General features: G+C 54.0%; 156 protein-coding genes, 1 pseudogene and 2 riboswitches (1 of these 159 cut by a window edge). Of the genes and pseudogenes, 126 read left to right on the top strand and 31 right to left on the bottom strand.

Annotated elements, in window-relative coordinates:
• Together cyoE and LBW89_RS12715 are read left to right on the top strand one after the other, a co-directional pair.
• Positions 1–415 carry the 3' end of a heme o synthase gene (cyoE, locus tag LBW89_RS12720; RefSeq protein ID WP_213506735.1) on the top strand. Its footprint begins 533 nt before the window's first position, so the window shows 415 of its 948 coding nt (coding positions 534–948); its start codon lies beyond the left edge, outside the window; its stop codon occupies positions 413–415.
• Positions 416–428: 13 nt separating this feature from the next.
• Positions 429–1,028 (top strand): SCO family protein, encoded by a 600-nt coding sequence (locus LBW89_RS12715; RefSeq protein ID WP_148451064.1) that lies wholly within the window; start codon positions 429–431, stop codon positions 1,026–1,028.
• A gap of 18 nt (positions 1,029–1,046) precedes the next feature.
• Here LBW89_RS12715 and LBW89_RS12710 read toward each other — a convergent pair whose 3' ends face one another.
• Both LBW89_RS12710 and LBW89_RS12705 read right to left on the bottom strand, forming a co-directional pair.
• A complete protein-coding gene (locus LBW89_RS12710; protein WP_213506907.1) occupies positions 1,047–1,394 on the bottom strand; it encodes a toprim domain-containing protein in 348 nt (115 codons plus the stop codon).
• Between the two features lie 394 nt (positions 1,395–1,788).
• Positions 1,789–2,961, bottom strand: a complete 1,173-nt coding sequence (locus tag LBW89_RS12705; RefSeq protein ID WP_148451063.1) for an MFS transporter — start codon at positions 2,959–2,961, stop codon at positions 1,789–1,791.
• Positions 2,962–3,184: 223 nt separating this feature from the next.
• Between LBW89_RS12705 and LBW89_RS12700 the strand changes: the two genes are divergently transcribed.
• The 24 genes from LBW89_RS12700 to LBW89_RS12585 all read left to right on the top strand — a co-directional run bounded on the left by LBW89_RS12700 (position 3,185) and on the right by LBW89_RS12585 (position 60,663).
• Positions 3,185–3,625, top strand: a complete 441-nt coding sequence (locus LBW89_RS12700; RefSeq protein WP_148451239.1) for a hypothetical protein — start codon at positions 3,185–3,187, stop codon at positions 3,623–3,625.
• A 28-nt stretch (positions 3,626–3,653) separates the two neighbouring features.
• Positions 3,654–4,811: a transglutaminase domain-containing protein gene (locus tag LBW89_RS12695; RefSeq protein ID WP_225039264.1), complete on the top strand. Its 1,158-nt coding sequence runs from the start codon at positions 3,654–3,656 to the stop codon at positions 4,809–4,811.
• A gap of 101 nt (positions 4,812–4,912) precedes the next feature.
• Positions 4,913–6,952 carry a peptidoglycan D,D-transpeptidase FtsI family protein gene (locus LBW89_RS12690; RefSeq protein ID WP_225039263.1) on the top strand — a complete coding sequence of 680 codons (2,040 nt, stop codon included), beginning with the start codon at positions 4,913–4,915 and terminating at the stop codon, positions 6,950–6,952.
• Between the two features lie 198 nt (positions 6,953–7,150).
• The gene (locus tag LBW89_RS12685) at positions 7,151–8,125 is read left to right on the top strand and encodes a metal ABC transporter solute-binding protein, Zn/Mn family (protein WP_318249369.1); all 975 of its coding nucleotides are present in this window, start codon (positions 7,151–7,153) and stop codon (positions 8,123–8,125) included.
• A 39-nt stretch (positions 8,126–8,164) separates the two neighbouring features.
• On the top strand, positions 8,165–8,923 hold the full coding sequence (locus tag LBW89_RS12680; protein WP_225039262.1) for a metal ABC transporter ATP-binding protein: 759 nt from the start codon (positions 8,165–8,167) through the stop codon (positions 8,921–8,923).
• A gap of 5 nt (positions 8,924–8,928) precedes the next feature.
• A complete protein-coding gene (locus tag LBW89_RS12675; protein ID WP_225039261.1) occupies positions 8,929–9,897 on the top strand; it encodes a metal ABC transporter permease in 969 nt (322 codons plus the stop codon).
• Positions 9,897–10,778: a metal ABC transporter permease gene (locus LBW89_RS12670; RefSeq protein WP_148451051.1), complete on the top strand. Its 882-nt coding sequence runs from the start codon at positions 9,897–9,899 to the stop codon at positions 10,776–10,778. Before LBW89_RS12675 ends, LBW89_RS12670 begins: the two co-directional genes overlap by 1 nt.
• Positions 10,779–11,240: 462 nt before the next feature.
• A complete protein-coding gene (locus LBW89_RS12665; RefSeq protein ID WP_148451050.1) occupies positions 11,241–12,293 on the top strand; it encodes a DUF5050 domain-containing protein in 1,053 nt (350 codons plus the stop codon).
• Positions 12,294–12,364: 71 nt separating this feature from the next.
• Positions 12,365–13,189 (top strand): thioesterase II family protein, encoded by an 825-nt coding sequence (locus LBW89_RS12660; RefSeq protein WP_225039260.1) that lies wholly within the window; start codon positions 12,365–12,367, stop codon positions 13,187–13,189.
• Positions 13,183–13,890: a 4'-phosphopantetheinyl transferase family protein gene (locus LBW89_RS12655; RefSeq protein ID WP_225039259.1), complete on the top strand. Its 708-nt coding sequence runs from the start codon at positions 13,183–13,185 to the stop codon at positions 13,888–13,890. Before LBW89_RS12660 ends, LBW89_RS12655 begins: the two co-directional genes overlap by 7 nt.
• A gap of 101 nt (positions 13,891–13,991) precedes the next feature.
• Positions 13,992–14,309, top strand: a complete 318-nt coding sequence (locus tag LBW89_RS12650; RefSeq protein WP_213506752.1) for a PadR family transcriptional regulator — start codon at positions 13,992–13,994, stop codon at positions 14,307–14,309.
• Positions 14,306–14,848, top strand: coding sequence for an HAAS signaling domain-containing protein (locus LBW89_RS12645; RefSeq protein ID WP_225039258.1), 543 nt, complete (start codon positions 14,306–14,308; stop codon positions 14,846–14,848). The genes LBW89_RS12650 and LBW89_RS12645 overlap by 4 nt, the downstream gene beginning before the upstream one ends.
• Positions 14,849–14,854: 6 nt before the next feature.
• Complete coding sequence (locus LBW89_RS12640; RefSeq protein WP_225039257.1) at positions 14,855–15,631, top strand: DUF4097 family beta strand repeat-containing protein; 777 nt, start codon at positions 14,855–14,857, stop codon at positions 15,629–15,631.
• Positions 15,632–15,662: 31 nt separating this feature from the next.
• Complete coding sequence (locus tag LBW89_RS12635) at positions 15,663–16,439, top strand: ABC transporter ATP-binding protein (RefSeq protein WP_225039256.1); 777 nt, start codon at positions 15,663–15,665, stop codon at positions 16,437–16,439.
• Between the two features lie 3 nt (positions 16,440–16,442).
• Complete coding sequence (locus LBW89_RS12630) at positions 16,443–18,854, top strand: ABC transporter permease (RefSeq protein ID WP_225039255.1); 2,412 nt, start codon at positions 16,443–16,445, stop codon at positions 18,852–18,854.
• Positions 18,855–19,203: 349 nt separating this feature from the next.
• Positions 19,204–20,451, top strand: a complete 1,248-nt coding sequence (gene fabD, locus LBW89_RS12625) for an ACP S-malonyltransferase (protein WP_225039254.1) — start codon at positions 19,204–19,206, stop codon at positions 20,449–20,451.
• Positions 20,452–20,478: 27 nt separating this feature from the next.
• Positions 20,479–36,336, top strand: a complete 15,858-nt coding sequence (locus tag LBW89_RS12620; RefSeq protein ID WP_225039253.1) for a non-ribosomal peptide synthetase — start codon at positions 20,479–20,481, stop codon at positions 36,334–36,336.
• 76 nt (positions 36,337–36,412) lie between these two features.
• Complete coding sequence (locus LBW89_RS12615) at positions 36,413–44,188, top strand: non-ribosomal peptide synthetase (RefSeq protein WP_148451034.1); 7,776 nt, start codon at positions 36,413–36,415, stop codon at positions 44,186–44,188.
• A gap of 23 nt (positions 44,189–44,211) precedes the next feature.
• Complete coding sequence (locus LBW89_RS12610; RefSeq protein WP_170287051.1) at positions 44,212–55,287, top strand: non-ribosomal peptide synthetase; 11,076 nt, start codon at positions 44,212–44,214, stop codon at positions 55,285–55,287.
• A gap of 14 nt (positions 55,288–55,301) precedes the next feature.
• Complete coding sequence (locus LBW89_RS12605) at positions 55,302–56,582, top strand: MFS transporter (RefSeq protein WP_148451031.1); 1,281 nt, start codon at positions 55,302–55,304, stop codon at positions 56,580–56,582.
• A 38-nt stretch (positions 56,583–56,620) separates the two neighbouring features.
• Positions 56,621–57,880, top strand: a complete 1,260-nt coding sequence (gene ectB / locus LBW89_RS12600; protein ID WP_148451029.1) for a diaminobutyrate--2-oxoglutarate transaminase — start codon at positions 56,621–56,623, stop codon at positions 57,878–57,880.
• 588 nt (positions 57,881–58,468) lie between these two features.
• Positions 58,469–59,569 (top strand): hypothetical protein, encoded by a 1,101-nt coding sequence (locus LBW89_RS12595; protein WP_148451028.1) that lies wholly within the window; start codon positions 58,469–58,471, stop codon positions 59,567–59,569.
• Positions 59,570–59,608: 39 nt separating this feature from the next.
• Positions 59,609–59,797, top strand: a complete 189-nt coding sequence (locus LBW89_RS12590; protein ID WP_148451027.1) for a hypothetical protein — start codon at positions 59,609–59,611, stop codon at positions 59,795–59,797.
• A gap of 41 nt (positions 59,798–59,838) precedes the next feature.
• Positions 59,839–60,663 carry a tetratricopeptide repeat protein gene (locus tag LBW89_RS12585; RefSeq protein ID WP_148451026.1) on the top strand — a complete coding sequence of 275 codons (825 nt, stop codon included), beginning with the start codon at positions 59,839–59,841 and terminating at the stop codon, positions 60,661–60,663.
• 55 nt (positions 60,664–60,718) lie between these two features.
• Here the strand turns inward: LBW89_RS12585 and LBW89_RS12580 are convergent, their stop codons facing one another.
• Both LBW89_RS12580 and LBW89_RS12575 read right to left on the bottom strand, forming a co-directional pair.
• Complete coding sequence (locus LBW89_RS12580) at positions 60,719–61,360, bottom strand: DUF1266 domain-containing protein (protein ID WP_148451025.1); 642 nt, start codon at positions 61,358–61,360, stop codon at positions 60,719–60,721.
• Between the two features lie 28 nt (positions 61,361–61,388).
• Positions 61,389–63,365, bottom strand: coding sequence for a J domain-containing protein (locus tag LBW89_RS12575; RefSeq protein WP_148451024.1), 1,977 nt, complete (start codon positions 63,363–63,365; stop codon positions 61,389–61,391).
• 903 nt (positions 63,366–64,268) lie between these two features.
• Between LBW89_RS12575 and LBW89_RS12570 the strand changes: the two genes are divergently transcribed.
• Entirely contained in the window at positions 64,269–66,248 is a 1,980-nt protein-coding gene (locus LBW89_RS12570) for a J domain-containing protein (RefSeq protein WP_225039252.1), read from the top strand.
• Position 66,249: 1 nt separating this feature from the next.
• Positions 66,250–66,900: a DUF1266 domain-containing protein gene (locus tag LBW89_RS12565; RefSeq protein ID WP_170287050.1), complete on the top strand. Its 651-nt coding sequence runs from the start codon at positions 66,250–66,252 to the stop codon at positions 66,898–66,900.
• Between the two features lie 46 nt (positions 66,901–66,946).
• On the opposite strand, the gene LBW89_RS12560 is transcribed toward LBW89_RS12565, so the two are convergent.
• Both LBW89_RS12560 and LBW89_RS12555 read right to left on the bottom strand, forming a co-directional pair.
• The gene (locus LBW89_RS12560; RefSeq protein WP_225039251.1) at positions 66,947–67,885 is read right to left on the bottom strand and encodes an ROK family protein; all 939 of its coding nucleotides are present in this window, start codon (positions 67,883–67,885) and stop codon (positions 66,947–66,949) included.
• On the bottom strand, positions 67,882–68,586 hold the full coding sequence (locus tag LBW89_RS12555; RefSeq protein ID WP_225039250.1) for an N-acetylmannosamine-6-phosphate 2-epimerase: 705 nt from the start codon (positions 68,584–68,586) through the stop codon (positions 67,882–67,884). The genes LBW89_RS12560 and LBW89_RS12555 overlap by 4 nt, the downstream gene beginning before the upstream one ends.
• A gap of 222 nt (positions 68,587–68,808) precedes the next feature.
• Between LBW89_RS12555 and LBW89_RS12550 the strand changes: the two genes are divergently transcribed.
• The 6 genes from LBW89_RS12550 (at position 68,809) to LBW89_RS12525 (ending at position 75,847) form a co-directional block, all read left to right on the top strand.
• The gene (locus tag LBW89_RS12550) at positions 68,809–70,158 is read left to right on the top strand and encodes an FAD-dependent oxidoreductase (protein WP_225039249.1); all 1,350 of its coding nucleotides are present in this window, start codon (positions 68,809–68,811) and stop codon (positions 70,156–70,158) included.
• Positions 70,159–70,260: 102 nt separating this feature from the next.
• Positions 70,261–71,556, top strand: a complete 1,296-nt coding sequence (locus LBW89_RS12545; RefSeq protein WP_148451016.1) for a citrate transporter — start codon at positions 70,261–70,263, stop codon at positions 71,554–71,556.
• Positions 71,557–71,601: 45 nt separating this feature from the next.
• On the top strand, positions 71,602–73,746 hold the full coding sequence (locus tag LBW89_RS12540) for a hydantoinase/oxoprolinase family protein (RefSeq protein WP_225039248.1): 2,145 nt from the start codon (positions 71,602–71,604) through the stop codon (positions 73,744–73,746).
• A gap of 29 nt (positions 73,747–73,775) precedes the next feature.
• Positions 73,776–74,483, top strand: a complete 708-nt coding sequence (locus LBW89_RS12535; protein WP_213506785.1) for a hypothetical protein — start codon at positions 73,776–73,778, stop codon at positions 74,481–74,483.
• A 71-nt stretch (positions 74,484–74,554) separates the two neighbouring features.
• Complete coding sequence (locus tag LBW89_RS12530; protein ID WP_148451013.1) at positions 74,555–75,412, top strand: MurR/RpiR family transcriptional regulator; 858 nt, start codon at positions 74,555–74,557, stop codon at positions 75,410–75,412.
• A 42-nt stretch (positions 75,413–75,454) separates the two neighbouring features.
• Positions 75,455–75,847, top strand: a complete 393-nt coding sequence (locus LBW89_RS12525) for a hypothetical protein (protein WP_225039247.1) — start codon at positions 75,455–75,457, stop codon at positions 75,845–75,847.
• 251 nt (positions 75,848–76,098) lie between these two features.
• Here the strand turns inward: LBW89_RS12525 and LBW89_RS12520 are convergent, their stop codons facing one another.
• A complete protein-coding gene (locus LBW89_RS12520) occupies positions 76,099–78,000 on the bottom strand; it encodes a serine hydrolase domain-containing protein (RefSeq protein WP_225039246.1) in 1,902 nt (633 codons plus the stop codon).
• A gap of 198 nt (positions 78,001–78,198) precedes the next feature.
• Here LBW89_RS12520 and LBW89_RS12515 point away from each other — a divergent pair, with 198 nt between their 5' ends.
• Both LBW89_RS12515 and LBW89_RS12510 read left to right on the top strand, forming a co-directional pair.
• Positions 78,199–78,924: a response regulator transcription factor gene (locus tag LBW89_RS12515; protein WP_148451011.1), complete on the top strand. Its 726-nt coding sequence runs from the start codon at positions 78,199–78,201 to the stop codon at positions 78,922–78,924.
• A complete protein-coding gene (locus LBW89_RS12510; RefSeq protein ID WP_225039245.1) occupies positions 78,921–79,970 on the top strand; it encodes a sensor histidine kinase in 1,050 nt (349 codons plus the stop codon). The genes LBW89_RS12515 and LBW89_RS12510 overlap by 4 nt, the downstream gene beginning before the upstream one ends.
• 271 nt (positions 79,971–80,241) lie before the next feature.
• Here LBW89_RS12510 and LBW89_RS12505 read toward each other — a convergent pair whose 3' ends face one another.
• The gene (locus LBW89_RS12505; protein ID WP_225039244.1) at positions 80,242–82,248 is read right to left on the bottom strand and encodes a serine hydrolase; all 2,007 of its coding nucleotides are present in this window, start codon (positions 82,246–82,248) and stop codon (positions 80,242–80,244) included.
• A 191-nt stretch (positions 82,249–82,439) separates the two neighbouring features.
• Here LBW89_RS12505 and LBW89_RS12500 point away from each other — a divergent pair, with 191 nt between their 5' ends.
• Both LBW89_RS12500 and LBW89_RS12495 read left to right on the top strand, forming a co-directional pair.
• Entirely contained in the window at positions 82,440–83,930 is a 1,491-nt protein-coding gene (locus tag LBW89_RS12500; protein WP_225039243.1) for a serine hydrolase domain-containing protein, read from the top strand.
• 62 nt (positions 83,931–83,992) lie between these two features.
• Positions 83,993–85,351: a hypothetical protein gene (locus tag LBW89_RS12495; RefSeq protein WP_225039242.1), complete on the top strand. Its 1,359-nt coding sequence runs from the start codon at positions 83,993–83,995 to the stop codon at positions 85,349–85,351.
• 15 nt (positions 85,352–85,366) lie between these two features.
• Here the strand turns inward: LBW89_RS12495 and LBW89_RS12490 are convergent, their stop codons facing one another.
• The 4 genes from LBW89_RS12490 to LBW89_RS12475 all read right to left on the bottom strand — a co-directional run bounded on the left by LBW89_RS12490 (position 85,367) and on the right by LBW89_RS12475 (position 90,582).
• Complete coding sequence (locus LBW89_RS12490; RefSeq protein ID WP_225039241.1) at positions 85,367–86,047, bottom strand: DUF1266 domain-containing protein; 681 nt, start codon at positions 86,045–86,047, stop codon at positions 85,367–85,369.
• A gap of 20 nt (positions 86,048–86,067) precedes the next feature.
• Positions 86,068–87,429: a J domain-containing protein gene (locus LBW89_RS12485; protein WP_225039240.1), complete on the bottom strand. Its 1,362-nt coding sequence runs from the start codon at positions 87,427–87,429 to the stop codon at positions 86,068–86,070.
• Between the two features lie 562 nt (positions 87,430–87,991).
• Entirely contained in the window at positions 87,992–89,659 is a 1,668-nt protein-coding gene (locus tag LBW89_RS12480; protein WP_225039239.1) for a M14 family metallocarboxypeptidase, read from the bottom strand.
• Between the two features lie 173 nt (positions 89,660–89,832).
• Positions 89,833–90,582 (bottom strand): GTP pyrophosphokinase family protein, encoded by a 750-nt coding sequence (locus tag LBW89_RS12475; RefSeq protein WP_213506804.1) that lies wholly within the window; start codon positions 90,580–90,582, stop codon positions 89,833–89,835.
• Positions 90,583–90,780: 198 nt separating this feature from the next.
• On the opposite strand from LBW89_RS12475, the gene LBW89_RS12470 reads away from it, so the two are divergent.
• The 5 genes from LBW89_RS12470 (at position 90,781) to LBW89_RS12450 (ending at position 98,847) form a co-directional block, all read left to right on the top strand.
• Complete coding sequence (locus tag LBW89_RS12470) at positions 90,781–91,092, top strand: DUF1806 family protein (RefSeq protein ID WP_412067002.1); 312 nt, start codon at positions 90,781–90,783, stop codon at positions 91,090–91,092.
• Positions 91,089–91,805: a PIG-L family deacetylase gene (locus LBW89_RS12465; protein WP_225039238.1), complete on the top strand. Its 717-nt coding sequence runs from the start codon at positions 91,089–91,091 to the stop codon at positions 91,803–91,805. The genes LBW89_RS12470 and LBW89_RS12465 overlap by 4 nt, the downstream gene beginning before the upstream one ends.
• A gap of 163 nt (positions 91,806–91,968) precedes the next feature.
• Positions 91,969–96,837, top strand: a complete 4,869-nt coding sequence (locus LBW89_RS12460) for a S8 family serine peptidase (RefSeq protein ID WP_225039237.1) — start codon at positions 91,969–91,971, stop codon at positions 96,835–96,837.
• Between the two features lie 278 nt (positions 96,838–97,115).
• On the top strand, positions 97,116–97,715 hold the full coding sequence (locus LBW89_RS12455; protein ID WP_213506810.1) for an RNA polymerase sigma factor: 600 nt from the start codon (positions 97,116–97,118) through the stop codon (positions 97,713–97,715).
• Positions 97,678–98,847: a DUF4179 domain-containing protein gene (locus LBW89_RS12450; protein WP_225039236.1), complete on the top strand. Its 1,170-nt coding sequence runs from the start codon at positions 97,678–97,680 to the stop codon at positions 98,845–98,847. Before LBW89_RS12455 ends, LBW89_RS12450 begins: the two co-directional genes overlap by 38 nt.
• Positions 98,848–98,957: 110 nt before the next feature.
• Here LBW89_RS12450 and LBW89_RS12445 read toward each other — a convergent pair whose 3' ends face one another.
• Positions 98,958–100,004, bottom strand: a complete 1,047-nt coding sequence (locus LBW89_RS12445; RefSeq protein WP_225039235.1) for a LacI family DNA-binding transcriptional regulator — start codon at positions 100,002–100,004, stop codon at positions 98,958–98,960.
• Positions 100,005–100,514: 510 nt separating this feature from the next.
• On the opposite strand from LBW89_RS12445, the gene LBW89_RS12440 reads away from it, so the two are divergent.
• The 18 genes and pseudogenes from LBW89_RS12440 to htpG all read left to right on the top strand — a co-directional run bounded on the left by LBW89_RS12440 (position 100,515) and on the right by htpG (position 124,230).
• Complete coding sequence (locus LBW89_RS12440) at positions 100,515–101,408, top strand: ABC transporter permease (protein WP_373317715.1); 894 nt, start codon at positions 100,515–100,517, stop codon at positions 101,406–101,408.
• A 17-nt stretch (positions 101,409–101,425) separates the two neighbouring features.
• Complete coding sequence (locus LBW89_RS12435; RefSeq protein ID WP_225039234.1) at positions 101,426–102,307, top strand: carbohydrate ABC transporter permease; 882 nt, start codon at positions 101,426–101,428, stop codon at positions 102,305–102,307.
• Between the two features lie 282 nt (positions 102,308–102,589).
• Positions 102,590–104,200, top strand: a complete 1,611-nt coding sequence (locus LBW89_RS12430) for an ABC transporter substrate-binding protein (protein WP_225039233.1) — start codon at positions 102,590–102,592, stop codon at positions 104,198–104,200.
• 48 nt (positions 104,201–104,248) lie between these two features.
• A complete protein-coding gene (locus tag LBW89_RS12425) occupies positions 104,249–105,724 on the top strand; it encodes a glycoside hydrolase family 32 protein (RefSeq protein WP_225039232.1) in 1,476 nt (491 codons plus the stop codon).
• A 27-nt stretch (positions 105,725–105,751) separates the two neighbouring features.
• Entirely contained in the window at positions 105,752–106,633 is an 882-nt protein-coding gene (locus LBW89_RS12420) for an ROK family protein (RefSeq protein ID WP_225039231.1), read from the top strand.
• Positions 106,634–106,733: 100 nt separating this feature from the next.
• Positions 106,734–110,567, top strand: a complete 3,834-nt coding sequence (locus LBW89_RS12415; RefSeq protein WP_225039230.1) for a GH32 C-terminal domain-containing protein — start codon at positions 106,734–106,736, stop codon at positions 110,565–110,567.
• A gap of 169 nt (positions 110,568–110,736) precedes the next feature.
• On the top strand, positions 110,737–112,035 hold the full coding sequence (locus LBW89_RS12410) for a sensor histidine kinase (RefSeq protein ID WP_148450996.1): 1,299 nt from the start codon (positions 110,737–110,739) through the stop codon (positions 112,033–112,035).
• A gap of 47 nt (positions 112,036–112,082) precedes the next feature.
• Positions 112,083–112,430, top strand: a complete 348-nt coding sequence (locus LBW89_RS12405; protein WP_225039229.1) for a hypothetical protein — start codon at positions 112,083–112,085, stop codon at positions 112,428–112,430.
• Positions 112,431–112,715: 285 nt separating this feature from the next.
• Positions 112,716–113,012: pseudogene (locus LBW89_RS12400) on the top strand (VOC family protein); the annotation flags it as partial.
• Between the two features lie 723 nt (positions 113,013–113,735).
• Positions 113,736–113,839: riboswitch (TPP riboswitch) on the top strand.
• Between the two features lie 170 nt (positions 113,840–114,009).
• Positions 114,010–114,696: a thiaminase II gene (tenA, locus tag LBW89_RS12395; protein ID WP_225039228.1), complete on the top strand. Its 687-nt coding sequence runs from the start codon at positions 114,010–114,012 to the stop codon at positions 114,694–114,696.
• 72 nt (positions 114,697–114,768) lie between these two features.
• Entirely contained in the window at positions 114,769–115,611 is an 843-nt protein-coding gene (gene thiM, locus LBW89_RS12390; protein ID WP_148451233.1) for a hydroxyethylthiazole kinase, read from the top strand.
• Positions 115,608–116,504 (top strand): bifunctional hydroxymethylpyrimidine kinase/phosphomethylpyrimidine kinase, encoded by an 897-nt coding sequence (thiD, locus tag LBW89_RS12385; protein ID WP_225039227.1) that lies wholly within the window; start codon positions 115,608–115,610, stop codon positions 116,502–116,504. Before thiM ends, thiD begins: the two co-directional genes overlap by 4 nt.
• Entirely contained in the window at positions 116,501–117,190 is a 690-nt protein-coding gene (gene thiE, locus LBW89_RS12380) for a thiamine phosphate synthase (RefSeq protein WP_213506828.1), read from the top strand. The genes thiD and thiE overlap by 4 nt, the downstream gene beginning before the upstream one ends.
• Positions 117,191–117,447: 257 nt before the next feature.
• Positions 117,448–117,771 carry a WXG100 family type VII secretion target gene (locus LBW89_RS12375; RefSeq protein ID WP_148450991.1) on the top strand — a complete coding sequence of 108 codons (324 nt, stop codon included), beginning with the start codon at positions 117,448–117,450 and terminating at the stop codon, positions 117,769–117,771.
• A 35-nt stretch (positions 117,772–117,806) separates the two neighbouring features.
• Positions 117,807–118,979, top strand: a complete 1,173-nt coding sequence (locus tag LBW89_RS12370) for a hypothetical protein (RefSeq protein ID WP_148450990.1) — start codon at positions 117,807–117,809, stop codon at positions 118,977–118,979.
• A gap of 132 nt (positions 118,980–119,111) precedes the next feature.
• On the top strand, positions 119,112–119,792 hold the full coding sequence (locus LBW89_RS12365; RefSeq protein WP_148450989.1) for a hypothetical protein: 681 nt from the start codon (positions 119,112–119,114) through the stop codon (positions 119,790–119,792).
• Positions 119,785–122,232: an Mbeg1-like protein gene (locus LBW89_RS12360; protein ID WP_148450988.1), complete on the top strand. Its 2,448-nt coding sequence runs from the start codon at positions 119,785–119,787 to the stop codon at positions 122,230–122,232. The genes LBW89_RS12365 and LBW89_RS12360 overlap by 8 nt, the downstream gene beginning before the upstream one ends.
• Positions 122,233–122,349: 117 nt before the next feature.
• Positions 122,350–124,230 (top strand): molecular chaperone HtpG, encoded by a 1,881-nt coding sequence (gene htpG / locus LBW89_RS12355; RefSeq protein WP_148450987.1) that lies wholly within the window; start codon positions 122,350–122,352, stop codon positions 124,228–124,230.
• Between the two features lie 155 nt (positions 124,231–124,385).
• On the opposite strand, the gene LBW89_RS12350 is transcribed toward htpG, so the two are convergent.
• Positions 124,386–125,420 carry a DUF4179 domain-containing protein gene (locus LBW89_RS12350; protein WP_148450986.1) on the bottom strand — a complete coding sequence of 345 codons (1,035 nt, stop codon included), beginning with the start codon at positions 125,418–125,420 and terminating at the stop codon, positions 124,386–124,388.
• On the bottom strand, positions 125,413–125,916 hold the full coding sequence (locus LBW89_RS12345) for an RNA polymerase sigma factor (protein WP_148450985.1): 504 nt from the start codon (positions 125,914–125,916) through the stop codon (positions 125,413–125,415). The genes LBW89_RS12350 and LBW89_RS12345 overlap by 8 nt, the downstream gene beginning before the upstream one ends.
• A gap of 971 nt (positions 125,917–126,887) precedes the next feature.
• Between LBW89_RS12345 and LBW89_RS12340 the strand changes: the two genes are divergently transcribed.
• From LBW89_RS12340 to LBW89_RS12310, 7 genes are all read left to right on the top strand, one after another.
• Positions 126,888–127,391, top strand: coding sequence for a CYTH domain-containing protein (locus LBW89_RS12340; RefSeq protein WP_148450984.1), 504 nt, complete (start codon positions 126,888–126,890; stop codon positions 127,389–127,391).
• Between the two features lie 79 nt (positions 127,392–127,470).
• A complete protein-coding gene (locus tag LBW89_RS12335; protein ID WP_148450983.1) occupies positions 127,471–128,208 on the top strand; it encodes a cyclase family protein in 738 nt (245 codons plus the stop codon).
• 260 nt (positions 128,209–128,468) lie between these two features.
• Positions 128,469–129,500 carry an ABC transporter substrate-binding protein gene (locus tag LBW89_RS12330; protein ID WP_148450982.1) on the top strand — a complete coding sequence of 344 codons (1,032 nt, stop codon included), beginning with the start codon at positions 128,469–128,471 and terminating at the stop codon, positions 129,498–129,500.
• A gap of 27 nt (positions 129,501–129,527) precedes the next feature.
• Positions 129,528–130,538 carry a FecCD family ABC transporter permease gene (locus LBW89_RS12325; RefSeq protein WP_148450981.1) on the top strand — a complete coding sequence of 337 codons (1,011 nt, stop codon included), beginning with the start codon at positions 129,528–129,530 and terminating at the stop codon, positions 130,536–130,538.
• The gene (locus LBW89_RS12320) at positions 130,535–131,524 is read left to right on the top strand and encodes a FecCD family ABC transporter permease (RefSeq protein ID WP_148450980.1); all 990 of its coding nucleotides are present in this window, start codon (positions 130,535–130,537) and stop codon (positions 131,522–131,524) included. Before LBW89_RS12325 ends, LBW89_RS12320 begins: the two co-directional genes overlap by 4 nt.
• 12 nt (positions 131,525–131,536) lie before the next feature.
• Positions 131,537–132,166 carry a nitroreductase gene (locus LBW89_RS12315; protein ID WP_225039226.1) on the top strand — a complete coding sequence of 210 codons (630 nt, stop codon included), beginning with the start codon at positions 131,537–131,539 and terminating at the stop codon, positions 132,164–132,166.
• Between the two features lie 264 nt (positions 132,167–132,430).
• Positions 132,431–133,303 carry a helix-turn-helix transcriptional regulator gene (locus LBW89_RS12310; protein WP_148450979.1) on the top strand — a complete coding sequence of 291 codons (873 nt, stop codon included), beginning with the start codon at positions 132,431–132,433 and terminating at the stop codon, positions 133,301–133,303.
• 55 nt (positions 133,304–133,358) lie between these two features.
• Here the strand turns inward: LBW89_RS12310 and LBW89_RS12305 are convergent, their stop codons facing one another.
• Positions 133,359–134,108: an SGNH/GDSL hydrolase family protein gene (locus LBW89_RS12305; RefSeq protein ID WP_148450978.1), complete on the bottom strand. Its 750-nt coding sequence runs from the start codon at positions 134,106–134,108 to the stop codon at positions 133,359–133,361.
• 104 nt (positions 134,109–134,212) lie between these two features.
• Entirely contained in the window at positions 134,213–135,760 is a 1,548-nt protein-coding gene (locus tag LBW89_RS12300) for an Ig-like domain-containing protein (RefSeq protein WP_148450977.1), read from the bottom strand.
• Between the two features lie 189 nt (positions 135,761–135,949).
• Between LBW89_RS12300 and LBW89_RS12295 the strand changes: the two genes are divergently transcribed.
• Positions 135,950–136,939, top strand: a complete 990-nt coding sequence (locus LBW89_RS12295; protein WP_211373264.1) for a Gfo/Idh/MocA family protein — start codon at positions 135,950–135,952, stop codon at positions 136,937–136,939.
• A gap of 138 nt (positions 136,940–137,077) precedes the next feature.
• Here LBW89_RS12295 and LBW89_RS12290 read toward each other — a convergent pair whose 3' ends face one another.
• Positions 137,078–138,235, bottom strand: coding sequence for a phosphodiester glycosidase family protein (locus LBW89_RS12290; RefSeq protein ID WP_148450975.1), 1,158 nt, complete (start codon positions 138,233–138,235; stop codon positions 137,078–137,080).
• 152 nt (positions 138,236–138,387) lie between these two features.
• Complete coding sequence (gene glgP / locus LBW89_RS12285) at positions 138,388–140,010, bottom strand: alpha-glucan family phosphorylase (RefSeq protein WP_148450974.1); 1,623 nt, start codon at positions 140,008–140,010, stop codon at positions 138,388–138,390.
• A gap of 156 nt (positions 140,011–140,166) precedes the next feature.
• Between glgP and LBW89_RS12280 the strand changes: the two genes are divergently transcribed.
• The 5 genes from LBW89_RS12280 to LBW89_RS12260 all read left to right on the top strand — a co-directional run bounded on the left by LBW89_RS12280 (position 140,167) and on the right by LBW89_RS12260 (position 146,006).
• Complete coding sequence (locus LBW89_RS12280) at positions 140,167–141,135, top strand: SIS domain-containing protein (protein ID WP_148450973.1); 969 nt, start codon at positions 140,167–140,169, stop codon at positions 141,133–141,135.
• 22 nt (positions 141,136–141,157) lie between these two features.
• Positions 141,158–141,973, top strand: coding sequence for a fructoselysine 6-kinase (locus tag LBW89_RS12275; RefSeq protein ID WP_148450972.1), 816 nt, complete (start codon positions 141,158–141,160; stop codon positions 141,971–141,973).
• Between the two features lie 96 nt (positions 141,974–142,069).
• Positions 142,070–142,783: a GntR family transcriptional regulator gene (locus LBW89_RS12270; protein ID WP_148450971.1), complete on the top strand. Its 714-nt coding sequence runs from the start codon at positions 142,070–142,072 to the stop codon at positions 142,781–142,783.
• 138 nt (positions 142,784–142,921) lie between these two features.
• Positions 142,922–144,505, top strand: a complete 1,584-nt coding sequence (locus LBW89_RS12265) for an amidohydrolase (RefSeq protein WP_148450970.1) — start codon at positions 142,922–142,924, stop codon at positions 144,503–144,505.
• 70 nt (positions 144,506–144,575) lie between these two features.
• Positions 144,576–146,006, top strand: a complete 1,431-nt coding sequence (locus LBW89_RS12260) for a YfcC family protein (RefSeq protein WP_148450969.1) — start codon at positions 144,576–144,578, stop codon at positions 146,004–146,006.
• Between the two features lie 27 nt (positions 146,007–146,033).
• On the opposite strand, the gene LBW89_RS12255 is transcribed toward LBW89_RS12260, so the two are convergent.
• Positions 146,034–146,600 carry a DUF1273 domain-containing protein gene (locus LBW89_RS12255; RefSeq protein WP_148450968.1) on the bottom strand — a complete coding sequence of 189 codons (567 nt, stop codon included), beginning with the start codon at positions 146,598–146,600 and terminating at the stop codon, positions 146,034–146,036.
• A gap of 206 nt (positions 146,601–146,806) precedes the next feature.
• On the opposite strand from LBW89_RS12255, the gene LBW89_RS12250 reads away from it, so the two are divergent.
• Positions 146,807–147,682 carry a DUF6612 family protein gene (locus LBW89_RS12250; protein ID WP_148450967.1) on the top strand — a complete coding sequence of 292 codons (876 nt, stop codon included), beginning with the start codon at positions 146,807–146,809 and terminating at the stop codon, positions 147,680–147,682.
• Between the two features lie 691 nt (positions 147,683–148,373).
• On the opposite strand, the gene LBW89_RS12245 is transcribed toward LBW89_RS12250, so the two are convergent.
• The gene (locus LBW89_RS12245) at positions 148,374–148,874 is read right to left on the bottom strand and encodes a hypothetical protein (RefSeq protein WP_148450966.1); all 501 of its coding nucleotides are present in this window, start codon (positions 148,872–148,874) and stop codon (positions 148,374–148,376) included.
• Positions 148,875–149,031: 157 nt separating this feature from the next.
• On the opposite strand from LBW89_RS12245, the gene LBW89_RS12240 reads away from it, so the two are divergent.
• Entirely contained in the window at positions 149,032–150,027 is a 996-nt protein-coding gene (locus LBW89_RS12240; RefSeq protein WP_148450965.1) for a Gfo/Idh/MocA family protein, read from the top strand.
• 90 nt (positions 150,028–150,117) lie between these two features.
• The gene (locus LBW89_RS12235) at positions 150,118–151,110 is read left to right on the top strand and encodes a Gfo/Idh/MocA family protein (RefSeq protein WP_148450964.1); all 993 of its coding nucleotides are present in this window, start codon (positions 150,118–150,120) and stop codon (positions 151,108–151,110) included.
• A gap of 33 nt (positions 151,111–151,143) precedes the next feature.
• Here the strand turns inward: LBW89_RS12235 and LBW89_RS27715 are convergent, their stop codons facing one another.
• Together LBW89_RS27715 and LBW89_RS12225 are read right to left on the bottom strand one after the other, a co-directional pair.
• Positions 151,144–151,977, bottom strand: coding sequence for a methyl-accepting chemotaxis protein (locus LBW89_RS27715; RefSeq protein ID WP_318249365.1), 834 nt, complete (start codon positions 151,975–151,977; stop codon positions 151,144–151,146).
• A gap of 287 nt (positions 151,978–152,264) precedes the next feature.
• Entirely contained in the window at positions 152,265–152,477 is a 213-nt protein-coding gene (locus tag LBW89_RS12225; protein ID WP_148450962.1) for a hypothetical protein, read from the bottom strand.
• 182 nt (positions 152,478–152,659) lie between these two features.
• Between LBW89_RS12225 and LBW89_RS12220 the strand changes: the two genes are divergently transcribed.
• Both LBW89_RS12220 and LBW89_RS12215 read left to right on the top strand, forming a co-directional pair.
• On the top strand, positions 152,660–153,001 hold the full coding sequence (locus LBW89_RS12220) for a sigma-70 family RNA polymerase sigma factor (protein ID WP_148450961.1): 342 nt from the start codon (positions 152,660–152,662) through the stop codon (positions 152,999–153,001).
• A gap of 2 nt (positions 153,002–153,003) precedes the next feature.
• On the top strand, positions 153,004–153,180 hold the full coding sequence (locus LBW89_RS12215) for a hypothetical protein (protein WP_225039225.1): 177 nt from the start codon (positions 153,004–153,006) through the stop codon (positions 153,178–153,180).
• Between the two features lie 382 nt (positions 153,181–153,562).
• Here the strand turns inward: LBW89_RS12215 and LBW89_RS12210 are convergent, their stop codons facing one another.
• Entirely contained in the window at positions 153,563–155,593 is a 2,031-nt protein-coding gene (locus LBW89_RS12210) for an Ig-like domain-containing protein (protein WP_148450959.1), read from the bottom strand.
• A gap of 299 nt (positions 155,594–155,892) precedes the next feature.
• Between LBW89_RS12210 and LBW89_RS12205 the strand changes: the two genes are divergently transcribed.
• The 25 genes from LBW89_RS12205 (at position 155,893) to LBW89_RS12085 (ending at position 184,737) form a co-directional block, all read left to right on the top strand.
• On the top strand, positions 155,893–156,945 hold the full coding sequence (locus LBW89_RS12205; RefSeq protein WP_170287045.1) for a stalk domain-containing protein: 1,053 nt from the start codon (positions 155,893–155,895) through the stop codon (positions 156,943–156,945).
• A gap of 603 nt (positions 156,946–157,548) precedes the next feature.
• The gene (locus LBW89_RS12200) at positions 157,549–158,925 is read left to right on the top strand and encodes a helicase HerA domain-containing protein (RefSeq protein WP_148450957.1); all 1,377 of its coding nucleotides are present in this window, start codon (positions 157,549–157,551) and stop codon (positions 158,923–158,925) included.
• A gap of 5 nt (positions 158,926–158,930) precedes the next feature.
• Positions 158,931–159,809, top strand: coding sequence for a flagellar biosynthesis protein FlgA (locus LBW89_RS12195; protein WP_148450956.1), 879 nt, complete (start codon positions 158,931–158,933; stop codon positions 159,807–159,809).
• Positions 159,788–160,615: a CpsD/CapB family tyrosine-protein kinase gene (locus LBW89_RS12190; protein ID WP_148450955.1), complete on the top strand. Its 828-nt coding sequence runs from the start codon at positions 159,788–159,790 to the stop codon at positions 160,613–160,615. Before LBW89_RS12195 ends, LBW89_RS12190 begins: the two co-directional genes overlap by 22 nt.
• Before the next feature lie 17 nt (positions 160,616–160,632).
• Positions 160,633–162,102, top strand: coding sequence for a CpaF family protein (locus tag LBW89_RS12185; protein ID WP_148450954.1), 1,470 nt, complete (start codon positions 160,633–160,635; stop codon positions 162,100–162,102).
• A complete protein-coding gene (locus LBW89_RS12180; RefSeq protein WP_148450953.1) occupies positions 162,080–163,063 on the top strand; it encodes a hypothetical protein in 984 nt (327 codons plus the stop codon). The genes LBW89_RS12185 and LBW89_RS12180 overlap by 23 nt, the downstream gene beginning before the upstream one ends.
• The gene (locus LBW89_RS12175; protein ID WP_148450952.1) at positions 163,060–163,941 is read left to right on the top strand and encodes a hypothetical protein; all 882 of its coding nucleotides are present in this window, start codon (positions 163,060–163,062) and stop codon (positions 163,939–163,941) included. The genes LBW89_RS12180 and LBW89_RS12175 overlap by 4 nt, the downstream gene beginning before the upstream one ends.
• A gap of 29 nt (positions 163,942–163,970) precedes the next feature.
• Positions 163,971–164,192 carry a hypothetical protein gene (locus LBW89_RS12170; RefSeq protein ID WP_148450951.1) on the top strand — a complete coding sequence of 74 codons (222 nt, stop codon included), beginning with the start codon at positions 163,971–163,973 and terminating at the stop codon, positions 164,190–164,192.
• A 32-nt stretch (positions 164,193–164,224) separates the two neighbouring features.
• Positions 164,225–164,743 (top strand): hypothetical protein, encoded by a 519-nt coding sequence (locus LBW89_RS12165; RefSeq protein WP_148450950.1) that lies wholly within the window; start codon positions 164,225–164,227, stop codon positions 164,741–164,743.
• A complete protein-coding gene (locus tag LBW89_RS12160) occupies positions 164,740–165,246 on the top strand; it encodes a hypothetical protein (protein ID WP_148450949.1) in 507 nt (168 codons plus the stop codon). Before LBW89_RS12165 ends, LBW89_RS12160 begins: the two co-directional genes overlap by 4 nt.
• A 292-nt stretch (positions 165,247–165,538) precedes the next feature.
• Positions 165,539–165,769: an EsaB/YukD family protein gene (locus tag LBW89_RS12155; RefSeq protein ID WP_148450948.1), complete on the top strand. Its 231-nt coding sequence runs from the start codon at positions 165,539–165,541 to the stop codon at positions 165,767–165,769.
• 14 nt (positions 165,770–165,783) lie between these two features.
• Positions 165,784–166,602 (top strand): DUF5050 domain-containing protein, encoded by an 819-nt coding sequence (locus LBW89_RS12150; RefSeq protein WP_170287044.1) that lies wholly within the window; start codon positions 165,784–165,786, stop codon positions 166,600–166,602.
• 7 nt (positions 166,603–166,609) lie between these two features.
• Entirely contained in the window at positions 166,610–170,485 is a 3,876-nt protein-coding gene (gene essC, locus LBW89_RS12145) for a type VII secretion protein EssC (RefSeq protein WP_148450946.1), read from the top strand.
• Between the two features lie 29 nt (positions 170,486–170,514).
• Positions 170,515–170,826 carry a WXG100 family type VII secretion target gene (locus tag LBW89_RS12140; protein WP_148450945.1) on the top strand — a complete coding sequence of 104 codons (312 nt, stop codon included), beginning with the start codon at positions 170,515–170,517 and terminating at the stop codon, positions 170,824–170,826.
• 78 nt (positions 170,827–170,904) lie between these two features.
• On the top strand, positions 170,905–171,201 hold the full coding sequence (locus LBW89_RS12135) for a WXG100 family type VII secretion target (protein ID WP_148450944.1): 297 nt from the start codon (positions 170,905–170,907) through the stop codon (positions 171,199–171,201).
• Positions 171,202–171,328: 127 nt separating this feature from the next.
• On the top strand, positions 171,329–172,207 hold the full coding sequence (locus tag LBW89_RS12130) for a copper amine oxidase N-terminal domain-containing protein (RefSeq protein WP_148450943.1): 879 nt from the start codon (positions 171,329–171,331) through the stop codon (positions 172,205–172,207).
• 8 nt (positions 172,208–172,215) lie between these two features.
• Positions 172,216–174,990 (top strand): hypothetical protein, encoded by a 2,775-nt coding sequence (locus LBW89_RS12125; protein ID WP_148450942.1) that lies wholly within the window; start codon positions 172,216–172,218, stop codon positions 174,988–174,990.
• A gap of 217 nt (positions 174,991–175,207) precedes the next feature.
• Positions 175,208–176,086, top strand: coding sequence for a copper amine oxidase N-terminal domain-containing protein (locus LBW89_RS12120; RefSeq protein ID WP_148450941.1), 879 nt, complete (start codon positions 175,208–175,210; stop codon positions 176,084–176,086).
• 74 nt (positions 176,087–176,160) lie between these two features.
• Positions 176,161–177,501, top strand: a complete 1,341-nt coding sequence (locus LBW89_RS12115; RefSeq protein WP_148450940.1) for a hypothetical protein — start codon at positions 176,161–176,163, stop codon at positions 177,499–177,501.
• Between the two features lie 151 nt (positions 177,502–177,652).
• Positions 177,653–179,992, top strand: coding sequence for an NlpC/P60 family protein (locus LBW89_RS12110; RefSeq protein WP_148450939.1), 2,340 nt, complete (start codon positions 177,653–177,655; stop codon positions 179,990–179,992).
• Complete coding sequence (locus LBW89_RS12105; protein WP_148450938.1) at positions 179,989–181,563, top strand: hypothetical protein; 1,575 nt, start codon at positions 179,989–179,991, stop codon at positions 181,561–181,563. Before LBW89_RS12110 ends, LBW89_RS12105 begins: the two co-directional genes overlap by 4 nt.
• Before the next feature lie 52 nt (positions 181,564–181,615).
• The gene (locus tag LBW89_RS12100; protein ID WP_148450937.1) at positions 181,616–181,831 is read left to right on the top strand and encodes a hypothetical protein; all 216 of its coding nucleotides are present in this window, start codon (positions 181,616–181,618) and stop codon (positions 181,829–181,831) included.
• A gap of 155 nt (positions 181,832–181,986) precedes the next feature.
• A complete protein-coding gene (locus tag LBW89_RS12095; protein ID WP_148450936.1) occupies positions 181,987–183,042 on the top strand; it encodes a hypothetical protein in 1,056 nt (351 codons plus the stop codon).
• A 21-nt stretch (positions 183,043–183,063) separates the two neighbouring features.
• Positions 183,064–183,750 carry an IseA DL-endopeptidase inhibitor family protein gene (locus LBW89_RS12090; RefSeq protein ID WP_225039224.1) on the top strand — a complete coding sequence of 229 codons (687 nt, stop codon included), beginning with the start codon at positions 183,064–183,066 and terminating at the stop codon, positions 183,748–183,750.
• A gap of 216 nt (positions 183,751–183,966) precedes the next feature.
• Positions 183,967–184,737, top strand: coding sequence for a protein-glutamine gamma-glutamyltransferase (locus tag LBW89_RS12085; protein WP_148450934.1), 771 nt, complete (start codon positions 183,967–183,969; stop codon positions 184,735–184,737).
• On the opposite strand, the gene LBW89_RS12080 is transcribed toward LBW89_RS12085, so the two are convergent.
• The gene (locus LBW89_RS12080; RefSeq protein WP_148450933.1) at positions 184,734–186,209 is read right to left on the bottom strand and encodes a PLP-dependent aminotransferase family protein; all 1,476 of its coding nucleotides are present in this window, start codon (positions 186,207–186,209) and stop codon (positions 184,734–184,736) included. The genes LBW89_RS12085 and LBW89_RS12080 overlap by 4 nt on opposite strands.
• Before the next feature lie 131 nt (positions 186,210–186,340).
• On the opposite strand from LBW89_RS12080, the gene LBW89_RS12075 reads away from it, so the two are divergent.
• The 7 genes from LBW89_RS12075 (at position 186,341) to pgmB (ending at position 199,701) form a co-directional block, all read left to right on the top strand.
• The gene (locus LBW89_RS12075; protein WP_148450932.1) at positions 186,341–187,273 is read left to right on the top strand and encodes a DMT family transporter; all 933 of its coding nucleotides are present in this window, start codon (positions 186,341–186,343) and stop codon (positions 187,271–187,273) included.
• Between the two features lie 101 nt (positions 187,274–187,374).
• The gene (locus LBW89_RS12070) at positions 187,375–189,810 is read left to right on the top strand and encodes a PQQ-binding-like beta-propeller repeat protein (RefSeq protein WP_225039223.1); all 2,436 of its coding nucleotides are present in this window, start codon (positions 187,375–187,377) and stop codon (positions 189,808–189,810) included.
• A 1,804-nt stretch (positions 189,811–191,614) separates the two neighbouring features.
• Positions 191,615–192,619 (top strand): LacI family DNA-binding transcriptional regulator, encoded by a 1,005-nt coding sequence (locus LBW89_RS12065; RefSeq protein ID WP_148450930.1) that lies wholly within the window; start codon positions 191,615–191,617, stop codon positions 192,617–192,619.
• Positions 192,620–193,003: 384 nt separating this feature from the next.
• Positions 193,004–194,428: an ABC transporter substrate-binding protein gene (locus LBW89_RS12060; RefSeq protein WP_225039222.1), complete on the top strand. Its 1,425-nt coding sequence runs from the start codon at positions 193,004–193,006 to the stop codon at positions 194,426–194,428.
• 9 nt (positions 194,429–194,437) lie between these two features.
• Positions 194,438–195,520, top strand: coding sequence for a carbohydrate ABC transporter permease (locus LBW89_RS12055; RefSeq protein ID WP_148450929.1), 1,083 nt, complete (start codon positions 194,438–194,440; stop codon positions 195,518–195,520).
• Positions 195,520–196,614 carry a carbohydrate ABC transporter permease gene (locus LBW89_RS12050; RefSeq protein ID WP_148450928.1) on the top strand — a complete coding sequence of 365 codons (1,095 nt, stop codon included), beginning with the start codon at positions 195,520–195,522 and terminating at the stop codon, positions 196,612–196,614. The genes LBW89_RS12055 and LBW89_RS12050 overlap by 1 nt, the downstream gene beginning before the upstream one ends.
• Before the next feature lie 66 nt (positions 196,615–196,680).
• Entirely contained in the window at positions 196,681–199,701 is a 3,021-nt protein-coding gene (gene pgmB, locus LBW89_RS12045; RefSeq protein WP_225039221.1) for a beta-phosphoglucomutase, read from the top strand.
• Between the two features lie 137 nt (positions 199,702–199,838).
• Here the strand turns inward: pgmB and LBW89_RS12040 are convergent, their stop codons facing one another.
• Genes LBW89_RS12040 through LBW89_RS12030 form a run of 3 tightly spaced genes read right to left on the bottom strand, consistent with a single transcriptional unit; the run spans position 199,839 to position 202,045 of the window.
• Positions 199,839–201,257, bottom strand: coding sequence for an erythromycin esterase family protein (locus LBW89_RS12040; RefSeq protein ID WP_225039220.1), 1,419 nt, complete (start codon positions 201,255–201,257; stop codon positions 199,839–199,841).
• Positions 201,258–201,315: 58 nt separating this feature from the next.
• Complete coding sequence (locus LBW89_RS12035; RefSeq protein WP_148450925.1) at positions 201,316–201,516, bottom strand: helix-turn-helix transcriptional regulator; 201 nt, start codon at positions 201,514–201,516, stop codon at positions 201,316–201,318.
• 19 nt (positions 201,517–201,535) lie between these two features.
• Positions 201,536–202,045 (bottom strand): DUF6773 family protein, encoded by a 510-nt coding sequence (locus tag LBW89_RS12030; protein WP_148450924.1) that lies wholly within the window; start codon positions 202,043–202,045, stop codon positions 201,536–201,538.
• Between the two features lie 366 nt (positions 202,046–202,411).
• Between LBW89_RS12030 and LBW89_RS12025 the strand changes: the two genes are divergently transcribed.
• A complete protein-coding gene (locus LBW89_RS12025; RefSeq protein WP_225039219.1) occupies positions 202,412–203,173 on the top strand; it encodes an SDR family NAD(P)-dependent oxidoreductase in 762 nt (253 codons plus the stop codon).
• Between the two features lie 429 nt (positions 203,174–203,602).
• Here LBW89_RS12025 and LBW89_RS12020 read toward each other — a convergent pair whose 3' ends face one another.
• Positions 203,603–203,785, bottom strand: coding sequence for a hypothetical protein (locus LBW89_RS12020; protein WP_225039218.1), 183 nt, complete (start codon positions 203,783–203,785; stop codon positions 203,603–203,605).
• Between the two features lie 216 nt (positions 203,786–204,001).
• Between LBW89_RS12020 and LBW89_RS12015 the strand changes: the two genes are divergently transcribed.
• The 5 genes from LBW89_RS12015 to LBW89_RS11995 all read left to right on the top strand — a co-directional run bounded on the left by LBW89_RS12015 (position 204,002) and on the right by LBW89_RS11995 (position 209,458).
• A complete protein-coding gene (locus LBW89_RS12015; RefSeq protein ID WP_225039217.1) occupies positions 204,002–204,763 on the top strand; it encodes a methionine ABC transporter ATP-binding protein in 762 nt (253 codons plus the stop codon).
• A complete protein-coding gene (locus LBW89_RS12010) occupies positions 204,756–205,436 on the top strand; it encodes a methionine ABC transporter permease (RefSeq protein ID WP_213505572.1) in 681 nt (226 codons plus the stop codon). The genes LBW89_RS12015 and LBW89_RS12010 overlap by 8 nt, the downstream gene beginning before the upstream one ends.
• A gap of 352 nt (positions 205,437–205,788) precedes the next feature.
• Positions 205,789–206,655 (top strand): MetQ/NlpA family ABC transporter substrate-binding protein, encoded by an 867-nt coding sequence (locus LBW89_RS12005; protein ID WP_225039216.1) that lies wholly within the window; start codon positions 205,789–205,791, stop codon positions 206,653–206,655.
• A gap of 179 nt (positions 206,656–206,834) precedes the next feature.
• Positions 206,835–206,985, top strand: a riboswitch (FMN riboswitch).
• A gap of 136 nt (positions 206,986–207,121) precedes the next feature.
• Positions 207,122–208,087, top strand: coding sequence for a DMT family transporter (locus LBW89_RS12000; protein ID WP_225039215.1), 966 nt, complete (start codon positions 207,122–207,124; stop codon positions 208,085–208,087).
• 147 nt (positions 208,088–208,234) lie between these two features.
• Positions 208,235–209,458 (top strand): GGDEF domain-containing protein, encoded by a 1,224-nt coding sequence (locus LBW89_RS11995; RefSeq protein ID WP_225039214.1) that lies wholly within the window; start codon positions 208,235–208,237, stop codon positions 209,456–209,458.
• A 44-nt stretch (positions 209,459–209,502) separates the two neighbouring features.
• Here the strand turns inward: LBW89_RS11995 and LBW89_RS11990 are convergent, their stop codons facing one another.
• Entirely contained in the window at positions 209,503–211,626 is a 2,124-nt protein-coding gene (locus LBW89_RS11990) for a glycoside hydrolase family 52 protein (protein ID WP_225039213.1), read from the bottom strand.
• Between the two features lie 145 nt (positions 211,627–211,771).
• Between LBW89_RS11990 and LBW89_RS11985 the strand changes: the two genes are divergently transcribed.
• From LBW89_RS11985 to LBW89_RS11975, 3 genes are all read left to right on the top strand, one after another.
• A complete protein-coding gene (locus LBW89_RS11985) occupies positions 211,772–212,653 on the top strand; it encodes an AraC family transcriptional regulator (RefSeq protein ID WP_225039212.1) in 882 nt (293 codons plus the stop codon).
• 106 nt (positions 212,654–212,759) lie between these two features.
• Complete coding sequence (locus tag LBW89_RS11980) at positions 212,760–213,686, top strand: SGNH/GDSL hydrolase family protein (RefSeq protein WP_225039211.1); 927 nt, start codon at positions 212,760–212,762, stop codon at positions 213,684–213,686.
• A 2,237-nt stretch (positions 213,687–215,923) separates the two neighbouring features.
• Positions 215,924–221,209, top strand: a complete 5,286-nt coding sequence (locus LBW89_RS11975) for a choice-of-anchor I family protein (RefSeq protein WP_225039210.1) — start codon at positions 215,924–215,926, stop codon at positions 221,207–221,209.
• A gap of 125 nt (positions 221,210–221,334) precedes the next feature.
• Here the strand turns inward: LBW89_RS11975 and LBW89_RS11970 are convergent, their stop codons facing one another.
• Complete coding sequence (locus LBW89_RS11970) at positions 221,335–222,957, bottom strand: glycoside hydrolase family 9 protein (protein WP_225039209.1); 1,623 nt, start codon at positions 222,955–222,957, stop codon at positions 221,335–221,337.
• A gap of 447 nt (positions 222,958–223,404) precedes the next feature.
• On the opposite strand from LBW89_RS11970, the gene LBW89_RS11965 reads away from it, so the two are divergent.
• The 6 genes from LBW89_RS11965 to LBW89_RS11940 all read left to right on the top strand — a co-directional run bounded on the left by LBW89_RS11965 (position 223,405) and on the right by LBW89_RS11940 (position 230,215).
• Positions 223,405–224,169 carry a TIGR02206 family membrane protein gene (locus LBW89_RS11965; protein WP_225039208.1) on the top strand — a complete coding sequence of 255 codons (765 nt, stop codon included), beginning with the start codon at positions 223,405–223,407 and terminating at the stop codon, positions 224,167–224,169.
• Positions 224,170–226,019: 1,850 nt separating this feature from the next.
• Positions 226,020–226,523 (top strand): mismatch-specific DNA-glycosylase, encoded by a 504-nt coding sequence (locus LBW89_RS11960; RefSeq protein WP_148450911.1) that lies wholly within the window; start codon positions 226,020–226,022, stop codon positions 226,521–226,523.
• Positions 226,524–226,665: 142 nt separating this feature from the next.
• The gene (locus tag LBW89_RS11955; protein ID WP_148450910.1) at positions 226,666–227,445 is read left to right on the top strand and encodes an amino acid ABC transporter substrate-binding protein; all 780 of its coding nucleotides are present in this window, start codon (positions 226,666–226,668) and stop codon (positions 227,443–227,445) included.
• Positions 227,446–227,529: 84 nt separating this feature from the next.
• Positions 227,530–228,189: an amino acid ABC transporter permease gene (locus LBW89_RS11950; protein WP_225039207.1), complete on the top strand. Its 660-nt coding sequence runs from the start codon at positions 227,530–227,532 to the stop codon at positions 228,187–228,189.
• 17 nt (positions 228,190–228,206) lie between these two features.
• Complete coding sequence (locus tag LBW89_RS11945) at positions 228,207–228,956, top strand: amino acid ABC transporter ATP-binding protein (protein WP_318249370.1); 750 nt, start codon at positions 228,207–228,209, stop codon at positions 228,954–228,956.
• A 65-nt stretch (positions 228,957–229,021) separates the two neighbouring features.
• Positions 229,022–230,215: an SGNH/GDSL hydrolase family protein gene (locus tag LBW89_RS11940; RefSeq protein WP_225039206.1), complete on the top strand. Its 1,194-nt coding sequence runs from the start codon at positions 229,022–229,024 to the stop codon at positions 230,213–230,215.
• Positions 230,216–230,686 lie beyond the last annotated feature (471 nt).

Below are 230,686 nucleotides of genomic sequence, written 5' to 3'. Positions count from 1 at the left end.
GGCCGCTTCGGGAAATATAGATTTAGGCGCGTTTCTGATCTTCGCCCTGCTCTTTTTGTGGCAGCCTCCTCATTTCTGGGCACTGGGCATTCGCCGGGTTGAGGAATATCGGGCTGCGGGCTTCCCGCTGCTCCCCGTTGTGAAAGGCATCCCGAGAACCAAGCTGCAAATGATTCCTTATCTGGTTTTGCTGATCCCGATCCCGATCTTGATGTATGTATTCGACTATACCGGGATATGGTTTTTGGTGATCGGCACGGCATTGTCGGCGGCCTGGCTGCTGATGGCGCTGAAGGGGATTTCCTCCAAAGAGGAGGAAGCCAATGAGATCTGGGCCAAGAAAGTGTTTCTGTTCTCGGTAAACTACCTGACCATCGCTTTGATTGTGATGATTCTGGATACTGTACGGCTATAATGGAGGATCGATCATGACCCTTTTGAAGAAATATAAATGGACCTGGATTCTACTGGCGATCTGCGTCGTTTTGGCGGGGTATCTTCTTTGGGATTCGTTTGCCAAACCGAAGCTGCCGGTGATCCGGCCGGTGGAACATTTCAGCATGGAAAATGTCGACGGGAAGACCGTAACACTGGAGGATACCAATGGCAAGGTGAGGCTGTTTTACTTTTTCTTCGCCAATTGCCCCGATGTATGCCCTATAACCACTTTCCGGCTCAGTCAGGTGCAGGATGAGTTGAAGGAGAAAGGGCTGTTCGGCAAGGACGCCTCCATCGTTTCCATCACCTTCGACCCTGAGAGAGATTCGCTTGAGAATATCAAGGCTTTCGGGGACAAATTCAAAGCGGATTACTCCGGCTGGTATTTCTTGCGAGGGGATCAGCAGAAAACGATCGATCTCGCCATGAACTCATTTAAAATTTTAATCAACAAGGACCAGGACGGAAATTTCGTCCATATGGACCTGATCGGATTGGTCGACCGGGACGGCAATCTGCGTGAAATCTACCGCCCCGAGGCGACGGCGGCCGAAATCGCCCAAGGTGTGGCGGATCTGGCCAAAGAATAAAAGTAACGGGTTGTCGGTTTAGTAAAGGCTGGCCGGGGGATATAGGATGTATTCCTCCAGGCCGGCCTTTTCCAATTGGGCGATGACATACTCGTCAGGGGTTCCTTCTACCCCGGCATAACCCCGGCGGGTATATATCTGTTCCGCGTCCGGGAAAGCATCCCGCAAAACGCCGCGAATTTTTTTGCCGGAAGCGTCGTTATCCATGAACAGATAAACTTCGTCATCCTTTACCTTTTTCCGCAGCGCCTCCAGTTTAAGGGAGTTGAGCGTTCCGAAGGTGCAATAGATCCGGACGTCTTCGCTCAAAAGCCGACGCAGCTTGCTCCGGTCGTTTTTTCCTTCAACGATAATACAGATGGACAACATCATCACTCCAACATGTTCACATAGCAATCAAGATGAAATTTCTCCGTATATGTAGTGTATACCCCGAAGGAGGCTTCATGCAAAACGAGATTGCGACATATTTCCCGGGAAAAGGTAAAGGTCCGCCTTTTGCGGACCTTGGTTGAAGCGGTTTAGCAGTAAAAAAAGGGAGAGCGCAAGATGATCACCAGCAAAATATACAGCACGAGAATGGTTCCGGTCGAGGTCCATATCCCTCCAACAGCCGGTCCCTTTCCGCAAGCATCGATTTGACCCATAGGTTCACCCCGCTTTCGAAGTCGTTGAGTAGTTTCTACACGATATCCTATGTGGGGGGATACCCTATGCCCTGTACTGCTGCCTATAGCCGAAAAAAAGTCCATGCTGCCGCTTACAGGTGGTGCGTGCCGATATTTGCGGGAGATGCGGGCGTTTCCGTAGGTCTCCGCTGCGGGGCAAACAACAGGGCGATCATCAGCAGCAAAAAAGCAAGGAAATAAGGCGAATAGACGCCATGGATCATCCCGGCCGAGATGGGGCCGATAAAGGAGCCGATCGACATCGCGATCGATTGCAGGGAGAAGACGGTCCCGAGCCGTTTTCCGCCGCTTAGGTCGATAAAGACGGAAGCGATGGCCGGGAAGGTTACCCCTTTAGCCATCCCAAGCGCAAAGAGCGAGACGGACAGCGGGATGAATTCCAGCGCCGCCAGCGCGAAAAAGGAAAGGGCGATGCCCAAAATACCCGCGATCGCCCGGAGGTAAGGGGAGTAGCGGTTCAGGAAGAGCATCGACAGCGTCGCAAGCGCCCCTAGGCTGATGAGGGAGAAATACAGGCCGGTATGCAAAATGCCGGATGTCCCTCCCGCCTGCAAGGGGAGCTCAAAAAACAGGATTCCTTGCGAACAGGCTACCGCCAGCGGAAGAATATAATATCTGAGCGGGATGACATTGAGTTTGACGGGAACACCGGCTGGGGAAACCCGGCCCGGCCCGGAGCCGCCGGAAAGGGCGTTCTTGGGCTCGTGAATCGTAAAAATGGCGATGATGCCGGTCGCGATCAAAAGCCAGCCCAGCGATTGAAACGTAAGCGTGTAGCCTGTATTGGCGACAAGAAACGCTCCGGCCGCGGGCGAAACGACAGAGGCGAGCGTATGCATTACCCCGTGGCCGGCCATCAGCTTTCCTTGCTGTACGGCGTTTTTGCCGAGGGAAGCGAGCATCGCCAGGCACGCCGGGGACAAGAAGGCGAGGACGAAGCCGCTGATGGAGCGAAGCACCAGCAACTGCCACGGCTGCGTGACATGCGCCTGCAGCAGCAGGATGGCCCCCGCCCCCAAAAGGCTGAAAACCATGTAGCCTTTGCTTCCGTGCCGGTCCACGCCTTGCCCCGCCAGCAGATTTCCGGGCAGATGCGTCAAGGCGTAGATGCCCATCATCCAGCCGATGAAGGCGGGGGCGGCTCCGATCGAGAGCGCAAAAGGCGTCAGGATCGGGTACTGGGCGTGAAGGTCAAAGAAAGCGAGGAACATAAAAAAATAAAGCCAAAACGCTGCCATCTTCATTGCCTTGCCTCCCCTGGGAAAGTCTTTATGCTCTACTTGTACGTTTTAAGGGACGAACTTATTACCCCGGAATGGTTTTATGTCCTTTATTTCACCGTCTTTTCCCGGAAAAAGGGGTTAAGCTGACACTGCCCCGGGCCATCATGTATAATGGGGAAAGTGTATGTATGTTGAACAAGTTGTGACGAAAACGGATGGTAGGAGTGTATAAGTAATGTTCGATTTGAATCTAGAGGTATGGACGGAGTTTTTAAAGCAGAATTGGCTGGTGATCGTCGTTGCGCTGGTCGTGCTGTTCCTGATTCTGAATTTCGTGAAGACGCTTGTCAAATGGGCGCTTGTGCTAGTCATCGCGGCGTTTGTCATTATTTATAGCGGAATTTCGCTGAAGGATATCGGGGACGCCATCACCACGGTAAAAGACCAGGCGGTGGACATCAGCCGCAGTGAAGCCATGAATATGATGAAGAAGGAAGCGGCCGAGGCGAAGATGAAGCGCAATCCGGACGGCACATTCACCATCACTACCCCTAACCTGGAAGTCAGCGGTAAAGAGGGGGAAGATAAAGTCAAAGTGATGTTCCATGGCGTCTCCTTGGGCGAATGGAAAGTGAGCGATACGCTGCAAGCGTTTATTCAGCAAGCGAAACAAAACACCCCTTAACTAAAGGCATCGAGAATGGAGGGTGACGATGACGGAGAGTTGGCTGCAGAGCTTGTTCGATTTGAATCTGGTTTCCGCCTTGTTGTTGGTCATCCTGCTGTTTTCCATTGTGCAGGGTTTGCTGCGGGGGGCTTCGCGCAGCGCGGGCAGACTGGTGTCGCTGGTCAGCGGCGGCGTCCTGTCGGTGCTCGGCTTGCTGGCCTCGATCCCCCTTACGGTTTGGCTGTCGCCGATCGTACAAAAATGGCTGGCCGGCATCGCGCTTCCCGAACGGGAACTCTCCCGGTGGGAGCAGGTTTATTATACGCTTCTGTCGGCGGTGCGGGATTTCCCGCTCATGCGGTTCGCCGTGCTGTTTATGATCAGCTACTGGCTGATTCGCACGGTGCTCGGGCTTGCTTCGGCGTTTGCGCTGGGAGGCAGGAACAGTTCGTTCTTGGGGCGGCTGATCTTCGGCGGAGAGCGCCCGGCTTCCCTGCTTAGCCGTGTCGCGGGGGCGGGGATCGGTGCGGTCATCGGCCTGGCGCGGTGTTTGATGGTGATCGCCGTCTTGTTTATTGCCGTAACGCTGTTCCCGGATAGCGGGTTTAGCCGGTACGTCCAGGCTTCCCCGGTTTATCAGCATGGAGCGCGGACGGTTATTGAGCCGCTGTCGGGCAACTTGATCAAAGAGAAACTGCCCGTATTCACCCGCAGCGTCGAAGAGGAACTGAACGGCATTCTTCAGCAGAGGTACGAGGTCATCGACGCCAATATTCCGCAGGATATCGAACTGGCGGCGGCGGAAATCACAAAGAAGGCCGGAAGCGATGAAGAGAAGGCCCGACTTCTGTATGATTGGGTCGGTTCCCGCGTGACCTATGATTATGACAAGGTCCGTGATTATGAGGACAATGGCCATTGGCGGGAACAGACGCCGCAGATGACCTTCGACACCAAGCGGGGGGTATGCATCGACTATTCCCGCTTGTACGCGGTGATGGCCCGTTCCCAAGGGCTGGATGTCAAAGTGGTAACCGGCCTCGGTTACGACGGCCGCGGCGGCTACGGCCCGCACGCCTGGAACGAAGTGTATCTGAAAGAGCAGAAGAAATGGGTTCCGCTCGACGCGACTTGGGCGAGCAGCGGGGATTGGTTCAATCCGCCCGCTTTTGAGGAGACGCATATTCCCGACAAATTGGTTTAAAACCTGGGAAACGCTGTAACTTCACCATACCCTTTTTCGTTATGTTAATATAAGAGTTACGGAGTTTTTAGAATCAAAAGGGGTAAAGAGGGGAAACGGAAATGAAAAGTGTGTACTCTGACGATCCGCGCGAACAAGAAGCTGCGATGCAGCGTCATTTTAATATCCGCTTGAATTTGTTTTTCTTCAGCGCGTTTGCGATTTTTACCGTCATTATCGTTCGCCTGGCGATCCTGCAGTTTGTCGAAGGGCCTACGTTATCCAAGCAGGAAACGGCCATGCGGATTAAAGACGTGCCTATGCCGCCTACCCGGGGAACGATCTATGCGGCCGGCGGCGAGAAGTTGGCGTATTCCACGCCGGTGCAATCGTTGTATATTACCTTGCAAAAAAATTACAGCTTAAGCAGCGGTCAGAAGAACCGCCCCGAAGCGATGGCTCTGGTCGACAAGCTGAAAGAGGTCTTCGACAAATACGGCGATCCCAAAGCCGAGAAGATGACCAAGGAAGACATCATTAAAGCGATGGACCTGGAGTACAAGAAGAACGGAGGCTTCAGTCCCCGCCGGATCAAAATGGGGCTGACCCCTCAGGAAGTGGCTTATTTCCTCGAGCGGAAGAACCAGTTTCCGGGGATTGAAATCGTCGAGGAGAGCATTCGTCATTACGATAAAGATACGGTGGCGGTTCAGGCGATTGGGTATTTAAAAAAATTCAGTTCTACGGAAGATGTTAAGTTTTATGATCCCATCCGGGAAGCTCAAGGTAAGGATCCGGCACTTGAATATACGCCGGAGGAGTTTGTCGGGTACGATGGACTGGAAATGTACTACCAGGCGGAGCTTCGCGGCAAAAACGGCTATAAGAGCGTGCCGATCGACCCGCGCAACATGGCGAACGGGATTCCGGAAGTGACCCCGCCGGTCAAAGGATATGATCTGCATACCTCCATCAACAAGAAGGTCCAAATGGTCGCCGAGCAGGCGATTATGGACCAGATCAATTGGGTCCACCGCAATGCCGTTTCGGGCCGGACGCATCCGTATGCCAAAACCGGTTATGCGGTCGCCATGGAAGTGGATACCGGCAATGTGGTGGCCATGGCCAGCATGCCGGATTACGATACGAATCTGTGGCAGTCGGGAAGCATGCCGACGGAAGTATGGAACAAGATTATGACGAACTATCAGAACGGTACGATTACCCCGTTCAGTTCGGGGCGTTCGGGGCATGATTTCGACTCCGCCGTTCTCCTTGGTTCCACGATCAAGCCGCTGTCGGTTTTAATCGGGTTGAATGAAAATCTGTTTACAACCCGTTCGACTTACCCGGACCGGGGGATCGCTTATTTCGGCAGAAACGACTCTTCGAGCGTACGCAACTCGGGCAGTCATGCTTACGGTGAACTGGATCCGTCCAAGGCCATCTACAAGTCCTCCAATACCTTTATGGTCAAAATGGTCGGCGAGAAGCTGTACAAGAAGTATGGTGACGATGGGATTGATGTATGGGACAAATATATGAAGAAGTTTGGACTGGGCGTTTCTACGGGCATTGATCTGCCGAAGGAATATCTGGGGAAACTGAGTTATACCGATAAAAAAGAAACCGCTCTTGCCCGGCTCGTGTACGCCTCCTTCGGGCAGCAAGGCGGGTATACGGCGATGCAGTTGGCGCAATATACGACAACCTTGGCCACCCGCGGCAAGCGGATGCAGCCGCATCTGGTCACCAAGATTACGGATGCTCAAGGAAATGTGGTTAAGAAATTCGAGCCGACCGTACTCAACGAAGTGAAGTTCAAGGACGAATACTGGGATGAAGTGCTAAAGGGAATGAGAACCGACGTAACCGCGTTTTCCGGTTTCCCGTATGATTTCGCCCGGAAAACGGGAACTTCCGAACAATGGGGGGCCGGGGCTACTCGGGATAACGGCGTATTTATCGCCTTTGCGCCGCGGGAGAAACCGAAGCTCGCGGTGGCCGTCATTATCCCGGAAGGCGGCTTCGGGGCGCAGAGCGCGGCTCCCGTGGCCCGCAAAATCTTCGATGCGTACGATCAGGAGTATGGGCTGGACGGCGTACCTAAGAAATCTTTGAACCAGCAAAACGGACAGAACAACGGGAATAAACAGGATTAAGGCGCTATTCCCAAATCAAAATATACGGCATCCGCAAAGCAAGAGGAAAATTCCTCTTGCTTTTTTGTATGTTTATCCCTTAAAATTTGCATTAGGGAAACATTTTTATATAAAACTAAAAATTAAGATACAGGGAAACAAGTATTTACTTGTACAACAAATGGGCGTTAACGCCGAAATTGTGGGAGGAGAGAACAAATGAACGAAATTAAAGTGAAGAAAAGCCCGTTTCAGCGGGCAAAAATGACGCTGGGCGTATTGGCCCTGATCGTGTTGGCGGCCTGCTCCAAGGTGGAAGGAGGCGCGGATCAGGCGAAGAGGCCGGCCGATGACGACAAAATTCAAGTCGTGGCGACGATCGGTATGATTACGGACGTCGTGCAGGTAATCGGCGGCGATGAAGTGGAGGTTCACGGGCTCATGGGACCCGGTGTGGATCCGCATTTATACAAGGCATCCCAGGGAGATATCCAGAAGCTCGACGATGCGGAAATGATTTTTTACGGGGGGCTGCATCTGGAAGGAAAGATGACGGAGATTCTGGAAAAGCTGGAGAAACATAAACCGACCGTCGCCGTTTCCAAAAATATCGACCCTTCCCGGCTAAGAGCCGGGGACAAGGAGCAAGGGACGCAGTACGACCCGCATATTTGGTTTAATGTGAAATATTGGATTGCCGCAACCGAAACGATTCGCGACACGCTGGCGGAATACGACCCGGCCCATGCCGATACCTATAAGCGGAACGCCGAAGCCTATATCGCGGAACTGACGAAACTGGACGACGAGGTGCGGACGCGGATCGCCGAAATTCCGGAGGCCGGACGCGTGCTGGTTACCGCCCACGATGCCTTTGGTTACTTCGGGGACGCCTACGGCATCCAGGTCATGGGCCTCCAGGGCATCAGTACGGCCGCGGAATACGGATCAAAGGATGTCAGCGAGCTGCGCGACTTCCTGGTGGAGAACCGAATCAAAGCGGTCTTCGTGGAGAACAGCATTCCCACCAAATCGATGGAGGCGGTCATCGCCGGTGCCAAGGAATTGGGGCATGAGGTCAAGATCGGCGGAGAACTGTATTCCGACTCGCTGGGTGAACCCGAATCCGAAGCGGATACTTACATCAAGATGGTCCGCCATAATGTGAACACCATTGTAGAAGCGTTGAAATAGACTGTTAGGGTGTTAGCCCAGAGTAAAGGAGAGCAAGCGATGATGACTTATCCTCTTGAAGTTGATCAACTTACCGTCGCCTATCAGAAAAAACCGGTGCTTCGCTCCGTTTCGTTTCAAATTCCGTCGGGGAAATTGATCGGTGTACTGGGGCCGAACGGAGCGGGAAAATCGACGCTGCTGAAAGCCGTCCTCGGCTTGATTCCCAAGGTGGAGGGCGAAGTGAAGATTTTCGGTCAGCCTTACCGCGAGCAGCGCAAGAGTGTTGGCTATGTGCCGCAGCGCGAGTCCGTGGACTGGGACTTTCCGACGAACGCGCTGGATGTGGTGATGATGGGCCGCTACGGGCATTTGGGCTGGTTTCGCCGTCCCGGCGCGAAAGAGCGGGAGTTGGCCATGGAGTGCCTGACCAAAGTCGGCATGGCGGATTATGCCGGCCGGCAGATCAGCCAGCTGTCCGGCGGCCAGCAGCAGCGGGTCTTTCTGGCGCGGGCGCTGGCCCAGAACGCCAAATTGTATTTTATGGATGAGCCGTTTGCCGGCGTGGACGCGACGACGGAGAAGGCGATCATTCAACTGCTGCACGAACTTAAGGAGCAGGGGAAGACGGTGCTGGTCGTGCACCATGATCTGTCCACCGTTCAGGAATATTTTGACCATGTGATGCTCCTAAACGGAGAACTGGTGGCGTCGGGGCCGACCTCCGACATATTTACACCGGAATATTTGCAGAAAACCTACGGCGGAAGAATCGCCATGCTGCAGGATTTTGCCGCCGTACCGGCAGGGAAGGTGTAAAACCTATGCTAGCTACTTTGATCAATTGGCTGTCCGACCCGAATATGCAGTGGATCCTGATGGGGTCCTTGCTGCTGGGGCTCGGAAGCGGGGTAATCGGCTCTTTTACCTTTCTCCGCAAACAAAGCTTGCTCGGCGATGCGCTGGCGCACGCCGCGCTTCCCGGCATCTGCATCGCGTTTATGCTCAGCGGCGTGAAGTCGATCGGGCTCTTTATGATCGGAGCCGTTGTGGCGGGCGTGGTTGCCACCTTCGGTATCCATGCCATCACCCGCTATTCCCGGATCAAGCAGGATGCCGCGCTGGGCATCGTGTTGTCCGTGTTTTTCGGGATCGGCGTGGTCATGATGACGAAAATCCAGCACAGCGGCAACGGCAATCAGAGCGGGCTGGATAAGTATATGTTCGGCCAGGCGGCTTCCATGATGCTGTCCGACGTTTATTTGGTCGGCATCGTGTCCCTGATTCTGGTCGCCGTATGCACTCTGCTGTTTAAGGAATTTAAGCTGGTGAGTTTTGATCCCGGGTTTGCCCGGGGCATGGGATTGCGGGTCGGCTTGCTGGAACAGCTGCTGCTTCTTATGACCGTGATCGCCGTCGTGGTCGGCATCCAGGCCGTAGGAGTGGTACTGGTCGCGGCGCTTCTGATCACCCCTGCGGTGGCGGCCCGCTATTGGACGGACGCCTTAAGCGTCATGGTTATCCTGGCCGGCTTGTTCGGGGCGCTCTCGGGGGTGACGGGCACCCTGATCAGCGGCACGCTGTCGAACCTGCCGACCGGGCCGGTCACCGTGCTCGCCGCGACCTCCTTGTTCGTGGTATCGGCGGTATTCGCGCCGAATCGCGGGCTGGTCGCCAAGCTCGTCCGCCGGCTCCGGCAGCGGAATGACCTTCGGCGAAGCTTCGAATCCGCGGTCGTCGACATGCCGGGGATTTCGCAAAGAACGCAAGCGGCGGAAAGGAGTGCGGACTGATGGCGGATTTTTGGATCATATTAACCGGCACCTTGGTTGCCGCAACCTGCGGGGTGCTGGGATGCTTCCTGGTTCTCCGCAAGATGGCGATGGTGGGCGACGCGATCAGCCACTCCGTCCTGCCCGGCATCGCGATCGCTTTCCTGGTCAGCAGTTCCAGGGATTCGCTTCTGATGCTGGTCGGAGCCGCCGTTTTGGGCTTGATCACGGTGTTTCTGATTCAACTGCTGCAGCAGGGCGGCCTTCAATCCGATGCCTCCATCGGCATCGTGTTTACCGCGTTGTTCGCCATCGGCGTCATTCTGATCAGCCGAAACGCGGCGCATATCGATCTCGATCTGGATTGCGTCCTGTTCGGTGAAATCGCCTATGTACAGTGGGATACGCTCATCTGGAACGGCTATGATCTCGGTCCGGTCGCCGTGTGGATGCTCGGCGGAACGCTCGTGCTTGTGCTGGCGGTCATCGGTCTCTTTTACAAGCAGTTCAAGCTGTGCGCCTTCGATCCGGCGCTGGCCGCGGCGGTAGGGATCCCGGTGGCCCTGTTCCATTACTTGCTGATGGGGATGGTGTCGTTGTCGACGGTGGCTTCGTTTGAGAGCGTCGGGGCTATTCTGGTCGTAGGCATGCTGATCGTTCCGGCCTCGACGGCTTACCTGCTGACCGACCGGCTCAGCGTCATGCTGCTGTACAGCGTGCTGATCGGTGCCGTCAGCTCCGCGGGCGGCTACTACGCCGCCAAATGGCTGGACGCCTCCATCGCGGGTGCGATGATCACGGTGGCGGGCATCCTGTTCGTGCTGGCGTTCGTCTTTTCGCCGCTGCACGGGTTGATGGCCCGTTACCAAAAGCGCCGCAAGCTGAAGACGGCGTCGGCCTGACCGACATAAGCTTCGGCCTGAGAGGCCTAAGCGCCGACCTGCCAAGGTACCGCGCGGAAAATAGGACATATTATTATGCAGCTCAGGGTCCCCTAATGTCTAAGGGACCCTTTGTTCGTTACGGCTCCGTCAGATTTGTTTAGGCCCGGCTTTTTACGGAATTTTTCAAATTCCTGCAAATCTGCAGGCTTTTTTTGCATGTTGGGCTATTTTTTTGAAATTCCTGCATAATTGCAGGCTTTTACATTGAAAAGGGCCCATTTGGCGAAAACCACCGAAAATTCCTGCACATTTGCATCCATTTGATGAGATGTTCCCGGATTGGCGGAAATTCCTGCAGATTTGCATCTTTTTACAGGCACACTTCGTACCTGGGGAGGAAAATAATCCCTTTAATCGAATAGTTGTAAGAGGCAGGCGCTGTCGATTTAGCTGCTAATTCATTTATTTAGGGAGAAGTGAATGATATTGCGTAAACGTCAAATTATGGTTTTACTTACGGCGGTGTTGATTTGTATACCGTTAATGGGGGCAAGCCGAAGCAATCTTAATCTGGAGCAAGCCTCCGAATTGACCCTTAGAATTCAAAACATTCCTCGTCAAAAAACAACGGAACCTTTGACGATCTTTTGGGCAAAAGCTGGTGACGGCTTGTACAAAACGGTCGTAAACGGAGATAAGACGAAGACTTATTCAATCCTTAAGGGGAATTTCAGCAATGTCCTCTATCAAGACTATGAGACGGTTTATTTTCTTAAGCAGGGAGAGGGCCAAACCGGTGGTATTTACAAGTTTACCATGTCCTCCAAAAAATTAACGCGCTTGACCAACTTGGGAGAGATCGATCAATTTTTCCTCAAGAACCAAAGTATTTATTATACAACCAACAGCATGACCATCGACCGGGGCGTGTATCGAATGTCGCCCGACGGGAGGTCGAAGAAAAGGGTAAGCCCGACCGTATTGGATCCGCAGGATAAAAAGTATCATTATTACATCGGCTACGGAATTCAAACCCTTGGCGATCTCTATTTTCCACTGATGAGACAGCCGTTGCCGTCCACGGGCGAGATGTATATTGAGGAGAACGTTGACGATGGAACGGCCTTCGATCGGATTTTCAAGAAGACCAAGGAGGAACAGCTATCTTCTTACTCCTTCTTTATGACGGATTACATAGGTGACGCGGATTCGGATTCGTTCTTTTTTGTAGAACGTGATAGGGATAAGCACACGACTTACCTTCATCTTTTCCAAAAGGGGGATGAAATTGTGCGTAAAATTATCGGTTGGGATCTCGAGCCCCTGGATGTTTTGGATGGATGGGCATATTTCACCGTAAGTGATGAAGATAGGGAAACCGGGGGAGTATTCGCCATCCGAATGGATGGTTCAGGGCTGCGCCAGGTCGGCGGCAACGAATTTTTCTATTCCGACTATCTGGGCAGTATTAAGCGGCATCTCGTTTTCCAGAACCGGAACGACGACTCCTTTGCGACATTAAAGGGAATATGAAACTCTATTAAAATAAGATTTTGGCTTCCAGAAAAGCAGATACATGTGAGAGATGGGAGGGCAAATATTAGATGATCCAAGAGGTCCAGCGATGGTTTATGTTCAAAAGAAAACGAAGTAAGTCCGAAATCCGGTTAAGGTTATTTCTGTTCCCTCCGGCGGGAGGCGATGTTGCTACCTATTTGCGTTGGGAAGAGGACATGCCCGAATTTGTGGAGACTTGTTTCGTGCGGCTTCCCGGCAGGGGCGCCAGATTCGCGGAACCTTCCATCGACCGGATGGACAGGTTGATCCATTCACTGTCGGAGGAGATAAAGGAGTATACGGATATCCCCTATGTATTGTTCGGGCACAGTATGGGAGGACTGGTCGTTTACGAACTGGCGCGGAGGATGCAGCATTTGGGATGGCGACTGCCGGAAGGCTTGGTTATTTCTTGTGTCAGAGCTCCCCATCATATGAACCGATTTACGGAAAGCTTGACGGATAACAATGATGACAAACTATATATGAAAAGCGATGCGGAGTTTCTCGATAACATCGTCCAATTGGGGGGGATACCGGGGGTGCTCCGTCAAAATCGGGACTTCTTGGAGATGATTTTGCCCACATTTCGAAGAGATATGAAGTTGTGTGAAACCTACCAGCCGGAAAACGCCGCACCGCTGCCGATTTCTATAGAAGTTTACGGGGCCAGCAGGGACCACCTGGCTAAGGGGGATGAGCTGGAGGGCTGGAAGCGGTACACTTCCAAAACATTTGCGCTGACGATGTTTCAAGGCAACCATTTTTATTTTGCGGATCAGCCCGGACCCGTCCTGGCGCATCTGCGGAATAAACTGATCGAGTTGGATGAACGGTCCGGCGCGGAAAGGACGAGCAAGGGAAGATGGTAGAGATCTATTACATCGATATTGAAGAAGAAATCTCAGGCCTAGACCATGATGCCTTGCTGGGAATCTGCTCCCGGGAAAAACGCATGGAGGCGAGCCGATTCCGCTTTGAGCCGGATCGAAAACGAGCCGTTTACGGAGAAGCCTTGGCCCGTTATATGATCGCCGGGAAAACCGGACTGCCGATGAACGAATTGATCTTCGACAAAAATCGATACGGAAAGCCCTATATTCGGGGGCAGCAGCGAATTTTTTTCAACCTCTCCCATTCGGGAAGATATGTGATCTGCGGTTTGGATCAGGAGGAAATCGGGATCGATCTCGAAGAGGTCAAGAGCATGGACTTGGGGATCGCCCGTAAATTTTTTCACGCCAATGAATATATATATCTTCTTTCCAGGGAGCCGGAGCAGCGGATGGATGCGTTATTTGAGCTATGGACCCTGAAGGAAAGCTATATCAAATATTTGGGGGTCGGCTTGCAAAAACCTTTGGACGCTTTCTACTTCAACTTGGAGGCTCCTTCGGTCGAACTGCATTCGAATGATCGAATCCCCGCATTCATACAGAGCTGTACGATCAAGGGGGGCTACAAGCTGGCGGTTTGCGCCGACAGCCCAGGCCCGATCCGGGTGCGGCAAATGGCGGTCAAGGACATCGTGTCGGACATCGGAAGAAGAGGGATGCTGCACATGCAGAAATAAATTAATAACAGGTACCTTGCATTAAACAGTACCGCATGTTAATATTTGGTTATCCAGCTACTGCACAATGCACAGTACTAAACAAAGCGTGGTGGAAGATATTGAATATTCAATTCAAGAAGGGTGTGTTGGAGCTTTGCGTCCTGGTGTTAACGGCCAAGAAGGATCGCTACGGATATGAGTTGGTGGATCAGATTTCGCAAAAATTTGAAATCGCCGAAGGTACAATTTATCCGTTGTTAAGGCGGCTGGCTGCGGAAGGACTATTTTCAACGTATCTGTTTGAGTCGGATGAGGGCCCTCCCCGGAAATACTATAAGATCACGGATGAGGGAAGAAAAGTCATGGATGAATTGATTGAGGAATGGAGTAAGTTTGCCAAAGGGGTTCAGGAGATGATTGAGGAGGGTTCAGAGTGAAGAAAGAAACCTACTTGAACGAACTGACCCAATATCTTAAGTCGTTGCCTCCCGATGAACGGGCTGAAGCTATGGCTGACTACCGAGAGCATTTCGAGATGGCCGAATTAAACGGACGGTCCGAGGAAGAAATCATCTCTAGGTTGGGGGAACCCCAATTGGTCGCGCGAGCCGTGCTTGCCCAATTTCAAATTCGATTGGCGGGAAACTCTCCGTCCCTGGCTAGCGTGACCAAGGCGGTTCTGGCCACCGTGAGTCTGGGGTTGTTCAATCTGGTTATCGTCCTGATCCCTTTTGCCGCCTCGTTGGCTGTCCTTGCCGGTCTATTCGGCATCGCCCTCTTTTTGATGATTTCACCGCTTTTGCTGATCATGCAGCATCCGATCCTCACAGTTATCATCAGCGACTTTTTCCTGATGCTGGGGCTGGTCGGTACGGGTCTGCTGCTTCTGGTCGGGACCATCCAATTAACCCGGTTGTACTATCATCTTGTGATCCGGTATCTGAAATACAACCTGAAAATGATGAGAAGGGAGTGACCCGAGTTGACCCGGAGATTACGAAATATAACCAGACTCGCCCTGCTGCTGATCGCTGTCTCGGTGATGGGAAACGCGGTCATGTATCTGCTGGGCAATTCTCCATTTAACTTGGGCGATCTCTCCGTCGAGCGGACTGTCGGTGCGGAGTTGGCGGACCAAATCCGCATCGAAACGGAAACGGAAAAGATGGAGGTGCTTCCGATCAAAGGAGATGAAATTCGGGCAGTTTTGAGAGGGAAGACGACGAAGAAATGGCTGGAGGACTATCGGATAGACATCGTGGAAGACCATGGGAGCATTCGGATTAAGGTAATTCAGGACAGTAGATTCCGCTTTTTCGACTTCTATACGGATCTTAAGCTGACCGTGGGGATCCCGGAGAAAAAATTAAGCCGGCTGCAGGTCGTTTCGGATACGGGAGATATTTCGATTGACTCCGTTTTAGCGGACATCTATTCGGCGGCGAGTGATACGGGCTCGATCCGCTTGAATATCCAGGAGGGAGAAATTCAGGCAAGGACGGACACCGGCACCATAGCGGCCTCACTCCACCACATTGCCCACGACATCCATGCCGAAACGGATAGCGGTGACATTACGATACAAACGGCCCTGATCCCGCAAGCGCTGCGAACGAAATTATCCGCGGGTTCGGGAAAGACCGACGTTTCATTGCCGAATTATCGGGACGGTGGGATCGGAGAAGGGGGACCTTGGATGGAACTGGTCTCCGATACCGGCAATCTAACCGTGAAACAGAGCAACGAGCTTCAAAAATGAAAGACGATTCCACTTTTAGGAGGGCGCCTTGATGATAACCCCAAATGCCAGCAAAGTCGTTTTGATCAAGACGGAGGATTTGTGCAAAACTTACTCGACCGGAACCGAACAATTTCACGCGGCAAAAAAGATCGATCTGGAGGTCTATAAAGGCGATTTTACGGTAATTATGGGAAGCTCGGGGTCGGGCAAATCCACGTTGTTGTACCTCCTCAGCGGATTGGATACGGTGAGTTCCGGAAAAGTGTTCTTCAAAGGACAGCGGATTGATGCTTATTCGGAGAAAGAAATCACGGATTTCCGCTCCAATAAAATCGGCTACGTGTATCAATCGATCAACCTGATTCCGGATTTCACCCTGTTGGAAAATGTGGCCTTCCCGGGCTATGTGGCCGGGCGAAGCAAGAACGATGTGAATAAACAAGCCCTGAAGCTGCTGAAAGCGATGGGCATCGGGGAGCAGGCCGACCGCTTGCCTTCCCAGGTATCCGGCGGTCAGCAGCAAAGGGCGGCGATCGCCAGAGCCCTGATCAACTCGCCCGAGGTGATCTTTGCCGATGAGCCCACCGGGGCGCTTAGTCAGGAGCAGGGAACGATCATTCTAGACCTGTTGACCGACATGAACCGGACCGGTCAATCCATCGTGATGGTGACGCACGATATCAAGGCGGCCTGCAGGGCGGACCGGCTGATTCTGGTCAAGGACGGGATGATCGACGGGATTTTGGAGCTCGGCAAGTATACGCCGGAACAAATGAAAGCAAGAGAAAGCCAAATCTTCATGTTCATGTCAGGGAAGGGGAGATAAGGCATGTATGCGGTTTGGAAGCTATGCTGGACGAATCTGAAGAACAAAAAAGTTCAAAACAGCTTCATTGCGATTATCATCATGCTTGCGGCCCTGCTTCTATCGACGGCTGTCCTGGTTCTTAACAACACGAATCGGATGTATGAGAATATGCACGCCGAGACCCGCGGCGCCCATCAAATATTACGGCTGGAGAACGGGATTTACGACCCCAATCGGGTTCAGCAGTGGTGGGCGGGGCAGGAGGGGGTTACCGTCTCCGAAGTCATGCGGTATCGCTATTTGTCCAGCATGTCGCATGCCGGGGAAGAGATTCCCAACGTCGATTTGTACATGATGGATACGCCGAACGGCCCTTTTCCCGTTGACCGCCTGTTGTTTGCGGAAGGAGAAGAAACAAGCTCGCCCGAGGCCGGAACGGCCTGGATCCCCACATCTCTCGCCTATTCCAACAATATTCGTGTCGGAGACGCGATCGAATTCAAAACCGACGAAGAAAGCTTCCGGCTTCACGTTGCCGCCGTGGTCGTGGACATTTCCTATTGTTCCCCCTTCGCGACCAGCGGCCGGATCTGGCTGAACCATCAGGACTACAATACAAATCTGTCGGCTCTGCCCGGAGACGATAAATACATGACGGGCTTGCGGTTTGACGATTACAGTCAAAACAGGGCCTACTGGGAGAGGTTCGAGAAGTTTCTGGGAACCCCTTACCTGGAATCGGTGAAAGATTTCGAGAGTCTGTCGTCCTATTACATGATAGCGAATCAGGTCATTAGTTTCGTGATGATCTTTCTGGCCGTCGTCATGATCGCGGTCGCGCTTTACACGCTGGGATTCACGATTTCCGACGCGATTCTATCCAGCTATCGTACGATCGGGATCATCAAGTCCGTGGGCCTATCCTCCCGGAAGGTTATTTTGGCCTATGTCACGCAGTATACGTTTTTGGCGTTCGTAGCGGTCATCCCCGGGATTGTGGCCAGTTATGCATTCTCCGCCAAAATCGTTGCCGGCTCCATGGCTTATCTCAGCACAGGCTCCACCGATGATAACGCCGCCTATTCCATGCTCGCCATTTGGCTCGGAGCAGCCGTAGTCGCGGTGATTTTCCTCTCAGCGCTGCTGTTCTCTTACAAGGCCCGGACGGTGGAGCCGGCCCAAGCCGTCCGTTACGGCATGTCGGAGAAGGAGTATTCCCGGAGATCAGGCGGCAGCGGCAGTTGGAAAAGAAAACTGCTTCAGCTGGGCACCCTCCCTACATCGTTAATCATCGGTCTTCGGGGCGTCACGAAGAATGTTCGCGGCTCGCTGCTGATTGTTCTGATATCCGCTTTATCTACTTCCGTCCTGGTGTTCGGGTTTCTGTTCGTGAACAGCATCACGTCCATTCATGGAACCATTGCGAAATGGGGATATGATTCGGCCGACTTGTCGGTAAGAATCGATAATCCCGCCAAATTGACCTTCGAGCGGCTGCAGGAAGAGGTGTTGTCGGATCCCCGTGTGAAAAACTATTCCCGCTACGGGGACGCGAACGCGGTATTGCCGCTGGATCAAGGGTCCTCCGCGAAAGGGCAGGCGGATACGATGGGGGTGCTGCTGACAGTGGCCGACGGAAATTACGATGATATCGGCTATGAAAATGTGGAGGGGCGAAACCCGGCCGGCGTCCGGGAAATTTCCATCGGCGTGAACGTGGCACGGACTTTAGGCATCCAGACAGGAGATTCGCTGGATATTTACATTGAAGGCGAGAAACATACGCTGGAAGTGGCCGGGATCTATCAGGCGATCGCCAATATGGCCTTTACGGGGCGGATTACCGCCGATGTCATCCGAAGTGTCAATCCCGATTACGGCAGCACGATGAACACCACGTTTATCAATCTCAAGGAAGGCGTGTCGGTCGACCAGTTCGTAAGCGAGCTGCATCAGCGGTACGGAAACGTGCTTTGGACGGCGAGCCAGGCCACGCTGGTCGACGAAGTGTTTTCCCAAGCCTTCACGATCATTGTCCTTCCGATGTCAGTGATGGCGCTGCTGTTCATCGTAATTACGTTTGTGATTATCTATAGCATCTGCCGGATTCATATGAAAAAAGAGAGCCGAACTTACGGTATCTACAAATCCATCGGCATGACCTCCCGGCAGATTCGTCTGTCGGAAACGACGGGAATCCTGTTCCTGTCGGCGATCGGCGCTTTGGTCGGAATTCCGTTAGGGCTGCTGGGCCTTCCTCCTCTGTTGAACCTCGTCCTGGCGGACTACGGTATCGTTGAAGTCCCGCTGATCATGAACGGAGGCGGCATCGCCTTGATGATTCCGCTAAGTATTGCGGCGGCTTGTCTCGGGTCCTGGACCGCATCCAAATCGGTTCAAACCACGTCTCCAAGGTTGTTGACGGTGGATTAATCAGCAGGCTTCCGGCTCGTTCCGGAAGCCTTTTTGCGGTTTCGCAAAATGTAAAGGAAGTGGAGTTTTACTAAAATATTACATGAAATATACAATAATTGGATTGACATGTAAAAAGTATATAGTATATTTGACTTTAGATGTTAATTACTTAATTATCATTCACTTCTATTTAATTACCTCTATGTAAAACATATCCTTTCATTTCATAGGCTGCGTCAGAAGCTTCACTTCAAGACTTACACTTCAGAGTTCTTTCACATTATCCACTACTCAACATCAATCGCTAAAACTCCTACATCCTGATTCACTTCTATCCAACTAAATATTTTCGAATTGAGGTCTGCGTATGACAAATACCGCCTTTTTGTTCCCGGGGCAAGGGTCGCAATATGTCGGCATGGGAAAAAGGTTGCACGATCAGTTTACCGCGGCAAAGCTGTTGTTCGAAGAAGCTAACGACACGTTAGGTTATGATCTTGTCAAATTGTGCTTTGAGGGCAGTCATCAAGAACTGATGCAGACCATGAATACGCAGCCGGCGATTTTGGCCGTAAGCGTCATTGCCTTCGAAATCGGCCGACAAGAACTGGGCTGGGAGCCCCGTTTTATGGCGGGACACAGTCTTGGCGAATATTCGGCCCTTGTGTGCAGCGGAGTTATGTCTTACCGGGACGGATTAAGCATTGTAAGAAAACGGGGGATGCTGATGCAAGCGGCGGTCTCCTCCAGCCTCGGTGCGATGGCCGCCGTGACGCATGTAACCGCGGATCAACTGGACGAATGGTGCCGCAGGACAACGACGGAAACCTCGCAGGTGGTCATTGCCTGCTATAACTCCTTGCGGCAGCATGTCATTGCCGGCCACCAGGAGGCTGTCCGGGCCGTAGCGGATCGGGTGCTGGAAGCGGCGCCACATGCGAGCGTGAAATATTTGAACGTGAGCGCTCCTTTCCACAGCCCGCTGATGCAGTCCGCGGCGGACAAGCTGGCGCTGGAATTGCGGAATGTGGAAACCGGGCCCGGGCGATGGCCGATTATCTCGAATGTCACGGCCCGGCCTTATGGGCGGGAAGAGCTGGTTGAGCTGCTCTATCGCCAAATGACTCATCCGGTTCGCTGGCGGGAGACGATGGAGTACTTGCACCGGAACGGCATGGACCGGGCGGTGGAAGTCGGGCCTCGCCAGGTGTTGACTCAGCTCATGAAGGAGACTTATCCGGCCGTACAAACCTTCCATGTGGAGCATCCGCAAGAAATGAACACGCTGCGTCCGTTATTCGCTGCGGACGAGACTCGGCGCGACTCCGCGATCGCTGCGGCACAGGCGGCTTTAACGGCCGCCCTCATCGCCCGAAACCGGAATGAGGATGCTGAGGCCTACACAACCGGCGTTGTCGAGCCCATTCGGCAAACCCGGGAACTGATCGAACAAATGCGTCGTCGGGACGGGAATTTGGACGTCATTCAAATCCTGGACCGGATAAGGGAATTGCTGCAGCAGATCTTGAACACCAAACAACTGCCGCCGGACAAGCAGAACGACATTGTCGGCAAACTTCAAGCCATCGGACAGCCGGCCGTCGTATTGCATTGATAAACTTATTTTTTGGGGGGGAAATGGGTGTACACCAAGCAATTTGCAAGTCTGACCGACGTCATGAAAGAGAGAGGAACATCCGAAAATCGAGGCATTACGTTCATTGATGGTGAGGATCAGGAGGTTCGCCTTTCCTATAAGGAGCTGTATGAAGAGTCCTGCCGATTCCTGGGATACCTGCAGCAGCAGGGGGTTAGCCCCGGGCGGGAAATCGTGTTTCAAATCGAGGACAACCGCCGGTTCGTTACGGCTTTCTGGGCGTGCATCCTTGGCGGCATGATCCCGGTCCCCGTCAGCACGGGCAACAATGATGAGCACAAAAGCAAGGTGTTTCGCATCTGGGAGGTGCTGAACGACCCTTATCTGCTGTCCGATTCCAGAATTCTGCTGGATTTGGAGACCTTTACGGAGAAGAGCGGACAAGTTCATTTATTCGATAAGATCCGCGGAAACGTAACTCTTATTGACGACGAGACGGTATTTGCCGGATCATACGACCCCAAACTCCATACCGCCCATCCCGACGAAATCGCCTTTATTCAATTTTCCTCAGGATCGACAGGCGATCCCAAAGGGGTTATGTTGACGCACCAAAACTTGATTCACAACGTTTGCGGGATACTCAACAGTTCCAAAATCACGGCGGAAGACTCCTATTTGCAATGGATGCCTCTGACGCACGATATGGGACTGATTTGCAACCACATCTCTCCGTTAACCGCCAATTTGGATCAATGGATCATTCCGACGTCCCTTTTTATAAGACAACCTCTCTTGTGGATCAAAAAAGCGAGCGAGCACCGGGTAAGCATCATCTCCTCGCCGAATTTCGGTTATAAGTATTTTCTTCAGTTCTTTAAACCGGAAAAGGCAGATTCCTGGGATTTATCCCGGATTCGCATTATTTATAACGGAGCGGAGCCGATTTCCACCGATCTGTGCCACGCCTTTTTGGAAACGCTGGCTCCTTACGGTTTGAAGCGGACGGCGATGTGTACCGTATACGGACTGGCTGAGGCCTCAGTAGGTGTTGCCCTTCCCCCCGTGGAGGATGAATATGTGACCGTCTATGTGGACCGCCGGCACCTGAACCTGGGGAACCGGGTCGTTGAGGTGGACCGGGAATCGGCCCATGCGCTCTCATTTGTCGAGGTCGGCTATGCGATAGACTATTGTCAGTTCCGGATTTGCGACGAGGAAGATGTTGAACTGACGGAGGGGACGATAGGCCACATCCAGATCAGCGGACCCAACGTAACCCGGGGCTATTACAACAATCCGGAAGCGACAGGAAAATTGTTGACGGCGGACGGCTGGGTACGAACCGGCGATTTGGGATTCCGCCGCAACGGTCAGCTGGTCATTACCGGGCGGACGAAGGATATTATCTTCGTTAATGGACAGAACGTGTATCCTCATGATGTGGAGCGGATCGCCGAGGAAGTGGACGGCGTGGAACTCGGCCGGGTGGCGGCCTGCGGGGTCTACAACAAGGATCTCAAGAAGGAAGAGATCGTGCTGTTTGTCGTTTCCAAAAGAAAACTGGATAAATTTTATCCCATCGCACGTGAACTTAAGCGGCTATTGAACGAACGCGGCGGCTGGGAAATCGCCGATATCGTGCCGATCAAGCGAATGCCGAAGACGACCAGCGGAAAGGTGCAGCGCTATAAGCTTGCCCAGCTGTATAGGGACGGCGAGTTTATCGAGGTATCCCGGGAAATGGAAGAGTTGGCACGGGTCCGCAAGGCGGACCAAACGGAGCGAACGGAGGAATTGCGGGAATTCCGCGGTCCGGAGCTTACGCAAACGCAAATCGAGCGGGATATTCAACAAATATGCCGTGAGGTGCTCGGAAAAGACGAGATCGGCATTCGTGACAGTTATTTTGAAATGGGAGCCGGCTCCCTGCATCTGGCACAAATGGCCGACCGGATCGAACAGAAATTCGCGATCAAGCTGGCGGTCGCCGATTTGTTCGCCTACCCTTCGATCGCCGCTCTGGCCAAATACCTGAAGACGGAAGAAACGTTGCTCCGAACTTCGGAAGCAAAGGGAGCCGGAACATCCAGGCGCGATGACAGGGATATCGCCATTATCGGCATGTCCGTCTATTTGCCGGGCTCGGCGACACTCCGGGAGTATTGGGGGAATTTGGCGGAAGGACGCCATCAAATCGGCGAACTTCAGGCGAACCGGCGGGAGGACGCCAAGGACTATTTGTCGGTCATCGGGCTGGAGCGCCAGGAATCCGACTTTAGACCCGGCGGCTATTTGAAGGAAATCGATAAATTCGATTATGCGTTCTTCAAAATTTCCCCCAACGAAGCCAAACTGATGGACCCGAATCAGCGGTTGTTTACGCAGCAAGCCTGGCAAACCCTGGAGGATGCGGGGTATGCGGGAGACAAACTGCGCGGCAGGAAAGTGGGAGTCTACGCCGGCTTTTCAAAGGTAGGATACGATTACGAACGTCTGATTTCCAAAAATGAGCCGGAACGGATTTCCAATTATATCGTGGGGAATCTGCCGTCCGTTTTGGCCAGCCGTATCGCCTATTTCCTCGATTTAAAAGGCCCGGCGGTTACCGTGGACACGGCCTGTTCCTCGTCTTTGGTCGCTGTTCACATGGCCTGCCAGGCCATTCGCCAGGGCGAATGCGAAATGGCGCTGGCCGGCGGGGTCCGAACATCGCTGCTGCCCCTGTCTTTAGGATTGGATATGGAATCCGGAGACGGCTGTACCCGAACTTTTGACGCGGATTCCGACGGGACAGGGGTGAGCGAGGGGGTCGCTTCGGTATTATTGAAGCCGCTGAGTCGGGCCGTGGAGGACAAAGACCATATCTATGCGGTGATCAAGGGCAGCGCAGTAAATCAGGACGGGACGACGGTAGGGATTACCGCGCCAAACCCGGTTTCGCAAACGGAAGTGATCCGGGCTGCATGGCGGGATGCGGAATTGGACCCCAAGGACCTGGCGTTTATTGAAGCTCATGGAACGGGGACGAAACTGGGCGATCCCGTGGAGTTTTCCGCGCTGGAAAAAGCTTTTGCCGGGTATACGGACAAGAAACAGTTCGTCGCATTAGGTTCCGTAAAAGCAAACATCGGCCATACGTTCGAAGCGGCCGGAATCGCCAGTTTGATTAAATCGGCGCTCATGCTGAAGCATCGGCAAAATCCGCCGCTGATTCATTTCAAAGAGCCGAACAAAAACATCCGCCTGGAACAGTCGCCTTTCTATATTAATACGGAGCTCGCTCCGTTTGATGAGTCCGAACTGCCGCTCAAATGCGGAGTCAGCTCGTTTGGCTTCAGCGGAACGAACTGTCATGTGGTGATGGAGGAATATGTCGATCCGGCGTCGGAAACGCCTGTTCAAGAGAAAGGGCAAGACTTGGTGTTTGCTTTATCGGCCAAAACGGAAGGCTCCCTTCGGGAACTGCTGCAACGGTACGTGAACCATTTGGATCTGTACCCGCATCAGACCTTGGCCGATATTTGCTACACGGCAGGGACGGGGCGAGCCCATCTGGAGCATCGAATCGCTCTTGTGTGCCAAACGCGGGAACAACTGTCCCGCAAGCTGTCCGACCTTTTGGCCGATGCAGGACAAGAGGGCGTCTACCGGGGCGTTTACAGGGTCGTTTCGGATTGGGGACGGGAACGGAAGCCCGGTGAAATTACGGAAACGGAATTGGCCCGAATCAGTGATGAAGCGGCGGCCATCGTATCCAAGAGCGACTCGGGAGATACGGAAGCCCGGGGACTTCGGCTTGAACGCTTGTGCGAGCTGTATGTTCAAGGAGCGCGTATCGACTGGGACCAGCTCTATGCCGAGCTTTCCCCCCAGAGGGTCCCTTTGCCGTTATATCCTTTCGAACGCAAACGCTGCTGGATCGATATTGATCCCGCGAAGCTCCGGACAACGGAGAAGTACTCGAATACGAATCAGGGTGAGTGGACGATGACGATGACGGAAACGACCAGCTTGACGGACGATGTGGAACATGCAGTGAAGCGAATGATAAGCGCCGCCTCGGGTTTGGACTTGACGGAGATTGACGACCACGCGCATTTCCTGGAAATGGGACTGGACTCCATCATGCTAGTGCGGATTCGCAAGGAGATTGAGGAAGTGTACCATTTGGATATTGCGATCGAACGGTTTTTCGATTCCATTACCAATGTACAAAGTTTGACCGCGTATATTATCCAAAATGGAGATCCGCAGCCGGAGGTTCGGACGGAGCCTCCTCAACATCGGGATGAACCGGTACGGGAGGAGCAATCCGTGCTTCGGGAAGCGGAGGATCAGCAGCTTCAAGCCGCGGCGGCGGTTTCCGTGGAAGCCGGGGAGTGGGCGGTTCCCGCTGCGGAGAGCACGGAATTGGAGCGCATTCTGGCGCGGCAGATCGAGCTGATGAGCCTTCAACAGCGGAGTGTGGCCGATATCCTTGGACAGCAGTTGGAGCTCCTGAGCGGAAGCGCGGGAAAGAAAAGCATGTCCCAAAGGGGCGCGCAGCAGCTTCGTGTGGTCCCGGGGGTGAAGCCGGGAAAAGTCGATGACGCCGAAAAGATAGCGGCGATCAGACCGGAGGACACGGCTCTTCCGGTAGCCAAAGCGGGCGTTGCGGCCAAAGCGGAAATCGCGGCTAAAGCGGAGAAAGATTCGCAGGAGCCGAAGCCGTTCATCCCTTATCAACCGATGATCATTGGAGAGGCCGGGGAGTTTACCAAGATGCAGCGGCAGTATCTCGACCGCTTCCTCTCGGAGTATGCAAGGAGAACGCAGGGGTCCAAAGCTTATACGCAGCGAACGCGTTATGTGCACGCCAACAACCGCAATGTTTCGGGTTTCCGCTCCTACTGGAAAGAGGCGATATATCCGATCATTGCCGAGCGTTCCTCCGGGTCGCGGATGTGGGATGTGGACGGAAATGAATACATTGATCTAACTATGGGATTCGGTGTGAATCTGCTGGGCCATAACCCGGATTTCCTCGTGGCGGAAATGAAAGCGGGCTCGTCCCCTACGCTGCCGCCGTTGGGTCCGATGTCGGACCTGGCCGGGGAAGTGGCGGAGCGGATCAGCCGGATCACGGGAGTCGATCGCGTAGCTTTCTACAATTCCGGCACGGAAGCCGTCATGGTGTCGCTGCGTACGGCCAGAGCGGCAACGGGACGTTCGAAGGTCGTCATCTTCTCCGGGTCCTACCATGGTACATTCGACGGAGTTTTGGGCGTGGCCGATCCGGAATCGGACGAAGCTTCGGCGCTGCCGATGGCACCGGGTATCCAGGAGAATTTTGTCCGAGACGTGATGATGTTGAACTACAATAAGCCCGAAACCCTGGACGTGATCCGCAAGCATGCCCATGAATTGGCCGCCGTGCTCGTAGAGCCCGTGCAGAGCCGTCGGCCGGATTTGCAGCCGGGCCGGTTTTTGCAACAGCTCAGAGAGATTACTTCCCAGTCGGGAACGGCGCTGATCTTCGACGAAGTCATCACCGGTTTCCGTATTGGACTGGGCGGCGCCCAGGCCTGGTTCGGCGTTCAGGCCGATCTGGTGGTGTACGGCAAGGTGGTGGGTGGAGGAATGCCGATCGGGATCGTGGCCGGGAAAGAACATTTTATGGATCCGATCGATGGCGGGACCTGGAATTTCGGCGACGATTCCTATCCGCGGAAGGCCGCCCAAAAAACGTTCGTCGGCGGAACGTTCTGCACCCATCCGCTGACGATGCGCGTAGCCTTAAGAACGATCGATTTTTTGGAATCGCAAGGCTCCGCGTTGTACGAGGAATTGAACAGCAAGACGGAGAGGTTCGTCCGCGAGCTGAACGCCTTCTTTAAAGCAGGCAACGTACCGATTTATATGGTGAATTTCGGTTCGTTGTTCCGGTTTGTATCTTTTGGCGACATTGAACTGTTCTTTTATCATTTGATTCATAAAGGGCTGTATGTGTGGGAAGGACGGAACTGTTTCCTGTCCACCGAGCACACTCAGGAAGACATCGACGAAATCATCCGCATTGTAAAAGAGAGCGTCGGCGATCTGCAGCGGGGCGGCTTTCTACCGGGAATTCCATTGCCGCCGGACGATGACGGCGGAGGGAGGAGCGTCCGGTTATCCAATGAACAGAAGCAGCTGTGGATGTCCTCCGTTTCCGGGGGACCCGCCTCCGCTTCCCTGAACGAATCCGTTTTGCTCCATATGAAGGGGGCGCTGAACCTGGTAGCCTTGCAGCAAGCGGTAGATCTGCTGGTTCAGCGCCACGAAGCTTTACGAACCGTCATCGATGCAAGCGGGGAATGCCAAGTCATTCTGCCCCAAGCGCATGTTCCGGTTCAGGTTCAAGAATTGCGCGGCCGTTCCGGCGCCGAGGGCAAGGACGAGCTGGATCGTTGGATGGCCGAGGATGCTTCTCGAGCATTCGATCTTCATGCCGGGAAGCCTTTGTTTAGAATTACCGTACTTCAACTGGCCGAACAGGAATCGATCCTGGCACTTACGTTTCATCACATTGCCGTTGACGGTTGGTCCATTGCGGTGTTTGCCGGCGAATTGGAAGAAGCCTACTCGGCTATCTGCCAGAAACGCGGGCCTAAGCTCCCTCAGCCTGTCCAGTTCCGTGAGTATTTACAGTGGCAGGAAAGGAAGCTGAAGCAGCCGGAAGCCGATGAGGCCGCGGCGTTCTGGACCGCGCAATTCGAGCGGCCCGTTCCCGTCGTGCAACTGCCGTCGCCGAGCGGACATCTCGTCAAGAAGACGTTTAAAGCCGGCAGACAAACTGTAACACTTGATCGCGATATCACGAAAGAGTTGAGAGCGCTAAGCATCCGCAGCAAAAACAGCTTATTCATCACGATGCTCGCGGCTTACGGTTTGTTTTTGCATCGGCTTGCCGGACAAGGACAAATTGTCGTCGGCATCCCGACCGCGGGGCAATCCCATATGGGGGAAACCCATCTGGTAGGAAATTGCGTGAATATGCTTCCGGTGTATACGGAAATCAACGGCAGCGAGACCGTCGCCGATTACATGGATGCCGTAAAGCTGGCTATGCAGCGATTGGACCGGCATCAAAGCTATTCTCTGGCAAGCCTGGTCGAACGCATGCCAGGGGCGCATATGCCCGCCATCAACATCTTATTCAATATGGACCGTCCGGTACGCCGCCTGAACTTCAGCGGATTGGACACCGAAATGATCCCTTATCCGGTACAGCATCTGCATTATGACCTGTTTCTCAACGTGACGGAGATTAACCAGGAATTAAGATTGGATATCGATTACAGCACCGATTTGTTCGAACCCCGGGTGATGGAGCTCTGGGCGGAAGGATACCGCCAATTGCTGCTGGCCATGGCGCAGGATTCATCCCGGAAGGTGTCTGAGCTGTCGTTGATGTCGGAGGAGCAGTCCCGGTTTGTCTTGCAGCTAAGTCACCGGCATGGAGCACATATTCTTGACTCCTTCCGGCATCCGCTTCCCGTAGGCGCTGTGGGCGAGCTGCACATAACGGATCCGGAGGCGGGGGCCATGGTACCTTCGGGGAAGCTGGGGATGTTCACGCCTTCCGGAGCTTTGAAAATTTGCGGCGAGACCCAACGCATAGCAGAGATCCGCGGATACCGCGTCAATCTGTCGCAGTTGGAAGAGAAGCTGCGGGAGCTACCCGGTCTGGAAGAGGCTCGGGTGCTGGTTCGGGTGGTTGACGGGCGACATATGCCGGAACTTATGGCTTACATTGCTCCCTCCCCGGGAAGGGACGCCTCACAACTAAGAGCCGAGATGACAGAGCGTCTGCCCGAATATGCGATCCCTACCCATGTGGTTATGCTGGAGTCGTTCCCGCTGCTGGAAGATGGGGCCGTTGACGTAGGCAGGCTGCCGGAACCGGCTGCATTTTCGCGGAATGCCGAGCCGCTAAACGGAACGGAAGCGGGAATTGCCCGGATTTGGAGCGAGCTCCTTGGCGTTGAGAAGATCGGTGCGCAAGATCATTTCTTCGCCCTGGGCGGGAATTCCCTGAAAGCCACCGTGATGCTGTCGCGAATTTATCAGGAGTTCGGCAGGCAAATTCCGATCGGACCATGGTTCCAGCAACCGACGATTCGGCAGCTGGCGCGTATGCTGGACAGCGGCCCGGAAGACTCGTACGAACCGATTCCGCTGCAGGAGAGGCGGGATACTTATGAAATTTCAGCCGCCCAGAAGCGCATTTATATTTTGGAGCAGCTTGATGAAAATCCATGGGTCCATCATATTCCGGGCCGGATTACACTCCAGGGCAAGCTGGACCGCGAGCGGATTTTGAAGGCGCTGGAGCAAATTGCCGCCAGACATCAGGTGTTCAGAACGACCTTTGAAATTCAGAACGGGGACATCGTCCAACGGGTCGGCGAACCGGCTGCCCTGAAGATCCCGTACACGGAGCTGTCTCCAACGGAAACCTTGGAAGACCGGTTCCGGCATTTTATGAAGCCGTTCGACCTGACCCGAGCCCCGCTTTTCCGGGCGGAGCTGGTTAAGGTGTCCGAAACGGAGCATGTTTTGTTTGTGGATACGCATCATTTGATCTCGGACGGTTATTCCATGGCCGTATTTATGCGGGAACTGGTGGAACTGTACCAAGGGCATGTTCTGCCGGAGTTGAAGGTGCAATATACCGATTTCTCCATTTGGCAGCACCGCGTGACGGACGAACAAAAAATAATGAAGCAGGAAGCGTACTGGCTTCATCAATTGGAAGGGGAGCCGCCGGTTTTAAACTTGCCGACGGACTATCCGCGCCCGGGTCAGTTGAGCATGGAAGGCGAGCGCTTGCGCCTGGTCCTGGACGCGGGCCTGACAGAGCGGCTCCGCCGTCTTGCGGCGGAAACCGGAACGACGCTGTTTATGGTCTTGCTGTCCGCTTATAAGGTGCTGTTGCACAAATATACCGGGCAGGATGACCTCATTGTCGGTACTCCGGTTTCCGGGCGCAATCATCCCGACATCGAGCCGTTGATTGGCGTGTTCATCAATACCGTCGCCATTCGCAGTTACCCGGTCAAAGACAAAACGTTCCACGCCTTTTTGGAAGAGGTCCGGCGCAGTTGCCTCGGTGCGTTCGACCATCAGGATTACCCGTTCGAATGGCTGGTCGACAAGCTTAACATCCGGAGAGATACCAGCCGGAATCCGCTGTTCGATACGATGTTCATTTTGCAGAACATGGAGATGGAGGAAATGTCCGCGGCGGGCGTGACTTTTAAACCGGAAGAGATCAATCCGGGAGTGTCGCCCTATGATCTCACGCTGAGCGCCGAGGACTGGGACGAGAAGTCCGTCGCGTTGCACCTGGATTACAGCACCGCGCTGTTCAAGCGGGAAAAAGCGGAGCGGATGCTGTCCCATTATGCGAATATTTTAAGCGCCGTGGCGAACTACGCGGATGTGCGTTTATCTCAAATCGACCTTTTGTCCGCAGAGGAGCGCCGGCAGCTGCTTGTTGATTTTAATGCAACCGAGATGACCTACGACCTGGAGTTGACGGTCGACCTGCTGTTTAAACAGCAGGCGGAACGCACCCCGGATGAGGTTGCGATTGTCTGGAACAGCGAGCCGTATACCTATCGTCAGTTGGACGAGAAATCGGACCGGCTTGCCTCTTCGCTTCGGAACAAAGGGGTCGTGCCGGGAACAATCGCGGGTGTCATGGTTACGCGTTCGGTCCATATGATCGTTGCCTTGTTAGCGGTGTTGAAAGCGGGAGCCGCGTACTTGCCGATTGATCCTGATTATCCGGCGGACCGGATTGAATATATGCTGACCGACAGCGAAGCGGAAGTGTTGCTGACCGAGCCGGGATTGACCAACCCGGTGGCTGACCGCGTAACCACACTGTTCGTGCAGGATGAAAGTTTGTATCGGGAAACGGAACACAATAGCGGCGGACTGGAGCAGATGCATACGGCCGAGCATCATGCCTATGTCATTTATACCTCCGGGTCCACGGGCAATCCCAAGGGTGTCATGATCACGCACCGGGCGGTTCATAACTTTATCGAGGGGATGGCCCAAAAAATCAGCTTTGTCCCCGGGAAGAGCATGCTGGGCCTAACGACGATTTCCTTTGATATCTTTGTGCTGGAAACCTGGGTTCCTTTGGCCAAAGGACTTACCGTCGTCATTGCGAACGAGGCGAACCAGCTCGATCCCGCTGCACTCCACCGTCTGATTGCGGATCATCGCGTGGAAATGCTGCAGATGACCCCGTCCCGGTTAAAGATGCTGCTGGCCGCCGATCCGCATATGGCATTTCTACAAAATTCGACAGACCTCATGCTCGGCGGAGAACCGCTTCCGGTTCATTTGCTGCACCGGCTGCAGGAACTCCCTCATTTAAAAATTTTTAATATGTACGGTCCGACGGAAACCACGGTTTGGTCCTGCGTCAGCGAGGTGACAGCCAAGAAGCTGGTGGATATCGGCGGGCCGATTGCGAACACGCAAATTTATCTTGTTGATGAAAGCGACCAGATGGTTCCGATCGGCGTTCCCGGCGAACTATGCATCGGCGGAGACGGTTTGGCGGCGGGCTACTGGCGCCGGGAGGATTTGACGGAACAGAAATTCGTCGATAATCCGCACGCCGAAGGACGCAAGATGTACCGTACGGGAGACCTGGCGAAATGGAGGGAAGACGGGAGCCTGGAATACATCGGAAGAACGGATTTCCAGGTGAAAGTTCGCGGGTACCGGATCGAGCTGGAAGAAATCGAAAGGACGATGATCCGGCAGCTCCCGGTGAAGGAGTCCGTGGTGGCCGCCAAAGAGGATGAACTGGGCAATGCCTATTTATGCGCCTATTATGTGCCTCTGGCCGGGGCGGAGCTCGGATCGATTCGGGAAAGTCTGTTGAAGACGCTGCCCGAGTACATGGTGCCGTCCTATTTTATCCCGCTCGAGCGCATGCCTTTGACCCCGAACGGAAAAATCGACAAGAAGGCTTTGCCTGAACCGGAAGCGGAAGCGGGCCAGCATTCGCACGAGACCTATGTGCCGCCGGGAAATGCGATCGAAGAGCAGTTGGTTCGCATATGGCAGGAGGAACTGGGGGTAGCGCGAATCGGCATTTACGATAACTTCTTTGAACGCGGCGGCCATTCCCTGAAAGCGACAGTGATGATTGCCCGAATCAATCGGGAAATGGGCGCGGACATCCCGGTGAGAAGCTTTTTCAAATATGCCACCGTTCAGGGATTAGCCCGGCTGATTCAGCAAGCGGAGCGCAGCGACTTTGCCGAAATTCCCGTCGCGGCGGCGCAAAGCTACTATTCCTTGTCCCCGGCGCAAAAGCGCTTGTTCATGCTGGATCAGATGAACGGGGGCGGTACCTCTTACAACATGACCGCGGCTTTTGAAATCGCGGGAAAACTGGACCTTGAGAGAATGGAAGCGAGCTTCCGGGCTCTGATGCAAAGGCATGAAGCGTTTCGCACCTCCTTTCAAATGATCGACGGGGAGCCGGTGCAGATGATCCACACCGACTCGCCGTTTAAGGTCGAACATGCGGGATGGGTGAACGAGGCCGACTTGCACCGGATGGCCAAGCGTTTTGCGGCCCCATTCGATTTAAGCCGGGCCCCGTTGTTCCGGGCCACTCTGGCGCAACAAGGTGTGGACCATTATATTTTGCTGATCGATATGCACCATATTATTTCGGACGGCACCTCCATCGAAGTGTTCATTGAGGAATTCAATACGCTTTACAGCGGAGGGGAACTGCCGGAACTTCGCATTCAATATAAAGATTATGCCGTGTGGCATAATGAACAGTTGGCCAAGGGGGCATACGAGGAGCATAAGCAGTACTGGCTGGAGCAATTTGCCGGTGAACTGCCCGTGCTCAACCTGCCGGCCGATTTCCCGCGGCCCCAGGTTCAAAGCCAGAACGGAGCCGCGCTGGAGGCCGCGGCCGGCGGTGAGCTAACGGCCCAATTAAAGCGGTTGGCCCATGAGACGGGGACGACGCTGTATATGATTTTGCTGGCCGGCTACAGCGTCCTTTTGTCCAGGTACGCTGGGCAGGAGGACATTATCGTGGGCTCCGCGGTCGCCGGGAGAGAGCATGCCGATCTGCGCAAGGTGATGGGGGTATTCGTCAATACGCTGGCGATGCGAACCCGGCCGGAAGGTCGGAAGAGCTTCCGCACCTATCTGGAGGAAGTCAGAGAGGTCTGCTTGAACGCTTACGACCATCAGCAGTATCCGTTTGAGAGCTTGGTAGAAGCGTTGGCGGTTCCGAGAGATCTCAGCCGCAGCCCGTTGTTTGACGTGATGTTAACGATGCAAAATGCCGGAGAAGACGACTTTCAAGTGGAGGGCTTATCCGTCAAGCCGTATCCTCTGAGCCTGAATTCGACCAAATTCGATATCTCCCTGCTGGCCCGGGTAACGGAGGACGATATTTTTCTGGAATTTGTCTATTGCACGGCTTTATTTACCGCCGATACGATGCAGCGGTTTGCCCGGCTTTTGGTTCATGTGCTGCGGACGTTTGCGGATTGCCCGGATCTGGCATTGGCCCGCTTGTCCCTGCTATCCGGTGAGGAGAGGGCGGAACAACAAATGCCTGCCCTCCTTAGTCAGGAAGGCGAGGGTGGAGCCTCAGGCACCCAGCCTGAATACGCCACGGTCGTCGAATGGTTTGAAGCGCAGGCACAGCTTACGCCGAATGAAATTGCTTTGGTTTATGGGGAGGAGAGATGGAGTTTCTCCGAACTCAACGCGAAAGCGAACCGGCTGGCGAAAATGATGCTGGAAAGCGGTTTTTCGGAGGGAAGCGGCATAGCCGGAATCATGATGGAGAACCGGCCCGAGACGATGGCGGCATTGCTGGGTGTATTCAAAGCGGGGGGAGCCTACATGCCGATTGATCCCGAATTTCCGCAAGAGCGGATCAGGTTTATGCTGGCCGACAGCGGTTCGCAATTCCTGCTGACGTATGCCGACAGTTTAGCGGGATTGGAGAACGTAGAGCAGCTCTTCCTTTTGGATCAGCTTAAAACGACCGAAGGTCTGGAGTCTAACTTGAACATGCCTGTCCGTGAGGACGATCTGGCTTATGTTATCTACACCTCGGGCACAACCGGAACGCCGAAAGGGGTCATGATCGAACACCGGAATTTAACGAATTATGTACATTGGTTTGTCACGAGCCGGGGAATCGGCCGGGAGGACCGAACGATGCTGCTTTCTTCGGCCGGCTTCGATCTCTGCTATACCGCATTGTACCCCGCGCTCGTCAGCGGATGCGAACTGCACCTGCTTGACCGTCAGGATATTGTGGATCCGCAGTCTGTGCTGGATTATATATCGCTGCACCGAATCACCTATATCAAGGCGACGCCATCATTATTTCATCTGCTGGTGAACCATGAACGCTTCGACACGGTGGGAACCCTGGATTCGCTGAAGCTCATCGTACTGGGAGGGGAGAAGATCAAGATTCCCGATGTAGAGCGGTATTTCGCGCGATACCCGCATACGCGGTTCCTGAATCATTACGGCCCTACGGAAGCGACGATCGGGTGTGTTGCGCATTCGGTTGATTTGGACGGATTTCCGGCATTTTCACGGCAGCCGGTCATCGGCAGGCCGATCTTCCATGCGGAAGCTTATATTTTGGACGCTTACGGCAATTTGCTTCCGGACGGGGTGCCGGGAGAGCTTGCGGTCGCCGGCCGCGGGGTTGGGCGCGGTTATTTGAACAAGCCGGAGCTTACCGGGGAAAAGTTCGTCCCCCATCCGTTCAACCCCGAGCAGCGGCTTTACAAAACGGGAGATCGGGCTAAACGGCTGCCGGGCGGGGATATCGAGTTTATCGGGAGAATCGACCACCAATTGAAAATCCGCGGCTACCGGGTCGAACTGGCCGAAATCGAAGCTCAGCTTGCGGGTCATCCGGGGATCCGGGAAGTGGCGATTACTGTCAAGGAAGGCGGGGACGGCACCAAGTTTTTGTGTGCCTATGCGGTTACGCCTGAACCTCTGACAGCGGCGGAGATACGAAACTATTTGGCCTCCAGGCTGCCCGCCTACATGGTGCCTTCCGCTTACGTCTTTCTCGATCACATGCCGCTGAACGAGAACGGAAAGGTGAACCTTAAGGTCCTTCCCGAGCCCGTGATTGAATTGGAGCCATCCGATCCGGAATCGGCCCCGGTGAATGAAGCCGAGGAAATCCTGGTCCGGGTATGGGAAGAAATCCTGGGTGTTAAGGGAATCGGGACGAGCCATCACTTTTTTGAAAGCGGCGGAGACTCCATCAAGGCCTTGCAGGTATCTTCAAGATTAATGTCGCATGGGCTGAAAATGGAAATGAGAGATCTGTTCAAGTATCCGACCATCCGGGAATTAGGCAGATACGTACAGCCTCTGGCCCGCAAAACCGCTCAGGAACCGGTGACCGGGGAAGTCGGGCTTACTCCGATTCAAAGCCGGCTGTTTGAACAGCGATGGGAGCATATCCACCATTACAATCATTCCGTGATGCTCTTTCGGCGGGAAGGATTTGATCCGCTCATCGTCTCGCAGGCCTTCGATCGCTTGGTGGAGCATCATGATGCGTTGCGGATGAAATACCGGCAGGAGGAACATGGGGTCGTGCAAGTCAACGAAGGACTTGAGGGTCAAGGGTTTTATAACTTGCAAGTGATCGATGTAACGGGATCTGCCGATGAACGGGCCGAAATCGAGCGGCAATCGGCCGAGCTGCAGACGAAGCTGCATGTCGAAAGAGGCCCGCTTAGCCAACTGGCCGTTTACCACACGGCAGCCGGAGATTATTTATTGATCATTATTCACCATCTGGTGGTTGACGGGGTGTCCTGGCGGTTCATCCTGGAAGATTTCTCAACGGTCTATAAACAATTGCTTGAGCGGATTCCGGTTCGGCTTCCGGACAAAACCGATTCCTTCAAGGACTGGTCGGAGCGGCTCGCGGCGTATGCCGTGAGCGCCGGATTGCTGAAAGAAGCCGGATATTGGAACGCCGTTGAGCGGACGCCCGTGATTGAATTGCCCGTCGACCGCGCCATCTCGTTGAATCTGGCCGGGGATCATGCCAAAATGCAATGGACGTTGGACCCCGATTTAACGCGCAGCCTGTTAACGGATGCCCACCATGCCTACAGCACGGAGATCAACGATCTCCTGCTGGCCGCTCTGAGCCGGACGCTGCAGGAATGGGCGAGGGCCGGTTCCGTCCTGATCCAATTGGAGGGCCATGGCAGGGAAGACATCGTGAAGGGGCTGAATGTATCGAGAACGGCAGGTTGGTTTACCTCGATCTTCCCGTTCGTGCTCGGTTCGGCGGACACGGTGGATTTGGCCGGGCTGATCAAAAGAACCAAGGATGATTTGCGGAGGGTCCCGGGCAAAGGACTGGGCTATGAGATCATGAAGTATTTAACGGTCAAAAAGTCGAACGCGGAGCTTCCCTTGGAATTCCGGTTGAAACCGGAGGTCATCTTCAATTACCTGGGGCAGTTTGACCACGATGTCGCCCGGACGGATCTGTTCGAATTGTCCGGATTATCGACAGGACCCGAGGTCGGTGCGCGGATCGAAAAGGCCTATAAGCTGGAATTCAACGCCATGGTATCGGGCAAACAGTTCACGATGACCATGAATTACAACAGGCATCAATACCACACGGAAACGGTGGAATGGCTGGCCCGCCGGTACAGGGATCATCTGACCGAAATCATCCGTCATTGCTGTCGTAAAGAAGCCAAGGAAGTGACACCAACGGACTATCAGTACAAAAAACTTACGCAAAAACAATTGGATTCGATTTCCCAAAAGCTGAAAAAGAAGCTGTAATCTTTGCCTGATTGCGGAAGCTGCCGGATTTTGATCGAGAAGATCCGGCAGCGAAATAAATGGGGAGTGTGTGAATTTGAGCGAACATGAAATCGATAAGATCTACCCGCTTTCGCCGACGCAAGAAGGGATTTTATTCCACTCCTTGCTGGAACCGGACTCCGAAGCGTACTTTGAGCAGGTTTCGTTCACGCTCAAAGGGGAACTATGTCCCGAAACGCTGAAACGCAGTTTCGCGAAACTGGTCGACCGCTATGATGCGCTGCGAACGGTATTTATATTTACGGAAGTGGAACAGCCCTTGCAAATCGTGCTGAACCAGCGTGATCCGCAAATCGACTACATGGACGTAACCGGATATCCCCAAGACGAACGGTCCCGAAGGGTGGAAGCTTATCAAGACCAAGACCGGGAGCGGAAATTCGATTTGGAAACCGGACCGCTGCTGCGGATGGCTGTTTTTAAAATGGACGAAGAAGTCCATAAGGTCGTCTGGAGATTTCACCACATTATTATGGATGGTTGGTGTATGGGGATCCTGGCTCAAGATTTATTCCGGATTTATGAGGCGCTGGCGGGCGGTCTTCCGCTTCAACTGGACCCCGCTTATCCGTACAGCGACTATATCATGTGGCTGAGTGAGCAGGACCAGGAAGAGGCGCTGCGGTATTGGGGCGGCTATCTGGGAGATTATGAACTGCAGGCTCGGGTTCCCTCCGTTGGAGGCGAGGCGAAAGATGGGTTCGATCATCGAAGATATCAGTTTAAATGGGATGAGAAAACGACCCGGCGTCTCCAGAGGCTGGCTGTAAACAACCAAGTGACTTTAAGTACGGTATTTCACGCCATTTGGGGTATCTTACTGCACCATTACAACCATTCCGAAGATGTGGTATTCGGCTCGGTCGTCTCGGGAAGGCCGCCTGAACTACCGGGAATCGAGAGCATGGTAGGCTTGTTCATCAACACGCTTCCTTTGCGGGTCAAGAGCGGCGCGGGCACTTCGTTTCGGGAACTGCTTCGTCAAGTGCATGATTCGATTCTGGAGGCGAACCGCTACAGCTATGTTTCCCTGGCGGATATTCAAGCGAAAACCGCGCTTAAGCATCATCTGATTAACCATATTCTCGTTTTTGAAAATTATCCGCTGGAAACGACGAACGGCGACGGAGAGAAAGCTCTTTCCGTGACCGATAGCGAAATGTTGGAGCATACCAACTATGATCTGGATATTACGGTGTTTCCCGAACGGGAACTCGAAGTACTGTTTACTTATAACGGGCTCGTCTATGAGGAAAGCTTGCTGCGGAGCCTGGAAGGCCATTTGAGGCGGATCGTGGAGACCGTCCTGGAGAATGAGCGGATTTTGGTTCAAGACATCGATATCATTACGGACCAGGAAAAAGAGACGATCCTTGCCGACTTTAACCGCACGGACAAAGCGTTCAGGCTGGACAAGCCCGCCCACCGGTTATTCGAAGAAAACGTTCGCCGTCATCCCGATAAAATCGCGCTGCTCTATAGAGAGGAGGCGATTACGTACGCCCGGTTGAACCGGAATGCGAATCGCCTGGCGCGCATTTTTAGGGAGCGCGGCCTGGGTCACGGCGATTTTGCGGCCGTTATGCTGGAGCGCTCGCCGTTGATGGTTGAAAGCATTTTGGCGATATGGAAACTCGGAGCCGCGTACATCCCGGTAGACGTTTCTTACCCCGAGGAGCGAAAGGCCAGGATTGTCGCCGACTCGGAGGCCAAAATCATCGTGACGCTTTCCGACTATGCGGATGAAGGCTTATGTCACCGGTATCCGGGCCGGCTTGTCGAGATGGACCTTCTGGTTCGCCCGGCGGATCAGGAAGCGGAGAGCGATCTTGACCTGCCGGTGGCCATGACCGACCTGGCCTATACGCTTTTTACTTCGGGCTCCACCGGGAGACCGAAAGGCGTCATGATCGAGCATTTGGGCATGCTCAATCATATTTGGGCGGAGGCGGACGATCTCGGCTTAAACGATCAACTAATCTTTGCCCAGACGGCAAATCACTGCTTCGACATTTCGGTATGGCAGTTGTTCGGCGCTTTGATACTGGGGGGAACAACGGCGATTTATCCGGACGAGCTGATCCTGGAACCCGGTTCATTTATTCATCATGTGATCCGGGATCGGGTAACTTTGCTCGAAGTGGTCCCCTCTTATTTGGGGATTTTGCTGGACATCGTGGAGGAGCGGGTAATCCGCTTCGAACATTTGCGGCATCTGATGATTACCGGTGAGGCGGCGACGCCGGCCCTGGTTGCCCGCTGGTTTGAGCTTTGCCCGGATGTCAGAATGGTCAACGCCTACGGACCCGCGGAAGCATCCGACGACATCTGCCAATACGTGATGGATCGGACGCCGGAGAATCGCGGGTACATTCCGGTCGGAAAGCCGCTGCCCAATATCCGCATCTATATCGTGAATAGCCGGATGCGGCTGTGCCCTGTCGGGATCGTGGGAGAAATCTGCGTGGCCGGCATCGCGGTCGGAAGGGGCTATCTGAACGATTCGGAACGGACGGGTCAAGTCTTTATGGAGGATCCGTTCGGTCCGGAATCTGGCGTGCGGTTGTACAAAACCGGAGATTTGGGCCGATGGCTCCCGGACGGAAATCTCGAGTTTGTCGGCCGGAAAGACCATCAGGTTAAAGTCAGAGGCTTTCGTATCGAACTGGGCGAAATCGAACACCGGTTGAGCGAGCACGAACAGATCCGGGAAGCCGCCGTTCTTGTGAAGGAATCCGGTGAAGGCGAAAAATACTTGTGCGCCTACTATACTGCGAACCACGCCCTTCCGGTGTCCGGACTGAAGGATTATTTACATGGTTGTTTACCGGAATACATGGTGCCCGCCGTCTTTGTCCAATTGGAAGAGATGCCGCACAATGCCAACGGAAAAATCAACCGCAGCCAGCTGCCCGATCCGGTTGATCTCCGGTCCGACGAAGGTTTTGTACCGGCCCGCAACGGGACGGAAGAGACCTTGGTTTCCATTTGGTCGGAGGTTTTGGACGCCGGACGTGTCGGTACGCACGATAATTTCTTTGAATTGGGCGGCCATTCCCTGAAAGCAACGGTGATCGTGTCGAGAATACACGGAGAGCTTGGCGTGGACGTGAAAGTGAAGGACGTGTTCCGCTTCCCGACCGTGGCGCTTCTGGCTGAACGGATTGGGGAGTTAAACGACGGGAGGAGCCCAACCTCGTCCATTTTTCCGGTTCCGGCCAGTATCCATTACCCGGTCAGCCCGGCGCAAAGAAGAATGTATGTGTTGAACACCCTGGAGGAGTCGGGCTCAACCGCCTACAATATGCCGTTCGCCTATCGCGTTGCGGGGGAAGTAAACACGGCGCATTTGCAGCGGATTGTCGATCAAATGGTGGAGCGGCACGAGGTTTTCCGCACCTCATTTCACGTCGTGGACGGTGAACTTGTGCAAAAGGTTCATCCCCGGGCGCACTGCCGGGTGGAAACCGTGGAGATGCTTGGCGCGGCAAGAGAGGAGGTTCAGCGGCAAATCTCCTCCTTCATCCTTCCCTTTGACTTGGAGGAAGCTCCGTTGCTGCGAATTCGTCTGCTGCAAACCGGACAAGAAGAGAATGTGCTGTTCATCGACATGCATCATATTATTTCCGACGGCCTGTCTGGGGACCTGATGCTGCGTGAACTGGAACAGTTGTATCGGGGTGACCGGCTGCCGCCGCTGGAAATTCAGTACAAGGATTATGCGGCCTGGTTGAACGGACGGCTGTCGGGCGAAGAGATGAAGGCGCATGAGGCGTATTGGCTGGAGCACTTCAGCGGGGAACTTCCCGTGCTGAACTTGCCCTTGGATTACAGAAGGCCAGCTATGCAAAGCTTTAACGGCGAAACCCTGCCGTTTTCGCTGCAATCCGAACTTTCCGGTGCGCTTCGGGAGCTGTCCCGAGACACGGGCTCCACTTTGTTTGCCGTCATGCTGTCCGCTTATTATGTACTCTTGTCGAAATATACCGAGCAGGAGGATATCGTAGTCGGATCGCCGGTCGCCGGACGCCAACACCGGGATGTCCAGGACATGTTGGGGATGTTTATCAATACGGTGGCGCTGCGCGGTTTTCCGGAACGGCAGAAGACGTTCCGCCAGATTGTGCAGGAGGTCCGGGACCATACCTTGTCGGCGATCGATCATCAGGATTTGCCGTTCGAACGGCTGGTCGAGCTGCTCAATGTCGACCGGGACACGAGCCGCAACCCGCTCTTTGATACGATGTTCAATTTGACGGACCGGGAGAAGCCGCAAGTTCAGCTCGGCGAATTGCTCCTTACCCCATACGAATTGAAGCATGAAATCTCCAAGTTCGATCTCATGCTGGATGTGTATGCGGATGAAGCGGAGATTCATTTTGATCTGCAATATAATACCGATCTTTTTAAAAAACCAACCGCTGCGCAAATCGGCCGGCACTACGTAGAGCTTCTGCAAAACCTGGTTGTTCACCCGGATCGCCCTTTGGCCGCAGCCGAATGGCTCTCAGAGAATGAGCGGGAGAAGTTGATCGAACTGGGCCGGGGGAAAGCCGCGGATTACGATTTCAGCTTGACGTTGCCCCGCCGGTTTGAGCGGTTTGTCTTGGAGCAGCCGGAAGAAACGGCAGTGAAATGCGGCGGGAACGTCTGGACTTATGCGGAACTGAATGCCCAAGCGAATCGGATCGGCCGCTATTTGCAAAGACGTTTAGGGGAAATGCCGGCTGATACGGTTGCCGCGGTCATGCTGGAGCGTTCCCCCGATTTTATCCAGAGCGTGCTCGGAATTTGGAAGGCGGGCGGGGCTTATGTGCCGATAGACATCGAGTACGGGGTAAAGCGGAAAGCTCGTATCCTGGAGGATTCCGGGGCACAAATACTCATTACTCATTCGGAATTTCTGCAGGATGGTTTGGAAGCCCTGTACGAAGGGGACATCTTGTGCCTGGACCAAGTGATGGATGAACTGATGCGCGAAATTCCGGAAAATCTGGAACATACCCATGATCCGGACAGCCTGGCCTATATCCTGTTCACCTCCGGATCCACCGGAAAGCCGAAAGGCGTAATGATCGAGCACAAGGGTCTGTTGAACCACGTCCTTGCGGAAGCCGATGAGCTGGGTTTGGACCGCCGCCTGGTCTTCGCCCAAAACGCGAATATCTGTTTTGATATTTCGGTTTGGCAGTGCTTCGGAGCTTTGGCTTTGGGCGGAACGACCGCTATTTACCCGCAGGAATCCGTATTGGAGGTCGAGCGGTTTATAGAGGGGATTATCGCAGACCGGGTCGCGCTTCTGGAAGTAGTCCCTTCCTATCTGGCGGTCATGCTGGACGTGCTGGAGCAGACCGGTGCGAAATTGCAAGCCCTCCGTTACTTGATGATTACGGGCGAAGCGATCAAGCCGGATCTGGCCCGAAGATGGCTTGCCTTATATCCCGGGATTCCCGTCGTGAATGCCTACGGGCCCGCGGAGGCGGCCGATGATATCAGCCAGCACGTGATTCGCGAACTTCCCGAGGGAGTGGACAACGTCCCTATCGGCAAACCGCTGGCGAATTTGAATCTGTATGTGGTCGACGAGCAGATGAACCTATGTCCGGCAGGCGTGTACGGGGAAATCTGCGTATCCGGAGCCGGGGTCGGCCGCGGTTATATTCACGATCCGGAAAGAACGGGCCAGTCGTTCATGGAAGATCCCTTTAGAAGGGGGACAGGGGAGTCGCTGCGACTGTATAAAACCGGTGATTTGGGACGCTGGCTTCCCGACGGGAATCTGGAGTTTGCCGGACGTAAAGATTTTCAGGTGAAAATCAGGGGCTTCCGCATTGAGCTGGAGGAAATCGAAGTTTGCATTCAGCAATCCCCTTTTATCCGGCAAACGGTCGTCTTGGCCAGGGAAGATGAAACCGGGAGCAAATATTTGTGCGCTTATTTGGTGCCAGACCCTTCCATGCTCGGCCATGAGGAAGATTGCATTCATAAGCTGAAGGAAGAATTGGCGGCCGCGCTGCCCGGCTATATGATCCCCGCTTATTTCATCACCCTGGAGCGGATGCCGCTGCTGGCCAGCGGCAAGGTTGACCGGGCCGCCCTGCCGGCTCCCGAGCGGGACAACGCTTCGGCGGACGATTACGCCGCACCGCGCGATGAAGTGGAGCGCATGCTGGCTTCGGTTTGGGAGGAGGTTCTAGGCGTCCGTCAGGTCGGCATCGACCACAATTTCTTCGAGCTTGGGGGAGACTCAATCCGCGCGATTCAAATATCCTCCAAGCTGAGCAGTCAAGGTTATACGCTGAAAATGAAGGACCTGTTTCAGAATCCGGTAATCCGGAAGCTGTCCAAGTATGTGGAAGCCGATCATCGTGAGATCGATCAAGGGCCTGTCGAGGGATTTGTTGAATTGACTCCGATTCAACGATGGTTCTTCGCATCCGGGTTCACGCCGGCGAATCATTGGAACCAGGCCGTCGTTCTCTTTAAGGAGGATGGGTTCGATCCAGAGATTCTTGCGGAAGCCTTCCGCGGGCTGGTCCGCCATCATGATGCATTAAGAATGGTCTATCGGCCGGATGGCGGAGGATGGAAGCAATACAACGAAGAGGCGGCCGGAGAGGATCCGCGTTCCTGGTTCGATCTGTTCGTAGCGGCCGTGCCGGAAGGGGAAGAGGGCCGGCTGGAAATCTCCCGTCAATTGGACCGGCTTCATGGCAGTATAGATCTGGAGCGGGGGCCGCTGGTCAAAGTGGGCTTGTTCAAGACCGGCTTGGGCGACCATTTGGCCGTCATCGTTCACCATTTGGTGATCGACGGCATTTCCTGGCGTATTTTGTTCGAGGATTTGACGCTGGCCTATCATCAAGCTCTCTGCGGCGAGCCGGTCGCGCTTCCGGCCAAAACGGACTCATACCAAACCTGGGCGAAACGGCTGAAAGAGTATGCGAACAGTGAGGCGATGCTACAAGAACGGCAATACTGGAAGCGGATCGAATCCGCGAACATAAAAGCGCTGCCGAAATCGTCACCCTACACGGGACAGGCGGCCAGGGTCGCGGATAACATGATCTACTCCTTCCGGTTATCCCAATCCGAGACGGAGGAACTACTCGGCAAAGTTCACAAGGTCTATAACACCGAAATCAACGACCTTCTGCTTGCCGCCCTAGGGCGGGCCGTATCGTTATGGACCGGGGAGGAGGACGTCCTTATCTGCCTGGAGGGCCACGGCAGGGAAGAAATTTTGAAAAATGTAAATATCAGCAGGACGGTCGGGTGGTTTACTTCCGTTTATCCCGTCGTCTTGAACGTTCCAAGCTCGGCGGATGTATCCTACCATATTAAATCGGTCAAGGAGGAGATCCGGCGGATCCCGAACAAAGGCGTCGGGCACGGAATCCTGAAATACCTGGCCGGGAGTCAAGACCTTGGCGATCTGCAGTTCAGGCTGGAGCCCGAGATCAAATTCAATTACCTGGGGCAATTCGACAACGACGTCAACACGGACCTGTTCCGGGCGTCCGACCTGTCTTACGGACAAACGGTCAGCCCGGAGGCCGAACGGGAAATCGCCCTGAACATTACGGGGCTTGTGGAAGACGGCCGCCTGATTCTGTCGATCGAGTATAACCTGACGGAATATGCGGAAGCGGACATTCGCGTCTTCGGAGAATTGTTCAAGACCCAGTTGACGGAAATCATCAAGCATTGCATGGAGAAAGAATCACGCGAACTGACGCCTTCGGACGTCGGCGGAAGCGATTTGTCCATCGAAGAGCTGGAAGCGATTATGGATTTTTATAAACAATAAACTGAATTCAGGGAGAGATGGTCATGAGCGAAAAGCTGTCGATCTCGGGGGTATTCAACCTAACGCCGATGCAAGAGGGAATGTTGTTCCATTCCTATTTAAATCCGGAATCTTCGGCCTATTTTGAACAGTTTTCCTGTACCGTCTCGGGACAACTGGATGTTGGATTGCTGGAAAGAAGTTTTAACGCGCTTATCGAGAAATACGATGTGTTAAGGCTGAATTTTCTGCATGAAAATATGAAAAACCCGAAACAGATTGTATTTAAAAAACGGGTCATGTCCGTCTTTTACGAAAACTTATCCCATTTGGGCGAAGCGGAGCGGGAGCAGTATATCCAGCGTTTCATTGAGGCGGATCAGAAGAAGGGCTTTGATTTGGCCAAGGATTTGCTGCTCCGCGCAGCCGTACTGCAAACGGAGGATCGGCGATATAAGCTGATTTGGAGCTATCACCATATCATGATGGACGGCTGGTGCTTGAAGACAATCGTGCAGGAGCTGTTCGAGGTATACAAGGCACTGAGCCGGGGCCAATCCTTGTCCTTGGAGGAGGCCCCTCCCTTCTCCAGATACATTCAGTGGCTGGACCGGCAAAACCGGGAGGAAGCCCGCTCCTACTGGGCCGAATATTTGCGAAACTATGATTCCGCGATCGAACTGCCGTCTTTTGGCATAAAAGGCCGGCATGATCGGGATCGCGGCGCCGTCCAGGTCGACCGCAGCTATAAAATCAGCGAGGAGACGGCGCAAAAACTGGAGCGGTTGGCCATAACCCATCAAGTCACACTAAATACCGTACTCCAGTCGGCCTGGGCTCTGCTACTGGGACGTTATAACGGAACCGAGGATGTGGTCTTCGGTTCCGTCACCTCCGGTCGGCCGGCCGAAGTGGAGGGAGTGGAGGACATGGTCGGGCTGTTTATCAATACAGTTCCGATCCGGATTTCCTTCCAGGGCCATCAGCCGTTCTCTTCACTAATTCAACAAGTGCAACAATCCTCCCTGGATACGCAAAACTACGATTTTTACCCGCTTGCGGAAATTCAATCCCTTACATCCAAGAAGCACAATCTGATTCAACATATTTATGCGTTTCAAAACTATCCGGTCAGCGCGGACCCGGAGGACGACATGGACAGCCCCTTCACGATGACCGACCTGGAGGACTTCGAGCAGACGCATTATGATTTCAACTTGATTCTGATGCCGAACGACGGGCTTGAGGTCAAGTTCAAGTACAATGCTTCCCGTTATGAGGAAGCCGCGATGGACCGTTTGTTCCGGCATTTCGAGCAGGTACTGACACAGATCAGCCGCAAGGCGGACGTGGCGATCCGGGACATATCGATCCTCACGGACGAGGAGCAAAGGCAAATCCTGCATCAATTCAACAACACGGCGGGCGAATATCCGCGTGATCAAACCGTGGTGCAATTGTTCGAGCGTCAGGCCGAACGAATCCACGGACAGACGGCTGTCGTCAGCTCCAATATCAGACTTACGTACGGGGAGTTAAACGCGCGAGCCGACCGGCTTGCATCCCGGTTGAGAAGCAGAGGGGTCGGTCCCGACCGAATCGTAGGCATCATCGGCGATCGGTCCGTGGAAACGGTCGTGGGCATGCTGGGTATTTTGAAAGCAGGCGGCGCTTATCTGCCCCTCGATCCGGAATACCCGGATGACCGCATCGCCTACATGCTGAGCGACAGTCAGGCGAAGTGGATCGTCTCGCCGAAGTGTTACGCCGACAAGCGGGTGGATGGAGTGGAGATGATTCTTCTCGAGCAAACGGAAGAGGAATTTTCCTTGGACCTTCGTCAGCCGGATCAAGGACCAGCTTCTAGTGAGGCAGGGGAGCCGACGCCCGGAAACTTGGCTTATGTCATGTACACGTCCGGTTCAACGGGGCGGCCTAAGGGGGTTATGATCCAACATCAGAATGTGGTGCGGCTTGTCCGGAACACGGACTACGTCCCCTTTCAACCGGGGGATCGCATTCTGCAAACGGGCGCCCCCGTATTCGACGCCTGCACGTTTGAAATATGGGGCGCGCTGCTGAACGGTCTGGAGCTCTATATAATCGATAAGTCCGCGATCCTGGATCCGCAGCGGCTGGGGGAGGCGCTTCGCGAATACGAAATCACGACGATGTGGCTGACCTCCCCTTTGTTTAATCAACTGGCCCAACTGCAGCCGGACCTGTTCAGCCCGCTTCGCCATCTGATTGTCGGGGGAGACGCTCTTTCACCCAAGCATATCAAACGGGTCGCCGAGCGCTGCTCGGAGACGACGATTATCAACGGCTACGGGCCGACGGAGAACACGGCGTTCTCCTGCTGCCATACGATCCGTTCGCTGGAGGATGCCCGCATCCCGATCGGCGGCCCGATCGCCCACTCCACGGCATATATCGTCGACCTCTACGGACAGTTATGCCCCGTCGGAGTTCCGGGAGAACTATGGGTTGGCGGCGATGGAGTCGCACGGGGATATATCAACAATGCGGCTTTGACTTCGGAGAAGTTTATCGCCAGCCCTTTTGCGGAAGGAGAGCGTGTCTACCGTACGGGAGATACCGCCGGTTGGCTTCCGGACGGAACGATTGATTTCATCGGCCGGATGGACCATCAGGTGAAGATCCGGGGATTCCGCATTGAAACCGGCGAAATCGAAAGCCGGATCCAGATGCATCAAGACGTAAGGGAAGCCGTGGTTGCGGTCCGGGATAAAGGGGAAGGCAACAAATCGTTGTGCGCTTACCTGGTCGGCGAGCGTCTGGATGCGGACGGCATGAAGCGATACTTGTCCAACCAGCTTCCCGAGTATATGATTCCTGCCCACTGGGTGTTTCTGGATTCGCTGCCGTTGACGCCGAACGGCAAAGTCAACCGGCAGGCGCTGCCCGAGCCGGTGGAACACGCCGCATATTCCGCGGAATCCTTTATTGCGCCTCGGACTGAGACCGAGCGGAAATTGGCGGAGATTTGGAGTTCGGTGTTGGACCTGCCCGCCGTCGGCGCAAGCGATCATTTCTTTGAACTCGGCGGTCATTCTTTGTCGGCGTTAAAACTGGTTACGGAAGTGAAGAAACAGTTCCAAATCCAACTGCCGCTGGCGGAGGTCTTCGAGGCACCCGTGCTCGCCGACATGGCTGTAAGGCTCGGCGGAACCCGGCAAGCGGATTATGCCGCGATCGAGCCCGCCCCAAAGGCTGAGTTTTATCCGGTGTCTTCCGCGCAGAAGCGGCTGTTTATTTTGAACGGGAAGGCGGGGATGGACACCGCTTATAATATGCCTTTTGTCATGCGGCTCGAAGGGAAACTCGATGTCGAACGGCTGGAACGGGCGTTTCAAATGTTGATTGCCCGCCATGAAGCGCTGCGCACATCATTTGCCTTCCATCAGGGCGAACCGATCCAACGGGTGCAGGAGAGCGTGCCCTTTGCCATGACCCGTTTGCGAATACAAGCGGGTCAGGAACCGGAGGACCTGGTCGATTCCTTCGTTGCGCCGTTCGATCTCGGGGAGGCACCGTTGCTTCGGGTCGGGCTCGTCCAACCCCAGGAAGAGCAGCATGTGCTGATTATAGATATCCACCATATCGCGGCCGACGGAGCCTCCATCGGCGTTATCGTGAAGGAGCTCGGTGAGCTGTACAACGCTCTGGGCAAGGATGACGGATCGGCCGAGCAGGTTGTCCGCGAGGTTCCGCGGATTCAATATAAAGATTTTGCCGTCTGGCAAAATGGGCTGTTTGCTTCCGGCGCGCTGCAGGAGCAGGAGCGGTACTGGCTCGAACAATTTGCCGGAGAGCTTCCCGTGCTACAATTGCCGACAGACTACCCGCGTCCGCAAATTCAGAATTTCGAGGGTGCGTATGTTTTCGCGGAAATTGACGAAGCGCTGGCGTCCCGGTTGAAACAGCTGGCGAGTGAAACGGGGACTACATTGTACATGGTTCTGCTCGCCGCTTACAGCATCCTGCTGTCGAAATACGCTTCCCAGGAAGATGTCGTTATCGGTTCACCGGCAGCCGGCAGGCCGAACGCGGATGTGCTTCATACGGTCGGCATGTTTGTCAATACGCTGGCTTTGCGCGTCAAACCGCAAGCGGGGAAGCCGTTTGACCGCTTTCTGGGCGAAGTGAAGCAAACGGCGCTCCAGGCTTTTGAACATCAAGAATACCAGTATGAGGATCTGATCGAGAAGCTCGGGCTAAAACGCGATTTAAGCCGCAATCCTTTGTTCGATACGGTGTTTACGCTGCAGAATCTCGACATCGAAGAGGTGGCCTTAGACGGGCTTGCCGCCCGCTCTTCTTCCTGGGACGGCCGTATGTCCAAGTTCGATTTGACGGTGACGGTCGTGGACAAGGGACAAGGAATGATTGTGGATGCGGAATACGCGGCCAGGCTGTTCCAGGCCTCGACGATCACGCGGCTGCTGAAGCACTATGTCGAGGTTTTGCGTGCGATTGCGGCGAACCGGACGATCCCGTTATCGGAGCTCGAATTGCTGTCCCCTGAGGAAAGGCGCCTGGTTTTGGAGCAGTCTAATGGTCTCAAAAAGAAAATTGCGGTTCACCGCACTGTGCCTATGTGTTTTGCCGAACAGGCAGAGCGGACCCCGGATCGGACGGCTGTCGTATTCAAAGATCAGCGTTTGACTTACCGGGAATTGGACCGGCAGGCCAGTCGTCTTGCATCCCTCCTTCAGGCCAACGGCGTCAGGCCGGGGCAAATTACGGCCATCCTCGTGGAGCATTCCGCCGAGATGATCGTGGCGGTGCTTGCGGTGCTGAAAACGGGCGGGGCTTATCTCCCGATCGACCACGAGTATCCGGCCGAACGCATCGCGTATATGTTGGAGGACAGTGGAGCGGGGCTGCTGCTCACCAAAAAACGGCTGCTGCAGTCCAAAGACTGGAACATAAATATCCCCAAGGTCGATCTGGAGGAAGCCCTGGCGCTTCGGGAGTCTTCTCCCTTACAAGAGCCGCCGCTGGCGCCGATTTCCGGTTCCGCTTCCGATTTGGCTTATATCATCTATACCTCGGGGTCGACGGGGAAACCGAAAGGCGTGATGATCGAGCACCGCTCCCTGATGAATATGACGGAGTGGTACCGGACTTATTACAAGCTGACGGCGGAGGATAAATGCACCAAATACGCCGGATTCGGGTTTGACGCCTCCGTGTGGGAAGTGTTCCCGACGCTGCTGTCCGGCGGAGAACTGCATGTTATTCCGGAAGAGATTCGGTACGACGTGCCGCGCCTCGCGGATTATTACGAGAGAACCGGCATCACCGTCAGCTTCCTGCCCACGGCTGTCTGCGAACAGTTCACCCAGCTTGGGAACAGCTCGCTGCGCGTCTTGATCACCGGAGGGGACAAGTTGAAGTCTTACCGTCCCGGATCTTACGAGCTCGTGAACAACTACGGGCCTACGGAGAATACGATTGTCACCACGGCCTTTAAGGTGGATGGCCATTACGACAATATTCCGATCGGCAAACCGATCGACAATGTCCGGGTTTATATCCTGGACGCCTACAACAAGCTGCTTCCGGTGGGGATTCCCGGCGAGCTGTGCATCGCCGGAGACAGCCTGGCGCGGGGGTATTTGAACCGGCCGGAACTCACGGCGGAGAAGTTTACGGCGGACCCCTTCTATCCGGGCGAACGCATGTACAGAACCGGAGACTTGGCGAGATGGCTGCCGGAGGGCAACCTGGAATACTTGGGCCGCCTGGATGAACAAGTCAAAATCCGCGGCTATCGCATTGAACTGGGTGAAATCGAAAAGGTGCTCCTGAAGCAGGAAGGGATCGGGGAAGCGATTGTCACGGTCGTAATGAATCCGAAGCAGGAAAAGGAACTATGCGCCTACTTCACGGCGTCGCGGGAATGGACCGTTCGCGAGCTTCGTGAAGGCTTGGCTCGGGAGCTGCCGGAGTATATGATTCCGGTCCACTACGTCGCTCTGGACAGCATCCCGTTAACATCCAACGGCAAGATCGATCGCCGCGCGCTGCCCCAGCCTGATTTTTCCGCCACGCCAGGGGATCACCATGTACCGCCGCGCAGCGAAACCGAACGGAAACTGGCCGGGCTGTGGTCGGATGTATTGGGGGTCGCCGGCATCGGGGCATTCAGCCATTTCTTCGAGTTGGGCGGGCACTCGCTGAAGGCGGCAACGCTTGCGGCGCATATCCAGGAAAGCCTACGCGTCGATTTTCCGTTGAGCGGGGTGTTTCATCACCCGACGCTGGAGCGAATGGCGGCGGCCGTGGACGCGATGGAGCCGATGGGCTACAGCTCGATTGCACGCGTTCCGGAACAGGCGTATTATCCGGTTTCGTCCGCGCAGAAACGCTTGCTGATCCTGAATGAGCTGGAGGGGACCGGAACGGCTTACAATATGCCATTTGCCTTGCAGTTGTCGGGGAGTCTGGACCCCTCGCGGCTGCGGCAGGCGTTTATCGACTTAATTCGCCGGCATGAGGCTTTCAGGACGTCGTTCCACATCCGCGAAGGGGAATTGGTACAGAAGGTGCATTCAAAGGTTCCCTTCGCCATTCAGAATCTGGAAATCCCGGACGATCCCCAGCTTATTCGGGAAGCTCTGCGGCATTTCGTGCAGCCGTTTGATTTACAGGCAGCCCCGCTGATCCGCGTTGGGTTGGCGAAGCTCCGTGACGACAAGCATATGCTGATGATCGACATCCATCATATCGTTTCCGACGGGGCATCGATCCGCCTTCTGGTCGAAGAATTAGGCCGGTTGTACCATGGTGAAACGGCGGATGCGGAGCGGGAGCGAATTGAATACAAAGATTACGCGGTATGGCAAAACGATAGGTATCGGACGGAAGCTTACGCGAAGCAAGAGCGGTATTGGCTGGAGCGGTTCGCCGGCGAACTGCCCGTTCTGAATCTGCCTACGGATGAACCGCGGCCGCAAATCCAGAGCTTCGAAGGGGACGCCTTCTCCCTGGAAGTCGACAGCGAATTAAGCGCCCGAATTGTGGATGCCGCCGCCCGGACGGGAACCACGTTGTACATGTTCCTCCTGGCGGCCTATCACATTCTGCTCTCGAAATACGCGAATCAGGAGGATGTTATCGTAGGCACCCCAGCAGCGGGCCGAACGCATAAAGAGTTGGAAAACGTCATAGGCATGTTCGTCAATACGCTCGCGATACGCTCGCAACCCGAGGGGAACAAGTCGTTTCTCGCCTATTTGGAAGAGGTCAAAAAGCTCTCTCTCGAGGCGTTTGAGCATCAACAGGTTCAATACGAGGATCTGCTCGAAAAGCTGAACCTTCAACGGGATATTAGCCGCAACCCGCTGTTCGACACCATGTTTGCGGTGGATAACATCGGTGTGGGGGAAATCCGGCTTGAAGGACTGGTTATTGAGCCTTACCCGTTTGACAACGGCACGTCCAAATTCGACTTGATGGTTACGGCGGCCGAGGAGGGGGCCCGAATCCGTCTGGATGTGGAGTACGCCCGCAGGTTGTTCAGGAAAGACACGGTGGAGCGGATGATGGCCCATTACCTCCAAATCCTGCGTACCGTTACGGCGAACTTGGAGGTCAGGCTGTCGGAGATCGGCATGCTGCTCGAGGAAGAACGCCGCCGGATTGTGGTTGATTTTAACAATACCAAGACGGCGCACCCCCGGCAAACGATCCACGAGCTGTTCGAGGAGCAGGCCAGCCGTCATTCGAAACGAATCGCTCTCGTTTGCGATGGGACCGAGCTGACATACGGCGAGCTCAACGCCAAGGCCAACCAGCTTGCGCGAACGCTTCGCGCCAAAGGGGTCGGCCCGGACCGCGTCGTGGCGATCATGGGCGACCGCACCCTGGAGATGATCATCGGGATGCTGGCGATTCTGAAGGCGGGAGGCGCTTATCTTCCGATCGATCCTGAGCATCCGAAAGAGCGGGTGGACTATTTCTTCCGGAACAGCGGAGCCCGCTGGCTCCTCGCCCGAAGCTGTTATGCGGACCGCGCTGTTCAAGAAGCGGAAGTCATCATCCTGGATCATCGCCAGTTGGATGACTGCAGCGCTCCGAATCTTTCGCACGAGACCGGCATCAACCACCTTGCTTACGTAATGTATACATCGGGTTCCACCGGAATGCCGAAAGGGGTCATGGTCGAGCATCTCGGCGTGGCCCGGTTGGTCAAAAATACGAATTATGTACGGTTCACGAAAGAAGATCGCGTTTTGCAAACGGCGGCCCCGGTATTCGATGTCAGTGTTTTTGATATCTGGGGGGCGCTGTTGAACGGAGCCAGGCTGTACCTGGTGGACAAATTTACGCTGCTGGATCCGGAGCGACTGGAAACAGCGCTGCGCAAGTACCATATTACGGCCTTATGGTTGACATCGCCGCTGTTTACCCAGTTTGCCCAGCATAATCCGGATATGTTTAACTCCGTCAGCTACTTGATCGTCGGCGGAGACGTCCTCTCTCCGAAACATATTCAGCTGGTCAGGGAGCATGCCGGGCACCTGATTCTGGTGAACGGATACGGGCCTACGGAGAATACGACGTTCTCCTGCTGCTTCACGATCGAGCAGGCTTACGAGAAAAGCGTGCCGATCGGTCCCCCGATCAGCAATTCAACGGCCTACATTGTCGATAAATACGGCAATTTGAATCCGGTTGGCGTTCCCGGGGAACTCTGGGTCGGCGGAGACGGGGTCGCCCGGGGATATATAAACAATGAAGCCTTAACGGCGCAAAAATTTATCCCCAATCCATTTGTGCCGGGAGATCGGGTTTACCGGACCGGAGATGCGGCCAAATGGCTTCCGGACGGAACGATCGAGTTTATCGGAAGACTGGATCATCAGGTGAAAATCCGGGGATTCCGGGTGGAAACCGGCGAGATTGAAAACCTGCTTCTCAGTCATCCCTCGGTCAAAGAGACGGTCGTTCTGGTGAAGGATCAAGGGGATGCGTCAACCAAATTCCTGTGCGCCTATGTCGCGGCCGAGGTGGAATTGACCGGTTCGGTTCTTAAGGAGTATCTGGCCCGGCAACTGCCCGACTATATGATCCCCTCCGTCTTCGTCTTTATGGAGCAGCTTCCGTTGAACGTTAACGGTAAAGTCGATCGCAAGGCGCTGCCCGAGCCGGAATATGACGGGAATGAGGTGGAGTACACGCCGCCAAGGGACGGGGTTGAGGCCGCAGTTGTCCAGGTGTGGTCGGAAATTTTGGGGATCGACCGCATCAGCGTCCACAGCAATTTCTTTGAGTTAGGGGGACATTCGTTAAAAGCGATGCAAATGGTGACAAGGCTGGCGGATCTCGGCTGGAAGCTGAGTATCAATCAGGTTTTCACCCATCAAACTCCGGCGGAATTGGCGGCTTATGGAATACGGTCAAACCATGCGGTAATGTCCATGTCCGGGCATCGGGATCACATCGCGGATGTCCGGGCGGCGGAGCAATGGCTCGGCGCGCAGTTGGGGCGGACTTGCCAATGGCGCACGTATTCCGTTGAAAAGGAGGAGTATCAGGTCGTCCACATCGACGGGCTGGACGAACCCCTGAAGCAGGCAGCGGAGCGACTGATCGCCAGCCGGATGGATGAGCGCCTGCATCCGCATTACATTGCGGGGGCCGAGGATCGGGCGGCTCATACCCTGAACCTGAGCATGAGCCGGGAAACATGGATGGAACGATTGAATTTGCGGCAAACGGTTGGTTCGGCTTGGGTGGCTAACCGGCTGGAATCCATCGCCAAAATGCAGGCGGAGTACGCCAAGGGAATTACGGACCAATGGGTGGTTAAGGATTACAAAATTTCACCGTCCCAAATGTACCATTTCCAACATAAAGATGTCTCGGGAACGATGGTGAAGTGGAACAAGACCATTCAGCCGGAATTGCTGAGTCAGGCGCTGCAGCAAATTGTATCCGTCGAGGAGGTGATGCGAAGCGTATTTGTGGAGGAGACGGATGCCGGAGCTGGATTTTGGCGGCTGTACGAGGGCCCGGATCGGCTTGAATTGCCGATGATGGATATTTCCCCTTTCGAGCCCGGCACGCAGCGCGATATCCTCAAGGCCCTGATGGACAAGTTCTTTATCGAGCCTTACACAAGCCGGGATCCCTTGATGTACCGGGTATTGCTGGTCAAGCAGAGCGTAAAGGAATATATCCTGCTGCTTCCGTTTTCCCACACGATTTTTGATTATATGAGCAATGAGGTACTTCGGAATCGGGTCATCGAACGGTATGAGCTGCTGAGCCAAGGGAAAAGCGCCGAAACAGGAAAAACGCATGCGACGTTTACGGACTTTATCGATCGGATCTGCCGAGGGCCGGAAGGAATAGCGGCGCAGCGATTCAATGAACTGTTTGACATTCCGTCCTTCGCGGGTGCCGCCAAAGAGGTTGCCGTTAGTATGCGTCTGCGGAATATCGGCGACGGAGAGCCGCTCAAGACGACCGTTGTTAACCATTCCATCAGTATAGATTCACGAGCGGGTGCCGCCCATGATGCTGAAGACAAATGGATAACGGCGCTAGGAATCTTTGCGAGGTTCTTCGGTTCTTATTTCAATATGAAGCGGATTCCGATGTGGATGACCCATTTTGGCAGACAATACGGGGATCAAGCCTTCTACGAGCTCGTGGGCGAGTGCGTCGATTATATCCCGATGCTGCTGGACTGTGAAGCGGACATGGACAAGCAGGCCGAGGCGATCAAACAGAAACTGAAGCTGGTTTCCGATCATAACATCCATTTTGCGAATTTGCTGTATAACGAGTCGAGCGACCCGGGTTTCACCGACGTGGGCGTTCGTTTGGCCGCTGCCCATCATGAGATGCCTGTCAATTTCAATTATCTTGGGGAACTTGGAGAAGATACGGAATTGGACTACCTGGACGGGGACGGTGTGAACTGCGATGATCCGAATCGGATTCTCTTTATGGCCTGGCAAAGGGCAGACCAGATTTGCGTATCGCTGATTATCCCTGCCGCGGAGGATTCGGACAAGGTGCGGAACATGCTTGATGAGGCCGCCGGAAAACAAATCAAGGGTTATACTCTGCACGACTGAAAGGTGTTAACCATATGAGAGACTCCAAAAACATTGTAATCTTCAGTCTCAGCAGGCTCATTACTGAGCTGGGGACATCCATTTTTCGCTTTGCGCTAAGTCTGTACATTTTAGATCTCACCGGATCATCAAGTATGTTCGCGCTTGTATTGAGTTTTACCTATATTCCCGGCATCATCGTCAATATGGTCGCAGGTGTGCTCGTCGACCGCAGCCGCAGCAAAAAACGGATATTGGTCATTTCCGATTTCCTGTGCGGAATTTCTATTCTGCTGCTTATGTTCATGTTTCATTTTTATCATGACAGCATTTGGCTGTTCGTTGTTTACGCCGTGATCCTAAGCGCCCTCCAAGCGCTTTTTACCCTGACGATTAACTCGTCCATTCCGAATATCGTGGCCCCTGAGCGGGTGGCGACGGTCAACTCCAGCACGCAAAGCATCAGTGCCCTAATCGGGATATTAGGGCCGGTGCTGGGGGCGGCGGCTTACAGTCAATTCGGGTTGGAGCGGATTTTTTTGATCGAGGGGGCCGCGTTCATTCTATCCGGGTTTCTTAATTTGATGCTGCGGTTCTCGTCCCGCAAAGTCGAGGGCGAGGAGCCCAAGCCTTATTTCGAAAGCTTGAAGGAGGTTTACGGATATATCCGGCAGCGCGCCGCGATCAAGTATTTGCTGATGATTTTCGTCTTTATCAACTTTGTAATCGGTCCTGCGGTTTCCCTGATCCTGCCGTTTATCGTTTATCAGGCGCTGGATATGACTCCGCAGCAGTTATCCTTTATCGAAGCGGCTCTGGCGGTCGGTGTGATTATTGGAGCCATTCTCGTGTCGCTGCCGGCGGTAAACCGGTTTATCACCAACAAAATATTCATTCTTATCCAGTGCCAAGCTTTAATGATCATCCTGTGGATGTTTCCGGAATGGTCGATTTTTGAGAAGAGCGCGACCGCGCTGCTTATGGCCGGTTTTATGATCGTCCTGTCGTTAACCGGAGCTCTGAACACGATGGGAAATATCCCCATGCTCTCTTACGTCCAGCTTTACATCCCGGAGCGAATCAGGGCCAGTATTTTAGGGGTAGTGAGCACGGTGACGACGATCGCTGTGCCCGTCGGTATGTGGGTTTACGGAGCACTTCTGGAGATCGTGGACTGGTACTATATTACGGTGATATCGGGTATCGGAATGCTTGCGGTCGGCATTTTGGCGCACCGCAACCGGGACTTGAGGGAGTTTTTTACCCAAGGCAAGGAACCGGAACCGATTAGAGTTGTGGAAGCACACGAAGCCTGACATGTTATAGAACGGAAAAAGCCGAGGAGGAATGAAAAATGAAAGCATTCGAAATCCTGGAGTCCAACGTTAGGTCTTATTGCAGAAGCTTCCCGGTCATCTTTGATAAAGCGAAAGGCGATCACTTGTATTCGGAGACGGGGGAGAGCTATATCGATTTCTTTGCGGGAGCGGGCGCACTCAATTACGGCCATAACAACGAGTATATGAAAGCCCAAATCTTGGAGTATGTCTCCCAAGACCGGATTATGCACGGACTCGATATGTATACCAAGGCAAAGGAAGACTTTATCCTCGCGTTCTCGGAGCATATTCTCCAACCGCGAGCCCTGGACTATAAGCTGCAATTTTGCGGCCCGACGGGGACGAATGCGGTCGAGGCCGCATTGAAACTGGCCCGAAAGGTCAAAGGCAGAACCGGTGTCTTTGCCTTTATGGGCGGATTCCACGGGATGTCCCTGGGGAGCCTGTCCATCACCAGCAGCAATTCGATGCGCGAAAGTGCGGGACTTCCGCTCAGCCACGTCACTTTTATTCCATACGAGGCTTCGGTGGAAGGCCTGGATACGATCCGTTACATGGAGCGGCTTCTGACGGATACGCATTCCGGGACCGCCAAACCGGCGGCGGTTATTCTGGAAACCGTTCAGGCGGAGGGCGGGATCAACGTGGCCGGAATCGAATGGCTCCAAAACCTGCGCCAGTTTTGCGACGACCACGACATTCTGATGATTGTCGATGATATTCAAGTCGGCTGCGGCAGAACCGGCCCGTTCTTCTCCTTCGAACGTGCGGGAATCGTACCCGATATCGTCATTTTGTCCAAATCGATCAGCGGGTACGGACTGCCGATGTCGTTGCTGTTGATCAGACCGGAGCTGGATATTTGGAGCCCGGGAGAACACAACGGTACTTTCCGGGGCAATCAATTGGCCTTCGTGACGGCCAAAGCCGCCCTGGAATTCAGAGCGGCGGAGAGACTCGGGGAGCAGGTTCGGGAGAAAGAGGCCTTTGTCGCCCAATATTTGAAAAATGAAATCGAACCGCTGGGCCCTGGACTTCATATCCGCGGCATCGGGCTGATTTGGGGAATCGACGTCGCCGTGCTGGGCGAGGAGGCGGCGGGGGAGATCGCCAGAAATTGCTTTAAGAACGGCCTCATCCTGGAAAGAGCCGGCCGGAATGATACGGTGATCAAGATTATGCCTCCGCTGACGATCAGTATGGACAATCTGAAGCGCGGGTGCGAGACGATTAAGGAGTCGATCAGCAAGGTTTGTTACTCGTATAGCGTTTAAACAACGAGAGCCGGGGTTCACAGGACCCCGGTTTTTTTAATGCCTTTAGCCAGTTGAGCACGCGAAGCGTGCGAAACAAAAACCACCTGATGGGTTCGTTATAGTAGGAGTATTCAAGCTGCTATGTATAACGAAAGGAAAAGGTAGCTTAATGGCTAATCGAAGTGATATGTCACATCCAAAGAGGCGCCTGGAGTGCTTCCAAACTTCCAATTCCAAAAAAATGCAAATCTGCAGGTGTTTTAGGCCGATTCCCGAGGGAATGCGAAAAAAGATGCAAATCTGCAGGCATTTCTAGCGATTTTAGAGAATCGAGCCGGTTTCGTCGAAAATTCCTGCAGAATCGCAGGAATTTTAAAATTTTGGCCCCGAACGAGAAAAAAACATGCACATATGCAGGAATTCTATATTATCAAGGTTGTCTGAAGCGGGACTAGTAATAAACGCACGCTTATGATTGTATGTGACGTTGGTGGTAAGCCGGGTGCGACGGCTGAACCAGTTTTTATGGCATGAACCGGGAAAATCTGTTAAAACAGAGGAGGAGGCAAGTTTGGCAAGGCAGACAGGACAGGAGAGGTACATACGATGATGACAAAATTCGGGCGGGTGGTTTCCATTTTGGTTCTGACCGCTTTGGTCGGCTGCTCCAAAGCGGCTCCGGGCCAAAATGCGAACGCCGGCGCTCAGGCGAACGTAGAACCGGTGCAGAGGACGGCGGCGTCTATGACGAACGAGGCGAAAGCCAAGGATGGAGCGAACGAGCCGGACACCACCCCGCTGTTTAAAAAATTCATGACAGAGAAAGAGAAGGCGCTTGGGGAAGATCGGAAATTATTCTTTTTTGAAAAAGAGGATCTGGACCGGGATGGGCTGGAGGAGGCGGTGGTGGCTTACGGTCCTTCCAACGACGATTTGACAGACATCTATGTCCTCAAAAACCGGGACGGCCAAATTGTCCAGTTGGGGGACAATCTGAATTCGGGCGGTTACGCTGTCGACGACATCAAGCTCATTCAATTGGATGGACGCGACAACCCTATGATTTACCTGGGACTTACCAATTGGGACAGTATGACCGGCTTCAACCTATTCGAGTTGGCGGGCGACCGTTTAGAAAATCCCGTATATAGCGCTTCGGCAACCGGTGCGGGCGAGGACGTTTTGCTGGACACCGACAATAACGGCAGATTCGACCGATATGAGCAGCGCCGCTATAGTTACGACGTATTTTACTATGAAGTAACCAGAACTTATACGCTCCAACAAGGGGAATTCGTACATACCGATACGTCCGTCCAATTGCCCGATTACCCGGCGAGCCCGGAGGAAGTTGTAGAGGAGTATTTGGCGCTGGGCAAGATCGACGAAAAACTGCCGCAGAATGTTATTTCGCGCCGGGCGGAACTATGCCGGTACTGCGGCGTGCATCCCGGGAAGAACGTGCCTCAAGTGGATGACGGCACTATGCAGAGCTTGATCTTGGGCCTAGAAGAGGAAGGGAGCGCTTTGAAGGTCAAGGAAGGCGGAAGCGGTAAGTCCGCAACCGCTACGCTGGTGTGGACAGACAAGAGCGGAAAGCAGAAGGAGACCATTTTCGAATTGGCCAAGACGGGGGACGGGAACGGCGGAAGGTGGACGATTACCGATATGTCCGCGGGGGAAAAGGTGGCGGGCGGTTCCTCATGATATAATAGTTTTTAAATCATCATTTCAGGGGGCGTTCATTTGAGAGGATACAATGTTTGGCGACCGGTGATGCTGATTCTGGTGGCTTTGCTGACCAATTCGCTCGTAACCAATCTGTGCTTGCTGTTCGGTCTGGCGCCCGCGATGGCCAAAGACATCGGTTTTATCGCCATGATGATTGCGGCTATCGTGATGTACATGCGGATGACGAAGCAGCGGCGGAAATAAGTCGGAAATTTATGCAAAGTTGAAGGAGACTCGTCAAGGGTATGAAAATGAAATGGCACTGGGCTATCGTTTATCTGGTGGGGTTCTTTTTTCTGCTCGTTTTTTTCCCGAGTAATCACAAGCCTCACAGTCGCATTGAAGAGGATGGATCGATTGTGCAAGGCGACAGTCTTGTGCGTGTGGGGGATTTTGAACAGGCGGTCGAGGTGTATGCCGAGGTTCTTCGCAAGGACCCGGAAAACCTGGAAGCCCGGGATAAGAAGGAGCAGGCCGAGAAAATTATGGCTTTGACCGCCGAGCTGATCCGGGAAGGCAATGCGGCGGCTAGGAAGAATCATTTGGATGAAGCCCTGGGGCTATTTGAAAGCGCCAAGGAACTGGCGCCCCATACACCGAACGAGAGTTACCAGAAACTGATGGGAGTTCTTGAGGCCAGGCAAATCAAGGAGTTCTACGGAAATATGCTGGAGTTGGATGCCAAGTGGGAACAAGTTAAGGAAGAATTAAAGAAGGGCGGGACGCTCTCATCAAAAAAGATATCCGAGTCGATCGCCGCGATGCACCCGTTGGCCCAAAAATATTACACCGGCAACAAGCGCCTGCCGAATAAACCCGCAACTCCAGAAGGCATTCGATTGTATGAGGAATATCAGGAGATGGAGGAACATTATCATACCGAATTCATCATTTATCGAATCATTCCCGAAATAGATGTAGAAACTTTTGAGGAAGACGTAGATAAGTACGTAGAAAATGTAAAAATGAACATACAAGTTTTCGGGTTGGATTACCAGCCGGAGCAAGGAAAGCTTAATTATAAAGAACTGTTTTACATTAGGCATCCCGAACTTAAGGGATATCAGTAAATTATTCAGCGGCTGCCCCGAAAGAGGCAGTCGCTTTTTCGGCCGCCAATCGATTTCAATTTAGCTTATGATCCCATTCGATCAGCGGAGTATGGCGGGTTGCTATAAGCAAATCCAGAGAGTATTGGCTGGTGAGCGACGCCGGGTCGGCCGGGGAATTGGCGAAGTAGGCGCCGGCGATACATGCGGCATGGAATTCGCTCCAGCTCACATACATTTTTTGCACAACCTCAGCGAATTGAACGCTGAAGGAACGAGCGGCTTTTCGAGTCATGAATTTGACACGGACGCCCATCCGAAACAAGGCTACCATTAGTGCATAGTCATAGGCAGCGATCTGGGAGGGAGCCAATACATCCATGAAGGTTCGGACACAATACAGCCTGGACTTATTTTTATGTTCTTCCCCCGTCGTTTCCATATATTGTTGTCGTGCAGGATGAGATAGAGCGGAAAGCAGCCGGGCATAGTTGTTAAATTCATGCCGATAACCCTTATGGTGCAGCCAGTTCAGAAAGTGATCGAAGGTTTCTTCATTTTTAATGCCATGAAGGAGCATGAAGTCGGTGATCGCTTGAGAAGGACAGGTTTGGATATGGCGATAGCTACCTATCCCTTCACTAAAAGAAAGCCCGGTATTAAACAGCGTATAAGTCATAGAATCATAAAATGACAATCTGTCCCATTGCCTTAGCATCCTTCAGTATACTCCTTTCGTAAATTTATCATCGAATCCGTCGAATTCTTATGTATTCGAATACCGTTTTGTATACGCCGAGAATCCCGAGAAAAACCAGGATGCCAAGCTGGAAGACGAATTGTCTGTTATAGGGCGTTTCGACTATCGGTCCCCTGACCTCGAAATACGTTTCGACGAAGGGGGCAAGCTCGGAAGGCGCAAGCTCTTCAGCCGCTTTGGCATCGAGATTGTTCAGGCTTCGCGAGTAAGCTGCCAGTCTCCCTATCGCGTCGTCGGAAGAATAAAGAGACTCCCACTGGAGACTTTGGGCGACCGCCAAGCCCAATTCGGGATTGCTTGGATACAGGTATCCTCTTAATGGCGTTTTGCGTTTTTCCTTTGCAAGCTCAAGCGGTGTCTCGGATAAGAAAATGATCGGCATTCCCGAAATTTCCCCAAGATAGATGTAGCGCTCGGGATCACCGTATTGATCGAAACGAAGAAAAGCATAGGGTTTGTATTCGAAAACGCGTTGTTCGTTTAAGACATACTCCCCCACCTCCAATTTTTTTAAATCCAGATTGGGCAGTTCGACATATCTTTGTTCGCTTATAAGGTTCGGAGCCTGGAGATCTTTTACACTTATCGGTATTCTGGCGTTGGCCGTGTTCCAAGACGATATGAGCAGTCCGATCAGAAGCAAGTGGGCCGTCAGTGCTAAGACAAAACCGGTTACTATTTTGCGATTAACGAATCGCCTCCATTTGGTCCGATTCGGAATCGATTGAGTTCCGGATGCGGGATGATGGACTTCCGCCATTCTTTGGACCAAGGAGATTCCTTCCACTTTTTTGCCGAGTGCCAGGAAGGCGTGCGCCATTAGCAGACGGGCTTGCTCATGATCCGGCCAGCGGGCAAGGATCGATTTACATTCCTCCAGCAATGGAGCATAGTCCCGTTTATAGTGCAGCAATTTGGCACGATACCAATATCCGTCGATTTCGTCAGGCATGATCTCAATCAACCGGTTGAAGTAATCCAACGCTTTCTTGTAGTAGTTTTTGCGAAAACAACATTCCCCCAGCAGCCTGAGCAGGTCAGGATCATCGGCAAAAAGGGCATAGGCGCTTTGCAGATATTGTTCAGCTTGCGGGATATGGTCCATGACCAGAGCTTGGTGCCCGAGATCCCGAAGTTCCAAAAACCGGTCTATCTCGACATTTTCCGTCCGGAGCAGGGAATCGAAACGGAACCCCGATTGAAGCTGCCTTTGGTAAAAAAGCAGAAAGGAATCGGCATGGAGGTCAGGGTCGTACTCGTCCGATGCTTCCATGATGCGGAGCCAGCCGAAACTCTTTTCGAGTATTTGCCAGACTTCGGTCGGCAGATAGCGGCGCGTCTGTAAAAGCGATAATAACTGTGCGCTGACAACGGGGGCGGTGTCCAGATTCCACACGGTTTCGGAATGAAGAAGCTCCTCCCACTTCACTGCCGATATCCGCGCAGGGAAGTCATCGTATAGGGCGGCCGCGCGATCGATCCATTCCGCGACAGCCCGAAGATTCGCTTCGGCCGGATCGGTTTCGGCGACGGGAGGCATTTCCATCACTCGTATTTTTGGGAGGACAAGGTCCGGCTCCCGATTCGAGTTGGGTTCCGGGTATGCCTCCGGGTTCATCAGGCGTATTTTTGGGAGGACAAGGTCCGGTTCCCGATTTGAGTTGGGTTCCGGGTATGCCTCCGGGTTCATCAGGCGTATTCTTGGGAGGACAAGATCTGTCTCCCGGGTAGGCTCCGTTTCCGTTTCCATTTCCGCATTTACCCAATCTTCATCGTTCTGCGCAGTTTCAAGCGGCGCTCCTTTTTTCGCATACCCCACGGCGGCGTCAAAAGCTTCCCGCAAGGCTTGATATCCGGCGGGATCATCCTCCGGGTGGTATACTTTAAGCTGCCGGGCATACGCGCGCTTAATGGCTTTCATATCCGTCGTTGGGGGGAGTCCCAACCGTTCCCAAATGGTCATCTAAAAGCGATCCACCTTCCAAACGAAATCTAGATAGGTTGAACTAAAGAATTGGCGCTGGTCAATGTGATACGGTTTCGGCAAATACGTCACCAGCATCGACAATTTCCCTAGACCCTCGCGGTTGCTGCAATAGCGGCCTTTTGGGCCGTTATTTCGGCCAGATTCGCTTTAACCGAGAAAATAGCGGTCAAAAAAGGCCTTATTTTCTGCCTCGGGGTCCAATAATCAGGTTTTGGCTCTCTTTTTCCTAAAATAAGACCCTTAAAAGCGGCTATTTCCCAGAATTAAGGCGAATTCGACAAAATAGCGGCGTAAAAAGCTCTTATCACGATTCATCTATTAGCTTTCAAAGGGAAAAAGGGCTCCGTCGAATAGAAAGGTGTTGCTCAAGAGTTGTAGATGTGCAGAAATTCTACGCAAACCAAGGTTGTCTGATGGGGCGTCTAGATATAACGGGAAAATCTCCCGCTAATGTACCGCTTTTGGCTCTTGAGCAAGATTTAACGGGAAAAGCTCCATCTATTTTGTGGCCGAATGGCCGATATGCATTATTTCAAGCGGATTAGCGGGAGGTTTTCCAGCTAAATCGCCTCCGCAACCGTATAGGCACCGAATTAACGGGAAGAATTCCCTTTAATTTGACCAAACCATGAGCTGTATACCAGGAGTGCGAAAAGAATCCCCATACCCACCTGCCTAATAGGCAAATCAATAGTTCAACCTAGAAAGTTACTATTAATACATTTATCGGAGGCCCATTTCAGGATTGTTAATTAGGCATCCCTCCGCCGGAGAGCAACGGATGGCAGGCATTAAAACCCAAGGGCTCCTTGTCGATAATAAAACTAGCTATTCATCAAGAGAGAATCAAAAATATAACATCAGGTGGTGGGCTACAGCTTGAATATTTGGACAATTCTGGATCTTCGTCCGACGGAGGACGAGAAGCAGATCCGCAGAGCTTACGCCCGGTTGCTGAAAAAGCATCATCCCGAGGATGATCCGGAAGGCTATCAACGCCTGCGTGAAGCGTTCGACGAGGCGATGAAGCTCGCCAAACAAGGCCTTTCCGGGATGGAGGACGGCATCGGATTTACGGACGATAACGAGGAAGACGATGGGGAGGACAACTGGGGAGACTCGGAAGATACAGAAGATGAGTACGGATCAGGGGAAGAAACGGAGGAGGATCTCCTGACATCGCCGCTTTCCCGGGCTCTGCCGAAACTTCGCTGGGAACCGGAGGATCGGCTGCCCAAAAAGTCGCCTGCGGAACTCGTTGAAGAGTTCATGGATGCGCTGGACGATTTGTACCGGAACTTCCCGTCCAGGTTCGATCTTTCGCTGTGGACCGGGCTGTTGAACAGCGATGTGCTTTGGCAGTTGGGCAGCCAGGGCCGGTTGGCGGACGAGGTGCTGGAGTATCTGGAGGAACATTATTTTCTCTCCGGCGAAGTATGGGCCTTGCTTGACGGCACTTTTGGAATCAAAGAGCGGATGGGGCTGGACCCCGCCGGTTTTCGGGAGCAATATCCCAAAGTTTCCGACTATATGTTTAGAGGCTCGCTCGCGGCGAAACTCGGTTATGCCGATCTGCTTGCGGCTGAGGAGGTGGAGGACCACGAGGCCTACCTGCTCTACCGCGAAGATTTCGCCCTGGCCATGCAGGATCACAAGATGGAGGATGCACGGTGGGCCTTGGAAAAAGCGCTTGATATTTTTGACAAAGATACGCAGATCCTTTGTTTGCAAATTGAGTTTTTCCGGCAGGTTGAAGACTGGGGGAAGGCGTTGTCGGCTTGCGACCGGATTCTGGGGATTTTTCCCGAGGACGAGGAAATACGCATGATCCGGGCGGGGCTTCTCCTGGAGATGGATCGCTCGGCGGAGGCGCGGGAGGAATTGGACCGGCTGCGTCAGCTCAGACCCCGCGATCCGGAGGTATTATCTTTATCCGGGCAGTGCTGTATGCGTTTGAACGAGCCGGAGCGGGCAAGGCAGTTCTATATGCTGATGCTGGAGCTTCGCGAGAATGACATGGAGGCCATTGTAAATCTGGCTAAACTAGATGGATATGTCCACGGCCTTCCCAAATCGAACAAAGAGCGGCGGAGCCAAATGCGGCGGATTCAACGCGAATGGGGGAAGCATTCCCCGGCCAGGACGGTTCGCAGATTCGGCCAACTGCTGCTCATGAAGTGGATGAGCCTGGCGTTGATCGCGGTATTGCATATTTTATTGGCCATCACTTGGAATAAACATGTGCAAATGCCGGTGTGGACTTATGTGAACCAGTGGGTCCATCCTCCCGAGGCGCCTTTGGTTTTAACGGCGGACGAGTTGGAGCAACTGCCTCCGGGAAGCCCGGTGCTGCTGAACATGGACAAAGCGTTTTACACCGGTACATTGGAGCTGGAACTGAAGGAGAAGGACGGGGACGGCAACAACCTGATTTCCTATATGGCTCAAAAAGAAGCCGAGCAAAGAGACTTGTTCGACCGGTTAACCGGTTATATCTGCCGAGGACGGATAGGAGGTATGTCCGTCATCCTGCTTACCGATTACAAGCAGAGCAAGCAGATTTTCGAAAGCGGCTCGATCGAGGCGGAAGGCATTGTCAGGGAGATATCTTCTCCCGCATTAAAAGCGTTCAAGGACAGTTGGGCCAAACAGGGAAACTACGGCACCTTGTCCTCGAGGGATTTTTACGTCAACATTAGGGACGGCTTGAAAGGCAACGATTTGCACCGGAATGTTCCCGTGATCGCGTGGTTCTATATCGTGGCCTTATTTTTGCTTTATGTCCGGCTTATCAAGAACATTATCCGAAACAAACGGTTCCTGTTGTATGACGGAGACACAGAGAGGGGGAACGCATAGTATGACGCCAACCGTTGAAGAAATGCGCAAGAAATGGAAGCCGTTGGCGCATGCCATGCTTTCCTTCATCAATATGGGGCCCAATGCGGAATATTATATTGCGCATCCCGAGAAAATGTATCTCGGCACCATCAAAAATAAAAGGATCCTGTCCGAGCAGCACCATATCGACACGCCGGAGCAATTGAAACAGCATCTCGAATGGCAGATGTCCGTAGGTCTCCGCGAAGAGTTTGATAATATGTATCAGGAGTTGATCCTGCTTCCCGAAGCGGAACGCGGCCGCCGTATCGCATCGGGTTCGGACCCGCTCATCCGGCACAAAATGTCGGTCGTGAACCACTATTTGCGCCGGATGCCTGCCGGCGGATTAACGGGATATGATTGTTCGTTCATTGTGCTCAAATCGCTGATGGCGGAACAATTGAAATGGCTGACCGGCGAGGAAGCCTGGAACTATGTGGGGCAGGCCGTAAAGCTCGCCAGAACGCGGTACGGGGATTGGTACGACTACTGCATGAGCTTTGCCGTCGGCTTGGAGTTTTATGCCATCGATGATCCGGCTTATTACGTGAGGGATGCACAGGGGCGGTTGAGGAGGCTGCTGACGGTCCAGGACAGCCCGCTGGTTCAAGTGAAACTGCATCATTAGTCAAAAAACAAGCTGACAGGCTACGGCCCCGTCAGCTTGTTTTTACTTAATCTTTCATGCCCGCCACGGCGGACGCCGCGCCGACCACGCCCGCGTGCTCACCCAACTCGGCGGCGTGAAGGGAAATCCCGTCGCCCCAATAGACGGGCATCACGATCCGGCGGAGGTGCCCGCCGATTCGCTCCAGCAGGAAATCGCCCTGGGCGGTAATGGCTCCCGCCAGCAGAAAACGGCGGGTGTTGAGCGTGTGCGCCAGATTGGCGAGGCCCACCGCGATCCGCTCCGCATACCGGCCGACCAGATCGAGCGCCTGCCCGTTCCCCGACCGGGCTTCCGCGAACAGCTGTCTCGGGTCCCGGATCCAGAGGTCCGGAGCTTCTTGTTCGCGCATCAACGTTTTAAGCCCGGTTACGGAGGCGTAGTTCTCCCAGCAGCCGCGGTTGCCGCAGGTGCAGGGGAGGCCGTCCATAGCGACGATATGGTGGCCGAAGCCGCCCGCATACCCGTCGTCCCCCGGAAACATGGCGCCGTCCCTCACGATACAGCCTCCAATTCCCGTGCCGAGGGCGACGCATACGAAGCTCGGGAGTCCCTGCGCGGCCCCCATCCATTGTTCTCCCCGCGCGATGGCGTGCACGTCGTTCATCACCGCGACCGGAAGGCCGGTCTCCCGTTCAAGCCGTTCGCGCAGCGGCGTGCCCGTCCAGCCGGGCAGATGCTCCGTCGCATAGGCGACCGCGCCGGACGCATCGACCGTCCCGGCCGTCCCGACGCCGACGCCCAGCAGCTCCATTCCCTCCTGCGCGGCGGTCCGGCGGTGCTCCGCGATCAGGCCGGACAGCTTCGCCAGGAGGGCGTCTCTGCCCTGCGCCGCCTCCGTCGGCACGGTGCGGAAGTGCCGGACGCCGCCGTCCGTGCCGATCAGCGCCGACTTGATGCCGGTGCCGCCGAGATCGATGCCGATCGCTCCGCGCGTCCGGTTCATCGGCCGTCACGGGCCGATCCGGCCCCCCGTATGGCGCGGGCGAACTGTTCCGTCAACGTGTGCGGGCGGGTGATCGCCGTGCCGACGACAACGGCGTAGGCCCCGGCCCGGAAGGCTTCGGCGGCCTCCCCGGGGGAGTGGATCCGGCCCTCGGCGATGACCGGAACCCGCACAGCGGCGGCCAGTTCCGCCATCAGCCGGAAGTCCGGCCCGTCGCTCTTCGGGCTGTAAGGCGTATAGCCGGACAGCGTCGTGGAGATTAGATCGAAGCCGAGCGCGGCCGCGGCGATCCCTTCTTCCACGGTCGAAACATCGGCCATCAGGAGCCGGCCCGGCTGCCTCCGGATGCCGGACACCAGCCCTTCCAGCGTTTCCCCTCCGGGCCGTTCCCGCCCCGTGGCATCCACGGCGACGATGTCGGCGCCGGCTGCAAAAATCAGCTCCGCATCGGACAGGCAGGGCGTAATGTAGACGTCCGAGCCCGGATAGCTCCGCTTCCAGATCCCGATGACCGGCAGGCCGCACCCTTCTTTAATCGCCGTCACATCCTGCGGCGAGTTGGCCCGGATGGCCGCTGCCCCTCCGTCCTTGGCGGCGTTGGCCATGGCCGCCATGATATGGCTGCCGTACAGCGCCTCGCCGGGATAGGCTTGACAGGATACGATCAGCTGTCCTTTCAACTGCTCCAGTAGTTTCTCCATACTCCGTTCCCTGGCTCCTTTACTTGAATTCCGAAAAAAATAAAACGCATACATGTAGCTATTTCCCAGTATAAAAACATATACCTTACATGTAAAGAAAATAATTTTCGTATTTTACGGATATTTAGAAAAAAATAAACAAAATCATTTACAAGACGATTTTGTTCTGCTAGTTTAGTACACAAGAAACAGCCAAAACCACATATAAGGAGGAAGTACAGGATGGAGTCTTTTGACGTCATAGTGATGGGCGGTGGCATCTCCGGGACGATGGCCGCGGTAGCGGCGGCCAAATCGGGCGCCAAGACGCTGATCGTGGAGTCGCAGGGGTATTTGGGGGGCACCTTGACCGCCAACGGCGTCGGTCCGATGATGACCTTTCACGCCGGGGAGAAGCAGGCCATTCAAGGTTTAACCGACGAGCTGATCGAAAGGCTGAAGAGGGAGGGGAAATCGCCGGGGCATATTTTCGATACGGTCGGATTTACGTACTCGGTCACTCCGTTCGATGCCGAAGCGATGAAGGTGGAGCTGGAATCCATGGTTCTGGAGAACGGGGGCCAAATCCTGTACCACACGATGCTCGCGGAGGTGCATACGGAGGAAGGGCGGGTTACCGGCATTACGGTCTGCAATAAATCCGGGTTGAGCCGTTTGTCCGCCAAAGTGTTTATCGATGCGACCGGGGACGGCGATTTATCGGTTCGCGCGGGAGCGGCTTTTACGAAGGGGCGGGAGAGCGACGGGGCTGCCCAGCCGATGACGCTGAAAATGAAGATGATCAATGTCGACATCGCCAAGGTCAAGGAGTACATTCATGCCCATCCGGAGGATTTCCCGCTGTACAACGGCGATACCTCGATCATCGAGAAGGCGCCGAGACTGTCGACCGCCGGCTTTGTCAGCTTGTTCAAGAAGGCGAAGGAACGCGGCGAAATCTCCATTCCGCGGGAAGATATCCTGTTCTTCGAGACGAATACCCCCGGCGAAGTGATTCTGAATACGACGCGCATCCTCGGCCATGACGGAACGGACGCCTGGAGCCTCAGCCGGGCCGAAACGGAAGGGCGGAAGCAGTGCAGGGAACTGGAGCGTTTCGTGAAAAAATACATTCCCGGTTTTGAAAACGCTACCGTGGAATCGACCGGTCCTTCCATCGGAGTCCGTGGCTCCCGGCAGATTGTCGGGCTTTACACGCTGACGGCCGCCGATATTTTGTCGCAGAAGAAGTTTGAAGATACGATCGCCCACTCCGGCTATCCGATCGACATCCACAGCCCGGACGGCGAAGGGACCAAGCATGAGAAGCTGGAATGGGGCGGCATGTACAGCATTCCGTATCGTTGTCTTGTCACCCCTGCGCTTAGGAATGTCATCGTTATCGGCCGGTGTCTCTCCGCTACATTCGAAGCTCAGGCGGCGGTCAGAACGACGCCGACGACCGGGGCCATCGGGCATGCGGGCGGGGTCGCGGCCGCGCAGGCGGCGTTGGGGAACCTGGATGTCCAGCAGGTCGACGTGGCCAAGGTGCAAAGCGTGCTGAAGGAGCAGGGCGCATATCTGGAGGTTTAATCTGACAGCGGAACGCTGGAAGTGGAACGCTGGAAGCCGCGACAAGCAACACGGCAGTTCAATTCATGTAGTTTTAATTTGAACGGTAAAGGGGACTTGAACATGAGTTCAATCATGTGGGTACAGGCAATTGGCATTTTACTCGTATTTCTTCTTTTTGCGGGGCTGATGATGACGCGGAAGCTGCCGACGATTCTGGCGCTGCCGAGCATGGCGATTTTGTTTGCGCTCATTGCGGGCGTGCCTTGGTCTTCCGGGAATCCCGAAACGGCGACCCTTAGCGGTACGATTCTGGCCCAGGGGTCGATGCGGCTGTCCACGGCGATCGCCGGATTGATCTTCGGCGCCTGGTTCGGACAAATCCTGAATAAAGTCGGGGTTACCAAAGCGATCATCCGCAAGGCCGCCGAACTGGCCGGGGATAAGCCGGTGCTGATCGCGCTGCTGTTCTTCGTGACGGCTTCGGTGATCTTTTCCGCGGCGAGCGGTCTGGGGATGGTCATCCTCGTAGGGACGATCATTATTCCGATTATGCTGACCGCCGGCATCAGCCAGTTTTTGGCTTCCGTCGTCCTGCTGTCCGCCGTCGGCGTCGGCGTGCTGTTCAACGTTTCCAACTGGGCGGTTTACGTGGATGTCATGGGGCTGCCGGTTTCGACCGTGGCCGACTACACGTTGATCGCCGCCCTCCCGCTGATCGTCATCAGCATGATCATGATCGTATTTTACGCCCGCCGCGACGGGCGCGGCCGTAAAGCATGGGCGATGCCGGCCACCTCGCCGTCCGCGGACGGCCGAAAAGTACCGGCGATCGCGCTGATCAGCCCGCTGGTCCCCGTCATTATGGTGTTCGCCTTCAAGATGGATATCGTACCCGCCGTTATTATCGGCGCGGTGGCGACGCTGATCTTGTCCTGGCCGAAGCGTCCGGTGCATGTGCTGTCCAGCTCCTTGGTCGAAGGGATTCAGGACGTGGCCGGAGCCTTGGGGCTCATGATCGGGATCGGTATGCTGGTCAACGCCGTCATGGCGCCGCAGGTGACGGCGATTATTTCGCCGCTGATCGAAGCGGTGCTGCCGAACAGCCCGCTTATGTACATTTTGTTCTTCACCATTTTGTCGCCGCTGGCGATTTATCGCGGTCCATTGAACGTATGGGGACTGGGCAGCGGCATCGCCGCACTGTTCGTCGGGGCTGGCATGACGCCGATCGCGGCCATGCTGGCGCTGCGGGTGGTCAGCAATGTGCAGTCCGTCTCCGATCCGACCAACTCCCATAACGTTTGGGTGGCCGATTTTACGAAGAGCGACATTAACGACATTTTGAAACGGACTCTGCCTTGGATGGTAACGGCCGTGTTGATTTCGATGATCTGGGGTGCGCTTGTCGTCTTTTAAGCAGGGGAACGGCACGGTTTTAGAGAGATAGGAGGGAGCTATGAAATGGGCAGAAAAGTAAGGGTCGGCATCGATGTCGGCGGTACGTTTACCGATGCGGTCGTGCTGGATAACGAAACGTTTGAAATTGTTGAAAAAATGAAAATTCCGACCACGCACCATGATGAGGACGGCGTGGCCAAAGGGATCGTGCAAATTTTGCAGACGATCCTGGAGAGCAAAGGAATCGCTCCCGAGGACGTGGCCTTCATCGCTCACGGAACGACGCAGGCGACGAACGCTTTGCTGGAAGGGGATGTCGCCAAAGTCGGCATCCTCGGCATGGGCTCGGGAATGGACGGATTGAGCGCGCGCAGCGAGTCCAATCCGGGCCAAATCGAGCTCGCGCCCGGCAAAAATCTGCAAACCTACCATACGTACCTGGACTCCAAAAATCTGAAGGATGAGGCCGTGGAACAGGGTTTGCAGGATTTGCTTTCCCAAGGAGCGGAGGTCATCGTCGCTTCGGAGGCGTACAGCGTGGACGATCCGGCCAACGAGCTGCGTGTCGTCGACGCGGCCCAGCGGCGCGGCGTGTTCGCGACCGGCGGACACGAAATCTCGCAGCTGTACGGGCTGCGGACACGGACGCGCACGGCGGTCGTCAACGCCAGTCTCATCCCGAAGATGATGGAGACGGCCAACATGACCGAAAAATCGGTGAAGAACGCGAATATCTCCTCACAGCTGATGATCATGCGCTGTGACGGCGGGGTGATGAGCATCGACGAGGTGCGGAAGCGCCCGATATTGACGATGCTCTCCGGGTTGGCCGCGGGCGTGGCCGGAGCGCTGATGTACGAGAAAATTTCCGACGGCATTTTCTTTGAAGTAGGCGGCACGAGCGTGGACATCTCGGTCATCAAGAACGGCAAGGTCATGATTCAGAACGCGCAGGTCGGGGGCCACCGCACCTATCTGCAATCCCTCGATGTCCGGACCTTGGGCATCGCCGGCGGCAGCATGATCCGGGTGGCCGGCGGCAAGATCGTCGACGTGGGCCCGCGTAGCGCCCATATCGCCGGCAAAGCCTACGAATGTTTCGCCGATCCGGCCCAATTGCGGGATGCGGGGGTCTTGTTCATCAGCCCGCGCGAAGGGGACGCCCCCGAATACGCCATCGTGAAAGGCGGAAACGGCGAGGAATTCTCCTTCACCCTGGCGGGAGCGGCCAACCTGCTCGGCTATGTGCCGGAAGGGGACTATGCCTACGCCGGGAAGGAGAGCGCCCGGTTGGCCTGGGACGCCCTGGGCGCGCACCTTGGCATGACCGGGGAAGCTGCGGCCCGCCAGGTCTTGGACATCGCGATCGACAAAACGATGAAAACGGTCAATGAAATGATCGCGGACTATGAACTGGACCGTTCCTTCGTCACCCTGGTCGGCGGAGGCGGGAGCGGAGCCGTCCTCGTGCCGGCCATGGCCGAGAAGGAGCGGATGAAATGGCAGATCGCCAAGAACGCGCCTTATATCTCGACGATCGGGGTCGCGCTGGCCATGGTCAAGGAGCAGATCGAACGGACGGTCATCAACCCGACGGAGGACGATATCAAGCGGATTCGCAGCGATGTGATGGATAAAATCGTCCAGTCCGGCGCGAGCGAAGAAACCGTGGAGATTACGATTGAAATCGATAACCAGAAGAATATTTTGCGCGCGATCGCGACCGGTTCGACGGAGCTCCGGTCCAAGGATTTGGGACAGGCGGCCCTGTCCGAAGAGGAAATGCGGAGTATCGCGGCAAGCTCCGTGGACGCGCCGGTCGATTCCATGAGACTGGCCGCCCAGACGGGGAGATGGCACTTGTTCGCCAGCGAAGAAATCCGCAAATCCTTCTTCGGCCTCCTCAAGAAGAAACGCACCTCCGTGAGCGTGGTCGACCGGGAGGGCGTGGTCCGGTTCAAGCAGGCCGGCGTCCATTACGGCCGGTTTGCCAAGAAGGAGCGGCACGAAGGGTTCGTCGCCTTCTTGGATGAGCATACGATTTATTCCGACGCCAACGCGACGATCCCGAAGGTGTTCCTGTTTTTCCGGGAGAAGATGCTTGACTTGACGGGGATGCAGACCAAAGAGCAGCTGCTGTCCATTGTGGATCTGGAGACGGAAATGCTGGGCGAAGAGGAGGTCTGGCTGGCGGTGGCGTATCAATAACGGTTGAAAGCGGAAGGAGGTTGATTCTCATGACGAACGTACGGGAAAAGGAGCGGATCTTTGACCTCCGCGGCTTGGAGCTGGATGACGAGGTGCTGGCTCTGGCCGAACTGGAAAGGGACCCGGTTTTTCATAAAATCGAACCCGGCATGTACGGTTATTATCTCTCCGGGTCCCTAGGGATGGGACGGGAAGCGGCGGGGCGGCTGCGGGGGCAGCAGATCCGGGCCCTCCTGGAGGACGCGGGCGTCCGTTTTCGCTTGGCGGAGTCGGCGGGCGCGGGGGCTTTCAAGGTGGCGCTGCGGGCGCAGCTGGACTGGAGCGGAAAGGTTCCGGAGATCACCGTCTACCGGGAATCCATGCACCAGCTTCACATGGCGGCCGCGGCAGCGGACGGGGCGCTGGGTCCCGTGACCTTCGAGCGGATCGTGGACATCCATCTGGCGCATGAGTACTATCATCTGCTGGAATACCGCAGCGGACGGTTTACGAACGAGCTTCTGGAGCCGGTGGAATGCCTGAGAATCGGCCCCTTCCGCCGTAAGGCCACGGTGCTGCAGACGAGCGAGATCGCGGCGCACGCTTTTTGCAAGGAACTGCTCGGGCTCCCGTACCTGCCCAGTTTGCTGGATAATATATATCTCATGCAGACCGAACGAATGGAAATGGAGCGGTTTGTGGAAAATGTGAAAAAGTGGAAGAAGATTTTGGGCGAGAGTGGACTCCATATGCTATAATAAGTAAATCGTTTACTGCGATAGATCGTTTCTTCGGAACGGTTGAATCGCAAAATGCAGGAGGACATATCATGGCTTCGCAAGTACCCGCGGTGATTGCAAAAATCATTTCGCTCAAACAGAAGTTTACCTACGGCGAAAACCAGATCGCTCAATTCGTCATTCATCATTCCGAATTTATTACCCAGCATACGATTACGGCGCTTGCCAATGAGATCGGCGTTTCGGAGACAAGCATCAACCGTTTTTGCAAAAAGATCGGGTTTAAGGGCTTTAACGATTTCAAGATCGCCATCGCCCAGGATACGTTTTACCGGGAAATGCAGACGCGTAAAAAAGAACGCCGCGAAATCACGCCCATCGACGGACTGGCGCTCGATTACAACGAGCTGGTCGTCAACACCTCCGCGATGATCTCCGAGGAGACGCTGCTCGGTGTCGCGGAGATGCTGAAGCAGGCCAGGCGAATCCATATTTTCGGCATCTTCGATTCCTTCCTCTCGGCCATGGCCTTGAAGAACCGCCTGACGCTGATCGGGATCAGCGCGGAAGCCAGCAGCGACAGCCGCGCGATGAAAATCGCCGCGTCCCAGGCCACGTCGGAGGACATCGTCATCGCGTTCACCCGCTCCGGCGCGACGCCCGAAATTATCGACGCGGTCTCCACGGCGCAGATGAACCAGGCGAAGACGGTGGCCATCACCTGTTACGATTCTTCCCCGGTCACCGAGGCCGCGGAGATCAACATCATCGTACCGGACAAAATGTCGGTCAGCAACAGCGCCATGATGTCGAACCATATCACTTTTCTGTTTGTGGTCGACGCCGTCATGAGCCTGCTCATTTCCTCGGACAAATCTTACCTGAAGAAGAAGCTGGACAGCGAGGGCATCATCTCCAGCCGGCCTTCGGTAACGGAGTATTATTGATCGTCAATCAAAAAGCGGCTTGCCTCATCGGCAGGCCGCTTTTTGATTGAACTCAATCCATTAACGGAAATCCCTCCCGTTAAATTGGCTCGTTTCGGCGATACCGCACCATTTAGCCACTGGCGTTGCATTGAAACGGATATGGGTGCCGCCTATCCGCAATCTTTCTTGCCGCCTGGTATAATAGCGGAATTTTGGGCTGTTATTTCGACCCGATTTGCGTTTTCGGGAAAAATAGCGGCCAAAAAGGGCCTTATTTCACTGATGCGGGTCCAAAAATCAGGTTTCGGCCCACTTTTCCCTAAAATAAGGCCCCAAAAGAACCCTATTTCTCACCGAAGGGACGAATTCGACAAAATAAGGCCGCAAATGGCCCTTATCCACCCGCCCGGCTTCAAAGGGAGGCGATTACGGCCATTAGACCCTTCGGGTTAAGGCAACGCTAGCACCATTTAGCCGGAATTTCTCTGCTAATCCGGCCTCAAATGGGCGATAAGAGCCTCTGCCCCGAGATTAGCTGGAGGTTTTCCCGCTAATTGCTAACCGTGGGCGGCAAGGGCGAATTAACGGGAGGTTTTCCATCTAAGTGATAGCGCCGGCTATTGTTCCGGTTAGCGGACAGGTGGCCAGGTGGTCTGGTGGAGTAATCTAAAAGGAATTTCCGGAACTTCCGGAATTTCCCCACCCTACCAGACATGAACGGACAGCATATTCCAATAGAACAGGAACGCCGTATAGGCGATGCATCCGGCGGCAAGCGCGCATCTGCCGAGCGCGGCGCCGTTTTTCTTGCCGGGGCGGATGCCGTCCCGCCATAGCAGGTGAACGGCGATCATCGCGGCCGCCAGCGGCAGGGAGGAGATGCCCCAGGCAAACCAGCCCGGATAACCGTACGTAATTTCGGCGTTACCATATACCATTTGTACGACCAGAAAAATGGACATCAGCAGCGTGATGGCGGTTATGTGCATGGAAACGGGCTTTTTTGTTCTCCGGAATAAGCGAACGACGTAACGAACAAGCCAGACGGCCAGCAGGGCGATGAACAGCAGTCCCGAGCCGGCGTAGACGGCGAGCAGGAAGACCGGCCGATGCAGGAGGCCGGGCCGTTCCTCCATCGTAATTTCCTGCGGGATGGTCATGTGCCAACCGTGATCCCCTTGTTCAAACCATAGCTTTCCTCCGCCGCCTTCCTCCTGGAACAGGCCTTCCGCGATCGGTACGTAGCTTAACTCCTTGCGCTCACCCGTCCCGTCGGGGAATACGCCCGCCAGGATCAGCCGGCCATCGGCGGCCGTCACCTCGAAATCCTTGCCTCCGAGAAAATAAAGCCATTTGCCCCATCCCCGCTTGGGAGCGACCGAGATGGAATAAGTCCCTTCGTACGGCTGTAATTGCTCTCGGGTATAGGGCAGCGCTCGGCCTGTTTTCTCCGGTCCGGCGATCAGCCCGGTAAGGGTTTCTTCGATTTTTTGACCCATCGGCGTGGATCCTTCGATCACCGCATTGCTGACTACCAGGATGCCAAGCCGTTTCGCGGGGATCAGCAGCATTCTGGCGTGAAAGCCGTCCACGTCTCCGGTATGAGACAGCGTCTCGATTCCGCCGGCCAAACGTCCCCGGTAAAAACCGTAGCCCATCCCGGGCAAATCCGGATGTTCGGCGAACTGCTGCTCATGCATGGTTTTAATAGTGGAAGGCTTCAGAATCGACTTACCTTGATATCGCCCGTCATTCAGCTGGGCGATCATAAAATGGGCGAACTCATTCGGCGTGACACTAAGACCACCGGCACCGGGTATACTCAAGAAAGTATAAGGGACCTCTTCATAATGTCCGTTCGTATACGTGTACGATTTGGCCAACTGCGGGTTATTTTCGGGTACGGTCAGATTTGCGCTGGGCATATCCAGCGGCGTAAATACATGCTTGGACATATATGCATTAAGGTCGGCAACCGAGTTCTGTTCGATCAGATTCCCCACCAGTCCGAGCCCGGCGTTGCTGTAAGCGTATTGTTCGCCGGGCTCCCGCACGGGGGGCTGGTCTTGGAAGTATTGGCGCAAAAATGCTTCCGCCGACAACTGGCTTGATCTGGAGAGCGCGTTGATTTCGTAGACCGTTTCATCCAATCCGGCGGTGTGGGTCAGCAGATGGTGCAGAGTTATCGGATTTTTTCCGAAAACGGGCACGTTGTAGCCGGTTAGAAACCGATTGATGTCGTCGTGAAGCGTCAGCTTCCCTTGCTCGACCAACTGCATAGCGGCGGTGGCGGTCACCGTTTTCGTAATCGAGCCTACCCGCATAAGCGTTTCCGCGGGATCGACAGGCCGCTTGTTGTTCACATCGGCATAGCCGTACCCCTTGCTGAACAAGATGCGTTCCCCTTGGGTAACAACTACCGCCGTCCCATGGATATGCCCCTTGCGGATTTCCTCTTCCATCAGAGGATCGAGGAGTTGTTCCGCCCGCTCCGCCGTGATGGAGAAGTCGGACGAGCCTGCCGCCGCCGCTTGGGCGGACGGAAGGGAATGAAGCAAAGGGAGGCCGAGAGAGAGGAGCAGCAGAATAGTGATTGTCTTTTTCATATAAGAACCTCCGGCGGTATCAATTTGGACAGTAAAAACATCTATTCCAGCATACCGCCGCACTCTTTCGTCGAACTATCGCAAATCTTAAATCCATCTTAAAAATACCGGAAATTAGGCCGGAAAGTGCTAAACTAAAGAAATCGGGGATGGATGATATCACAATTGCCGATGAGAAGGACGGGGGAGCGGAATTTGATGAGTAAGACGATACTGCTGGCGGACGATGATCCGGATATCGTTGCGCTGTTGAAACTTTTTTTGGAAAAGGAAGATCTGGTCGTTATAGAAGCCTATAATGGCGCGCAGGCGTGGACATGTATCCGGGAGCGCCGGATCGATCTGGCGGTCATTGACATCATGATGCCCGGACTCGACGGCATTCAACTGCTCAAGCAGCTGCGCACGAACTATAAGATGCCGGTCATCATGATTTCGGCGAAAAGCCAGGACAGCGATAAAATTCTCGGCCTGCAATTGGGAGCCGATGATTTTTTGGCAAAGCCCTTTAATCCGCTGGAGGCGGTAGCCCGTGTACAGGCCATGCTCAGACGGACCTATGAGTTCAATGAGCCGCCGGCGGAACCTCCGATCGAGGAAATCGGGTCGGAGTCTGTAACCATCGGGGAACTGCGGCTGTGCAGCCGGAATTGTGCCCTGTATAAGCAGGGGGAGGAAATTCCGTTAACCGCCATTGAATATAAGCTGCTGAAGGCATTTATGGATGCTCCGGGCCGGGTTTTTACGAAAAAGCAGCTGTTTGAGCAGGCCTGGTCCGACTATTATTATGAGGACGCCAATACGATCATGGTGCATATCTCCCGGCTGCGGGATAAGATTGAGGACAATCCACGGCAACCGGCCTATATCCGGACGATTCGCGGCTTAGGTTACAAGTTCGCCAGGAAAGAGGATTTCTCGTGAAGAAAAACACCCTGTTCCGCCGGTTGGTGAAAACCCATATTTTTTTCGCCTGCACTTTAGTCATGTCTCTTGTCGTCCTGCTGACATTTGCGATTGATACGGAGCGGGAAACGATCGAGATCGGCGTGTCCGAGCTGTTGCTGCTGCTGTTTATGTTCGGTGCCAATATCACGGTTTACAGCTTGTGGACGGCGAAGCGGATTACCGGACCTTTGGAGCAAATCGCGGGAGCGATGGGGGAGATGGGGCAAGGGCGGTATGAAGAACGGCTTGCTATTCAGGCGACGGATGAGTTTGCGCTTGTTGAGAAGTATTTTAATAAGATGGCCGAGTCCCTGCAGCAGGCGGAGACGGAGAACCGCAAACTGCAGGAGAGCAAGCGCCGGATGCTTGTCGATCTGTCCCATGATTTGAAGACGCCCATCACTTCCATTCAAGGGTATGCCAAAGCGCTTCAACTGGGATTGTTTGACGATGAGGCGGACCGAATGAAGGCGTTACAGTTGATTTACAACAAGTCGATCCAGGTCGCCGCATTGATCGACGACATTTTCGAATTGTCCAAGCTGGACAGCCCTGACTTTCCGCTGCGAGCCGCTCCGGGCGATCTGGCCGAGCTGCTGAGAGAGACCGTGGCCGATGGTTATGATCAATTTGAAAAACGCGGGTTTTCCTTGAACCTGGACATTCCGACGCGTCCCGTAACGGTGAAGTATGAAGCCGGATTAATACGCAGAGCGATCTCCAATCTGTTATCCAATGCCCTCCGCTATAACCCGCCGGGGACGGAAGTCACCGTACGTCTGACGGATGCGGGACCTGCCGTGAAGCTAGCCGTGATCGATAACGGGGTCGGGATTTCCGATGCTTTGAAAGCCGTGATCTTCGATCCTTTCGTACGGGGAGATTCGTCCCGGCAAGGGGATGGGGGAACCGGGCTCGGCTTGTCGATTACCAAGCAAATAATGGAGCGGCATGGCGGCGAATTGCGTCTGGATAACGGGAACGGACAAACCTCGTTTGAACTCGTACTGTACCGCCGTTAATAAGGTGCGTGCCTAGCGCACTTTCCAACACACTTCCCACTGCAAAAAGATGCAAAACTGCAGGTATTTTAGACCGATTCACGAGTGGATGCGAGAAAAGATGCAAATTTGCAGGGATTTTATGTGTCCAGGTCGTCTAATGAGGCACTGCATTCTTTCTCATTCTTTCGAATGCAACCCGACGCCCGACACCCGGTCCCCAACAAAAAGAGCCCGGTTCCCCACTTAGGGAACCGGGCTCTTTTGTGCTGTTCATCCGGGAATAAGATCATTAAAGGGACAGTTTTTTGCAAAAAAGGTTCAGCAATACGGCGGCTTCTTGCCGCAACAGGGGTTGCTTGGACCGGTAGTCGATGCCGTCAGAGTCCTTGGTGACTTCCGGCCCGTACATGCCATGATTCACAATATACTGTACCGCCTCCATGGCCCAAGGGTCCGTCTTCCCAAGTAATTTTACGTCCGAGGAATTCGACGTATTCACTCCGGCTGTCATCGCGGCTCTCCAAATCAGGATCGCGGCTTCCTGACGTGAAATGATTTGGCTAGTATTGTAAGCCTGGTTACTTTTTGCGTTTCCTTGAACAAACCCAAGGTCCATGGCTCTTTGCACAAACCCCAGGTAAGGAGCATCTCCGGCTTCCCCCGTCAGCGTTGTTGTTTTTGCCGGTGCCAGTCCTGTCATGCGCATAAGTTCGGCGATAAACTCGGCCCGGGTCATTTCTTGTTCAGGGTGAAAAACGCCATCCGCCGAAGGGTTTAAAAATCCGAGTTGATCCGCTCCATAAATCCATGGCGCATAGGGATGCTGCTTACTGACATCCGTATACTCTTTAGGCTCGGGGGCTTTTTTCGCCCAACTATCCACTTTGTTATAGTACAAATATTGCGTTCCGTTTGAATTCACTTTAATAGCGGCCTTAATCCCCTGCTCATCCTCAAACAACATCGGCTCGATTTCCCGGAGGGTATGCGATCCATAGGGATCCACAATGTTCAGCAGCCCGTCGTCGGTCACCGTAACTTGAAATACCCAAAAGGGGATTCTTAGATCTTGATAAACCCCCGTCAGCTGGCTTAGCTCCGTTTTGGACGGTTTAAGGTACGATTTTTGTTTCGGCGTTTCGGGATAGAAATGATCCATAAAGGCTGCGAAAAAGTTTTCGCGCAAATTCGTGCCGTCTCCGTTTACGACGATAAAACCGCCTACTTTCTGTTCGGGCATAAGCCACATCCAGGAGTGGTAACCCGACAAATCCCCGCCTTTGCCGATGACCGATTGACCATTATAGTTGTTGCTGTAAAAGGTTTCAAACCCGTAAGCGGTGCCAGGGATCTGCGGGTGAATCCGGTGATGGATTTGCTGCATGTTCTTCACCGATTCTTTGCTTAAAATTCGGGCGTCCGCCAGTTGTCCGCCATTGAGCTGGGCGATCATGAATTTGGCCATATCTCCCCCGGTGGAGAACATCCCCCCGTCCGGCGCCTCGGCCGGGTAGGAAAGGTATTCGGGGATCGGCTCCTTCTTCGCCGTGTAAGGGGTAGCCAAATGCTCCCGCAGTTCGGACGTCATTTGGAAGCTGCTGCTCTCCATGCCAAGCGGTTCCAGGATATGTTTTTGCACATATTGACTAAAGGGAACGCCGGACAGCCGCTCCACGATATACCCCTGTAGATTAAAGGCGTAATTGTCATACCGATAGGCTTCACCCGGATCGCGGACAATCGTCGGTACCTGTTCCTTGATAAACTGGTTGTTCGGAACCTCTTTTTCGGAAAGATTCGGACTATCCGTATAATCAAATCCGGTAGTATGCGTCAATAAATGCTCCATCGTGAGCGTTTTGCCGGTTTTGTTGGGAATTTTCAAATCGCCCAAATAAGCCTGGACATCTCCCTGCAAATCGATCTTCCCCTGTTCCACGAGCTGCATGACGGCTGTGGCCGTGAACAATTTGGAGATCGAGGCGATCCGAAAGACGGAGTTTTCCGCATCTATCGGCTTTTTGCCCCCGATATCGGCATAACCGTATCCTTTTTGAAACAGGACCTTGTCTCCCTTGACGAGAACAACCGCTGCGCCTGTTAACTGCTCTTTGTTTTGAGGCCGGTTAAAGAACTCGTCCACAAAAGCCTCCACTTGTTTGGCTTCCAATGGTACGGCCGCTTGCTGATTCGCGGTCGAGGCGGATGCTTTCGACTGAAGAGCCGAAGAGGCGATGAGCAACCCGCACATTAAGAGCGGGATCATTTTCCGAGGTTTGGATTTAAATAAAAACACTGCGATGACCTCCTGTTTTGACGATTTCTTGTGGCGAACTTGATTTAATCCGCGCGTTCAATCGGCATTAGTGTAACACCTTTTGGCTGACTTTTAACAAATTCGCGTCGATCTTAAGGTAAATGTAAGACTGGGGGAATTTCTCATTTGATATGCTTAAAGTAATTTGTCAATGGGAAGAGGATAAAAGGATGAAATCGAACCGATCAAGAGTTTTTCCGGTCATCATGATTCTAATCTTTGGGATCGTCAATATCTTTGGGCCTAACGTTAAAGTACAAGCAACTGGAGGGTTCCAAGCCTCCGCGGAGGAGACAACCCAAATCGATAAATTTGTCGAAACGATGATGGGCAAGCTCCAGCTCCCCGGGGTAGCCATTGGGGTAGTTAGAGGGGACCAGCCCCTTTATTTGAAAGGGTATGGGGTCGCAGGCCCGCAGGGTCAGCCCGTTACCGCGCAAACGCCCTTTATACTAGGCTCGAGTTCCAAGTCGTTTACGGCTTTGGCCATCATGCAGTTGGCAGAACAGGGAAAAGTGGATCTGGAAGCGCCGGTCCGGGACTATTTGCCTCAATTTGAATTGGCCGATCGTAAGGCGTCCGGTAAAATTCGGGTGAAGCAGTTGCTAAACAATAACAGCGGGTTGTCTACCTATACCGGGCGGATTGGTTTTGTCGGCACCGAGCCGACCATTGAAAAACTGATCGAGAGTTTAAAGGATGCCCCTATAAGTGAGCCCGTAGGAACAACATATCAATATTCCAATGCCAATTACGATATATTGGGCGGGATTGTTCAGAGCGTCTCGGGGATGTCTTATGCGGATTACGTCCGGAAGAATATCTTCGAGCCTCTCGATATGAAGAACAGCTTCACTTCGACATTAGCGGCCAAGAAGCAGGGTCTAGCGTCAGGTTACCAATCCTTCTTTGGGTACATGTTCCCCACGGAGCAGCCGGACAACCCTTCCATGCTCGCCTCCGCCTACCTGATTTCCAGTGCGGAAGACATGGCCCATTATCTCATGGCACAGCTTAATCATGGAAAATTCGGTGCTAGCTCAGTAGCTTCCGCCGAGAGCATCCGTCGCATGCATGAGCCTGCGGTTCCCGACCCTTCGATTAACGGATATTATGGAATGGGGTGGGAAATCGCCGATGGGGTAGTCAGGCATCAGGGCGATGTCGAGAACTTTCACTCTTCTATGGTGCTGGACGGCGACACAGGGATCATCGTATTGATTAACGCGCATGATTATCTGGTCCGCGGCGGCAAACTCGAAATGATTACGGATGGGATTCGCGATATTTTACACGGCCGCCAACCGCAGACAGATGTAGGCAGTGTTATGGGGACACACCTCATCATTGATCTTGTAGTTCTGGCTGTGGCTGTACTGCTGGGGATATCCATCATGCGTCTATTCAAGCGGAAGGGTCGTATTACGCGTACTCCGCTGCGAAACTTGTCGTCCGTCCTGTTTGTCTTAATGTTTAATTTCGCAGTTCCCGTTACAGTGCTTTACAGAGCGGGCTGTTTTGTAGCTCCATGGCGCGTGTTGTTCTCCTGGTTGCCGGGGATCGGCCCTCTTGTCTTTCTGTTATGCATCCTCGCATTAGGCATCGGTATGGTTAAATTGATCCTGTTTGCAGGGAACTTGAGAAGGGACATCAGGATCTAGTGCTAATGATGTTATTGTTATAATATCTTCTTATGCGTTTGTTGCATGGGGAGGGGAAAGAATTGAAGAAGTTAACGGTTATGCTATGTGTCATCGGCTTATTGTTTACGGGATGTTCGACATTTGCGGGCAAAAGAAAAGCCAAAGAAAACGAAATCAGCCGGTTGGCCATAAATTACGTGAAGGAAAAGTACGGGATGACGGACGCCGAAGTCATTGAAGTATCGCTGGCTTCCTCGCCAAACGGGCCTATTCCTAGTTTTAAACGGAAAATTCCGAATGAGGGCGTAGTTCGTATGAAGCAAAATGGCGAGGTTTTTAACGTATTGGTCAGTACAAACGGGGGCAAGCTCATCGGCCAAACCAACCCACTGATTGCCGATGACTATCAGGCGGCGGATATCAAACGCGGTATTGAGGAACATATCATCAGAACATACGGCGTCTCGAAACAATATCATATCCGAAAATTTGACGTGTCCAGCCTGATCGGCGAGGGGGAGAAATTGGGCTATTTTTGGATCTCCCATTATTTCAGCCATTACAATTCCGGTGACAGGTATAACAGTTATTTTACGCTCTCGCAAAAATACGAAGGGGATATCGCGAAGTTTTTGAAAGAGCAGGATTACAGCATTCAGCTGGAGATCTTTTTCAAAGGGGAAGAAAAGGATGCCCGCAACCATGCGGAGCAAAGCAAAGCGTTTTTGGACAAAATGGTCGAGATCTTCGGCAACGGCGAAAGTGAAATTCAGGTGTACGTAAATAAAGAACACAAATTTATGGACGACAAGATGCGGGACATCTTCAGACAGGCGGACGACTACGGCGAAAATATCGATCCCGTCCTTTACGGGCCGGTATATAATTTCTGCAATATTTCAGTCAGAACGTACAGCGAGGACTACATCGCTTTTAGCAAAAAGCAGTCCCCGTACACCGAACTGAAGCGAGTGGATTTTCATGGAAACCGCTACCGGTTTATTGCGGCCGATCAGGGAATCAGTCTGGCTTCGCTGGTGGAGGACGTTGATTTTGCCGACGAAACGGACTTTATCTATTCAGCCGTATCGATGGATGAGGACGATCCTCTTCGCACGGCCGACTTTAAGGAATTGGACCGCAGAGAGAAAGGGCGTTACGAATACCGCTTGCTGAATGACCGTATCTACCGGGTCGATTATGCCAAACCCGAGCAGAAGGGCGAGAAGAATTACGGGAACGATATGATAGCCGTGAGCATCGATAAAAGCCTGGTTCCGCAGCCTACGGATGACCTCCTTATCGTAGAAAAATTACAAGACGGAAGTCTGGCCGTGAACTATTACAACGAATATGTTACGGAAAGTGAGGACTCGCTGATCGGCGAAGTGCTGGTGGGGAAAGATTTCGCTGTGGTGCGCAGGACCAAGATAGAGTAGGGGGAGGGCCGGTTTTTATCCGGCCTGATCCGGAAGCAGATCCATATTCCACAACGCCTTCTTATACAGTAGGGAACTGTGCGACATCAGATTATGGAGGGGCAAAAGCGTATAACTGGCTGAAATGCCCGGCTTTTTTTGGGAAAAATAAGCCCCGCACAAATACCCCACATTAAATTCGTTCCAGCTTCGATAGGTTTTTTGCAGCATACCGGCTGCTTTCAGCTTGATTTCCCACGCTTCATTCTTCGTCAAAAACGATAAAGCCAATCCGACACGGGCCAGAAGGATGGCCCAGGCTCCATCATACGCCACGACATTTCCGGAAGGGAGCTGGTGCAGGCATTTATGCACGACCCCCCATTTTTCAAAATCCGCCTCATCTTTCACAGACTCAAGAAACCGGCTTCTTCCTTGTTCCGTCAGCGCGGCCAAACAGGCATGTTTGCGGTTGTAATCGGCCCGGACTCCGTCCCTGAGCAGCCAGTCGATTTTTGACTTTAATTCGGAGGCGTTCGTAATTCCCCATTGCTCCAACGTGTGTTTGATCAGACCTTTACGAATATAACGATCGATGACCCCGAATTCGTAGGCCACATAATAGTTATTGAGCATCCATTCCTCGCTGCAGGCCGAAATACAGCGAAAATACAACTCCAGCCGCCTGCGTTTCCTGAAACTATAGTGTTTTAACATGCTTGCCGAATCCTCCTTGGTCAGGTACAAAGCAATTTGAGCGTTCGCAAAGTCTTCCAAGCGCTCACGCCAAGTATGAGATAGAGTACGGTCATGAATCCCGGCGGATGGAACAGAAGTTGGACGGCCCAAAAAACGATGAGATACAGCCAGCTTAATCGAAGGAAGATGACGCCGCAGGTAAAGCTGAAGAATTTAATAACGTTTTTTCTCGACAGCTTGTAATAGGGATTATATTTTTGAGAGAAGAGATGCTTGTTCCACAAACTTTGCCCCAGAGAAGCATCAAAAAGGAAATGAACATAACCCGTGGAGTTTACTTTAGTCTCCGCATTTTCCTTCCAGATTTCCTCGAGGCGTCCCCATTCCAGCTTGGAGGCAAGGGAAACGCTCCAAATATCTTTATCCAGACCGTGATACTCCCGAAGCAATTCGCACTCCCGGATCGCTTCATTATACATCTGCTCTTCGTAATAAATTTGTGCCTTCAGCAGATGGGCCTCATAATCTTCCGGCTTCAGCGCAAGAAGATCGTCCAAGCTGGCGAGGGCCTCTTCCGTATTGCCGACTCTCCTAAAATATTTAGCTCTCATTAACTGCAAATCCGGATCATCTTGAAAGAGATGATGGGCTTCGGCCAAGACGTCCGCGGCTTCTTCCGGTCGATCTTCCATTAACATCGATTGGGCCTGTTGCCTCAGCGTGAGATAATGTTCGATGTCGAAATGAAGCTCCCTGTTGGCAAAGCACTCGTAATTTAGCGCAGTGGCCCCGTAAATTTGCCTGATTATAAACTCAATCCAGGGTTCGTCATAAATTTCAAGCAAATATTCCTTGTCTTCAACCAAATGAAAGGATCTATCAAGGATTTGCCATACCTCATGCGGTAGATTATGATGCTTTTCCAAAAATAACATCAGTACGTTCAAGCGTTCTTCCTGATATTCGACTTTCCACAAAAAATCATCCGCCATCAACGCGTTCCATTCTTGAGGATCGATCCGACGCGTGAAATCACTATACAACTCTTTCATTTGCCGAAAAAATAGTTGGACCTCGTTCAACGCCTGATGCGGCGCCACATCTACCCAACGGTATGTACTTCTATATCTAATTTCCTCGTTTATGTCGCCGCCGGCAGCAACCACATCAATCTCAATTTCATCCTTAATTTCATCCTTATATTCATAGTCATGTTCTTTTTCTTTTTTCTGTTCCTCTTCGATGGCTGCCTTCATGGCCCGGTCGAAAGCTTCCCTAAGTTTTTGATAGCCCTGCGGGTCATCTTCCGGATGATGTATTTTCAAAAGCTTCGCGTATGCCCGTTTGATCGCGGACTTATCGCCGGTCGGCTCGATCCCGAGAGTTTGCCAAAAGTTCATTAAGCTTGCAATCCTCCTATCTCGTAGATACGGACTAAATCCACGCCCATATGCCATAATTCGACAAATTTATTAGTTTTTCCTTCATTAAGATGAAAAAAGCGAGTCCCATTCAGGAAATACTCTAGTGAACGGGGCTTGGTAAGAATAAGGAACTGAAACGACCGTTAGGTCAGAAGGGAAGTGACGGATCGTGATTCGTGATTCGTGATTTCCGACGGACCTCCTGGTTCTAACGGAAACTATAGCCGCTATTTCGGCATTTTGGGGCGAATTGAAATTCTAACGGAAGCCATAGCCGCTATTTCGGCACAATGAGGCTAGATTGGAGGCAAAGAGGTCGAATAGGCGCTACTATTTCCGTTAGAATTCGGAAGGAGCCATTTTTGGCAAAATAGCGGCTATGATGTCCGTTAGAGCGGAGGTGGAAGGGGCGGCTCATGATTGATGATTCGTGATTCACGATTCCCGACGGCCCTCCTGGCTCTAACGGAAGCCATAGCTGCTATTTATATCAGTTCGGTGCAAGCCGTCAACAGATTAAAGGGAGCGGCCGCTCCCTCTACGGGACGATTTCCCCCTCGACCGTCACTACGCCCCGGACCGGTTCCTGCGGGTTTTGCGGTGCGTGATCCGGCGCTTTTTCCCGCGTTGAATCCGCCGGAGGAGACGGCTGGACCGGTGTGGGCTCTACGGGAACCTGATTCTCGGGTGCGGGCCCAGCGGGAGCCTGATTCTCCGGCGTGGGTTCGGGTTCGGGCCCGGGCCCCGGCTCCGAATTTTGAAGCGGCGCCTTCAACGCCAAGCCCTGGCCGCGGATCCAAAACGGGCCCGTTTCCGCCGCGATTTGCAGCCACTCGCCCGATTGTCCGGTGACTTGAACCGTTTGCGGGGACATAACCGGCCCTTTGGGGGCAAAGGCATCCGGATAGCGGTAAGTCTGAATAACCTCCGGCACATCGGCGGAAGCATCGAGCGGTTCGACGACCGTCAGCATCCCCGGCGAGGGGTGGATCCAGCCGCTTCCTTCGGCCGCGCCTACCTGCACCCAGTCCCCCTTGCGGGCGGTAACGGTGAGCTTTTGCGGCGCGAGGGAGGCGGTGGCGGCTGCGGCGCCTCCGCCGATGTTAGGGTACAGCGGCGTGCCCGCCAGCAGGTCGATCGGCTGCTCGACGTACTGGACCTGTTGCTTCTCGAGCCAAAGGTCATAAGATTTCTTGGCCGTGTAGAGGCCCACCAGCCGATTTTCGGACCAGATTCCGCCGAATTTGCTCAGCGGAACGCTTCGTTCTCCGGCATAATCGGCGATCTCGATCGTAAATCCGGGGCGGCCAAAGGTCTGGACAAACCAGTCCTTATAGCCTCCGCCCGACGGATTTTTCTCCGGCTTCACCAGGGAATAGCCGGTAAGATTGGCGAGTACGGTGGCGATCGATTTGTCGCGGGCGACGTTTTGGCTCGGCGTTCGGTAATGCCAAAATATAATTTCGCCCGAGCTGTGATAGGAAATCGTGATCTCCGGATCGATCTGCTTGGTGAACGCCATCATCATTTGAACTTCCGGCGCTTGCGCCGGTTGTTTTCCTTTATAGTTTTGATACCAGGGGGCTGCCCCGGAATTGCGGATCGTGCTCCAGCCGGCCGGGTACTGACGGTTTAAGTCGATCCCTTCCATCGTGGCTTTCCAGCGTGCGAAATTGCTGCTGTTGCCGTTATATCGGCGCAAGGTGTTGGCCAGATTGGCCGGCAATCCGGCCGTACCTTGCTGGGCTAGGGTGACGCCGTCCGGATTGACCATAGGGACGATCCAAATCGTCACGCTGTCCAGCAGGCTGCGCTCCTCGTAACTGGAAATCGTGGTACTGGCGGTGTAGGCCTGAGCGTAGGTTTCTGACATTTTCATTAACAGCGAGGTGGTCATCCATTCCCTGGCGTGGTGCGAACCGTTCAGAAATAGGACGGATTCGCCGCGCCCCAGTTTGACCGCCCACAAATCGCGGCCATATTTTGTTTTACCGAGAGACTGGTAGGAAATAAGGTCGGGATAGGCTTCGGCCAGCCGTTCGATATCCCGCTGCATCACTTTGTAGGAATAAACCTGATTGGGGTTTACGATGCCGGTGGAAGCATACGCCGACGAGGGGAGGATAAATAGAGGAAGCAAAAGCAAAAAGCTTAGAAACGTAAAGAACCCTTTTACTAAAATCTTATTAGCCTTGGTGGGTCTCATGATGACGATGCTCTCCCCTATTCTATGTATAAATATGAAGTAACTTGAGGGAAGTATAAGGGGAATCTAGCGACTTCGTCAATTCATTTTTGATAGAAAACGGGAAAATAGTCATAGGCGCAAAGAACCGCTCCCCAGCAGGGCTAACCCCGTCCTGGAGAGCGGCTCTTTGCTCATTCCTTTTCGTCGCCCGACAACAGCTGCAGCAGGTTATCGGGAATCTTTAGTTTCTGATTGTCGAACAGCAGCTGAAACTCACCCTCGCCGGCATGTTGATGGGCCAGCTTGATCTCTTCCATCTCATGGTGCAGCTGCTCCATTTTCGTGTCCAATTCGTAGGCGGTGTCCGCCGCTGTTTTTAAATCCGCAAGCAGCCTTTCCGGGACGGACTCATTGTACTTGTAAAAGATTTTGTGCTCGAGGCTGGCCCAAAAATCCATGGCGATCGTCCGGATTTGAATTTCCACGCAGACCAGTTCCTCCCGATCGGACATAAAGACCGGCACTTCCACCAGCATATGCAGGCTTTTGTAACCGTTGGGCTTCGGATTTTTGATGTAATCCTTGATGGAAATGATCTTCAAGTCTTTCTGCGCCTGAAGCATCCGGCTGATCCGGTAAATATCCGAGATGAAGGAGCAGGTGATCCGGATGCCGGCGATATCGTGAATCGTGTGCCTGATATCCTCCAGCGAGCGGATTCCGCCCTTGCGGTACAGCTTTTTCATAATGCTTTCGGGCGATTTCAGCCTGGACTTGGTATGCTCGATCGGGTTGTAGTCGTGCAGGAGCTGGAATTCTTCCTGCAAAATTTCGATCTTTGTCTCCACTTCGTGAAGCGCGAATTTATACATCATCAAGAAGCGGGTGAGTTTCTTCTGAATGGCCTTCACTTGTTCCAGGGGATGCGAATGATCTATCATATCTAACCGTCCTTCGTACAAAGTTGTCTGGATCTTTCATACGTTCATTATACCTTAGGTTGCCGGCTTGCTTCCAGAAAGGCGGGGCGACCCTTGCGGCGGTTAGGGACCAACGGACCCTATCACGGCTTTCCTCCCAAAATCCTGCTATAATGAATGGGCTTGAATTTTAAGATAAAGAAGGTTTGTTTGATGGTCATGAAAAAAATAGACCTGGCTCAGGTGCAGCATGAGCTTCGCGCCTTTGTCGGAGACGCTGTCTATGTTCACAGCGAAGCAACGTCGTACGTCTTTGTCCGCAATTTCAAAATCCGCCTTGACGAGGCTTTTATCGCCGGCGGCCATCCCTATCGCGCCGCCCTGCGGTTTGACGGCCACGGCTGGCTGCGCATGGAGGCGCTCACCCACTACGAGGTCGATGAACAAGGCCGCCTGCTGCTGGCCGGTTTTGACGACCGAGGGCGGATGGATGTCGCACTCCATCTGGGAAAGGAGCCGTTCCCGGAATGATGAACCACACGGAACAGCACGGGGTGCGCAAACTGCTTGCGGTGTTTGCCCACCCTGACGACGAAACCTTTATTTGCGGCGGGACGTTGGCGAAATACGCGGGGGAAGGGGCGGAGATCACGCTCGTCAGCGCGACCCGGGGAGAGATGGGACGGCGCATGGGCAACCCGCCTTATTTGAACCGGGAAACGATCGCGGCGGCCCGGGAACAGGAACTTCGGGAGGCTTGCCGGATTTTGGGCGTCCGGGATCTGAAGTTCCTGGACATACGGGACAAGACGGTCGAATTCATCGATGCGGAACTGCTCGTCGGACGGGTTGAAAAATTGATCTACGAGATCGACCCCGACGTGGTCCTCACGTTTCATGAACAATGGGGAGGGCATCCCGACCATTGCGCGATCGGCAAAGCGACAACGGCGGCTTGCAGACGAGCCGGGCTGGAGGAGCGTCTGTTCTTTATTTCCTTCGGCGACATGATGGAGCGCCCCGAGCTCTTCGGTTACACCCGCACGGATGTTGTCAAAATCGATGTTTCGGCTCAACTTGAGCTCAAGCTGGCCGCTTTTCGCGCGCACCGCTGCCAGTCGGAAATCGATGAATGGGTATGGCTTCCGGATCGGGAGGCTGTCGCGCGTTTCGGCAAGTACGAGTACTTCATCAAGGCCGGCCAGACCGGTCAGGCCCGCTCGGAATTTCAACGTTCTTTTTAATCGATATCCCTCATTTTCGCTTAGGGGCGAAGAATGGGGGATTTTTTTATGAAAAAAATCATGTTTTTTACGAAAATCAAAAGGTAATTTAATCCACTTCTAGAATAGATATTGTATTGCAGCCTTGACGGTACATAAATACTAAATAAAGGGAGATGAGAGTTTGAACAGGAAAGTCATCGCTGGATTTTTAAGCTTCCTGTTAACGTTTACGCTGTTGTTGCCTGCGGCGGGAGCGCAGGAGCCATCGCTCCAACAGGAAGAACGGGCCGTACAAGTCTTATCCGGTTTGGACCGGAACATCGTATCGCTGGATACCCCGAAGCCGGAACTGAAGTTGAACCGAAATCAGCGGCAAAGTGAATTCTCTCGGTCATCTTCCCAATCTCTTTTACCTGATGAGGCCACTAAGATCGAAACGCAAGATACTTCTCCATCCGCTTCATTTCAACCCGAAAATTACGTCCCTCTGGCGGACAGTCCAGAACCCGTTACCGTCATCGTAGAATTGCGGCAGACCCCGATAAAAGTGTTTGAGGCCGAGGCGGAACAGGTTCAAAGCAAATCAAGCCTGATGGCGCCGTCCATCTCCTCGCATCTCGCCAAGATCCAACTGGAGAGGAGCACCTTCAAAAAAGCGGTGCAGCGCGAGCTGAACGCAACTATAAAACGCGAGTTTACCCAAGTGTTCAACGGATATTCGTTGACCCTGGCGGCAGACGAGGTCGAAGAACTGCTGACGCTGCCCGGCGTCAAGGCCGTCTATCCGAACAACCCGGTTTATGCCACCGCCGAGGCGGATACCGTGCTGACCCCGCAGGGCAGCGTCCCTTTTATCGGGAGCGAAACGCTTTGGGGGGAAGGTTTCAAAGGTGAAGGCATCAAGATCGGCGTTCTCGATACCGGGGCCGCGAAGGACCACCCCGACCTGGAGGGGGCCATCGTCCAAAATCCGGACGGTTATTGGGGATACGACATCGTCAACAATGACGACGAACCGTATGAAACCACGAAGGAGGATTTTTACAAGGCCCGGGAACTAGATCCGACCCTTCCCGAGGTGAACGAACTAGGGAAGACCTATTACACCTCGCACGGTTCCCACGTCACCGGAATTATTGCCGGCCAGGGCGTCGGCGCAGCCGGGATGGAGGGAGTCCTGGGCGTAGCCCCCGAGGCGGATATTTACGCTTATAAAGTGCTGGGTCCCTATGGAGGGGGATCGAACGAAGGCGTAATCGCCGGGATCGAGAAGGCCGTCGTGGACGGGATGGACGTCATCAACCTTTCTTTGGGCTCGGAAGGAAACAATGAAGCGTCCGCGGATTCCGTCGCCGTCAACAACGCGGTAAGAGCGGGCGTCATCGCGGTCGTAGCCAGCGGAAACGACGGCCCGGACGAAGCGACGGTCGGCGATCCGGGATCGGCCGAGCTGGCGATTACGGTAGGAGCCTCCAAACACCCGACGGAGACGCCGATCGTCAAGGTAGGCGGTTCGGACGACAGCGCTTTTTTTATGGAGACTTTCGATAAATCCCAGGGCATAGAAACCTTGACGGAAGAGTACGGATTGGTGGACGTCGGTCTCGGCAGAGCGGCGGACTATGAAGGCAAGGACTTGAACGGAAAAATCGCGCTGATCAAGCGAGGGGAGTTCTCCTTTGAAGAAAAAGCGACGAATGCCATAACTTCGGGAGCTGTCGGCGCCATAATATTTAACAATGTGCCGGGTGAACTGGAAAGCGGTACGCTGGGGGAAGTCGACGTGACGATTCCGGTCTACGCCTTGTCCGGGGTAGCGGGGGATCGAATCCAAGCCGAACTGGCCGCAAACCCCGAGCTGAGCGTCTCTTTTGGCAGTACCGTTGAACAGGATATCATGGGGGAATTTAGTTCGCGGGGGCCGGTGAAACCATCGTTTGATATCAAACCGGATATTTCCGCACCCGGCGTCCGGGTCCTTTCCAGCGTGCCCGAGTACGCGGGATGGTATGCGGCGCAAAACGGCACGAGCATGGCGGCACCGCATATCGCCGGGGCGTCGGCCCTGCTCAAAGCGAAGTACCCTAATTTGACGCCGTCGGAAATCAAGGCTTTGATGATGAACAACACGGTCAAGTTGAAAGACCGGCTTGGAGCCCGTTATAAACATATGGAGCAAGGGGCAGGACGCGTTTCACTCGAAAAAATCGTGAAGGCCAAGGCGGTCGCCATGACCGAGGAAACGACCTATAATGTAGAAGGAGAAGATTCGCTTACCCACTATACCGGCAGTATCTCTTTTGGTTATATTCCCTGGAGTTCGACCGGGGAACGGCAAATTACGGTCAAGGACATCGCCGGACAGGATTCTTCTTACGTCTTGAGTTCCGAATGGTATGGCTCCTCTCCGGTTCAAATCGAACTGTCCCGCACGCAGGTTGATGTTCCCGCGGGGGGACAGGAGGACTTTACCGTTACCGTAAAAGTACCCGAGCAAACGGATGCCGCCTATTACGAGGGCGAGCTGAAATTGCGGGATACGAACAGCGGCCATGAAATTCAAATGCCTATCGCCCTGTATATTGGGGAGGCGTCGAAAACGCATGCGGTTTCCGACGTCACGCTGAATCCGGACATTTTTTCTCCAAATGGAGATACATTGTCGGACGCTACGAAAATTTCATTTACGGTGAACACTCGAATATCGCTGCTCGCCATGGATGTACACGCGGCAGACGGCAACTGGATAGGGAATTTGTTCACCTTGGATCAAGATCTGAATCCGGGCACCTATAATCTGAATCAGCCTTGGGATGGCTCGGGACTGGACGAAGGCTTATACTATTTAGTACCTTGGGCGGCCGAGAAAGGAAAAGAACCGGTGCCGCTTGATGATCAGGCAGTGCCTTTCATTATTGATCGGGGCGCGCCTCTCGCGGAATTCGGGGAACCCGACATCGTCGTGGACGAATCCGGTCTCTCGGGGACCATCAGCGGCAAGATCACTCAAGATCTTTTGATCGATTTACTGGTTACTCCAGGGAATTTGTCCATCCCCGACGTGATCGGCGTAGCTGTTCTTTACGATAGCGCCAACGGCGAGAAAAAAGTGCAGATTGACGGAACGGTGGATGAGAGCGGGAATTTCACCATTCCGGTTCCCGTAACCCCGGGAGAGAACGTCTATGAGGTTTACATCTACGATCTCGCCGAAAACGGTATGATTGAGCCGGCCCGTATCGTCAAATATAAATCCGATATTGAAAACGCGGTTGTTCTAACGGCCCTGCCTGGCCGGGTACCCGCGGATCAATCGTTCACGGTGGACGTGGATTTTGGCGTTACCGAAGCGGTGTATTCCGCGAAGTTCGATCTGCTGTACAGCAAAAAGCTACCGGCGCCGGAGGTTTTGACAAGTGCGCAGTTGAGCGGACATCAGGCAAAATGGAATCCTGACGCCCAGCTGTCCGTATCGGAAGCGGTCTACGAGCATGCTCCGGAAATCAGCCGGTACGAATACTCCGTTGCCTTGAACGATACCCCCGGCTATACCGGAATCGGGTCCTTGGCGTCTTTCCGATTCGGGTCGGCACCGCAGGGGGAGTATGCTTTTGAGCTGACGAATCTCGTGCTGCTCGACCAGAACGGTCGGGAAATCCAGGCGGATTCCAAGCTTCAAACCAAAGTCACCGTGTTGGAGAAACCCTCGCTTCGGGTCGAACCGCAGGCGCTGTCCCTTCGGGAGGGGACTAGCGGGAAGCTGACCGTCACTTACCGGGATGCCGAAGGGAAGGAGACCGACGTGACGGCGGCAGCCGAGTATACGCCGGCCAATCTGGCACTGGTTTCCGTAGACAAAGGGTTGGTGACGGGGAAACAGGATGGCCGCACTTCGATAGAAATCAAATACGGTGAATTAAAGGTGGCGGCGAATATCACCGTTACGGATACACCGGAGCCCGGGGGCGGCGGCAGTAACAGTGGCGGCAGTAGGGGCGGCGGTGGTGGCGGTACCTTTACGCCGGCACCCGTAACTCCGAAAGCCGAAAAGGCGCCGGCCGGAGCTGTGAGAGTGGCGGTCAAGAGCGGAGAACCGACCCGGGTTTCCCTCGAGAACGGCTTAACGCTTACCGTGCCGGAGGGTGCGCTGCCCGAGGAGGCCGCGTTTGTTGAGGTGACGGCCGCTTCGGATGAAGCGACGTCCACGTTGCTCACCGGGCTGAACTTGGATACGGCGCTTAGACCGGCGGGCAAGTATTACGACTTTGCCTTGTTGGATAAGAACGGAACACCGCTGAACAGCGTTTCGTTCCGTCAACCGGCGACCGTGTCGATTCCGGTCGAAGCGCTCGCCGCAGCCAAGCTAAATCCCGCGAAGATCAGCCTGTTCAAGCTTCCGGAGCAAGGGCAGCCCATCCGGCTGGCGACCCGGCAGAAGGACGGCAATCTCGTGGCCGAATTGAGCGGCTTTAGCCGATACATGTTTATGGCGAAAGAGGTTAAGTTTCTGGACGTGACGGAGATGAATTATCCTTGGGCGGTGAATGAGATTGAAGTGCTTGCCGCGAAGGACATCGTGACGGGAAGAAGCGGGAATCTGTTCGGTGCGAAGGAACAGGTCACCCGAGCCGAATTTATCTCCCTCCTGGTGCGGGCGCTTGATTTGCAGCCGAGCGGGTCGGCCCAAGTATCGTTCCGCGACGTCCCGGCCGGCAGTTGGTATCACGAGGCCGTCCAAAGCGTTGTGACGGCCGGAATCGTGACCGGGTACGACAACCAAACGTTCGCGCCGGATCAAGCCATCACCCGTGCGGAAATGGCGGTAATGCTGTCCAGAGCGTTGAAGCATGCGGAAGGGAAAGCGGCAGCCCCGGCGGCCTTAGCTTTCTCCGACCAACAGGATATTCCGGGCTGGGCGAAGGATGCCGTTGCCCATGTGGCCGGTCAGGGGCTTCTGCAAGGCAAAAGCGGGAATCGGTTTGAAGGAGAAACGCTCGCCAGCAGGGCGGAGGCCGCTGTAGTGATGTATCGTTTATACGGAAATCAATAATACCAAGGGTTTGGTTCGAATTAAAGGGAATTGTTCCCGTTAATGATGTAGAATCAGAAGGTGGAAGTTTATATCTACAAATTGTGGGTGTTGGCAACGTATCCGAAACCCTATCACATCCTTGCCCAACGCCGATTCTTTAGTTCAACTTATCTGAGGGAATCATAAAAGTTTTGGCCGCTGGCATGCTGAAGCCGGCGGTTTTTTTTATTTTCATGTCACAAATCGCGAAGTAACGGTTGTCATATATGCGAATTCGGAACACGGGAGGTGATGGAGTGGATAAAAGAACAACGGTTGACGCAAACAGGGAGGAGCGCAGAGCGCTGATTGATGAATGGGCTCGGCAGGCGCAGGCGGGCTCCCAGGAAGCGTTTATCAAGATCACCCGCCACTTTGAGAGACAGTTGTATATCTATTGTTATTATCTCATCAAAGACCCTGAGGAGACGAAGGATGCGCTGCAGGATATTTTTATCCGGGCCTATCGAAATATCGGTGAATACCGGGGGGCCTCCTTCTCGGCATGGCTGTACAGAATCGCCTACACACACAGCATGAATGTGTTGAAGAAGAAAAAACGGGAGCAAAGGCTGGCGGACAGGTATCGGGATGAAGCCCGCCTATACACCCATACCGAACGGGATTCCGCCGTCATGGAACTGCTGGAGCCTTTGACGCCCGACGAGCGAAACCTGGTGCTGTTAAAGGCGGTGGAACAGTACACTTTCGAGGAGATCGGGCAGATTATGGATTGTACGGCTGTCGGATTGCGAAAAAAATATGAACGCATCCGTAAAAAACTGGTTCAATATGAACGAAATAAGGGAGGCGCGAAAATTGAAACGAACATCGGATCCAGCAGAGCGGGTTATTGAAAATTTGGAGTATATGATAAATCTTACGGAAGTGCCGGAATTAAACCTGGAAGAGAGGATTGTGGAAGAAATGAACAAAACAAATACAGTCAATCGTCATCGTCATCGGAAGAGCGGCATGATGAAAAAAGCGGCGGCAATCTCGGGAATCGCCGCGGCCTTGGGACTCGGGGTCGTCGGTAGCGGCTTTGTTTCCCCGGCTATGGCCAGCGCGTTAAGCCAAGTCCCGTTGATCGGCAACGTATTTCAGCAATACGGGGATGCGGGGCTTCAGGCAGGGGTAAAACAGGGGCTGTATCAGCCCGTTGACGCCGCAGACAGCCACGGGGGCATCACCCTGAAAAGTACAGGTTATATCTATGACGGGACGCGTATCTCCGTTGCCCTGCAAAGAGAAGGCAAAACGGATGACGGACTGCTGGGCGAAATTCTTTCCAACGGCGACAGAGTTACCGGCGGCAAAGGTGTAATCAAGGACATCAAAATGTTGGTCAACGGCGAGAACTATTTTGTCGGACGTTACATTTTGGAAGAAGGGGAAACCGGGGATTCGGCGATTCTGAACTTCAATGACTCCCTCCCTTTCGGTACCGGTACATCGGGTCATCCTGGAGACTTGGGGCGGCCGGCACTGGGTGAGTCCTTCGAGTTGACGCTTCAAGTGAACATGACGGGGGGCGACCAGCCTTATGTGCTGAAGTTTCCGGTGAAGAAGAACACCGAAAATCTCGTCTTGAACCCGCAATCGGTCAAATCCCATGACGGCTTCAGCCTCACCTTGGATAAACTGGAACTGACGCCGATCAGTACACGGTTGACCATGACCGGTGAAGGGGAGTTCAAGAGCCTCGGAGAAGAATACAAAATTCCTGACAAATATCTGTATGCGGGCAAGCATGCATTCGGGGTTCATATCTTCGATGAGAACAACAACCGGGTGGACGATCTTTACGATAACCGGATGAACATCATCGATGGAAAGTATCATATCGACTTCCTCTTTACGCCATTCAAAGAGAAACCGAAATCCCTTAGGATTAAACCTTATGTACAAAAAGTGGACCGTTCCTCAGGCAAATTCGGCGAAAAGGAATATATCAGCGAACTGGAATTCAAGGTGGATCTGAAATAGCGGTAACCCTTCTGAGAATCGGAAGATACAAGCAAGCCCAAATCTAAGAAACGGCCGGTAAGGATCCCCCTTACCCGGCCGTTTTGCTTTGCTGCCGCCTTGCGGCGGGACTATTCAAGTTTCGGGGTGGACTCCCGGAAAATCGGTTTCGTATAAATGTGGGACACTTGATGGGGTTGATTCGGATCATGAATCCGGGACAGCAGCATTTCCGCCGCTTTAACTCCCATCTCATTACTGTAAATATGAACAGTCGTTAAATGGGGCTCGACGATTACGGACTCCGGTCCGTTGTCAAAGCCGCAGACCACAATATCGCCGGGAATCGACAGGTTCCGGTTCTTGAGCGCCTTGATAACGCTTATGGCAATGTAATCGTTCGCACAAATAAAAACGGAAGGCAGCTTCTCCATCTCGCCCAGCCGCTCATCCATCCAACCGGGCTTGGAGGAAAACAGGCGGTCATCGTCTACGACGCATTGAGACAGCTTAAGCTCGAGGCCGGCCTCCGTCAAAGCGCGGTTAAAGCCCACCCATCGCTCGTTAAAACTCCGGCAGTGATTGTAATCCCCGATAAACCCCAGTTCCTTGTATCCGCCTTCAATCAGTTTCTTGGTCAGTTGGTATGTGCTGTGTTCGTTCTCCATCAACAGGACGTCGGCCTGAAATTCAGGGAAACATACATGGGCCGAGCAATCGATGAAAATGGTTGGAATTCCGAGATCGGTAATCAGTCTGCTGTATTCCAGATCAAACAGCTCGATGCAGACAATGCCGTCGACATTGGACTTGTCGAAATTGTTCGGAAGCGATAAAGACTCCAGTTCAATATCCCTGACGATATGGATCGACAAATTATAGCCCTCCGAACTGATTCTTTTCTCCAGGCCGCTGATCAGTGTGGAGCCGAAATGGGACGTATTGGGCAGATTCTCGGTTAAAAGGGCGATGTTTCTCGAATTGCTGCTCTTGGTTAAGAGGCTTTCGCTTTCCATGAACGCAAACTGTTTATATTTCAATTCGATCGCTTTTCTGATGACTTTGTTCCGGGTTTCATCCGGAATGCTCCCGCTTCCGTTCAGCGCTTTGGAGGCGGTGTTTCGGGAAATTCCCAGTGCGTCGGCGATATGCTGGATCGTAACTTTCTCCTTCGCCATTCTTTCACCTCGGTATCTTTACTTGATCTATTTCTATGAAGTGAGAACACGATGACTTCGACTCTTCCAATGTATAACAGTTTATTGGAAATAGCAATATATATTTTACAAATGCACATTTAGGTTTGCAAATGTAAATTTATATAATTTACTTTATACATGTTGTACATGCTCATTCAACAGCCTATATGAGGCGAGATAACTTAAATTCGCTAAATTTTGCAGTTTTATCACATTTTTCGCACACATTTGTAAATATAAATCCCATAATTATCGAATTGACTTTTACATATGCACAAAAATATTTTAACAAAATGTATTGACCTGAGCCTCGCTGTTTGTTAAATTGTAAGTGCATTCGATACATAAAGGCGGCCGAAAATGTTAATATGAAAGCCTTTACTGTTGACATATGCAAAGTTAGGAAGAACGGAGGCCATGAATTTGCAAAATCTGATGAACACCACCCAAGGGAAATCGGCGCTTGTTCACTCCGGCAAGCCAAATTGGATGAAATATTTGCGGAAGCATTCCTTTCTCTATTTGCTGCTAGCGCCGGCTCTGATCCTTACCCTTATTTTTAAGTACGGTCCCATGTACGGAGCGATTATCGCATTCAAAGATTTTAGTCCGATCAAAGGGATTCTCGGAAGCGAATGGGTAGGCTTTAAACATTTCGACAAGTTTCTGTCTTCTCCCAATTTTGAAGTAATTTTTATGAATACGCTTAAATTAAGCTTATTTGGTTTGATTTTGAGCTTTCCGGTACCGATTTTGCTCGCGCTGATGCTCAATCAAGTAAGGCGGGCGGGGGTCAAGAAGAACATCCAACTTTTTCTGTACGCCCCTAATTTTATCTCGGTAGTGGTCATTGTCGGGATGCTCTTCATCTTCCTGTCGCCGACCGGGCCGATCAACCAAATGTTCAGTTGGATGACCGGGGAGCCCATCATGTTTATGTCCAGGCCGGAGTATTTCCGGTGGATCTATATTCTGTCCGACATTTGGACGGGAGCCGGCTGGTCCTCCATTATATATGTGGCCGCTTTGGCCAATGTGGATCCCGAGCTGCACGATGCGGCCAACCTTGACGGGGCTAACCTGCTGCAGCGGATTCGAAACATCGATCTGCCGACGATCCGGCCGATTATGGCCATCGTCTTTATCTTGGCGGCGGGCGGGATCATGTCCATCGGCTTTGAAAAAGCCTACCTCATGCAGACGGCGATGAATTTGCCGACCTCGGAAATCATTCCGACCTATGTTTACAAAATCGGTTTGCAATCGGGCGATTACGCCTATTCGGCGGCCGTCGGTTTATTTAACTCCGTGATCAACGTGGTTCTGCTGGTTACGGTAAACTTTATCGTCAAAAAGCTAAACGAGGGCGATGGTCTTTATTGAGAAAGGAGCAAACAACAATGCCCATTAAACATTCCCGCTTCGACCGGTTTCTGCTGAAATTGAACGGGTTTTTCCTGGCCCTGGCCGTGCTGGTCGTAGTGATTCCGCTGCTGTATATCGTGGTCGCTTCCTTCATGGATCCCTCCGTGCTATTGAGCCGGGGCTTGTCCTTCCGGATATCGGACTGGACGCTGGACGGTTATCGGAAAATTCTGTCCAATCCGGCGATGATCCGCGGCTTCGGCAATGCGGTGCTGTATTCCAGCTCATTTGCGCTCATTACGGTAACGGTGTCCATTTTTGCCGGTTATGCGTTATCGGATGACCGCTTGAAGGGCCGGGGGTGGTTCATGACCCTGTTCCTGATCACCTTGTTTTTCGGCGGGGGGCTCGTTCCCACATACCTGCTTGTCAAAAATTTAGGGCTGCTCGACACGATTTGGGCGGTGATTATTCCGGGGGCCGTCAACGTGTGGAACATCATTTTATCCCGGACCTTTTTCAAAGGGATTCCCCGTGAATTGCGCGAGGCCGCCGATGTCGACGGCGCTTCGGAAGCGAGCATCTTTTTCCGGATCGTGCTGCCGCTTTCCAAACCGATTATATTCGTACTCATCCTGTACGCCTTCGTCGGACAATGGAATTCCTATTTTGACGCGATGATCTATCTGGACAACCCGAACCTGCATCCGCTTCAGCTCGTTCTCCGTTCGATTCTGATCCAGAACCAGGTGGACCCGGGGATGATCAGCGACCAGCTGGCCATGGCGGAAATGAAACGCCTGTCCGAGATTATCAAATATGCGGCGATCGTCATCTCCAGCCTTCCGCTGGTCATTATGTATCCGTTCTTTCAAAAGTATTTCGAGAAAGGTGTCATGGTCGGTTCCCTGAAATAGGGGGCGGCAGCACATATATGCAGATAAGTTGATCTATTAAATTGCATACGAGGCAGCCGTGTGAAATGTTCTTCCGATCGCTGTTGTTTCCAGATTTCATGAATTATTACCGAAGAAGTAGAAATCCGGTCACAAAGGCGAGCGAGGCTTATGCTTCCGAAGCAGCTTTCTTGCAGAAAGCTTGTAGCTTCTCCAGAATCATTTCACACTTTTGCCTAGAGCAAATCAATTAGTTCAACTTATACATCATGTACTTTTAATAAAAATGGGAGGTCATCCACAATGAAAAAAACGAGTACATCGAAAAGCGCCATGAAGTCGATATCCGCAACGCTCTTGGCTTCCGCTATTTTGCTCTCGGCCTGCGGCGGCGGGGGCGGCGGGGCCGCCAGCGAGAAGCAGGACCCGAACGGAAAGGTGACGCTGAACTTTATAACCCAGAGCTCGCCGCTCGCGCCGGCCGACCCGAACGACAAGCTGATCAACAAACGGCTCGAGGAAAAGACGAACGTCCATATTAATTGGAAGAATTTCACCAAGGATGTATTCGTCGAAAAAAGAAATCTCGCCATGGCGAGCGGGGATCTTCCCGACGCGATTTTCGACGCGGGGTACAGCGATTACGAGCTGTTGAAGCTGGCGAAGGACGGGGCGATTGTCCCCTTGAACGACCTGATTGAGCAGCACATGCCCAACTTCAAGAAAGTGCTGGAGGAAGCTCCGGAATACAAAACGATGATTACGGCTCCGGACGGGAACATCTACGCTTTTCCTTGGATCGAAGAGCTGGGCAGCGGTAAGGAACGGATTCAGGCGGTGGACGCCGTTCCGTGGATTAATGTGGAATGGCTGAAGAAGCTGGGGCTCGAAATGCCGAAGACGACGGAGGAGCTTAAGAAGGTGCTGATCGCCTTTAAAACGCAGGATCCGAACGGGAACGGCCAAGCGGACGAAATACCGTTATCCTTCATTAATAAACCGGGGGCCGAGGACCTGGTGTTCCTTTTCGCTTCCTTCGGGCTTGGGGAGAACGCCGACCACGCAGTTGTCACGAATGACGGCAAAGTGGTGTTCGCGCCGGCCGAGGAAGGATATAAGGAAGCGGTCAAGTTTATCCACGAGCTTTATAAAGAAGGGCTTATCGACGTCGAGGCCTATACGCAGGATTGGAGCACTTATCTGGCCAAAGGCAAGGATCACAAATACGGCCTGTATTTCTCCTGGGACAAGAGCAATATTTCCGGGGCCGATGACAGCTATGACGTGATGCCTCCGCTCGCCGGTCCCGACGGCGAAATCAATGTTACCCAAATCAATGCCCTCGGCTTCCATCGCGGCCGGATGGTAATTACGAGCGCCAACAAGAACCTGGAGGCGACGGCGAAATGGGTGGATCAGATGTACGATCCGATCCAATCGGTGCAAAACAACTGGGGAACCTATGGGGATGAAACCCAGCAGAATATTTTCGAATACGACGCGGAGAAAAATATGCTGAAGCACTTGCCTTTGAACGGAACCGCGCCGGTGGAACTCAGAGAAAAGACGAGTGTCGGCGGGCCGCTGGCCATTCTGGACAGTTACTATGGCAAGTATACGACGCTGCCGGACGACGCCAAAGAACGACTGCGGATCATCAAAGAAATCATGGCGCCTCATATGAAGGCGGAACAATCCATGCCGAGCGTGTTCAATTCGATTGAAGAGCTGGAGCGTCTGACGACGATTGAGACGGATCTGTTCGCGTACGTATTGAGAATGCGCACCGAATGGTACCAGAACGGCAAGATCGACGAGCAATGGAACGAATATTTGAAGGAATTGGATCGGCTGGGGCTGAAGGAATGGATGGAAATCAAACAGTCCGGTTATGACAGAGCCATGAAAAAGTAAGATCAGATAGAGAACTGCCGGATAAAGCCGGGGAGAAGGAGAGAAACCATGTCAACTTTTATCAAACAAAATTATCGAGGTGTCTATCATTTTTCGCCCCGGGCGATGTGGATGAACGATCCCAACGGGATGGTTTATTTTGAAGGGGAATATCACTTGTTCTTTCAGCATCACCCTCAGGGCATGACCTGGGGACCGATGCACTGGGGACACGCCGTAAGTAAAGATCTGGTGACCTGGGAGGAGCTCGACATCGCCCTGGCGCCGGACGAAATCGGGATGATTTTTTCGGGCAGCATCGTGGTCGACTGGCATAATACGACCGGATTTTTCGGTGAAAAGCCCGGACTGGTCGCTATATTTACCCACAGCCGGGAAGCGCAGGGTTCTCAACCGGTTCAAACCCAGAGCTTGGCCTACAGCGTCGACAAAGGCAGAACCTGGACCAAGTTCGAAGGAAATCCGGTTCTTCAGGACGAGAGTCTGATCGATTTCCGCGATCCCAAAGTGTTTTGGCATCAGGACACCAGACGGTGGATCATGATCTTGGCCTGCGGTCAAACGGTTCGTCTGTATCACTCCCCGGATCTGAAGAACTGGACTTTTGCCAGCGAGTTCGGCGACGGCATCGGGTTCCACGACGGCGTGTGGGAATGCCCGGACCTGTTTCAGCTCTCCATCGACGGGGATCCTTCCCGACAGAAATGGGTGATGCTGGTCAGCATCGGAGATAACCCGGATTATCCGGAGGGCTCGCGCACGCAGTATTTCACCGGCGATTTCGACGGCTTGACGTTTGCGCCCGACGCGGAATCCGGCGAAATCCGCTGGCTGGATCACGGACGGGACAATTATGCCGGAGTCAGTTGGTCCGATGTGCCCGAGGAGGACGGCAGACGTCTGTTCATCGGCTGGATGAGCAATTGGAAATACGCCAATCTGACGCCGACGGAGAACTTCCGCGGAGCGATGACCGTACCGAGGGAATTGTCGCTGGAGGAGAGGGACGGCGTGGTTTATTTGCTGCAAAAGCCGGCCAGAGAGCTGGAAGGCGCCCGTGTACCCGCGCTGCGTCTTCAAAGCGTATCCGCGGCTGAGGCGGAGAAGGCGCTGCGTTCCCTGCGGCTGGACAGTTTTGAGTTAAGAGCCGTAGCTTCCGCGGACCGTTCCTTTGCCTTCAAAGTAAGATCGGGAGACGCCTGCGAAACCGTGGTCGGGATGAACGCCGTGGATCGTGAAGTTTTCGTCGATCGCAGCAAATCGGGCAAACATGATTTTCATCCGCACTTCCCGGGCGCTCATCACGCCAAGTTGAACGCGGCCGGCGACAAGGTGGAGCTGCGGATTCTGGTGGACCGCTCCTCGATCGAGTTGTTCGCGGACGGCGGGCAGGCCGTGATTACCGATTTGATTTATCCGGAAGGCGAAGCGGGCGGCATCGCTTTCGTTGCGGAGGATGACTCCGTGGTGCTGGATGTTCTTGAGGTGTATACCCTGGAACCATCCGCCCTAACCCGGAAGTGAAGCAAGGGAAAGGAATGGTAACTGACGATGCGAATAGGAGCGATTGAGGCCGGCGGCACCAAATTTGTATGCGGGATCGGGAATGACCGGGGGGAGATTGCGGAAAGCATCAGCTTTCCGACCGGGGACCCGCAAACGACGCTCGGCCGTGTTATAGCCTACTTTAAAGAAAAGCAAGCGGATGCGATCGGGATCGGTTCCTTTGGACCGATCGATATCCGCAAAGACAGCCCGACTTACGGTTACGTGACAACCACGCCGAAACCGGGCTGGGGAAACTTCGATTTCCTCGGCACGCTGCGGCGGGAATTTTCGGTACCGTTCGGATGGGACACGGACGTCAACGCCGCCGCGTTCGGAGAGGCGACCTGGGGAGCGGCCCGGGGGTTAGACAGCTGCCTGTATTACACCGTGGGCACGGGGGTCGGTATCGGCGTCTACTCGGAAGGCAAGCTCGTCCATGGTCTGATTCATCCGGAAGGGGGGCATGTGCTGACCCGGCGGCATCCGGACGATGACTTTGCGGGGGCATGCCCTTTCCATGGTGATTGCCTGGAGGGAATGGCCTCCGGTCCGGCCCTGGAGAAGCGCTGGCAGGTGAAGGGGCATGAACTGCCGGCCGATCATCCCGCTTGGGAGATCGAGGCGTTCTATCTCGCCCAGTCGATTGCGGGGGCGATCCTCCTGCTGTCCCCCGAGAAAGTGATTCTCGGCGGGGGAGTCATGCAGCAAGCGCAGCTCTATCCCTTGATCCGGGAGGCGGTGAAGCGGAATCTGAACGGATACTTGAACGCCGGCGCTATCCTGGAGCAGATCGACGATTACATTGTGCCCCCCGGGCTGGGGCAGCAAGCGGGTCTTTGCGGCGCGTTGGCTTTGGGCCTGTCGGCATTGAGAAATCAGGCTTGATTCGGCGGCAAAGGGTGGGGATAGGAAGGGAGGGGCTTCGTTTCTCTTCCTGTTCCGCCGCGGGCCGCGAATAATCCATTTGGGAAGGAAAGAGGGCGACATGTTGAGAAAATTTCACTCCTTTTTGTCTGCATGGATGTCGGCGCTGCTTGTTTTCGGCGCATTACTGGCTCTGATCGGGCAACCGGGCACTGGACGGGCGGAAGGCAGTCGTTCTATGAGCCATGCAAAAAAGGAGGATACGGCGATTTTTGAAAGCGCAACCAATTTTGTGACTAATTTGTCGGGGTGGCGTGTGGAGGGCCAAGGTAAGATGGAGAACACGGATCAGGGCGCCTTGCTGAGCGCGAAGCCTGATTATGGGGTTATGGCGATCGCCGCGACGAAGGCGGATGATTTTGTGCTGGAGGCCGATGTGATGATCACGGACCGGGATGCGGAGCCATCCCTGATTTTCCGCTCCGATGCGGAAGGCCGGTCCTTCTATAAGCTCTCCCTGATACCGAAAACGGAGTCGCTCCGTTTGAGCGAAACCCTCGATCAGGGGAACGAGAAGCAGTTGGGAGAGCGGCGGGTTACGTTGACCCGGGGGGAAATCTACCATTTAAAGGTCAAAGCGGAGGGGAGCCGGATTCAGGTGTATTGGGGAGACTCGTACGCACCGGCCCTTGAGGCGGCGGACGCCGACACGACTTCGGGATATCTGGGACTGCATGTCCGGGGCGGAGCGGCGCTTTTCCAAAATGTAAAAATCAGTGAATTCAAGAGCGATCTGGGCTCTCCCGTGATGGAAACGGGGAACTGGCAGCCGGACCTTAAAGGGATTCGCGGGGCGGGTGGACGTGATCGAACCGGTTCATACCACGCGCTGCGAATTTACAGGGAACAGGGGGATGACCTTGTCCTGGAAGGGAACCTTGCATTTGGACCGCAGGGTACGGAGCGGAGCGACGGTGGGCTGCTGTTTCGGACAAACGCCAACGGGACCGAAGGATACGAGGCGGCATTGGTGAAAGATAAGGGCGAAGTCCGCGTTCAATTGCGGAAAATGGACGGAACCGTGATTCAGACGTCGGACCGGGCCTATCCGTCTCCGCCAACGGCCAGGCATCATCTGGAGATCTCGGCGGTCGGGCCCCGAGTTGAAGTGCGTCTCGACGGATATGCCGAACCGGCGATCAAAGTGACCGATCACAGCTTTAGCCGGGGTCACGCCGGCTTGTCCGTATCGGACGGCACCGGGTATTTTCAGGACGTCTATCTAACGGCGGCAGCTGATTATTACTCGGAAAAATACCGGCCGGATTATCACTACTCCCCGGCCAGGGGATCGGCGAGCGATCCCAACGGGCTCGTTTATTTCGAAGGGGAATACCACCTGTTTCATCAGGACGGGGGCACTTGGGCTCATGCGGTAAGCACGGATCTGGTCCATTGGAAACGCCTCCCCGTCGCGCTTCCCTGGAACGAATACGGCCATGTCTGGTCGGGTTCGGCCGTGGCTGACCTGCGCAATGCCTCGGGGCTATTTGACGAGGCCGGGGGCAAGGGCCTGATCGCTTATTATACTTCCTATAATCCGGATGCCCCGAACGGAAATCAGCGCATCGGTTTGGCGTACAGCAAAGATGCCGGCCGGACTTGGGCGTATTCCAAGGAGCGTCCGATCGTGATCGAGAACCCGGGCAAACAGGGCGAAGAGCCGGGCGGCTGGGATTTCCGGGACCCCAAGGTCGTCAGGGACGAAGCGAATAACCGTTGGGTTATGGTGGTCTCCGGCGGCGATCATATCCGGTTTTTCACCTCGACGAATTTATTGGACTGGACCCTTACGGACCTGTTCGGGTACGGGGATTACGTCCGGGGCGGCGTATGGGAGTGTCCCGATCTTTTTCCGCTGAAAGTGGAGGGGACGGACGAGGTGAAATGGGTGCTGATGATCAGCACGGGCGCCAATCCCAAAACACAGGGCTCGGCGGCCGAGTACTTTATCGGGGAGCTTACCCCGGACGGCAAATTCGTCAACGACCATCCGGCAGGGAAGGTGCTGACGACGGATTACGGCAAAGAATATTATGCATCCATGTCCTTTTCCGATCTGCCGGACTCGCGCAGAATTATGCTGGCCTGGATGACCAACTGGGACTATCCTTTCGCCTTCCCGACGCAAGGGTGGAAGGGGACCCTCTCCATTCCGAGGGAGCTTGCGCTGCGGCAAACGGAGGAAGGGCCGCGCTTGTTTCAGGCCCCGATCCGGGAGCTCACGTCGTTGGGACGGGAATTGTTCTCCGTTAAAAACAGGCTGGTGACGCCGAAGGAAGCGAATCTTCTTCAGGGTTTGTCCTCCGGCGCCTATGAATTGGAAGCGCTTATCGAGATTCCCGAGGGCAGCGCGGTCAAGGAATTTGGCTTCCGGCTGCGCGAGGGAGCGGAACAAAAAACGGTGGCCGGCTACAAGGTGGCGGAAAAGCTGATGTTTGTGGACCGCTCAAAATCCGGCAACACGGACTTTTCGCCGTTATTTTCCACCTTCCATACCGCACCGCTTATGCCGGAGAACGGAAAGATCAAGCTAAGGATCTTCGTCGACGACGCCTCGGTTGAAGTATTCGGCAATGACGGGCGGGCGGTGATATCCGATGTCGTCTTTCCCGATCCGGCAAGCCGGGAGATGGGTTTTTACACGGACGGCGGCAAGGTTCGGATCGTCTCCCTGAAGGTAAACGCGCTGAATAACGTATGGAATCCGAGTGATGCATCGACACCTAACGTGGTCATGGATACGGGCGACCGGGAAATCTCCGTAGGTGATGCGTTAACGTTGAATGCGGCGGTGGCGGGCACAAAAAACCGAGGAAACGCGCCGATCCGCTGGACGACCAGCGATGCCGGTGTCGCGGAGGTGGAGTCTTCCGGTAAAGGGCGGGCCATCGTTCGCGGGAAAGGAAAAGGCGAAGCCATCCTCACCGCCTCCACCGCCGACGGCAGAGCGTCCGCCGGGGTGCGGGTCAAGGTGTTCGCCGGGGAATTTCACACGAATTTGACCGGCTGGACGTCGAGCGTTTCCGGCGCGGCGTGGGTTGCCACGGAACAGGGAATTCGCGGCAGATCTGACGGAGACGCGGCTTACATGGCCCGGGAAAAAGCGGGGGACTTTACGCTGGAAGCCGAGATGAAGCTGGCCCAAACGGGCGGCGCGGGCTCCATTCTGTTCCGGGCCAGTCCGGACGGACGGAGCGGATACTTTTTTAACATCGATCCCAATATGAAGGCCTTCCGCTTGTTTTACAAATTGGACGGAGCCTTTGCGGAGCGACAGGTGCTCGCCAAAGTGCCCGCTTTTTTGCAGCCGGGAAAAACCTACCGTATTCGCATCGAAACAAGCGGCCCGCAGATCCGCGTGTTCGTCGATGGGCGGAAGATGATGGAGGTAACCGACGGAACGTTCGCCGAGGGACATTTGGGCGTCCATGTGTTCGGCGGGGAAGCCTACTTTCAACATGTGAACGCGAGCCACATGGAACCCGCGAAATTACAAAGAGCGAAGTTTGTTCCCAGCGGGGGAACGCAAACGCTATTTGTCGAGAAATCGCAGAACGGAGAGCCTGTGATCCTGGCCGATCCTGCCCGGGAAGGCGGCAGCCGCGTTTGGGTTCTGGTGCCTACCGGAGACGAGGCGGGGTCTTATTCGATCCGCACCGAGGAAGGAAAGGCGCTGGATCTTGACACCGGTCAGAACAAGCTTCAATTGTACGATTATCTGGGCTACCCCAATCAGCGCTGGCTCATATCCAAGCATGAAGACGGAACGGTCTCCTTGATCTCGGCCCACCAAGATCAGGCCATAGAGGTCACGGAGGACGGGAGCGGACTGAGCGTGAAGACCGCGGACCCGTCCCGGAGTCGGCAGAGGTGGAAGTTTCAGGAACCGTAAATGACAGGGCGGCCATGTCGATCCGGGCGAATGGACACGATTGGACAGAGTATGAACTTTGTCTAATCGTGTTTTTTTTACAGTTTTTCTGTATACGATTTTCAAAAAAAGAAATATGATGAGAATAGTAGCGAATTAAACCAGTAACCTGTGAAGGGTGACACTATGGATGACCGTAGTTAAGGAAATTATACTTCAGTTGTTTTTTGCCCTGATCCCTTTTTTGGCGTTTAACGTATACTACCGGGACAAGCCCCGGAACTTTTCGACCCGCTTCGTTATCGTGACCAGCATGATCTGCCTGTTTTTTTCCATGACCTTCGGGGCAAGCGCGGTGAGCGGGTATTTTTACGACATCCGGTATATCATTTTGTTTTTCGGGCTGCTCTTCGGCGGCTTGAAAGCCGGCCTCCTTCTTCTGCCGGAATTTGTGCTGTATCGGTTATATCTCGGCGGAGACGGAACCTGGATCGCCATGCTAATTCTGCTGGTTACGTTCCCGATTTCGCTGCTGCTGTACAAATGGTATCGGAGCATCGACAAAAAGTGGATGGTTACCTTATCGGCGGGGGCCGTCTTCTCCATCGTCCCGATTGGATTCGTTTATTGGCACAACCCGGAATCGATCGAAAATCATATATGGTTTCATGTTTTGGCCATTCCGGTTCAAAACTTTGTCGGCAGTTGGCTGTTGATCTGGCTATTCCAGAAAGCCGCCGCGGACAAGGACATGTTTATCCGTTACGTGCAGACTGAAAAGGTCGAGGTGATCAGCCAGGTCGCGGCCTCGCTCGTCCACGAAGTCCGAAACCCCTTGACCGCGGTCAAAGGGTTCCTGACCCTGATCCGGGAATCCCGGCTGGATCAGGAGAAAGTGAACCGTTACATCGATATTTGTATCAGCGAAATGGAGCGTACGGAGTACATTCTCTCCGAATATCTCGCGATATCCAAGCCGCTCACGGATCTGCAGGAGGCGACCGATCTGGCGCACCAACTGCGGATTACCGTGGAGGTGATGCGTCCCTACGCCAATATGAACAATGTGGCTCTGGAACTGGAGGCGCCGCCTGAAGCCGTGCCGATTCTGGCCAACCCGGAAAAAATCAAGCAGATTCTCGTCAATTTGATCAAAAATGCGATCGAAGCCTGCTACGCCGTCTCCGACGGAAAGGTGACCCTGGACCTTCGGACCGAGGGAGCCAAAGCCATTTTGACGATTGAGGATAATGGCATCGGAATGACGGAGGATCAGGTGGAACGGTTAGGGTCCGTATTCTTCTCGACCAAGTCCCGGGGGACCGGGTTGGGCTTGAGTTTTTCTTATCAGGCCATCCAGGGAATGGGAGGGACCATTACGCTGAAAAGCGTCCATCGCGCAGGGACCCGCTTTACCATCACGCTTCCTTTGTACGAACCTGAGCCGTTCGGGAACGGGAGCGGCGTTCCGGCAGACGGGCTGTCCTAAAACTTCCGCTTACGGCATATCCATGGGATATAAAGGAGCTGAAGCCTATGGATAGGATCGTTGCGCGCTATTATGAAGTCAAACAACGGATGAAAGAGTTGGAGCAGGAGCTGGCGGAGCTTCGGGACAGTATTCTGAGTCATTGCGAAGAACGGCAAATTACAGTTCTGGAGCTTGAACGCCATAAGGTCAAGGTTATTCACCAGGCCCGCCGGGAGTACGACGAGAACAAACTCTATGAGGCGCTCCCGGATCTGGAACTGTGGCGCCTGCTCTCCAAGCCGGACACCGCCAAAATCGCCGGCCTCCTGAAACTGAACGTGATCGCGGAGGACAAAATCAAGCATACCTACCGCCTGAAGGAAATCGCGCTGCTGCAAGTGGATAAAAGGTAGGATTGGCTGCGTTAGCCGGGGATAAGCGGAGCATAGCCGATCGAGCGCCAATTGAGTGCCGCCAAGCGAAAAAGATGCAAATATGCAGGCTTTTCGGAGGTATTTGTGGACCCAAAACGAAAAAGATGCAAATGTGCAGGTATTTTCGCGTGTCAGCCATAAAAAATGGATTTGGTGAGGAAAAAGTTGCAGATTTGCAGGAATTCCTTTGAATGTGGAAATTACGCCGGAAATTCCTGCAGATTTGCAGGAATTTAATGGTCCGGAACGCGATGGGGGGAGCGCGGGCAACCGGCGGCCGGTCGTGCCAAGCTGGCTTTTTTTGACTGCGGCCAGCTGCAGATCGAATTGATCGAGCCGGACGAGCAGCCCAGCATCTGGCGCGACTATTTGAACGAGCATGGCGAAGGGCCGCATCATATCGCGTTTGTCATCGACGGCATGAAGGAGAAGATCACGCTGCTGGAGAAGCGCGGGATGCCGCTCGCGCAAAAGGGCGAGTACACCGGAGGCCGCTACGCCTATATGGACGCCACCCGCGATTTGAAGCTGTGGATCGAGCTGCTGGAGAACGACAAGTAAGCGACTAGGGCAGCAGTAATAAGCCGCGAACGGGAGGCTATACAGCGTGCGTGTACGCGACCATACTCAGGCTCACTTGGATGCCCAAGCATGCACAGGTTCATGCTCACGCCTACGCATGCACGTGCTCACGCTGCAACGCTTACCCGGCAACGCTTACCCGGCAATGCTCACCTGCACGCTCACGCCGGGCCATTCCAGGGATACCGGACGCCCGCCAAATAGCAGCCCAAAAGGCTGCTATCGGTCAGATTCTGCCTCGGGGGAGAATAGCGCACTGGCGTTGCATTAAACCCGACATGGTGCTGCCTATCCGCAATCTTCCTTGCCGCCCCGTCATATTAGCGGCATTTTGGGCCGTTATTTCGGCCCGATTCGCTTTCGCGGGTAAAATAGCGGTCAAAAACGGCCTTATTTCTCTGGCGTGAGCTCAAAAATCCGGTTTTTGCCCGACTTTCTCTAAAATAAGACCCCAAATGACCTCTATTTCACACCGAAGAGCCAAATTCGACAAAATAGCGCCTCAAATGGCCCTTATTTACCCGTCCGGCTCAAAGGGAGGATGTTACTAGCCGCTAGTCCCTTATTCAGTTGAAATAACGTCCAAAAAGTCCGCTAATGCAGGCATGAGAGCTTATCGCAAGGAATTATGGCGGATAGGCAACCTATCTAAGGGTTTGACAGATTTGGCAAACCTAGGTACAGTAGAAAGCAAATGAATAGGAAGTCCACTAGGGGAGCCGTCAGCGGCTGAGACAAGAGGATATCTTGGACCCTTTGAACCTGATCTAGTTCGTACTAGCGTAGGAAAGTGGAGTCGGTCATATGAAAGGCGATCACGCACCGTTATACATGGTTTTGTGTAGGGTGTACGCTTTTTAGAATGAAGCCGCTCCGTTTCCGGGGCGGCTTTTTTGGTGTCCCGGAAACAAGCGGACGGGCGAAGCTCTCCCGGGACTTCCGTCTTCATTTCAACATTATCGGGAGGTGGAAAGGAATGCGGTTTACCGAGGAGCTTCGCCGGGAGGCGGACCATTTGTTCGAAGCGATATTTGCGCATCCCTTTGTCAGAGGAATCGCGGAAGGAAAGGTCGGCAGAGAACAACTGATTCATTACGTGAAGCAGGATTATGAATATTTGAACGCCTACATGCGGGTGTACGGCATGGCGATTTCCAAGTGTGCCGACAGAGAGGAGATCGCGATGTTTCATGAGCAGATTTCTTTTATTCTGCACAGCGAAGTCCATCCGCATCGTAATTTTTGCGCGGTGGGCGGCGTCAAGTTCGAGGATGTTCAAGGGTTCCCTCTGGCCCCGTCGGCGGACCATTATGTCAAGCACATGCTGGCGGTTGCCCATCAAGGCAGCTTGGGCGAAATCATGGCGGCGCTGCTGCCTTGCCCGTGGACCTATCTGGAGATTGGCCGGCGGCTGATGGAGGAAGTGAAGCCCGGTCCATCCCATCCGTTCGGGGAATGGATTCGTTTCTACGGCGGCATGGCCGGCGAGGCGACGGAGCTGATGCGCTCGCGGGTCGATGCCTGGGGGGAGACGGCCAATCAGGCGGAGCGCGCGCGGATGAAGGAGCATTTTATGTACAGCTGCCAGTTGGAGTATTTGTTCTGGGATATGGCCTTCAAAGTGGAGGAGTGGCCGGTGCCGCCGAAGGCCGCGGTCGTGTAGGCGATAGCCAAACCCGGCGTGCGGTTCGATACGACGAAACATGAGATTCGAGGAACAGAAAGGTGGATGACGATGCGTTTGCTGGAAAAAGAATTGTCGGATGTTCTGACCCGTTTGCAAAAAAGAAAGCCGCTCGTGCACAACATGACCAACGAAGTCGTGACCAACTTTACGGCGAACGGACTATACGCGATCGGCGCGTCGCCCGTGATGTCCAGCGCCGCTGAAGAAGTGGCGGAGATGGCCAAAATCGCCGACGCGCTGGTGCTGAATATCGGCACGCTGAACGCGGGACTTGTCGACGCCATGATCCTGGCGGGACAGTCCGCGAACGAGCATGGCGTGCCGGTGATGTTCGACCCTGTCGCCGTAGGGGCGACGAAGTTCCGGACGGAAACGGCACGGCGGATTTTGAGCGAGGTGAACGTCTCGCTGGTGCGGGGGAACGCGTCGGAAATCGCCAACCTGATCGGCGAGGCCCGCGAGATCAAGGGAGTGGACGCCGTGGAGAGCGAAAGCCAGGACAATGTGCCCCTGGCGGTGCGGGCGGCCAACGCCCTGGGGACCGTGGTGGCCATCACGGGCCGGGTGGATGTGATCACCGACGGAAGCGCGTGCCGGATCATCAGCGGCGGGGACGCGCTGATGACGCAGGTGACCGGCACGGGCTGCCTGCTGACGTCGGTGCTGGGCGCGTTTGCGGCGGTCGAGAAGGACTTGATGCTGGCCGGTACGGCGGGGCTGGCCTTCTACGGCACGGCGGCCGCCCGGGCCGCCGAACGGACGGCCTCCCTCGGGCCGGGCAGCTTCCAGACCGCCTTCCTGGATGAGCTGGCGAAGCTGCATCCGCATTCGCTCAAAGGCTATGCCGCCGTCCGCGAGATCGAGACGGCGTCCGCCGGAGGCCGGCCATGAAAAGGGAGGGCCTCCCCCGCATTCCCAAGGCGCTGACGATCGCCGGCTCGGACAGCGGCGGGGGCGCCGGCATCCAGGCCGACCTGAAAACGTTCCAGGAGTTGGACGTTTACGGGATGTCGGCCATTACGGCGATCACGGTGCAGAACACGCTCGGCGTCAGCGGGGTCTACCCGCTGCCCCCGGCGGCGGCGGCCGAGCAAATCCGGGCGGTCGGCTCGGATCTCGGCGTGGACGCGCTGAAGACGGGGATGCTGTTCGATGCGGAAATCATCCGGGCGGTCGCCACGGAGATCCGCCGGTTCGGCTGGAAGCGCGTCGTCGTGGATCCCGTGATGATCGCCAAGGGCGGGGAAACGCTGCTGCGGCGGGAAGCGGTCGCCGCCCTGCGCGAAGAACTGCTTCCGCTCGCCCAGGTCGTGACCCCGAATCTTCCGGAAGCGGAGGTGTTGTCCGGGCTGCCGATCCGGACGATGCAGGAGCGGCGGGAAGCGGCCAAGCGGATTCGCGCCATGGGACCGGAGCTCGTCGTGATCAAAGGAGGGCACGACGAGGGGAACACCCGCGTAAGCGAAAGCGAAAACGTAAGCGTAAGCGGCAAGTCATGGCCTTCCTCCCAGGCGGGCGTAGAGGTGGTCGATCTGGTGTATGACGGGAGCCATTTTACCGAATTGGCCGGCCTCCGGGTTCAGACGGTGCATACCCATGGCACGGGATGCACGTTTTCTGCGGCGCTGACGGCCGCCCTGGCGAAGGGGGCGGCGCTGCAGGAAGCCGTGCGTACGGCCCGGGCGTTTATTCAGGCGGCGATCGAGGACAGCCTGGAGCTCGGTCGGGGTCACGGCCCGACCAACCACTGGGCATACCGCCGGCGCCAGGGGGTGCCGCTATGACCGGCGCGGCGGCCGGACTGCGGATACAGCCGGAGCGCGTGCGCGAACTGCTGCGTATGTACCTGGTCGTCGGCAGTCCGAACTGCCGCGGGGCGGATCCCCTGCACATCGTGGAGGAAGCGTTGGCCGGAGGGGTCACGCTTGTACAGTTTCGGGAAAAGGGCCCCGGCGCGCTCACCGGCGAGGCCCGGTTCGCCCTGGCCCTCCGGCTGCAGGACGCCTGCCGCCGGAAAGGCGTGCCTTTCATCGTCAATGACGATGTGGACCTGGCTCTGCGGATCGGAGCCGACGGGGTGCACATCGGGCAGGAGGATGAAAGCGCCGGGGAGGTCCGCGCGCGGATCGGCGGCCGCCGGCTGCTGGGCGTATCCGCCCATACGCCGGAGGAAGCGCGGCGCGCGGTGGAGCAGGGCGCGGATTATCTGGGCATCGGCCCGATTTATCCGACCGCGTCCAAGGCCGATGCCCGGCCGGTGCAGGGGACCCGGCTGCTGTCGGAGCTGCGCTCCCTCGGCATTAGCGTCCCCATGGTCGGGATCGGCGGTATCACCGCCGCCCGCGCCGGGGACGTGGTCCGGGCCGGCGCGGACGGCGTCGCCGTCATTTCGGCCGTCACCGGGGTTCCGGCCGGTGAAGTCCGCACGGGGGTGAAGGGATTTTTGACCAAGATCAGGGAGGCGTTATAATTCTTCCTTATATAAAGCGGATTGCAGCGATGAAGCAGCGGCCTTGGACAAAGGCCGCTTTTTTCTCTTTTCCGAGAGGGTGAGACTTGCGTCCGGGGACAAGGACTTTTTCCACATAACGCCTAGGCCAAAAGGAATATTTTGCATGAAACAGTCCGGTTGGCAGTGGAGATTTCAAGGGGTATAAGGTAGTATGTTTGGTAAATCATGCAAGTGATTTATTCCAAAATGAACCTTTTTGCAATGGAGGAATCAGGGTGTATTCATCAAGTGAAATACGCGCGGTCGCGAGAAAAATGTCACAGGGAAACGCGGACCTCAAACGAATGGAGAAGCAATTCGTTTCCACCGTGCACGAGACCTCTTCCTGGTGGAAAGGGAAAGCGGGCCAAGCGTTCAAGGAGGATTACCTCGGCAAAACGCGCAGCGAGATCGAGCTGCTGTACGCGGAAATCCGCGATCTGGAAACCGGTTTGGACCGGCTCGCCCGGGAAGTGCAGGCCGCGGATGACCGCCGCCGCGCGGAGGCGGAGAGAAAAGCCAAAGAAGAGCTGCTGAAACAGCAGAAAAACAAAAAATAGACGATTTTATCTTTATATTGGGGAGAGACAATGGGATGTTGAGCGTAAAAGACTATATATTGCTGTGTGAGTTGGCCCAAACCGGGCTCCTGCCCGCGCAGCAATCCGGAGGCGTCCTGGAATTGGCCGCCGGGCTGGAGGCGAAGCTTGCGGGGATCGGCCAGGGGGATTTGGCGCAGCAGATCGGAAGGTCGGCGAACCTGGTCGACTGGGAATGGGACCGGCGGGAGGGGGATGGAGAGCGCCCGGACCGTTATTTTTTTGTGCACAGGGAACATAACCATGGGGTTGTGGTTATGCAGGAACCCGCGGAAACGCCTTTCTCCCATACATATACCATGGATGAATTTATGGCGGCGCTGCGGCCCATCGCCGAGACCAAAGGAACCTTGAGCTTTACGGGACTCGGGCAAGGGGGCTGGCGCGCCGCGGAACTGGCCGCGCTGCTCGGTGCGGGAGCGGTTGTATTTGGAGCGCCCGGCGAGGAAGAGCTGCCCGGAAGGGCGGTCAATTATGTCGGGGAAGACGACCCGGTCGGAGCTTATACGGAAAAGGTCGTGTTTGTGAAGCAGCAAGGGGAGTTGAAGGAAGAGGACGAGGCGTTTTATTACCGGAAGCTGGAGTTCGACCCCGCGGGAAACCCGGTAATCGCCGAACAGAGCGAATTTTCCAGGTTCGTCAGTTGGTTCTATCAGCGGGCCGACACGGTGGAACCGGAAATTTGGGGTCTCTTTTTTCCCGGGCCTGAGGAAGAAGAGGCTTTGCTGGCCGACCTGGGCGTATATTCCGTTTATTTGCAAATCGGTTCATTGAACCGGGAAGGGATTCTCCGTTCGGTCGACGAGACGATACGGTATGCCGGCAAAGTGTTGACGGCCAACCGCGAAGCGATGGTCCGGGAACTCGCCAAGGTCGGCGACGAAGACTATCATGCCCGAGTGCCGGAAATTGCCGGGGAGCATGCGGCCCGTGCGAGCGCGTTCGTGGAGCGGACGTATGACAGCGTGCAGACGATTTTTATGGGCATCGCCCTCTTTTCGCTGGATCGGGAACCGTTTGATGTGGAGCCTTGGATGGCCGGATTCTATGACCGGATCCATGAACTGCTGGACGGGGAGCAGACCAAACTGGAAGCTTGTCTGGACCAGGCGATCGCAAGCCATTTGGAGCGTCTGCTCCAGATGCCTGATTTTACGCTGGAATGGTAAACGAGAAATCGTTCCGGAATGAACCCGGGGTTCACCGGAATTACATAGGAGGTCTGTCTATTGAATCGCCTGGCGATGCGAACCGTACTGCTTTTGTTGACCATCATATTTTCTTTGGGAGTGAGCGGGTGTATGAAAAGTGAAGCGCAGACCAACCGGAACAGGGATCCGGAAGCGATCAAGGAGCGGATGCTGTCTCATTTGCAGCAAAAATACGGGGAGGAGTTCGTCCCTGTAAACCTTACGCTGAGCGGATTTGCTTACAGTTACGACAATTTGACGGCCTATCCCAAAAAGGGAAGCCAGAGCGACGCATTCGAAGTTTGGGGCACGCAGATGAAAGACGGTTCCTATCAAATTAGCGACGGCTATTTTGGCAAATATATCAAGCCCGAATATGAAGCGGTCATGTCCGGCCTGGTTGGGGAGTCCTACAGCACCTTCAAGCTGTATACCGACTTCGGCGAGGGCGTATTGCCGGATCGGCTGAACAAGGACACGAACATCGAAGAAATCTATGCGCCGGGTGAGACCGTTTCCTCGGACACCGTCGTTTTTGTGAAAGAGGATGCCGTGAAAGAGGCCGATGTCGAGGGGAGCCTGATCAAGCTGGCCCAAAAGATGCGCGAGAAGAAGCTGGTCGGCTTCGTCCAGCTCTTCGTGGTACGAAACGACAAATACGAGAACATCGATTTGCAGGCCCTCAACGCCGCGGATGAGAGCGAGTATTTCGTAGGCGACTACAAGTCCGTCATGGTTACGCCCGAGCTGAAGATCAGACAGAACGGAAAGGAGGTCGAGATCGATGGCTGAATTGTCCGAAAGCCAGCTGATTTTGCTGGATAATCTGATTTACTTAAACGATGTGGCCAACAAGAACAACCGAAGCGTCGGGGATATCGTGGACTCGCTTCTGCACGGCGGTGGTCTGGACAAGAGCAGAACGATCAAGGACGGCAAAGAAGCCTATCCCGGACAGATGAGCCGGGGCGAATGGGAAACGATTCTGAAGGCGATCGAAAAAGACAAGGAATTAACGTCGTTGAAGCTCAAGCACGGCGTCGTCGGCACGACGTACGATACAAAAGGCAACCCCGTCCGCGGCAGTGACGGAAGAATTCTGGAGACGGGCAACCGTTCCGCCACGTTTGTCGATCCCCAAGGCAATGCGACCGTCGTGTTCCGGGGGACGTCCGGCGACTACGAATGGCATGACAACGGAACGGGCGGTTATTTGTCCGACACGGAGATGCAAAAAGCCGCCCTGGACTACATCAACAGCCTGCCTTACAACAACATTACCGTGACGGGCCACTCCAAAGGCGGAAACAAGACGCAGTATGTGGCGATTCTGTCCGATAAGGTGGACCGGGCCGTATCGTTAGACGGGCAGGGATTCTCGAAGGAGTTCCTGGAGAAGTACAAGGATGAGATCGCGGCGAACCGGCACAAAATCACGTCCATTTCCGCGGAGGCGGACTATGTCAATGTCCTGCTCAATCCGATTGCGGAATCCGACAAGATCTTCTACATCGATACGGAAGAGCAGCGCGATTTCCTGAATAATCACAAGCCGAATATCGTGCTGGACGAAAACGGCCAACTGCGCGGCCCGGCGGAACGCGGCGCGATCTCTACCCTGATCAACGACCTGACCATTTACCTGAACGCCAATATGAAGGAGCCCGACCGCAGCTACGCGGTTGACGGGCTGCTTGCCTTGCTCGAGAGCGGGGAGGAAGGGTTCCCCAAGGAGAGCGCCGAACATACCAAGGAAAGCATCAAAAAAGTGCTTCCTTATGTGGGAAATTATCTGATCGAGAATGCCGCGGACGGTGCAAAGGATTTTATGGGACTCGTGGTCACCTCCTTCGCTGCCCAAGTGTTTCCGCAATACTACATGGATGACTTCATGAAATATGCGGCGATCAATGCGCAAAATTTCAGCTATCTGCATGATTTGGCGACCGAGATCGGCGGGATATTGAAAAATATCGTCGTTGATAAACTTACGGAATTCTTGTCCAACATCGCGGTGAAAATTTCGACGACCGCCCGGCAAATCAGCGCGGCCATCTCCGGGTTTGTGGATAAGATCAAAGACGGATGGGACCGCTTGGTTACCGGGATTAAGGAGATGGGCGAAAAGGTCAAGAACACGGTCATCGGGGCCGGCGAAGCCATTATGCAATTCAAGGATAAAGTGGTGCAGAGCGTAACCAGCTTTTGCAACAGCCTGGTGGAAGGCACGAAGCACGCCATCAACGCGGTCCGGGACGCCTGGAACAGCGCGGTGGATAAAGTCTCGACCTTTATCGGGGATACCCGGGATAAGCTGGCCAAGAAGTGGGATGAGTTCAAATCCGGCGTGAAGTCGGCCATCACGGCTACGAAGGAAGGCGTGAGCCGCTTCATCGATGCCTCGGTCCGCAAGGTTCGGGAGACCGGGGAGTTCCTGGTCAACAAAATCAAGGACGGCATCGAGAAAGGCAAGGAAATCGCGGCCCGCATCGCGGCCACCTTTACCGCCTTCGCCGAAAAGGTGAAGGAGGGCTGGGAACGGCTGAAGGCCGGAATCCGCAGCATGGCCGAGACGATCAAAAATACGGCGGTTCAAGCCGGAGAGGCCATATCCCGGTTCGCCCAGCATATTACCCTTGTCGTTAAGCGGTTCGCGGAGAAGCTGGTCGCGGCTTTCAAACAGGCCCTTCAGCAGGTGAAGAAGGCCTGGGACAGCCTGTGCGACAAAGTGAAAACCGCCTTCAATTACGTGAAGGATGCGGTGAAGGTCAAAGTCTCCGAATTCAAGGACGGGGTCAAGCGGCTGGGTAAACTGACGAAGGACGGCATCCGGCAGATCGGCAAGGTGTCGGCCGACTCCTTCAAGAAGTTCGCCGGCAAGGTCGTCAAGGGGCTGGCCAAAGTCTCCCATGGACTTCTGCTGGTCAATCTTGCCCGGTTAAGCGACCTTAAGTCCAAGCTGAAAGCGCTGGATTCCGACATTGAAGCCAAAACGGCGCGGATGGTCGGCGAAGCGGAGCGGGTCAGTTCCAGCGTCGGCCGCGCTTACAGCGAATCCAACGTGCAAAGCCAGGTGCGGCAGGTCCAGAAGGCCTGCGATGATGTCAAGAACCGGAGCCGGCGGGTCTCGGCGGAGCTTGAGCGGAAGTCCAAATCGCTCGCTCATGCCGAAGAACAATACGGGAAAATAGAAAGTATGCTTAAAAAGGGCATTTCCAGCCGAAGTCTATAGAATTGAACGCCCTGATATTGACATCAAAAAAAGGGAAAATTAATATAGAAGTAGATCGTTAGCACTCTGATTCTTAGAGTGCTAATATATTGTTCACTGGAAGGAAGGAGCCCAATCATGGCAAAGAAGCAATTTAAGGCTGAATCGAAACGATTGCTGGAAATGATGATCAACTCCATTTATACGCAGCGGGAAATCTTTTTAAGAGAATTGATTTCCAACAGCAGCGACGCCATCGATAAGATCTACTACAAAGCGCTCACGGACGAGAATTTAACGTTCAATAAAGACGATTATTACATCAAGCTGACGGTGGATAAGGACAACCGCACGTTGACCATCTCCGATACCGGGATCGGGATGACGAAGGAAGAACTGGAGAATAACCTGGGGATCATCGCCAAGAGCGGATCGCTGGCTTTTAAGAACGAGAATGAAGCGAAGGACGGCCACAACATTATCGGGCAATTCGGTGTCGGCTTCTATTCCGCCTTTATGGTGGCGGACAAGGTTACCGTTCTCAGCCGCGCTTTGGGCGGCGAGGAAGCTTATAAGTGGGAATCGACCGGTGCGGACGGTTACACCATTGACGAGGCGGAGAAGGCGTCCGTCGGAACCGAGATTATTTTGCACATCAAACCGAACACCGAGGACGACCAATACGATGAGTTTTTGGAAGAGTATCGCCTGAAATCGATCATTAAGAAATATTCGGACTTCATCCGCTATCCGATCAAAATGGATGTAACCACCCATCGGCCGAAAGAGGGCAGCGAGGGCGAGTTTGAAGAAGTCAAGGAAGAGCAAACCCTCAACAGCATGGTGCCGATCTGGCGAAAAAACAAAAGCGAGCTGACGGACGAGGATTACGAGAACTTCTACATGGAGAAACGGTACGGCTTTGACAAGCCGATTTCGCATATCCATATCAAGGCGGACGGGGCGGTCGTTTACAACGCGATTCTGTTCATCCCGGAGAAGACGCCGTTCGACTATTACACCAAGGAATACGAAAAAGGGCTGGAGCTGTACTCCAACGGCGTCCTGATTATGGAGAAATGCGGCGACCTGCTGCCGGATTACTTCAGCTTCGTGAAAGGGATGGTCGATTCCGAGGACCTTTCCCTGAATATTTCCCGCGAGCTTCTGCAGCATGACCGGCAATTGAAGCTGATCGCCAAGAACATCCAGAGCAAAATCAAAAGCCAACTGCAAAGCGTGCTGAAAGACGACCGGGAAAAGTACGAAAAATTTTATGCTTCGTTCGGCCGTCAGCTCAAGTTCGGCGTCTACAACGATTACGGCATGAACAAGGAAGTGCTCCAGGACCTGCTGCTGTTCACTTCCTCCAAGGAGAAAAAGCTGGTTACCCTGGACGAATACGTCTCCCGGATGCCCGAGGATCAGAAGTACATTTACTACGCCGCCGGCGAATCCGTGGACCGTTTGGAAAAACTGCCGCAAACCGAGCTGGTGCTGGATAAAGGGTACGAAATCCTTTATTTCACGGACGATATCGACGAGTTTGCCATTAAAATGATCCTCAATTATAAGGGCAAAGATTTCAAATCCGTATCGAGCGGCGATCTCGGCATCGAGCCGGAAGAAGGCGACAAGGACAGCAAAGAGGCCGAAACCGCGAACAAAGAGCTCTTCGAAGAAATGAGCCGGCTGCTCGCGGGCAAAGTCAAAGCGGTCAAGGCTTCCAAACGCCTGAAGACCCATCCGGTCTGCCTGTCCGCCGAGGGCGAAGTCTCCATCGAGATGGAGAAAGTGCTGAACGCCATGCCTAGCGGGCAAGACGTCAAGGCGGACAAAGTACTGGAAATCAACGTCGGCCACGAGGTGTTCCACTCTTTGAAGGATGCCTTTGAACAGGATAAAGAGAAGCTGGGACTGTACACCAACCTGCTCTACAATCAGGCTCGCCTGATCGAAGGGCTGCCGGTGGAGGATCCGGTGGAGTTCACGAACAACATTTGCAAAGTGATGGTTTAAAATAGGGCAGAGCCCCTCGCTTGAGTTTATCCAGGCGGGGGGTTTTGTTGTTTTTGCTAAGCGCCAAATAACCCCAAGCGGGCCTAGCTATGCTATGCACGCCTGAGAGAATTCGACGCTTAATTTAATGAGGTCATTAGTACTGTAGTAGAGATTCAGTTATTAATCGGAATTACTTTATCAAAAAAAACGATTGATGCGATTTCTTTATCATTTATAACATTTTCAAAAGTTTTGATCGTAAGCATTTGAACCCCAAATTCCGTTAAAGTCCATCCGGTAAAAATACTTGTCGTTTCTGCGGTGCCATCTTTATAGTTTATCGTGATCGGGTAGTTATCCAAATATTCAAATCCATTTACATTGGACTTCCTTAATCTTCCGGCTACCTCATCAATCTCTTTCAATGATTGACCTTCAATTTTTAAAGAAATCGAAATGGGTGAGACGGAGATCGTTTTTAATACTGCCCTATAACCAAACATGGTAATGTTTTGATCGATCTGATAAAGGGTAGAGTACTCTTTGAAATCCAGCTTAAAGGAAGTTTCCCAAGAACCCGGTATGACCGTTTCAAAAACCCCGGGAAGCGGATCTGCTGCTTGTAAATCTTTTAATTTGAAATGAACGGTTTGGCCTGCTATTGAATTTTTGGTCATAATACTCATAACCAGGCTAATTTTATTGTCAATCGGATTTCCGTCGTCGACCATCTCAAACCCGTAACTTTGAGTGTCCTGATCTGTCGTCATCGTGTCAACCATAAAACGGTATCGCGCTGCATTTAAAACGGTGCCTTTCGGAGCCGTGAAGTCCATTAAGATATAGGTCAGATTGCTGTCACCAATAACTTGCTTAATGGTAAGCGTTCCATTCTCGTTTGCGACTTGTTTGTCAACCACGTAAGCACCATTTGACAAATATTCTACCTGCTCGTGATTGACTGGATTAAGAAATTTTAAAAATGTTTCATCTAATCCCAGGTATGCCACTGCAAAAGCTGTTGTAGTTAAACAAACCATCAGCACAGCAGCCAATACTGCAGATCTTACGTGTTTCATAGGAGGAAGTCCTCTGCGCCTTGTGCTTTCGTTCTGGCTTTGCACCAAAATATTCTGAAACATTTTTTCTTTTTGTTCAGTAGTTGGCGTAAGGGCTTCAACCAGCCGATTGATATTTTTGTTACTCATGGTAGTTCCCTCCCAAGTCAATTTTAAGGCGTTCGCGGCCTCTGGATAGTTGGGTTTGGATCGTACTTTCTTTGTGTCCTAACATCTCCGATATTTCTTTTACCGAGTATTCCTCAATATAGTAGAGATATAAAACGATTTTGTATTTTTCGGGAAGAGAAAGTAGTTTAGCAAGAGCCTTCCCCGATGGCTCTTCGCTATTCCAAGAAGAAATTTCTGGTATTGCGTCTATCCCCACGCGACGGGTTTTCCACCAGTTTTTAAGTATGTCTTTGCAGTAATTTCTAGTGGTTACCATCAGCCACGCTTTTTCATGCTCGGGGTCATTAAAAACCATTTGAGATTTGATCAGTTTTAGAAATACAGATTGAACAGCGTCTTCTGCATCAACGGGATTTTTCAAATAGATATAGCTTAGCCTGTATACATGATCGACATGCCGTTGATAGAGTTCAGCCAATTCTTTATCCGTACGCAATAAAGAATTGTTTTCCATTTATTCGCCTCCTGATTACAACACGATTGATGACTTGAAAATATCTCATAATTTAAGAAACGAATTTTTCAATTCCTCGAGCTGTAGTAGTTGCTCTAACAAATAGTTTAGATACTTGTTCGGAATTAGCTAGTTTTCTTTTGTCGACTTACCTTTATTGTTGGGAATTGTGCCGATGGCCCCTCTTCGCATTCACCTCAACCTCCTCGGGGTGAAATTTTAACGGAAACAGGAGACGCTATTCTGTCCAAAACGCGCTTCTCGCGATCCTAACGGAAATGGTAGCGCCTATTTTCTGCATTCACCACGAAAACAGGCTGATTTCGGCCGAATAGCAGCTATTATTTCCGTTAAAGTTTGAAATGGGCCGCTTTTGCAAAAATAGCCGCTCCTATTTCCGTTATATTAGGTTGAACTATTGGTTTGCATACTAGACAGCGGTGTAAAGTGTTCTTTGGCACACTCTTGACTTTCAACTAATGGTTTGGTTCGAATTAGAGGGAATTCTTCCCGTTAATTTAGTGCTTATGCGGCTGCAGAGGCGAATTAGCTGGAAAACCTCCCGCTAATTGGCTTGAAATCGTGTATATCAGCAGTAGGGCCGCAAAATAGATGGAACTTTTCCAGCTAAATCTGATCGAAGAGCCAAGAGCGGTAAATTAACAGGAATTTTTCCCGTTAATGTGGTGTAGATTCCGACGTGGGACCTGATATCTACAATTGTGGATGTTGGCAACGTGTATCCAAAACCCTATCATATCCTTGCCGAACGCCAATTCTTTAGTTCAACCTATATAGCAGTTTTTTCGCCTTAAGGGGTTAATCGCCATCACCATCACCATCACCATCGCATCGCCATCACCTTCGCTCCCCCCCTGTTCGTTCTTTAGCATTCCAGAGGTCGTCGACCGCCGCTGTTCTGTGATAAACTGGGTACAGAATCCAAGAACAAGAATAAGGAGAAGTGAAGCATGGCTCTTGAAATCGAACGGAAATTTCTGCTTCCGGAGTATCCGAAAACGCTTCTTGAAGAAGGCGTGATAGAGGTCCTGAAAGAACAGGTGATCGATCAAACGTATCTTGCCCTCGACGGTGATCAGGAGCTTAGAGTGAGAAAAATCAAAGATCTCGCTACCGGAGACGTTACGTACACGCATACTTTCAAACGGGGATTCGGTCTGGCCCGCGAGGAAATCGAATATGATATCTCCGCCGGGCTATACGAGCAGATGATCCATATCCGCCGTGCGGTTCCTTTGGTCAAAAAGCGGCTGACGGCCCGCTGGAACGGTATCCAGATCGAGATCGACAGCTACCATCAGATCCAGATGGCGGTCTTGGAGGTCGAGTTCGGTTCCGAGGAAGAAGCGACCGGTTTTGTCCCTCCCGATTGGTTCGGTCCGGACATCAGCACGGACAAACAATACAGCAACAAACGGATCTGGCGTGAATTGCAGGGCAGGAAGCAGATTTAATGTGGTTTAATGCATCACAGGTCCGCGGAAAGAGACGTTCCGACGGACTAATCCAATACATAATCCGAGAGGTGAGGGTATGTCGAACGAACTGCTGCAGGCCCTGAAGTTGATTAAGGAAAAAGAATGGATCGATCTGACCCATACGTTCGGTCCGGATTCACCGCATTTTGCGGCATTTGCGGCCGCGGAATTCAAGACGCTGTTCACGCACGATGACGGCTTTTTCGCCCAAAGTTTTACTTTCCCCGGCCAATACGGCACGCATCTGGACGCCCCGATTCATTTCGTACGGGATGCCCGTTACCTCGACGAGCTCGGGCTCAAGGAACTCGTGCTGCCGCTCATCGTCATCGACAAGTCCGAGGAAGCCGCGGCCGATGCCGATTATTCCTTGTCCGTCGCGGATATCCTGGCGTTTGAAGCCGAGCACGGCGAGATCGAGGCGGGAAGCTTCGTCGCCCTGCGTACGGACTGGAGCAAACGCTGGCCGAGCCAGGAGCGCTTCGAGAACAAAGACGCGGACGGGAACAATCACGCGCCCGGCTGGTCGATGGAGGCTCTGGAATTTCTGTTCCGGCAGCGCGGGGTTAAAGCGATCGGTCATGAGACCTTTGACACCGATTCGGCTGCGGACTACACGAAGAACGGCGCGCTGCTCGGCGAATATTACGTGCTGGAGCGGGATACGTATCAAGTCGAGCTGCTGAAAAACCTCGATCTTGTTCCCCCGAAGGGTGCGGTTATTTTCAATATCGTGCCCAAAGCGGAACGAGCGTCGGGCTTCCCGGTACGCTCTTTCGCGATTCTGCCCTGAGTAGCCTTATAAATCACTTTTTTATTTTTTATTACCGGGAGAACCTCTCGTTCCTCGTTAATCGAAACTACCGGTTTATAGCCCGGTTAGCAGCAAAAGGCCCATCCGTTGAGGATGGGGCTTTTGCTATTGTCCGAACTTCGCCGGATAAAATTGATGCGGCAAAAGGATAAAATCAGTCATGTACATTAAGCCGGTCCGATAGTATATTGATATCGATAATCATTATCAATAGAATTGTTACTACGGGAGGCCATACGATGAAAAGCTTCAAAATGATCATTGCCCTCATATTAACCTTGGCGGTTGCCGGATGCGGAGGGAACTCCAACAGTGCCGGCAACGCCGGCGGCAATGAGACGAAGGGCAAGGGCAATACAGCCCAAACCGCCCAAGCGGCGGAAGAAGCCGGAACCGGAACGAATACCGGGGGCGAAGACGGGCCAAGAACGATAAAGCATGCCATGGGAGAGATCACGCTCGAGAAGAAGCCGGAGCGGGTCGTTGTACTGTTTAACGGCATGGTTGACATTACGGCGGCGCTGGGCGTGAAACCGGTCGGGGCCGTCGAGTCCTGGGAGGAGAAGCCTTGGTATCTCTATCTCCGGGACAAAATGGAGGGGGTCAAGGATCTGGGAGAGGAGAATCAGCCGAATCTGGAGGCCATCGTAGCGCTTAAGCCGGATCTAATTATCGGTACGGAAGCGCGCCATGAAAAAATCTACCCTCAGCTGTCCGAAATCGCCCCTACGCTGATTACCAAGGAAATTTTCGATTGGAAAGACAACCTCCAGCTTAGCGCCCAGGCGCTCTATAAGGATAAGGAGGCGCAGCAGCTCATTGCGGATTGGGATGCCCGTGTAGCGGACTTCAAACAAAAAGCCGGAGATCGGCTGAAAGATACCAAAGTTTCGATTATCCGGTTTGAGGATGACGGCAGCGCCCGTTTTTATGCTACGGGGTTTGCCGGAACCATCTTCAAGGAGCTGGGGATCGGGCGTCCGGAAGCCCAGATGGTGGAAGGCAAAGCGGTCGTAAATCTGACCTCCAAGGAGCAAATGGGGCAACTGGACGGGGATTATATTTTCGATATCACCCGCATCAGTCCCGGAGATAACGACACGCAGACAACCAGGAACGAATGGACGTCCCACCCGCTTTGGAAAACCTTGAAGGGCGTCAAGAACGGCAAATATATCGAGGTGGACGTGATCACCTGGAATCTCAGCGGCGGGGTACTGGCGGCGAATTCCATGCTGGACGATGTTTATGAAATTTTCGGGATCAAGTAAAAATTTCGGCATAGGGAGAAGGCAAAAATGAGCGCAGGGGCGATACGCGGGCGAAGAGCCGCGGGATTCATATTAGGAGGGCTGGCGCTGTTGCTGGGACTGGCCGGAAGCATCCTGCTGGGGGCCATGAATTACAGTCCGGAGACGGCTTGGGACGCCTTGTTTCGTTACGACCCCAATGTGACCGACCAGATCGTGATCCGGACGACGCGCCTGCCGCGGGCCTTGATCGCGGCGGCGGTCGGAGCGAGCTTGGCCATCGCGGGCGCCATCATGCAGACGCTGACGCGAAATCCGCTCGCTTCTCCGAGCGTGCTGGGGATCAACGCAGGGGCGGGGTTCTTCGTCGTCTCGGCCTCGGTGCTCCTGTCCGTATCCCATTTACAGGCGTTGATGTGGATTTCCTTCGTCGGCGCGGCGGCGGCGGCGGGCGTGGTTTATATCCTGGGTTCGGCGGGGAGAGAAGGGTTGACGCCGATCAAAATCGTGCTTGCCGGTTCGGCCATGACCGCGCTGTTCGCTTCTTTTACCCAGGGGGTCCTGGCGTTGGACCGGCAGAGCCTCGGATCGGTACTGTTTTGGCTGACCGGAACCATCGCCGGACGCTCCCCCGAGATGCTCGCCACCGTGTTTCCCTATATGGCTGGCTGTTGGGTCGCCGCCTGGCTGCTGGCCCGGGGGATGAACATCCTTCTGATGGGCGAGGACACGTCCAAAGGCCTGGGTCAGCGAACGGGCGCCTTAAAAATCGGAATCGGCGTGATCGTCGTCATTTTGGCCGGAGGCTCGGTGTCCATCGCGGGGCCGATCGGCTTTATCGGCATCGTCGTACCGCACATGGCCCGTTACCTGGTCGGTACGGATCACCGCTGGGTGATCCCTTTTTGCGGCGTATTCGGGGCCGCGCTGCTGCTCTTGGCCGATATCGCCGCCAGGTTCATCATGATACCGGAGGAGCTTCCGGTCGGCGTGATGACTGCGGCTCTCGGCGCCCCGTTCTTTATGTATATCGCCCGGAGAGGAATTGGCAAATCATGAACCGAGGAAGTAGATGGATTCCATATGGCCTGCTGTTCGGCTGCCTGCTGGCGGCTCTGCTCAGCGCGAGTCTGGGCGAAACGTTTATATCGCCCGTCCGGGTGTTCGGCAGCCTGACGGGCGCCGGCTCGGAGGCCGAGGCCATGATCGTGGAGAAGCTGCGCCTTCCCCGGATCGTCACGTCGCTGCTGGCGGGCGCTTCCCTGGCCGCCGCCGGGGCCATCCTGCAGGGCGTGGCCCGCAACCCGATGGCCTCCCCGGACATTCTGGGCGTCACCGGGGGAGCTTCCGCGGCGGCTGTAGCGTTCATGACGTACGGACTCGGTGTCTTGAGCATTCGCTGGCTGCCGGTAGCGGCCATGGCGGGAGCCGCCGTCGCCGCGCTGCTGTTGTACGCGTTCGCCTGGAAGAAGGGCGTGACCCCGCTTCGCCTCGTCCTGGTGGGCGTCGGGATGTCTTCGCTCATGTCGGCGGCCACGACGATGATGATTGTGTTTAATCCGCGCAACGATGCCGGCCAGGCCTATACCTGGCTGACCGGTTCCGTGTACGGCGCGAATTGGGAGCAGGTGCTGCTTCTGCTGCCCTGGACCGCCGTGCTGCTGCCGGCGGCGATGCTCATGAAGCGGCACGTGAACATTTCGCAGCTGGGCGATGAGGTGGCCACCAGCGGCGGAAGCCGCGTCCAGCGGGTCCGCTTCCTGCAGCTCATGCTCAGCGTGGCCTTGGCCGGATCGGCGGTCGCGGTGGCGGGCGCGATCGGGTTCGTCGGCCTGCTCGCTCCGCATATGGCCCGCAAGCTGGTGGGGGCCGACTTCGGCCGCCTGCTGCCGGTATCCGCGCTGCTTGGCGCCTGGATCGTCCTGCTGGCCGATCTGGCCGGACGCACGCTGTTTCTTCCGCTGGATGTGCCAGCCGGGGTGTTTACGGCGGCGATCGGCGCTCCGTTTTTCATTTATCTGCTGTATGTGAATCGAAATCAATAGGAGGCGAAACGATTGGCTGATACAAAACCCCTGCAAGATGACGAGCAAATGGAGGCGGTGAGGGCGGCCGGCTCAAGCTATCCCTTGGCCGACCTGATCCAGAGCCGCAGAACGATCCGTGCGTTTAAACCGGACCCGGTCAGCAAGGAGCAAATCATCGCTTTGCTGAATACGGCGGTGTGGGCGCCGAATCACGGGAATCGGCAGCCTTGGCGTTTTATTCTCGTGATGGACGAGGCGCGGGAGGCTTTCGCCGAGGCGGTGCTGCGAACGCATTCCGCCGAGGAGCGGGCCAAAATCGGGGCGCAGCGACACGAGTATTTAACGACGCTGCCGGCCCAGCTTATCGTTCTGCAGACGGAGGACTCCCGTCATAAACAGCGGGAGGAAGACTTCGGCGCCGTCTGCTGCCTGATTCAGAATTTTCAGCTGGCCGCCTGGGAACAGGGCATCGGCGTCGTTTGGAAGACGAATCATTATATTTACGAGCCTCGCTTCCGGTCGGCATTCGGCATCCAGCCGGGGGAAAAAGTCGTGGGCGTACTGTACATCGGCTATGCCGAAACGGTTCCCGCCGCCCAGCCCAGAGCGAGGGCGGAAACGAAGCTGACCGTACTGGATCGACTGCCGCTGATCGATTAGTGCTCCTTCCAACTCCAAAAAGCTGCAAATCTGCAGGCATTTTTGGCCGGTCACAGGGGGGATTCGAAAAAGCTGCAAATCTGCAGTCATTTCTGGCGATTTTAGAGAACCGAGCCGATTTCGTCGAAAGTTCCTGCAGATTTGCAGGAATTTTGAAATTGTTGCTCCATACCGAACAAAAACATGCATATTTGCAGGAATTTTATGTTATCAAGGATGTCTGATCGGATGGGACACTAGTCCAAGAGAAAGGGGGATCCGCCGATGGCGTTGAATATGGCGGGGCTGGGGCCTGTAGTGCTGTTCTCCTCCATCCATCACCGTACTTTCCGGGGCCCCGATCATGGCCGTGACATGACGATTCCGGCCTACCTGCTTTGCATGGTGAAAGAGGGGAAAGGGTGGATTGCGTTGGGCGATGTTTCGGAAAAGGCGGAGGCCGTCGGCCCGGGGGATTGCTTTGTGCTGACTCCGGGAACCGCCTTACAGTTCATGCTTGAATCCGGGGCGCTCGAATGCTTTCTGCTGCTGTTTAGGCCGCTGGCGGTGCAGCGGCGGAGAGGGAATTGGCAAGCGGGACCGCTGCATCCCGGAGGCGGCGGATGGCCGGGATTCGCCGGTGGCCTTAAGCCGGTAAAAGCCCCCGAGCTTTTACAGGATGCGGCCGCATTATTTGCGGACACCCGTTTGCCCGGAGCCGATAAGGGGCGGCTGCAGTTGAGATGCCAAAGCCTGCTCTGCATCGTGCTCGATCAGCTTAAAGAGCGAGCTTCGACCGCCAAGCCCAGCGGGCTGGAGCTTAGTATCGGATATATGCACCGGCACTTCCGTTCCAAAATCCAGTTGGAAACGCTGGCCGAGATCGCCGGACTGACGCCGAGCTCCTACTCCAGGCGCTTCAAACGGGAGAAGGGGACGACCCCCGTGGAATACTTGAGCCGTCTTCGCCTCCATCACGCGAAGAAGCTGCTCTCCCGTCCCGACATTACGGTGAAGGAGGCGGCGGCGGAATCCGGATTCGGCAATGAATTTTATTTCAGCCGCGTATTCAAGCGGGAGGTCGGCATGGCGCCGACGGCGTACATCAAGCAGAATCGCCTGCAGTCGCTAGCCGGCGGTCCGTCCGAAATAGGATAAAACGACACGGGCACCGATCGTCATATTCAACGATCGGTGCCCGTCGTGTCCATGCTTATTTCGCCGTCAGTCCGCCATGATCGCGAAGCAGGTGACCATAGTGCTGGCGGATAAACTCCAGCACTTTGTCGGAGATGATCTTGTGGCCGGCCTGGTTCGGGTGAATCCCGTCCGAGCAGAGGAATTGGGTGAAATCGGGATGCTCCAGGAAGGCTCCGCGAACATCGATGAACTTGGTTTTGGTCAATTCCGATACTTTGAGGATGGTGGAATTATACCTTTCCTGCCACCAATAAATTTTGGTCACGCTGCCGAGCCATTGAAGGATGTTCTTCTCGGCGTCGGGGTTGTTCCTGCTGACCCATTTGAAGTAGCTGTCCGCATTCAGCGGGGGCAGGCTCATCAGCACGGGAGTGATCTGCTGGCTTTTCAAAAATTGAACAGCCTCGGTGAGCATCTTCTCAAACAAATTGAAATCCGTTTTCGGACGGTGCTCGCCATTGGGGTTGTCCGCAATCTCGTTCCAGTTAAAATCGCAGTCGTTGCCGCCGTATTCAATGAGCACGATATTCGGTTTGTCCTTCATCACATCCTTGCGCAGGTTGGCCATACCCTTGATCAGCGTATTGCCGAACCGGGCGGTGTTCCGCACAGCGCCCTTCAACTTGTTCTGCAGCAGGGAAACATAATTGTCCTCCAGCAGAACGTATTTGTTTTTGACCTCGTCATAAATGACGCCTTTGGAGATGGAATCTCCAGTGACCAGGTATTTGGCCGCCGCATCCAGGTTTTCCTGATTTTCCATACTCTTCGGATCACCTCATTCCTTTGCTGTTTCTTTCTTCAATTGTAGTTGAGTTTCACGCCGGAAATCAAGCGGATTCCTCATGCCGAGACCGGAATAGACGGTCAGGGACCGGCGGGATTTGGATGCGATGACAGGGTGTCGGAAGGATCGGCCGGAATGTCCTCCATCCGGTTTGCGGGCGGGACATAAGGTCGTACAACCAGTACGGTGGCCGAATCCGTAAAGCCCGCATATTCGGCGATGACACGGGTGAGTCCCGGCGAGAGTCCCGTAAGGTTGCCGCTCGCGTCGATCGAAGCGATGCCCGGATCCTCGATCGTGAAATAAGCGGCCTCCGTAACCGATTTAACACCGCCGTCCGGGGCTTGAAACAGCGCGACGATATCCAACTGCGTATCCACAGAAAGGGAGTAATCGTCGGAATCCAGGTAGAATCGGCTTTCCCCGGGAATCTCGTCGACCGTCTTGTATTTGACCAGCTTTAGCCGTTCCGAACCGAAAGTCGAAGTGATCCATACAAGCCCTCCGTCCTGGGGAATATCGGTGCGGGCGGCGTCGTAGAATCGTGGAGCGAGGTTTTGAAGCAGGGACCAGAGGATCGTTCCTTCTTCATCGATTTTTAATGTGAGATGCCGTTGGTCCGATCTGCCGCTGATCAGATAGCCGCCCGAGCCGTCCGGCGCTGGCTTCATGTAAGAGAGAAGCTCGGGGAACTCCGCGTCTACCAAGCCTTTTCGCCAAACCGCTTCGCCGTCCTCCGTCAGCTTCCACAGTCCGGAGCCGTCGAGCATGAGATACCCGTCCCCGCCGGGAGCGTGCATCAACTGCCGAACGTAGCCCCAACCGGCCTCGTAAGGCAGCGTTTTGCTCCAAGAAATTTCACCTGTCGGACCGTATTTCACCAGCAAGGGAAGCCAGGAGACGCTGTTCTCCTTCACGGCGTACCCCGCGGCTAAGAATCCTTCGTCCTGCGTCTCCACAACGTCAAGGAGCACCTGTTCTTGGTATCCGCGGTAATAATGATCCCACAACGGATTTCCTTCCGCATCGACTCTCAAAATATAAGCGGGCTGGGTACCCGATACGTTGGAAGTCCAGGAAACGGCGATAAAACCGCCATTCCGGGTTTCCTTAACCCGCTGAATGGGGGCGTATCCGCGGTATTCGCCGTAGGACCCGCTCCATTCAGGATCTCCGTCTGCCGACAGCTTGAGCAGGTAGGCCCGGTAAAAAGGCTTTCCATCGCTCCAGTCCAGCATTCCTCCGCCGATCAAAAACCCGCCGTCCCGGGTTTGAATCATCGATTGAACAGTGTACCTCTCGGTCGGTGAGGTTTTATCCAGATATTCGCGTTCCCATTCCGTATTTCCGCTCGAATCGGTTTTGATGGCAACGATTTTGGCTTGGGAAGAAATTTCATCCCGCGGAGTTGCGGTGCCCACGGCGATGTAGCCTTGACCGGGCAGGGACAATACTTGGGATGGCTCGTTGTAATTGTCCGGCGATCCGAACTCCCGGGACCATTCCTCCGCGTAGCCTGCCGGACCTCCGGCGGCAAACCCTTGCGCCGGGGGGACATACCAAAGGCCGACGGCCATCAGGATGGTTACGATCCACAACTCGGTTTGCCTGCGCAACGGTGTTTTCATTTGCATCACTCCTCCTCATTTTGGAAATCATATCAGTTTCAGTGTGACGGAATGTGAAGTCCCGGGAACAGGTACGAAAGAGAGAATTCTTCTGTGAGCTAGGTCTCAATTGTTGACAGCAAGTGGACATAAAGGGGTAGCTAATGAGAGAATACAGATAACGATATTAGAAAAAGGGGGATGCATTCAGTGCTTCGATTCGGAATCATCGGAACGAACTGGATCACGGAACGCTTTATCCAAGCGGCGGAGGAGACGGAGCAATTCGCTCTGACGGCCGTTTACTCGCGCACGGAAGAGAAAGGGAAGGCTTTTGCGGCCAAGTATAACAGCCACCCTGAAGTATTCACGGATTTGGAAAAAATGGTGTCGAGCGACCTGGTTGACGCGGTGTATATCGCCAGTCCCAATTCGTATCACGCCGAGCAGGCCATTTTGTGTATGAGCCATGGGAAGCATGTGCTGTGCGAAAAGCCGTTTGCATCAAATGTGGAAGAGACGCAGCGGATGATCCGGGCGGCGAAGGAGAATGACGTGCTTCTCATGGAAGCGATGAAGTCCACCTTGATGCCGAACTTCCGGGTAATCACAAACAATTTGTATAAAATCGGGCGGGTGCGCCGCTATTTTGCCAGCTACTGCCAATATTCTTCCAGGTATGACGCGTTCAAGCAAGGTACGGTTCTAAACGCCTTTAATCCGGTCTATTCGAACGGGGCGTTGATGGACCTCGGGATCTACTGCCTTTACCCGATGGTGACTTTATTCGGCAAGCCGGAGTCCCTTCAAGCGACCGGGATCATGCTGTCGTCGGGCGTGGACGGAGAGGGGAGCATCCTGATGCGTTATGAAGACATGGATGCCGTAGTGATGTACTCCAAAATCGCCGATTCCTATGCTCCGGCGGAAATCCAGGGCGAGAACGGTACGCTGATCATCGATAAAATCAACCAGCCTTACGATGTCAAAATCATGTACCGGGACGGCACCGTTGAGGACTTGCGGCAGCCGCAGATGCAGGAGTCGATGTTCTACGAGGCGCGGGAGTTTATCGAGCTCGCGCAAAGCGGCCGACGGGAAAGCGGTGTGAACACGCTGGCCAATTCCCTGATCGTCGCCGAAATCATGGAGGAAGCCCGGCGGCAAATCGGGCTGAAATATCCGGCGGACCGGTTTTAACGGACGTCTAAAAAAGCCCGCTTCATAAGAAGCGGGCTTTTCATATGCGCCAAAAACGGTCGTTCTTTTTGAAATCGTGTCCCCTGGCAAACGGTGGTTAATTCAAATCATAAATATCTTTGGATTGTGGGCCGCCGATTATTGGTATTTCACCACGAGCGCATTGCTGATTAGCCGGCCGGGCTTCGTCAAATACTTCCCGTTATAATAAAGGCCGCTCGAAGCGCCGCCGTCCAGATTCATCGCCTGATACGCGCCGGCCTGCTTCATGATTTGAGCCAACTGCGGAATCGTCGCTTTGCTGGTGGTTAAAAGGATAAGCTTGTTGTCGCGCGTAAGCCCCAAGGCGCTGCGGGTGCCGCCGCCCTTTAAAATTTTCGGGTCGCGGAAGCCTTCGCCCTTGAGGTTGAGGGCTATTTTGCCGTCGGTGACAAGGCGAGGTCCGGCCTGCAGGGCGCCTTCCAGTTCGCCCCCCGCAAAGAGCTCGTTGAATTTGGTGCCCGGAATCATCCCGGCAAGCATATTCGGGTTATAGGTAAAAACGGTGCGTCGGTCGCCGGATGCTTCCATTTGCAGCTTGCCACCGCTGACGATATAGCCGTAAGGCGTTTTATAGCTGTTCTTCGTGTAGGCGTCGAAATAGGACCCGTTAATAGCGACAATGGCTTTACTGCGCTTGGCGATGCTGCCGAGGCTCTCAACCCGCCCCTTCCGGTTGCCGGCCATCACGACGTCCAGGTGTATATTCGGATGCGCCAGCGAAACCGTGATCATCTTCACGGGGAAATATTTGTTCCCGACCTTGAAGGTTTTGCGGGCGCTGACGACCGGAGACGTCTTGCCGGAAAGGTTGTTCCGGTTCACTGCAGGGAGCGTATATTTGAAGTCGCCGCGGCTAAGGGTAAGCGCGGTTGGATTCTTTTCCCATTCTAACGTATAACCCAGGTTTTGGCTCAAAAACTGCAAGGGCACATAGGTAGTCCCGTTTTGGCGGAAAGGAGCGTCCGTTAAAGTAACCGCCGCATCATTGACCACTGCGGAGGTTTGTCCGACAAACACTTTCACGCTGTTCCAGGTGTTGGTGATGACGAAGCTTTTTTCGCTCTCGTTCCACAGCAGGGAGGCTTCCGAGTCCCCTTTTAATGCGGTGACCGGCAGGAAGGAACGGCCGGTATTGCCGTCGATCAGCACCGTTGCTTTAGGTGCGGCGGCCGAAGCGGCGGTAAGCCGGGCCGGAACCAGGAAGGTCAGGGCCAGGAAGAGGAGGAGAAGCGGGATGAATCTTGGTCTTTTCATGCGGGTAAAAAACTCCTTTAATCAATGATGTAGGTATAAGTCCCCTTATGTAATATCGGATGTGCGCCGCATTTTCGTTACAAAAATTTAGACCGCCGGTTTCCTCTTTAAGGAGACCGGACGGTCCGAATGTCCAAGGCTGAACGAAGGGGCTATTCGCTTTTTTTGATGTACATGAGCCTATAATAATCATCCAGCATTCGTTTCGTGGCGAAGGCTTCCCGGGTCGTTTCGATGCTTCTTTCCATCATCCGCGCCCATTGGGGCCGGTTCTCGTAGTAGGTCGGAAAAACGCTTCCAAGCAGGGTTTCATACAGGGCTTCGCTGTCGTGACGATCCTGCGCCGCGAAGTCGGACGTCTCGAATCCGCCTCCGATCTGCCAGCCGTTCTCCCCGTGCAGACATGCTTCCGGCCACCAGCCGTCCAGAATGGAGCAGTTGAGCACGCCGTTCATCGCCGCTTTCATGCCGGAGGTTCCACTGGCTTCCAACGGTCTGCGCGGGTTGTTGAGCCAGACGTCCGAACCGCGGGTGAGCCGGGCGCCAATCGTCATGTCGTAGTTCTCCAGAAAGACGACGCTTTCCGGATATTTTCGCATCATGGCGACCAAATGGCTGATGATCCGCTTGCCGTTGTCATCCTGCGGGTGAGCTTTGCCGGAGAAAACGATCTGTACGGTTCCCGCCTCCAGATACGGAGCGATGACCTCCGGCTTGGAGAAGAGCAGATCGCTGCGCTTGTAGGAAGCCGCCCGGCGCGAGAAGCCGATCAGTAGGCGGTCGGGGTTCAGCGCGATGCCGGTGCGCTCCCGGATGAAATCAAGCAGTTCGCCTTTGACTTCCATATGGGCGCCCCACAAATCGCCGCCCTCCTCATAAGCGCGGGTGATCCGCTCGTCGACCCACGTGGGGGGATGAACGGCATTGGTAATCCCTATAATAGGGGAGCGCCCTGTGACGTCCTGCCACATCCTGTTCGCGGTTTCCGCATGCAGCCGGGCAACCCCGTTGGAGATCCGGGACAGGCGTAGGCCGGCCACCGTCATATTGAAGGGATTGCCCCCGATTTGCTCCATTTGCCCCCGGGTCAGTCCGTTATAGGCGGACATATACTCGAGCCGCTCCAGCGGATGCGCCTCATTGCCCTCGCGTATCGGCGTATGGGTCGTAAAAACGACCTCTTCCCGGGTGGCGTTCCAGGCTTCTTCAAACGTGCTGCCGGCGCTCATCTTCTCTCGGATCAGCTCCGTGGCGGCCAAGGCGGCATGGCCTTCATTGAAGTGGTACACCTCCACGGGAATTTGCAGAGCCCGCAGGGCTCTCACCCCGCCGATCCCCAGTACGATTTCCTGGGCGATCCGCTCCTCGCCGAACCATCCGTACAGCTGGCCGGTGATCCAGGTGTCGGCGTTTTCGGGAATATCCGTATCCAGCAAGTACAGCGGGTTATTGCCGAACTTTTCCGTTTTCCATACCTTGCATATGACATCGACATCCCGAATTTTCACGCCGACTTTAATGCCCGTGTCTTCCAGAAAGTCATAATCATAGTTATGGTAGCTGTCATAGGGCTTGCCGTCTTCATCAATTCGCTGATCCGTATAGCCTTGCTTCCATTTGATGCCGATCCCGACGACGGGCGCGCCGATATCCTTGGCCCCTTTAAGGTAGTCCCCGGCCAGGATGCCGAGCCCTCCGGCGTATATTTTAAAATCGGAATGAAGCCCGTACTCCATGCAGAAGTAAGCGACGGTAGGCAATTTCATTTCGTTCATGAGCAGCCTCCTTCGGATTTATAGCACATCATATGCGAAGGGGCGGAGAGGGGGGAATTGCGGAGAAAAAAATTAACTTGACCTTCACGATGAAAGCGGTTATATTGAGGTTGTAAATAATACGTTATATAACGTTATATAAAGGAGAGACTACAGATGAGCGTAGCGAAAGTCATTAGCACGATTCATGAACAGACCGAAAACGGAATCTCGGAGGTTTATCTGGTCGCCTGTGGCGGATCCCTGGTAGATATGTATCCGTCCAAATATTTTCTGGAGAGCGAAGCCCAAAAGGTGGTAACGGGCCTTTATACGGCCAATGAATTCGTCCATGCCTTGCCGAAGCGCTTGAACAAGGACTCCGTGGTTATCGTTTGCTCCCATGGCGGCAATACGCCCGAGTCGGTGGAAGCGGCCAAAGTGGCCAAACAACGCGGAGCTCACACCATCGGTTTGACGCATAATAAGGAAGCGGGGCTGCTGAAATACACCGACCATCCTTTCTTATACGAATGGGGCGCGGACAGCGATGTGAAGAACAACCCGATGGCGATCATTCTGGAATTGGTCGTAGAAATCCTGAACGTTACGGAAGGGTATGCCCATTACGAAGCGTTTAAAAACGGCATTCAGAAAATCAACGGTATTATTGTGGAAGGCAAGAAGTTGGTGGGACCCCGCGCCAAGGCATTCGCGGAAAAATACCGGAGTGAAGAGTTGTTCTACATTCTCTCCAGCGGAGCTTCTTTCGGACATGCTTACGGGTTTGCCATCTGTTCTTTGATGGAAATGCAGTGGCTTAACGCGGCTCCGATCCATTCCGGCGAATACTTCCACGGTCCGTTTGAGGTGACCGATAAAGAAACGCCGTTTATCCTAATGATGAATGAGGGGCGTACCCGCGCACTGGATGAGCGCGCTCTGACTTTCCTAAATAAATACGCGGCAAAAGTGGAAGTCGTGGACGCCAAGGAATTGGGACTGAACACCATCGCCGATGAAGTTGTGGAATTCTTTAACCCCGTCTTGTTCTACAGCATCTTGTGCGTATACCGCGAAGAGCTGGCGGACATTCGCAATCATCCGTTGGAGACCCGCCGTTACATGGGGAAAGTGGCATACTGAACTGAAACAGGGGGGATATAGCATGAAAGTATTGGGCATTGGCGATAACGTTGTGGACAAGTATGTTCACTTGGGCGTGATGTATCCGGGAGGCAACGCGTTGAATTTCAGCGTGTTTGCCAAGAAGCTGGGCGCGGACGCGGCATTTGTCGGCGTGTTCGGAGATGACCGGGAAGCCCGCCATGTCGAGCGGGCTTTAAATGAACTGGAAATCGATATCAGCCGGTGCCGCCATCACCGGGGGGAAAACGGCTGTGCGCGTGTTACGCTGGAAAACGGGGACCGCGTCTTCCTCGGAAGCAATGAAGGCGGCGTCACCCGATTGAATCCGCTTTCACTTAGCGAGGAAGACCGGTCGTACATCCGGGAGTTCGCCGTAATGCATACCGGCCTGTACAGCCATACGGGACATTTGCTGCCTGAACTGCAAAGCCTTGGCGTACCCGTTTCTTTCGATTTCTCCGACGACTTTGAAGAAGCGGAGGTCGAACGGCATATTCCTTACGTTGATTTCGCCTTCTTCTCGTGCAGTCATATGAGCGAGGAGGAAACGATCCGTTATATTCAAACCAAACGAGCCCGGGAAGGCCAGATTATTGTGGCTACCCGGGGCAGCGACCGGGCTGTGGCTTTTGACGGGGCGCGCCTATATTATCAGGCCCCTGAGTTGGTGGAAGCCGTAGATACGATGGGGGCGGGAGATTCATTCATCGCGGCGTTCCTGCTCCGTTACCTCAAGGACCGCAATATCCAGGCGGCGATGGAAGAGGGTTCCCGGTTCGCCGCGGCCAGTTGCCTGGTGGAAGGGTCTTTCGGTTTCGGCGTGTCCTACGAATGACGGTTATGGCGACTAACCATCTTCTTGTATTATCCAGTAACGTTTGATACGCTTTAAGCAAAGAGTTTATAACGTTATAGTACAAGAGAGGGTCCTATGTTAAATTCTGATCATCCCGAACCATTATATATCCAACTTAAGAAAGCGATTCAGGCGGCGATTCATAACGGAACTTTTCAGCAAGGTGAGAAGATTCCCACGGAAACGGAATTGAGCGATCGCTATCAGGTCAGCCGGATTACCGTCCGGAAGGCCGTTGAAGAATTGGCGCAGGAAGGATATTTGACCAAGCGGCAGGGAAAAGGCACTTTTGTAAGCCATCCCAAAATCGGTCGCAAAATCGAGCATGTGATCGGATTCACGGCGGCATGCAAGGCGAACGGTTTGACCTCGCACAGCCGGGTGACCCGGAAGGAAATCATCGTTCCCGATTCCGATTTAGCGGTTGCCCTGCAGTTGGCTGAAGGGGAGAAGGCGATCTATATTCAGCGAACAAGATACGCCGGCGACAGCCCGCTCATGCTGGAGAACAATTACTATCCGGCATCGCGCTTCTCGTTTCTTATGGATGAAACGCTGGAAGGTTCGCTCTATGATCTGTTGCGGGATAAATACGGGATTGATCCGAACCAGCCCGGGGAAACGACGCTGGAAATCGTTCTGGCGGACGAGGACAAGGCGCGTCTATTGGAAACGTCCATCGGAAAACCGCTTTTTTACATGAAAACGATGATCTATGACCAGCACGGATTACCGGTACATGCCGGTAGACAGTTCATGATCGGAGACAGATATCAGTTCACCTTATAGAGGTTCCGTCCTTTTGCCGAAAACCTCATACCCTTCTTTCCTTGAACAAAGGGGAAAGGTAAACATCACGATATAACGTTATAATACGTATGGTAAAAGGACGGAGAAAACTGTCGCGGAAAATTAGGAGGGGTAAATATGCAAGCTTCCCATGCCACAATGAACGCATTTGCCGATCTCGTTCTCGTATCGGATGCGATCTTTACCGGTAAGAAATCTGGAGCCGGCCCCGGTTTTGTTGCGGTAAAAGGCGATGTTATCACCGCCGTCGGGCCAAAATCGGCGTTTCGGGAATGGATTGGGCCGGAAACGAAAATATATGATTTTAAAGATGAATTGATTATGCCGGGAATTCATGACAACCATGTGTTTTTTACCGGTTATATGTCGATGCACCGTGGCCTGGATTTATCCGAAACCGCCTCCGTTCAGGAGGCGCTGCGTTTGCTGGTGAAATACGCGGACAAACTTCCGAAAGGCAAAAATGTATACGCTTTCGGTTGGGACCGGGAAACCTGGGGCGAACTGCCGGACCAGACATTGCTGGACGGTGCCATTCCCGATCGGGCGGTGGTGGCGATCAACCGTTCGAAGAATTATTGCTGGATGAACGGAGCCGCCATAGATAAGTATGGATTTAAACCGGATGAATGCAGCGCGGAAGCAAGGGCCGAACTGCTGAAAGAAATGCTCCGGGACAAGGAACTGGTCACATCGGAGTTTCTTGATTTTGCCCAGATGCTTGCTGGGCGTGGGGTGACGTCGATCAAGGACATCGGCTTTGACGATTACAGCGGTTTACTGCCGGTCTTGACGGAATTGGAAGCGAGCGGGCGTCTGCCGTTACGCGTACATTTCGCCCTGGAACCTGTTCTGGAACCGCTTAACATTCCGTTTGGTCTGGAGTGTCAGGGCAAGTACCGTAGCGATCAGCTTCGTTTTCAGGGGTTCAAGATTATGCTGGATGGCGTGGTGGCCAATCACACGGGAGACATGCTGGAGCCTTATGCCGATCTGCCGGGAGTGACCAATCTGAGGCCGGTGGATTACGAGGCGATTAAGGCTGCGGTGCTGGAGGCGGACCGTAACGGACTGAAATGTACATTGACGGCCGAAGGCGACGCGGCGATCCGAAGGGCGGTATCCATCCTGGAAACGTGCCGAGAACAAAACGGGGAGCGGGATGCAAGACATTCCATCAGCGATCTGGAATACCCTCACCCGGATGATCTGAAGCGGATGGCCGCGGCGGGAATTTTTGCGGAGGTGTACGCCCAGGTCATGCTGCTGAATCCGTCCTACAAAGAGGCCTACATGGCCGAAGTGGTGGGGAAGGATAGAGAAAGCCGGTTTTACGATTATAAGAGCATGTTGGATGCCGGCGTTACGATCACCATCGGGACGGATCTCCCTCTGTTTATCTCGAGCGTTCCGGATTCCATTTACGCCGCCAGCGCCCGGTTATTTCCGGATGCGAGCCCGCCCGGAGGATGGTACCCTGAAAAAGGAATGCCGGTGGAAGAAGTGCTTAAAGCGTGGACAATCAACGGAGCGAAACACTGTTTTATGGAGGACCGGACAGGCACGCTTGAGGCGGGAAAACTGGCGGATATCGCCGTTTTTGACCGGAATCTGCTGCAAACTCCCGCGAATGAGCTGAGGGACGCGCGAGCGGTACTGACCATTGCCGGCGGAAAGATCGTTCATGATCAGCGGAGTTAACACCCCCTGGATAAGACATCTCATAATGTTATATTTTGTGAATAATCCAATTCCGGAATGAGGGATTAAGATGGAAACGGGAAAAAAGAGACTCAAATGGTCGCTGCCTCACAGCTATACTCTGATATTCTTTATCATGATCTTAATGGCGGCGTTGACTTGGATTGTGCCGAGCGGGCAATTTGAACGCCAGGAGGTCACGGTGGACGGTGTGACCAAATCGGCTATCGTCCCCGGCACATATCATGAGGTAAGCAAACATGGCGAGGGAACCGATTTACGCCAAGGGATACCGCAAATTTTAAGCGCTCCCATGGAGGGGATCATCAACGCCGTCGATGTCGTCGCTTTTGTACTCGTTGTAGGCGGCGCCTTCGGTATCATTCTCCAGACCGGAGCGATCGACCGAGGGTTGCTCGCGTTGGCCCGACGGCTTAAAAGCAAAGGAATTCTGGTCATACCGATCGCCATGGTGATCTGTAGTCTCGGCGGGTCGACCTTCGGAATGAGCGAAGAAATCATCCCGCTGTACGCGATCTTTATTTCGTTGATGTTTGCGCTGGGCTTCGATTCGATGACCGCCATCCTGATTCTTTTCCTGGGGACCCAAATCGGTTATGTCGGATCGACGACCAATCCGTTTTCCGTGCTGATTGCGCAAGGGATCGCGGGAGTTCAAGGCAATCCGCAGTTGTGGCTTCGATTTATCGAATGGATCGTATTTACCGGCATCTCCATCGCCTTTACGATGTGGTATGCGCACCGGGTGAAGAAACATCCGGAAAAGTCCGTTGTTTTCAAAAATGACCTGATAAACAGGCCGCTGTTCCTTAAAGAAGATACCGGGGAAGAAATCGACTTTTCCCTGCGGGACAAATTGATTATTTCCGGGTTCGTGGTCACTTTGGGGCTGATTGTTTGGGGAATTCTGACAAAGGGCTGGTATATGACGGAGATCGGGGCGCTCTTCTTTGCGCTTGGGCTCTTTGCGGGTTTGGTATCCAGGATGAATCAACGCGAAATGGCGGAAAACTTTGTGAAAGGCTGCGGAGAGTTCGTCTATGCGGCTGTCATTATCGGCTTGGCCCGGGGCATTCTGGTGCTTGCCGAAAACGGGATGATCATCGATACGATCCTGAATTATCTCTCCGATTTGCTGAAAGGTCTGCCGAATTACGCGTTTACCACCATCATGCTGCTGGTTCATAATATCATTACATTCTTCGTGCCGTCCTCTTCCGGCGAAGCGGCGTTGACCATGCCTGTCCTCGCTCCGCTCGGCGACTTGGTTGGAATCAACCGTGAAGCGATCGTAACGACTTATCAATTCGGCAACGGTCTGACCAATCTGATTTCTCCGACGGGCGGAGTATTGCTCGCGGGGCTCGCTATCGCCCGTATCAATTTCGGCCAATGGCTTAAAGTGATTATGAAGCTCTTCGTCGTGCTTTGGATCATTGCGGCCGTCTTCTCGGCGGTTTCGGCTATCGTAGGCATGTAAAGGTAAAGCGGTACTTTTGTTGTTGCCCTAGCCGTCGTAGAACTCTTCCCGCAGCTGTTCTTCTTCCGCGACGGCCTGAATTTCATCGGGGCCGATCTGAAAATACAGGTATCCGTCCTGTGCCTGTTTTTTCAGGGCCCGTTCTTTCATATATTTAGGGCTGGCCTCCCCGGCTTCTTCATCGTAAACCAGGAGAATGCCGTCCGTTTTTCGCAGCAGCAGCTCGTCGCGGGCCGTAAATTGCCATCTTCCCTGGTACCCTTCTTTGCTGACCGAGCCGTAATAATCCAGTTGACGCACCAAATCGCGGTAATACGCCTGTTTTTCCTCGTTCCACTGTTCTTCGGGGTGGCTGAAGGCGGTTATGATGGAGCATTTCAAATGCGGATACTCCTCCTTCAACTGAAGGGCGGCTTCGCAAGCCCACAGATCGACGCCGTACTGCCCGGGGGTGATTACCCATTCCAATCCTTCATCCAGGAGAGGCAGGAGCCGGTTGATGATGGCTTGTCTGATGAAAGGAATGCCGTGATGTTTATTGTTGTATATGCCAAGCTCGTGGGCTCGGTAACCGGTGACCAGCAAGTTTTTCAACACGCTTCTTCCTTCCGTTGGCGGGATTCTGTCCATTAACATTATAAACCATACATGGCAGTAAATCATGAAAAAACAAGAGGAGGTAGGACAAAAATACCATAAATTTAAAGGGATTATATGTCGAAATGAGCCTTTTTGCCCTGTCATCCCTTCCATACTTTAGGTAATATCGTTAAGAATACATATTCTAGGAGGACAAAGATTTGAAGAAATTAACAGCAGTATTACTGGGGGCAGCACTGGTACTTAGCATTACGGCATGCGGCAAAGAGAAAGCGGCTGAAGGCGGCGCTAACCAAGCGGCGAACGGCGGCGCAAATAAAGCTGCAGAAACAACAACCAATACGCCGGCGGAAACAAAGGTTCCTACTGTAGATGAATTGATGGCGAAATCCACGGAAGCCAGTGAAAAGCTGAAAAGCATGGCTATGGACTCCAAAATCAGCCAAAACATCGTCGTGAAGCAAGGCGAGCAGTCGCAAGAGCAAAAGATCGACATGACGCTGAAAATGGATATCGTTAAAGAACCGATGGAAATTCATCAAGTGATGGATATGTCCATGGGGGCGCAAGGAAGCCAAAACATTGAGCAGTACATTACGCAAAACGGCGTTTACTCCAAAGTAGGCGAAGCTTGGACGAAGATGCCTGAAGCGGAAAGCAAGCAAATCTTGGACAGCATGAAGCAATCGGCGAGCCCGGAGGCTCAACTGCAGCAATTCAAATCGATCGCCAGCGAAGCGAAAGTGGTTGAAGAAGGCGACGAATATGTATTGAGCGCGGATTTGTCCGGCGACGGCGTGAAGGACTTGGCAAAGAACTTGATGAACCAATCGGGCGGCCAAAATGAGCAAACTGCGGCAATGCTGGATCAAATGAACATCAAGAACATCAAGATTTCCTATGCCGTAAACAAAGACACATTCCTGCCGACGAAGTCCAATGTTAAAATGTCCATGGAAATGAGCGTGGAAGGACAAAGCGTAACGCTTGACATGGATATGGACAGCACGATTTCCAAGTATGACGAACTCACGAAAATCGAAATTCCTCAAGAAGTATTGGATAGCGCGAAGTAAGTTCCAATGATGAGGAGAAGCCGGCCCCAAACGGGGCCGGTTTTTTTGGCCTGTTGAGCTGGCGAAGCGTGCGAAACAAAAAAACACCTGCTATGCGGGTGGTGAAGTGATGTGATGCGCCTAGTGTGCTTCCAAACGTTCAACTCCAAAAAGATGCAAATCTGCAGGTATTTCAAGCGATTTTAGAGAAACGAGCCGGTTTCGTCGAAAATTCCTGCAGATTTGCAGGAATTTTAAAATTTTTGACCCCAAACAAGAAAAAACATGCACATATGCAGGAATTCTATATTATCAAGGTTGTCTGACGGGAGGAGGGGGATGATTCATAGGATCAAGCAAAAAAGCCCTGCGGCCGAAGCCTCGGGCTTATCCATCCGATTAGACAAATTGACAACGGTTACAATTATCCGTGGATCGACATTAGCGTGAACGCGATATAGAAGACGGCGTAGAAAACGCCCAAACCGATAATCCAACCGAAGATCCCGCTTTTAGTTTTACTGCTTCCAGGTTCCCACATCGAAAGTCAGCTCCTTTTTCGCAGTGCCGTTTATTTTGTGAACATTCTGTGTCTTATCTATATTATTGAACATTTTGTGACTAAAATCAAACATTTTTTTGAACATTATTTAATTTTTTTATAAAAAAGCAGCCCACGGATGTTTCTCCATAGGCTGCGCTAACGCCGGATTTACTTTTTTTGCGGAGAAAACCCTTCTTCGGTCAGGTATTCCCCGGCTTCCTCCCGTGTCTCAAACACCATTTCCAGGTTTTGCCCGGCAAAGATATACCATAGGTCGTCTTCATATTTCAGGGTCAACACCGCACCGTCCGCGTTCCGCCAAAGGCCTCCCGGCGTCTCTTTGTGGAAAGCGCCATGCATAGGATCCGGCCGTCCGGCCTCCGAATCTTCGCGAACCGACAGGGAGCGAATCGACCGGTCCAAAAGATCCCGCAGCTCTTGTTCGTTATATTCCCGAATATTTACATAGCCTTTATCGTCCGTTTCATAACCCTCCAGCAAGCCGGCATATACGTACCCGTTCCCGTTGGGATGAAGATGATAAGCTACCGTTTTTTTATCGTGGACGCTTTGCTCATACTGGTAATTTACGCGTCCCAGCGATACATTTCTTCGCTCCAGTTCCGGATAGGAATCCAGAATTTGCAGCTTCTGTTCAAAAGTAAGCATGATTCGCCTCCGCCGTCATTCGTCTTTTCGCAAACAGCTTCAGTATAACGGATGGGCCCGGGGAGAATCAAAGGGATTTCTCATGAGGGCGCCATCGTAGTTCATAAACCTGGTAAAAGGGTACATGTTATTAGATGACTGTGAAGGAGGAGGAAGCATGAGAGGGCCTGAGACCAAAAAAGTGAAATGGGGCATCATGGGGACGGGTACCATCGCTGAGCAGTTTGTGGCGGACCTGGCCCATACGACCAATGGGGTCGCCTATGCCGTCGGATCGCGCCAGCCCGGGCACGCCGCGGTCTTTGCCTCGCAATTCGGAATACCGCGGGCATACGGAAGTTACATGGAACTTGTCAATGATCCTGAGGTTGATGTGATCTACGTCGCGACACCGCACCGTTACCATTTGGAAAATACGCTCAATAGTCTGCGGGCGGGCAAAGCCGTCCTGTGCGAAAAGCCGATTACCGTGAACAGCCGCGAACTGGAGCTGCTGATTTCAGCCGCGAGGGAACGCGGGCTGTTTGTCATGGAGGCGATGTGGATGCGGTTTCTGCCTCCCATGCGCAAAGCGATGGAGTGGATCGAATCCGGCCGCATCGGCGAGGTCCGGCTGGTTCAAGCGGAATTCGGCATTATGGCGGACTGGGAGCCGGAGGGGCGGCTGCTGAACCCCGAGCTGGCGGGCGGGGCTCTGCTGGACGTGGGCATTTATCCGGTCGCTTTTGCCTCCATGGTGTTCGGTACGCTCCCCCGGGAAATCTGGAGCACGGCCCGGATCGGCGAAACCGGAGTGGATGAGCAGTTTTCGGCGCTGCTCACCTATCCGTCGGGAGGCGTGGCGTCCCTGCACGGGGCGATCCGGCTGGGGCTCGGAAACGAGGCGGTCATTCACGGGACGAAGGGATGCATCGTGCTCCCCTCGATCAATAAGGCGCCCTCGGTCACGCTGTACATCGGCGGGGAAGCTGTGGAGACTTTTGCGGACGAGCGGAAAGGAAAAGGGTACGAATACGAGGCGGAAGAGGTGGGCCGCTGTCTATTGGAGGGCCGGACCGAAAGCGCGATCATGCCGCTTGCCGCTTCGCTGCAGGTGATGGAACAGCTGAGCACGATCCGGACGCAATGGGGTTTGCGCTATCCTTTTGAATAGTCGGAGAAGAATAAAGTTGGTGTTTCGCTTATCCTGCTGATAGAATTAATATAGTCACTATGAAATTATTGTCGGGAGGGAAACTCTATCATGGGAGAAGCAGGCGGAACAATCAAATGGGGCATCATGGGTACCGGATGGATCGCCGAGAGATTTGCCGAGGATTTGGCGTACGTCGGTAACGGGGAAGGATTGGCGGTCGGATCGCGGACTTTTGAAAGCGCTAAAAAGTTCGCGGATCAATTTGGGTTGCCCCGCGCTTACGGCAGCTATGCGGATTTGGTGGCCGACCCGGACATCGATGCGATTTACGTGGCCACGCCGCATCCTTATCACCGCGAGAACGTGCTGACCGCTCTGAATGCGGGCAAAGCCGTTTTGTGCGAAAAGCCGTTCACCGTAAACAGCGCCGAGTTGGAGCCCTTGGTACATACGGCCAAGCAGAACAAGCTTTTTTTGATGGAAGCGATGTGGACCCGGTTTTTGCCGCCGATCGTTCAGGTCAGAACGTGGCTGGAGGAAGGGCGGATCGGGGAAGTGAAGCTGCTTAAAGCGGAATTCGGTTTCCGCAGCGACTGGAATCCCGAAGGCCGCTTGCTGAATCCGCGGCTTGGAGGCGGCGCGTTGCTGGATGCGGGAATTTATCCGGTTTCCTTCGCTTCCATGATCTTTGGAACGAAGCCGGAGCGTATCTCGAGTACCGTCCACATCGGGGAGACGGGCGTGGATGAACATTTTTCCCTTCTGCTGGATTACGGCCAGGGGAAATCGGCCTCTCTGCACGGGGCCGTCCGACTGGCCTTGACGAATGACGCCTATATACACGGAACGGAAGGTTCGATCTATATTCCGTCGTTCCTCAACGCGAAGGAAGCCTACCTGCGGGTAGCCGGGCAAGAGGAAGTGAAGTTCACGGACGACCGGCCGTCTACGGGATACGCGTTTGAAGCGGAAGAGGTGGGGCGCTGCCTGCTGAATGGCCTGACGGAGAGCCCGTCCATCACGCTGGAAGAGTCGCTCGGCATCATGAAGCTTCTCGACGAAATCCGGGGACAATGGAATTTGAAATATCCGTTCGAGTAAAAGAGAAACGGCAGCCGCGGCTGCCGTTTTGTTTTATTCTTTGGTGTGATGTATCAGCGATTCGACAAAAAGCTTCATCTGCTGGCTGGCCTCGTTCAGTTGATCGATGACCGTCATGAACTCCGTCACCAGAACGGCTTGCTCCTGCGAGGAGTGGACGATTTGCGAGAAATCGGTTTCTAGCCGGCGGATGGAGTCTTGGACGCTGGTCAACGTCGAAGAGATATTGGCGGTGGCTTCTTTCGTGCTGACCGACAATTTGCGGACTTCTTTGGCCACCACTTCGAAGCCGGCTCCGAGTTCACCGACTCGGGCCGCTTCGATCGCCGCGTTCAGTCCCAGCAGATTGGTCTGCTCGGAAATTTCTTTGATAAACCCGATCGTATGGTTCATCTCGGAGGAGTTCTCCACGGTTTGCTTGGTGTTGGCCAGCATATTTTCGCTGGTTGCCGTTAGTTCTTCGGAATGGGCGGCTACGGTCTGTACCATATCGACCAGACGGCCGGCGATAGAATCCATCATCAGCATGTTCTCTTCCAGCTTCAATTGGTTCTCCATGGACTGGGCGGTTGCCAAGGCTCCGATAATGGTGCCTTGCTCATCCCTGACCGGGATGGCGGACGCGAGAATCGGAAATCCATAGATTTCCGCGGGAAGTTGGGTGGAAGAGATTTGACCGGCCAGCGCGGTCCTCAGGTTTCGGTCCTCCGCCGGAATGGGATCGCCGGGCTTGATTTGAAAATCGATAGCCTGAGAGGGTTCGTAGAGCAGAAATTTTTCCAGATCGGTGATTCCAATCATGATGTCGCCTTTGATCATTTTTTGCATGTAAGGGACCGATTCGATTAGGCTATCCAAAATACTCATCCGTTGATCAACCGCCTATTCATTATTTTTACATAGATTATATAGTACATCCCGAAACGGTGACAATATTTGATATTTTCTGCGCGTTCCCGGTTTGGCGGTTTGGGCGGTATGGGCATAGGACGGGTTTGAAGGGAATACAATGATGCGGAAGGCGGTTTGCGGCGGGCCATGAAAAACAGGAAGCAGCCTCAAGGCTAGGAACTTGTGCTCGAATGGCGCCGGGCTGCTTCCTTGCGCACTGTGACGACACGCTATAAGGGACTCAAAACGGGATAAGCTTACAGTCATTTGGCTTTTGCACCGGTCTGACCTGCCGGGCCGGCGCCATCGATGCTTTCTTCGAGATTTCTGACTTGCTCGGATAACTCCTGGATCGTGGAGCTCATCGTATCCAGTTTTTTACCGACGGTTTCCAGTACATACTTGATGAGGATAAAGCACAGCGTAACGGGGAATCCAACATTCGCCACCATCGAGACAATGTCCGTGACCTGCATGTTCAGGGCCTCCTTTCTCTGAAAATTCCCTTTCACTTATATAGAGAAAAAAATTGTCCACGGTAACAACCAATAATTAGAAAAAATGTTATAATTAAAATTAACTCGCATATTAATGGTTGTAGGTTCAACCTTCACATTTCCCTATACATAGAAGATGAAGATGGAAGGGGGAGGTTAATTTGAAGGAACAAACAACCGCGTATGAGCAATATCGCAGAGAAGTTTATCGGATCGCCTGGAGGGTACAGTACAAAGCCAAAGTTGTGAAAAGACGGGAATGTTCATTCAACGGATTCGAACCGGCCGTATCCAGTTTTACCTCATCTTCTGATAACAAAATGTTGATTCGTCAGCTGATCGATGCCTTGCCTTCAACTACGGGGCGTATGATCATTTATAAGATTTATTTGCAAGACAAGACCGAGCGTGAGGTAGCCCTTGAATTGAATATGACTCAGCAAGGGGTGAACAAATGGAAGCGCAAAATGATCCAAGAGTTGTCCCGGATGATGAGTTCCTGACTTTGCTTCATCGGGCGAAACAGAACGACCCGGAGGCCGTACTGCAGTTGATTGAACTTTATAAAGGGGATATCTTGCGGGTCAGCAAGTACATTCATTCGCCGGCCGAGGATGCGGTATCCGACATCATTCTGGAGTTTCTGGAATTGATCAAGGAGCAGGAAGATCAGGACAAGTGAAGGTTTTTTTGCCGCCGCGACAAGTACGGCGGCTTTTTTTGCGCCTTCGGCGCTGTCCGGCGGGGCGCGTGCGTATGGCATATGGCGGCGCCATTGCGTTCTCGCGCAGGCAAGCTAAATTCCTGCAAAAGCGCAGGCTTTCCCGCCGCGATTTCGAATAAATCAAAAATTCCTGCAAAGATGCAGGTATTTTCGGAGAAATGGGCCCGACGGGCCGTTTATCCCGAAAAAGGATGCGGATTTGCAGGAATTTCGCTGCCGAGCCCTGACTCGGCCGGAAAAGCCTGCATTATTGCAGGCTTTTGTGAGTCAGGGGGCAAACAGGGAACAAGCCCGGATAAAAGTCCGGGCTTGTTGTCCAGCGGGGCGGCTTAGCGTGGGGTTAGCTCAAGCCGCCCTGTGTTTCCGGGGCCGCGGGCACAGCCGGAGCCCCCTCGGCGGCCGGCGCGGCCGGCGTATCGGGCTGCCGCTCGCCGCCGCTCGGGGCCGGGGCCGGAGACTCGCTGCTAAGCGGCTCCTCCGCACCGGCGCCCGGTTCAGGGGCGGTCGGCCCCGCCGGAGCCTCCGCCGCAGGGACTTGCGGTCCCTCCGGCCCTTCGTTCACTTCCGGCGCTTCCGGAGCCGGCGGCGCGGTCACCGGCACATAGGGCTTCACGACCAGCACGCTCGCCGTGAAAGTGTGGCCCCGGTAAACGGCCGTTAAGGAAGTGAGCCCCGGCTTGAGGCCGTAGAGGAAGCCGCGCTCATCCACCCGGGCGATTTCGGGGTCGGCGACCGTAAACCGGGTTTCCCCGTTCACGATCGAGGTATGCCCGGACTCGTCGGTAAATAGAGCCTGGGTATCCAGCTCACCGCCGATCATCAGCGAATAATCCTCCGAGTCCAGGGAGAACCGCCCGGGCGTTTCGCCAGGGATGTCCGTCACCGTTACCGGCAGTCTAGCGGAGAATCCGGCATATTCGGCGACGATTTCCGTCGTCCCGAGGGACACGCCCGTAACGAAGCCGTCGCGATCCACGGCGGCGATTTCCGGATTTCGCGAGGTGAATACGGTCTGGTTCGTGATGATCGACGCGGTTCCATCCGCATAAACCGCCTCAACGACGCTAGGCTTGCGTTCGCCGACGCCAAGCTCCAGCGCCGGATCCGTAAACCGGAGTTCCTTCAGATTCGCCGAAGGCTGCCCGCTTTCGCCGGACACCTTGATCAGCTGCATCAGGTACCTCTCGTTTAATTTAACTTGACTCGTCATAAGAAAAGCGCCGTCCGGGCTGTACGTACCTTTCTCGATATATCCCAATCCCGGGCCTCCAAACCGGAGATGTCCGGTCACATTCCCGTCGTGGTCTATCCGCAAAATTTGATACTGCGACGACGAAGTATACACATCCTCGCGGATGGTGTGGCGCCCAAGCAGCGCATAACCATCCGGAGTCGAAACCAGTTGTTGGAAGAAATGCTCACCCTCATCAAGCGGGTAGGTTTTCTCCCACAGGATCTCTCCGTTTTCATCCATTTTGAACACGAACGGCACCTGCTTACCGTCCTGACGCGTCATTCCGGAGACCATATAGCTTCCGTCCGACGTCATCTGTATGGACCAAGCGGAGCGGCCGCTGCCGGGAAAAACCTGCTGTTTTTCCCATTGCACCTTACCATTCGCGTCGACTTTCACGACCAGGGAGGCGTCGGAATCCGAGTGCATCACGCTGTCGATTTTACCGACCGCCAGAACGCCGCCATCCGGAGTCGCCCTGACGTCATTAAAGGTCTGGTTATCGCCAAGAGAGAAAGTTTTGTGCCACAGTTCGTTCCCCTCCCGGTCCACCTTCATCAGATAAGCCGGAGCTTCGCCCCAGGAATTGGCGCCATAGCCCGTAAAGACAAATCCGCCATCCACAGTCTCCGTAGCGGATTCCGCATAAAAATGAGTGTAGTCCGAAAGGTGGTAATAGCGGGACCATTCGACACTTCCTTGGTTGTCCAACTTAGCCAAATAGGGAATGTTTAAAGGTCTGGCGGTCCGGTCCGTCGCGGCTCCGCTCACCAAATAACCGCCTTCCCGTACGGGGATGATCCCTTGGGCCGTGACGCCATCCGTATAGGGGTCTCCGGTAACATTCAAGGTTTGCTCCCATAGGGTGCGGCCGCTCTCATCCGTTTTTACGACGTATCCAAAAGAAGTTGAGCTGTTGCTTACGTCACCGACGGCAAGGTACCCTCCATCGGTAGCGGAGATAACCGAGTTTCCTTTGGAAGATCTAAAAGCTTGTCCAAACTCGAAGCTCCACTCGATTTTCGGCGTGCCCGGTTTTTCCGGAGACGCGGCGGCCTTACCGGTTCCCGGCCAAACGGTCCAGGCCAGCAGGCAGCTAAGGGATATGGCAGTGAGTCTTTTCAATAATTGAGACATCAGCAGTTCTCCTCTCAAAATGGTTATCAAGGAACATTACCCCATTCCATTATCAAGGAAGACAGAAAAACGGGAAATCCAACAAAACTCTTAAATTCCAGGATTCTGGAAAATAGTCGTAAAGGAGGGGAGGGGCCGATTGGCCGGAAAGTGCGAATTAATAAAGTAGCTAATTACTGGTACATTGTATTCGCACTTCCAAGAAATTTATGGTAACCTTTTATATACCTACAACTGGTTTTATGGGTACTATGGGGGAAATCGGTTGGGGAATTATGTAAAAGGGGAATATGTACCAAATGAAGATGAAGAAACAAACGGCAGCGGCAATAGCCCTAGCTGCGACTCTTGTATCGGGTACCGTGCTGGCAAACACTACTTTTGCGGCAGAGGCTACAAAAACATTGAAAGCGGTATATAGTAACATTAAACTTGTTTACAACGGTCAAACTATCAGTTCTACTTCCGGTCAGGAGCCTTTTGTGGTTGACGGATCTACGTATGTGCCTATCAGAATGGCGGGAGAAGCACTTGGGAAATCACTATATTGGGATGGCGCGGCAAAGCAAATTCAGATTTCGGACCTAACGGCTCCGATTGACCAGGCCACGATCGATAGTTTGAATAAACAGATCAAAGACTTGGAAAGTCAAGTAACCAGTTTGAAAAAAGAGCTTAGCGACGCGAATTCCACCCTTGCCACAAAGAATCAGACCATCGCTTCACTGGAAACGCAACTTAATGCGCAAAAAAATTCAACCAGCAAGGGGAGTCTGGATAAATTAGAAGATAAGTTAAACAAAGACTATGAGGATTATTATAGCAGGTTAGATGCTGAAATATCGCTATCCGGAGACAAAAACGATATCACTGTAAAAGTGGAAGTTGACCAAGACGCTTGGGATGACTTGACCAGCAATAGGAAGAAAACATTTATTCAAGCTATTGTGGATGACATCCTTAAAGAGTTTAATAGAGCTGATGTTAGTGGGACTGTGCGAAACGAAAGCTCCAAGAAATTAACATCGTTCTCCGTCAGCAGCTCCGGTAATGTCACCCTGTCTAGCAGCGGTGTGGCTGATAAGGATGACATGCTTGACAAGTTGAAGAGAAATTTTGGCACTTATCGCGGAATACCGCTGTCCATAAGACTAACTGTGGATGAAGATGATGAAGAAGCTGTTGTGAAGGTCTATGTCGAGAAAGATGATTGGGATAGACTATCAAGCACCGATCAAAACGCTTTGCTGAGAAGGATGATTGATGAATTGGCTAGTGAGTACAGAAATTATGATATCGATGGGTATGTATACGACGACGATAACAATGGAGTTCTGGACAAAAGAGTATAATAAATCATGGTAAGCTTTTACGGCGATCGCAATGACTTTGAAGCGATCGCCGTTTTATTTTTGTGAACTTCTAAACCTTTGCAGAGCACAATTTCGTATGAAAATAGTCCGAGGAATCAAGGGTTCTGGGATGGAGGGACTAATAAATAAATACGACTTAAGATACAGGTTATTTTACTTGTGTTTGAATCTTAAGTCATGCGTTTTTTTCGGATTCGTGTAGTCCGTTAAACCGAAAAATTGCGCTGCATGTTCTTTTTCATTCCGAGTTTCTTCCTATTAAAATAGAGACGGATTTGGCGATGACTACTCTGGACTCGACGTTTGACATCAACACGAGTTTTCTCTTAGGCAGTCCGGGTATTTTTTACATCCTCTGCATTTCTCACTAATTCTTGGCGACTGTTTGGAAGAATCCTACTTTTTCCCCAGTTCCGCAAAAGATATGTCAAAGGGCCTTCCTATACTTGGAAATCGTCCTTCTAAGGGATTATTTATCGTTTTTTGGATTGTCTGTGATATAGGTTACTTGTATAATAGCAAAAGCCAGGGAGGTAAAAATTACTAATTCCTGTGAAAAACCATCTACTAGCAGGTGAACATATGAAATGGCTTATCGTATCCGGTGGATTTCATAGAATAGTGACAAGCTGCTTAGGCCGAAAAATGGAGTCGGTCCATCCGAACGGACTGGAATTGCCGGAGCTCGGGGAGTTCCTGTCCCGCGAAAATCCGGCTCTGGACGGCGTGCTCATTACGGATCAAGCTTTCTCCGGGCGTCCCGGACAGGATCGGGAGGATTTGACGGCCCTGCTCCGATGGATCGAGAACGGGAGAAAACCCGGGATTCCGGTCCTGATCGTGACGCGGGATTATTTGAAACCTCAGGAACTGGCGCCGCTGACTAAAGAATATACGAACATAACGCTGATCGTTTCCGACCAGGTGCGGATTCCATCCGAGGTTTTTGCGGAGGCGATGGATCAGCAGAGCCATAAAAAACTTACCGATATACATAGATCTGCTAAATCAGAACCCAAGCGCGTTACCGAGGAACCTGAGGAGAATAAGCTGCCGGAGAAAAAAAGATCGTTCTTCGACCGTTTCCGCTCCAAACCGGAACCGAAAGCCGAACCGGAGGCGACGGACCGCCTGACCCGGGATTTGCTCAACGTCAGCCGGGGAATCAGCCGCGTTGCCGCCATTACGGGCCATCGGGGAAGCGGATTGACCAGCACGGTCGTCAATTTGGCCCATGAAGCCAGCAAGCGGGGGCTCAGTACGATCATCATCGATATGGATGCGGAGTACCGCAGCACGAACATGTATTTCAGCCGCTTCCATGAGCGGACGAACAAAGACGAGCAGATGAGCGCTTCGCTGATCCGCACGCTGGCCAGGCCGCAGGACTATATGACCACCGCTTTTAATATCAAGGACAACTTTTGGCTTACCGGATTGGGCTATTCTTTTCATGACCGCAAGTTAATGGAACAGTTCTATACGACGGAGAAGCTGATCGGCTTAATTTCCGTCCTGCGAACCAAGTTTAATCTCGTTCTGCTCGATATGCCGCTCGATCTGTTCCGGGTGTTCCGCGAATCGATGATTCATATGGATCTGTTCGGTCTTTGTGTGCCGAACAATCTCCACGCCGTGCTGAGCACCATCCGGAACGTGGAGGTCGTCATGGACCAGGAACGCGCGTCTTACCTGAACGCCAAATCCAAGGTCATCGTGACCAAATACAATGACCGTTCCCGCTTCCAGGACAGCTTGTTCGCTCCGGATAAGGTGAGCGAGCTGCTGACCTCCGGGCTTAGCGACTATTTTCGTTACGAGATGAAAACAGCGGGCTCCGTCCCTTACAGCGACGGGTTCGACAGCCAGATCGAAACGGATATCCCCGCGATCCAGGCGGGCGCCGAGTATGAGAAGGCTTTTGGTCAAATGCTTCTAAGATTGATGGAGGGTGCGTAACTCATATGGATTTAAGTACAGTAAAAAGCGTCTCCCCGAACAAAAAGCTGTTCAAAAAAATACTCGCTTTGCTGTTCAGCATCGCGGTCATCGTAATCTCTTTTATCGTGTTGAACAATGCGAACGAGGCGGCCAAGGACACCGTTGAGGTACTCCGGATCAAGCAGAGTGGCGGAGTCGCGGCTTACGTGCCGCTGTCGGAGAAGATGATCGAGAAGTATTCGCTCATCCGCAAGGAATATACCGAGGACATGATCCTGGCGGAGGATCTTGAGGAAGTAAAGGATAAGTTTACGAAGTATTACATGCGGGACAAAAGCATTCTGTACAAGGACCAGCTGATGGCGGAGAAGCCGCAGCAGAACGAATGGCTGTACCAGCTGGATGACAAGCACGAAGTGCTGACCTTGCCCTACAACTTTCTCGAAGCCGGCGGCGATATTCTGATGCCGGGGGACCGGGTCAGAATCCGCGTATCGTATGAGGCCGAAAAAACCGGCACGGGATCGGGAAATCCGAATGCCGGGTTCCTGGCGTCCGGGACGGAGGTGCGCACCGAGGTCTTGTTCGACAGTATTGAGGTCCGGGATATGCTCAATTCGCGCAGCCACTCGATCTATGAGGTTTACAAGGAAGTGCTCAAGCTCAGTGAAGACAAGCGGCAGGAAGTGATGAAGAGCGAAGATTTCCTGCGGAGTATCCAGCCGAAATCCTTGCTGCTGGAAGGATCGCGGGAGCAAATCGACAAATTTGCCAAGTATAACGGCTTTGAAGGGAAGAAGTATCTGATCACGATCCTGAGCCGGAAGAACAGCCAGGTCATTCTGGACCAGCTGCCTACTTTGCAAAATGAGGTGGAATCATGGCTCGAAACCAAGGATTGAACCTGGATGAGGTGCTGAATAAAATATCGGCCAAGGATCGGGTCGGCTCGGAAATGCAGGAGAGCAAGCTCATCTACAGCGTGGTCGGCTTCCTTCCGGCCTGCGATATGGTCGACAACGCGCTGCTCATCAGCAATCTCGGCTATCTGTTGGGACAAAAAGGGCTGAATACCTGCATCGTCGATTTAAAAGTGTTTAACCCGAATCTGCATCACTTTCTGGACGCGCAGCCGAGCAAGAAAGGCAGCGGCCTGATCCGGGTACTGAAGAGCGACAAGGTCGACTTCCGGGAAGAGATACAGGCGACGAAGTATGAGCGGTTGTACCTGCTGTCGCCGAGCCCGCATGATTTGATCGAGGAGTACCTCGACTTTGAGTTCGAGCATCTGGAACGGGTCATCGATACGCTGAAGAGCATGTTCGATATCATTTTGCTGGACATTCCGAATAATCCTCCGCTGGAGTTTTGCCTCGGGGCGATGAAATATTCGCATATCGGCTTCTTTACGGCGACCGAGCGGATCGAGGCTTCGAGCAATATGGTGCGGATGCTGGATTTTGCCGCATCGGTCGGCATCAGCACCGCGAAATTCACCAGCGTGATTCTGATGAACATGCAGGATATCCATTACGATTACAAAGGGCTGAAGGAATTCGGCTTCAATATTGTGGCGGCGCTGCCGCTGGTCAAAGCGGCCTATGCCAGCGCGCTGGAAGGCAAGCTGTACATCAGGGATAACCCGCTGGTCAACCGGTATTTTCTCAAGGATATGCGGCGTCTTGCGGATATCCTGGGCAACCAGTAAGGGAGGGACACGAATTTATGCTCACCCGTGCGAAAATCAGCGACATGCAGCAGAAGGTAAGCCATCAGATCGTCAAAAAAGAAGAAATGGAAGATCTGAAAAACAAATATACGACCATCCAATTTGAAGAAGCGCTGGAGCTCTGTCAGAAATATATCACCAAAGTGGCGACGCACGCTTTCCGCCGGGAACACGATCCCGGGCGAAAGCGGGAAATGACGAAGGCCTACATCAATGAATTCGTCGATTCACAAAAGCCGGTTGTCGAAGGCTACTACGAGCTGGTGGAGTTGAAAAGAGCGCTGATCGACGAGATCACCCACTACGGTCCGATTACGAAGGCGATGGAAGACCCGTCGATCGACGAAATTCGGATCAACGGCACGGATCAGATCTTTGTGGAGACCGGCGGGAAGACGGTTCCTTGGGAGCAGCACTTTATCGACCGGGAGCATCTGGAGCGGATCATCTCCAAGCTGCTCGGCGTCTCCAAAGTGCGGCTGACCCCGAAGATCCCGATGGTCAACGCGCGGACGATCGAAGGATACCGGGTCAACGCGACGCACGCGGACATCTCGCCGTACGATATGCCGGCCGTCGTGATCCGGAAATTCAGCAAGAAGAGTATTACCCCGGAAATGATGATCAAGAACGAATCGTTCTCCGTCAATATGTTCAAGCTGCTGTCTCTGCTGCCGAAGGCGGATCTGTCCTGGATTACGGTCGGGCCTACCGGGAGCGGCAAGACGACGCTGAACGAAATCATGGTCCGGGAGATCAATCCGCTGTCGCGGATCATTACGATCGAGAATCCGTCGGAAATGCGGCTGCAGCGGCGGGAAGGGAACAGCGAGCACGGACGAATCATCAACGACGTGCTGCAGTATGAATCGGTTCCCGACGATGACGACGCCAGTCCGGCGACGATGGAAAATCTGTTGATCAACGCGATGCGGCAGTCGCCGCACTGGATCGGTCCGGGCGAACTGCGGACGCCGGGGGAATTCGCCACGGCGCTTCGGGCCGCGCAAACCGGCCACTTCTTCTTCACGACGCTGCATGCCGAGGGAGACCGCGAAGCGATCTACCGCTTCCTGACCGCGTACCTGATGGCCTCCAACGAGCCGGCCGAGCTGGCTTTGCGGAACATTTGCAGCGCCGTCAAATTTATCGTTTTCCAGGAAAAGCTGGCGGACGGTACCCGCAAAGTCACGTCGATCTCGGAAGTGCTCGGCTCCGAAGGGCTTGAACCGATCGTCAATCCGATCTACAAGTTCATCTCGGAGGACGTGCTGGAGGAAGAAGGCACCCACCGGGTGCTGAAGATCATCGGCAAGCACAAGCGTGTCGGCATGCTGTCCGAGAAGGTCCAGCAGACGATGATCAAAGCGGGGATCAAGCGCAGCCGCTTCGAGTTCCTGACTTCGCCGCCCGGGGAAGATGAGATAGAGGAGTACGGATTCCATGGATACAACTTCAATCATTAGTCTGTTCTTCGGCATCACCGCCTTTATTGTGTTCAACGCGGTGTTCGAAGTGCGGTTCTTTGAAGGGACCGGCCGTTTCTTTTTGGGCTTGCTGGATACGCTGGCGGAGCACCTGGGCAGATACAATACGAAGCGCTATGTGGAGCGGATCAAAAAAGAACGGATCGTGAAGCGGAAGGAAAACGTGTACGCCAAGTACAACCGGCTCGTCGAAGGGTTGATTCTCGATTTCAATCTGCCGCTGACGCTGGAAAGTTTCACTTCCCTGCTCTGTATCTGTTTTGCCATCGTCGTGCTCGTCGTGGTCATTTTTATGCAAAACGTCACCTTGGCGGTTGTCGTTACGGTCGCCATTTTCATCGGGCTGCTTACCTTCTTCGTCATGCAGTCGAAGGCGATCAAGGCGGAGAAGCTGGAGAGCATCATGGACGCCGAGGACATCATATGTCCCTTGGCCCGCGAGGGCGTACTGGTCGCGATCAAAAAAGTGATGGAGAGCGAGGAGTACATCAAGCCCAGCATCCGGCCCTATTTTCAGCAATTCATCGATAACTGCGAAAATAACGGCTACTCGTTCAAACAGGCGATCACGCTGCTAAATCGGCAGCTCGGCCCGAAATTCGATAATTTCACCAAAAAAGCCATCGTGTTCGAGTACAACGAGCGCAAAGGGATGGCGGACATTTTTCTCGATATTGTCGATGAGAATGCGGTGCTTCGGGAAATCAACGCCCGCAAAGACCGGATTTTCCGTAAGATGAACCGGGATTTCCTGATCAAAACGGTCATTATTGTCTTGTTCTTTTTGTACGCTTTAACGGTGGAGGATTTTCGCGATTTCATGCTCTACAGCACCTGGGGCAAGCTCATCAACACCGCGATGATCAGCACCATCTGTCTCAGCTTCGCCCGTACGCAGGCGCTGCAGGGCAACCTGGGTCCGGGAAGTGATGGCAAATGAGTTTATTGGCTAAGTTTTGCGCTCTCGTGGCGGTGCTTTACCTGGTCAAGGCGTTCATTTACCCGTTCTTTCGGCCCGTAAATGCCCGGCAGAAGAAGCGCAACCGTAAATATTTGAAGGAGCGGAAGAACGCGCAGCTGAATGACAGGTTTAAGGTGTTTAAGCGCCGGTTCTCCGAGAAATACATCGGCCGGCTGCTCAGCACCGCGGAGCGCACCCGCTTCCAGAAGATGATCGACCGTCTGGATTTGAACATGAAGCCCGAGGAGCTGCGGGCGGAGCAGTTGTTCTATGCCGTGGGCGGCGGGCTGGTGACGATCGTGATGATGAGCGCCAATCAGCTGCTCGGTTACGTCTCGGCGATCTTTATTTTCCTCGGCTGGATGTACCCGGTCTCGGAAATGGAGAAGAAGATCGAGAAGAAGAACAAAAATATCGCGTATGACTTTCCGGGGTTCTACAGTATGGTGTACTACCAGTACTCCAAATCGGTCAACATCTACCTGGCCGACGTCATCCGCGACTATCTGCCGAACGCCAACAAGGATATGGCCGAGGAGCTCGGGGTGATGCTCGACAATATCGAGTACGGCGAGGAATACGCGCTGAAACAGTTGAAGAAACGCGTGCCGATCCACTATATCATCAAGTTCTGCGATCTGATGGAAACCCGGCTCAAAGGGTACGACAACATCTCGCAGATGGTTTACCTGAAGAATGAGGTGGACAGCTACCGCATCCTCGCCCTGGAGGAAGACCTGGAGCGCAGGCAGCGGACGAACTCGCGGATTCAACTCATCTTGATCGTCGTGCTGGGGATTTATATCGCCATCTACTATTTATTCACCGTTTTGGATTCCATAAAAATGTTCCAATAAATTGTCCGAGGACGAGGAGGATGGAGTTTATGAAAAATAAGGAGCTTGAAAAGATCGAGAAGCGAAATTTCTGGAAGGATGAGACCGGGGATATCGGGGTGAAGCAGATCGCGATTACGGTCGCGGTGATTGTTGTTGTGGCGTTTATTGTGACGACACTGAAGAACGGCTTATTGGAGAAATGGATCGAGGAAGTGTGGAAGTTCCTCTTTGATGATTTGATTAAAGGAAAGATGGGCGGAACCAGCTAATCTCCTACGTCTTAACACACAGGTGAATTGATATGCGTGCATTTGCAAAATCCATCCTGATCTCTATCCTGGTCACAGTGGCGATCATCGTGTTTACGAACTTTATATATTTCTTTCCCTGGTATACGACGCTGATCGTGGAAACCTTTCATGTCTCGCAAAAGGTGGCCAGCGACAACTACCTGAAGAAGGATTATCGTGACGAGGTGCTGGAGGAGCTGCAGAAGCGGCCGATCTTCAACCAGCGGCCGGACGATATTCAAATTTCCGTGCGGAAAGTAAAGGATGACGACGATGAACACTCGGCGGAAGGGGATACCGATGCCAAGGTTTACGAGAATCTGGATGACGATTCCAAGCCCTACCGTCAGCGGGGAAAACCGGTTACGATCACATTAAGCGCCGTTTACCCGTTCAAGATGAAGCTCTGGGGGAAGGAAATCGAACAGGAGTTTCCGGTTTCGTTCACGATGAAGACGATCGGGCTGAAACATTACAAGGATTTGCCGTATGACGAGTACCAGAGAGAATACACGACCGGTGATGAATGATGAAAAATGTGGCGATAGGCATTCTGGTGGTGTTTCTGGCCGTCGTTCTTTTGCAGCCGATCGCGGAGATCGCGAACTTGACCAAGGAGAAAGTCCTGCTCGGCACGGCGCTGACGAATGCGGCCCGTTCGGCCAGGGACCGGAGCTTGGAATATGAGTTAATGCGGAATCTGGACGCGAAGGTCGACCGGGAGAAATTCGTGGGGTATTTTACCGAATCGTTCGAGGATGCGATGAATTTTACCTGCACGAACAAGGGACAGAGTGAAGATACGCTAAGGTTCGTCTCCAATGACGGAAGATACAATGAATTTATTGTGGAACTCGATTTTACGGAAGAGGACGATTTGGAGACGGAACAGCTGGTTTCCAAGGTGGAAATGACGGCGACGACCGAGTACAAGTTCAAGACGAAGTATTTGCAGCTTGCGGAGGAGGCCGGGAAAGATACGGCTACCAAGCTGACCTCCAAACGTAGCCTGATTTTGGATGTGAAAAACTGACTTGTTCGATGTGAAGGAGCCGGATTGGCCGAAATAGCTTAGTTAGCACGACGATTAGCTTAATTAGCGGGAATTCTTCCCGTTAATTGGGTGGCTATCCAGTAGTATAGATGAATTAGCTGGAAAATCTCCCGTTAAATAACCAGAAATAGGGGGATCGGCGGCTGGAGTCATGAAATAGATGGAGTTTTTCCAGCTAATTCCGATCCAAGGGCTCGTAGCGGTAAATTAACGGGAGATTTTCCCGTTAATAAGCGCAGTAAAAAGTGGAATATCAAAAGGAAGTGACGGCATGGACTATATCCTGGTAACGTTCCAGGCCGGCCCGCATTTGACGAAGGAATTGAAAGTTCCGGGGTTCGTCACCTCGCAAGAGCTGCTGGCGATGCTGTCCGAAGCGCTGCATCTCCCCGTCGTACCGGAGCATCGCCTCCAGGCTGAACCGCTGGGCCGGATTTTGGACCCCTCCCTGACGCTGGAGGAAGAAGGCGTTGTGGACGGGGCGCTGCTTACTCTCGTATAGAAGGGATGAATACCGTGAACAGCAATATCCATAATGGCGGAGTCGCCTTTGAGAGCGGGAACGGCCTGTTTCTCGCCGATCTCCGGGGCTATTCCGGTACCTTTCGGCGCGACGAAGCGGCCGGCGTGACGGAGCTGCTGGACGGGGTGTTCTGGTTTATGAACGAGGCGGAGGACGCGATCTATTGCAGCGACCAGACGCGGGGAAACCGGCTGTGCCGCCTGGACCGCGGCTCGCAGGCTCCCGAGCCGCTGCTGGACCGCCCGGTTTACGGTCTGACCCGGCAGGGCGAGTGGCTGTACTATATCGGGGAAAACGACCGGAAGCTGTACCGCTGCCTGCTTAACGGCAGAAGCGAAGCCCGGGTGGCGGACGATGCGGTGGAAGCTTTCGTGGTGGAAGCGAACCGGATCTATTATGCGACAGAGCAGGGGATCCGCTCCTGCGGGCTTGACGGCGGCGACCGGGAACTGGTTTCGGAACACGCTGCGGTGCAATTGATTACATTGGGCGAGCGCCTGGTTTTTGCCGATAAGAAGAATCAACACCTGCTCACCGTCCTGCATCCGCCGACCGGACAATCGAGCGTATATGACGACATCGCGCCAAACAGTCTGAACAGCGACGGGCGCTATCTGTACTGTGCCAACCGGCTCAATGAAAGCTCCATCTACCGGATCGATCCCGATACGGGAAGCCGGATCCGGATTTGCGGCGAGCGGGCCGATCACCTGCATGTTCTGCGGGATATGCTGTATTTTTGCAGCCGGCAGGAGTGGTACCGGATGTCGCTGTCCGGCGGGCAGGCGGTCAAAGTCATAACTTTATCGTGAGGTACGTATGATCAACGAAAAATATGAATTTAGCCGGCAGCCCCGGTTTCTTCCGGAAATGCCGGGGGGCGAGCTGGAGATCCCGAATCCTCCTCACGCCTATGAGAAGCCGGAAATCTCCTGGTTCGCCCTGCTGGCGCCGCCGGCGGTGATGCTGGTCATTACGCTGCTGCTGGCGCTGACGTCCCAGTCCATGTACATGATGCTTTCGATCGCCATGACGGTGATGACCCTGATCGTGTCCCTGACCGGCGCAGCTTCGCAAATCCGTAAGTATAAGAAGAAGAAAAAGGAACGCGAGCAGAAGTATTTGCAGTTCATCACGGACAGCCGGAGCGAGCTTCAACTGGCGCGGGAACAGCAAATCAAGGCGATGAACGAGATGAGTCCCGATCCGGCGGCCTGTCTGCAGCGGATTCAAGAGATCGACAACCGGCTGTGGGAAAGAACGCCATCTTCGCCCGATTTCTTGTCGCTTCGCCTGGGCGTAGGGAGTGTTCCGGCCGAGCTGAAAATCAAGTATACCAAGCAGGCGATCATTCTGGAGAGCGACCCGCTGATGATGGAACCGCAGCGGCTGGCGCTGGAATTCGAGCGCGTGCAGGGCGTGCCGGTCTCGGTCAACCTGATTCAGGCGGAAATCGTCGGGATCGCCGGCGAGGATGAGAAGACGTTTGACATGGTGACGCAAATGCTGCTGCAGCTCGTGACCCACCACGGCTACGACGACGTGCGGTTGGTCGTGCTGGCCGCGGAGGACGGGCTGGAGAAGTGGAACTGGCTGCGCCATCTCCCGCATCTGTGGAGCGACGGCTTCGATTTCCGTTTCCTGCTCTGCGGCAAAGCGATCGCCCACGCCGTGCTCGGCGAGCTGAACAACGTGTTCAAGGAACGCGAGCGGCGCAAGATCGGCGGTATTCCGCTGCCGCACTACGTGTTCATCGTCGAGGACGCTTCGCTGCTTGATGAGGAGCCGATCACGAAATACTTGTACAACAAGAGCGCCGCGCTGGGGCTGTCGACGGTGTACTTGGCCAAACACCAGGCTTACCTGCCGATGAACTGCAAGCAGGTGATTCTGGCCCAGGGCAAGACCGGGGAGCTGGCGGACCGGGAAACCGGGGAGAAGAACACGTTCAACCCCGACACCGTAAGCCTTAAGCAGTTGGAGCAGGCGGCCCGGAAAATGGCGCCGCTGCGCATCAAAAACTCGGGCGGCAACTTCACGCTGCCGAACTCGTTGGCCCTGCTCGACATGCTGCAGGCCAAGACGACGAAGGAAGTGGATCTGTTATCCCGATGGACGATCAATAAGCCGTTCAAAGGGATGAGCGTGCCGATCGGCATCAAGGCGGGAGGCAATCTTTTTAACCTCGATATGCACGAGACGGGGCACGGTCCGCACGGTTTGGTCGCTGGGACGACGGGCTCGGGGAAAAGTGAGCTGCTGCAGAGCATCATCATTTCGCTGGCGATGAACTATCATCCGCATGATCTGGTGTTTGTTCTGATCGACTATAAAGGCGGCGGCATGGCCGATGTGTTCCAAGGGATGCCGCATCTGGTGGGGACGATTACGAACCTGGGCGGCAACCAGACAACGCGGGCGCTGTTGTCCATCAAAAGCGAGCTGATGAGCCGGCAGCGGATTTTCTCGGAATTCGGGGTCAACAACATCGATAAATATCAGAAGCTTTACTATAGCAACAACAAGGACGGCCGGATGCCGGCCATTCCTCACCTGATCATGATCGCGGACGAGTTCGCGGAGCTGAAGCAGGATCAGCCGGAATTTATGAAAGAGCTCGTCAGCGCGGCCCGCGTAGGCCGAAGCTTGGGCGTGCATCTCATTCTGGCGACGCAAAAGCCGGCCGGGGTGGTCGACGACCAGATCTGGAGTAACTCCAAGTTCAAGATCTGTCTCAAGGTTCAGGACGAACGGGACAGCAAGGACGTCATCAAACGCCCGGACGCGGCGATGATCAAGGAGCCGGGGCGCGCCTACATTCAGGTCGGGAACGACGAGATTTTCGAGCTGTTCCAATCGACTTACTCGGGAGCGGATTACGATCCCGAAGGAGCGATGCAGAAGAGCGAGAACAAGGCGAAGCGGATTTACGAGGTCTCGCTGAACGGCCGGATGGAGCAAATCTATCCGCTGTCGGAAGAGAAGATCGTCAAGCACGAGCTGCCGACCCAACTGGAAGCCATGGTCGAGCGGATTACGGAGACGGCGGAGGCGTCGGGCATTTCGCCTTTGAAGGGGCCTTGGCTGCCGCCGCTTCCGGAAGTCCTCCACTTCGACAACATTTTGGGGGACGGCTTTGTCCCCGGGCATTGGCCGAAGCGGGAGAAGCTGCTCTCGGTGCCGGTCGGGCGGATGGACGATCCGCGGAATCAAAGCCAGAACGTGCTGGAGGTCGATTTTGCGGGGGAAGGCAATCTGTTCGTCTACGGCGCGCCGGGAACGGGAAAAACCGTGTTTCTCAAAACGTTGTGCATGTCGATCGCCCAAACTTACTCGCCGGATGAGGCGAACCTCTACCTGATGGATTTCGGCGGCAACTCGCTGCGGGTATTCGAGAAACTGCCGCATGTCGGCGGGGTGATGACGCTCGAGGAAAAAGGGAAGATCGATCAGTTCATGCTGTTCCTGTTCCGGGAGATCGAGCAGCGCAAGGCGCGGTTTGAGGAAATGGGCAGCGAAGGCTTCAACGCTTATCGCGCTTCCGGCCATACGCTGCCGGCGATTGTGCTGATCATCGACAACTATTTTGCGCTGTCGGAATCCTATGAGGATCTGGACGCCCAAATGATGCTGCTGGCGCGGGAAGGTTCCAAATACGGCATTTATCTCGTCGCCACGGCCACCAACGCCACCTTTGTACGATACAAATTGTCGGTCAACTTCAAGCTGGCGGTAGCCCTCCAGATGACGGAAAAAGGCGACTACGACAGCGTGGTCGGCCGGACGGAAGGCTTGGAACCGATGAAGGTGGCCGGACGGGGACTCGTCCGGGGCAAGCCGCCGCTGGAATTCCAGACTTCGCTTCCGGAGTATGAAGATGTCGGCACCGAGCAGATGCTGGAACGCTTTGCCGGACTGTCCTGCACGAAGGCCAGACCGATCCCGATGATGCCTTCGAGCATCGATATCCGGGAGATTCAGCCGGGCGGTGGAAAGCTCGCGATCGGCCTCGGGAATACCGATCTCCAGCCGGTGCATATCGACCTGTACGCGACGCCGGTGCTGATGATCGCCGGGGAGTCCATGTCCGGCAAGAGTACGCTGCTCCGCTCCTGGATCAACATGCTCGGCGACGCCGAGGTGTATGCCCTCGACTCCAACGGCATGGGCCTGTTCGATATTATGGGCCGGGAGCATGTCACCGATTTGGCCGAAGCGGAAGACGACTTTATCGAGCGGATACAGGAGCTGCTGGACGAGCGCCGCAGACAGATGGCGGAGTGCCGCCGCAGCAGCGGAGATGTGCAGGAACTGGTGCGTTCGTGGAAACAGATTATTTTTGCCTTCGATAAGCTCAGCGAGTTTACGGACGGCGATAAATATTCCCTGAAAGAGCTGATCGAACGCATCGTGAAGCAGGAGCGCGGCATGAAGGTCGCCGTGATCGCGGCGGACAACATCTCCGATTTCACCGGCAACTGGGACAGCCTCGGCAAGGCGATCAAGGAAGAGCAGACCGGCCTGCTGATCGGCAGCATCAAGGAACAGACGCTCTTCTCCGCGAGACTGCCGTATGGGGCGACGGAAAAGGAACTTGAGGCGATGGACGGATATTTTATCGTCAAGAACAAGTTCACCGGTCTGAGATGTGCCGCCGAGCCGGTAAAAGAAGCTGTGGCCGCGGCCGGTTATTAAGGGCTATTTTCCGAAAGGGGGAGTGACCGATGTCAACCGTCTCTGAGATCAAAGCGAAGGCTAAGCTGGTGTATGACGTCAAGTCGGATTTAAAAAGCGACAGCACGAAGTGCCAGGCCGCGGTAAACCAATCGAAAGACTGGTGGCAAGGGGAGGCCGGGAACGGGTTCCGTACCGGCTACAAGGAGATCCAGAGGGAAGTGACCGGTCTCCTGGGCAAGTTGGATAAACTGTCCAGCGGCCTGAACCGGCTGGCGGACAGGGTGGACCAAGCCGATGAAGCCCGAAAGGCCAAGGCCGCGGCGGAGAAGAGCAAGGGGGCTGCCGTTTCCGGGAGATAGGGAGCGGCGGCGATTAGAGCTTGACTCCTCTGCTGGATGAAGAGGGGAGGAAAATCCTTGAAAGGAGGTGAATTTATAATGGCAAACCAACAAAAGTTTGATTTCGACCAAGCGGAAGGGCTGAAAAACAAATTGCAGTCCGAAATCGCGAAAATCGAATCCGATTTGAAGCGGATGGCCACGATGGTCGAAGGCGTGAAATCCTGGTGGTCCGGCGGTTCGGAAGAAGCGTTCATCGCGAACTTCCAAACGACCAAAGGCCAAGTCGTAACAAGCTTGAACAAATGGATTGAGGACTACAAACAACTTATCGGTCAAATCGCTGAAGTCAAGAGACAAAGCGATGCGGATCTCGCAAGCAAGCTGAAAATCTAATTCTTGTCCGTAGACGTGGTGGCGTAGGTCGCCACGTCTACATTTAGTCACGAAAGCAATGAACTCGAACTTCGGGAATTGAGATACATATGACATCTAACATTTATATAAAAGGAGATGACTAATCATGAAATTGAAAAAGACGGGTTTTATTCTGTTGTCGCTGATCCTGCTGTTGGCTGCGCTTCCCGCTGTCTCTTCCGCGGCGAAGTTGTCTTTGCGCGTGGAATTGAACGGGGAGAAAATGAGTTTTCCGGATGCACAGCCTTTGGTAGATAAAAGCAACCGGGTGCAAGTGCCGGTACGTTTTGTAAGTGAGGCGCTCGGAGCAAAAGTGGACTGGAACAGCAAAACCAAAAAAGTGACCGTAAACTTGAATTCCAATCAGATCGTTCTGACGCTCGGCAAGAAAGCTTATACCGTGAACGGCAAAACCAAGCAAATGGACACAGTGGCCTTGCGGAAATCGGACAGAACTTATGTACCTCTTCGTTTTGTAAGTGAGGCTCTTGGTGCGCAAGTGAACTGGGACTCTCTGAATTATATGGTGTCGATTCATACGGGTGCGGGCGCTAGCGGAGCGAAGGGTAACGATGCGAATACAGAAAAACCGTTTGATTGGGAGGCTTGGGAAGCTTCGAGAAATGTGGAGGGGAAGAGCGAGAAAATAAAGTTAGAGGGATTTAGTTTTAACGGTTTTTATAATTCAGGGTTAAGTGTTTTAGATAGTGGTTATGATCCGAAAACAAAGAAGGGACCGATTCTTCAACTACTGGTGAGCTTTGGCCATGTTGGGGATGACCTGAGCCAACAACAAAAGGATGCTGAGGAAATTCTGAGCCAAAGAATTGATAAAAAGACGGTTGATTCTGTTATGAATTACGTAAAACAAAAGAAGCTAGAGGAAGATGAATTGGCCAAGAAGACCTTTACAGATGAAACCTTCAAAGTGATTGTTCAATCTCAGACATATGGTGACATAAACATCAACGTTTGGTATAAGTAGGTGAGGTTATGATAAGTAAGCGATTGGCTGCATTTTTGTTAATCGTTCTATTTTGCGGATTTATTCCTCAAACTAAAGTGGGGTCTGAGCCATTAGATTATAAGGATGATTTGGTTGGCTATTTAAAGACTCTTACCCCCGAATTAGTGTTAAAGCAAGCGAATGAGGACATGAAAGTATTGTATGGGGAAGATAATTATTATCCTGCCAAAACTAAAAATGGTGCGTTTAACGCTGCTCTCATACAAAAGCAGATAGATGAAGGGATTAGAAATCCTCAGAAATTTACGGGATTTGATATAGTCTACGGGAGCAGCCATGATACAGAGATAGTCCATAAAGGCCAAAAAATGCGTAGGTATTCTGGATATAACAAGTTTGGAGATTCAGTTTCCACTGATGGGTTTCCTTGGGATGCTGGGTGGAGCGGCGTGCCAATTCATAAACTTAGACTGATACCCACCCCGTGGGAAGATAAAGGGAATGCGAATGATTTTGATGATTTCCCGAATAATTACAGAAGAGAGATTCCTGAGAAGCTGTATGAATACTTACCTCATGGTAATTTCGAAAAGCAGATTCTAAAAGCACTTAACACCAAGTATGCCGGAGTTGCTTATGGTGAGGATCTTATGTATAACAATAAAGATTCCGAGTACGCGACGAGAAAAGTGTACTACACGAACGGAGCTCCGGAAGGCGGCTGGATTAAATATGTTCATATCATTCAGCCTCCGACATACCTGTCTCAGGGATTTGGACGCGTCTATATGAGATCCACGTACTTGGATATTCCTATTGCCGCATTTGCTGCTACTCAGGGAAGTGATTTATCTGTCTCGTTTGATGAGTTGCCTTCCCAGGCGGTAGCCGGTGAAACGGTTAAGGTTACAGTGATGGTGGAGTCGACATTTGCCAATGGGGTAACTCCGGCTTTTTCCTGGTCCATAACACGGGCGGGAGGCGGAGCTTTAACGAAAGAAACGGATCAGTTGTCTTTTAGCGATAATGCTCATTATGCGCAACCGTCGGGCACGATTCCTATAGGTGCCAATAAGGAGCGTCGGCTTACGGCATCCTTCACGATGCCGGATAGTGATGTTCGCATTCAGTTTAAAGTCAACGAGAACGGAACCTCCCCGAAGGAGACGGTTCTGAACAACAACATTGTGGAATCTACTATAAAGGTCGTCAAGCCGATTCCGTTGCCTTATGATATGTTGACCAAAAAAGAAAAGATCATTTTACCGGCAAATACCGTGACCTTGAAATTACCGGATCTACCTGACGCAAGATGGACTGGAAATGCAACGGGGATTTTGAATGCTCATAATAGGACCGATGATTTATTAAGAGAGTATAAGGTGTTTAACAATAAAGTCAATGAAGCCAGTGAAAATATAACCCGGGCTCCTATAGTGACTTATACCATCATGCGGAAAGATTTTGGAATTAATGGTAAAAAGGATGATCCGGAAAACAAACAATATGTCAATCTCAGCAATCCGGATAATCCATTGCTCCGCATCGGGGAGATCTACTACGAGGGTTCCGTGAGCCGGCCTTATCAATATACTGAGTACTATCAGGATTGTTCAGGTCCAGGGGAATGCGAAACTAAATCACAAACAAAAAGTGGGTTTGTAACCGCTGAGTTTGACAGCGGCAACATAAAAAAACCATACGCCATGTATGTCTACAACGGCAAGAAGGAACTCGAAAAATATACTTACCGGGACGAGATCGAAAACAATACTGGCAGTGCACTCGAGAAAAAATTGTTTTGGACGAATGAGCCCTATTGTTATTCCGTAATTCGTTGGATGCATCATCAAGACGAAAACGGACAGCCCTACAATTGGACCAGAGTCCCGGGTCAGTATAAACGGGAGTTTATCCAACAGGCAAGCGGGGGCTTGACCTTGAACAAAACCAGTTCTCTCGAAACCGAATATAGCCAATCCAGAAAAGCGGCGGCGGGAAGAACGAATAAAAAATCGCTTTATGACAAGGCCGTTTTCGCGACGGATAAGCAGCTTCAGAAATACGCCTATCCGGTCAAATCGGGCTATTATTTCAATCCGGCCGGCAGCTATACGTTTACTTTGAATACGGTCGTTTTTAAAGACAAAAAACCGCAGAACGGCGAAATGACCCAGGATCACAAGGACTTGGTGAACAGTCTAATCGGGGCTTTCCGCTATGAGTCTGATCTGATTTATATCAACAACAAGAAAGAAGCCGTAAATATTTTGAACGAAGGCTTGGCCCCTAAAGGGGGAGGCTTTGTGCGTAAAAAAGGCGTCTTAACGGTTGAACAAAGCAAAGGCGTGAACGGCGAAAAACTGATCGATGTATTGGATCGAAGCGATGATCCTTCACGGTACACGCAGGACATCTACGAAGTTTTTCATTCCGAGGACACGGCCGAAGATAGTACTCATGAGTTCTGGAAGAGAGTACTGGAAGGGTACAGCGAATCCAAGACAGCGAAAAGCCATTCGAAGTATAAATATAGAGAATACGTGAAAGACGGCCAGCATATGTACAAAATCACGGAAACCTCCAAAATTACGATCGTCGTCAATCCGGAAAACAAATATTTGTATACTCATGCGAATATGCCGAATGGGAACTACAACATCAAGGTTTGGTTCGATGATATTAATCTAAAGGGATTCAAGCATGCCTATAAAGTTTTGGGCACCTTGAAAGGTGTCGAAGAACTGGACAGCATGAAGATCACCGTCATCGGCTCCATGTTCGATGATTTGAACAGCTAAGCGAAATTTCCATGAAGCAACCCCTCCATCCTCCCTGTTAAAGCATACATTTTCGGGGCGGTGGGGGGGCTTTTTTAAATTTAAGGAAAGGAACCGGCCAAAATCGATGAGCTCTCCCTAAAGCTCATGGGCTTGGTGGATGTAAATAGTCGCCACGTCACGTTGTTTCTGTGATGGGGTGCTAATCGAAGCAAAAAAACGAGAGAGGGTTTATTTAATGAAACTTAAGAGAATAGGATTTTTTCTTCTGTCCCTACTTTTCATATTTACCACAATGCCAATGGTCTCTTCCGCGGCGAAGTTGTCTTTGCGCGTGGAATTAAACGGGGAGAAAATGAGTTTTCCGGATGCTCAGCCTTTGGTGGATAAAAGCAATCGGGTCCAGGTACCGGTACGCTTTGTAAGTGAAGCTCTTGGCGCCAAAGTGGCCTGGAACAGCAAAACAAAGAAAGTGACCGTAGACTTGAATTCCAATCAGATCGTCCTGACGCTCGGCAAAAAGGCTTATACGGTGAACGGCAAAACCGAGCCAATGGACACGGCGGCCTTGCGGAAATCGGACAGAACCTATGTACCGCTTCGTTTTGTAAGCGAGGCTCTTGGCGCACAAGTGAACTGGGACTCTTTGAATTATATGGTATCGATTCATACAGGTGCGGGAGCTAGCGGGGGCAGTGGTAACAATGCTAATACAGAAAAACCGTTTGACTGGGATGCCTGGGAAGCTTCAAGAAATGTGGAGGGGAAGAGCAAGAAGAAAGAGAGTGAAGGGTTTAGCTACTACAATTTTTATAAGTCCGGTTTAACTGTAGGTGACCGTTATAAAAAGGAGGACGGGAATACAACTACTATATTAAATTTAATGCTCTCTATCGACGACTCGGATGACAATCCGGAACAAGGGTTTAAAGATGTCGAGGAGTTGTTATCTCAAAATGTGGATGAAGATACGGTGAAATCAGTCATTAACTATGCCAAGCAAAAGAAAAAAGGTGAGGATGAGCTGGTGGAAAAAGTGTTTAAGGATAAAAAGTACAAGATTGTTGTGGCATCGCAGCCTTACACCAGTATAAACATAGAAATTTGGTATAAGTAAGTTGGTCTATCAACAAGCATGGCTTTAAATAGATGTGCAGGTAAATAGACAGGTAAGTTCAATGGGGGATTGAAGTGAGACGAAAACAAGTTATATTGACCTTGGTTTTTTTTCTGGGTGTGCTGATGGCAGTAACCGCATGCGGAACAAGGGCGGGACAGCCTGAAGCAACTCAGGTGCAGCCAGAGCCAACTGCGACGGTCAATACCGAGACCGGCCAATTTGACCCGAAATATGATTTGAAAAATCCGGACTTCTTTAGCAAATTTGTCGCGTATTTTGATCTGGACAAAGCCGCATTGATCCAAAAACTGCAGCAGGATTACATGGAAGCCCCTATAGAAGGAACTGATTCAGCGACAGGGATGCCGTGGGTCAAGTTGGAAAAAGCGGGGCTAACCTTTTACTTGACGGAGGAAGACGAAGTGCCGGTTAGTCATGTGGAGATAGCGGAAACCAACCCGATTCACTATGGCGGGGCGAGAGGACAAATGACATTTTCGGATGTTATGAAAAAAGCGGGCGAGACAATGGTCATGGAGGACCCCGATTTGGAGAAACGCTACAGTATCACCTATCCCATGAAAGAGGTTAGCGTTGTATTTTACACCAAGAACGTATATGAGCCTTCCTCCACAATGGAGGTGAGTTCTTGGGGATATTACGACCAGGAGCCCACTTTACGTAGCGCTACTGAAATTCAAACGAACCGTGGTTCGTTCCAACTCCCGAGGAACTGGGTAGGAAAGATATCGCTTCGCGAAATGGTGAATACATATACCCTTTCATATCTAGGCAAGAAGGAAGCTTATCCTTTGGTTGAAATCGTAGCTATGAATGTAAGAGAGTGGAATGAAATGGATCAAGCCGAATATAAGATCATTCTTGAAAATGAGGATGGGGTTGTAGCAGCAAGGAGACTGGAAACTAACCAGCCAAGCGATCAAGAGGAAGGCCAGGTTTACCACAGTATGGAGTCGCAAGTTGATGAAATGTTAGCGACTTTTCAACCGGCGGTTCAGATGGAAGAGGACTACAGGGACCCCAATATATTTACCATTAAAAAAAATGACACTACGGTCAAATTCTCTCTCCAATTTCCGGAATCGTGGAAAGGGAAATATGTTATCAAGCAATACGAGGATCAAATCGACATTTTTCATAATACAGCACTGGAAAATCCTGCTTGGATTATGAATATTTCCGGCGCTACGCCGGAAGAGTGGGCAGCCTCGCCGCCGGACGAATACCCCTGGAACAAACTGGGGGAGATCAACGGTGTTGTGATCGTTTATACCCAACTTGCTGATCAGGCTTATGAGTCTACGTATGTGGAAGAAGAGGAAGAAGTAACGAAAATGCTCATGGATATCGAAGACGTCCAGCTCATTGAGGCTGATGAGTCGGAGGATTGATGGCCGATGAGTTTCATCCGAACGAATAAGTAGGAATCGTTTAGCTGGCCAAACATTAAATCGTAAAGTAGCATAGCGCCAACCTCCCTGTTAAAGCATTACATTTTGGGGTGGTGAGGAGCTTTAAAATTTTTAGGAAAGGAACAAAGCCATGAGTATCAAGGTAGATCCGACCAAAATAGATGAGCTCTCCCTAAAGCTGAAAGGTTTGGGGGACGGCACCGAAGACGGGGAACGTAGGGTGCATCAGAGTTTATACCGATTTCTCCAGGACCTTCGAGGTCGGTATGATGAAGAGAGGGAAGTGCAGCGCGCCCTGGACGCTGTGGAGGACAGCTTACGCGAGGTGACAGACTCCGCGAGAATATTAACTTCATCGTTGCACCAGAAAGCCAAAGGACTGACGCAAGTCTCCCAGACCTATCTGGACAGTGAAGAATCGGTCAAAAAAACGATACAGCAGCACTTCGCTTTCCCTTCTTCTTATTATGGAAAAACCGGGGCGTTTACCGGAGACGGTGCCGCAAAATATCTGAAGGATCCGTTGTTTGACGATCCGGTTGTACAAAAACTCCATCAGCAAGCCCTTCATGGGACGGAGGAGGAAAAGCAAGAGGCCAAGCAAAAGCTGGACACGATTTTTAAGGCGAGATATGACATTGGCCGGGCCCAAATGGCTTATTCCGTCTACAAAGCGTTCAACAACAAGCTGTTGATGGAGGGGGCCCACAAAGAAGCGGAGAGACTACGAAAAGTCTTAAAGGGTTTGGGGATTGACGAGAAATATTATGGAAAAGAGGTCAAGTTAAGCCACCTGTTTTCCGGAGCGCCGATTCAGGCCTGTTCTTACGATCCTTCTTTTTCCATTACTAAAGACGGTAAATTTATACCGATGGAGATGCCGAAGGACAACCAATACATATATTTGCTGGGATTGATGATGAAAGGCGGGAAGGAAGGGGCGTGGGCCAAATCCCAATTGGGCGAAATTCACAAGCTTTTGACCGAAATTGGCCGTTCCCAAACCGCTTGGCATGAATACAAAGCTAAAAACATGCAAAAAGAAATGGACGGCGCCCACGCCTATGCCGAAAAACTCAGGACGGCTCTGAAAACCAAGTATTCTCTCTCCTCGGAGATGGTCGATGATGTGGACTATCGGGAGCTGTGGATGGGAGCAGGGCCGGCGGGAACTTATCTGAAAACAAAAGAGAAAGAGAATAAGACTCCCTCTCCAAATTCAAAACCATCTAAACCGCTTGATCTTGCCGATTTAAAAAGTACAAACACAAGGATTAAAGGGATAGAGGATAAAAATAAGAAGATTCAAGCTATATATGCACGTAATACATGGCTTTTACCCTACATTACACAAGATCAGACCAACAAAGCTGTGATGAATTCTTTAAAGAAATTTCAACAGCACTATGCCAAGTACAAACACAAGTATGAAGCTGTATCTAAAAAAACGGGGATTCCTCCCGAATTAATTGCCGCAATTCATTGGAGAGAAGGTTCCGGTAACTTTGATACGTACTTGCATAATGGAGATCCACTCGGTAAGAAAACTGTCCATGTTCCGAAAGGAATCTTTTTTACAGATTGGGAAGAAGCGGCGATTCATGCTATTAATATGAAAAAATCTGTTCGTGACAAAGTGGGGATAAATCATTCAACTAAGGATATCGCCAAGATGATGACCTACGCCGAGTGTTACAACGGCCTTGGTTATATTAATCATAAGGTGAACAGCGTTTATGTATTTAGCGGTACGAACATTCCACTGGAAGGAAAATACTATAAAGATAATGTCTTTACTTACGGTCCTGTCAAAGATGACAATCCAGGGGTTGCCGTAATGTTATTGTCATTAACTGAGGCTCCTAACCAAGTAAGCCCTAATAAAGAAAACACTCAACCTAAGCCGCAGCAGAGCGTTCCGTCCAAATCTGCCCAGGGAGTTGATGAAGTCCGGGAAAAGGTACTCGATTTAGCTAAAAAGTTTCAAGGTAAAGTTCCATATTACATGGACAGTAACCGTCCTAAGTATATGGATCCTGATTCACCGCCAAAAGCTATGGATTGTTCGGATTTTACCTCTGCTATTTATAGAACCATACTGCGTGACTTGGATGTAGGGTCAAATATCGATATCGGTGCCAATACCCGGACCCAGATTGGATCAGGTCTGGAAGTGTGGACAAAAGACAAAAAAGGGGCTGGAAACTTTAATATTTCCAAATTAAAAAAGGGTGATCTGATTTTATTTACTTCTCCTAATTCATCCACGGTAGGTCATGTTGGTTTCTATCTGGGCGATGGAAAGTTTATACATGAGAGCGGTTCAAATAAAAAAGGAGGAAACGTAAAAGTCTCTGAGCTTAAGGGGTACTGGTTGACAACGCAAAAACCCATTTCGGTACGCCGTATTATTGGTGATGACGGCAACGTCTACGGTCAAAAAGGTAAAAAGGTGGGAATGATCAAGTGAAGACAAAAGGAGTAATACTGACAATAATTATATTAAGTTTACTAGCATTTACAGCATGTGGGGCAAAAACAGGACCGTCCAAAGGGACGCAGGCGGATACAAAAAATTCAGCAACAGCAACGAATACCGAAACTGGCCGATTTGCCTCGGAGTATGATTTGAAAAACTCGGAGTTCTTTAACAAATTTATCGCGTATTTTGATCTGGACAAAAAAGCTTTAGTTCAGAAATTACAGCAGGATTATAAGGAAGCCCCAATAGAAGGAACTGATTCAGCGACAGGGATGTCGTGGGTCAAATTGGACAAAGCCGGTCTGGTCTTTTATTTGACAGGAGAAGACGAAATCCCGGTTAGCCATGTAGAAGTTGCGGAAACCAATTCGATCCACTTTGGCGAGACGAGAGGAGGGATGACGTTTTCGGACATTATGAAAAACGTTGGCGAAACCATGATCATAGAAGACCCCGAAGCAGAGGATCGCTTCAGTATTATCTATCCCTTAAAAGAGGCTAGTGTTATTTTTTCTACCAAGAACGTGTATGATGCTTCCTCCAAAATGAAGTTGAGTTCCTGGGGATATTACGATCAGGAGCCAACCTTGCGAAGCGCTAGTGAAATTCAAACATCCCGTGGTTCATTCCAGCTCCCGAGGAACTGGGTAGGAAAGATATCGCTTCGTGAAACAGTGGATACGTATACCATTTCATATCTAGGTAAAAAGGAAGCTTATCCCCTGGTAGAAATCGTATCTATGAATGTAAGCGAATGGGAAGATGCGGATCAAGCCAAGTATAAGATCATATCTAAAAATGAGGATGGGGTTGTAGCAGCTAAGACACTGGCGACTAACAAGCCGAGCGATCAAGAGGAAGCCAAGTTTTTTTTGACTATGGAAACGGAGGTTGAAAAGATGTTGGATACTTTCAAGTCGAATGATGAGCTGGGGAACACGAATACTTCCGGATCTTCCTCCGTTTGTACTGATTCTCTCCCCAAAGTCGCAGAACTGAAGGACATTTTCAAAGCATTTGAACAATACTATCAAAATCATTCGGAAGATCCCTCTGAGGCGGGAATGGATGAGGCTTATTCGGAATTTGGAAAATGTTTTACGGAAAAAGTTAACGATATGGTATCCGACAACTCTATCAAAGGGAAAGAAGTGTCTGACTTGCGAGCGAGTATTTCAGACCTCAACAGTAGTTGGTATGACTGGCACTATTATTCCGAAGGTGGAGGGACGATGTGGTCGCATATGTCTATTCGACAAGGCAGCATGATCGATGCTGTGCTCTATGGATATTTGCAACAGCTGGATTCCAATATGGGCTCGAAATCAATCGAAGCGAAGTTTAACGAGCTGATACAGCAACTGATGGATTCGAGGGATTACTACAAACAAGGTAACTTTGAAGCGATGAATGAAGAGGACCAGGCTTCTTTAGATGAGGCTACCAAGAAATTGGTAAGTTCTTACGATGATTTGTTATCGTTCATTAAGAAGATGCCGCTCACTGAGGCTTCAATCCTTGTATTGGAGTTTTTAAGTAGCTACAACCCGGGAGAATAACGGGAAATGGGCGAAACGCATGCCCTATCAAATCCAGCTAAGTGGTGAGCATATGAAAAATAAAGCTTTTAAAATGATATTAGTAGCAATCATTATTACAGTTCTAGGTGGTTGTAAAAATGAAGCTAGTAGTGCAGGGAATATCAAAAATTCTGTAGCAATGGAGAACACCTCAAGCCCTTCAGGTAAAACAGAAGGAAGCATATTGGTCGTGGAAAGGGAAATATGTTATCAAGCAATACGAGGATCAAATCGATATTTTTCATAATCTAAGTATGTGGAAGAAGAGGAAGAAGTAACGAAGATGCTTATGGATATCGAAGACGTCCAGCACATAGAGGCTAATAAGTCGGAGGATTGATGGCCGATGAGCTTCATCCCTACAAATAAGGGGAATGGAAACAGGGAGATGAATGAGAAACCATGAGAAGCGCGCTTCTAGTTTTAATATGTGTCGGGGTGGCTCTGCTGACGGGCTGTTCCAACAGCCCGTCAGGCAATCAACCGTTAGATAGCAGCAACCCTTCCAATGTAAGACAAAACAATCCGAAAAATTCGCCCGTACAGGTGCCAAATCAGGACAAAGCCGGGGATCTGGCCGAAAAAGCTTCCGCATGTTTCCGGGCCCTGGACGCGGAAGTTGGCGAGGAGCCGGTTCCTTATTTTCCTTACATTTCTTTAGCGGCTGACAAAGTACAGATGCAGGAAAACACGGTCGTTGCCCCTTATGAATATACACTTTACAGGTATTGGACCAACGAACGGCTCGACTCCGATTTCAGCCGGTTTGCCGCGTTTAGGACGAACCCGGTCTGGACCTCGGATACCGTCAATTTGGCGGCCATTATCCCGGTGTTTTCGGAAGAGAGCAAGAGACTTTTCTATGCGGACTCGGGGCAAATAAGCGAACCGGTTAAGCTGACCATTTCGGATGAGGATAGCTACTACTCCAGCCGTGGGGAATTTCTCGAGAAATTGGCCCCGGAACCCGAAGGCGGAGGGGGAGGTCCGGCTGCGTCGGAGACGTTTAGCCGTGCGTGTGAGCCTATGCGAACCGCCAACAAGGATGAACTGTACCCCGCTTCCGTTCAATCGGGCGGCGAGGCGGATATGGAGTGGGCGGAAGATATTTACCCGTTTCGGAATCTGATCAGTTTGTTTAGCGGGAATCCGGATGAATACGCCAAGCTCTATGATACGTATGTCCTTGCCTACAATACGAATCATTCCGAGCAAATGAATCTTGCAGTTCATCTCTACAGTAAGGACTTCACGGTGAAACGGGTATGGATGAAAGCGGACGGGAAGGAAGTCGAGTTGAAAAAATCGGAGTACATCAATATCGATGAAATGAATACGGATAATTGGACATTGTACGATGCCGTGGTTCCTATCGACTGGTTCGGTCAAAAAGAAGAGACGGCCCAGGTGTTCATTGAGCTGGATAGCGGGGAAGTTAAGGAACTGCATAATAGGTAAAAGAAGACTGGAGTGCTTAAATTGAAACAAGCTCGATTTTGGTTACAGATTGTAGCGGTAATGATTTTACTCTTGGCCGCCGTGGGCTGCAGCTCCAAAAGTGCCGTTCCAAACGCGGGCCCAAGCAACGGACAAAAAGGTGAAACGCAGGAAAACACCGCCGACCAGAAAGATCCCTCCGAACTTCTGGTAACCCCCGAGGACGAGATGGGCTGGGGGACGGACGATGAGGGAGATGACGTGATTCCCCCGCTCGATGGAGAAGCGGCGCTAAAATTACGGGATGAAGGGGTTACCCGTTTCTTCACGGTTTTCTATGATGGCGGTAAGAAGTGCAAGCCGCTGGAAGAGCGCCAGATTGGGGACGATCCGCTGGGGTACTATTTTTTCTGCGATGACATGAACACCAAGGACAAGATAAAGGAATATCTCGAGCCTTCATATGCCGATGCCCTGATTACGGAATGGGTCGATTCGGATACAGTGGTGGAGAAAGACGGGAAGCTCGCATATATGCCTTATGATGTCAGCGCTCTGACCGATTGGGAGAAAGCGAAGCTGTCCCGGGTGGTCGAGGACAAAGGCAGCACCAAAGTTTTCGAATACGATGTGCCGGAAGCCGAAGGGGAGTCGCGGTTGATTCAGGTGCCGTTTATCTATGAAAATCAAAAGTGGAAGCTTAACGCGCATCCGGTCGATTTTTTGTAATTTCATTTTCTCAAAGTCAGTCCAAGCAGCCGCCAATCGTGTGAAATGGGGATGCAAGGGGCTGGCTTTTTGTTTGGCTGTGCGCAATACCGCCTGCCTTACCCATCCATTCACGCATTCCACCTCATGAGCGTACAATAGCCCAAGGGAATAAATGCAGTGAAATTTGCCGGAGCGAAGAAAGCTCGGTGTCCGGCGATAAACGAGGTGACAGACATGATTCTTCTTCCCCCCGGGGAAATGGAACAGGTGGACGGATTGGAGCTTAGCGGTACGGAGCGTGAAATTCTCCGCCTTAAACAGGCCAGCCCGGTGACGTATCCGTATCGTTCCGTCCAGGTGCTGGAATTTGAACTCAGGACGCGGAGCCGGATCGTGGAGGCGGCCGTAGGTCTCTACCGTAGCGGCGCGCGATTCTCCACGTTCGCGAATTCCCGGTGCAACGAGAGGTATTGGACCCGGTTGGATAACGGCGGTTTCCGCCTGCGTAACGATGTAACCCCTGCGGAGGGGATCCGCGACATTTATCGCAACGGGTGGGCGTATGCGTTCGAATGCGCTACCGCTATGGTCATTGCTCTGTACAAGGGGGTGCTGGAGGCCATCGGGGAACCGGCGTTTAATGCTTATTTTGGCGGATTGCTGTTGTACGATTGGAAATATGACAGCGACCTGCGCATTATTTCCGTTCCCGGCGGAGAGGCGTTTCCGGGCGATGTCGTCTATTTCAAAAACCCCGATTTCGATCCGAACACGCCCGAGTGGCGCGGGGAGAACGGGATTTTGCTGCCGGACGGAAATTATTTCGCCCACGGCATGGGACTCCGCTCCGGGGCGGAGATCATCGCCGAGCTCAATACCAAAAGAAGACCGGGAAGCACGGTTTCCGCCTATCGATTGGACCAGGTGGAGACGCTGGACTATGCCTATACTTTAGGGCTGAGCAACGTGTCGGCCCGCATCGGCAGCAGGCTGTACTCCCTTTAGATCCAGGGCAAACCGCGATGCCAGAAATCATGTAAACGGTCGATCCCCGAACGGATTTCCTCGGGCTCCAGATGGCCATAGCCGAGCAGGAGTTTGTCCATATGTTGGTCGCGGCGGGCAATCGAATATTGGTTGACCGAAGAGAGGCGAATCCCTTCCTTCCGAGCCTTCCTGGAAAAATCCTTGCCGTATCTCCCCTCGGCGAACTGCAGCGCCAGATGCAGGCCGGCGTTGTCGCCCCACACCCGGAGGACGGCCCGGCCAAAACGGCGCTTCACCGCCTCCAACAGGGCCTCGCGCCGCCGTCCGTAGATTTTGCGCAGACGGCTGACGTGGCGGTCCATTTTTCGCGTGCGCAAAAATTCGGCCAAAGCGGCCTGCTCCACGATCGGGCATTGGACATCCGCGTACATGCGCAAGAACCTCCACCGCTGGTGCAGGGGCTCGGGCAGGATGGCGAAACCGAGGCGGAGCGACGGGAACACCGTCTTGCTGAAGGTTCCGACATAGATGACCCGCTCGGCATCCAATGCGTACAGCGGCGTGATCGGGGCTCCCCCATACCGGAACTCGCAATCATAATCGTCCTCGATGACGTAAAAAGAGTTCTCCCGGGCCAGCCGGAGCAGCGCAATCCGCCGGTTGGCCGGCAGGATGCCGCCCAGCGGGAATTGGTGGGAGGGCGTAACGTATACCGCGGAAATGCCGCCGCCATCGCCGTTTCCGCTTTCGTGCCGGAAGAGCGCCTCAGCGCCCTCCACGACCAGGCCGTGCTCATCCACCGGAGCCGGGCGGTACTTGAATCCCCGGTTGCGGAGCAGATTCAAAATCCCGGGATGGCAGGGGTCCTCAATCACGAATTCTTTGCCCTCGCGGTGAAGCAAATCCGCCAGAAGATTCAGGGCCTGGGTAGCCCCCGCCGTCACAAAAATATGCCCGGCCGGCACCCGGATGCCCCGGCTCCGAAACAGCCAGGCCGCGATCTCTTTCCGCAGCGGCTCATAGCCGTCCGGACTGCCGTAGCCGAGCCCCTCCAACGCAAGCTGCGAAAACGCCTCCGATTGCAGCCGGGTCCATACATACTTGGGAAATCGCCGAAGATCGGGCTGTCCCGTCTTGAAATCCGCCGCGTAGCCGCCAACGGCCGTCTCCGCCCCGACGCCTGCCTGCGTATAGGTCCCGTCCTCATCCCGGGCGGGGCCGCCGGCAGCACGCTCCAGACGCAGGCCGTCCACTACGCGGGTCGGCGCCCCTTGGCGGCTGCAGACATAGCCCTCCGCCAGCAGCATGTCGTAGGCCTCGCTAACCGTGTGCCGGGACACGCCGAGCGTTCGGGCTAGCTCGCGGGTCGACGGCAGCGCTTCATAGGGCGGGATAACGCCGTCAAGAATGGAACGGCTGATCTGCTGATAAATTTGCCGCGACAGCGGTATCCCGCTGCCGGATTCGCGCTGAAGCTCAATGCCCCACATGGTAACCCTCCTCTTTTTTTACGGCCAACTGGTCTGGTCAAATTCATACTGAAATGGACCTTGGAACGGTCCAGTAATTGGCTATGATTATATCATGCCGTTTTCGCAAGTGACAAAACAGGAGGGTTCGCATGAAACAAAAACAAGGAGAAATCTACCTGCTTCTCGCCTTTACTCTTGCCGGAACATCCGTGGTCTCGGCCCGTTTCGCCGCGGGGTTGGGGGCTTTTACCATCACGTCGGTCAGTTTGCTGTTGGGGCTGGGCGTGCTGGTTCCGGTGTATGGAAAACGTTTGGGACAGGCCATCCGGCAGATGGGGTGGAGCGAGTGGGGCATGGTTGCGCTGCAGGCCTGCTTCGGGATCTTTCTGTTCCGCGCGCTGCTGTTGACCGGCCTCGACTATACGAGCGCCGGGGAGGCCGGGCTGTTAACCGGAACGGCGCCGGCGATCACCGCCTTGTTGGCCTGGGTGCTGCTTAGAGAATCCCTGAATGCCAAAGTCGCGGTCGGGATCGGCAGTACGGTCGGGGGGATTTTGCTGATTCAGGGAGAACCGGGGGTAGGGAATCCGCTGGCCGCCAGCCATCTGGCCGGAAACCTGCTCGTACTCGGGGCGGCGGCAAGCGAGTCCTTATTCAATATATTTTCTCGCGCCGCCAGCCGCGAGGGGAAGAAGCCGAAAGCAGCCGTGGACCCCGTCGCCCAGACGACGCTCGTTACGGCAGCAGCCTTTATGGTTTCCCTGGTCCCGGCTCTGGGAGAACGGCCGTTTGCCGCCTTGTCGACCCTCGATTTAACCGGCTGGCTCGCGCTGTTGTGGTACGGATGGGTCGTGACGGCGCTGGCTTTTATTTGCTGGTATGCGGGGATCCGGCGCTCTTCCGCCTTTACCGCCGCCGCTTATTCCGGCATGATGCCCTTGACCTCGATGGTATTGGCGCTCGTTTTGCTGGGGGAACGTATCGATCTGTGGCAGGCTGCCGGCGGGGGAATGGTCGTTTGCGGAATGGTGCTGATCGGGCTGCCCAAGCGGTCCCGCAATAAGACCATGCAGGTCCAGTAAGTTGGAACCGGGGCGAGTAGGGAAGGCCTGCGGAGCGTAGAACTTTTTTCCATGATATGCGTCTAAAATGGTATAGACAGGAAAAAAGGGGGATACCCGAAGTGGCAAAACCAAAGCAACCCCCGGCGGGAAAGCGGCCGGGCTTTTCTTTAATCCATGGAATCAAGGGAAGTTTGGCCCTGATTTGTCTGGTCGGCGGGACAGTTCCCGCATTAACGGCTTCAGCTTCGGCCCCGGTTGCGGCAGCCGCGCTGAACGAAGCGGTGAGCGGCCTTCCGGATTTCTTGGCGGGACAGCCGACGAAGAACGGGGAAGGCTTGGCCGTATCCAAGCCGCCAACAAGTGGAGAATCCGCCTCTTCCGAATGGCTGTGGCTTAAAACTCTTCCCAAACCTGGGGATATGATGGAAATACGTTTTCAGAGTCCGCTTTTTTCCAGGGCGGTCCATAGCGGTACCGATCTTCGGCAAATGAACGCCACTTATATAGGCGAGCCGGGAGAAAAGTTTATGATTTCGTCCGTTTCCGGCGAAATGCTGTCGTTCCATACTTATGAACGGGGAACCCTTTGGATCCCGCAATGGTATATTTCCGAAGCCGCCGGGAGCACCGAATCGATCGAACCGATGTATGTAACGCTGCGCAAAGAAGGCGAGCTTTCGCTGACACCGCGCAGCAAGGCCCGATGGAAAACCGGAAGCGGAACCGGAGACGACACTTTCGTGGCTGTCGCGCGGTGGAAGGAATGGTACGGTGTTATCGTTCCCCCTGCGGTTTGGTATGCGGATGAAGCGTATGAGGCCTATCGTCCGGCTATGCTTTGGGTTCGCGATAAGGACGTGGCCCAGACGACAGCCGTTCCGCTGCCTCTCTTGAAGGAGGAAGGCCCGGGTACGGTCCCGGACCTTGACACGCTGCAAAGCTTGATCTTGCAGGTGCTGAAACCGGGAGACGATGCCGCCAAGGTGAAAAAATGGCTGGGAGATCCGAAGCTGACGGAAGTTTCCGGAAATCTGCAAAAAGAAGGCGGAAAGCCGATCACTTTGGGCTCCAGTTGGCGGTATGAACGGGAAGACGCCCATTTACTGGTCACGTTTACTCCGGCCGGCAAACTGGCGGCCGCCCGCTGGGTATTTCCCGGCTCGGATCGGTATACAAGCCGCCCGTTCGCGGGGGATGATTATCTTTTTACCCAGGATTATACCGTAACTTCGCTCCCTCAAACGCGGGAAGTGCAGCCGGAGTGGAGAAATTCAGGCACGTTGGCCTATACCTATCTCCTTGGAGCGGGAAAAGAAGTCCTGCTGCTCAACGGGGACGACGGCGGATTCAGCGGTGATCACTATGACGCTTCCCTGTATGCCGTTGATAAGGAAAACGGGAAGACGCGCTGGCAGATTAACGCCGGATATGGCCGGTTACAAGCGTACCTGGATCCTTCCGGGGAGGAGGCCACTGTATTCACCTCTTACACTCCCGAGGAGAAGCAGTACGACAACCGGATTCGCCGGGTAAGGTTGTCCGACGGCGAAGTGCTGTGGGAACAGCGGTTCGGGGAGGATAACCAGATGGACATGTGGGTGGCACGGGATGCCGTCATCCTGGTTACAACCCGGAACGATTCCAGAGACGTTCAGCGGAAGACGAGCACAAAGCTGAGCGTGCTGGACGCTCGAAACGGACGAACCCGGTGGGAGACCGCGCTTGGCGAAGAGGCGAGAGTGCTGAACCGCGGCGCAGCGGACCCTTACGTGCTGATCGGGGAGGGAACGCAACTGCGGGCGCTGGATCCGGATAGCGGCGCAACGGCCTGGTCGATCGAGTCGGAAGGAGGACAGGCGCACGATTACTCCGCGGATCCTTATTTCGCGGGAGGCCCCAGAATCGATCCGTTCACCGGACCGGACCCGGACAGACGCTGGATTTTGATCGGCGACAGCTGGAAGAGGCTGGACCTTACGACAGGCAAAGTGCTGGCCGAATATCCGGTGGTGCCCGGAGAACGTTTCGAAGAGCTGGCGGGCGGCCGCTATTTGCTGGTCCAACACCCGTTGGACAGCGCCGATTATTGGGGAGCGACCTCGTTCGAAACGAAGTGGTACGATGCCGACGCGGGGAAGGAGCTATGGCGAATCTCCGGCAAAGGCAGCAAGGGCGAACTGGAGGGAGATATCCTCTACCTGACGATCAATGGATTACCGGCGGCTGTGGAGGCAAAAACCGGTAAAATGCTGTGGATTATGCCGAACAGCGCTTCTGAGGCGGCGGATTTGTCCGCTTTGGCGGCGGGCAGCTTCATGGTGTTGGAGCAGACGCTTCTGTACCCGTTCGGCCCGGATCTGCTGATACTCGACAAGAAGACCGGGAAACTGTTGGGCCGCGTGGCCGACGTAAAAACCGGTTACGCGGAGTTGCGCGATCACGAAACCCGGAACGGAACGCTGAACCGGTCGGGCGACGACATTTACGTCGGCACGGCCAACGGTGGCTTCCTCCGTTTCGATGCCAAGGCGCTGGAGAAGGTCGGGGAGCGATAGCCGTCCCGTGGCGATTGCGCACAATGTGGCCGACTAGGATGATGACTAGGCAAACTTGGCCTTGGCCGTCGAGGGTGCTAATGAAACCGGGCCAACGTGGCCGTTTTGGGGCCGACTGGGCAACTTCGACCGTAGCTGTTGAAGGTGCTGATGATATCGGGCACCATGGCCGTTTTGGGCCGACCTTGGCACTAGACGTCGGAGTTGCTGATGCGACCGGTCCACCGTGGCCGTTTAAGGCCAATTGGCCAGCAGCGGCTGTAGCTGCCGAAGATGCTGGCGCTCATAGGGGGCAACTTGGTCTCTTGGCCGGTGTTGCCGCGAGTGTGGCCGCCCCGTCCACTCAGCAGAGAATTCTAACGGAAACTATAGCCGCTATTTCGTCCAAAACGGCGGATTAGAAATTCTAACGGAAGCCATAGCTGCTATTTCGGCAAAAAGAGGTCATTACGGCGGGAATGAGGCTAAATAGGCGCTACTATTTCCGTTAGAAATCCAAAAGTGTGATTTTGCGCGAAATAGCGGCTATTATTTCCGTTAGAAACGGCGATGGCCGATTGTGGCGACGGTGGAGATTATAAACCGAAAAGTCGAAAAGTCGGTTTCGGCTTCGGCTCCTCTGTCGGAGTGCTTATGCGAGGGGGCCATCGGCCGTTTCCGTCGAAGGTGCTGGCACAGTAAGGGGCGACTTGGTCTCTTGGTCGGTGTCGCCGCAGCTTTGGCCGCCCGACCACTCAGCAGAGAATTCTAACGGAAACTATAGCCGCTATTTCGTCCAAAACGGCGGATTAGAAATTCTAACGGAAGCCATAGCTGCTATTTTGGCAAAAAGAGGTCATTACGGAGGGAATGAGGCCAAATAGGCGCTATTATTTCCGTTAGAAATCTAAAAGTGTGATTTTGCGCGAAATAGCAGCTATTAGTTCCGTTAGAAACGGTGATGGCCGATTGTGGCCACGGTGGCCGTTAAAAACCGAAAAGCCAAAAAAATGGGTTCGGCTCCTCTGCCGGAGTTGCTGATGCGACCGGGCCGACGTGGCCGTTTAAGGCCAATTGGCCAGCAGCGGCTGTAGCTGCCGAAGATGCTGGCGCTCATAGGGGGCAACTTGGTCTCTTGGCCGGTGTTGCCGCGAGTGTGGCCGCCCCGTCCTCTCATCAGAGGATTCTAACGGAAACTATAGCCGCTATTTCGTCCAAAACGGCGGATTAGAAATTCTAACGGAAGCCATAGCTGCTATTTCGGCAAAAAGAGGTCATTACGGAGGGAATGAGGCCAAATAGGCGCTATTATTTCCGTTAGAAATCTAAAAGTGTGATTTTGCGCGAAATAGCGGCTATTATTTCCGTTAGAAACGGCGATGGCCGAATCGTGGTGTTTCTGGTTCTCTTCACATCGCATCGCACTATCGCATTGCACTATCGCATCGTACTATCGCATTGCACTATCGCATTGCACTATCGCATTGCACTATCGCATTGCACTATCGCATCGTACTATCGCATTGCACTATCGCATTGCACTATCGCATTGCACTATCGCATTGCACTATCGCATTGCACTATCGCATTGCACTATCGCATCGCACTATCGCATTGCACTATCGCATTGCACTATCGCATTGCACTATCGCATTGCACTATCGCATCACCCTACCGCATTGGCCCGCCGAATCACACCTGTTACCTGTTATATAGCTTTATTAGGTATTAATTTGTAAGCGCTTCAAAAATCTATTGCCATCCGCCTTGCCTGTTTGCTATAATGCCCTTGAAAAGCTTTTCAAAAAAGGAAGAAGACCTGATTATGAAACCAACGATAAGGGATGTAGCAAAACGGGCGGGCGTATCCATCAGCACCGTCTCCCGTGTGATGAACGCGCCGGATACGGTCACCGAGGACAAACGCCTGCGGGTGCTGGAGGCGATCGAGGAGCTGAAGTATCAGCCGAATTCTTTTGCCAGAGGTTTGATTTACCGGAAGTCCTACACGCTGGGGCTGCTGATCCCGGACATCGAGAATTTGTACTACGCCGGGATTATCCGCGGCATGCAGGACGCCTGCATCAAGCTGGGCTACAGTCTGATGATCTGCAATACGGACCGGGACGAAGGGCGCCTGCTGGCTTACATCGACGCGTTTCATGAGAAGCAGGTGGACGGGGTGATTTTTGCCAGCGACAAGCTGATTCCGGAATATTACGAGAAATTGGCGGGATACCGAATTCCGTTTGTCCTGGTGTCCTCCCACTCCTACGAGTACGAGGTGCCCAGCGTCGAGGTGGATGACGAAGCGGGAGCTTACGACGCCGTTAAATTCCTGATTGAGCTCGGACATCGGAAAATCGCGATGATCGGCTTCAACGATCCGAATTCGGTCGCCGGGCCGCCGCGGTGCCGCGGATTTGCCAGGGCTTTGGCTGAAGCGGGGCTGGAGCATAACAGCGGCAACATCGTATTCGCGAGCCATCGCTTCGAGCATGCGTATGACGCGGCCCGGGAGCTGTTCGCCAAATACCCCGACACGACGGCCGTGTTCTGCGTGGCTGACGAATTTGCGATGGGCGTCATTTCCTACCTGAAGGACCGCAGCATTCTGGTGCCCGGCCAGGTGTCCGTGGTCGGCTTCGACAATGTCCGGATGGCCGGCATGTTCATCCCGAAGCTGACGACGATAGCCCAGCCCATGTACGAGATGGGATACCGTTCGGTGGAGAAGCTTCACGAATTGCTGGCGACCGGCCGGGTACAAGTCACCCGGGAGAGATTGCAGCATAGATTGATTGTAAGAGAATCCACCCGGGAAAAATAAGCTTTTTGGCCGTGTTCTCCACGGAATATCGGCGATTCTGAAAAGCTTTTCAAAAAAACCATTACTCTCCTTACGTCTTTTCGCAAACTTTGAAGTCTTTCGCAAGCTTTGCAATCTTTCGCAAATTCAGGCTAGCTTTCACAACTCTAGGCTAAGCTTCAAAGTACAGCACGACACGCAGCCGGGAAGAGAAGTAAGCGAGGGTAAATCAACATTATGAAAGCGTATACAAAACACAAACGGGATTTGAAACTAGATCAGAGCTCCGCTTTCGGAACCGTTTTTTACTTCTTTAAGGAGGTGATTCGCCTTTAGCCTGCCGACACCGCAAGACCCTCAGATCTGACCGTTAAACTCGAAATAATCAAAAGGGGATGTTGAAGGATGAAGAAAACGAAAACGATGGGACGCAAGTTCGCATTACTGCTCGTACTCTGTCTTTCATTCACGATGATGTTAAGCGCCTGCGGCGGCGGTAACAAGGCCGCGAAGAACGACCCGGCTCCCACACCTGCGGAGAATGGGGCGACCGGAAACAATCAAGGCGCGGCGAACGGCGGCGGGGAAGGTACGGGATCACCGCTTGATCTGGCGCTGAAGGGCGAATATAAAGGCACCAAAGTGACCATGTTCGGACCGTTCGTGGATGCCGACCAGGTCAAATTCGAAAACAGCATCAAAGAATTCGAGGAGAAAACCGGCATCGATATCCAATACGAGGGGTCCAAGGAATTCGAGGCGACGATCAACGTCCGCGTGGATGGCGGAAACGCTCCGGATATCGCCGACTTCCCGCAGCCGGGGCTGCTGGCCTCCATCGCAAAGACCGGCAAGGTGATCGATCTGACCAACGTTCTCGACCAGGAAAAGCTAAAGGCGAACTATAACCAAAGCTGGCTCGACATGGCGACCATGGACGGGAAGGACGGAAAAATCATGGCCGGCATCTGGAACCGCAGCAACGTCAAAAGTCTGGTCTGGTATCCGAAAAAGCAGTTTGAGGAAGCCGGATACGAAGTTCCGCAAACTTGGGATGAAATGATGACCCTCACCGAGCAAATCGCCAAGGACGGCGATCCGGCTTGGTCGATCGGCATCGAGAGCGGCGCGGCCACGGGATGGTCGGCCACCGACTGGGTAGAGGACATTATGCTGCGGACGACGTCCCCCGAAAACTACGACAAATGGGTCAAAGGGGAGCTGCCATTTACTTCGCCTGAAGTGAAACGCGCGGTGGAAATCATGTCCGGTATTTGGCTGAATCCGGATTATGTGTACGGCGGCACCAAATCGATCGTGACGACAGCCTTTGGCGATGCGGCGGCACCCCTCTTCGACAGCCCGCCAAAAGCTTGGCTCCACCGTCAAGGGAACTTTATCACCAGCTTCTTCCCGGAAACGGCCAAAGTGGATGAAGATTACGACTGGTTCTACCTGCCGCCGATCGATGAGCAATACGGCAAACCGGTTCTCGTGGCCGGCGACATTTACGCCATGTTCAACGACCGTCCGGAAGTTCGCGCGGTAATGGAGTTCTTCACGACGGGCGAGTCGATCAAATCCTGGGTACAATCCGGCGGCGTGATCGCGCCGATGAACGACGCTCCGCTTGACTGGTACATGTCCGAATCGGACCGCCGCATGGCTAAGCTCGTACAAGAAGCAACGACGCTGCGGTTTGACGGGTCCGACCTGATGCCGGGCAAAGTGGGCGCGGGGACCTTCTGGAAAGGGATGACCGACTATGTGAGCGGAACGGCATCACTGGACGAAGCCCTGAAACAAATGCAATCCGGCTGGAACAACTAAGGGGTCGCCATGAGTACTCAAGCCAAGCAGAGAACAAGTCCAAAGGCCGTCGTCGTTTCGGCGGCGGTCCTTTTGGCCAACCTCGTCGTGCACGGCGCAATCTTCCTGTTCTTCCGCGATGCATCGCTGAATCCGCTCGTCACCGCGGTGCTTGCCGTAATCTGGGGCGTGTTGGGCGTCTACCTGATCTACATGAGCCTGAACTGGGCGGCGGAGCGGTATCCCGAAAAAGTGCGCAGAAAAATACTGCCCTATATTTTCATCGGCCCGGCCGCGATTCTGCTCGGATGGCTGGTGGTGCTGCCCGCGCTGCGCACGCTCTACCTGAGCTTTTTCAACGCCTCGTCGGATAAGTTCGTCGGCCTGGCCAATTACGCCGCCATCTTCAGCGACCGGCTGATGGGAATCGCGCTGCGCAACAATCTGCTGTGGGTGTTTATCGGCACGCTGGCCTGCGTAAGCTTGGGGCTTTTGATCGCGATCCTGGCCGACCGCAGCAGCTTCGAAAAGCTGGCGAAATCCATCATCTTCATGCCGATGGCGATTTCGTTCGTGGCTGCGGGGGTTATCTGGAAGTTCGTATATTATTACCAGCCCGGCGATGAACAGATCGGACTGCTGAATGCCATCGTCTCCTTTTTCGGCGGAGAACCGCAGGCCTGGACGAGTATGGTACAGCCGTGGAACAACCTGTTCCTGATCCTCATCCTGATCTGGATGCAGACCGGCTTCGCGATGGTGATTTTCTCGGCCGCCATCAAAGGCGTTCCGGACGATATTCTGGAGGCGGCCCGCGTGGACGGAGCGGGGGAGATCAAAATCTTTTTCCGCATCATCATTCCGTATATCGGAACGACGCTACTGACCGTAACCACAACGATCATCGTATTTACGCTGAAAATTTTCGACGTGGTCATGGTCATGACGGGAGGACAGTACGATACGGAAGTGGTCGCCACGCAGTTTTACCGGCAATTCTTCATGTACCGGAACTTCGGCTACGGCTCGACCTTGGCCATCGTGCTCCTGATCGCCGTTCTTCCGGTCGTCATCGTGAATCTGCGGCAGTTCCGCAAACAGGGGGGATTCTGATGGCACGCAGCGCCAAACGAAAAGGAAGCAAGACGATCGTGAATATCGTCCTCGGGTTCATCTGTCTCCTCTGGCTGGTGCCGACGCTGGGGCTGTTCATCTCCTCCTTCCGGCCGGCCGCGGATATTCTGCAAACCGGCTGGTGGAACGTATTCCCGCACCAGGCGTGGAAGCAGTCCGGCGAAACCGTTCAATTATCCAAAGATCTGGACCTGCGCCAGCCGATTGAAGTCAACGGCAAGACGTTCACCGACGATCAGCTGAAGCAGGGCGTCATGGTCGACGGGGAGCGTCTGATGTGGGAGAACCGGCGGCAGCGGACGCTCAGCGTGATGGAGCGGGGCTGGGAATTCAAACCGGATTTGACGCTGGATAATTACAAAAACGTATTGTCCGGGAAGGAATACAAGCTCAAGAACCCCGACGGCAGCGAATCCGTGCAGAAAGGGACCGGACTTTCCCAAGCGTTCTGGAACACGCTGACGATCGCGGTTCCAGCCACGGTGATTCCGATCCTGATCGCTTCCTTTGCCGCCTACGCTTTTGCGTGGCTGCGCTTTCCGGGGCGGAAGACGCTGTTCGTCGTCATTATCGCCATGCTGGTCATCCCGCTGCAGGTCGCGCTGATTCCGGTGCTCAAGGATTTTACCTCGCTCGGCCTGAACGGCAGCTACTTAGGGATCTGGCTGGCGCACACGGCGTTCGGTTTGCCGCTGGTGACTTACTTTATGTACAACTTCATCAGCCAACTGCCGAGGGATTTGTTCGAGTCGGCGTTCATTGACGGAGCCAGCCACTTTACGATTTTCTCCCGGCTGATTCTGCCGCTGTCGGTGCCCGCGCTCGCTTCGATCGGGATCTTCCAATTCCTCTGGGTATGGAACGATTACCTGGTATCCCTCATCTTTATCGGCAACCAGCCGGGCGTACAGGTCATGTCGATGAAGATTGCCGACCTGGTCGGTTCCCGGGGCAACGACTGGCACCTGCTGACCTCCGCGGCGTTTATTTCGATGCTGATGCCGCTGGCGATCTTTTTCCTGCTGCAAAAATACTTCGTCCGGGGCCTCATGGGCGGTTCGATTAAGGGCTGAGACCGGCGGGTAATGGTGCATAGCGCAGACGCTACAGACACGAAGCTTTGAAGAGGATGGGAAAAAATGATGAAACCCGAAGCACACGCACATTCACACGCATATGCCTTGTATCCTTTTACGGAATGGAGTATCAAAGAGGTCGCTTATCTCGAGGAAAATCAACAGCGGAGCGAGAGTGTTTTCGCCCTCGGAAACGGCTATATCGGGATGAGGGGGAATTTTGAGGAGGGGTACCGCGGAACGGAGGGCTCCTCCGTCACCGGCAACTACCTCAACGGCTTTTACGATGCCGAGCCGGTTATTTATCCGGAGGTCGCCTACGGCTACCCTACGCACAATCATGCCATGCTTAACGTTCCCAATGCCCGGATTGTAGAGCTGTGCATCACCGGGCAGCCTTTTCATCTGCATACCGGCTCCGTGCACAAACACGGCCGGGAGCTCGATATGCGGGAAGGCCTCCTTCGCCGGGAAGCGGAGTGGGAATCCCCGGGCGGGCACCGGGTGGAGATCGTGGTCCGCAGCCTGGTTTCGCTGGAGCATAAACATCTGGCCGCCCTCTGCTACGAGGTCAAGGCGCTGAATTTCTCCGGCGAAATTCAGCTGTCCTCGCTCATCGACGCCCAGGTGACGGGGCCGGAAGGCTCGGACGATCCGAGGCTGGGGGCGCGGCGTACCGAGCCTAGCCTGCTGTTCGAGGAAGCCGGGCAGGAGGGAGCCGGCTGCTGGATGCGGCACCGGACGCGCAACACCCGGTTTGCCCTGCTCACGGGCTTGTACCACCGCCTGGAAGCTCCGCGCGAGCGCGACTGCCGGGTGGAAAGATACGCGAACGGGACCCGCGACGGGATCCGGTATACGCTTCATCTGAATCAGGGAGAGACCGTCCGGTTAACCAAATATATCGCGTACCACACGTCACGCGATTATCCGGAGGAAGAGCTGCCGAGACGCAGTGCGGAAACTTTGGAGCTGGCGGACCGGCTGGGCTTCGAAGCGCTGGCCGCGCAGCAGCGGGCTTTTCTGGACCGTTTTTGGAGCCGTGCGGACGTGGAAATTGAGGGGGATCCGGCCATGCAGCAGGGCGTGAGATTCAATGCTTTCGGTCTGCTGCAGGCCACCGGCCGGGACGGCATCACGAATATCGGGGCCAAGGGCTTATCGGGGGAAGGGTATGAAGGCCATTATTTCTGGGATACGGAAATGTATATGCTGCCTTTCTTCACCTTCACCTGGCCCGAGGTAGCCCGCGCCCTGCTCGATTTTCGCTACGCCACACTGGGGAAGGCCCGGGAGCGGGCGGCCCAGATGGCGCAGAAAGGCGCACTTTATCCGTGGCGGACGATCAACGGGGAGGAGAATTCCACGTTTTTCCCGGCCGGAACGGCACAAGCGCATATCAACGCCGACATCGCTTACGCCATCCGGCAGTATGTGCTGGCGACGGGGGACGAACGGTATTTGGCGGAAAAGGGAGCGGAGATTCTGTTCGAGACGTCCCGTTTCTGGGCCGACCTCGGGCATTTCAATCCCGCGCGGGGCGGCGCGTTCTGCATCGACGCGGTCACCGGGCCGGATGAATATACGGCGGTGGTCGACAACAACGCCTATACGAACCTGATGGTCCGGGAGCAGCTCTATTACGCCTGCGAGACGGCGGAGAAGCTGCGGCGGGATTATCCGGTGGATTATGAGCGGCTGCAGCGGGAGCTGGCGCTCACGGAGGAAGAAGTGGCCGAATGGAGAAGGGCCGCGGATCTGATGTATATTCCCGGCGATGCCGAGCTCGGCATCGTGGCGCAGGACGATACCTTTTTGAGCAAGGAACGATGGGATTTCGAACACACGCCGTCTTACAAATACCCGCTGCTGCTGCATTACCATCCGCTTGTCATCTATCGGCATCAGGTATTGAAACAGGCGGATGTCGTGATGGCGCTGTTTTTGCTCGGCGACCGGTTTTCACTGGCGGATAAAATACGCAATTACCGGTACTACGAACCGCTGACGACCCATGATTCCTCCTTGTCGCCCTGCATTCACAGCATCGTCGCCGCCGAGATCGGCAGGCTGGAAGAGGCGTACAAATATTTCAACCGCACGGTGCGGATGGATCTGGACGACGTGAACGGGAATGTAAAAGACGGCCTGCACACCGCCGCGATGGGCGGATCGTGGATGGCGGTGGTGAACGGCTTTGCCGGACTCCGCTTGTTCGGCGACGGCGTGCTGTCGTTTGCGCCCGCCCTGCCGTCCCCGTGGGACAGTCTGCGGTTCAAGATCATGCACCGCGGCTGTCTGCTGGATGTAAGAATCGGGCATGAAGCCGTCGAGTATACACTGCTGGAAGGCGACCGCCTCACCTTCCGACATCGCGGCGAACAGCTGGAGCTGTCCGCGGCGGGCTCGTCGATCCGACGCTCGCTCGTCCGGAAGCTGGAGGCTGTTATTTTCGATCTGGACGGCGTGATCACGGATACGGCGGAGCTGCACTATCTCGCCTGGAAAGAGCTGGCCGACGAACTGGGTATCCCTTTTGACCGTCAGGTGAACGAACGGTTGAAAGGGGTGAGCCGCGCGGAGTCGCTCGAGATTATTCTGGAGCGGAGCGGCCGCGCTTGGTCCGCGGCGGAGAAGGCCGCCCTGACGCTGCGCAAAAACGAGCGCTACCGCGAACTGATCGGCCGGCTCACGCCGGCGGACCTGCTGCCGGGCATCCGCGAGCTCATCGCCGCCCTGCGGGAGCGGGGCATCGCCGTCGGCCTGGCGTCGGCAAGCCTGAACGCCCCGCTGATTCTGGAGCGGCTGGGCGCCGGCTCCTGGTTCCATGCGGTGGCGGATCCCGCCGCCGTGCGCAAGGGCAAGCCGGACCCGGAGCTGTTCCTCCGGGCGGCGGACATGCTCGGCGTGCCGCCGCAGCACTGCGCCGGCGTCGAAGACGCGGCCGCGGGCGTGGCGGCGATCCGGGCCGCCGGCATGAAGGCGGTCGGCATCGGCAGCGCCGACCGGCTCGGCGAGGCCGACCTGCTGCTGCCGTCGACCGCCGAGCTCAGCCCCGAGCGGCTGCTGGGGCTGTTCGGCTAGGCGCCGCGCGGCGGCCCTTTGCGGCAGAGCCGCGCAGCTGGCCGCAAACGCTGAAAAGCCGCTTCACCCTCGATCCCTTACGGATCGACAGGTGAAGCGGCTTTTTTGGCTCAGGTTGGCGTATCCTCTCGCGTGTCCTATTTCTTGTTCCGCAAATACTGCGGCGGGTGCACATTGTCGATAAGCAGCAGCCCGTCGTACTGGTCGCGCGCGATCATACTTTCCGGGATTATGCCCCAGCTGTACGTTTGCCGCGGTTCGAACATCCAGGAGTTGCCTCTTTCGTTTTGGCGGTAGCGCAGATCGATAAATGTATAAGGCGCGCCCTCCGCCGACAGGATGGATTCCACCGATCCCGGCTCCAGAGGCAGAACATCGTGCTCGGCCCCCGTGTTGTCCGCGGTTTTGCCGCTTGCGGCGTAGAGGCCGAGGACATAGCTATACTTTTTAAAGTCGTCCGGAAGCATCTCGCCCATCAGTTTAATGGGATACGGTGTGCCGATGACCTTGCTTTGGGCTTTGCGAATATGGTCGTTATGGCCCCAGACGATGAATTTCTCCTGCGGATACACTTCGTTCGCCAGCCACAGCAGGTTGTTCAGCATCGCTTGATCGCGCCATTCCATCGATTTCAGGAACGCCGTATAATCTCCCGCCGCCAGTTCGACGTTGGACTGGATCGACAGCTCGACATATTCCTCCGCCACGCGAATCCGGTCGTTCAGGCTGCGTTCCATCAAAATCGGAAGCTTCGAATTCGTAGGATATAGCTCCTTCAGCTTCGCCTGCACCTTTTCCGTTTTCAGCGATTTCAGAACTTCCTTATAGACGGAGATCAGCCGGCTTTTTTCCTTTTGATAAGCCTTGATGTCGGCGGTTGCGGAATAATCGGAGAGCTTTTCCTCCGCCTCTTTCAGCTTTTGCGCCAGCGCCGCGTCTTGAAGCCAATCCCCTTCGATCAGCGGGTACTGCAGCTGCATGTCAAAACCGGTGAGCACGAGCGGCTTCTCCGTCCGGGTGGATGATTTGATATAGTCGAATAAAGGCAGAATTTCTTTGGACCACCATACGCCGAAAATCGAACTCTTCATCGTTTCCTCGGCGCCGGCCGATCCGGCTCTCCCGTAGCCGAATGCGGTATTGGAAAGGCCGCTTTCGAAGGCGAGCACGTTATAGCCCATTTCCTCATGGAGAAATTGGATCAAGCGGGTTTTGGCCGAGTTGAATTCCCCTACGCCGTGCGAACTTTCCCCCAGAAAAACGATACGCTTGTCTTGAAGCAGCGGCTTCAGCATCTGTAAATCATCGTAGTTGGCGGTTTGACCGGCCACGGCGGGCTGAATCGTTTCCAGACGGTAGGCATGGTCCTTGGTCCAGTTTTTCCAATCGGCAATCGCTTCAGTGGAGGTGCGCACTTCCGTGACTTTCCCTGCGATGGGGGCGGAAACGGAGGGTTCGGCGGCGGCCTTCCCGGCCGTCGGCCATCCCCCGGCCAGCACGGCGGTGACCAGCAGTGCGGTGAGGGTTCTTGCTGTTTTTTTCTGCAAATACGTCATCTCAATCTCTCCCTATGGTTAGTGAATATGTATAGAAAAATCGGACGGATCCGCTCCGCTACGATTCTTCCTCCCAAAACAAGTCGTCCAGTGTCCGGGACAAGGCCTTGCAAATCGCGATGCACAAGCTGAGGGACGGATTGTATTTTCCGAGCTCGATGAGCCCGATCGTCTGACGCGATACGCCCACCAGCTTGGCCAGTTCGTCCTGTGACAGATCTTTTTCGACGCGGGCCAGCTTTAATTTCAGATTTTTCATGCGCTATTCCCTACCTCTCTTATTCAGGATCGCGCAGATCGCTTTCCGCAAATTTCTTGCTCGCCTTGTTGGCCCAGTGATGGACGGTCACCTGAAAGGCGATAAAAAACGGCAGGTAAATGATGAGGGAGACCGCAAAGACCAGGAAGAAATACCAGACTTGGGTCTGTAGATCACTTTTTCCGTAAAGCAGCGCGCTGCGGATTCCGAAAAAGAGGGCGATCCCCAGGCCGATCGCGAGCCCGGACCATACAGTTTTCCGGCTGTAGGGGGTCTTGCTCTCCCGGTCATGGACTTCCACTTCCTCGGAGTAGATGCCGAGCATGACGCTGCGGACTCCGTAGTAAATACCGCCGGCCAATAACACTATGACTTCCGTTAGGGTGGAAGGGTCTTCCTGAAGAAAGATCTTCAGGATAATGGACGCGGAGCAGATGATCGTGATGAGGAGATAGGCTTCCCTGTAAATTTGATTTTTTAAGTTGACGATACGTTCGTCCGTCAGTTTGTTTCTGTTGAACCAGTTCATATAGTGAACTCCTTTCGCAAATTCGCATGTTGGGATGGTTTGTGAGTTGCGTGTTACGTGCTAACTTTTACGTACTAACTGTTGTGTGCTATATACTACGTGCTGTGTGCTACCTTTTACCTGCTTTGTGAAGGGAAATCGCGTTTTCTTGTTGGCTTAATAGTAATACTATACTAGACAAAATGCAATATATATATTGCAAAATATAAAATATTTTTGTCATAATGCCATTCTTGTTATTCGATTGATGGTGCGTGCAGGATTCAGGAAAGCGCATGCAGAAATGTATCAAAAGCACGGCAGCCAAGGGATGGCCCCATTTGGACATGGATCCGGGGACCCTAGCCAAGAGAGGAGATCATCAGAATGAATATAGATTTAACGGGGAAAATTGCGTTGATTACCGGTGCGACCGGTCAGCTTGGACGCGTGATGGCCCGAACGCTCTCCCGGTGCGGAGCCAAAGTGGCGATCCATTATATGAGCAATGAAGCGAAGGCGCAGGAGTTAATGGATGAAATTACGAAGGCGGGCGGGGAAGCGATGATCGTGCAGGCGGACATCACCCGTGAGGAGGGCGTTCGGGAAATGCGGGAGCTAATTCGGGCCAAACTCGGAAATCCGGACATCGTTGTGGCCAACGCGGTCGTCCAGTATGAGTGGAAGTCTGTGTTGGAGCAGCCGGTCGAGGATTATGTCAGCCAATTCGATTCCTGCGTCTTGCAGAGCGTATTTTTGGCCAAGGCGTTTATTCCGGCCATGATCGAAAAAGGGAGCGGGCGGATGATCGGAATCAACACGGAATGCGCCATGCAGAATTTCCCGCACCAATCGGCGTATACGGCGGGCAAACGAGGCATGGACGGAGTTTACCGCGTACTGGCCAAGGAGGTCGGCCCCCATCAAATCACGGTCAACCAGGTGGCGCCGGGATGGACGATCAGCGAAAAAGACCGCGGCGAAGCCGAACTGCACGATGCCGCTTATATTGCCCAGGTGCCGATGAAGCGCCGGGGCGAGGATCAGGACATCGCCAACGCGGTCGCGTTTCTGGCTTCGGACCTGGCTTCGTTTATTACCGGGGCCTATATTCCCGTCAATGGCGGGAATGTGATGCCGGCGATATAAACTTCCGGTGGAGGAAGGGGGTACTCCGATGCCCCCTCTAAACGGAAGGGATGTCAACCGCTTTTCGTTTTGAAAACCACTAGTGTCTCTTCAGACATCAAGTATGCCATCTCACGCCCATGGACATCCAAAACGTATTTAGCCACCTACGGTCAAGGCGATCAAGGTTTCTAGCGTACTTTCCAACCCTTCCAACTCCCAAAAGATGCAAATCTGCAGGTATTTAAGCCGATCTCAGAGGGAATGCGAAAAAAGATGCAAATCTGCAGGAATTTCTAGCGATTTTAGAGAAAAGAGCCGGTTTCGTCGGAAATTCCTGCAGAATTGCAGGAATTTTGAAATTTCTGTTCCCAACAAGAAAAAAACATGCATTTATGCAGGAATTTTATGTTATCCGCATTGTCTCATGAATGGGGCACTAGAATTGCATCAAGCAATTGGAGAACGGTCATAAGGGGCGCGATTATGTCGAATTTGGCTTCTTGGCGTGAAATAGCGCCCCGAAAGGCCGTTAAGTCGGCGGATAAGCTCAACATGGTCGTCGCCATGTTCTTCAGCCGTTAAAAAAGGAAAGATAACCCAAAAAAGAGAGCGAGAGCTCTCTTTTTTCATATTTCTTAATCTCCTCGCAAAGTTACGATTATTCCTTAGAATACAGGCATAATCATGGAGGAATATGTTTTTACTTTCCATAAGTTGTGTAATAACAAACTGTTTTTGGTGACACAGTATTAAAAATAGTCTATAATCAAGGGGATTTATGCATTGTAACAGTGTTTGAGAAATATTGATACAACTTTTGGTTGATTCGTAGGGGGCAGTAGACCGATGATATCGCTTCATGAAGTCAGCAAAAGTTACGGCTCGGGTGCCGGAGGTTTCAAGGCCGTCGACCGGGTGTCCCTGACCGTTCGGGGCGGAACGATTCACGGCATTATCGGGCCGAGCGGTGCGGGGAAATCGACCCTGCTTAGGATGATGAATCTGCTAGAGCCGCCGGATGAAGGCGGGGTTATCGCGCTCGGTCAGGACCTGACCGCGCTGCCCGAAGCCAAACTGCGCATCGCCCGCCGCTCGATCGGCATGGTATTTCAGCAGTTTCATTTGCTGCATAACCGCACCGTAAGCGGCAACGTGGCCGTACCGCTGGAACTGGCCGGTACGGGAAGAACGCAGCGGCGGGAGCGCGTGCTGGAGTGCCTCCGGTTTGTCGGACTGGAGGACAAAGCGGATCAATACCCGGCCCGGCTCAGCGGCGGGCAAAAGCAGCGGGTGGCGATCGCCCGGGCCCTGGCCCACCGGCCGGCCGTGCTGCTGTGCGATGAGCCGACTTCCTCTCTGGACCCGGACACCACCTCGGAAATTCTCGCGGTGCTCCGGCACATCAACACGACGCTCGGAGTGACGATCGTCATTGTGACCCATGAGATGGAGGTTGTGAAGGAACTCTGTCATGAGGTGTCCGTCATGGAACGTGGCAGGCTGGTCGACGGTTTTGCTCTGCCGCGCCGGACTCCGGCGGAAAGTTCCCGCCCCAAGTTGTCCTATCGGGAACAACTGCTTGGAGAGGGAGGGGAGGCCCATGTTTGACTTCGCCTTAATGGCCGAGAAGGTGATGCAGTTTCGGACCCAGATCGCCGAGGCCGTCGGAGAGACCTTTCTCATGGTGGGGATCTCCGTGGCCGCCGCCGTATTGCTCGGCCTCCCGCTCGGCACGATGCTGTTTCTGACGGCCAAGGGGCAGCTTTACGAGAATCGGACGTGGTCCGCGCTGCTGAACGGATTTGTGAATGTGGTCCGTTCCTTTCCGTTTTTGCTGCTCGTCGTATTCATGATTCCGCTGACCCGGCTGCTCGTGGGAACGGCGATCGGAACCTTGGCGGCTTCCGTCCCCCTGGGCGTGGTCTCCATTGCCATCTATGCGAGGCAGGTGGAGCAGTCTTTGGTGGAAGTTCCGCGCGGCGTGGTCGAGGCCGCTCTTTCGATGGGGGCTTCCAAGCTGGAGGTCGTCATGAAATTTCTATACGTGGAAGCCCGTTCCGGACTTGTGCTCGGCCTTACGACGTCGACGATCAGCTTTATTTCCTATTCCACGGTGATGGGAGTCGTGGGCGGCGGCGGAGTCGGCGATTTTGCCATCCGCTACGGATATCAGCGCTTCGAAACGGAGCTGATGGCCGCGGTCATCGTTCTGATGATTGTGCTGGTTCAGCTCATACAGTTTGCCGGAAGCCGGATTTCCCGATGGCTGGACAAAAGATAACGCTAGAAGCGGCGCGGCAGCAAGCCGGCTCCTTCCGCTCAAATCGGGGAACGTGCCTTCTAATGGCCCTTTGATCGCCGGAACCGGGATTAGCGGCCATTTGGGCCGTTATTTCGGCCCGATTCGGCTTTCCCGGAAGAATAGCGGTCAAAAAGGGCCTTATTTCCCCGCGGCGGGCCCAAATATGAAGGTTTAGCCGGCTTTTTTCAAAAATAAGATCCCAAAATGCCGCTATTTCGTCCCAACTAGCCAAATTCGACAAAATAGCGCCTCAAAAGACCCTTATTGCGGCGCAAAAGTCCTTTATTCACTTACTCACAAAAACAAAGCGCAAAAAGGAAGGATGTTGGAGATGAACAGAAAATGGATGCTTGGGCTCGTAGCCCTGATCATGATCATTACTGCGGGTTGCGGCAGCAACACCGGCGGTGCCGCGGAGAAAGGAACCGCGGAACAGGGGAGCACTTCCTCCACCGCGAAAGCGTCCGGCAAACAGGCCGTGACCCTGAAAGTGGCAACGCTGATTCCGCCGATGACGGAAATTTTGGAACTGATCAAGCCGCAGCTTCAGGAGGAAGGCGTCAATCTGGAACTGGTTGTGCTGTCCGACAACATCCAGCCGAACGACGCGCTGGCGAACAAGGAAGTGGACGCCAATTTTTTTCAGCACGTTCCTTACATGGAGCAATATAATGAGAGCACAGGCAGCAAACTCACCGCCGTTCAGCCGGTCTATCACGCCGTTTACGGGGCGTATTCCAAACGGTACAAGAGCATGGATGAACTGCCTGAGGGGGCGACCATCGCAATCGCCAACGACCCGTCGAATACGGGGCGTTCGCTGGTCATGCTGGAGAAAGCGGGAATCCTCAAGCTGAAGGAAGGCGTAGGAATTCAAGCCACGGTAGCTGACATTACGGAAAACCCGAAAAACTTCAAATTTGAAGAAGTTGATTTGCTTATGCTCGCCCGGATGCTGGACGACGCCGACCTGGTTCTTATGACACCGGCCTATGCAAGCCCGCTCGGTCTGACGCCCAAAAAGGACGCGCTGCTGACGGAAACGACGGATTCCGCGTTTGCCATCACACTGGTTGCCCGCGAGGACAACAAGGATTCCGAGGCGATCCAAAAACTGGCCAAAGCCATTTCGAGTCCGGAAGTAAAACAGTTTCTGGAAAAGAACTACAGTGAAATCGCTATTCCAGCCTTTGAGTAATCCACTATAAAAAAAATAGTAGATTACAAAATTGCTGAAATAGTGTTATAATGATCGCAAATGAGTTTTTCATTTCGGATTTCACGGCCGAACAACTTGCGTTGTGACGTTTGTTACAGAGTTTCATGAGCTGCTGAAGTACTATGAAATCAACCCATTAAATTAAAATTTAAATGAATATGGATCTTCGGGGTAAGGTGAAATTCCTGACCGGCGGTGATGATCATCGGATCGATGATTTAGCCCGCGACTCTCCGTTCCCTAAGGGACGGGGACTGACCTGGTGCGACTCCAGGGCCGACGGTAAAGTCCGGATGGGAGAAGATCAATCACAGGCATGCGGGTGCAGGTGCGGATGTATTATCCCACCCCCGCAAGCTTATTTTGATCGGCCCCCGAATGTTGACTGACGTCAATGCCGGGGGCTTTTTCGCGTAGACCCCATATTCAAGAAGGAGTCGGGAATATGGAAAATGCATCAAGTGCCACAATTCAAGTCCATCCATCGCGACCGGTTTCGGGAAGCCGCGCAAGAAGCGGTTTCTGGCTGGTCGTTTTGGGGGCCGCCCTCTGGGGCGTGGATCCGCTGTTTCGTCTTATTTTGCTGAAGTCGATCACCTCGGCCCAGCTCGTCTTACTGGAGCACATCCTCATCGCGCTGGTCGTGGCGCCGACCTTGTGGAAGAACCGGCAGGAACTTAAGGGAATCGGCTGGAAGCATGTAGGAGCGCTGTTGTTCATCTCCTGGGGCGGTTCCGCCATCGCCACCATCCTGTTTACCATGGGTTTAACTCATGGCGATGCCAACGCCGTTCTGCTGCTGCAAAAACTTCAGCCGCTGTTCGCGATCCTGTTGGCCCGCTTCTTGCTGAAGGAATCGCTCCCGCGCCGGTTTGCCCTGCTGTTTCTTATCGCGCTGGCCGGCACGTATCTGTTGACCTTCGGCTTTTCGGTGCCGTTCGGACACTGGAACGACTTTATCCAGGTCGGCAGTCTGCTTTCGCTCGGCGCCGCCGCGCTTTGGGGCGGTTCGACGGTGATGGGACGGATGATGGTCGGACAGATGAAATATGAGACGGTCACCTCGCTGCGGTTCATCCTGGCGCTGCCGCTGCTGCTGGCCGTGACCTGGAATGAAGGGGCCGCGTGGCATTTGCCGACGGAGGCTTCAGGCATGGCCGCTTTTTCGCTGAATTTGCTTGGTCAGGCCCTGCTGCCGGGGCTCCTCAGCCTGCTGGTTTACTACAAAGGTTTGACGACCACGAAAGCTTCCGTAGCTACCCTGGCCGAACTAAGCTTCCCGATGGTAGGGGTGCTGGTGAACTGGATCGCGTTTCAACAGATGGTCACCGTCGCGCAGGCGGTAGGCTTTATCCTGATCTGGTTCTCGCTGTTCGTCATTTCCAGACAGAGCCAGCCGGCGCCGGCCTGACTTGATAAACATAAATCGGAGCATTAAAGGAACAGGTTTTCGACGATGATGTCGGAGGCCTGTTTTTTTATCTCGATAAAGCCTAAAATTTCAGTTATTATAATCAAAATATGATCCTTTCTTCGGGGGAAGGCGTGGCTAACGCACATGATGCTGTTAAAAATGGACATGAAAACCGTTTATATTCTGCTTTCCCTGGGCCACTTGTTTACGATGATGTTTATCACGGCCTACCGCTACAAACAACCCAAGGATAACTCCTATCTTATCTTTTATGCGGCAAAAGGGTGCCAAACGGTCACCTGGGCGCTGCTGGCGATCCCGGACGGGACCGTCCCCATGCCCGTTCTCGCCGCGGCAAATCTCGTTTTTTTGCTCGGTGTCGGGCTCGAAACCTTGGCGCTGATGCGGATTGTGGAGGAGCCGTGGTCTCAAGGGACGTTACGCTACTATAGCTGGATGATCGCGGCTTCTATGGGAGCCTATCTGCTGGCGGTTCTTCTGCAAAACACCGAATCCATCCGCATTTTTATCGTGTCCATGGCGGTGGTGCTTTTTCTGCTGCCCCCGGCGCTCCGCATGATCGGTTCCAGGAAGCGCTCGGCTCTTCGCATTTTATTGGGAAATTTATATCTTCTTATGGCCGCCGGTCTGTTGATTCGCATCGGATTAACCCTGTTTCCGGCCTTGCCGGTGACGGTGAACAAGCCGGGGCCTTACCAGGCTTTGTCGTTCCTGTCGCTTTATTTGATTATGACCTTGGGAAATGCGGGGTTTGTGCTGATTTCCAAGGAAAAAGCCGACCGGGACCTGTACAAGCTGGCCAGCCGGGACGATTTGACCGGTGCGTTGAACAGACGCTCGTTCCTCCAGGAGGCCGGGCGGTTGATGGACGATTGCGCGAAGCACCGCAAACCGGTCACGTTTATCCTGTTGGACCTTGATAACTTTAAGGGGATTAACGATGCCTTTGGACATGATGTCGGCGATACCGTGTTGAGAGAGTTGGCCGGGAACGTCAGGCTTCAGTTTGGCGACAGGGAATTGTTCGGCCGGTACGGCGGCGATGAATTCGCCCTCTTTCTGCCGGAAGCGGAAGAGGCGTATGCGGACGCCAAAGCCGAAGGGCTGCTGGAGCTGGTGCGGGAACGTAGAAGCAGGCAGGACATGACGATGGGTGAGCATGCGATCCGCTATACGATCAGTATGGGAATGATCACGGAGGTGCCGGGCCCCGGCATCACGCTTGACCGGTTATACAAGGCGGCGGACGAAGCGCTTTATCAGGCCAAGCGCGAAGGGCGGAACCGTGCGGCCCGAGGCCGAGTGGCGCCGAATCAAAAACAGGAGCCTTTCCCCGATCCCTTATAGGGACAGGCACGGCTCCTGTTTTTATGGTTTGCGGGGTATCGCGGTTAATCCGTCCGGGCTTCATCCAGCCAAAGGATCGCAGTAACCCCCCGCGGGTAGTAGCGGCTGCCGCAAATTACGCCGGCCAGCATCTGGTCGCTCCAGCTCCAGTAGGCGTTGTCCTTGCTCGTCAGCCAGGCGACATGGGCGGCATCGGCGGCAGCGCCGGCTTCGTCCCACGGCAGGCCGAGGATGTGCCGGGCGATGAACTGGCTGAGGTAAATTTTGCTCAGCCAGGAATTGTCGCTGGTGGAGGACAGCTTCCAGCCTCCATCCGCGAACAGGCAGACGCCGGGGACCAGCACCGTCGCGAGATGCTGTTTCAGAGCGCCGATGTAGGCCGCAAACCTGCCGTTCGGATCCAAGGCTTCCGGGCAGCCCGTATAAAGCGGGAACACCAGGCCTTCAATCGCGGGAATGATCCGGGAATCATTGTTCTCCGCGATAACGGCGGGAATGTAGCCCTCCGGCAACAGTTGGCCGGTGATCGTCCGGGCGCAGCGCTCCGCCTGATCGCCCGCCAGCTTGCCCGCTTCGGGCCGGCCGTTTGCGGCGAACAGCTTCTCCATGGCGACATAAGCGGCCCAGCTTTTTCCGGCGAGGTAGATGTTGTTCCGGGCCTGCCCCAGCGACACGTCCAGACTGTCATAGGTTGTAATTTCGGCGCCGCCCATCGTTCTGGCGCTGTCGAGTCCCATGATGCCGTTGCGCTGCGCCGGGTCGGGGTGATCGCGGTTCACCATGCTCTCCAGGCATTCCTCGAAGATGCCGAGATTGCGGCCGAGCCACGCGCTGTCTCCGGTATGCTGCACATAAGCGGCGGCGCACAGCACCCAATTGACCAGCTGTTCATGGGTCATATGGGAGAAGCAGTCCTCGATGGCGTGCAGTTCGTAGGCGGAATACCCGGGGCGGGAGAACGAATTAGCCACGCCCATATCATGCGTGAAGCTGATGCCGCCGGGATACGCCGTGTCATCGCCGGGAAGGCGAACCGTATCTTTATAGCTGTAACGGTTGACGAATAAATCGAGCTCGTTTTTAACCGTCCACGGGTTCATTTTGAGCTCAAAAAACAACTGGTCCACCGTCAAATCAAAGGTATTGATCATCCGGTATTCGCCCTCATTAACGATCCAGAGCGGTTCGCCCCGATGCTCCAGCAGCTCGGTCGAGCCGTAGTAGCTGCGGATGGCGTGGTGAAGCATAAAACGCTGGTCCTCGTTCAAGTGGGAGGCCTTCGCAAATCCCTCGCACCATCCGGCCGCTTCCACCTTCCGGTCATAATGTTTCAGTGCGTACCGGGCTACGTCTTCAATATCGGCAAAGTAACGCGTGTAAAAATAAGCGGCATCCATCCCGGTCGTCACGAAACCGCTTTTATAGAAACACAGTGCGAAGCGATAAGTCGCCTTTTCTCCAGCCGGGGTATCCATCAGCAAGGCGCCGACCGGGCCGAGCCCGAACCTCAGGTTTTCTTCCACTTTGGGCTTCAAAACATCCTCGATCGTGAAAAAGCCCGCGCTTTTGACCCGGCGGTCGTCCGTGGCGATGGCGAGATGCCGGCCTTGTCCGATGCCGGTAATTTCTCCTTCGGTCGTATCTTCCAGCCTCCGGATGGCGGAATAAGGGTCCGTGCCGTGAAAGCCGAAGAAGGCTTTTCTCGCGGAGGTGCCACGGGTATTATCGACGATGATTTCCGCCAGTACGGCGGGGACGAGCGCGAATTTCAATTCTTCGGCATCGGCCGAGGCGGGGTCCGGCACGCTGCCGAACGGGGAATAGAGACGGAAGGTCAGATCGCCGGCCTGCCACTCGTCTATGGCCGCGCCGAACTTGCGGGAGACGGCCTCCCTGGAAAACGGGAGGAGAAGCGCTTCGTCCGCTGCTTTGCCGGACCCGTTTTGCTCGGACGTGTAGCGGTCCCGTTCGTCCTGGCCCTCGCCGAAGAAGGGGAGAGCCCTGTATTTTTCTTCACCGTCTTCCTGCAGGCCGATGTATATATTCTGGTTGGGCGGGCTCCCCAGCTCAAGATCGAAACCGCCGCTTTTTCCCGGATAGCCCAAAGTAAAGCTGGCGAAGGCTCCCACCGGGGAGTGATGCGCGTTGAAAAATATGTTTTTACCCATCTCGATAAACCTCCTATTCAACCTCAAAACATTGTGATAACTTGATTATATCAAGGGGTTGGGCGGAGTCCCATGTCCAAAGCGATTATGGTTTTACCCAAAACGTTCACGAATGGAAACTATGGATTAATGGAGGTTGGGAAGCATGGAGATGCATGAGAATCATCAAATCTCGGAATTTATGCTGCCGGATATGGACTCCACGTTTCAACTGTTTGCGGCGCATCTGCGTACCGTCACCCCGGACTGGTCCTACCCGCGGCACAGCCACCCGATGTTTGAAGTGAATTTGCTGCTCGCCGGCCGGCAGGAAATGACCGTGAACGGCCAAAAGTATGTGCAGGAGCCCGGGGACGTCATGCTGCTGCGTCCGGAGGAAATCCATGAAAGCCGGGCGTCGGGCTCGGAGAGCATGACCTACTACTGTCTTCATTTTAATGTGGACGACCGGGTGCTGAGGGGACTGCTCTGTCAGGGAAAAGCGATTTATCATGACGGCGGCAGCTTGCTGACGCAGGCCATTCGTCCGAGCCTGGACAAGCTGATCGCGCTCACGACTCGGGCCGATGCCGAACAGCTGGGAAATCGCATGAGAACGATGTCCGCCGTGTATGAGCTGTTCGCCGGGTTCAGCGAAACGCTGACCGAAAGCCGCAAGCCGGAAACTCCCGGCAACCGGACAACCCGGGTGGCTTCCGAAATCGCGGCCGGCCTGGAGAAATGCGTGGAAGGCGAAGGGGCGGAGAGCGAACCTACCCGGGAAACCGTGGCCGCCGTAACGGCCGGCCTGGGTTACAGCGCCTCGTCCTGCAACCGGATGTTTCATCAGGTGTACGGCATGTCGCCGCGCCAATACTTGTCCGCTTTGAAGCTGAAGAAAGCCAAGCTCCTGCTGATGGAGCCGTCCCTTTCCGTGGAAGCCGTATCCGCGCGCCTCGGATATAAGGATATCGCGCATTTCAGCCGCCAGTTCAAGCGGTGGACCGGCGAACCGCCGGGGAAATTCCGGGCCAGGTTCCACATTTGACATTGGGGGTTGTCGGTACGGCATGTTCAACCGTACGATCCTGCTGTAATATATAACCAATCGATCATTCGATAAAAATTTATAGCGAAAGAAAGGCGTGGGCGGCATGAACTTTCGATTCGAGGGTACCGAGGACCCGATTCGGATTCCGGACAGGAAGCGAATTGTATTTTTGGGAGACAGCATTACCGAGAACGGCGCTTATATTCGATACCTTGACGCATTTTTTCTCAAGCATTTTCCGAATCACCGCCTGGATTTCATCAATTTGGGAGTGGGCAGCGAAACGGCGGCGGGAACGCATGAATCGAGCCATCCTTTTCCGCGTCCCTGCGTCAATGAACGGTTGGAACGCGCGCTGGCCGAGAGCCGGCCGGATTGGGTGTTTTTCTGCTACGGAATGAATGACGGAATATATCATCCGTTTTCGGAGGAGCGGTTCAGGCTATATCGGGAAGGCATGCTGCGGGCCGTGGAGCAGGCGGAGAGGGCCGGCGCGAGGGTGATTTTGATGACGCCGCCGCCGTTCGATGTGTTGTCCGTGAACGGGGAGCCCTTGCCGGAGGGAATGCCGGACTATGCTTTTGAAACCCCTTACGAAGGCTATAATGACGAGGTTCTGGGAAAATACGCCGACTGGTTGGAACGGATCGGAGCCGAACGGGGCTGTACGGTCGTGGATTTGCGGGAACCGCTGCTGTCCTATATCCGGCAGCGGCGGGAGGCGGATCCCGCCTACAAATACGGGGATGCCGTTCATCCCGAGGAGGACGGCCATTGGGTGATGGCGCGCGCCATCCTGAAGGACGCGTTTCACATCGTCCTGGAGCGGACGCCGGCGTGGGTGGAGCATTTGGACGGCAACTTCATTTCGCTCGTGCGCCGGCGCCGAGACGTGCTGAACGCCGCTTGGCGGGAGCATGTCGGGCACAGCAATCCGTTCAAGTTCGACGCCCTGTCTCTGGAGGAGGCCGAGCGGGTGGCGGAAGCGATGCTGGAGGAGATCCGGGCGGCCGCGGAGCAAGAGGAGTGAGCCTTGTCGGCGGTTCAAAGCCGATGAAGGGCTGTCTGCGCACCGACTTCTATCATGAGGGGCGGGGGGGGGGGGCTACCGGCAATCGCCGGCAATTGCCGGCATTGCCTGTCGGGCCCCCTTCGCGGCCTTTTCGCACCCCCTGCTGGGCCCCTTGAGGGCTCCCGTTAGCCCCGGCACCCAACGGTAGTCCGCGGCAAGCCCCGTCGACTTCCAGCGCCCGGTGTTCTCTGATAGCCCCCGGGAAGCCCCGTCGGCGCCCAACGCCCGGCGTTCTCTGACAGCCCCCGGGAAGCCCCATCGGCCCCAATCGTCCGGCGTTCTCCAACTTTTAACGGAAATAATAGCCGCTATATCGCGAAATTTCGCCTTTTTGAAATTCTAACGGAACTAGTAGCGCCTATTCTGGTTCATCGCCGTCCCAATGACGCCATTTTGCGGAAATAGCAGCTACTGCGTCCGTTAGAATCAGGAATCGGCCCATTTGGACGGAATAGCGGCTATGGCGTCCGTTAGAATTTCGCCCCGGCCCAGCGGGGGCTGTACGGAGGCCCCAACGGTAGTCCGCGGCAAGCCCCGTCGACGCCCAACGCCCGGCGTTCTCTGACAGCCCCCGGCAAGCCCCAACGGCCCCAATCGTCCGGGCGTTCTCCAACTTTTAACGGAAATAATAGCCGCTATATTGCGAAATTTCGCCTTTTTGAAATTCTAACGGAACTAGTAGCGCCTATTCTGGTTCATCGCCGTCCCAATGACGCCATTTTGCGGAAATAGCGGCTACTGCGTCCGTTAGAATCAGGAATCGGCCCATTTGGACGAAATAGCGGCTATGGCGTCCGTTAGAATTTCGACCCGGCCCAGCGGGGGCTGCACGGAGGCCCCAACGGTAGTCCGCGGCAAGCCCCGTCGACTTCCAGCGCCCGGCATCCTCCGATAGCCCTCAGGAAGCCCCATCGGCGCCCACGCCCGGCGTTCTCCGATAGCCCACAGGAAGCCCCATCGGCGCCCAACGCCCGGCGTTCTCCGATAGCCCTCAGGAAGCCCCATCGGCGCCCAACGCCCGGCGTTCTCTGACAGCCCCCGGGAAGCCCCATCGGCCCCAATCGTCCGGGCGTTCTCCAACTTTTAACGGAAATAATAGCCGCTATATCGCGAAAATTCGCCTTTTTGAAATTCTAACGGAACTAGTAGCGCCTATTCTGGCCCATCGCCGTCCCAATGACGCCATTTTGCGGAAATAGCGGCTACTGCGTCCGTTAGAATCAGGAATGGGCCCATTTGGACGAAATAGCGGCTATGGCGTCCGTTAGAATTTCGGCCCGGCCCAGCGGGGCTGCACGGAGGCCCCAACGGTAGCCCTCGACAAGCCCCGTCGGCGCCCAACGCCCGGTGCTCTCTGCCAGCCCCCGGGAAGCCCCATCGGCGCCCAACGCCCGGCGTTCTCTGACAGCCCCCGGGAAGCCTCATCGGCCCCAATTGTCCGGGCGTTCTCCAACTTATAACGGAAATAATAGCCGCTATATTGCGAAATTTCGCCCTTTTGAAATTCTAACGGAACTAGTAGCGCCTATTCTGGCCCATCGTCGTCCAAATGACATCATTTTGCGAAAATAGCAGCTACTGCGTCCGTTAGAATCAGGAATCGGCCCATTTGGACGAAATAGCGGCTATGGCGTCCGTTAGAATTTCTCCTATCAGCTCCTGTGCGACGAAACTCCTTCTGTTTCGTGGTGACCTCGGGTCAATCGACAACTTCGGGGTGCGCAACCGCCTGATCGCCCCACGCCATCTACTCCCCGCGGCCTGCAAGCTCCCCGCAGACTCCTTGCGGCCCCTGCGAGCTCCCCCGTAGACTCCCCGCAGCCTGCAAGCTCCCCGCAGACTCCTTGCGGCCCCTGCAAGCTCCCCGTAGACTCCCCGCAGCCTTCAAGCTCCCCGCAGACTCCTCGCGGCCCCTGCGAAATCCCTCGCAGACTCCCCGTGACTACGTTCAGACTTTTACTTTCCACATAACCGGTCAGAGGCTTTTGCACAGTAACTGCTTCTTCGAGCCGTTTTTTATAACGTCGCTTCATTCTAAAACGCCCCCCGATTGGAAAACCCCACGCTAAAGGTATACATATAAAAAGGCTGCCTATTTCTACTCTTTTTACATATTGAAAAAGGAAATGTGGCCCTGCGCTAACAATTCTCGAATAGACTGTGGGGGGAATGATGCTGAAATGGGGGGAATCGGATTGAAATTAAGGACTTTAAGGATGGTCTCGCTGCTGATGGCGGCGGAAATTTTGCTCAGCACGGCGGTTGGTTCGGTGGCGGGTGCCGCGGGCCCGGTCGCCGGAGCCACAGGGGGAGCCGGGATGATCGAGTCGGCGGGATCCGTGGATTCTGCAGGAGTCGTCGATCCCGACGAATCGATGGATCCCACCGGAGCCACTGGTGCGGAGGATCGCGGATTCAGTCTGAACGCGGCGGCCGCCGCGATCGGAATATCCGGTGCGCCTTCTCTACCTGCCGCAACAGCCGGGCAGCCCTATTCAGTGACTCTGGACGTGTACGGGGGACAAGCTCCTTACACTTTTACAGCGGCGGGGCTTCCGGCAGGTTTGACGATCTCGGAGACAGCCGGCCTCATTGAAGGAACGCCTGCCCCAGGTACGAAAGGCGATTATACGGTTACTTTTACTATCAAGGATGCGGCTTCCGCGGAATTTACCGATACCCGGGAGTTGCAGGTGAACGCGGCTGTATCGGCACCCGCCCCCGGACCGGCGGAGGACACGCTGCGAATCCGCAAAATCGCCAGCTATGAAACGGGAACGCCCAATAAGGATGGCGGAGTTGCCGAGATTGTCAGGTACAACAGGGATAACGGGAAATTCTATCTCGTCAACGGTTCGACGAATCCGCCTTCGATCGATATCGTGCCTTTAACGGCGGGCGGTCGGCTGGCCAAGGAAAAAAGCATCAATGTTAAGCAACTGGCGGAAACCGACGGGTTCCGATTCGGGGATTTGACCAGTCTCGATATCAATCCGAAAACCCGGACGATTGCGGCGGCGGTTCAAGAGGCGGCAGCGGACAAGCACGGCAAAATTCTGGTGCTGGATTATGACGGAAACCTGCTGACCACGTATGAGGCCGGAGTTCAACCGGACATGGTGAAGTTTACATCGAACGGGAAAACCATTTTGTCCGCAGATGAGGGCGAGCCTCGCGAGCCGGGGATCGACCCCGAAGGCAGCGTCACGATCATCGATTTGGAAACCGATGAAGTGGTTCATGTCAAGTTCGACGACCCTACGGTGATCGACGATGCCGTGCACATTCGCGGAGCTGCGGATGCGGACGGCAACATCACGGGGCCCGGATCCAAGAAAGACGCTATCCGTGATCTGGAGCCGGAATACATCGCTTTGTCCGCGGACGAAAAAACAGCATACGTGACTCTACAAGAGAATAACGCCGTCGCTGTGGTGAATATCGCCGAGGCCCGAATTACCGCGGTTCACGGCCTGGGAACCAAGGATTTCAACGATCCGAAGAACGCCCTGGACCTGGTTAACGATGGGGAAATCAAGCTGGAGAATGCGCCATTCCGAGGTTTGTATATGCCTGACGGAATCGCCGCCTATGAAAAGAACGGGAAAACCTACCTCCTGACCGCCAACGAAGGCGATGCGACCGAATGGGGGGATCACCGGAAAAACAACAGCAAAATTTCCAAGCTGAAGGCGAAATTGGATTCCGCCTCGCCTGCCGCCGAGTTCCTGAGCCGGCATGGGTCGGCCTATGACAAAGTGGAAGCTGCCGGTGATATGGGGACAGATAGCGTGTATATGTATGGCGGGCGTTCTTTTTCCATATGGGACGCTTCTTCTCCGGCCACGGTCATTTCGCAGGTGTACGATAGCGGCAGTGATTTTGAGCGGATCACCGCGGAGCGGCTGCCGGATTATTTTAACGCAAGCAACAGTAAGGTGGAAAAAGACGACCGCAGTCCCAAAAAAGGACCCGAACCAGAGTACGTCACCGTCGGCCAGGTCGGGAACCGGGCCTTCGCGTTTATCGGTCTTGAACGGGTTGGTGGAGTCATGACCTATGACATCACGAATCCGGAAAATCCGGTGTTCGCGAACTACACGAATACGCGTGATTTTACGGCGGGAATCAACACGGATACCGGGCCGGAGGGGTTGGAGTTCATCCCGGCACCCGACAGTCCGACAGGCCGGCCGCTGCTGCTTGCCGCTAATGAAGTGGGCGGCACTGTGACCGTGCTGGAGCTGGACGTCACCAAGGTTTCGCTGAACAAGAAAAGCCTGCGGCTGCAGATTGGCGGAGCTGGGGAACAATTGACGGCCGCGGTGGAAGGGGCTGTCGGTTCTAGCCGCGTGACTTGGAGCTCGTCGCGTCCGGATATCGCGGGCGTGGATGCGGACGGGAATGTCACCCCGATCGCCAAGGGGCAGGCTGTGATCACGGCGCTTAGCGAGGACGGCTACGGTGTAGCGGAAGCGGTCGTTACGGTGGAAAGCGGCGGCCAGGATACCTGGGAGCTGACAGTGATGCATACGAACGACACGCATGCCCATTTGGCCGATGTGGCGCGCAGAGCTACGCTGGTGAACCAGGTCCGGGCCGAAGGCGGAAACAGCCTGCTGCTGGATGCGGGGGATGTTTTTTCCGGGGATCTGTATTTTACAAAGTGGCAGGGGTTGGCGGACCTCGAGTTTATGAATTATATGGGCTATGATGCCATGACGTTCGGAAACCACGAGTTTGACAAGGGGACGAAGGTTCTGGCCGAGTTCGTGCAAAAAGCCAAGTTCCCGCTCGTAAGCTCCAACGTGGACCTGAGCCGGGACGCCAACATGGCGCCGCTGCTTAAGGCTCCGGTCACGATCGACCACGAGAAACCCCAAACGCTTGATAATGCCGGCGTCTACCCATATGTCGTTCTTGACGTTGACGGTCAAAAAGTAGCCGTATTCGGTATGACAACGGAAGATACCAAGGAAACATCCAGTCCGGGAAAAGACGTTGTTTTCCGGAATGCGGCGGAAGCGGCAAAGGAAACGGTCCAAGCGATCGAGCAGGAAGGCATCGATATCATTATCGGATTATCGCATCTGGGGTATGCCCGGGATCAGAAGCTCGCTGAGGAGGTGGAAGGGATCGACCTGATCGTCGGCGGCCATACCCATACGCGGTTGGATCAGCCTGAAATCGTCGTCGATGACGAGTACCAGACGCCTACGGTGATCGTGCAGGCCAACGAGTGGGGCAAATTCCTCGGCCGCGTCGATTTGGTATTCGACAGGAAAGGGACGGTGCTGACGGGACCGGGACAAACGACGGGCAGGCTGATCACCGTTGACGCCAAAGTGCCCGAGGACCCCAGGGCCGCTGAAATGCTCGCCCCCCTCAACGCGGAGCTTGAGGAATTGAAAAAAGAAGTGATCGGAACGGCAGCGATTCCCCTGGACGGAGAGCGCAAGAATGTCCGCTCCAGGGAGACGAATCTCGGGAATCTGATCGCCGACGGCATGCTGGCTAAAGCCAAGCAGCTGAAAAACGCGGACATCGCCCTGACCAATGGCGGGGGAATCCGCGCCGCGATCGATCAGGGAGACATTACGATGGGCGAACTGCGCACCGTAATGCCGTTCGGCAATACGCTGGTTGTCATGGATGTAACGGGCCAGCAGTTGAAGGACGGGCTGGAAAACGGGATCAGCGGCGCCAAGCTGAGCGATCTGCCCGGTAAATTCCCGCAAATCGCGGGCATGAAATTCAAATGGGACCCGGCTCAAGCGGCGGGGAACCGGGTGTTTGACGTTCAGATCCTGAAGGGATCGGCTTATGTTCCTTTGGATTTAAAGGCAACGTACCGCATGGCCACCAACAGTTTCGTGGCGAACGGCGGAGACGGCTATGCTTCCTTTGCCGAGGCGATTGGCGCAGGGGCTTATTACGAGGATCTCGGTTATCCGGATTATGAGATCTTTATCGAGCATGTGAAGTCGCTCGGAGGTACGGTTGCGCCCAAGGTGGAGGGGCGGATCGTGGAGCAGGCCAAACCCGCAAACGGTGGCGGCCCATCCGACGGAGGCTCCTCCGGAGGCGGTTCCTCCTCGGGCGGCGGCTCTGGCAGCGTAACGACGCCAACGCCGGCGTCTTCAACGCCTCCGGCAGCACAGACATCGGGTGCCAAACTTTCGGGCGACCAACTGCAAACCTCGCAGACCGTGAACGCCGCGGGGCAAACGATAACGGTGGTCAGCGTCAAGTCGGCTGCGGTGCTTGATGGCGCGCTCAAGGCGGTAACAGGAGGTTCCGCCGAGCATGTGACGATTTCCTTGCCGGACGTAAACGATGGCGTGGAGCTGCGGCTTCCGGCCCAGACGTTGATGGCGAATGCGGCCAAGGCGGCATCCGCCTCGGCTGTCGTGATCGAAACCGGAGCCGCGGGCTACCGCCTTCCGCTCAAAGCGATCAGCGACGGCGTGAACGCTGCGCTGGGAACGGGGAACGGACTGAATCAGCAGTCCTTGCTGTCGATCTCCGTTGTTCCGGTGCCCGAGGTTCAGCAGGAGAAGCTGGAGACCGCGGCGGCAAACCTCGGGGCGCAAGCCGTGAAAGGGACGGCGCTGGATTTTCGGGTCAGCCTGGTTCATAACGGAACGGCGAAGGCCCTGAATGAAATCGGAGCGAAATCCCTGAGCCGGATTATCCCGCTTCCGGCAGGTGGCAGCGGGGCGAACCTCGTTGCCGTCCAGTTTGACGAGGCGACCGGCGAGCTTCGCCCGGTTCCGGCGGTGTCCGTTACCTGGAACGGCCGGCCCGCGCTGGAGCTGAAGCCGCTCTTCGGTGGCAGCGGAGTCGTTACGATCGTGGATCACAAGAAGGAATTTGGCGATGTGACCGGCCATTGGGCGGAGAAAGAAATCGAAGCGATGGCCTCCCGCTTGATCATCAAGGGCACGGATGCATCCCATTACACGCCGGGACGGGAAGTAACGCGGGGTGAATTTACCGCGCTGCTCGTAAGGAGCCTCGGGTTGCCTTCGGCCGGGGAGGCGAACCCGTTCACCGGCGTTTCCGCAGGCGGTTCACTGGCCGGAGATCTCGGGGCCGCGGTGAAATTCGGACTGATCGATGGAAGCGGCAATGCTTTTGCGCCGAATGAACGTTTGTCCCGGGTGGAGATGGCCATGCTGCTCTCCCGCGCATGGGAACTCGCGAAGAGCGGAAAAGAGGATGCGGCGGCAAACGGCGGTTCTGGTTCTGGTGCTGTTCCCGGTTCCGGTTCTGGTTCGCCCGGCGCCGGCAGCCCGGTACGGTTTGCGGATCAGGGCGCTATTCCGTCCTGGGCGGCACCGGCCGTTGCACAGCTGGCCGAACTGAATATCCTGAAAGGGAATGAGAAAGGACAATTTATGCCGAACGGTTCCATGACGCGGGCGGAGGCCGCCATTGTTTTGCTGCGAACGATGCAGGCCTTGGGACTGGCGGAATAAATAAGCCGGCAAAACGACAAAAACCCAAAAGCAGGTTTCCGGGGAATATCCCCTTGGGAACCTGCTTTTTTAGCGGATTAATGCGGAAGCTTGGGTTGGAGAACGATTAGGCGGTTTGCCTCAAGTCATAAAACAAAATGCGAGACCACGAACACGGCCGGCGAGTTCCAGTAGATCGTCACTTCGTTCCCCGCGTAACTAAGCTCGTCGTCGATAAAGCAGCGGGCCGGCGCTTCGCCCTGCAGATGCTCCATCATGCAGTCGTCGTTAAGGCCGCGATTCGGTCCTCCGATTACGAGGCCGGGCACGGGTTCGGCCACCCGGTCGCCCACCGAAGGGCGATGGTGCGGATGCATGACCGGACGGTCGCCGTAACCCGTCACATAACTGTAATCGAGTGCGTTTCGGCCCAAAAGGTAATGGACATGGTCGAGGGCGGCATGTTCATACTCGGTCTTTCCGCCGAAGCGGAAGGCCATGAGCAGGAGCATCGCGCGGTTCATGACAACCATGTTGCTGCCCCAAATGTAATCCGCCGGCGTCAAGGATATGCCGTAGCCGTCACCGGAACAGATCGCCAGCAGTTTGTCGGCCTCCGTCAGGAGTTCCTCTTTTAATCGGGCATACAAAGTAGGATCGGTATTTTCGGGTCCGTCCAGCAAATAGGCCAGGGAGCCGTAGGCGCCCATATCGGCCCAGCCCAGCTCAAATTTCGGAAATTGCTGGAGGGCGAGCCGTCTGAATGCCTCGTGAAAAGCTTCATCGCCGGTGGTGCGGAAAAGCTCCGCCGCCGCCCAATAGCGCTCGTCGAGATCTTGGGCGTCTCCGTATTCTCCTGTGCCGATATCGGCCGGATTTTTGAAGCCGGGGACCTCGGGGTGATCGAGCAGCCAGCGCCAAGCGCGTTTGGCCGCATCCAGACAGAGGTCCGCAAATGCCCCGTCGAACAGGCGGTAGATACGTGCAGCCATGGCCATGACGGCGGCGAAGCATCCCGTAGCCGCGGCCGATACGGGAAGAAAATACAGCTCGGCCAGGTCGTCTTCCGGCATGACGTCGAGGGCCGGGAATTGCTTGGTCGTCAGTTTGTGGAACGCGCCGCCTGTGCGTTCATCCTGCATTTTGAGGAGCCATTCGAGCTCGTAACGGCACTCATGAAGCACATCCGGCGTACGCCCGTCGCTCTCGGGGAGCGGCACAGTGCGGCGGAAAGCCTGCGGATACAGCTCGTAGGCGAGCAGCAGATCGGCGACCGCCTTGGCGCCGGGGCCGGTGTATTTGCCGTAGTCGCCGGCGTCGTGCCAGCCTCCGGCACTGTCCCGCCTCCGGTCGGGCTCGCCGTAAACGATGCCTTCCGCCAGATGGCAAGCTTGGTGTGCCCAAGGCCCGGCAAACTCCTCCTTCAGCTCGCAGCCGCAGCGGAAAAAGTAAAAGGCTTTAAGCAGGCCGGTATGCAGGTCGGCGTACGGGTTGTTCGCGATGACGAAGGGGGAGGAAGCTTCGCCGTTTATCCGAATCCGGTAGGTACCGGGTTCGGAAAGCCCGGAGAAATCCCCCAAGCTCACCGGGGTGCCTGCCGCCTCGTCCTGCCGGGCGGGGGCGGTTTCCCCCGCGAAGGCGACCTCTCCGGTGGCAGCGTGAATCACTTCAAATGCTCCGCCGGCCCCGGCATAGCGGAACGATTTGGGTCCGGATGCCGGATAGCCGATTTGGTTGACGGTAAGAATGCGTGGTTTTACTGCGGACATCGTAAATCCCTCACTTTTTCAGAAAATTAGTGGCGATACCTAAGACTCCATAATCTGCTTGAAAATTCAGCAATGTACTTTAAGAGCTCATAACCAGCTTCAGAGTCAGCAACGTACTACAAGAGCTCATAAGTAGCTTCAGAGTCAGCAACGTACTTCAAGAGCTCATAAGCAGCTCAGACTCCGCAACGTACTTAAAAAGTCCATAACCTACTCCAAGACCGCAAGATACCTCAAGAAGTCCACAACCCACTCGGTGCTAACCCGGTGCTAGCGCTTACAAGTTGAGAAGTTTAAGAGTGACGGAAAACGTTTTCTGTCATTCTGGTTTATTATATCAAACTCCGCCCCAGGCGAAAAGATTTTTACGAATGGTCTGGGTGCATGATACGATAAATCACAGCCGAATTTAAATGCAGCGCATTTTATTTCTAAAAGGAGACCCTTATGATATTGTCGTTTTTCGATGCCCGGCAAGCACCGGATTTCCTCATGTTTTCCGCGCCCCATCTGCTTTCGCTCCTACTATTGTCGGCTTTGGTTTTGGCGCTCTATCTGTCCAGACGACAACTCCGCAAAAAGAACACGTTGCGCCTGGCCGTAAGATACGGATTGATCACCCTTCTGATCCTTTGTGAAGCCAGTCTGAATATCTGGTATTTCGCCGAGGACGTTTGGGACATCCGCTACACGCTGCCCCTTGAGCTATGCACGATTACACTTTTGCTCTCGATCCTGATGCTGTGGACCCGAAAGCGCTGGCTGTACGAATTTCTGTGGTTTGCTGGAATTGGCGGCGCGCTCCAGGCTTTTTTGACGCCGAATCTGGCGTACGGATTTCCGCATTTTCGTTTCTTTCAGTTTTTTATCGCCCATTCGGCCATCATTCTGGCTCCGCTCTACATGACATGGGTCGAAGGGTACCGCCCGACCTGGAAATCGATCGGCAAAACGATGGTTTTCCTTAACGTTCTGGCTCTAGCGGTAGGTTTGTTGAATGCGGCAGTCGGCGCCAACTACATGTTTCTGCTGCACAAGCCGGATACGCCTTCGGTGCTCGATTGGCTGGGTCCCTATCCGCTATACCTATTAGCTGAGGAAGGCATCGCCCTGTTTCTTTTTGTGGTCATGTACGGTTTGTTCTTTGCACTCGGGGATTATATTAAAAAGAGACGCAAGGCGGCGGGAGACACTTACCAGGAGAGAGCTTAGCCGCGCCGACCCCCGGAGCCCCGAGTTCGGAGTCGAAGGCTTGAAGATCGAAGGCTTGAAGTTTGAAGGCTGAAGTTCGTAGGAGCGAAGCTCGAGGGCTTGGAGTTCGAGGGTGCGAAGCTTGAGGGCTAGAAGTCTGAAGAGCGAAGTTTGAAGGAGCGAAGCTCGAGGGCTTGGAGATTGAAGGCTGAAGTTCGGAGGAGCGAAGCTCGAAGGCTTGGAGTTCGAGGGCGCAAGCTTGAGGGCTAGAAGTCTGAAGAGCGAAGTTTGAAGGAGCGAAGCTCGAAGGCGTGAAGGTTTGTAGTTTGAAACTCGAGGATTGAAGCTTGAAGTTCGAAGAAGCGAAGTGCTCCGAGGCCCAACGGCTTGGATTCGCGAATCCGAAGTACCGGTCTGATCGAGTTGGCTTGTCTAACGGAAGCCATAGCCGCTATTTCGTCCAAATGGGCGGATTCCGGATTCTAACGGACGCAGTAGTTGCTATTTTGGCAAAATGAGGTCATTTCGGAAGGGAAAAGCCCAAATAGGCGCTACTATTTCCGTTAGAAATCCGAAAGCGCGGAAAATAGCGAAATAGCCGCTATTATTTCCGTTAGCGCAGTGCGTTGCCCGGATCTCGCAAGGAGTTCGGGCGCGCAACTGGACATCCGTTAAGGTGACACGCAGAACGGATCTCCGGTAGGGCGATGCGCAGCTCGGTTCTCGCATAGAGCGATTGCTTCTCGGATTTCGGATAGAGCAGCGCGCAGCTAGACTTCCGCGGGGCCATCGCGCAGCCTAGGCCGGCTGGGTCAAAATTCTAACGGAAGCCATAGCCGCTATTTCGTCCAAATGGGCGGATTCCGGATTCTAACGGACGCAGTAGTTGCTATTTTGGCAAAATGAGGTCATTTCGGAAGGGAAAAGCCCAAATAGGCGCTACTATTTCCGTTAGAAATCCGAAAGCGCGGAAAATAGCGAAATAGCCGCTATTATTTCCGTTAGCGCAGTGCGTTGCCCGGATCTCGCAAGGAGTTCGGGCGCGCAACTGGACATCCGTTAAGGTGACACGCAGAACGGATCTCCGGTAGGGCGATGCGCAGCTCGGTTCTCGCATAGAGCGATTGCTTCTCGGATTTCGGATAGAGCAGCGCGCAGCTAGACTTCCGCGGGGCCATCGCGCAGCCTAGGCCGGCTGGGTCAAAATTCTAACGGAAGCCATAGCCGCTATTTCGTCCAAATGGGCGGATTCCGGATTCTAACGGACACAGTAGCTGCTATTTTGGCAAAATGAGGTCATTTCGGTAGGGGAAGGCCCAAATAGGCGCTACTATTTCCGTTAGAAATCCGAAAGCGCGGAAAAATGTGAAATAGCAGCTATTATTTCCGTTAGCGCAGTGCGTTGCCCGGATCTCGCAAGGAGTTCGGGCGCGCAACTGGACATCCGTTAGGTGACACGCAGAACGGATCTCCGGTAGGGCGATGCGCAGCTCGGTTCTCGCATAGAGCGATGTGCTTCTCGGATTTCGGATAGAGCAGCGCGCAGCTGGACATCCGTTAGGTGACACGCAGAACGCATCCCCGCAAGTGCGATCATGCATCGGTCTCCGGCAGAGCGACGCACTCGGACCTCGCTTAGAGCATCGGCCGGTTAGGATCTCTGCTAGCGCAATGCGCAGCCCGCATCGGCCTCTGACAGACCGCCGCAGCTCGAACCTCGCATAGACCCGCGCCCGACGAGGGCAGGCCGCAACGCACACCGCGCAGCCCGCTCCTCCCTTAAGGCGGTGCGGGCTGGGCTTCCGTCGAGCACAAGCACCGGGGGGGTGCGGTTGCTGTGTTTTTATCAGAGCAAAAGGAGGGATGACGGAATGCAGGAAGTTCAGGATCATCTGGATTACGGCTTGTCTATCGTTTTTATCGGATTCAATCCGAGTTTGCGGTCCGGGGAGGTGGGACATCATTACGCCAATCCCCGCAACAATTTCTGGCGGATTCTTTACCGGTCGGGCTTGACGCCCCGGCTCTACAAGGCGGAGGAAGACGGGGAGCTGCTGAAGCTCGGGTACGGGTTTACGAACATCGTGGCGCGTCCGACAAGGGGAGCCGAAGATATTACGCGCGAGGAATACAAGCGGGGCCGGACCCTGCTGCGCTGCAAGCTTCGGGAGTATAGACCCAAGTTTGCCTGTTTTGTCGGCAAAGGCGTGTACGCTGAGTACAGCGGAAATTCCCGGGCGGGCTGGGGTTTCCAACCGGACATGATCGTGGACGGCGTTCAGGATTTCGTGGCCCCGTCCTCCAGCGGGCTGGTGCGAATGAGCATGGACGAGATCGTCGGGATTTATCGGGAGTTGGCCGAAGCCATCCTGTGACAAAATCGGCTCTCTTTTTAGGGGAAACTCTCATTTCTCTCGACTCTTTTCTGGTAGTATGTTATCATGAGAATCTGATAACGTATTAACGAACTAAAGCGCGCGTGCCGCGTTTTGTCTACATGATGGGGGAGAGATACAGATGAGAAAGAAGAGCGCAATTCTGCTATCGATTTTGGGCATGATTCTAGTTATAGTGTCCGGATGTTCCGCTTCCGGCGCCGGCAAGGATGATAACAAGCTGGTCATCGGCATCGATGATAAATTCGCCCCGATGGGTTTCCGGGATGAGAATAACGAAATCGTCGGGTTCGATATTGACTTTGCGAAGGCTGTCGCGGATAAAATGGGCATGGAAGTCACCTTCCAGCCGATCGACTGGTCGGCCAAAGAGTCGGAGCTGAACAGCGGCCGGATCGACCTGATCTGGAACGGCTATACGATTACGGAGGAACGGAAAGGAAAGGTTCTGTTCACCAAACCATATCTGAAGAACAGCCAAGTGATCGTGACGCTGGCGGACTCGCCGATTTCCGCGATCAGCGAACTGGCCGGCAAGGTGGTCGGGCTGCAGTCGCTGTCCTCGGCGGCGGACGCTTTGAACGCCAATCCGATTAAAGATGAGATCAAGACCGTCACGGAATTCCCGGACAATGTGCTTGCGCTCAGCGACTTGAAAACCAAGCGGCTGGATGCCGTGGTCATTGACGAAGTGGTGGCCCGCTACTATATGTCCAAGGAAGAGGGCACCTTTAAATTGCTGGACGAGTCCCTGGCACCGGAGGAGTACGGCATCGGCGTGAAAAAGGGCAATGAAGAACTGCTTGAGAAGCTGCAGAAAGCGATCGATGAACTGAATCAGGACGGAACCGCCGCGAAGATTTCGCAGACCTGGTTCGGCGAGGATAAGGTGCTTAAGTAAGCAGCTTTGAATATGCAGCGCGTTTTAAAAACCGGATTGAATTCTATATCCGGTTTTTAGTTTTCATTATGAGGAGAGTCATTGATGAGTATGGATTATTTTTGGGAAATTACAGGACCTATGCTGGAGGGTGCGAAGACGACCGTGCTGCTGTTTTTTCTGGCGATCGTCACGTCCATTCCGCTTGGTTTTGCCATAACGCTGGTGGTCCGCAGCCGGTTTAAACCGCTGGCTTGGCTGGCCAATGCCTTTATTTATGTTATGCGGGGCACTCCGCTGCTGCTGCAGATGCTGTTTTTCTGCTTCGGCCTGCCCGTCTTGCCGGTGATCGGCGAGTACTTGGTGTTTGACCGTTTTGTTGCGGCCGCTTTGGCGTTTACGCTGAATTACGCCGCGTATTTCGCCGAAATTTTTCGCGGCGGCCTGCTTGCGATCGACAAGGGGCAGTATGAAGCGGCGCAAGTCCTGGGCTTGGGGCGCTTCCATACCATGACCCGGATCATTCTGCCGCAGATGTTCCGAATCGCGCTCCCGGCGGTGTCGAACGAGGCGATCACGCTCGTAAAGGACACCGCGCTATTGTACGCGGTCGCCGTGCCGGAACTGCTGCATTTTGCAAAAACCGCAGTGAACCGCGACTTTACGATCATGCCTTTCGTGATCGCGGGGGTTATTTATTTGGTGATGACGCTGATCTTGACCCTGTTCTTCAAAATACTTGAACGCAAATTCAAATTCGATTAAAGGACCATGGAATGACGATGAACAATACGATGATTGATGTGAGCGATGTGCGGAAATCCTTCGGTTCGCTCGAGGTGCTCAAAAAGGTTTCCCTGCAAATTGCGCCGAATGAGGTTGTCGCGGTGATCGGCCCGTCGGGCTCGGGCAAAAGCACGATGCTGCGCAGCCTGGCTCATCTGGAGCAGGTGGATGCGGGCAGCATTCGCATTGGGAGCGATTACCTGGTGCAGGACGGCAAATACGCATCTTCGGCAAAAATCAAAGAAATCACGGCCCGGATGGGCATGGTGTTCCAACATTTCAACCTGTTCCCGCATCTGACCGTGCGGGGCAATCTGGAGCTGGCGCCAAAGCTGGTCAAACGCCTGCCGGCGGCCGAGACCCGCGACAGGGCTTCCGCCCTGCTGGAGAAGGTGGGCTTGCTCGAGAAGGGCGACGCTTATCCGGCCAACCTGTCCGGCGGTCAGAAACAGCGGGTCGCGATCGCCCGGGCGCTGATGATGAACCCGGAGATCCTGCTGTTTGACGAGCCGACCTCCGCCCTTGACCCCGAATTGACCGGCGAGGTGCTCCAGGTCATGCGGCAGCTGGCCGAAGAGCGGATGACAATGGTCGTCGTCACGCACGAAATGGGCTTTGCCCGAGAGGTCGCCGATCGGGTCATCTTCATGGCGGACGGCGAATTTATCGAGTCGGGGACGCCGGAGCAGCTGTTCGGTAATCCGCGGCAGGAACGGACCAAAACATTTTTAAACCGGGTGCTGTAGTCGCAGCCCCGGTTTTTTTGTACAATGGTTCGAGGAGAGACCAAAGAAGATGGAGTGGATATGGCATGGAACAGCGAATGGAGAGGGCAGGTCATCAAGAGGGGAGCAGCAATATGGAGCCGATGCTGCGGGAATATTCTTCCGCCACGGTGCTGTCGACCGCGGCTAACTATATCATAGAGCGCCCTGAGGCGTTTACGCATACATACCGGACCTACGTCCGACTGCGGGAGCAAGGAAAGCTGGAGCTTCGTTTTTGGTTCAGCAACGAGGTCGACTCCACCTGGGATCGCGGCGAGGTGGCTAAAGGGGGGCAGCCCGGCGGAGACTGGCTGATCGAGGCCGCGTTCGCGGCCGATGGAGGCACCCGGCGGGACGGCAGCGTCAACCCGGATTCCCGGGTGCCCGTCACCTTCGGCGGCAGCCCGTCCCGGCTTGTCCGGCCGGGGGAGACGTTTTGGAGCGATCCGGTGGAGCTGACGCTTCCGGACGGGCATGACCTTGCTTTTACATGGACCATCGCCGCAGGCTCGGGGAGATCGGTTCCCTATAACGTCGAGCAAATGCTGGTCACGGCCTTCGACGCGCCCGGGAAGCATGCGGAGGATGCCGGAGCGGAGGCTTTTACCCTTTCGGAGAAAAAGCTTGTGATGCCCGCGTGGATCGGATATCGAAAGGCCGTTAAGCGCCGGATGGTGTTCTTCGGGGATTCGATCACGCAAGGCGTCCGAACGGCCGTGGACGGCTACGAATATTGGGTGGCCCGGATTGCCGACGGGCTCGGACCGGACTATGGCGTCTGGAATTTGGGTTCGGGTTGGGCGCGGGCATATGATGCCGCAACGGACACGGCCTGGCTGCACAAAGCGAGACAGGGCGATCAGGTGTTGATCGCGCTCGGGGTGAACGATATCGATATCGGCGAGCGCACCGCCGAGCAACTGCTCGGCGATTTGACCCGGATCGTTTCGATTTTGAAATCGAACAACCCGGCTGTCGATATCGTGATGTTTACGGTGCCGCCGTTCAATTTCAGCGGCGAGCGGGAGCGGGTCTGGCGCCGGGTGAACGAGGCGCTGCGGACGGCCCCGCCGGAAGGCGTGGACCGGGTGTTTGACATCGCCGCGGTATTGGCGCAGCCGGCCCCGCAGGAGCACTGCCTCCGGCCGGAGTTTATGAGCCCCGGCAATGATCCGCATCCGAACGGCTTGGCCGGAAAGGCCGTGGCCGAAGCCTTTTTAGCCTGGTACAAAGGGTGAAGATTGAAATGAACGGGATTTCCTCCCGTTCATTCGTGGTCTAGGGAGGGAGCCGACAAGGCCCATGAATGGAACTCCTCCGCTAAATTCGCCCTAAATCGGTCAGATCGGAATCCGGAATTCGGACTGATTGCGAGCATGTGAGTGAGAGGGAATTCTTCGGCCGACTCCGATTCAAGGCTCAATTGTGGCATATAAACGGGCGGTTTTTCCAGCCAAGACCCCATCGGACAACCTGGGTAACATAGAATTCCTGCAAATCTGCATGTTTTTTTCTCGTTGGGGGCCAAAATTTAAAAATTCCTGCGATTCTGCAGGAATTTTTGACCAAACCGGCTCGTTTCTCAGCAATCTTGCAAAAAAAATGACATAACAAGTAAGAAGAATAATTTACAAAAAAAGGAGACCCCAGTTATCGTAGAATTGTACAGATACATACGAAAGGAGGTCTCCTTGAATACAAAGATACCT

It is taken from the genome of Paenibacillus sp. alder61, from assembly GCF_020179875.1.
In the GTDB taxonomy this organism is placed as follows: Bacteria; Bacillota; Bacilli; order Paenibacillales; family Paenibacillaceae; genus Fontibacillus; species Fontibacillus faecis.
This window is presented reverse-complemented; position numbering and strand designations above follow the sequence as displayed.

What these genes read in the sequence shown, in the direction of transcription:
- LBW89_RS12055 (WP_148450929.1), top strand. Translation starts at nt 194,438, where the DNA reads ATGAGTACTCAAGCCAAGCAGAGAACAAGTCCAAAGGCCGTCGTCGTT.
- LBW89_RS12365 (WP_148450989.1), top strand. Translation starts at nt 119,112, where the DNA reads ATGAAAAGTGAAGCGCAGACCAACCGGAACAGGGATCCGGAAGCGATC.
- LBW89_RS12240 (WP_148450965.1), top strand. Translation starts at nt 149,032, where the DNA reads ATGAGAGGGCCTGAGACCAAAAAAGTGAAATGGGGCATCATGGGGACG.
- LBW89_RS12125 (WP_148450942.1), top strand. Translation starts at nt 172,216, where the DNA reads ATGATAAGTAAGCGATTGGCTGCATTTTTGTTAATCGTTCTATTTTGC.
- LBW89_RS12100 (WP_148450937.1), top strand. Translation starts at nt 181,616, where the DNA reads ATGAAAAATAAAGCTTTTAAAATGATATTAGTAGCAATCATTATTACA.
- LBW89_RS12085 (WP_148450934.1), top strand. Translation starts at nt 183,967, where the DNA reads ATGATTCTTCTTCCCCCCGGGGAAATGGAACAGGTGGACGGATTGGAG.
- LBW89_RS12370 (WP_148450990.1), top strand. Translation starts at nt 117,807, where the DNA reads ATGTTGAGCGTAAAAGACTATATATTGCTGTGTGAGTTGGCCCAAACC.
- LBW89_RS12320 (WP_148450980.1), top strand. Translation starts at nt 130,535, where the DNA reads ATGAACCGAGGAAGTAGATGGATTCCATATGGCCTGCTGTTCGGCTGC.
- LBW89_RS12280 (WP_148450973.1), top strand. Translation starts at nt 140,167, where the DNA reads ATGAGCGTAGCGAAAGTCATTAGCACGATTCATGAACAGACCGAAAAC.
- LBW89_RS12305 (WP_148450978.1), bottom strand. Translation starts at nt 134,108, where the DNA reads ATGGAAAATCAGGAAAACCTGGATGCGGCGGCCAAATACCTGGTCACT.
- htpG (WP_148450987.1), top strand. Translation starts at nt 122,350, where the DNA reads ATGGCAAAGAAGCAATTTAAGGCTGAATCGAAACGATTGCTGGAAATG.
- LBW89_RS12690 (WP_225039263.1), top strand. Translation starts at nt 4,913, where the DNA reads ATGAAAAGTGTGTACTCTGACGATCCGCGCGAACAAGAAGCTGCGATG.
- LBW89_RS12665 (WP_148451050.1), top strand. Translation starts at nt 11,241, where the DNA reads ATGATATTGCGTAAACGTCAAATTATGGTTTTACTTACGGCGGTGTTG.
- LBW89_RS12545 (WP_148451016.1), top strand. Translation starts at nt 70,261, where the DNA reads ATGAGTTCAATCATGTGGGTACAGGCAATTGGCATTTTACTCGTATTT.
- LBW89_RS12170 (WP_148450951.1), top strand. Translation starts at nt 163,971, where the DNA reads ATGAAAAATAAGGAGCTTGAAAAGATCGAGAAGCGAAATTTCTGGAAG.
- LBW89_RS12630 (WP_225039255.1), top strand. Translation starts at nt 16,443, where the DNA reads ATGTATGCGGTTTGGAAGCTATGCTGGACGAATCTGAAGAACAAAAAA.
- LBW89_RS12050 (WP_148450928.1), top strand. Translation starts at nt 195,520, where the DNA reads ATGGCACGCAGCGCCAAACGAAAAGGAAGCAAGACGATCGTGAATATC.
- fabD (WP_225039254.1), top strand. Translation starts at nt 19,204, where the DNA reads ATGACAAATACCGCCTTTTTGTTCCCGGGGCAAGGGTCGCAATATGTC.
- LBW89_RS11945 (WP_318249370.1), top strand. Translation starts at nt 228,207, where the DNA reads ATGAACAATACGATGATTGATGTGAGCGATGTGCGGAAATCCTTCGGT.
- tenA (WP_225039228.1), top strand. Translation starts at nt 114,010, where the DNA reads ATGCGGTTTACCGAGGAGCTTCGCCGGGAGGCGGACCATTTGTTCGAA.
- LBW89_RS12350 (WP_148450986.1), bottom strand. Translation starts at nt 125,420, where the DNA reads ATGAGTAACAAAAATATCAATCGGCTGGTTGAAGCCCTTACGCCAACT.
- LBW89_RS12560 (WP_225039251.1), bottom strand. Translation starts at nt 67,885, where the DNA reads ATGAACCGGACGCGCGGAGCGATCGGCATCGATCTCGGCGGCACCGGC.
- LBW89_RS12225 (WP_148450962.1), bottom strand. Translation starts at nt 152,477, where the DNA reads ATGCAGGTCACGGACATTGTCTCGATGGTGGCGAATGTTGGATTCCCC.
- LBW89_RS12265 (WP_148450970.1), top strand. Translation starts at nt 142,922, where the DNA reads ATGCAAGCTTCCCATGCCACAATGAACGCATTTGCCGATCTCGTTCTC.
- LBW89_RS12360 (WP_148450988.1), top strand. Translation starts at nt 119,785, where the DNA reads ATGGCTGAATTGTCCGAAAGCCAGCTGATTTTGCTGGATAATCTGATT.
- LBW89_RS12430 (WP_225039233.1), top strand. Translation starts at nt 102,590, where the DNA reads ATGAAAAAAACGAGTACATCGAAAAGCGCCATGAAGTCGATATCCGCA.
- LBW89_RS12000 (WP_225039215.1), top strand. Translation starts at nt 207,122, where the DNA reads ATGGAAAATGCATCAAGTGCCACAATTCAAGTCCATCCATCGCGACCG.
- LBW89_RS11970 (WP_225039209.1), bottom strand. Translation starts at nt 222,957, where the DNA reads ATGTCCGCAGTAAAACCACGCATTCTTACCGTCAACCAAATCGGCTAT.
- LBW89_RS12595 (WP_148451028.1), top strand. Translation starts at nt 58,469, where the DNA reads ATGATGACAAAATTCGGGCGGGTGGTTTCCATTTTGGTTCTGACCGCT.
- LBW89_RS12675 (WP_225039261.1), top strand. Translation starts at nt 8,929, where the DNA reads ATGCTAGCTACTTTGATCAATTGGCTGTCCGACCCGAATATGCAGTGG.
- LBW89_RS12445 (WP_225039235.1), bottom strand. Translation starts at nt 100,004, where the DNA reads ATGGCGAAGGAGAAAGTTACGATCCAGCATATCGCCGACGCACTGGGA.
- LBW89_RS12195 (WP_148450956.1), top strand. Translation starts at nt 158,931, where the DNA reads ATGGATTTAAGTACAGTAAAAAGCGTCTCCCCGAACAAAAAGCTGTTC.
- LBW89_RS12015 (WP_225039217.1), top strand. Translation starts at nt 204,002, where the DNA reads ATGATATCGCTTCATGAAGTCAGCAAAAGTTACGGCTCGGGTGCCGGA.
- LBW89_RS12655 (WP_225039259.1), top strand. Translation starts at nt 13,183, where the DNA reads ATGGTAGAGATCTATTACATCGATATTGAAGAAGAAATCTCAGGCCTA.
- LBW89_RS12035 (WP_148450925.1), bottom strand. Translation starts at nt 201,516, where the DNA reads ATGAAAAATCTGAAATTAAAGCTGGCCCGCGTCGAAAAAGATCTGTCA.
- thiE (WP_213506828.1), top strand. Translation starts at nt 116,501, where the DNA reads ATGACCGGCGCGGCGGCCGGACTGCGGATACAGCCGGAGCGCGTGCGC.
- LBW89_RS12190 (WP_148450955.1), top strand. Translation starts at nt 159,788, where the DNA reads ATGGCTCGAAACCAAGGATTGAACCTGGATGAGGTGCTGAATAAAATA.
- LBW89_RS12410 (WP_148450996.1), top strand. Translation starts at nt 110,737, where the DNA reads ATGACCGTAGTTAAGGAAATTATACTTCAGTTGTTTTTTGCCCTGATC.
- LBW89_RS12580 (WP_148451025.1), bottom strand. Translation starts at nt 61,360, where the DNA reads ATGCTAAGGCAATGGGACAGATTGTCATTTTATGATTCTATGACTTAT.
- LBW89_RS12040 (WP_225039220.1), bottom strand. Translation starts at nt 201,257, where the DNA reads ATGACGTATTTGCAGAAAAAAACAGCAAGAACCCTCACCGCACTGCTG.
- LBW89_RS12480 (WP_225039239.1), bottom strand. Translation starts at nt 89,659, where the DNA reads ATGAGACCCACCAAGGCTAATAAGATTTTAGTAAAAGGGTTCTTTACG.
- ectB (WP_148451029.1), top strand. Translation starts at nt 56,621, where the DNA reads ATGAAAGCATTCGAAATCCTGGAGTCCAACGTTAGGTCTTATTGCAGA.
- LBW89_RS12135 (WP_148450944.1), top strand. Translation starts at nt 170,905, where the DNA reads ATGGCAAACCAACAAAAGTTTGATTTCGACCAAGCGGAAGGGCTGAAA.
- LBW89_RS12405 (WP_225039229.1), top strand. Translation starts at nt 112,083, where the DNA reads ATGGATAGGATCGTTGCGCGCTATTATGAAGTCAAACAACGGATGAAA.
- LBW89_RS12260 (WP_148450969.1), top strand. Translation starts at nt 144,576, where the DNA reads ATGGAAACGGGAAAAAAGAGACTCAAATGGTCGCTGCCTCACAGCTAT.
- LBW89_RS12060 (WP_225039222.1), top strand. Translation starts at nt 193,004, where the DNA reads ATGAAGAAAACGAAAACGATGGGACGCAAGTTCGCATTACTGCTCGTA.
- LBW89_RS12340 (WP_148450984.1), top strand. Translation starts at nt 126,888, where the DNA reads ATGGCTCTTGAAATCGAACGGAAATTTCTGCTTCCGGAGTATCCGAAA.
- LBW89_RS11960 (WP_148450911.1), top strand. Translation starts at nt 226,020, where the DNA reads ATGCAGGAAGTTCAGGATCATCTGGATTACGGCTTGTCTATCGTTTTT.
- LBW89_RS12530 (WP_148451013.1), top strand. Translation starts at nt 74,555, where the DNA reads ATGGCTTCGCAAGTACCCGCGGTGATTGCAAAAATCATTTCGCTCAAA.
- LBW89_RS11995 (WP_225039214.1), top strand. Translation starts at nt 208,235, where the DNA reads ATGATGCTGTTAAAAATGGACATGAAAACCGTTTATATTCTGCTTTCC.
- LBW89_RS12010 (WP_213505572.1), top strand. Translation starts at nt 204,756, where the DNA reads ATGTTTGACTTCGCCTTAATGGCCGAGAAGGTGATGCAGTTTCGGACC.
- LBW89_RS12300 (WP_148450977.1), bottom strand. Translation starts at nt 135,760, where the DNA reads ATGAAAACACCGTTGCGCAGGCAAACCGAGTTGTGGATCGTAACCATC.
- LBW89_RS12415 (WP_225039230.1), top strand. Translation starts at nt 106,734, where the DNA reads ATGTTGAGAAAATTTCACTCCTTTTTGTCTGCATGGATGTCGGCGCTG.
- LBW89_RS12540 (WP_225039248.1), top strand. Translation starts at nt 71,602, where the DNA reads ATGGGCAGAAAAGTAAGGGTCGGCATCGATGTCGGCGGTACGTTTACC.
- LBW89_RS12160 (WP_148450949.1), top strand. Translation starts at nt 164,740, where the DNA reads ATGATGAAAAATGTGGCGATAGGCATTCTGGTGGTGTTTCTGGCCGTC.
- LBW89_RS12165 (WP_148450950.1), top strand. Translation starts at nt 164,225, where the DNA reads ATGCGTGCATTTGCAAAATCCATCCTGATCTCTATCCTGGTCACAGTG.
- LBW89_RS12670 (WP_148451051.1), top strand. Translation starts at nt 9,897, where the DNA reads ATGGCGGATTTTTGGATCATATTAACCGGCACCTTGGTTGCCGCAACC.
- LBW89_RS12175 (WP_148450952.1), top strand. Translation starts at nt 163,060, where the DNA reads ATGAGTTTATTGGCTAAGTTTTGCGCTCTCGTGGCGGTGCTTTACCTG.
- LBW89_RS12605 (WP_148451031.1), top strand. Translation starts at nt 55,302, where the DNA reads ATGAGAGACTCCAAAAACATTGTAATCTTCAGTCTCAGCAGGCTCATT.
- LBW89_RS12715 (WP_148451064.1), top strand. Translation starts at nt 429, where the DNA reads ATGACCCTTTTGAAGAAATATAAATGGACCTGGATTCTACTGGCGATC.
- LBW89_RS12080 (WP_148450933.1), bottom strand. Translation starts at nt 186,209, where the DNA reads ATGTGGGGCATTGAGCTTCAGCGCGAATCCGGCAGCGGGATACCGCTG.
- LBW89_RS12420 (WP_225039231.1), top strand. Translation starts at nt 105,752, where the DNA reads ATGCGAATAGGAGCGATTGAGGCCGGCGGCACCAAATTTGTATGCGGG.
- LBW89_RS12005 (WP_225039216.1), top strand. Translation starts at nt 205,789, where the DNA reads ATGAACAGAAAATGGATGCTTGGGCTCGTAGCCCTGATCATGATCATT.
- LBW89_RS12490 (WP_225039241.1), bottom strand. Translation starts at nt 86,047, where the DNA reads ATGTTAAAACACTATAGTTTCAGGAAACGCAGGCGGCTGGAGTTGTAT.
- LBW89_RS12200 (WP_148450957.1), top strand. Translation starts at nt 157,549, where the DNA reads ATGAAATGGCTTATCGTATCCGGTGGATTTCATAGAATAGTGACAAGC.
- LBW89_RS12515 (WP_148451011.1), top strand. Translation starts at nt 78,199, where the DNA reads ATGAGTAAGACGATACTGCTGGCGGACGATGATCCGGATATCGTTGCG.
- LBW89_RS12435 (WP_225039234.1), top strand. Translation starts at nt 101,426, where the DNA reads ATGCCCATTAAACATTCCCGCTTCGACCGGTTTCTGCTGAAATTGAAC.
- LBW89_RS12330 (WP_148450982.1), top strand. Translation starts at nt 128,469, where the DNA reads ATGAAAAGCTTCAAAATGATCATTGCCCTCATATTAACCTTGGCGGTT.
- LBW89_RS12425 (WP_225039232.1), top strand. Translation starts at nt 104,249, where the DNA reads ATGTCAACTTTTATCAAACAAAATTATCGAGGTGTCTATCATTTTTCG.
- LBW89_RS12205 (WP_170287045.1), top strand. Translation starts at nt 155,893, where the DNA reads ATGAAGATGAAGAAACAAACGGCAGCGGCAATAGCCCTAGCTGCGACT.
- LBW89_RS12120 (WP_148450941.1), top strand. Translation starts at nt 175,208, where the DNA reads ATGAAACTTAAGAGAATAGGATTTTTTCTTCTGTCCCTACTTTTCATA.
- LBW89_RS12475 (WP_213506804.1), bottom strand. Translation starts at nt 90,582, where the DNA reads ATGATAGATCATTCGCATCCCCTGGAACAAGTGAAGGCCATTCAGAAG.
- LBW89_RS11990 (WP_225039213.1), bottom strand. Translation starts at nt 211,626, where the DNA reads ATGGGTAAAAACATATTTTTCAACGCGCATCACTCCCCGGTGGGAGCC.
- LBW89_RS12575 (WP_148451024.1), bottom strand. Translation starts at nt 63,365, where the DNA reads ATGACCATTTGGGAACGGTTGGGACTCCCCCCAACGACGGATATGAAA.
- LBW89_RS12485 (WP_225039240.1), bottom strand. Translation starts at nt 87,429, where the DNA reads ATGAACTTTTGGCAAACTCTCGGGATCGAGCCGACCGGCGATAAGTCC.
- LBW89_RS12210 (WP_148450959.1), bottom strand. Translation starts at nt 155,593, where the DNA reads ATGTCTCAATTATTGAAAAGACTCACTGCCATATCCCTTAGCTGCCTG.
- essC (WP_148450946.1), top strand. Translation starts at nt 166,610, where the DNA reads ATGATCAACGAAAAATATGAATTTAGCCGGCAGCCCCGGTTTCTTCCG.
- LBW89_RS12565 (WP_170287050.1), top strand. Translation starts at nt 66,250, where the DNA reads ATGACGCCAACCGTTGAAGAAATGCGCAAGAAATGGAAGCCGTTGGCG.
- LBW89_RS12180 (WP_148450953.1), top strand. Translation starts at nt 162,080, where the DNA reads ATGGATACAACTTCAATCATTAGTCTGTTCTTCGGCATCACCGCCTTT.
- LBW89_RS12635 (WP_225039256.1), top strand. Translation starts at nt 15,663, where the DNA reads ATGATAACCCCAAATGCCAGCAAAGTCGTTTTGATCAAGACGGAGGAT.
- thiM (WP_148451233.1), top strand. Translation starts at nt 114,769, where the DNA reads ATGCGTTTGCTGGAAAAAGAATTGTCGGATGTTCTGACCCGTTTGCAA.
- LBW89_RS11940 (WP_225039206.1), top strand. Translation starts at nt 229,022, where the DNA reads ATGGAACAGCGAATGGAGAGGGCAGGTCATCAAGAGGGGAGCAGCAAT.
- LBW89_RS12555 (WP_225039250.1), bottom strand. Translation starts at nt 68,586, where the DNA reads ATGGAGAAACTACTGGAGCAGTTGAAAGGACAGCTGATCGTATCCTGT.
- LBW89_RS12550 (WP_225039249.1), top strand. Translation starts at nt 68,809, where the DNA reads ATGGAGTCTTTTGACGTCATAGTGATGGGCGGTGGCATCTCCGGGACG.
- LBW89_RS12130 (WP_148450943.1), top strand. Translation starts at nt 171,329, where the DNA reads ATGAAATTGAAAAAGACGGGTTTTATTCTGTTGTCGCTGATCCTGCTG.
- LBW89_RS11965 (WP_225039208.1), top strand. Translation starts at nt 223,405, where the DNA reads ATGATATTGTCGTTTTTCGATGCCCGGCAAGCACCGGATTTCCTCATG.
- LBW89_RS12465 (WP_225039238.1), top strand. Translation starts at nt 91,089, where the DNA reads ATGATGAACCACACGGAACAGCACGGGGTGCGCAAACTGCTTGCGGTG.
- LBW89_RS12660 (WP_225039260.1), top strand. Translation starts at nt 12,365, where the DNA reads ATGATCCAAGAGGTCCAGCGATGGTTTATGTTCAAAAGAAAACGAAGT.
- LBW89_RS12680 (WP_225039262.1), top strand. Translation starts at nt 8,165, where the DNA reads ATGATGACTTATCCTCTTGAAGTTGATCAACTTACCGTCGCCTATCAG.
- LBW89_RS12185 (WP_148450954.1), top strand. Translation starts at nt 160,633, where the DNA reads ATGCTCACCCGTGCGAAAATCAGCGACATGCAGCAGAAGGTAAGCCAT.
- LBW89_RS12095 (WP_148450936.1), top strand. Translation starts at nt 181,987, where the DNA reads ATGAGAAGCGCGCTTCTAGTTTTAATATGTGTCGGGGTGGCTCTGCTG.
- LBW89_RS12155 (WP_148450948.1), top strand. Translation starts at nt 165,539, where the DNA reads ATGGACTATATCCTGGTAACGTTCCAGGCCGGCCCGCATTTGACGAAG.
- LBW89_RS12610 (WP_170287051.1), top strand. Translation starts at nt 44,212, where the DNA reads ATGAGCGAAAAGCTGTCGATCTCGGGGGTATTCAACCTAACGCCGATG.
- thiD (WP_225039227.1), top strand. Translation starts at nt 115,608, where the DNA reads ATGAAAAGGGAGGGCCTCCCCCGCATTCCCAAGGCGCTGACGATCGCC.
- LBW89_RS12110 (WP_148450939.1), top strand. Translation starts at nt 177,653, where the DNA reads ATGAGTATCAAGGTAGATCCGACCAAAATAGATGAGCTCTCCCTAAAG.
- LBW89_RS11950 (WP_225039207.1), top strand. Translation starts at nt 227,530, where the DNA reads ATGAGTATGGATTATTTTTGGGAAATTACAGGACCTATGCTGGAGGGT.
- LBW89_RS11955 (WP_148450910.1), top strand. Translation starts at nt 226,666, where the DNA reads ATGAGAAAGAAGAGCGCAATTCTGCTATCGATTTTGGGCATGATTCTA.
- LBW89_RS12075 (WP_148450932.1), top strand. Translation starts at nt 186,341, where the DNA reads ATGAAACAAAAACAAGGAGAAATCTACCTGCTTCTCGCCTTTACTCTT.
- LBW89_RS12500 (WP_225039243.1), top strand. Translation starts at nt 82,440, where the DNA reads ATGAAATCGAACCGATCAAGAGTTTTTCCGGTCATCATGATTCTAATC.
- LBW89_RS12245 (WP_148450966.1), bottom strand. Translation starts at nt 148,874, where the DNA reads ATGCTTACTTTTGAACAGAAGCTGCAAATTCTGGATTCCTATCCGGAA.
- LBW89_RS12030 (WP_148450924.1), bottom strand. Translation starts at nt 202,045, where the DNA reads ATGAACTGGTTCAACAGAAACAAACTGACGGACGAACGTATCGTCAAC.
- LBW89_RS11980 (WP_225039211.1), top strand. Translation starts at nt 212,760, where the DNA reads ATGAACTTTCGATTCGAGGGTACCGAGGACCCGATTCGGATTCCGGAC.
- glgP (WP_148450974.1), bottom strand. Translation starts at nt 140,010, where the DNA reads ATGAACGAAATGAAATTGCCTACCGTCGCTTACTTCTGCATGGAGTAC.
- LBW89_RS12695 (WP_225039264.1), top strand. Translation starts at nt 3,654, where the DNA reads ATGACGGAGAGTTGGCTGCAGAGCTTGTTCGATTTGAATCTGGTTTCC.
- LBW89_RS12275 (WP_148450972.1), top strand. Translation starts at nt 141,158, where the DNA reads ATGAAAGTATTGGGCATTGGCGATAACGTTGTGGACAAGTATGTTCAC.
- LBW89_RS12440 (WP_373317715.1), top strand. Translation starts at nt 100,515, where the DNA reads ATGAAATATTTGCGGAAGCATTCCTTTCTCTATTTGCTGCTAGCGCCG.
- LBW89_RS12290 (WP_148450975.1), bottom strand. Translation starts at nt 138,235, where the DNA reads ATGAAAAGACCAAGATTCATCCCGCTTCTCCTCCTCTTCCTGGCCCTG.
- LBW89_RS12470 (WP_412067002.1), top strand. Translation starts at nt 90,781, where the DNA reads ATGAAAAAAATAGACCTGGCTCAGGTGCAGCATGAGCTTCGCGCCTTT.
- LBW89_RS12685 (WP_318249369.1), top strand. Translation starts at nt 7,151, where the DNA reads ATGAACGAAATTAAAGTGAAGAAAAGCCCGTTTCAGCGGGCAAAAATG.
- LBW89_RS12585 (WP_148451026.1), top strand. Translation starts at nt 59,839, where the DNA reads ATGAAAATGAAATGGCACTGGGCTATCGTTTATCTGGTGGGGTTCTTT.
- LBW89_RS12270 (WP_148450971.1), top strand. Translation starts at nt 142,070, where the DNA reads ATGTTAAATTCTGATCATCCCGAACCATTATATATCCAACTTAAGAAA.
- LBW89_RS12310 (WP_148450979.1), top strand. Translation starts at nt 132,431, where the DNA reads ATGGCGTTGAATATGGCGGGGCTGGGGCCTGTAGTGCTGTTCTCCTCC.
- LBW89_RS12335 (WP_148450983.1), top strand. Translation starts at nt 127,471, where the DNA reads ATGTCGAACGAACTGCTGCAGGCCCTGAAGTTGATTAAGGAAAAAGAA.
- LBW89_RS12520 (WP_225039246.1), bottom strand. Translation starts at nt 78,000, where the DNA reads ATGAAAAAGACAATCACTATTCTGCTGCTCCTCTCTCTCGGCCTCCCT.
- LBW89_RS12025 (WP_225039219.1), top strand. Translation starts at nt 202,412, where the DNA reads ATGAATATAGATTTAACGGGGAAAATTGCGTTGATTACCGGTGCGACC.
- LBW89_RS12705 (WP_148451063.1), bottom strand. Translation starts at nt 2,961, where the DNA reads ATGAAGATGGCAGCGTTTTGGCTTTATTTTTTTATGTTCCTCGCTTTC.
- LBW89_RS12020 (WP_225039218.1), bottom strand. Translation starts at nt 203,785, where the DNA reads ATGAAAAAAGAGAGCTCTCGCTCTCTTTTTTGGGTTATCTTTCCTTTT.
- LBW89_RS11985 (WP_225039212.1), top strand. Translation starts at nt 211,772, where the DNA reads ATGGAGATGCATGAGAATCATCAAATCTCGGAATTTATGCTGCCGGAT.
- LBW89_RS12345 (WP_148450985.1), bottom strand. Translation starts at nt 125,916, where the DNA reads ATGGAAAACAATTCTTTATTGCGTACGGATAAAGAATTGGCTGAACTC.
- LBW89_RS12535 (WP_213506785.1), top strand. Translation starts at nt 73,776, where the DNA reads ATGACGAACGTACGGGAAAAGGAGCGGATCTTTGACCTCCGCGGCTTG.
- LBW89_RS12235 (WP_148450964.1), top strand. Translation starts at nt 150,118, where the DNA reads ATGGGAGAAGCAGGCGGAACAATCAAATGGGGCATCATGGGTACCGGA.
- pgmB (WP_225039221.1), top strand. Translation starts at nt 196,681, where the DNA reads ATGATGAAACCCGAAGCACACGCACATTCACACGCATATGCCTTGTAT.
- LBW89_RS12325 (WP_148450981.1), top strand. Translation starts at nt 129,528, where the DNA reads ATGAGCGCAGGGGCGATACGCGGGCGAAGAGCCGCGGGATTCATATTA.
- LBW89_RS12065 (WP_148450930.1), top strand. Translation starts at nt 191,615, where the DNA reads ATGAAACCAACGATAAGGGATGTAGCAAAACGGGCGGGCGTATCCATC.
- LBW89_RS12140 (WP_148450945.1), top strand. Translation starts at nt 170,515, where the DNA reads ATGTCAACCGTCTCTGAGATCAAAGCGAAGGCTAAGCTGGTGTATGAC.
- LBW89_RS27715 (WP_318249365.1), bottom strand. Translation starts at nt 151,977, where the DNA reads ATGAGTATTTTGGATAGCCTAATCGAATCGGTCCCTTACATGCAAAAA.